Annotated in this window: 166 protein-coding genes and 4 tRNA genes; 58 read left to right on the forward strand and 112 right to left on the reverse strand. The window is 63.4% G+C overall.

Annotation, left to right across the window (positions count from 1 at the left end; all coding sequences use genetic code 11):
• The first annotated feature begins 73 nt into the window (after nt 1-73).
• The 10 genes from E1809_RS00820 to E1809_RS00865 all read left to right on the forward strand — a co-directional run bounded on the left by E1809_RS00820 (nt 74) and on the right by E1809_RS00865 (nt 8,152).
• On the forward strand, nt 74-727 hold the full coding sequence (locus tag E1809_RS00820) for a prepilin peptidase (RefSeq protein ID WP_133202335.1): 654 nt from the start codon (nt 74-76) through the stop codon (nt 725-727).
• Nucleotides 728-996: 269 nt separating this feature from the next.
• Nucleotides 997-1,191, forward strand: a complete 195-nt coding sequence (locus E1809_RS00825) for a Flp family type IVb pilin (protein ID WP_133202336.1) — start codon at nt 997-999, stop codon at nt 1,189-1,191.
• 89 nt (nt 1,192-1,280) lie between these two features.
• Entirely contained in the window at nt 1,281-1,442 is a 162-nt protein-coding gene (locus E1809_RS00830) for a Flp family type IVb pilin (RefSeq protein ID WP_133202337.1), read from the forward strand.
• Between the two features lie 11 nt (nt 1,443-1,453).
• A complete protein-coding gene (locus E1809_RS00835) occupies nt 1,454-1,867 on the forward strand; it encodes a TadE/TadG family type IV pilus assembly protein (RefSeq protein ID WP_133202338.1) in 414 nt (137 codons plus the stop codon).
• Nucleotides 1,855-2,871 carry a pilus assembly protein TadG-related protein gene (locus E1809_RS00840; protein ID WP_133202339.1) on the forward strand — a complete coding sequence of 339 codons (1,017 nt, stop codon included), beginning with the start codon at nt 1,855-1,857 and terminating at the stop codon, nt 2,869-2,871. Before E1809_RS00835 ends, E1809_RS00840 begins: the two co-directional genes overlap by 13 nt.
• A 49-nt stretch (nt 2,872-2,920) precedes the next feature.
• The gene (gene cpaB / locus E1809_RS00845) at nt 2,921-3,676 is read left to right on the forward strand and encodes a Flp pilus assembly protein CpaB (RefSeq protein WP_133202340.1); all 756 of its coding nucleotides are present in this window, start codon (nt 2,921-2,923) and stop codon (nt 3,674-3,676) included.
• Complete coding sequence (locus E1809_RS00850; protein ID WP_133202341.1) at nt 3,673-4,869, forward strand: AAA family ATPase; 1,197 nt, start codon at nt 3,673-3,675, stop codon at nt 4,867-4,869. The genes cpaB and E1809_RS00850 overlap by 4 nt, the downstream gene beginning before the upstream one ends.
• A complete protein-coding gene (locus E1809_RS00855) occupies nt 4,866-6,308 on the forward strand; it encodes a CpaF family protein (RefSeq protein WP_133202342.1) in 1,443 nt (480 codons plus the stop codon). Before E1809_RS00850 ends, E1809_RS00855 begins: the two co-directional genes overlap by 4 nt.
• 317 nt (nt 6,309-6,625) lie before the next feature.
• Nucleotides 6,626-7,252, forward strand: coding sequence for a type II secretion system F family protein (locus E1809_RS00860; protein WP_235835369.1), 627 nt, complete (start codon nt 6,626-6,628; stop codon nt 7,250-7,252).
• A 9-nt stretch (nt 7,253-7,261) separates the two neighbouring features.
• Complete coding sequence (locus E1809_RS00865) at nt 7,262-8,152, forward strand: type II secretion system F family protein (RefSeq protein WP_133202344.1); 891 nt, start codon at nt 7,262-7,264, stop codon at nt 8,150-8,152.
• Nucleotides 8,153-8,347: 195 nt separating this feature from the next.
• Here E1809_RS00865 and E1809_RS00870 read toward each other — a convergent pair whose 3' ends face one another.
• From E1809_RS00870 to E1809_RS00940, 15 genes are all read right to left on the reverse strand, one after another.
• Nucleotides 8,348-9,238 carry a tRNA pseudouridine synthase A gene (locus E1809_RS00870; protein ID WP_205754054.1) on the reverse strand — a complete coding sequence of 297 codons (891 nt, stop codon included), beginning with the start codon at nt 9,236-9,238 and terminating at the stop codon, nt 8,348-8,350.
• Nucleotides 9,239-9,270: 32 nt separating this feature from the next.
• Nucleotides 9,271-9,822, reverse strand: a complete 552-nt coding sequence (gene rplQ, locus E1809_RS00875) for a 50S ribosomal protein L17 (RefSeq protein ID WP_133202345.1) — start codon at nt 9,820-9,822, stop codon at nt 9,271-9,273.
• A gap of 66 nt (nt 9,823-9,888) precedes the next feature.
• On the reverse strand, nt 9,889-10,899 hold the full coding sequence (locus tag E1809_RS00880) for a DNA-directed RNA polymerase subunit alpha (RefSeq protein WP_011775567.1): 1,011 nt from the start codon (nt 10,897-10,899) through the stop codon (nt 9,889-9,891).
• A gap of 141 nt (nt 10,900-11,040) precedes the next feature.
• Nucleotides 11,041-11,442: a 30S ribosomal protein S11 gene (gene rpsK / locus E1809_RS00885; protein WP_133202346.1), complete on the reverse strand. Its 402-nt coding sequence runs from the start codon at nt 11,440-11,442 to the stop codon at nt 11,041-11,043.
• Nucleotides 11,443-11,487: 45 nt separating this feature from the next.
• Nucleotides 11,488-11,865 carry a 30S ribosomal protein S13 gene (gene rpsM, locus E1809_RS00890; RefSeq protein ID WP_011775569.1) on the reverse strand — a complete coding sequence of 126 codons (378 nt, stop codon included), beginning with the start codon at nt 11,863-11,865 and terminating at the stop codon, nt 11,488-11,490.
• A 188-nt stretch (nt 11,866-12,053) separates the two neighbouring features.
• Entirely contained in the window at nt 12,054-12,167 is a 114-nt protein-coding gene (gene rpmJ, locus E1809_RS00895; RefSeq protein ID WP_011775570.1) for a 50S ribosomal protein L36, read from the reverse strand.
• Between the two features lie 68 nt (nt 12,168-12,235).
• Entirely contained in the window at nt 12,236-12,457 is a 222-nt protein-coding gene (infA, locus tag E1809_RS00900; protein ID WP_009358723.1) for a translation initiation factor IF-1, read from the reverse strand.
• A 259-nt stretch (nt 12,458-12,716) separates the two neighbouring features.
• The gene (locus E1809_RS00905) at nt 12,717-13,673 is read right to left on the reverse strand and encodes a P1 family peptidase (RefSeq protein ID WP_133202347.1); all 957 of its coding nucleotides are present in this window, start codon (nt 13,671-13,673) and stop codon (nt 12,717-12,719) included.
• Between the two features lie 67 nt (nt 13,674-13,740).
• Nucleotides 13,741-14,781: a sugar phosphate isomerase/epimerase family protein gene (locus tag E1809_RS00910; protein WP_133202348.1), complete on the reverse strand. Its 1,041-nt coding sequence runs from the start codon at nt 14,779-14,781 to the stop codon at nt 13,741-13,743.
• 80 nt (nt 14,782-14,861) lie between these two features.
• The gene (locus E1809_RS00915) at nt 14,862-16,481 is read right to left on the reverse strand and encodes an ABC transporter substrate-binding protein (protein WP_165962166.1); all 1,620 of its coding nucleotides are present in this window, start codon (nt 16,479-16,481) and stop codon (nt 14,862-14,864) included.
• Between the two features lies 1 nt (nt 16,482).
• On the reverse strand, nt 16,483-17,328 hold the full coding sequence (locus E1809_RS00920) for an ATP-binding cassette domain-containing protein (RefSeq protein ID WP_133202350.1): 846 nt from the start codon (nt 17,326-17,328) through the stop codon (nt 16,483-16,485).
• Nucleotides 17,325-18,404 carry an ABC transporter ATP-binding protein gene (locus E1809_RS00925; protein WP_133202351.1) on the reverse strand — a complete coding sequence of 360 codons (1,080 nt, stop codon included), beginning with the start codon at nt 18,402-18,404 and terminating at the stop codon, nt 17,325-17,327. The genes E1809_RS00920 and E1809_RS00925 overlap by 4 nt, the downstream gene beginning before the upstream one ends.
• The gene (locus tag E1809_RS00930; RefSeq protein ID WP_133202352.1) at nt 18,404-19,420 is read right to left on the reverse strand and encodes an ABC transporter permease; all 1,017 of its coding nucleotides are present in this window, start codon (nt 19,418-19,420) and stop codon (nt 18,404-18,406) included. The genes E1809_RS00925 and E1809_RS00930 overlap by 1 nt, the downstream gene beginning before the upstream one ends.
• Nucleotides 19,421-19,430: 10 nt before the next feature.
• A complete protein-coding gene (locus tag E1809_RS00935; protein ID WP_133202353.1) occupies nt 19,431-20,318 on the reverse strand; it encodes an ABC transporter permease in 888 nt (295 codons plus the stop codon).
• Nucleotides 20,315-21,406 carry a sugar phosphate isomerase/epimerase family protein gene (locus E1809_RS00940; RefSeq protein ID WP_165962167.1) on the reverse strand — a complete coding sequence of 364 codons (1,092 nt, stop codon included), beginning with the start codon at nt 21,404-21,406 and terminating at the stop codon, nt 20,315-20,317. The genes E1809_RS00935 and E1809_RS00940 overlap by 4 nt, the downstream gene beginning before the upstream one ends.
• A gap of 194 nt (nt 21,407-21,600) precedes the next feature.
• Here E1809_RS00940 and E1809_RS00945 point away from each other — a divergent pair, with 194 nt between their 5' ends.
• From E1809_RS00945 to E1809_RS00965, 5 genes are all read left to right on the forward strand, one after another.
• Nucleotides 21,601-22,299: a FadR/GntR family transcriptional regulator gene (locus tag E1809_RS00945; RefSeq protein WP_165962168.1), complete on the forward strand. Its 699-nt coding sequence runs from the start codon at nt 21,601-21,603 to the stop codon at nt 22,297-22,299.
• A 12-nt stretch (nt 22,300-22,311) separates the two neighbouring features.
• Nucleotides 22,312-23,772: a chlorohydrolase family protein gene (locus E1809_RS00950; protein WP_133202356.1), complete on the forward strand. Its 1,461-nt coding sequence runs from the start codon at nt 22,312-22,314 to the stop codon at nt 23,770-23,772.
• A gap of 321 nt (nt 23,773-24,093) precedes the next feature.
• Nucleotides 24,094-25,044, forward strand: a complete 951-nt coding sequence (locus E1809_RS00955; RefSeq protein ID WP_133202357.1) for a carbohydrate ABC transporter permease — start codon at nt 24,094-24,096, stop codon at nt 25,042-25,044.
• Entirely contained in the window at nt 25,041-25,955 is a 915-nt protein-coding gene (locus E1809_RS00960; RefSeq protein WP_133202358.1) for a carbohydrate ABC transporter permease, read from the forward strand. The genes E1809_RS00955 and E1809_RS00960 overlap by 4 nt, the downstream gene beginning before the upstream one ends.
• A 45-nt stretch (nt 25,956-26,000) precedes the next feature.
• The gene (locus E1809_RS00965) at nt 26,001-27,359 is read left to right on the forward strand and encodes an ABC transporter substrate-binding protein (protein WP_133202359.1); all 1,359 of its coding nucleotides are present in this window, start codon (nt 26,001-26,003) and stop codon (nt 27,357-27,359) included.
• An 83-nt stretch (nt 27,360-27,442) separates the two neighbouring features.
• On the opposite strand, the gene map is transcribed toward E1809_RS00965, so the two are convergent.
• From map to rpsJ, 23 genes are all read right to left on the reverse strand, one after another.
• Nucleotides 27,443-28,270 carry a type I methionyl aminopeptidase gene (gene map, locus E1809_RS00970; RefSeq protein WP_133202360.1) on the reverse strand — a complete coding sequence of 276 codons (828 nt, stop codon included), beginning with the start codon at nt 28,268-28,270 and terminating at the stop codon, nt 27,443-27,445.
• Between the two features lie 196 nt (nt 28,271-28,466).
• On the reverse strand, nt 28,467-29,036 hold the full coding sequence (locus tag E1809_RS00975) for an adenylate kinase (protein WP_205754059.1): 570 nt from the start codon (nt 29,034-29,036) through the stop codon (nt 28,467-28,469).
• Nucleotides 29,037-29,041: 5 nt separating this feature from the next.
• Nucleotides 29,042-30,352 carry a preprotein translocase subunit SecY gene (gene secY, locus E1809_RS00980; protein WP_133202362.1) on the reverse strand — a complete coding sequence of 437 codons (1,311 nt, stop codon included), beginning with the start codon at nt 30,350-30,352 and terminating at the stop codon, nt 29,042-29,044.
• Between the two features lie 187 nt (nt 30,353-30,539).
• A complete protein-coding gene (gene rplO, locus E1809_RS00985; protein WP_133202363.1) occupies nt 30,540-31,022 on the reverse strand; it encodes a 50S ribosomal protein L15 in 483 nt (160 codons plus the stop codon).
• Entirely contained in the window at nt 31,022-31,228 is a 207-nt protein-coding gene (gene rpmD / locus E1809_RS00990) for a 50S ribosomal protein L30 (protein WP_133202364.1), read from the reverse strand. Before rpmD ends, rplO begins: the two co-directional genes overlap by 1 nt.
• A 2-nt stretch (nt 31,229-31,230) precedes the next feature.
• A complete protein-coding gene (gene rpsE / locus E1809_RS00995; RefSeq protein WP_205754055.1) occupies nt 31,231-31,902 on the reverse strand; it encodes a 30S ribosomal protein S5 in 672 nt (223 codons plus the stop codon).
• 29 nt (nt 31,903-31,931) lie between these two features.
• Nucleotides 31,932-32,315, reverse strand: coding sequence for a 50S ribosomal protein L18 (gene rplR / locus E1809_RS01000; RefSeq protein ID WP_133202366.1), 384 nt, complete (start codon nt 32,313-32,315; stop codon nt 31,932-31,934).
• 3 nt (nt 32,316-32,318) lie between these two features.
• A complete protein-coding gene (gene rplF, locus E1809_RS01005) occupies nt 32,319-32,855 on the reverse strand; it encodes a 50S ribosomal protein L6 (RefSeq protein WP_133202367.1) in 537 nt (178 codons plus the stop codon).
• An 18-nt stretch (nt 32,856-32,873) separates the two neighbouring features.
• On the reverse strand, nt 32,874-33,272 hold the full coding sequence (gene rpsH, locus E1809_RS01010; RefSeq protein WP_133202368.1) for a 30S ribosomal protein S8: 399 nt from the start codon (nt 33,270-33,272) through the stop codon (nt 32,874-32,876).
• Between the two features lie 77 nt (nt 33,273-33,349).
• A complete protein-coding gene (rplE, locus tag E1809_RS01015) occupies nt 33,350-33,928 on the reverse strand; it encodes a 50S ribosomal protein L5 (protein WP_133202369.1) in 579 nt (192 codons plus the stop codon).
• Nucleotides 33,928-34,287 carry a 50S ribosomal protein L24 gene (gene rplX / locus E1809_RS01020; RefSeq protein ID WP_133202370.1) on the reverse strand — a complete coding sequence of 120 codons (360 nt, stop codon included), beginning with the start codon at nt 34,285-34,287 and terminating at the stop codon, nt 33,928-33,930. Before rplX ends, rplE begins: the two co-directional genes overlap by 1 nt.
• A 3-nt stretch (nt 34,288-34,290) precedes the next feature.
• Nucleotides 34,291-34,659: a 50S ribosomal protein L14 gene (rplN, locus tag E1809_RS01025; RefSeq protein ID WP_003803789.1), complete on the reverse strand. Its 369-nt coding sequence runs from the start codon at nt 34,657-34,659 to the stop codon at nt 34,291-34,293.
• Between the two features lie 350 nt (nt 34,660-35,009).
• The gene (gene rpsQ, locus E1809_RS01030) at nt 35,010-35,309 is read right to left on the reverse strand and encodes a 30S ribosomal protein S17 (RefSeq protein ID WP_133202371.1); all 300 of its coding nucleotides are present in this window, start codon (nt 35,307-35,309) and stop codon (nt 35,010-35,012) included.
• Nucleotides 35,306-35,629 carry a 50S ribosomal protein L29 gene (rpmC, locus tag E1809_RS27845; RefSeq protein WP_133202372.1) on the reverse strand — a complete coding sequence of 108 codons (324 nt, stop codon included), beginning with the start codon at nt 35,627-35,629 and terminating at the stop codon, nt 35,306-35,308. The genes rpsQ and rpmC overlap by 4 nt, the downstream gene beginning before the upstream one ends.
• Nucleotides 35,630-35,631: 2 nt before the next feature.
• Nucleotides 35,632-36,048: a 50S ribosomal protein L16 gene (gene rplP, locus E1809_RS01040; protein ID WP_133202373.1), complete on the reverse strand. Its 417-nt coding sequence runs from the start codon at nt 36,046-36,048 to the stop codon at nt 35,632-35,634.
• On the reverse strand, nt 36,049-36,879 hold the full coding sequence (gene rpsC / locus E1809_RS01045) for a 30S ribosomal protein S3 (protein WP_133202374.1): 831 nt from the start codon (nt 36,877-36,879) through the stop codon (nt 36,049-36,051).
• Nucleotides 36,880-37,245, reverse strand: coding sequence for a 50S ribosomal protein L22 (gene rplV / locus E1809_RS01050; RefSeq protein WP_133202375.1), 366 nt, complete (start codon nt 37,243-37,245; stop codon nt 36,880-36,882).
• Between the two features lie 38 nt (nt 37,246-37,283).
• Nucleotides 37,284-37,565: a 30S ribosomal protein S19 gene (rpsS, locus tag E1809_RS01055; RefSeq protein WP_070350362.1), complete on the reverse strand. Its 282-nt coding sequence runs from the start codon at nt 37,563-37,565 to the stop codon at nt 37,284-37,286.
• A 12-nt stretch (nt 37,566-37,577) separates the two neighbouring features.
• Nucleotides 37,578-38,417, reverse strand: a complete 840-nt coding sequence (gene rplB / locus E1809_RS01060; protein ID WP_133202376.1) for a 50S ribosomal protein L2 — start codon at nt 38,415-38,417, stop codon at nt 37,578-37,580.
• Between the two features lie 29 nt (nt 38,418-38,446).
• A complete protein-coding gene (gene rplW, locus E1809_RS01065; protein ID WP_133202377.1) occupies nt 38,447-38,752 on the reverse strand; it encodes a 50S ribosomal protein L23 in 306 nt (101 codons plus the stop codon).
• Nucleotides 38,749-39,366 carry a 50S ribosomal protein L4 gene (gene rplD, locus E1809_RS01070; RefSeq protein WP_133202378.1) on the reverse strand — a complete coding sequence of 206 codons (618 nt, stop codon included), beginning with the start codon at nt 39,364-39,366 and terminating at the stop codon, nt 38,749-38,751. The genes rplW and rplD overlap by 4 nt, the downstream gene beginning before the upstream one ends.
• A gap of 4 nt (nt 39,367-39,370) precedes the next feature.
• Complete coding sequence (rplC, locus tag E1809_RS01075; RefSeq protein ID WP_133202379.1) at nt 39,371-40,021, reverse strand: 50S ribosomal protein L3; 651 nt, start codon at nt 40,019-40,021, stop codon at nt 39,371-39,373.
• Between the two features lie 19 nt (nt 40,022-40,040).
• Nucleotides 40,041-40,349 (reverse strand): 30S ribosomal protein S10, encoded by a 309-nt coding sequence (rpsJ, locus tag E1809_RS01080; protein ID WP_003803825.1) that lies wholly within the window; start codon nt 40,347-40,349, stop codon nt 40,041-40,043.
• 388 nt (nt 40,350-40,737) lie between these two features.
• On the opposite strand from rpsJ, the gene E1809_RS01085 reads away from it, so the two are divergent.
• Nucleotides 40,738-42,183: a GH1 family beta-glucosidase gene (locus E1809_RS01085; RefSeq protein ID WP_133202380.1), complete on the forward strand. Its 1,446-nt coding sequence runs from the start codon at nt 40,738-40,740 to the stop codon at nt 42,181-42,183.
• Nucleotides 42,184-42,246: 63 nt separating this feature from the next.
• Here the strand turns inward: E1809_RS01085 and E1809_RS27670 are convergent, their stop codons facing one another.
• From E1809_RS27670 to rpoB, 8 genes are all read right to left on the reverse strand, one after another.
• Nucleotides 42,247-42,372 carry a hypothetical protein gene (locus E1809_RS27670; RefSeq protein ID WP_268908652.1) on the reverse strand — a complete coding sequence of 42 codons (126 nt, stop codon included), beginning with the start codon at nt 42,370-42,372 and terminating at the stop codon, nt 42,247-42,249.
• Nucleotides 42,373-42,402: 30 nt separating this feature from the next.
• On the reverse strand, nt 42,403-46,158 hold the full coding sequence (locus E1809_RS01090) for a hypothetical protein (RefSeq protein ID WP_133202381.1): 3,756 nt from the start codon (nt 46,156-46,158) through the stop codon (nt 42,403-42,405).
• Nucleotides 46,159-46,739: 581 nt separating this feature from the next.
• On the reverse strand, nt 46,740-47,930 hold the full coding sequence (tuf, locus tag E1809_RS01095; RefSeq protein WP_133202382.1) for an elongation factor Tu: 1,191 nt from the start codon (nt 47,928-47,930) through the stop codon (nt 46,740-46,742).
• A gap of 236 nt (nt 47,931-48,166) precedes the next feature.
• Nucleotides 48,167-50,281, reverse strand: a complete 2,115-nt coding sequence (gene fusA / locus E1809_RS01100) for an elongation factor G (RefSeq protein ID WP_133202383.1) — start codon at nt 50,279-50,281, stop codon at nt 48,167-48,169.
• 69 nt (nt 50,282-50,350) lie between these two features.
• Nucleotides 50,351-50,821: a 30S ribosomal protein S7 gene (gene rpsG, locus E1809_RS01105; protein ID WP_059387355.1), complete on the reverse strand. Its 471-nt coding sequence runs from the start codon at nt 50,819-50,821 to the stop codon at nt 50,351-50,353.
• A 1-nt stretch (nt 50,822) separates the two neighbouring features.
• Nucleotides 50,823-51,197, reverse strand: coding sequence for a 30S ribosomal protein S12 (gene rpsL, locus E1809_RS01110; RefSeq protein ID WP_009358312.1), 375 nt, complete (start codon nt 51,195-51,197; stop codon nt 50,823-50,825).
• A gap of 397 nt (nt 51,198-51,594) precedes the next feature.
• A complete protein-coding gene (locus E1809_RS01115) occupies nt 51,595-55,494 on the reverse strand; it encodes a DNA-directed RNA polymerase subunit beta' (RefSeq protein ID WP_133202384.1) in 3,900 nt (1,299 codons plus the stop codon).
• A 102-nt stretch (nt 55,495-55,596) separates the two neighbouring features.
• Nucleotides 55,597-59,103, reverse strand: coding sequence for a DNA-directed RNA polymerase subunit beta (gene rpoB / locus E1809_RS01120; RefSeq protein WP_133202385.1), 3,507 nt, complete (start codon nt 59,101-59,103; stop codon nt 55,597-55,599).
• A 397-nt stretch (nt 59,104-59,500) separates the two neighbouring features.
• Between rpoB and E1809_RS01125 the strand changes: the two genes are divergently transcribed.
• Both E1809_RS01125 and E1809_RS01130 read left to right on the forward strand, forming a co-directional pair.
• Nucleotides 59,501-60,709 carry an acetyl-CoA C-acetyltransferase gene (locus tag E1809_RS01125; protein ID WP_133202386.1) on the forward strand — a complete coding sequence of 403 codons (1,209 nt, stop codon included), beginning with the start codon at nt 59,501-59,503 and terminating at the stop codon, nt 60,707-60,709.
• 99 nt (nt 60,710-60,808) lie between these two features.
• On the forward strand, nt 60,809-61,276 hold the full coding sequence (locus E1809_RS01130; protein WP_133202387.1) for an aminoacyl-tRNA deacylase: 468 nt from the start codon (nt 60,809-60,811) through the stop codon (nt 61,274-61,276).
• A 145-nt stretch (nt 61,277-61,421) separates the two neighbouring features.
• On the opposite strand, the gene rplL is transcribed toward E1809_RS01130, so the two are convergent.
• The 8 genes from rplL to E1809_RS01175 form a co-directional block, all read right to left on the reverse strand.
• A complete protein-coding gene (gene rplL / locus E1809_RS01135; RefSeq protein WP_133202388.1) occupies nt 61,422-61,799 on the reverse strand; it encodes a 50S ribosomal protein L7/L12 in 378 nt (125 codons plus the stop codon).
• Nucleotides 61,800-61,876: 77 nt separating this feature from the next.
• Nucleotides 61,877-62,482 carry a 50S ribosomal protein L10 gene (rplJ, locus tag E1809_RS01140; protein WP_133202389.1) on the reverse strand — a complete coding sequence of 202 codons (606 nt, stop codon included), beginning with the start codon at nt 62,480-62,482 and terminating at the stop codon, nt 61,877-61,879.
• Nucleotides 62,483-62,792: 310 nt separating this feature from the next.
• Complete coding sequence (locus tag E1809_RS01145) at nt 62,793-63,944, reverse strand: GNAT family N-acetyltransferase (RefSeq protein ID WP_374102630.1); 1,152 nt, start codon at nt 63,942-63,944, stop codon at nt 62,793-62,795.
• Between the two features lie 410 nt (nt 63,945-64,354).
• Nucleotides 64,355-65,062, reverse strand: a complete 708-nt coding sequence (gene rplA / locus E1809_RS01155) for a 50S ribosomal protein L1 (RefSeq protein ID WP_133202391.1) — start codon at nt 65,060-65,062, stop codon at nt 64,355-64,357.
• 224 nt (nt 65,063-65,286) lie between these two features.
• Nucleotides 65,287-65,715, reverse strand: coding sequence for a 50S ribosomal protein L11 (rplK, locus tag E1809_RS01160; RefSeq protein ID WP_043483056.1), 429 nt, complete (start codon nt 65,713-65,715; stop codon nt 65,287-65,289).
• 128 nt (nt 65,716-65,843) lie between these two features.
• Complete coding sequence (gene nusG, locus E1809_RS01165; RefSeq protein WP_133202392.1) at nt 65,844-66,707, reverse strand: transcription termination/antitermination protein NusG; 864 nt, start codon at nt 66,705-66,707, stop codon at nt 65,844-65,846.
• 117 nt (nt 66,708-66,824) lie between these two features.
• Nucleotides 66,825-67,106, reverse strand: coding sequence for a preprotein translocase subunit SecE (gene secE / locus E1809_RS01170; RefSeq protein ID WP_133202393.1), 282 nt, complete (start codon nt 67,104-67,106; stop codon nt 66,825-66,827).
• Between the two features lie 83 nt (nt 67,107-67,189).
• Nucleotides 67,190-67,262 (reverse strand) — tRNA-Trp (locus tag E1809_RS01175).
• Between the two features lie 304 nt (nt 67,263-67,566).
• On the opposite strand from E1809_RS01175, the gene E1809_RS01180 reads away from it, so the two are divergent.
• Nucleotides 67,567-68,796, forward strand: coding sequence for a pyridoxal phosphate-dependent aminotransferase (locus E1809_RS01180; protein ID WP_133202394.1), 1,230 nt, complete (start codon nt 67,567-67,569; stop codon nt 68,794-68,796).
• A gap of 93 nt (nt 68,797-68,889) precedes the next feature.
• Here E1809_RS01180 and E1809_RS01185 read toward each other — a convergent pair whose 3' ends face one another.
• Both E1809_RS01185 and E1809_RS01190 read right to left on the reverse strand, forming a co-directional pair.
• Nucleotides 68,890-69,555 carry a LuxR C-terminal-related transcriptional regulator gene (locus tag E1809_RS01185; protein WP_133202395.1) on the reverse strand — a complete coding sequence of 222 codons (666 nt, stop codon included), beginning with the start codon at nt 69,553-69,555 and terminating at the stop codon, nt 68,890-68,892.
• Nucleotides 69,552-70,976 carry an ATP-binding protein gene (locus E1809_RS01190; protein WP_133202396.1) on the reverse strand — a complete coding sequence of 475 codons (1,425 nt, stop codon included), beginning with the start codon at nt 70,974-70,976 and terminating at the stop codon, nt 69,552-69,554. The genes E1809_RS01185 and E1809_RS01190 overlap by 4 nt, the downstream gene beginning before the upstream one ends.
• 125 nt (nt 70,977-71,101) lie before the next feature.
• Here E1809_RS01190 and E1809_RS01195 point away from each other — a divergent pair, with 125 nt between their 5' ends.
• The 5 genes from E1809_RS01195 to E1809_RS01215 all read left to right on the forward strand — a co-directional run bounded on the left by E1809_RS01195 (nt 71,102) and on the right by E1809_RS01215 (nt 75,329).
• Nucleotides 71,102-72,604, forward strand: coding sequence for a PspC domain-containing protein (locus E1809_RS01195; protein WP_133202397.1), 1,503 nt, complete (start codon nt 71,102-71,104; stop codon nt 72,602-72,604).
• A gap of 1 nt (nt 72,605) precedes the next feature.
• Nucleotides 72,606-72,902 (forward strand): hypothetical protein, encoded by a 297-nt coding sequence (locus E1809_RS01200; protein WP_235835370.1) that lies wholly within the window; start codon nt 72,606-72,608, stop codon nt 72,900-72,902.
• A 48-nt stretch (nt 72,903-72,950) separates the two neighbouring features.
• Entirely contained in the window at nt 72,951-73,205 is a 255-nt protein-coding gene (locus E1809_RS01205; RefSeq protein ID WP_133202398.1) for a PspC domain-containing protein, read from the forward strand.
• Nucleotides 73,206-73,454: 249 nt separating this feature from the next.
• Nucleotides 73,455-74,480, forward strand: coding sequence for a 6-phosphofructokinase (locus tag E1809_RS01210; protein ID WP_133202399.1), 1,026 nt, complete (start codon nt 73,455-73,457; stop codon nt 74,478-74,480).
• 117 nt (nt 74,481-74,597) lie between these two features.
• Nucleotides 74,598-75,329: a GNAT family N-acetyltransferase gene (locus tag E1809_RS01215; protein WP_133202400.1), complete on the forward strand. Its 732-nt coding sequence runs from the start codon at nt 74,598-74,600 to the stop codon at nt 75,327-75,329.
• A gap of 69 nt (nt 75,330-75,398) precedes the next feature.
• Here E1809_RS01215 and E1809_RS01220 read toward each other — a convergent pair whose 3' ends face one another.
• From E1809_RS01220 to E1809_RS01250, 7 genes are all read right to left on the reverse strand, one after another.
• Nucleotides 75,399-76,955 carry a DHA2 family efflux MFS transporter permease subunit gene (locus E1809_RS01220; RefSeq protein WP_133202401.1) on the reverse strand — a complete coding sequence of 519 codons (1,557 nt, stop codon included), beginning with the start codon at nt 76,953-76,955 and terminating at the stop codon, nt 75,399-75,401.
• Between the two features lie 48 nt (nt 76,956-77,003).
• Nucleotides 77,004-77,564 (reverse strand): PadR family transcriptional regulator, encoded by a 561-nt coding sequence (locus E1809_RS01225; RefSeq protein ID WP_133202402.1) that lies wholly within the window; start codon nt 77,562-77,564, stop codon nt 77,004-77,006.
• Nucleotides 77,565-77,707: 143 nt separating this feature from the next.
• Nucleotides 77,708-78,121 (reverse strand): ankyrin repeat domain-containing protein, encoded by a 414-nt coding sequence (locus E1809_RS01230; RefSeq protein WP_165962169.1) that lies wholly within the window; start codon nt 78,119-78,121, stop codon nt 77,708-77,710.
• Entirely contained in the window at nt 78,118-79,203 is a 1,086-nt protein-coding gene (gene ygfZ, locus E1809_RS01235) for a CAF17-like 4Fe-4S cluster assembly/insertion protein YgfZ (protein ID WP_133202403.1), read from the reverse strand. The genes E1809_RS01230 and ygfZ overlap by 4 nt, the downstream gene beginning before the upstream one ends.
• A 22-nt stretch (nt 79,204-79,225) precedes the next feature.
• Nucleotides 79,226-79,948: a flavodoxin family protein gene (locus E1809_RS01240; protein WP_133202404.1), complete on the reverse strand. Its 723-nt coding sequence runs from the start codon at nt 79,946-79,948 to the stop codon at nt 79,226-79,228.
• A 63-nt stretch (nt 79,949-80,011) separates the two neighbouring features.
• Nucleotides 80,012-80,611 carry a nitrobindin family protein gene (locus E1809_RS01245; RefSeq protein WP_133202405.1) on the reverse strand — a complete coding sequence of 200 codons (600 nt, stop codon included), beginning with the start codon at nt 80,609-80,611 and terminating at the stop codon, nt 80,012-80,014.
• Nucleotides 80,612-80,795: 184 nt separating this feature from the next.
• Nucleotides 80,796-81,530, reverse strand: coding sequence for a permease (locus E1809_RS01250; RefSeq protein WP_133202508.1), 735 nt, complete (start codon nt 81,528-81,530; stop codon nt 80,796-80,798).
• A gap of 267 nt (nt 81,531-81,797) precedes the next feature.
• Here E1809_RS01250 and E1809_RS01255 point away from each other — a divergent pair, with 267 nt between their 5' ends.
• The 8 genes from E1809_RS01255 to asd all read left to right on the forward strand — a co-directional run bounded on the left by E1809_RS01255 (nt 81,798) and on the right by asd (nt 89,916).
• Nucleotides 81,798-82,496, forward strand: a complete 699-nt coding sequence (locus tag E1809_RS01255) for a winged helix-turn-helix transcriptional regulator (RefSeq protein WP_133202406.1) — start codon at nt 81,798-81,800, stop codon at nt 82,494-82,496.
• A gap of 245 nt (nt 82,497-82,741) precedes the next feature.
• Nucleotides 82,742-83,713 (forward strand): mycothiol synthase, encoded by a 972-nt coding sequence (mshD, locus tag E1809_RS01260; RefSeq protein WP_133202407.1) that lies wholly within the window; start codon nt 82,742-82,744, stop codon nt 83,711-83,713.
• Nucleotides 83,714-83,815: 102 nt separating this feature from the next.
• Nucleotides 83,816-86,065 (forward strand): RNA degradosome polyphosphate kinase, encoded by a 2,250-nt coding sequence (locus tag E1809_RS01265; RefSeq protein ID WP_133202408.1) that lies wholly within the window; start codon nt 83,816-83,818, stop codon nt 86,063-86,065.
• 12 nt (nt 86,066-86,077) lie between these two features.
• On the forward strand, nt 86,078-87,046 hold the full coding sequence (locus tag E1809_RS01270; protein WP_133202409.1) for an NUDIX hydrolase: 969 nt from the start codon (nt 86,078-86,080) through the stop codon (nt 87,044-87,046).
• A gap of 24 nt (nt 87,047-87,070) precedes the next feature.
• Nucleotides 87,071-87,874: a thymidylate synthase gene (locus E1809_RS01275; RefSeq protein ID WP_133202410.1), complete on the forward strand. Its 804-nt coding sequence runs from the start codon at nt 87,071-87,073 to the stop codon at nt 87,872-87,874.
• A complete protein-coding gene (locus E1809_RS01280) occupies nt 87,871-88,452 on the forward strand; it encodes a dihydrofolate reductase (RefSeq protein WP_133202411.1) in 582 nt (193 codons plus the stop codon). The genes E1809_RS01275 and E1809_RS01280 overlap by 4 nt, the downstream gene beginning before the upstream one ends.
• 2 nt (nt 88,453-88,454) lie before the next feature.
• Nucleotides 88,455-88,676 (forward strand): NF038396 family protein, encoded by a 222-nt coding sequence (locus E1809_RS01285; protein WP_133202412.1) that lies wholly within the window; start codon nt 88,455-88,457, stop codon nt 88,674-88,676.
• A gap of 85 nt (nt 88,677-88,761) precedes the next feature.
• Nucleotides 88,762-89,916 (forward strand): aspartate-semialdehyde dehydrogenase, encoded by a 1,155-nt coding sequence (asd, locus tag E1809_RS01290; RefSeq protein WP_133202413.1) that lies wholly within the window; start codon nt 88,762-88,764, stop codon nt 89,914-89,916.
• A gap of 116 nt (nt 89,917-90,032) precedes the next feature.
• Here the strand turns inward: asd and E1809_RS01295 are convergent, their stop codons facing one another.
• Nucleotides 90,033-91,151, reverse strand: a complete 1,119-nt coding sequence (locus E1809_RS01295) for a winged helix DNA-binding domain-containing protein (RefSeq protein WP_133202414.1) — start codon at nt 91,149-91,151, stop codon at nt 90,033-90,035.
• Nucleotides 91,152-91,261: 110 nt separating this feature from the next.
• Here E1809_RS01295 and E1809_RS01300 point away from each other — a divergent pair, with 110 nt between their 5' ends.
• The gene (locus E1809_RS01300) at nt 91,262-91,732 is read left to right on the forward strand and encodes a hypothetical protein (protein WP_133202415.1); all 471 of its coding nucleotides are present in this window, start codon (nt 91,262-91,264) and stop codon (nt 91,730-91,732) included.
• A 21-nt stretch (nt 91,733-91,753) separates the two neighbouring features.
• On the opposite strand, the gene E1809_RS01305 is transcribed toward E1809_RS01300, so the two are convergent.
• From E1809_RS01305 to E1809_RS01335, 7 genes are all read right to left on the reverse strand, one after another.
• On the reverse strand, nt 91,754-92,821 hold the full coding sequence (locus tag E1809_RS01305) for a UDP-N-acetylmuramate dehydrogenase (RefSeq protein ID WP_133202416.1): 1,068 nt from the start codon (nt 92,819-92,821) through the stop codon (nt 91,754-91,756).
• A gap of 101 nt (nt 92,822-92,922) precedes the next feature.
• Nucleotides 92,923-93,360 (reverse strand): MaoC family dehydratase, encoded by a 438-nt coding sequence (locus E1809_RS01310; RefSeq protein WP_133202417.1) that lies wholly within the window; start codon nt 93,358-93,360, stop codon nt 92,923-92,925.
• Nucleotides 93,361-93,362: 2 nt separating this feature from the next.
• Complete coding sequence (locus E1809_RS01315) at nt 93,363-93,812, reverse strand: MaoC family dehydratase N-terminal domain-containing protein (RefSeq protein WP_133202418.1); 450 nt, start codon at nt 93,810-93,812, stop codon at nt 93,363-93,365.
• A gap of 65 nt (nt 93,813-93,877) precedes the next feature.
• A complete protein-coding gene (locus E1809_RS01320) occupies nt 93,878-95,389 on the reverse strand; it encodes an FAD-dependent monooxygenase (RefSeq protein WP_133202509.1) in 1,512 nt (503 codons plus the stop codon).
• An 11-nt stretch (nt 95,390-95,400) separates the two neighbouring features.
• Nucleotides 95,401-95,625, reverse strand: a complete 225-nt coding sequence (locus E1809_RS01325; RefSeq protein WP_133202419.1) for a DUF3188 domain-containing protein — start codon at nt 95,623-95,625, stop codon at nt 95,401-95,403.
• A gap of 88 nt (nt 95,626-95,713) precedes the next feature.
• Nucleotides 95,714-96,577: an HpcH/HpaI aldolase/citrate lyase family protein gene (locus tag E1809_RS01330; RefSeq protein WP_133202420.1), complete on the reverse strand. Its 864-nt coding sequence runs from the start codon at nt 96,575-96,577 to the stop codon at nt 95,714-95,716.
• A gap of 115 nt (nt 96,578-96,692) precedes the next feature.
• Nucleotides 96,693-97,730: a LacI family DNA-binding transcriptional regulator gene (locus E1809_RS01335; RefSeq protein WP_133202421.1), complete on the reverse strand. Its 1,038-nt coding sequence runs from the start codon at nt 97,728-97,730 to the stop codon at nt 96,693-96,695.
• Between the two features lie 170 nt (nt 97,731-97,900).
• Here E1809_RS01335 and E1809_RS01340 point away from each other — a divergent pair, with 170 nt between their 5' ends.
• The 6 genes from E1809_RS01340 to E1809_RS01365 all read left to right on the forward strand — a co-directional run bounded on the left by E1809_RS01340 (nt 97,901) and on the right by E1809_RS01365 (nt 104,235).
• Nucleotides 97,901-99,082 (forward strand): Gfo/Idh/MocA family protein, encoded by a 1,182-nt coding sequence (locus E1809_RS01340; RefSeq protein ID WP_235835371.1) that lies wholly within the window; start codon nt 97,901-97,903, stop codon nt 99,080-99,082.
• Between the two features lie 2 nt (nt 99,083-99,084).
• Nucleotides 99,085-100,080, forward strand: coding sequence for a Gfo/Idh/MocA family oxidoreductase (locus E1809_RS01345; RefSeq protein WP_133202422.1), 996 nt, complete (start codon nt 99,085-99,087; stop codon nt 100,078-100,080).
• Nucleotides 100,081-100,367: 287 nt separating this feature from the next.
• Nucleotides 100,368-101,441, forward strand: a complete 1,074-nt coding sequence (locus E1809_RS01350) for an ABC transporter substrate-binding protein (RefSeq protein WP_133202423.1) — start codon at nt 100,368-100,370, stop codon at nt 101,439-101,441.
• Entirely contained in the window at nt 101,441-102,364 is a 924-nt protein-coding gene (locus tag E1809_RS01355; RefSeq protein ID WP_133202424.1) for an ABC transporter ATP-binding protein, read from the forward strand. The genes E1809_RS01350 and E1809_RS01355 overlap by 1 nt, the downstream gene beginning before the upstream one ends.
• The gene (locus tag E1809_RS01360) at nt 102,364-103,275 is read left to right on the forward strand and encodes an ABC transporter permease (protein ID WP_133202425.1); all 912 of its coding nucleotides are present in this window, start codon (nt 102,364-102,366) and stop codon (nt 103,273-103,275) included. Before E1809_RS01355 ends, E1809_RS01360 begins: the two co-directional genes overlap by 1 nt.
• 39 nt (nt 103,276-103,314) lie before the next feature.
• A complete protein-coding gene (locus E1809_RS01365; protein ID WP_133202426.1) occupies nt 103,315-104,235 on the forward strand; it encodes a TauD/TfdA dioxygenase family protein in 921 nt (306 codons plus the stop codon).
• 87 nt (nt 104,236-104,322) lie between these two features.
• On the opposite strand, the gene E1809_RS01370 is transcribed toward E1809_RS01365, so the two are convergent.
• Together E1809_RS01370 and E1809_RS01375 are read right to left on the reverse strand one after the other, a co-directional pair.
• Nucleotides 104,323-105,270, reverse strand: a complete 948-nt coding sequence (locus tag E1809_RS01370; RefSeq protein ID WP_235835372.1) for an aldo/keto reductase — start codon at nt 105,268-105,270, stop codon at nt 104,323-104,325.
• A gap of 101 nt (nt 105,271-105,371) precedes the next feature.
• Entirely contained in the window at nt 105,372-107,075 is a 1,704-nt protein-coding gene (locus E1809_RS01375) for a glycoside hydrolase family 13 protein (RefSeq protein ID WP_133202427.1), read from the reverse strand.
• A gap of 133 nt (nt 107,076-107,208) precedes the next feature.
• Here E1809_RS01375 and E1809_RS01380 point away from each other — a divergent pair, with 133 nt between their 5' ends.
• Entirely contained in the window at nt 107,209-108,414 is a 1,206-nt protein-coding gene (locus E1809_RS01380; protein WP_133202428.1) for an ROK family transcriptional regulator, read from the forward strand.
• 6 nt (nt 108,415-108,420) lie between these two features.
• On the opposite strand, the gene E1809_RS01385 is transcribed toward E1809_RS01380, so the two are convergent.
• Both E1809_RS01385 and E1809_RS01390 read right to left on the reverse strand, forming a co-directional pair.
• Nucleotides 108,421-109,992 carry a Na+/H+ antiporter gene (locus E1809_RS01385; protein WP_133202429.1) on the reverse strand — a complete coding sequence of 524 codons (1,572 nt, stop codon included), beginning with the start codon at nt 109,990-109,992 and terminating at the stop codon, nt 108,421-108,423.
• A 112-nt stretch (nt 109,993-110,104) separates the two neighbouring features.
• Nucleotides 110,105-110,761, reverse strand: coding sequence for an NAD(P)-binding oxidoreductase (locus tag E1809_RS01390; RefSeq protein ID WP_133202430.1), 657 nt, complete (start codon nt 110,759-110,761; stop codon nt 110,105-110,107).
• Nucleotides 110,762-111,294: 533 nt separating this feature from the next.
• On the opposite strand from E1809_RS01390, the gene E1809_RS01395 reads away from it, so the two are divergent.
• The gene (locus E1809_RS01395; protein WP_133202431.1) at nt 111,295-112,251 is read left to right on the forward strand and encodes a LysM peptidoglycan-binding domain-containing protein; all 957 of its coding nucleotides are present in this window, start codon (nt 111,295-111,297) and stop codon (nt 112,249-112,251) included.
• A 192-nt stretch (nt 112,252-112,443) separates the two neighbouring features.
• Here E1809_RS01395 and E1809_RS01400 read toward each other — a convergent pair.
• The 6 genes from E1809_RS01400 to E1809_RS01425 form a co-directional block, all read right to left on the reverse strand.
• Nucleotides 112,444-112,520 (reverse strand) — tRNA-Met (locus tag E1809_RS01400).
• A gap of 60 nt (nt 112,521-112,580) precedes the next feature.
• Nucleotides 112,581-112,652: transfer RNA gene (locus E1809_RS01405), tRNA-Thr, on the reverse strand.
• A 210-nt stretch (nt 112,653-112,862) separates the two neighbouring features.
• Nucleotides 112,863-114,986, reverse strand: a complete 2,124-nt coding sequence (locus E1809_RS01410) for a DEAD/DEAH box helicase (RefSeq protein WP_133202432.1) — start codon at nt 114,984-114,986, stop codon at nt 112,863-112,865.
• A 428-nt stretch (nt 114,987-115,414) separates the two neighbouring features.
• Nucleotides 115,415-116,077 carry an MOSC domain-containing protein gene (locus E1809_RS01415; RefSeq protein WP_133202433.1) on the reverse strand — a complete coding sequence of 221 codons (663 nt, stop codon included), beginning with the start codon at nt 116,075-116,077 and terminating at the stop codon, nt 115,415-115,417.
• Between the two features lie 21 nt (nt 116,078-116,098).
• Nucleotides 116,099-116,773 (reverse strand): response regulator, encoded by a 675-nt coding sequence (locus E1809_RS01420; RefSeq protein ID WP_133202434.1) that lies wholly within the window; start codon nt 116,771-116,773, stop codon nt 116,099-116,101.
• Nucleotides 116,770-118,251 (reverse strand): sensor histidine kinase, encoded by a 1,482-nt coding sequence (locus E1809_RS01425; protein ID WP_133202435.1) that lies wholly within the window; start codon nt 118,249-118,251, stop codon nt 116,770-116,772. Before E1809_RS01425 ends, E1809_RS01420 begins: the two co-directional genes overlap by 4 nt.
• A gap of 147 nt (nt 118,252-118,398) precedes the next feature.
• Here E1809_RS01425 and E1809_RS01430 point away from each other — a divergent pair, with 147 nt between their 5' ends.
• Entirely contained in the window at nt 118,399-119,586 is a 1,188-nt protein-coding gene (locus E1809_RS01430) for an acyl-CoA dehydrogenase family protein (protein WP_133202436.1), read from the forward strand.
• Between the two features lie 36 nt (nt 119,587-119,622).
• On the opposite strand, the gene E1809_RS01435 is transcribed toward E1809_RS01430, so the two are convergent.
• From E1809_RS01435 to E1809_RS01455, 5 genes are all read right to left on the reverse strand, one after another.
• A complete protein-coding gene (locus tag E1809_RS01435) occupies nt 119,623-120,978 on the reverse strand; it encodes an MFS transporter (RefSeq protein ID WP_133202437.1) in 1,356 nt (451 codons plus the stop codon).
• The gene (locus E1809_RS01440; RefSeq protein WP_133202438.1) at nt 120,975-121,505 is read right to left on the reverse strand and encodes a winged helix-turn-helix transcriptional regulator; all 531 of its coding nucleotides are present in this window, start codon (nt 121,503-121,505) and stop codon (nt 120,975-120,977) included. The genes E1809_RS01435 and E1809_RS01440 overlap by 4 nt, the downstream gene beginning before the upstream one ends.
• Nucleotides 121,506-121,578: 73 nt before the next feature.
• Nucleotides 121,579-122,742, reverse strand: a complete 1,164-nt coding sequence (locus tag E1809_RS01445; protein WP_133202439.1) for a cystathionine gamma-synthase — start codon at nt 122,740-122,742, stop codon at nt 121,579-121,581.
• Between the two features lie 48 nt (nt 122,743-122,790).
• A complete protein-coding gene (locus tag E1809_RS01450; protein ID WP_133202440.1) occupies nt 122,791-124,176 on the reverse strand; it encodes a cystathionine beta-synthase in 1,386 nt (461 codons plus the stop codon).
• Nucleotides 124,177-124,351: 175 nt separating this feature from the next.
• A complete protein-coding gene (locus E1809_RS01455; RefSeq protein ID WP_133202441.1) occupies nt 124,352-124,759 on the reverse strand; it encodes a VOC family protein in 408 nt (135 codons plus the stop codon).
• 139 nt (nt 124,760-124,898) lie between these two features.
• Here E1809_RS01455 and E1809_RS01460 point away from each other — a divergent pair, with 139 nt between their 5' ends.
• Nucleotides 124,899-125,879: a DNA-3-methyladenine glycosylase family protein gene (locus E1809_RS01460; RefSeq protein ID WP_133202442.1), complete on the forward strand. Its 981-nt coding sequence runs from the start codon at nt 124,899-124,901 to the stop codon at nt 125,877-125,879.
• 76 nt (nt 125,880-125,955) lie between these two features.
• Here E1809_RS01460 and E1809_RS01465 read toward each other — a convergent pair whose 3' ends face one another.
• Both E1809_RS01465 and E1809_RS01470 read right to left on the reverse strand, forming a co-directional pair.
• Nucleotides 125,956-126,876 carry a hypothetical protein gene (locus E1809_RS01465; protein WP_133202443.1) on the reverse strand — a complete coding sequence of 307 codons (921 nt, stop codon included), beginning with the start codon at nt 126,874-126,876 and terminating at the stop codon, nt 125,956-125,958.
• Between the two features lie 130 nt (nt 126,877-127,006).
• A complete protein-coding gene (locus tag E1809_RS01470) occupies nt 127,007-128,680 on the reverse strand; it encodes an AMP-binding protein (RefSeq protein WP_133202444.1) in 1,674 nt (557 codons plus the stop codon).
• Nucleotides 128,681-128,782: 102 nt separating this feature from the next.
• Here E1809_RS01470 and E1809_RS01475 point away from each other — a divergent pair, with 102 nt between their 5' ends.
• Entirely contained in the window at nt 128,783-129,061 is a 279-nt protein-coding gene (locus E1809_RS01475; RefSeq protein WP_133202445.1) for a putative quinol monooxygenase, read from the forward strand.
• A 72-nt stretch (nt 129,062-129,133) separates the two neighbouring features.
• Here E1809_RS01475 and E1809_RS01480 read toward each other — a convergent pair whose 3' ends face one another.
• Nucleotides 129,134-129,505: a thioredoxin family protein gene (locus tag E1809_RS01480; RefSeq protein ID WP_133202446.1), complete on the reverse strand. Its 372-nt coding sequence runs from the start codon at nt 129,503-129,505 to the stop codon at nt 129,134-129,136.
• Between the two features lie 99 nt (nt 129,506-129,604).
• The gene (locus tag E1809_RS01485; protein WP_133202512.1) at nt 129,605-130,150 is read right to left on the reverse strand and encodes an acyl-CoA thioesterase; all 546 of its coding nucleotides are present in this window, start codon (nt 130,148-130,150) and stop codon (nt 129,605-129,607) included.
• Nucleotides 130,151-130,290: 140 nt separating this feature from the next.
• Here E1809_RS01485 and E1809_RS01490 point away from each other — a divergent pair, with 140 nt between their 5' ends.
• On the forward strand, nt 130,291-130,503 hold the full coding sequence (locus E1809_RS01490) for a hypothetical protein (protein ID WP_133202447.1): 213 nt from the start codon (nt 130,291-130,293) through the stop codon (nt 130,501-130,503).
• A gap of 202 nt (nt 130,504-130,705) precedes the next feature.
• Here E1809_RS01490 and E1809_RS01495 read toward each other — a convergent pair.
• Both E1809_RS01495 and E1809_RS01500 read right to left on the reverse strand, forming a co-directional pair.
• Nucleotides 130,706-130,787 (reverse strand) — tRNA-Tyr (locus tag E1809_RS01495).
• Between the two features lie 129 nt (nt 130,788-130,916).
• The gene (locus E1809_RS01500) at nt 130,917-131,183 is read right to left on the reverse strand and encodes a hypothetical protein (RefSeq protein ID WP_133202448.1); all 267 of its coding nucleotides are present in this window, start codon (nt 131,181-131,183) and stop codon (nt 130,917-130,919) included.
• 182 nt (nt 131,184-131,365) lie between these two features.
• Here E1809_RS01500 and E1809_RS01505 point away from each other — a divergent pair, with 182 nt between their 5' ends.
• The 3 genes from E1809_RS01505 to E1809_RS01515 all read left to right on the forward strand — a co-directional run bounded on the left by E1809_RS01505 (nt 131,366) and on the right by E1809_RS01515 (nt 133,989).
• A complete protein-coding gene (locus tag E1809_RS01505) occupies nt 131,366-131,857 on the forward strand; it encodes a YajQ family cyclic di-GMP-binding protein (protein ID WP_133202449.1) in 492 nt (163 codons plus the stop codon).
• A gap of 336 nt (nt 131,858-132,193) precedes the next feature.
• Nucleotides 132,194-133,270, forward strand: coding sequence for a TM2 domain-containing protein (locus E1809_RS01510; protein ID WP_235835373.1), 1,077 nt, complete (start codon nt 132,194-132,196; stop codon nt 133,268-133,270).
• Nucleotides 133,271-133,440: 170 nt separating this feature from the next.
• Nucleotides 133,441-133,989 (forward strand): HNH endonuclease, encoded by a 549-nt coding sequence (locus E1809_RS01515; protein ID WP_165962170.1) that lies wholly within the window; start codon nt 133,441-133,443, stop codon nt 133,987-133,989.
• Nucleotides 133,990-134,047: 58 nt separating this feature from the next.
• Here the strand turns inward: E1809_RS01515 and E1809_RS01520 are convergent, their stop codons facing one another.
• Nucleotides 134,048-134,518, reverse strand: a complete 471-nt coding sequence (locus tag E1809_RS01520; protein ID WP_133202451.1) for a hypothetical protein — start codon at nt 134,516-134,518, stop codon at nt 134,048-134,050.
• Nucleotides 134,519-135,048: 530 nt separating this feature from the next.
• On the opposite strand from E1809_RS01520, the gene efeU reads away from it, so the two are divergent.
• The 3 genes from efeU to efeB are packed head-to-tail and all read left to right on the forward strand — an operon-like array spanning nt 135,049 to nt 138,577.
• On the forward strand, nt 135,049-135,930 hold the full coding sequence (efeU, locus tag E1809_RS01525) for an iron uptake transporter permease EfeU (protein ID WP_133202452.1): 882 nt from the start codon (nt 135,049-135,051) through the stop codon (nt 135,928-135,930).
• Between the two features lie 38 nt (nt 135,931-135,968).
• Nucleotides 135,969-137,177, forward strand: a complete 1,209-nt coding sequence (efeO, locus tag E1809_RS01530) for an iron uptake system protein EfeO (RefSeq protein WP_133202453.1) — start codon at nt 135,969-135,971, stop codon at nt 137,175-137,177.
• A complete protein-coding gene (gene efeB, locus E1809_RS01535; protein ID WP_133202454.1) occupies nt 137,174-138,577 on the forward strand; it encodes an iron uptake transporter deferrochelatase/peroxidase subunit in 1,404 nt (467 codons plus the stop codon). The genes efeO and efeB overlap by 4 nt, the downstream gene beginning before the upstream one ends.
• Before the next feature lie 79 nt (nt 138,578-138,656).
• Here efeB and htpX read toward each other — a convergent pair whose 3' ends face one another.
• A complete protein-coding gene (gene htpX / locus E1809_RS01540) occupies nt 138,657-139,526 on the reverse strand; it encodes a zinc metalloprotease HtpX (protein WP_133202455.1) in 870 nt (289 codons plus the stop codon).
• A 108-nt stretch (nt 139,527-139,634) separates the two neighbouring features.
• The gene (locus E1809_RS01545) at nt 139,635-140,906 is read right to left on the reverse strand and encodes an MFS transporter (protein ID WP_133202456.1); all 1,272 of its coding nucleotides are present in this window, start codon (nt 140,904-140,906) and stop codon (nt 139,635-139,637) included.
• 158 nt (nt 140,907-141,064) lie between these two features.
• On the opposite strand from E1809_RS01545, the gene E1809_RS01550 reads away from it, so the two are divergent.
• From E1809_RS01550 to E1809_RS01560, 3 genes are all read left to right on the forward strand, one after another.
• Nucleotides 141,065-141,556: a Fur family transcriptional regulator gene (locus E1809_RS01550; RefSeq protein WP_133202457.1), complete on the forward strand. Its 492-nt coding sequence runs from the start codon at nt 141,065-141,067 to the stop codon at nt 141,554-141,556.
• Nucleotides 141,553-143,004, forward strand: coding sequence for a catalase (locus E1809_RS01555; protein ID WP_133202458.1), 1,452 nt, complete (start codon nt 141,553-141,555; stop codon nt 143,002-143,004). The genes E1809_RS01550 and E1809_RS01555 overlap by 4 nt, the downstream gene beginning before the upstream one ends.
• Nucleotides 143,005-143,525: 521 nt before the next feature.
• Nucleotides 143,526-144,161: a DUF2461 domain-containing protein gene (locus E1809_RS01560; RefSeq protein WP_133202459.1), complete on the forward strand. Its 636-nt coding sequence runs from the start codon at nt 143,526-143,528 to the stop codon at nt 144,159-144,161.
• A 346-nt stretch (nt 144,162-144,507) separates the two neighbouring features.
• On the opposite strand, the gene E1809_RS01565 is transcribed toward E1809_RS01560, so the two are convergent.
• From E1809_RS01565 to E1809_RS01600, 8 genes are all read right to left on the reverse strand, one after another.
• On the reverse strand, nt 144,508-146,040 hold the full coding sequence (locus E1809_RS01565; protein WP_133202514.1) for an amino acid permease: 1,533 nt from the start codon (nt 146,038-146,040) through the stop codon (nt 144,508-144,510).
• A 117-nt stretch (nt 146,041-146,157) separates the two neighbouring features.
• Entirely contained in the window at nt 146,158-146,574 is a 417-nt protein-coding gene (locus E1809_RS01570) for a DUF779 domain-containing protein (protein WP_133202460.1), read from the reverse strand.
• Nucleotides 146,574-147,584 carry an alcohol dehydrogenase AdhP gene (gene adhP, locus E1809_RS01575; protein ID WP_133202515.1) on the reverse strand — a complete coding sequence of 337 codons (1,011 nt, stop codon included), beginning with the start codon at nt 147,582-147,584 and terminating at the stop codon, nt 146,574-146,576. Before adhP ends, E1809_RS01570 begins: the two co-directional genes overlap by 1 nt.
• Nucleotides 147,585-147,707: 123 nt before the next feature.
• Nucleotides 147,708-149,231, reverse strand: coding sequence for an acetaldehyde dehydrogenase ExaC (exaC, locus tag E1809_RS01580; protein ID WP_133202461.1), 1,524 nt, complete (start codon nt 149,229-149,231; stop codon nt 147,708-147,710).
• Between the two features lie 141 nt (nt 149,232-149,372).
• On the reverse strand, nt 149,373-149,996 hold the full coding sequence (locus tag E1809_RS01585; RefSeq protein ID WP_235835374.1) for a hypothetical protein: 624 nt from the start codon (nt 149,994-149,996) through the stop codon (nt 149,373-149,375).
• A gap of 85 nt (nt 149,997-150,081) precedes the next feature.
• Nucleotides 150,082-151,443: a GAF domain-containing protein gene (locus E1809_RS01590; RefSeq protein ID WP_133202462.1), complete on the reverse strand. Its 1,362-nt coding sequence runs from the start codon at nt 151,441-151,443 to the stop codon at nt 150,082-150,084.
• Between the two features lie 114 nt (nt 151,444-151,557).
• Nucleotides 151,558-153,003 carry an amidase gene (locus E1809_RS01595; protein WP_133202463.1) on the reverse strand — a complete coding sequence of 482 codons (1,446 nt, stop codon included), beginning with the start codon at nt 153,001-153,003 and terminating at the stop codon, nt 151,558-151,560.
• A gap of 91 nt (nt 153,004-153,094) precedes the next feature.
• Nucleotides 153,095-154,528, reverse strand: coding sequence for an FAD-dependent oxidoreductase (locus E1809_RS01600; protein ID WP_133202464.1), 1,434 nt, complete (start codon nt 154,526-154,528; stop codon nt 153,095-153,097).
• A gap of 196 nt (nt 154,529-154,724) precedes the next feature.
• Here E1809_RS01600 and rarD point away from each other — a divergent pair, with 196 nt between their 5' ends.
• Entirely contained in the window at nt 154,725-155,735 is a 1,011-nt protein-coding gene (rarD, locus tag E1809_RS01605; protein WP_235835375.1) for an EamA family transporter RarD, read from the forward strand.
• A 247-nt stretch (nt 155,736-155,982) separates the two neighbouring features.
• Here rarD and gabT read toward each other — a convergent pair whose 3' ends face one another.
• Both gabT and E1809_RS01615 read right to left on the reverse strand, forming a co-directional pair.
• Nucleotides 155,983-157,338, reverse strand: coding sequence for a 4-aminobutyrate--2-oxoglutarate transaminase (gene gabT, locus E1809_RS01610; RefSeq protein WP_133202465.1), 1,356 nt, complete (start codon nt 157,336-157,338; stop codon nt 155,983-155,985).
• Nucleotides 157,339-157,384: 46 nt separating this feature from the next.
• Complete coding sequence (locus E1809_RS01615; protein ID WP_133202466.1) at nt 157,385-158,815, reverse strand: aminobutyraldehyde dehydrogenase; 1,431 nt, start codon at nt 158,813-158,815, stop codon at nt 157,385-157,387.
• Between the two features lie 144 nt (nt 158,816-158,959).
• On the opposite strand from E1809_RS01615, the gene E1809_RS01620 reads away from it, so the two are divergent.
• From E1809_RS01620 to E1809_RS01630, 3 genes are all read left to right on the forward strand, one after another.
• Nucleotides 158,960-160,402, forward strand: a complete 1,443-nt coding sequence (locus tag E1809_RS01620) for a PucR family transcriptional regulator (protein ID WP_133202467.1) — start codon at nt 158,960-158,962, stop codon at nt 160,400-160,402.
• 65 nt (nt 160,403-160,467) lie between these two features.
• Entirely contained in the window at nt 160,468-161,760 is a 1,293-nt protein-coding gene (locus tag E1809_RS01625) for an MFS transporter (RefSeq protein WP_133202468.1), read from the forward strand.
• The gene (locus E1809_RS01630) at nt 161,757-162,437 is read left to right on the forward strand and encodes a FadR/GntR family transcriptional regulator (protein ID WP_133202469.1); all 681 of its coding nucleotides are present in this window, start codon (nt 161,757-161,759) and stop codon (nt 162,435-162,437) included. Before E1809_RS01625 ends, E1809_RS01630 begins: the two co-directional genes overlap by 4 nt.
• 19 nt (nt 162,438-162,456) lie before the next feature.
• On the opposite strand, the gene E1809_RS01635 is transcribed toward E1809_RS01630, so the two are convergent.
• From E1809_RS01635 to E1809_RS01665, 7 genes are all read right to left on the reverse strand, one after another.
• A complete protein-coding gene (locus E1809_RS01635) occupies nt 162,457-163,833 on the reverse strand; it encodes an MBL fold metallo-hydrolase (protein WP_133202471.1) in 1,377 nt (458 codons plus the stop codon).
• Nucleotides 163,834-163,930: 97 nt separating this feature from the next.
• A complete protein-coding gene (locus E1809_RS01640) occupies nt 163,931-165,397 on the reverse strand; it encodes an FAD-dependent oxidoreductase (RefSeq protein WP_133202473.1) in 1,467 nt (488 codons plus the stop codon).
• Nucleotides 165,398-165,420: 23 nt separating this feature from the next.
• Nucleotides 165,421-166,677 carry a uroporphyrinogen-III C-methyltransferase gene (cobA, locus tag E1809_RS01645; RefSeq protein ID WP_133202474.1) on the reverse strand — a complete coding sequence of 419 codons (1,257 nt, stop codon included), beginning with the start codon at nt 166,675-166,677 and terminating at the stop codon, nt 165,421-165,423.
• A 79-nt stretch (nt 166,678-166,756) separates the two neighbouring features.
• On the reverse strand, nt 166,757-167,803 hold the full coding sequence (locus E1809_RS01650; protein ID WP_133202475.1) for an LLM class flavin-dependent oxidoreductase: 1,047 nt from the start codon (nt 167,801-167,803) through the stop codon (nt 166,757-166,759).
• Between the two features lie 42 nt (nt 167,804-167,845).
• A complete protein-coding gene (locus E1809_RS01655) occupies nt 167,846-168,796 on the reverse strand; it encodes an ABC transporter permease (RefSeq protein ID WP_133202476.1) in 951 nt (316 codons plus the stop codon).
• Nucleotides 168,786-169,523: an ABC transporter ATP-binding protein gene (locus E1809_RS01660; RefSeq protein ID WP_133202478.1), complete on the reverse strand. Its 738-nt coding sequence runs from the start codon at nt 169,521-169,523 to the stop codon at nt 168,786-168,788. Before E1809_RS01660 ends, E1809_RS01655 begins: the two co-directional genes overlap by 11 nt.
• A 47-nt stretch (nt 169,524-169,570) precedes the next feature.
• A partial coding sequence (locus E1809_RS01665; RefSeq protein ID WP_165962171.1) for an ABC transporter substrate-binding protein occupies nt 169,571-170,194 on the reverse strand: 624 nt, incomplete at its 5' end.

The raw sequence follows: 170,194 nt of genomic DNA on the forward strand, positions 1-170,194 counted from the left end.
GAGCTGCAGGGTCAAAATAGGCTGACATTCAGCGTGTACAACCGAGACCCTTCCTGAGCCCCTAGGAGACGCCATGACAGCAACCGCCGCCCAGCCCTTGCTCGCGGCCGCCTTCGGGCTCCTGGGGCTGCTCGCGAGCCCCCTGACGGAGGTCCTGATAGCTCGGTCCCTGCCGCGGCTTGGCGGACTCCCCTCCCCTATCGTCCGGATCACGACGGCGGCGGTCACAGGCGCGCTCTTTGTCCTCCTGACCCTCCGGTTCGGTTTCTCGCCAACACTCCCCGCTTACTTGCTCTTGGCGGCGTTGGCAGTCCAGCTCTCGCGTTTGGATGTAATGCACCATTTGCTGCCAAATCCATTGGTACTGGCGCTCCTTGCTGCCGGCCTTGGCCTGTTAACTATGTCTGCCGCACTGGCTCCGGACTGGTCTGGACTGCTGCGCGCGGCTGCCGGCGCCGTCATTTTGTTCCTTGGGTACCTGATTCTTGGATTAATTTCTCCGGGCGGCATCGGAATGGGCGATGTGAAGCTCGCGGCACCACTCGGAATGTACTTGGGCTACTTGGGCTGGAGCCACGTGTTCTACGGGGGACTGCTGGGCTTCGTGGTGGGCGGGGTGATGACGGTGCTGGTGTTGCGTCTGAAGCGCGGAATCAAGCCCTCCGAGGTAGCACATGGACCGGCCATGTTTGCTGCGGCAATTGGAGTGGTACTGCTGCTCGCTTGAGGTTCCAGGGCCTCCCTGGTTCAACTCGCTTCTCAGGGGTCCCATACGTACATGCGTCTAGGTAGTACTTAGGCAGAAAATCCGAGTACCACGCGGGGGCCCTTCGAGTAGTCCATGCCACCTGCACTGGAAAAGACGAGTACCACTACGCATTGTTTGTTAACCCTCCCGGGGGCAATTCTTGTCTTATCGAAATCCGAACCGCCAAAAGGGATATGTAAGCGGTAGAGATTCGTAGACAAATTCACTTATCTGGGAAAGGTTTTACAATGTCATCTCTCATGGTCAACGTCATTGCTTTCGTCGCCGGCGTCAAGGATCGCATCATGTCCTCCGAGAAAGGCGCAACGGCTGTTGAATACGGCATGCTTGTCGCTTTGATCGCAGCCGTAATTGTTACGGTGGTCGCCGCGCTCGGCGGTCAGATCAACGCGGCCTTCACCAAGATCAACACGGCACTCTGAATACACCCGACGATCTCCGACCCGGGCCGGTCACGCCGAGGAATTCCTCAAGGCGAGGCCGGCCCGGACCTTTTATAGGGAGAAGCACGATGAAAAAGTTCATTCAAAGACTCCGGGCTTCTGAAGCTGGAGCAACTGCAGTCGAATACGGCATGCTCGTCGCGTTGATCGCGGCCGTCATCATCGCAACCGTGGCGCTCCTTGGACCGGAAGTTCAAGCCGGATTCCAAACTGTCGTCGATAATCTCTAACGGCGCCGGCTATGCACTCCGAAAAGAAATCAGGATCCGAGGCTGGTGCCGTCGCAGTCGAATTTGCCTTGATACTTCCAATTTTCCTAGTGCTGGTGCTTGGCATTTTCGAATTTGGGCGCGGCTTCAACATCCAGGTCTCCCTGACCGAAGCCGCCCGGGAAGCTGCCCGCTATGCGTCCATCCACCAAACAGACGCTGGTTATAACGTGACTGCCGCCCAAGACGCAGGAGTTGCCGCAGCCCCATCAGTCCCTTTGCAGGAGTCGAACATCAACGTCCAGTCTGTCGGCTCAAATCCGTGCAATGTCGTTGTCACAGTGGCCTACAGCACTCCGTGGATGACTGGGTTCCCCGGCTTGGTTCCCGGGATGCCTTCGCAACTTAGCCTTCAAGGAAAAGGGGTTATGCGATGTGGCGGTTAAGGCGGGACGACCCTGAGCGTGGGGTGGTAGCTCCACTCACCGCACTTCTGATGGTTGTGCTTCTGGGCATGGCAGCCTTCGCCATCGACGTTGCTTCCATGTATTCGGAACATGCCCAACTCCAAAACGGCGCAGACGCCGCCGCACTTGCCATTGCGCAAGCCTGCGCCAAAGACCCGAGTTCCTCAGACTGCACTGGACCGGCGGCTGCCGCCACCGCGCTGGCTGGAAACAACGCTTTGGACGGCGTCACCAACGTGCCTAACGCAACCGTCAATCTGGGAGCTTCGACGGTTGACATCACCACCCAATCGCGCGACACCTCGGGAAACAATCATTTCTCCCTAGTGTTCGCGCGGGTGCTCGGCATTCAAAGTACCAACATCGAAGCATCGGCCCAGGCCACTTGGGGTCCACCGAGCAATGGTGGCGCGTTCCCGCTTGCATTCTCCGACAAGTGTTGGGATTTGAGCGGGTCCGTCTCCACGGGTGACCTCCAAAAGATCTCCTGGAAACCAGGAATCACCTGCACCAACTCCTCGGGCCACACCATTCCTGGGGGTTGGGGATGGCTGACCCAAAGCTCGCCATGCTACGCCACCACGCAGGCCGGAAGCACCAGCATCGGCTCAGACCCAGGCAACAATTTTCCAAGCGCTTGCCAGTCAGTACTTCAGGGCTGGGTCGACACCCTCAACGGCGGCGGCACCGTAAAGGTGATATTTCCGGTCTTCGACACAGCAACCGGAAATGGCAATACGGGGTCGTTCCACATTATTGGATTCGCCACGTTCAACATTGTGGGCTGGAAATTCGGAAGTAACGGCAGCCCCTACCTCTATCACAACACCAATGCCGCGCTCGGTAACCCCAATTTGGCCTGCGCCGGCGGAAACGATCGCTGCATCATTGGCCAGTTCATCAAATACCAATCAATTGGCATCGCTGGTGGCGGAGGGACCGGGGCAGACCTGGGTACCTTAGACGTCCACCTCAGCAAATAGCAACCAATCTGGGAGCACAACTCCATAGTCAAACTAAGGGGAAAAAAAATTGAAAACTCGCCTACTGGGAGGCATAGTCGCAATCGTTCTGGCAATCGTCGGCACGTTGCTACTGGTTACATACGTACAAGGATCGGATGCACGGGCACAAAAAGACCTCCAGCCCGTAGACGTTCTCGTAGTTCAATCTCAGGTCCCCGCGGGGTCTGATCTGCAGAAGGTAAAAGACTCTGTCAAGCTGACCTCGCTTCCTGCCGCATCAGTTCCAAACGGTGCGCTCAAGAACTTGGACGGTCTTGACGGAAAGGTTACAAGTGTCGCTTTGCTTCCGGGTGAAGCTCTGCTGGGAGCGAGGCTGGTGGACCCAACTAGTCTGGCCGCCCCTGGCTCCGTGCCGGTCCCGGCAGGTCTCCAGGAGATTTCAGTCCATCTTGACGCTCAGCGCGTAGTGGGCGGAAGAATCGCTGCCGGCGACACAGTTGGTGTTGTGGTGTTACTCGGAGATCCCGGAGCGCAAGGCGCAGCCGCGGGAACTGCCCAAATGGTCTTCCACAAAGTACTCGTGACGAGTGTCCAGCGGGCGGCCTCGCAGTCGAAGACAAGCACCCAAGGTCAGACCGGCCAGGAGCAGGCGAACACCCAAGTGCCGGACGGCGACTTTATCGTGACTCTGGCGCGGGACTCCGTGGACTCCACGAAGATCGCGTTTGGGGCCAAGTATGGTGACATTTGGTTGACCAAGGAACCAGCGACTGCGACCGACAATCAGACAGTAATGATAACGAAGGCTCAGGTCATCCAATGAGTCGCTTCCTAGTCATCACCCCGAACGCGGACTTTGAGCGCCGCGTCCGGCAAGCCACCGACGGCATGCATGGTGAAGTTCAGTCCATCGCTGCCGACTATCTACCGCCAAGCCCTGACGACGTATTGCGGGTCCTGAGCGGCGAGTTGTTGGAAGTGTTGATTCTTGGTCCCGGGTTGGCGCTTGATGACGCTTTCCGCTTGGCAAGCCTCTTTGATCTGCAGTATCCGGAGATCAGTGTTGTCCTTGCCGCCGACGACCACGCGGAGGCGGCCTTGCCGGCCATGCGGGCGGGAATCCGGGACTTGCTCCCCCCTGACTCGGGAGTGGATACGATCCGTATTCTGCTTGAGCGTGCGAGCCTGGCAGCCGCCGGCCGCCGACGTGGATTGGGCGCGACAGTTGAAGGAGAACGGCCTGGCGGGCGGATTATCGCTGTGATGTCGCCCAAGGGTGGAGTCGGGAAGACGACGATTTCCACCAACCTTGCCGTGGGTCTTGGCCAGCTCGCCGGAATGGGTGTGGTGGTAGCCGATCTGGATCTGCAATTTGGCGACGTCGCGTCCGGCCTTCTCCTTGAGCCGCAAAAGACCATCGCTGACGCCGTGACTGGAGCGGCCGTTCAGGACAGCATGGTCTTGAAGTCATACCTCTCCGTCCACCCGGCCGGTATCTACGCACTCTGCGCACCTCACAATCCGACCCAGATCGAACAGATCTCGGCCGAGCAAGTTGGACATCTCCTGGAACAACTTGCCAACGAATTCCAATACGTCGTGGTGGACACGGCCCCGGGACTCGGTGAGCATGTGCTGGCAACCCTCGAGCGTGCTACCGACGTTGTCTGGGTGTGCGGAATGGACATCCCCAGCATCAAGGGTTTGAGGACCGGGTTGGAAGTCCTCGACGAGATCGGGCTGTTGCCACGGCATCGCCATGTGGTGTTGAACTTCGCTGACAGGCGGAGTGGGCTCTCGTTGGCTGATGTTGAAGCGACCATCGGCTGTCCAGTCGACGTCGCTCTCCCCCGTTCCAGGGCGCTGCCGTTTTCGACAAACAAAGGTATTCCGCTGCTGCAGGACGGTTCCAAAGATGCCGCGGCGAAAGGCCTCCGAAAGTTGGTTGACCGGTTCAAGCCGGACTGGGAGGCCCGAGCTCACAAACAATTGCACCGAAGGGCGGTAGTCCAATGAATCTCTCCAAGCGCCTCGACTCAGCACGGGGAATCGAACCCGTAGCCACCGCAGCAAATCCTTTGGACGATCCTTGGTCCGCTGCGAGAAGCACCGCCCCGGACCAGGTTCCCTACCAGACTGATTCCCTACCCGGTTCCGCGGAAACCAGCCAAGCACTCGCGGCAATCAAGGAACGCACCAGCGAGGCGCTTTACGAGCGCATGGGAGCGCGGATCTCGGACACGAACATGGACGAAGCCGAGCTTCACCAGTTCGTCAAGGACGAGCTCCGAGCGGTCATCGATGAGGACGAAATTCCCCTAAGTTCGGCAGAGCGTCAAAGGCTCGTGCAGGAGATCGCCGACGACGTCTTAGGACTGGGACCGCTTCAGCGCTTCCTTGACGATCAGGACGTCACTGAGATCATGGTCAACAGTGCCAACCGTATTTATGTGGAGAGTGCTGGAAAGCTCTACTTGACGGGTGCTCGTTTCACGTCTGAAGAGCATCTTCGCAAAATCATCGAACGGATCGTGTCGAAGGTTGGACGTCGAATCGACGAATCTTCGCCTTTGGTTGACGCACGCCTTGCCGACGGCTCACGCGTGAATGCAATCGTCCCGCCCCTCGCGGTGAATGGGTCCTCCCTGACCATCCGTAAGTTTGGTCGAGTGCCACTTACTGTCCAAAATCTCATTGGGCTCGGAACCCTGAGCCCTGAGATGGCGGAACTGTTGCATGCCTGTGTCCAAGCCCGCCTCAACATCATCGTCTCGGGCGGTACCGGTACGGGCAAGACAACACTGCTCAACGTGCTTTCGTCATTCCTCCCGGCCGACGAACGCATCGTCACTATTGAGGATGCTGTGGAACTCCAGCTACAGCAAGAGCATGTTGTCCGTTTGGAGAGCCGGCCACGAAACATCGAAGGCAAAGGTGAAATCTCCATTCGTGACCTCGTTCGAAACTCCCTTCGAATGAGACCCGACCGGATTGTTGTGGGGGAGGTGCGCGGTGGCGAATCCTTGGACATGCTCCAGGCCATGAATACGGGCCACGACGGTTCAATCTCCACTGTGCACGCAAACTCTCCTCGGGACGCCATAGCACGCTTGGAAACTCTCGTACTGATGGCCGGCATGGATCTGCCGCTAAGGGCGATTCGGGAGCAAATTTCGTCTGCAGTCAACCTGATCGTGCACATTTCCCGCCTTCGCGATGGCACACGGCGCGTCACCCACGTCACCGAGGTCCAAGGCATGGAAGGCGATATCGTGACTCTGCAGGACGCGTTCACTTTCGACTACTCAGCGGGAGTCGACGCGAATGGCCGCTTCCTCGGACGGCCGGTGCCCACCGGGGTGCGGCCACGTTTCGTTGACCATTTTGCGGATCTGGGAATACAGATTTCGCCCGCCGTTTTTGGCTCCATGCAAATGGGGGGTGGACTAAGGTGAGTCCCACGAGTCCCGTATTTCTCGCGCTCGGCGTTCTCTTCGCGTTCTTGGCGTTGGGCGTCGTGGTATTCGTGTTCCTTGGTTCGCGCAATTCGGACATAGCCCTGTCCAGGCGTCGCCCCGGTGGGGCAGTCCAAACTTCCGCGCTTACGAAGATGACGACATCTGCAGTCTCCTTCGTTGACAATGCCGTGGGGAAAACCCGCTCATCGGGAACCAGGGCGACATTGGAAAAGGCGGGTATCAGAATGAAGCCGGCAGACTATATCTTGCTGGTTAGTTGCTCGGCCTTCGTAGCCGGAATAGTCGGTTTCATCATGAGCGGCTTCTTTTTCGGCTTGCTTTTGCTGATCGCCGCACCTTTTGTTGCAAAGTTCATTGTGAGTGTGCTGACGGCCCGCCGCAGGGCGAAATTTGAGCTCCAACTCGGCGACACCCTTCAGATGCTTTCAGGCGGCATGCGAGCGGGACATAGCCTGCTCCGCTCAATAGATGCCGTGGCCCAGGAGGCCGAAACTCCTACCCGAGACGAATTCGCCCGGATGGTGGCGGAAACCCGGCTCGGCCGCGATTTGAAGGATTCGATGTGCGATGCTGCTGATCGCCTCGACAGCGAAGACTTTGTCTGGACCGCCCAGGCCATCGAGATCCACCGGGAGGTAGGTGGCGACTTGGCAGACGTCCTGGACCACGTCGGCGAAACCATTCGCGAGCGGGCACAGGTCAAAGGCCAGGTCCGCGCACTAAGCGCCGAAGGAAGGCTCTCCGCGTATATCCTCATTGCTTTGCCCGTCGGAATGTTCTTATACCTCAGCCTGACCAATCCGAAATACATCGGGCTGCTGTACTCCAACCTTCTCGGTTGGATCATGGTCGTCTCTGCCGTCATCTTGCTGGGGCTTGGGGCCTTCTGGCTTAGCCGTGTCGTCAAGATCAAGTTCTGAGGAGTTGTCATGAGTCCTATTGCATGGCTTTTCGTCGCACTGATTGTCGTTCCCATCGCAGGAATGGCCTGGTCTTTCATTTCGATCGACCGGGCCGGGCTGGCAACCGTCCGAGCCAATTTGAACCGAAGTTCGGGACGGCTTCAACAGTCGGGGCCCGAAGCCCAGAGGATCCCTTTCAAGGAACTTGGCGTTCGTTTCACGCCCAAGGGATACGTCGGTTGGCTGGACAAGCTCCTCGCCCGGGCCGGTCGTCCGGCTGGTATGCCATTGGAGCGGCTCCTCATTGCCAAACCGGCTCTTGCGCTCGTTGCCGGGCTTCTTGGCCTCTACTTCTTCCTCCGCGCACCGAGCGGCCCCGGTTTCCTGCTGTACTTATTCGTCGTTGCCTTGTGCTACATGGTGCCGGACGTCATGATCCACAGCCGTGGGGCCAAGCGCCAGGACGCCATTCAGTTGGAACTTCCAAACACCCTGGACCAGATGCTGATTTCAGTGGAGGCCGGCCTGGGATTCGAGGCAGCGATGTCAAGGGCCGGTCAGAATGGATCCGGACCCTTGGCCTCCGAATTCCTGCGAACTTTGCAAGACATGCAGGCTGGACGTAGCCGCAAAGAGGCATATCTGGCACTCGCCAACCGTGCGGACGTTCCGGAATTGCGAAGCTTTGTGCGGGCAGTCGTTCAGGCTGACACTTACGGAATCGCCATAGCCAGCGTCCTTCGGATACAGGCCTCGCAAATGCGCGTCAAGCGTCGTCAGCGTGCTGAAGAGAAGGCAATGAAGCTTCCGATCAAGGTGCTTTTCCCCCTTATGTTGTGCATCCTTCCGGTGCTCTTCATTGTGATCATGGGGCCAGCCGCGATTAACGTCATGAATAACTTCGTGGGTGCGTTCTGATGTAGCTCCCACGCTTGGCTCATCTGGGGGCGCTACTGACCGACCTGCCGCGACACCCAGAATCGCGGCTGGTCACCAAGGCCCCCTCCCCGTACCCAGAGCCGGGAGGGGGTCGTCCCGCGTCCGGGCCCGACGGCCCCGAGACGCGACGACGGAGGCCCGACGGCCCCGGCCCACAGGGACCAACCAAACAAACTACTCCCGCCGCGCCCGCGTTAGTTCAGCCCGCGCGTGTAGCTCGTCGTCGGACGGGTAGGCGACTTCCTCAAGGACCAAGGGATGCGGCGCCGCCAGCACGGACTTCGCGTCCCGCACACCGAGCAATAGGCGCTCATGCAGCCATTCGGGACGCTCCAGCCCTTCCCCCACACGCAACGCCGAACCCACCAAGGCTCGCACCATGTTGTGGCAGAAGGCGTCGGCCTGGACGGAAACGACAATCACGCCATCTCCGCCCCGGACGAATTCGAAGCGCTGCAACTCCCGGATTGTGGTAGCCCCTTCCCGAGGCTTGCAATATGCCCGGAAGTCCTGGAGCCCCAAAAGCGCAGCAGCCCCGGCGTTCATAGCCCCTTCATCCAGCGCCGCTTTGTGCCACAGCGTCAGCCTCCGCAGCACCGGATCCCAACGCTCTGCGCCGTCCGCGATCCGGTAACTGTAACGCCGCCACAACGCGGAGAACCGCGCGTCGAAACCATCCGGTGCGAGTCCGGCGTCGTGCACTTCAATGGCGCCCGTCTCGTCGTGAAGCACCCGGCTCAGCGCCCCGCGCAGCCTCCTGATGAGCGTCGCGGAAGGATCGAAGTCGCGGCCACGGGTGAGTGCGCTCCACTCGGTTTCGGACAAATCCACGTGCGCAACCTGGCCGCGGGCATGGACACCGGCGTCGGTACGTCCGGCGACAGTAACCCGGACGGGACGGCGCACAATCAGCTCCAGCGCCTCTTCCAAGCATCCTTGCACGGTTCGAAGCCCCGGCTGCAGTGCCCACCCGCTGAACGGTCCGCCGTCGTACGAAAGATCCAGCCTGACACGCAAAAACCCGCCGCCCCCCAATACGGGGGCAGCGGGTTCTTGTTCGTTCATAGACCCAAGTCTACTGTGAAGAATTCAGCGAATTACTTCGCTTCGTCAGCGGCAGGAGCCTCTTCAGCAGCGGCTTCTTCAGCGGGAGCCTCTTCGGTCTCGGCAGCTTCAACGGCTTCGGTCTCAACAACCTCTTCCTCAGCGGCCGGAGCAGCTTCTTCAGCAGCCGGAGCAGCCTTCTCAGCAGCCTTGGTGGCCTCGGCAACGACGGCCTGCTTCGGGGAAACCGGCTCGAGAACCAGTTCGATGACAGCCATGGGAGCGTTGTCGCCCTTGCGGTTGCCGATCTTGGTGATGCGGGTGTAGCCACCTTCGCGGTTGGCAACGGCGCCGGCGATGTCGGTGAACAGCTCGTGGACGATGCCCTTGTCGCTGATCAGGCCGAGCACGCGACGGCGGGAGGACAGGTCGCCGCGCTTGGCGAAGGTCACGAGGCGCTCAGCGTACGGCTTCAGGCGCTTGGCCTTGGTGACCGTGGTGGTGATGCGCTTGTGCTCGAACAGCGATGCTGCCAGGTTCGCGAGCATCAGGCGCTCGTGAGCCGGACCGCCTCCGAGGCGCGGACCCTTAGTGGGGGTAGGCATAGTAATTTCTCCTGTTATGAAGGCCGGCCGGGTCCGAACGTGGACTCGGCGGCCAAGATCTGCTTGTTAGAGCTCGTCGTCGCTGAACGCGGCGTCGTCCTCTTCGATGGCTGCGGCGCGGGCTGCGAGGTCGAAACCGGGAGGGGAGTCCTTGAGGGACAGGCCCAGTTCAACCAGCTTTGCCTTGACCTCGTCGATGGACTTCGCACCGAAGTTACGGATGTCCATCAGGTCAGCCTCGGAGCGGGCAACGAGTTCACCCACGGTGTGGATGCCCTCACGCTTGAGGCAGTTGTAGGAACGGACGGTGAGGTCCAGATCCTCGATCGGCAGTGCCATGTCCGCAGCCAAGGCAGCGTCCGTCGGCGACGGGCCGATCTCGATACCCTCAGCTGCGGTGTTCAGCTCACGTGCAAGACCGAACAGTTCCACCAGGGTGGTGCCTGCAGAAGCAACGGCGTCGCGCGGGGCGATTGCCTGCTTGGTCTCGACGTCGACAATCAGCTTGTCGAAGTCGGTGCGCTGCTCAACACGGGTGGCTTCCACGCGGAAGGTCACCTTCATGACCGGCGAGTAGATCGAGTCGACCGGGATACGGCCGATCTCGGAGTCGCCGGACTTGTTCTGAGCTGCCGAAACGTAGCCGCGGCCGCGTTCGATGGTCAGTTCGAGTTCGAACTTGCCCTTCGAGTTCAGCGTGGCAATGTGCAGATCCGGGTTGTGGAACTCGACGCCGGCCGGCGGAGCGATGTCCGCGGCGGTGACGACTCCGGGGCCCTGCTTGCGCAGGTAAGCAACAACCGGCTCATCGTGCTCGGAGGACACGGAGAGGTTCTTGATGTTCAGGATGATCTCAGTGACATCTTCCTTGACACCCGGAACCGTGGTGAACTCGTGCAGCACGCCATCGATCCGGATGCTGGTGACAGCGGCGCCGGGGATGGAGGAGAGCAGGGTACGGCGGAGGGAGTTTCCGAGGGTGTAGCCGAAGCCCGGTTCCAGCGGTTCAATGATGAAACGCGAGCGGTTCTCGGATACTACTTCTTCAGACAGAGTGGGGCGCTGTGCAATAAGCACTTAGGTTTCCTTTCGGCGAGCATCCGCTATATGACGCAACACAGGTGGTGGAAATCGGCTTGGTTCCGGCCAATGCCGGCCGGGTCCGCTTCACAGTTCGACTGCGTCGCTGACCCGGCCGGCATTGGCCGAGGAAACCAATTAGACGCGGCGGCGCTTCGGCGGGCGGCATCCGTTGTGGGCGCTGGGGGTGACGTCCTGGATGGAGCCAACCTCGAGGCCAGCGGCCTGCAGCGAACGGATTGCGGTCTCGCGTCCGGATCCCGGTCCCTTGACGAACACGTCGACCTTGCGCAGGCCGTGCTCCTGGGCGCGCTTTGCAGCAGCTTCGGCAGCCATCTGGGCGGCGAACGGGGTGGACTTACGGGAGCCCTTGAATCCGACCTCACCGGCAGAAGCCCAGGAGATCACAGCACCGGTCGGATCCGTGATGGACACGATGGTGTTGTTAAAAGTGCTCTTGATGTGCGCTTGACCAAGCGCGATATTCTTCTTGTCCTTCTTACGCGGCTTGCGTACGGCGCCACGAGTCTTCGGGGGCATTGTTTCTCCTACAGAAAGTTGTTTGGGGAAAGCTGGAGGCTATTTCTAGCGTCCGGCCTTCTTCTTGCCGGCGACGGTGCGCTTCGGGCCCTTGCGGGTACGAGCGTTGGTCTTCGTACGCTGACCGCGTACGGGCAGGCCCTTGCGGTGACGCAGGCCCTCGTAGCTGCCGATTTCGACCTTGCGGCGGATATCTGCTGCTACTTCGCGGCGAAGGTCACCCTCAACCTTGTAGTTGCCTTCAATGTAGTCACGCAGCTGGACCAGCTCGGCGTCAGTCAGGTCCTTGACGCGAACGTCAGCGCTGATGCCGGTGGCAGCCAGGGTTTCGTGTGCACGGGTCTTACCCACGCCGTAGATGTAAGTAAGCGCAATTTCCAACCGCTTTTCGCGGGGAATGTCTACGCCAGCGAGACGAGCCATAGTGGCGGTACTCCTTGATAAACCGGAGGTCGTAGGCAGTACACCCGCACTTTCAGTGCGGCCCCAGCCTCCGACCGGGGGTTAGCTGTCCGGGCCCATACGTCCCAGTTCAGCTTGTGCTGCCTTTATTTACTTGCGTGGGTTAGCAACCCAGGTTGCCCTCGCGGGCGCTACTTCCCGTGAGGGAATTAGCCCTGGCGCTGCTTGTGGCGCGGGTTCTCGCAGATCACCATGACCCGGCCATTACGGCGGATCACTTTGCACTTGTCGCAGATCTGCTTGACGCTCGGCTTGACCTTCATGGCGTTCCTTTGCGTGTTGCAGGTGGTCGGCTAAAGCGGCCCTTGTTTCCAAGATGCCGCCCAGCAATTTACTTGTAGCGGTAGACGATACGACCACGAGTGAGGTCGTAAGGGCTCAACTCCACCACTACACGGTCCTCCGGGAGAATCCTGATGTAGTGCTGGCGCATCTTCCCCGAGATGTGTGCAAGAACGATGTGCTTGTTGGTGAGCTCAACACGAAACATCGCGTTGGGCAGCGCCTCGGTCACAACGCCCTCGATCTCAATGACCCCGTCCTTCTTGGCCATATCCTCCGCTAACTGTTGTTTGCCGCAGTCCCAGTTGGGCACCGGAAATCCGCGGACGTTTTTTGGTTTTTTGGCAGTCCGAATCGAGCTACTCCATCGGGCAGGTCAAAGCGACTTGTTAAATGGGCGTGGCAATGCAGACAACCAACAGACAACACTACGCCAATGCGGCGCGAATGTTAAATCCGCTCATGCTAACGCAGACCACCGCCCGGTGTCATCCTCCGGGCACCGAGGACGGCACTGGGGACGCACCGGATCACGGCTGAACGGGACCGTAGGCAGGGAAGGTACCGGCCGGCGTCGTGATCGGACCGGCGGAGGCGACGCCGTTGAGGACGGCCAGCCGAACGGCTTCTGCCGCCGCGCTTTGGAGGGTGATGAGCGAGACTTGCCGGGCCTGTTCGGAACTGCGGTCAAGCCCGACGGCGCCCGTCGCCAGCGCGAACACGGTGTCGCCATCGGCGAGTGTATGGGAGGGGCTCAGCGCCCTGGCGAGGCCGGCGTGCGCCGCGCTTGCGGTCCGCTTGCACTCGGCCGGGTCGAGGACTGCGTTGGTGGCGACGACGGCGAGGGTAGTGTTCAGGGCGGTAGGCCCGGCCGGAAGATCGAGTGGCAGGACTTCCACGCTGTCGCCCGGTGCGACGGGTTTGCCGAGTGCGTTCACCACGGCGAGCGCCCCGACCACGACTCCTCCATCCAGCAGAATCGAAGCCGTGCCCACTCCCCCTTTGAAGGCACCCCGTGCAATCACGGCGCCGGTTCCGGCCCCCACGGTTCCGCGTCCGACGTCGGCCCCCTCGCCTGAGGCGGCAGCGGCGGCTGCCGCTTCGTAGCCCATTGCTTCGTCCGGCCGGGCGGCGAAGTCGCCTCCGCGCCCCAGGTCGAAGATGGCGGCGGCGGGGACGATCGGCACGACTCCCCCAGGAACGGCGAAGCCCCGCCCATGTTCTTCGCACCAACGCTGGACACCGCGGCTCGTGACCAAACCGAAGGCGCTCCCGCCGGTCAGAACCACTGCGTCAACAGTCGGCACGAGCGTGGTGGGGTCGAGGGCGTCCGTTTCGTGCGTACCGGGGCCGCCGCCCCGCACGTCCACAGAGCCCACGGTGCCTGGCGGCGGGAGGACCACCGTCACTCCGCTCAACCAGCCGTCGCCGATCCGCTGGACATGTCCCACGCGGATTCCCAGCACATCAGTGATCTTGGACGCCATGTGCCTATTGTGCCCCTCCCCGCCCGGATGTGGGTTGCCCGGCCGGGCGGGGAGGCGCACATCCGGGCTAGACCGTGGCGCCGATCCGGGACAGCGCGTCCCTTAGGGCCGTTGCCGATACGTCGATGAAATGGGCGCCGTCGTACGGTGTTGCCCGCACGACATCCAGGCTTTGGGCTTCGCCGCGTTCCACGCGTTCGGCATATTCCGCCGCCATCTCGCGGATCCTCGCCACCTCTTGGGGGTCCAGGTCCGGGTGCTTGGCAATCCATTCGGGATCGTCGAGGCCGATCGGCAGGTGCAGGGTGGGTCCGGCGTTCTCGATGGAGAGCGGCAGGTCGGGGTTTTCCGCGTGCAGGATGCCAAGGATGGCATCCCAATCGAGCGACCCTTGTCCGATTGGCGCAAAGACCCTTCCGAAAACGCCGTCCTGCTCGCCCAGCACGAAGTCCCGCAAGTGCGTGGCACGGGTGTACGGGGCCACCCGGCGCGCGGCCGCCACCGGGTCTTCACCTCGTACCACCACATTGGCGGTATCGAACGTCACGCCGAGGACGTCGTCGCCCACTGCTTCGATGAGGCGCACGATTTCGTAGCTCGTGATTTCTTCGTGGGTCTCGATGTTCAAATGGACCCCGTGGTCCCGGGCCACCGGTGCGAGGAGCCGCAGGAACTTCTCGATTGCCACGAGCTGGTCGGCCCAGGGCGCGTCGGTCCGGAAACGGTCGAAGACGTAGTAGCCCGGCAGCCCGCGCTGGTAGTTGGCGCACGCCACCCAGAGGTCGGTCACGCCGGCGGCTTCGTGTGCGGCCTCGATCATCTTGACCATCCCGCGCGTGTAGTCGCCGTCACCGAGCCGGCGGACGTGGGGAGCTTCCGACGCAGCGTAGGGATTGACCTTGGCGAGGCCCATCTGAAGGTAGAGGTCGAGGGATTCCGCGCATTCGCGGACCTCGGTAAGGAAGCCGCGGTCGAGGGTCGGGGAAACGTCCAGGACGCTGCGGAAGTACACGCCTTCCATCCCGATCCCGTGGGCTCGTTCAAGGATACGGATCGCAGAGTCGTCCGCTTCGTGGGGAATTTTGCTCCCGTCAACACCAATTCGCATTTTTCGTGTCCTTCGTTTGTTCTTCGTGATTGTGGTGGTCACCCGTGGGGTGCTTGTACTTGTTGCCAGGGGTCGGATATTCAGCGGCCCCAGTTGTAGAAAGTGGTGGACGAGGAGTAGTCGAAGTCCTTCACCGAGGGCGCGAGCACGGCGGTGAATTGCGCTCGGTAGAGGATGGTCGTGGGCGAATTGGCCCGCCAGGCGTCCACGAGGGCGTTGATATACGGCTGCTGTGCCTGCAGGTCCGATGCGGCGTCGAGCTTCTTCATGAGCTCGGGCGTCCCCGGGATGCAGATGTGTTGGTTGTTGAAGCTGCTGCCGCAGGTCATCTTCTTCCGGAGCTCGTACGCGGCAACCGCTCCCGCGCTCTCGAACAGCAGTGCCGATTGGTATTTGCCCGTGTTGAACTTCGTGGCAAAAGCGGTAGGCGTCTGGGAGTCGATGTTGACCGTCACCCCGATCTCCTGCCACGAGGCCTTCAGAATCGTGGCAAGCGTGGATACGCCGGGCGACGACGGGTTGATCATGAGGTCGATCTGCGGATTCACCAGGCCTGATTCCTTCACCAATGCCCGGGCGTGGTCGAGGTCGAGGGGACGGGCAGCCGAACGTTGCGGATCGAATCCGGGAGTTCCCGGGACGAACGGCCCGTAGTAGGTGTCCGCATAGCCGTAGGCCACGCTTGCCTTGATCTGGTCATAGGGAACCGCGTAGCTCAGCGCTTCCCGCAGCTTCGGGTTGGACGTGATCCCGGACGAGTTATCGAACGAAACGGTCACCGGGGCGAAGGCCGGCGCGGACGTCACCTTGCAGCAATTGTCCTGGCTCAGCTCATGGACCACATAGGGCGGCAGTCCCAGCGTCACATCGGATTCCCCGCGCCGTGCCTGCAGCATGAGGGTGGGAATGGAGGTGATGAAGTTGACGCGGACCACCGGTTCCTTGGCAGCCTTGCCGTAGTAGTTGGGGTTCCGCTTCAGCACCGCATAGTTGTTGGCCACATATTCATCCAGGACATAGGGGCCGCTGCTGCTGGCGGTATGTGCGGCGAGCCACTGGTTCGGCACGCCCTTCTTGTCTTCGCCGTGTTCCTTGATGACCTTGGGATCGTAGATCGATCCGCGGCTCTGGGCAAGAGTGACCAGGATGGCCGGGTAGGCGCGGGACAAATCGAGTCGCACCGTCTGGGCATCCACCACTGTGACGCCCTTGATCAAGGGCGGGTCCGTCAAGCCGATTTGCAGGCCCAAAGAACCGCATCCGCCGATGGTCAGGTTGCGCATGATCGAGTACTGGACGGCCTCCGCATCGAGCGGGTCACCGTTGGCGAACTTTGCTCCGGGATGCAGGGAGAAGGTGTAGGACTTTCCGTCGGGAGATACCGTCCATGACGTAGCCAAGTCCCCTTTGACCCGGCCCGGATCCGTGTTGGCCACGTACGTTCCGTCGGCTTGCCGGTCTTCGTCGAGCGCCACAAGGCGGGCGTAAAAGTTGCTCGCGAAGCTGTTCTCGTTCCCGGCACAAACGAAGGCGGGGTCGATATTGGTGAGCGTCGTCGCCCAGTTCACGGTGAACGGCCGGTTCGACGCCGCCGCCGAATTGCCCGGACCGGCGCAACCCGTCAAGGCGAGCAGGCCGATCGCGGCGAGTACCGCCGTCGTGCGCTTTATCAGGGCGCGCGGAGTGGGTAGCTTCCTCATCTCACTTTCCTTCCGTGGCGAGGGCGGGCGCGGCAGCCGCGAGGGACGCGGCCCGGCGGCGAGCGCCCGGGACCGCATCCAGCAGCGCGCGGGTATAGGGATGGCTGGTGTTGTCGAAAACGTCCGCCGATGTCCCGGCCTCGACAATCCGGCCCGCGTTCATGACGGCGATGTTGTGGCTCATGAGCCGCGCTACCGCGAGGTCGTGAACGATGAACAAGTAGGTCAAGCCGAGCTCGTCCTGGAGGTCGCTGAGGAGGTTGAGGACCTGCGCCTGGATGGATACGTCCAAGGCGCTGACCGGTTCGTCCAAGACCACGAGGTCCGGGTTCAGGACAAGTGCCCTCGCGATCGCGATCCGTTGGCGCTGGCCGCCGGAAAACGCGAACGGGAACCGTTGGGCTTGCTTGACCGTGATCCCGACGCGGTCCAGCACTTGGGCGACCCGGCGGGCACGTTCGGCCGCGTCCGTGACGCCGTGGATGATCAGCGGTTCCTCAACGAGGTCGGCCACCGTGAATCGGGGGTCGAGGGAGCCGTTGGGATCCTGGAACACCATTTGGATGCGTTTGCGCATGCGCCGCATTTCCGGTTTCGAGAGCGCGGTGAGGTTGACGCCGTCGAACTCGATCAACCCGCTGTCCACCCCGGTGAGGCCCATGACGCACGCCGCCGTGGTTGACTTACCGCTGCCGGACTCGCCGACGAGGCCGAGGGTCTGGCCCCTTCGCAGTTCGAAGGAGACGTCCCGCAGGATCTGGACCCGGTGGCGGGAACCGACCCCTTTGCCGTAGGACTTGTTCAGGTTTTCTACCCGCAAGAGCGGGGCCGTGGCTGGGTTGCTCATGCTTCATCTCCTGGAATGTCGCTGGCGAAGTGGCAGCGCACGACGGCGCCACTCGCCAGGGCGCGTGACTCCGGGCGCTCCGTTGCGCACCGCGGTTCGTCCCGGCCGATCGGGCAGCGCGCGGCAAAGGGGCAGCCGGGTTCGTCGATGGACAGGTCCGGTGGCGAGCCTGGAATGGCCGGCAACGCACCGCGCTTGGTGGTGGCGGGGTCGATGACGCAGTTCAGGAGCGCCTTGGAGTAGGGGTGGGCAGGTGACTCGAAGAGCGCCCGCGCGCTGGTGGACTCGACGAAGCGTCCCGCGTACATGACGTTGACGCTGTCGCAGAGTTCCTCGACGATCCCGAGGTTGTGCGTGATCATCACCAAGGCGTTGCCGCGTTCGTCGCAGATCTTCGCCAGGAGGTCGAGGACCTGGGCCTGGGTGGTGACGTCCAAGGCGGTGGTGGGTTCGTCGGCAATGACTACCGAGGGATCGTTGGCGATGGCCATGGCAATGAGGACGCGCTGCCTCATGCCGCCGGAATACTGGTGCGGGTAGTCAGCGATGCGCCGCTTGGCATCCGTGACGCCTACTTCGCCAAGGAGGTCACAGGCCATCTTCCGTGCAGCCTTGACGGAAACGTCCTGGTGTACCCGGATGGTTTCCACGAACTGGCTGCCGATGGTTTTCAGAGGATCCAGCGCGGCCATCGGGTCCTGGAAGACCAAGCCGATGTCCTTGCCGCGGATCCTGGAGATGCCGGCGTCGTCGAGGCCGACCATTTCGGTCCCGTTGAGTTTGACGCTCCCGCCGGTAACCCGGCCTGGCTGCGGGACGAGCCCCACAAGCGACATGGCCAGGGCGGACTTTCCGGATCCGGATTCGCCGACGATCGCCATGCGCTGGCGCTTGTGGAGGTCGAAGGAAACGTCCCGGACAGCGTGGACGGTTCCCGATGCCGTGTTGAAATCGGTGACCAGTCCCTTGACCTGCAGGACGACGCCGCGGTCTTGGCTACGGTCCTGGCTCACGCCCGGAGCTGTGCCCGTGGAGGGGCTAGGAGGAGGAAAGGAAAGTGCGTTGGTGTGCGACATCAGCGGGCTCCTACTCGGGTTCGGGGATCTGCCGCGGTCATGATGAGGTCTGCTGCAAGGCTGACCACCACGTAGAGGATGGCGGCCAGTAGGAGCACTGCCTGGACCACTGCGAAGTCCTTCTGGATGATGGCGTCGGCTGTCATTGAGCCGATTCCCGGCCATCCGAACACCTTCTCCACCAGCAAGCTCCCGGCCAGGAGGTCGGCGAACAGCAGGGAAGCCGCGGGAAGGAGTGACAGCAAACCGTGCGGGGCTACGTGGCGGGCGTACACGGGGAACCTGCGCAGGCCATGGCTTTGGGCCACAGTGACGAAGGTTTCCCGCAGCGTTCCGCGAAGCTGGTTGCGGTACAGCCTGCTGAGGAAAGCGAACGGACCGAGCGCGACGACGATCGCGGGGAGGATCAGGTGCCACGCGGCGTTGACGAAGGTTCCCCATTGTCCGGCGATCACGGCGTCCACGGTGAACATTCCGGTGACGTTCGGCGGACGGAGGACGCCGGGCGAAAGGCGGCCTTCGGGACCGGGGAAGATGCCGAGCTGGATCGAGAGGACCAGGAGGGCGAGCAGGGCGATCCAGAACGGCGGCGAGCCCATTGCCAGCGACGAGCTGATGCGGAGGAACCTGTCCGGCCACCGGCGTCGGGAGTAGACGGCGATGCTTGAGGCAATGACTGCTCCCGCGATCGCGAACACTACAGACAGCAAGCCGAGCTCGAGCGTGGCAGGCAAGCGCTGGGCCAGGAGGGTGCCCACGCTGTTGCCTGTGCTGTAGGAGAAACCGAAGTCGCCGCGGAACAGCGAGCCCACATAGTTCCCGTACTGGACGAAGATGTTGTCGTCGAGGCCCATTGACTTTCGCAATGCTGCGATGGCTTCGTCGGTGGCGCCGTCGCCGGCGATGGCGCGCGCCGGATCGCCGGGAACCTTGCGGAGGAGCACGAAGGCAAAGACCGATGCGCCGAAGACCGTGGCCAGTGCCACGCCAAGTCGCTTGAGGATGTTGCGGATCATTGACGTTCCCTCACTTCGCCTGGATGAATTCGCCGCGGGGGTCCAGGACTTCCCGGGCCCGGTCCGCGATCAGGGTGGTCAGGCTGACGGCGAGGAGCAGGCCCACGCCAGGGAAGCCCGCGATCCACCATTGGCCGGTAAGGAAGAACTGCTGGCCGTCCGTGATCATTTCTCCCCATTCGGCGGTGGGAGGTTGCGCTCCCAGGCCGAGGTAGCCCAAAGCCGCCAGGGACAGTACGGCGGCACCGAAGACGGCGGCCATCTGCAAAATCATGATCGGAATGAGGTGCGGGAAGACGTGGCGGAACAGGACGCGCGCGGGGTGCGCGCCCAATGCCGTGGTGGAGCGGATGAAGTCCTGGCCGTACAGCCGCATCACTTCTCCACGCAGCGTGCGCATGTACCAAGGGAAGGAGTGCAGCGAGAGCCCGATGACCACCGCCGTTACGCCCGGCTGCAACGCCATTGCCATGGCCATCGCGAGGAGGATGGCAGGGAAGCAGAGGATGGAGTTGGTCAGCCAGGTGAAGAGGGTGTCCACCCATCCGCGCATGGATCCCGCCAGGAGCGCGGCGACACATCCAACAACCGCACCGATCAGCGCGATGGTCAGGCCTGCGAGGATCGAGGTACGTCCGCCGGCAAGGACGCGGGCCAGCACGTCGCGGCCGGTATCGTCAGTGCCCATCGGGTGCCCCCAGCTGGGGGCTTGGAGAACGGCTCCGAGGTTGATGGCATCGGGCTGGATCTGCCAGACCAAGGGACCCAGCAGGGTCGCCACAATGAGTCCGGCCAGGAGCGCGAGGGTCAGGGTCAAGGTCCGGTCCCTGCGGAGGAAGCTGCTGAAGGTCTTGCGCTTCGCCGGGGCAACGATCTGTGGGGCAGCAACAGCTGTCATGGAAGTCTTTCCTCTCCTGGTTGAGTCGGAGCCGGTTCGTTCGCGCCGGCACCGATCGATGTGAGGAGCCTCCGCAGGGTGGAGGCACTGTGGAGCAATTGGCGACGGCGTTCGGCCGCGCCGGGTTCTTCGTCCCAGTCGGCGAGCGCCGGGAAACGGCCGCGCGCCACGCCGTCGTGCGTCGCCACGCCGAGCCGGGCCACCTGCGCCAGGCCCGCCGCGTCGAGATGCGGCTCGTGGTCGAACCACGAGCGGTCGAAGACCGGGGTATCGAATTTCCCCCTGTGTTGTTCGAGGGTGAAGTCGCGCACCCCGGCGTCGAGCAAGTTCCGGAGGATCCCGTCCCAATCAAAGACGCCTTCGCCGATTGCCGTCAGGCGGCGGCGGTAGCCTTCCTGGACCGGGAACAGGACAGCGTCCTCCAAGTGGGTCATCCTGACGTGCGTTCCCAGCGTCCGGGCCACATCGACGGGATCTTCACCGCGGACCACGAGGTTGGCCACGTCGAGCCCGATCCCGAAGACTGCGGGATCCAGCTCCCGGACCAGGGCCAGGACTTCTGAGGACGCAAGGTCTTCGTGGGTCTTCACGTTGATGCGTGCCTTCGCACTTAGCGCGGCTGACCCCAATGCCTCGAGGTTCGCCCGGATGAGCCGGAGTTGCGCAGGGTGGTCAAGGAACCGTCCTTGTTCTTCCGCGCCTTCGCGGACGGACCGGGTGTAGACGAAGAATTCCTTGATCCCGAGTTCCGTGCCGCAAAGCAGGGCTTCAAGGAGGCTTTCCCGCACGGTCGCGGGATCGCCGAACGGTCCGGCGCAGCCGAGGCCGAGCTGGAGTTCGACGCCGGCCTGCCGCGCCGCGTCCGCGACGTCCCGCAGGTCTGCGGTGTTCCCCGCCGAAAGTTCCGCAGCAATGCTGTTGAGGACCACGAGGGTGAAGCCGTCGTCGACGGCGGCCCGGAATGAGTCCAACAGGGGGCGGTCTTCGTAGCCGGGGTATCGGGTGAATTGGACCCCGAGGCGAGTCGCCGGCATTTGGCCGGTGCCCGGGAGCCGCATATCAGGGAGCAGCTGTGTGATCTGGGTCATGATGGTAAAGATACACTCGTAAGACGTCTTACGAAAGGGTGGATTTTCCCGATCGAATGTGAGACGCTTCATAAACGCCAGCGGAAGGGTCACCGGACACTGACGGGTCCAGAATGATGCGGTAAAGAGTTGGGGCGGACCCATCTCCCGGGCTCGCCCGGGACAGGTCCGGCATGTTCAGAAATGAGGACACCATGGCGGTGAACGGCCGACGCAGCGTGGTCGACGACGCGATTGACGACATCCGGCTGCGGATTCGACAAGGCGAGTGGGGCCTCGGAGACCGGATTCCTCCCGAGCCCGAACTCGGAAAAGCACTGGGCCTCAGCCGGGCGCCCCTCAGGGAAGCCCTCCGCGCCTTGGTGCACGCCGGACTCCTCGTGACCCGGCAAGGCGACGGCACCTTCGTTGCCGCCGTCGACGAACAGGAAATCGCCCTGCGCAAAGGCTTCCAAGGCGCCGACCCCTTCGAAGCCATCGAAGTCCGCCGCAGCCTCGACGTTCCGGCGGCCGCGCTGGCCGCCCAGCGCCGGGACCAAGCCGACCTCGACAAGCTTCAGGACGCACTCGACCGTCGCCGCGCCGCGGCAGAAGCGAACGACGACGACGGCTTCCGCGAGGCGGACATCGACTTCCACCGCGCCGTGGTGGAAGCCGCCCACAACCAACTCCTGGCCGGCATCTACGGCTCGCTCGCTGCCACGATCGACGGGTCCTGGACCTCCACCGCGGGCCTCCACCGGGCCGCGGAGTCAGAGCACGACAGCCACGACGACCTTTTCGAGGCGATCCGCGACAACGCTGCCCAGGAAGCGATGCTCGTCGCGGGCGCCATCCTCGACAACCAGGCGTCGGACCTGGAGGACAAACCCGCGCACTCCCCCGGCGCATAGCGAGGAGCCCCCGTGATCACGCGTATCAAAGCCGCCTTCGTCATTGGCTACGCCGAAGGCGACCACTGCATCCTGCCAAACGCGGAACTTGTCCACGACGACGGGACCATTGTCTTCGTCGGCAGGGACTACCCCGGCGTCGTCGATACCGAAATCAACGCCGGGGAAGCCATCCTGTCCCCTGGTTTCATCGACTTGAACGCCTTGGCGGACATCGACCACGCGCTCTTCGACTCGTGGCCCGACGCAACCCGACGCCTGGGCCTCGTCTGGTCCGAGGACTACCTCAAGGACCGGACCGCTGTTTTCACGCGGAAAGAGGCACGGTTCAGGCGGGAGTTCGCCCTGTCCCAACTAGTCCGCAACGGCATCACGACCCTCATGCCCATCGCGTCGGAGAGCTACCACGAATGGTGCGAGGACTATGAAGACCTCGCTGACACCGCCTCAGCAGTGGAGGCCATCGGCCTGCGGGCATACCTGGGGCCAAGCTATCGCACAGCCGTGCCCTACACGGACGGAAAGCGGGTCTTCCTCCACGAGGACGAACGACGCGGACTCGAAGGCCTCGAAGAAGCGATCCGTTTCGCCCAGGACTACGACGGCCGGGCGGACGGCCTCATCCGGACGGCTTTGTTGCCCGCGCGAATCGAGACGCAAACCGAGAAGACCCTTCGCCTGACCCGGCAAGCCGCCGATGAGCTCAAGCTGCCGGTACGCCTGCACGCAGCCCAGGGCCTCTTCGAAGTCGAAACCATCCTTGCGCGTACAGGACTCCGCCCCCTCCCCTACCTGGCGGACCTCGGTTTCCTCGCTGAACGAACGTACGTCCCCCACGCATGGACGGTCCCGGGGCACCCCCACATGCCCGAAGCGTTCGGATCGGGAGACGACGTCGCGCTGCTTGCCGATTCCGGGTCAACGGTCCTGCTCTGCCCCATCCCGATGGCCCACTACGGCGGGATGCTCGACAACTACGACTCCTATCGCGAAAAGGGCGTCCGGATTGTGCTCGGAACCGACTCGGCGCCGCCGAACATGATCCGCGCCATGGACCTTGCGATGGGCATGACCAAAACCCTCACCGCGGACCGGGCGAGCGCCCAAGCCGCGGATCTATTCCGCTCCACTACCTTGGACCCCGCTGACTCGCTGGGCCGCCCAGACCTCGGTCGACTGGCACCCGGGGCGCAGGCCGACTACTTCGTCCTGGATTTGACCGGAAGCCACATCGGTCCGCACGCGGACCCCATCCGCACCCTGATCATGAATGGAGACGGCCGGGACATCACCCGGGTTGTCGTCGCCGGCCGGACCATCGTGGACAACGGCGACATCGTCACAGTGGACACGAATGACTACCGGGAACGTGCTCAGGAGTTCCTGGACCGTTACATCTCCTCGCTCACCGCGTCCGACTACGCGCGGCGGCCCACCCACGAGCTCCTTCCGCCGAGCTTCCCGATCCGCTGAATTTCCAGTCCACTGAATTTCCCGTCCTCTGACGGAAGACGACGACGGCGACCCCGCACACGCGGCCGGGTCGCCGTCGTCGTCTCCTGCGTTTCTTAAAACCCCGCACAAGTGGTAGTCCTGCCTCGAATATGAACGAGGCCCCACCCGTCACAAAACGTCAAGTAAACGAGCGCAAAAGGCTTGTCCAACAATTCCAGCGACGGCCCTTTTCTTGACTTGACAGCACTTTCGGTGTGGTGAGGTGTTTCTAGCAGCCCCCTCGACCCAACATTTTCGAGCCCGGCGCGCACCCGTCATCTGCAAACCGTTAGAGACCCCATGACTCCACAACTCACGCAAAGTCGGCCTGCCCAGCAGGCCGCAGCGTCCCTGCCGCAGCGCCGTTCACGCTGGACCGGCCGGACGCGGAGGGACTTCTTCGTCTTCCTCGCGCTCGCGCTGCCGAACCTCATCTTGATCGCGGTGTTCACCTACTGGCCGCTGATCAACAACATCTACTACTCGACCCTTGACTGGACCCTCGGTTCCGCCACGGCAACCGTCGTGGGCTTGGGGAACTATGTCACGTTCTTCACCGATCCTGGGTCGGCCGACGTCCTACGCGTCACGCTGCTTTTCACCGTTGCGACCGTCGGCGGGTCCATGGTTCTCGGGCTGCTCATGGCCCTCGCCCTGAACCGGAAGATCCCCGGCACGACGTTCGCGCGCTCCGCAGTCTTCGCCCCCTACGTACTATCGGGCGTCGGCGTCGGGCTCGTTTGGCTGTTCATCTTCGATCCGGTGTATGGCGCGCTTTCCTGGGTGCTGCGTGGGATCGGCCTCGCGAGCCCACAGTGGATCAACGACCCGCAGCTCGCAATGGTCATGGTGATCGTCGTCTACGTGTGGAAGAACCTCGGGTACTGCGCGGTCGTGTACCTTGCTGGCCTTCAGTCGCTCCCGAAAGACGTGCTTGAGGCTTCGGCCCTCGACGGCGCCGGCGCGGCTCGCCGCCTGTGGAGCATCGGCCTCCCACTGCTGTCCCCCACTACATTCTTCCTGCTCATCACCACCCTTCTGAGCTCGCTCCAGGCCTTCGACATCCTCAAGATCATGACCCCCTCAGGCCGCGGCACGAACACCCTCATGTTCGAGTCCTACCTGCAGGCGTTCGGAGGCTACAACCGTGCAGGCTACTCGGCCGCAGTCTCCGTCGTGTTGTTCGTGATCCTCCTCGTTGTCACGGTCGTCCAGATGAGGTTCGTTGAGAAGAAAGTCCATTACTCATGAGCACCACAACATCCAACCCGGCCGCGACAGCCGACCGGGCTACCGCTGCCTCCGTCGAACGGGGCAACGGCCCCTTCGCCCGGAACAACCTCACGGCGACCCTCGCAGGCGGTTACATGCCGCTCATCCTCGCGACGCTCATCGTGTTCCTCCCACTCGCGTGGATGGCATTGTCATCATTCAAGCAACCCGGCGAGATTGTCACGACGGACCTGCACATCCTGCCGCAGGCGCCGAGCTTTGAGAACTACGCGGAGGCAGCCCGCCGCGCCCCGTTCGCCCGATTCTTCCTCAACAGCGTGATCGTCACGACCATCGGCGCCGCCGTGAAATGCTTCCTCGCGATCATCACTGCCTACGCCCTCGTGTTCGTCTCGTTCCCGTTCAAGCGGCTTCTGTTCGTACTGATCCTCGTGGCTCTCATGGTCCCGCCGCAGGTCGCTGTCCTTCCCAACTACATCCTGATCTCCTCGCTTGGCGGCCAGAACACGTATTGGGGCATCATCCTGCCAGGTCTCGGCACCGCGTTCGGCACGTTTCTGCTGCGCCAGCACTTTCTGACGCTCCCCGGCTCAATCCTTGAAGCCGCAGAGATCGACGGCGCAGGCCACTGGCGCCGCTTGTGGAGCATCGTGGCCCCGGTCTCGGCACCGTCGATCGCCACCGTCGCGCTCGTGACAGTCGTCAGCGAGTGGAACGACTACATTTGGCCGCTCATCATCACGAACAACACAAACATGATGACGCTGCCGGTCGGGCTGACGTTCCTCTCCAACTCCGACTCAAGCTCACAGGCGTGGGGCGTCCTCATGGCTGGCGCCGTCGTCGTGATCCTCCCGATCCTCCTCGTCTTCGCGATGCTTCAGCGATACATCGTCACGGGCCTCACCCAAGGCTCCGTCACCGGCTGAGCCCTTCTCCACCACAACCGCACCCCACATGTGAAAGGCACACCCATGCACATCAACCGCAAGCAGTTCCTCATCCTGAGCGGCCTGGGAGCCGGCGCCGCAGCCTTGGCTGCGTGTGGCGGCCCCTCAACTGCCGGCGGGTCGACGGCAACCTCCGCCGCGACCACCGACTGGAGCAGCATCAAGCCCGCCGCCGAGATCTCCTTCCTCAGCAGCCACCCCGGATCGTCACAGCCGATCGAGCAGAAGCTCATCGACGACTTCCAGAAGGCCAACCCCGGCATCAAGGTCAACCTCATCACGGGAGGCAAGAACTACGAAGAGGTCGCGCAGAAGTTCCAGACCGCGCAGACCGGCAACGACGTCCCGGACATCGTTCTCGCTTCCGACGTCTGGTGGTTCCGTTTCGCGATTGCGGACACAATCATCCCCATCGACGACCTCATGAAAGCAGTGGGCGACAACGTGGGCGACTTCAACAAGACGCTCTATGACGACTACTCGTACGCGAACTCGCACTGGGCCGTGCCGAACAACCGGTCCACTCCGCTGTTCTACTACAACAAGGACCACTTCCAGGCTGCGGGCCTCCCCGACCGCGCCCCGAAGACCTGGGACGAATTCGCCGAATGGGCGCCGAAGATCCAAGCGGCCAACAAAGCAGCCAGCGGCTATCAGCACGCATACCAGTACCCGGCCCTCGACGGCTACGCAGGGTGGACGCTGCAGAACATGCTGTGGGGATTCGGCAGTGGGTGGAGCGACAAGTGGTCCATCACGGCGGACTCGGACAAGTCCGTTCAAGCCATGCAATGGGTCCAAGACAGTATCGTCAAGTCCGGCTGGGCCGGCGTCTCCTCGAAGGATGCTGTCGGCGACCTGACCGCTGGGGCCGTGAGCTCCACTATCTCCTCGACCGGCGACCTGGTGACGACCCTCACGGCTGCGAAGGGCAAGGGCATGCGAATCGGCGTCGGCTTCCTTCCCGGCGGCCCAGCCTCCACCACGCCGGTGTGCCCGACCGGCGGTGCCGGCCTCGCCATCGCCAAGAAGACCTCCCCCGAGCGCCAACTCGCTGCCGCGAAGTTCCTGAGCTTCTACACGAGCGCGTCGAGCACGGCCCAGTTCTCCGCCGCGACGGGCTACATGCCCTCGCGCACTACTGCCGACATGTCGAGCGTGCTGGCGACGACCCCCGAGATCCAGATCGCCCTCGACCAGCTCAAGGTCACCCGCTCCCAGGACTACGCCCGTGTGTTCCTCCCGGGCGCCGACCAGGAGATGGCAAAGGCGGCCGCGAAGATCATGAACGAGAAGGCCGACGTCAAGGCGTCGCTGACCAACCTCGCGAAGACCCTCGACAGCATCTACACGAAGGACGTGAAGCCGAAGCTCAAGAACTAGCTTCAGCTGGATATTCGAAATCCTTGGCGACGCCGCTCACGGCGTCGCCAAGGATTTCGCGTTTCAGGAACGGCAGTGCCTGGTTACGGGATCGGGACGGGTACGACGCCGAGAGGCGCCAACTGCGCAGCCCCGCCATCGGGGGCGGACAGTACCCAGATGCCCTTTTCGTGGACGGCGACTGAGTGCTCCCACTGGCACGAACGCTTCCCGTCCGTGGTAACCACTGTCCAGTCGTCCTCGAGGGTGGCCGTTTCGATTCCGCCACGGACAAGCATGGGCTCGATCGCCAGGCACAGGCCCGGGCGGACCTTCGGTCCACGGTGCTTGGTGCGGTAGTTCAAGACGTCCGGAGCCATGTGCATCTCGGATCCGATGCCGTGGCCCACGTAGTCCTCAAGGATGCCCAGCGTCTTCCCGGGGACGGAAGAAACGTAGTCATCAATGGCATTTCCGATATCGCCGACAAACTTGCCCTTCGCCAACGCAGCGATCCCTCGCCACATCGCGGCCTCCGTGACATCCGAGAGCCGCTGGTCTTCAGGGTCCACGGTGCCAACGATCACAGTGCGGGCCGAATCGGAGTGCCAGCCATCCACAATGGCTCCGCCGTCAATCGAAATAATGTCCCCGTCCTGCAAGACACGGTCGCCCGGGATGCCGTGGACCACTTCCTCGTTCACGGACGTACAGATAGTGGCAGGGAACCCGTGGTAACCGAGGAAATTCGATTTCGCGCCGGCGTCGTTCAGGATCGAGGCGAAGACTGCGTCGATCTCCTTGGTGGTGACTCCGGGCTTGGCAGCCGCGACAGCTGCGTCGAGGGCTCGGCTGAGGACCACCCCGGCCTCCTGCATCTTGCGCATTTGCTCGTTGGTCTTGTATTCGATGCGGGGCTGGCCGAACGCCATGGTCTCCTCTTGCGGGTGTTTATGCCTGCTGCTGTCCATCTAGGGAAGCAGGCCGGTCTCGGGTCTCCATCTATTTTCGCCCATCCTCGGCGAAGCCCGAAACCGGGCGGCACGTGCGGGTGCATGCAAAAGGGGTGTCCCGCGCATTTTTCTGCGCGGGACACCCCTTCCGGTTGCCTTCAGTCCAAGACGGGACTTAGACGGCCTTGGCTGCTTCAATGGCCAGCAGTACCCGGTCCGTCACCTCGTCGATGGCGCCAATGCCATCGACGCGGGTCAGGATGCCGCGTTCTGCGTACTTGGCCACCACAGCTTCAGTCTGCTCGTGGTAGAGGTCCAGGCGGTGGCGGATGACGGTTTCGTTGTCGTCCGAGCGCCCGGTCTCCTTGGCACGTCCCAGCAAGCGCGCAACAAGTTCCTCGTCGTCGGCCGTCAACTGAAGCACGACGTCGAGCTTCTCTTCGGTCTTGGCGAGGATCTCGTCCAGGTATTCCACCTGGGCGGTCGTGCGCGGGTAGCCGTCGAGCAGGAAGCCGTTTTCGACGTCGTCCTCGCTCAAGCGGTCACGCACCATCTTGTTGGTGACGCTGTCCGGAACGAAGTCGCCGGCGTCCATGTACTTCTTGGCCTCGATGCCCAGGGGGGTTTCGCCCTTGACGTTTGCACGGAAGATATCGCCCGTGGAAATGGCGACTACGCCCAGGCGCTCGGAAATCCGCTCTGCCTGGGTTCCCTTGCCCGAACCCGGAGGTCCAATGATCAGCATTCTCGTCATCGCAAAAGCCCTTCGTAGTGACGTTGTTGTAGCTGCGCATCAATCTGCTTGACGGTTTCCAGGCCGACACCCACCATGATCAGGATTGACGTACCACCGAACGGGAAGTTCTGGTTGGCGTTGATCAGGACGAGTGCGACCAGCGGGATCAGTGCCACGATGCCCAAGTAGAGGGCGCCGGGGAGGGTGATCCTGGAAAGCACGTACTGCAGGTAATCCGCGGTCGGTTTACCCGCCCGGATGCCCGGAATGAACCCGCCGTACTTCTTCATGTTGTCCGAGACCTCTTCAGGGTTGAAGGTGATCGCAACATAGAAGTAGGTGAAGAACACGATCATGACGAAGTACAACGCCATGTAGATAGGGTGGTCGCCGCGCGTGAGGTTGTTGTTGATCCACTCAACCCAGGGGGCGATCGTCTCTCCGGCCTTCGGCTGATTGAACTGCGCAATCAGGCCGGGCAGGTAGAGCATGGAGGAGGCGAAGATGACGGGCACGACGCCGGCCATGTTGACCTTGATGGGGATGTAGGTGCTGGTGCCGCCCACGGTCCGCCGTCCGATCATGCGCTTGGCGTACTGGACCGGAATGCGCCGCTGAGACTGTTCAACGAACACGACGAGCGCAACGGTCACCAGACCGATGGCGACCACCGTGAAGAAAGTTCCCGGACCCTTGGAGTTCCAGATGGCGCCCAGCGAGGTGGGGAAGCCCGCGGCGATCGAGGTGAAAATGAGCAGGGACATGCCATTGCCCACGCCCTTCTCGGTAACGAGTTCACCCATCCACATGATGAGGCCGGTTCCGGCCGTAAGCGTGATCACCACGAGGATGGTGGCGATGATGCTGGTATCCGGGATGATCGGCAGCTGGCAGTTGGGCAGCAGCTGGCCGGACCGCGCCAAGGAAACCAACGTGGTGGCGTTCAGCAAGCCCAAGGCGATAGTGAGGTACCGCGTGTATTGGGTCAGTTTCCCCTGCCCCGACGCGCCCTCTTCGTACAGTTGCTGGAACCGCGGAATGACCACGCGGAGCAACTGCACAATGATGCTGGACGTGATGTACGGCATGATGCCCAGCGCGAAGACCGAGACCTGCAGCAGCGCCCCGCCGCTGAACAGGTTGACGAGCTGGTAGAGGCCGCCCGTGTCCTGGTTGGCTGACAAGCATTGCTGAACATTTTGGTAGCTCACACCCGGCGAAGGGATGAAAGCGCCCAAGCGGAAGATCGCGATGATTCCTAGCGTGAACAACAACTTGCGACGCAGATCAGGCGTCCGAAATGCCCGGGCGAATGCGCTTAGCAAGCGTCCTCCTGAGTTAATGGTCCAAGGGTGTTGGCGGGGTCGATGAAACCCAACACCCGAGTCTAACGGTTTCATGCGTCATGCGAACAATCGAGAGGCCTGCGCCACATGAAAAAACTCCCGGTGCGGGAGGCCGAAGCCCTCCGCACCGGGAGTCTGTCAACAGCTGGTGATCACACCCCGGCCCTTAGAGGGTGGTGGTGGATCCGCCTGCTGCCGCGATCTTTTCAGCTGCGCTGGAAGAGAAAGCGTGGGCGGTGACGTCAACCTTGACGGTGATGTCGCCGGTGCCCAGCACCTTGACGGGCTGGTTCTTGCGAACGGCGCCCTTCTCAACCAAGGACTCGACGGTCACAGCGCCGCCTTCCGGGAACAGCTCGTTGAGCCGGTCCAGGTTTACAACCTGGAACTCAACCCGGAACGGGTTCTTGAAGCCGCGGAGCTTCGGCAGGCGCATGTGCAGCGGCAACTGGCCGCCGGCAAAGCCGGCCTTGACCTGGTAGCGGGCCTTCGTACCCTTGGTACCGCGACCAGCGGTCTTACCCTTGGAGCCTTCACCACGACCAACACGGGTCTTGGCGGTCTTGGCACCCGGGGCGGGACGCAGGTGGTGGACCTTCAGAGCGCTCTGCTTCTCAGCAGCCTCTGCGGCGGTCTTGTTCTCGGCCATTACTTCGCCTCCTCTACATTCACGAGGTGCGGAACCGTGTTGATCATTCCAACGGTCACGGCGTCAGCGGTGCGGACAACGGTGTGTCCGATGCGCTTGAGGCCGAGGGACCGCAGGGTCTCACGCTGGTTCTGCTTGGCGCCGACGACGCCCTTGATCTGGGTGATCTCCAACTGAGCGTCGGAGGGAGTCAGGTTCTTAGCCATGACTAAACACCTGCCTTCTGGTTCTGGAGCGCGCGCACCAGAGCAATCGGAGCAACCTCGTCCAGCGGCAGGCCACGGCGGGCTGCCACGGAAGCGGGCTCTTCCAGTCGCTTAAGGGCGTCGACAGTCGCGTGAACGATGTTGATGGCATTCGAGGAACCGAGCGACTTGGAGAGGACGTCGTGGATACCGACGCATTCCAGTACCGCGCGGACCGGACCACCGGCGATAACACCGGTACCCGGGGAAGCCGGACGCAGCATGACAACTCCTGCTGCGGCCTCACCCTGCACACGGTGCGGGATGCTGTTGCCAACGCGGGGAACGCGGAAGAAGGACTTCTTGGCCTCTTCGACGCCCTTCGCGATAGCGGCGGGAACTTCCTTTGCCTTGCCGTAGCCAACGCCGACCAAGCCGTTGCCGTCACCGACGACGACGAGGGCGGTGAAGCTGAAGCGACGACCACCCTTGACGACCTTGGCGACGCGGTTGATGGTCACAACGCGCTCGACGAACTGGCTCTTCTCGGCCTCGCGACCGCCGTCGCGGCCACCACGGCCACCACGGTCGCCGCGGCCCTGGCCACGGTCACCACGCTCGCCACGACGACCGCCGCGGCGGTCCTCGGTGGCAGCAGTGGTCTCAGTTGCCTCAGCAGCTGCAGCTTCAGTCACCTGAATGTCCTTTTCGTTATTCTCAACGGTCACAGTGCCAGCCCACCTTCGCGAGCACCGTCTGCGACGGCGGCGATGCGGCCGTGGTACTTGTTACCACCGCGGTCGAAGACAACTGCTTCGATGCCTGCAGCCTTCGCACGCTCGGCGACGAGCTCGCCAACGCGCTTGGCCTTGGCGGTCTTGTCACCGTCGAATGCACGAAGGTCGGCTTCCAGGGTGGAAGCGTAAGCCACGGTTACACCCTTGGAGTCGTCGACAACCTGGACGAAGATGTGGCGGGCAGAACGGTTGACGACCAAACGAGGACGTGCAGCCGTGCCGGTGATGCGCTTGCGGATACGAAGCTGGCGACGGCTGCGCGCAGCAGCCTTGCTCTTGTTCGTGCGCTTCTTGTTAATTGCGATGGCCATGGTTTACTTACCAGCCTTTCCGACCTTGCGGCGGATGACTTCGCCGGCGTAACGGACACCCTTGCCCTTGTAGGGGTCCGGCTTGCGCAGCTTGCGAATGTTGGCAGCAACCTCGCCGACCTGCTGCTTGGAGATACCCGCGACGGAGAACTTGGTCGGGCCCTCCACCGTAAAGGTGATGCCTTCCGGAGCGGGGACGTTGACCGGGTGGCTGAAGCCAAGAGCGAACTCAAGGTCAGAACCCTTGGCCTGAACGCGGTAACCGGTACCGACGATTTCAAGCTTCTTCTCGTAGCCCTTGGTGACACCCTCGATCATGTTGGCGATCAGGGTGCGGGTCAGGCCGTGCAGGGAACGCGAGGCGCGCTCGTCGTTCGGGCGGGTGACGGTCAAAGTGGTGTCGTCCAAGTTGACCTCGATCGGGCTGGCCACAGTGTGGGTCAGCTCGCCCTTGGTGCCCTTGACGCTGATGACGGAGCCATCAACCTTGACTTCGACGCCGGCAGGAACGGTGATGGGGAGACGTCCAATACGTGACATTATTCTCTTCCTTTCCCGTTACCAGACGTACGCGAGGACTTCGCCGCCCACGCCCTTCTTGCCGGCCTGCTTATCAGTCAGGAGGCCGGAAGAGGTGGACAGGATTGCGATACCCAGGCCACCCAGCACGTGAGGCAGGTTGGTGGACTTCGCGTAAACGCGGAGGCCAGGCTTGGAAATACGGCGGACACCAGCGATCGAACGCTCGCGGTTCGGACCGAACTTGAGGTCGATGGTCAGCTTCTTGCCGACTTCGGCTTCCTCTTCCTTCCAGGCGGCGATGTAGCCTTCCGCCTTCAGGATGTCGGCAACGCGTGCCTTCAGCTTGCTGTACGGCATGCTCACAGAGTCGTGGTAAGCCGAGTTAGCGTTGCGCAGACGCGTCAGCATGTCTGCGACAGGATCTGTCATAGTCATTTGGGCTCTAGCCCTTCCTCGTAACGGTTTCCGCTTTGGCCGCAAAAGCAGCCTCGGCCGGACCTACTACGTAGTTATTAGTCTTCGGATTTGAACGGGAAGCCAAGTGCCTTGAGCAGCGCACGGCCTTCGTCATCGGTCTTGGCAGTGGTGACGACCGTGATGTCCATACCGCGGACGCGGTCGATGGAGTCCTGGTCGATCTCGTGGAACATAACCTGCTCGGTCAGACCGAAGGTGTAGTTGCCGTTGCCGTCGAACTGCTTGCCGTTGAGGCCGCGGAAGTCGCGGATACGGGGCAGGGCGAGGGTCACGAGGCGGTCCACGAATTCCCACATGCGGTCGCCACGCAGGGTTGCGTGTGCACCGATGGGCATGCCTTCGCGCAGCTTGAACTGGGCGATGGACTTGCGGGCCTTGGTTACCTGCGGCTTCTGGCCGGTGATCAGGGTGAGGTCGCGGACAGCGCCGTCGATCAGCTTGGAGTCCTTGGCGGCATCTCCAACACCCATGTTCACAACAACCTTCACCAGGCGGGGAACCTGGTTCACGTTCGGGTACTTGAATTCATCAACCAGTGCCTGCTTGATGGAATCTGCGTACTTCGTCTTCAGACGCGGCACAATCTTCACCGGAGTTGCGAGAGTTTCGCTCATTAGATGTCCTTCCCGGTTGCCTTGGACACGCGGATGCGGACGGTCTTGGAGACGCCGTCCTTCTCAACGGTCTCGAGACGGAAACCAACACGGGTCGGCTTCTTGGTCGAGGGGTCGACAAGAGCAACGTTGGAGACGTGGATCGGGGCTTCGACAACCTCGATGCCACCGGTCTTGGTGCCGCGCTGCGACTGACCGACCTTGGTGTGCTTGGTGACGCGGTTGATGCCTTCTACCAGGACGCGGTTGGCATCCGGGTAGACGCGCAGGACCTTGCCCTGCTTGCCGCGGTCGCCGCCACGTTCCTGCTTGGCGCCGGTGATGACCTGAACGAGGTCACCCTTCTTGATCTTAGCCATGGACTAGAGCACCTCCGGGGCCAGGGAAACGATCTTCATGAACTTCTTGTCACGGAGCTCACGGCCAACCGGGCCGAAGATACGGGTACCGCGGGGGTCGCCGTCGTTCTTCAGGATCACAGCTGCGTTCTCGTCAAACTTGATGTAGGAACCATCCGCACGGCGGCGTTCCTTCTTGGTGCGAACGATGACAGCCTTGACGACGTCACCCTTCTTTACGTTGCCGCCCGGGATAGCATCCTTGACGGTTGCGACGATGACGTCGCCAATGCCTGCGTAGCGACGGCCGGATCCACCGAGAACGCGGATGGTAAGGATTTCCTTAGCACCCGTGTTGTCGGCGACCTTGAGTCGCGACTCCTGCTGAATCAATTTTTACTCCTTGCGTCGCGCCGGTTCTCAGACCGAAATGGAGCATACGGAATGAGCCTTGCGGAACGGTTGATCGGGGTGTCTCTTGACCTGCCTGGATTTTGCCAGAGCAGGCCTAAACTCCCGTGCCGCCAGCATCAGCTTCCCTTGCGGAAATAACTGCGCGGGGCAGTATGCCGCGGCACGATTGTTTACGAGGTGGTTGCAGACGCGCAGATGGCGCCATACAAACTCAATATCCTAGCATGATTTGTGCTATGGACTGAAACGGGGGAAGGCCCGCATCCCTTTCGGAATGCGGGCCTTCCTGATAATCCATCATCGCTGCCGGGACGAAGCCCGACGCGGGATTACTTGGCCTTTTCGAGGATCTCGACCAGGCGCCACCGCTTGGTAGCGGACAGCGGACGGGTCTCAGAGATCAGGACGAGGTCGCCGATGCCGGCGCTGTTCTGCTCGTCGTGAGCCTTGACCTTCGAAGTGCGGCGAATAACCTTGCCGTACAGAGCGTGCTTCACGCGGTCTTCAACCTGGACAACGATGGTCTTTTCCATCTTGTCAGAGACTACGTAGCCGCGACGCGTCTTACGGTAACCGCGCTGTTTAGCGCTGGCTGCTGCTTCCGTCACAGTTTCCTTCTGTTCGCTCACTTGGCGTCCTCTCCAGCCTCAGCTTCGGCCTTTTCAGCCTTGGCTGCTGCCTTCTTGGACTTCTTTTCTTCCTTGGCTTCCACAACCGGTGCGGCAACCTCGGCACGAATGCCCAGCTCGCGCTCACGGAGAACGGTGTAGATGCGTGCGATGTCCTTCTTTACCGCGCGCAGACGACCGTGGTTCTCCAGCTGTCCGGTGGCGGACTGGAAACGCAGGTTGAACAGCTCTTCCTTGGACTTGCGGAGTTCTTCAACGAGACGCTCGTTGTCGAAACCGTCCAGCTGTGCGGGTGCGAGATCCTTCGACCCTACTGGCATTTCTATTCACCACCTTCGCGACGCACAATGCGTGCCTTCAACGGCAGCTTGTGGATTGCCAGGCGCAGTGCCTCGCGAGCTACCTCTTCATTGACACCGGCGAGTTCGAAAAGAACACGGCCCGGCTTGACGTTTGCGACCCACCATTCCGGGGAACCCTTACCGGAACCCATACGGGTTTCAGCAGGCTTCTTCGTCAGCGGACGGTCCGGGTAGATGTTGATCCAGACCTTACCGCCACGCTTGATGTGGCGGGTCATCGCGATACGGGCAGACTCGATCTGACGGTTCGTGACGTAAGCCGGGCTCAGGGCCTGGATGCCGAACTCACCGAAAGTGACCTTGGTGCCGCCCGTAGCAGCGCCGGAACGACCCGGGTGGTGCTGCTTACGGTGCTTGACTCGACGTGGGATAAGCATTTAAGCCTGTCCTCCTTCTGCTGCAGGAGCAGCAGCTTCTGCTGCCGGAGCTTCCGCAGCAGGAGCTGCGTCGGCTGCCGGACGGTCGTTACGACGACGGCGGTCACCACGGTCAGCGCCACCCGGACGGCCCGGACGGTCGCCGGAGCGGCCGCGGGACGGTGCGGAAGCGGCCTGTGCGGCCAGTTCCTTGGCGGTCACGTCGCCCTTGTAGATCCAGACCTTCACGCCGATGCGGCCGAAGGTGGTCTTGGCTTCGTAGAAGCCGTAGTCGATGTTCGCACGCAGGGTGTGCAGGGGCACACGGCCTTCGCGGTAGAACTCCGAGCGGGACATTTCAGCGCCACCCAGGCGGCCGGAGCAAGCGATACGGATACCCTTGGCACCGGCACGCTGTGCGGACTGCATGGCCTTCTTCATCGCACGGCGGAAAGCCACGCGGGAAGTCAGCTGCTCAGCAACGCCCTGGGCAACAAGCTGTGCTTCCATCTCGGGGTTCTTGACCTCGAGGATGTTCAGCTGGACCTGCTTGCCGGTCAGCTTTTCGAGCTCGCCGCGGATGCGGTCTGCTTCTGCGCCGCGGCGGCCGATGACGATGCCCGGACGAGCCGTGTGGATGTCCACGCGGACGCGGTCGCGGGTGCGCTCGATTTCGACCTTGGCGATGCCGGCACGCTCCATGCCTGTGGACATGAGCTGGCGGATGCGGATGTCTTCGCGAACGAAGTCCTTGTACCGCTGGCCCGACTTGGTGCTGTCAGCAAACCAGTGCGATACGTGATCGGTGGTGATGCCGAGTCGGAACCCGTGCGGGTTTACTTTCTGTCCCACTTAGCGAGCCTCCTCTTTCTCCGGGGTAGCGACTACCACGGTGATGTGGCTCGTGCGCTTCTTGATCTGAAATGCACGACCCTGGGCACGCGGCTGGAACCGCTTCATGGTCGGGCCTTCATCAACAAACGCTTCGCTGATGTAGAGGTCTCCTTCGTCAAAGGCAACGCCGTCGCGGTCCGCGAGGACGCGAGCGTTTGCCACTGCCGACTGAACTACCTTGAATACCGGCTCCGAAGCTGCCTGTTGGGCGAACTTCAGAATTGCCAGAGCCTCATTCGCTTGCTTGCCACGAACAAGGTTGACGACGCGCCGGGCCTTCATAGGCGTTACGCGGATGTGCCGCGCAATAGCCTTGGCTTCCATTGCTTTCCTTCTCTCGTCTATGCCGTAAGAACGAGCGCCTAGCGGCGCTTGCCCTTGCGGTCGTCCTTGACATGGCCGCGGAATGTCCGCGTGGGAGCGAATTCGCCGAGCTTGTGCCCGACCATCGACTCAGTGACAAACACCGGGATGTGCTTGCGTCCGTCGTGAACGGCGATCGTGTGGCCCAGCATGTCCGGGATGATCATCGAACGACGGGACCAGGTCTTAATGACGTTCTTGGTGCCCTTTTCGTTTTCCTTGGCGACCTTCACAAAGAGGTGCTGGTCAACGAAAGGACCTTTTTTCAGGCTGCGTGGCATGTGTCCAGGCTCCTATCGCTTGTTCTTGCCAGTACGACGGCGACGAACAATAAGCTTGTCGCTCTCTTTGTTGGGGCGGCGGGTACGGCCCTCGGGCTTGCCGTTCGGGTTGACCGGGTGGCGACCACCGGAAGTCTTACCTTCACCACCACCGTGCGGGTGGTCAACCGGGTTCATCGCGACACCACGGACGGTCGGGCGGACGCCCTTCCAGCGCATACGGCCGGCCTTGCCCCAGTTGATGTTCGACTGCTCGGCGTTGCCGACCTCGCCGACGGTTGCGCGGCAGCGCACGTCAACGTTGCGGATTTCACCGGAGGGCAGGCGCAGCTGCGCGAAACGGCCTTCCTTGGCGACGAGCTGAACGGAAGCACCAGCGGAACGGGCCATCTTGGCGCCGCCACCCGGACGCAGTTCAACTGCGTGGATAACGGTACCGACGGGGATGTTGCGCAGGGGCAGGTTGTTGCCCGGCTTGATGTCGGCGTCGGGGCCGGCCTCGACGAAGTCGCCCTGGGCGAGCTTGTTCGGGGCGATGATGTAACGCTTGGTGCCATCAACGTAGTGCAGGAGGGCGATGCGAGCCGTACGGTTCGGATCGTACTCGATTTCGGCAACGCGGGCGTTGATGCCGTCCTTGTCGTGGCGACGGAAGTCGATCAGACGGTACTGGCGCTTGTGCCCGCCACCCTTGTGACGGGTGGTGATCTTACCGGAGTTGTTACGGCCGCCGGTCTTGTGCAGCGGACGCAGCAGCGACTTTTCCGGAGTCGATCGCGTGATTTCAGCGAAGTCGGCTACGCTCGAGCCGCGGCGGCCCGGCGTAGTCGGCTTGTATTTACGGATTCCCATAATTCATTTCCTCGTTAAAGTGGTCTCCGCTACGCGAGCGGACCGCCGAAGATGTCGATTGTGCCTTCTTTGAGGGTGACAATTGCACGCTTGGTGCTCTTGCGCTGTCCCCAGCCGAATTTGGTGCGCTTGCGCTTACCGGCACGGTTGATGGTGTTGATCGTTTCGACCTTGACGGAGAAGATCTTCTCCACGGCCAGTTTGATCTCGGTCTTGTTCGAGCGGGGGTCCACCAGGAAGGTGTACTTGCCCTCGTCGATCAGGCCGTAGCTCTTTTCCGAAACGACAGGTGCGATGATGACGTCGCGGGGGTCTTTGATGGTGGCTGCACTCACTTGGCATCCTCCTCGTTCTTTGCCTTGTCAGCGATGAAAGCCTCGAAAGCTGCCTTGGTGAAGACCACGTCGTCGGAAACCAGCACGTCGTAGGTGTTCAGCTGGTCTGCGTAGAGAACGTGAACTTCCGCGAGGTTGCGCACGGACAGTGCGGCAACATCGTTGGCGCGCTCGATGACGACGAGCAGGTTCTTGCGCTCGGAAACCGAACGCAGCGACGCCAGGGCCTCCTTGGAGGACGGCTTGGTGCCGGCAACCAGTTCGGAGATGACGTGGATGCGGCCGTTGCGGGCGCGGTCAGACAGGGCGCCACGCAGGGCAGCAGCCTTCATCTTCTTGGGGGTGCGCTGGCTGTAGTCACGCGGGGTCGGGCCGTGGACGATGCCACCACCGGTCATGTGCGGAGCACGGATGGAACCCTGGCGGGCGCGACCGGTGCCCTTCTGCTTGAACGGCTTGCGGCCTGCACCGGAAACCTCGGCGCGGGTCTTGGTCTTGTGGGTACCCTGGCGAGCAGCAGCGAGCTGTGCGACGACGACCTGGTGCAGCAGCGGCACGTTGGTCTGGACGTCGAAGATCTCTGCAGGCAGGTCTACCTTGACAGTGCTAGTCATTGAACTAGGCTCCCTTCACGGCGGTGCGTACGAGGACGACCTGGCCGCGGGCACCGGGAACGGCACCCTTGATAAGGAGCAGCGACTTCTCGACGTCAACTGCGTGAACGGTGAGGTTCAGCGTGGTGTGACGTACTGCGCCCATGCGGCCGGCCATTTTCAGACCCTTGAAGACGCGGCTCGGGGTGGATGCGCCACCGATGGAACCGGGCTTGCGGTGGTTCTTGTGCGCACCGTGGGAGGCTCCTACACCGGAGAAGCCGTGGCGCTTCATGACACCGGCGAAGCCCTTACCCTTGCTGGTACCGACGACGTCGATCTTCTGGCCGGCTTCGAAGAGCTCAACAGAAAGCTCCTGGCCCAGCTCGTAGGACGCGGCGTCGGCGGTGCGCAGTTCGACGACGTGGCGGCGGGGGGTTACGCCAGCCTTTTCAAAGTGACCAGCCAGCGGCTTGGTGACCTTGCGGGGATCGATCTGGCCGTAGCCGATCTGGACGGCGACGTATCCGTCGGATTCTGCGTTGCGCAGCTGGGTGACGACGTTGGAGTCAGCCTGGACGACAGTGACGGGGATGAGCTTGTTGTTCTCGTCCCAGACCTGGGTCATGCCGAGCTTCGTGCCCAGCAGGCCCTTGACATTACGGGTTGCGGTCATAGTTATCTCAGCACCTCCCTTAGAGCTTGATTTCGATGTTCACGTCGGCCGGCAGGTCGAGACGCATGAGCGAGTCAACAGCCTTGGGCGTGGGGTCGATGATGTCGATCAGACGCTTGTGAGTACGCATTTCGAAGTGCTCACGGCTGTCCTTGTACTTGTGGGGAGAGCGGATAACGCAGTACACGTTCTTCTCCGTCGGAAGCGGGACGGGGCCCACTACCGTTGCGCCTGCGCGCGTGACCGTCTCAACGATCTTCCGCGCTGAAACATCAATGACCTCGTGGTCATATGACTTCAGCCGGATGCGGATTTTTTGTCCCGCCATGTCGCCTGACTCTCTTTCAGTCTTTGCTGCCCCCGGTTGAGGGCTGCCCTGTTCACTTACATGTTGCATGTGGCTGCCGAAGCATTTGAAGTAGTACTACCACCCGCCGCACAAGCTGAATCCGGATAATCCGGGTTCCTCAACCTGTCGGCGCCACCGACCCCCGCGGTCGGGCGTGTCGCGCATTTCACGCAAAATCGTCCGCATTCCTTTGGGGATCTGGGTTATGTTTGGGCTTCAGCTTGGACCCTGACACCCGGCATTATCCGGATCGGGACGCGAAGAAGCGCTTGAACAACTCACCTAGTATGCCGGAAAACGGCGGCAGACGCCAATCGGGCCCTTTCGGGGCATTGCCATGTGCCGCAACCGTCTGGATGATAGGTGAATGACCGTCCAAGATGCTGCCGAAGTGGAGGATCTTGCGGGCCGCATCCGTCCCGGCTTCACGTTGGGCGTCGCCGCGGCGGCCTTTCAAATCGAAGGCGCACTCACCGCGGACGGACGGGGTCCGTCCAGTTGGGATGCTTTCGCCGAAAAGCCCGGCGCGATCCTCGATGGCCATTCGCCCGCAATCGCTTGTGACCACTATAACCGCAGCGATGAGGACATCGCGCTCATGCGGGAGCTCGGTGTCGATTCGTACCGCTTCTCGCTTTCCTGGCCGCGGATCCAGCCAGGTGGGAAGGGGCCCATCAACCAGCAGGGCCTAGACTTCTATGATCGCCTGGTGGACAAGCTCCTGAAGGCCGGGATTTCACCGATGGTGACCCTGTACCACTGGGACACTCCCCTGCCGTTGGAGCACGACGGCGGCTGGCTGATTCGGGCGACCGCCGAACGGTTCGCGGAATACGCCGCTGCCGCAGCCGCACGGCTCGGGGATCGCGTCGCCCAATGGGTCACCTTGAACGAACCCGTCTCGGTTGCGCTGCAAGGATACGCCCTCGGCGTCCATGCTCCCGGCAGGCGCCTGCTCTTCGATGCCCTTCCCGCGGCCCACCATCAGCTTCTGGGGCACGGGCTGGCCGTCCAGGCCCTTCGCGCCGCCAAGGTGGTGGGAAGCATAGGCGTGGCGAACATGCACTCTCCTGTGCGTCCGGCGAGCAAGCGGCTCAAGGATGGGCTGATGGCGAGAGCCTTCGACCTCATCCTCAACCGCGTGTACGCCGATCCCATTCTTCTTGGCCGGTACCCCAAGCCTCCACTGCCTGTGAAACCATGGTTCAAGGCCCTGGGCAAGGTCCCGGAAAAGGACCTCAAGACCATCCACCAGCCCTTGGACTTCTACGGAGTGAACTACTACTACCCGGCGAAGGTCGCCTCCGGCCAGGGTGACGGCACCACCTTGACTATCCACTCCGACGTCATGGCCAAGCTGCCGTTCCACCTTGCGAATTTCCCTGAGTACGAAACCACGGGATTTGGCTGGCCTGTCGCGCCCGAGCATCTCGGCATCCTGCTGAGGGAACTCAAGGACAGGTACGGGGCATCCTTGCCGCCCTTGTTCATCACTGAAAGCGGAGCGAGCTTTCCGGAACCGGAACATGCCGCGGGCCCGGTTCACGACCCCGACCGGATCAGCTACCTGGCGTCACACCTCGGCCAAGCATTGCGGGCGACAGCCCCCGGCGGGATCGCACATGACGTGGAACTCCTGGGCTACTACGTGTGGACGCTGCTGGATAACTTCGAATGGGCCGCGGGGTACTCACAGCGGTTCGGCTTGGTCCACGTGGACTTCGATACCCTCGAAAGAACGCCCAAGGATTCGTTCTACTGGTACCAATCCCTCAGCAGGGCACGCCGAATTAGGCGCGACCGGGAACTGTGAACTTCGGGAACCCGGCGTCTTCGAAAGTCGGGCACCGTCGGTTTGTAGACCGGCCGTGCTAAATCAGTTGTTCTTGTTTGCCCGATTGATTCTCTTGGCGCGTTCGATCTCGCGGCGGAAGTATTTCTTGCCCCACAGGACTGCCGCCACCACCACAACCGCGACAATGAGTAAAACCAGCCACCCCATGACGTCACCCTCCTTTAAGAAGCAACGCTATCAGGGCGCGGTCCGGTTGAGCCGCCAGACGGCCAACACAATCAGCGTAAGCGCGACGAGCGCGAGCATCGCGAATGCGTATGAGCGCAGTGCCCACATGACGCTGAGGGCGACTCCCGAGGCTCCCCACCAGACAAACAGGCGCTCCGACGCCAAGAGTCCAGCCAGCAGAATGGAGGCGAACCCGAGCAGGACCCACAGTTGCGGCAACGCCGAGCCGGTGTATTCGGCGCCGACAAGCAAGCCGTCCGAAGAAATCGAGCCCTGAAATATTGAATTCGGAACAATCAAGTACACGCTGCTGATGGACAACAAACCGGCTGCTATGCCCCACCTGATTTTCCCGTCGCCGGAGTTCCCCGCGAAATAGCGCACCCCTGCCAAAACGGCTGCGAGAACAACGAACCATTGCATCACCCAGAACAACTCCGGCGTGGCTCCGTGCCCGAAAAGGAGTGCCCATTGGGCAGCTGCGAGCACCATGGTCGAACCGATCTCGAAGCATGCCAGCCTCAGTCCGGGCGGAACCTCCACTACCGAGACAACCACCGCCGCGGCCAGCAGGCCAGCGCCGGCAAGGGCGGTCTCGTCGTGCCAGAGTGCCATGGCCGCGGCCAATGCCACTCCCCCGCCAGCCGTGATTGCGAGAGGCATCCTCCGCCACGGCTCCGTGCGGATGCCCCGGATCCGGGACCAACGCAGGCCATAAAGGACTACGGCTGAGCCAACGCAACCAAGCAGCCACGGGAGGAATGCGCGCCATGGATCCAAAGCCTCCGGGACGATCGAACGGGCGACGATCGTCGCGCCGATAGCTGCCGCGGGCGAAGCGATGGCGTAGAAGCCCGGCATGCCCTCAAGATGGGAGGCGGCAAAGCACACGACAGCCAGGACAAGCCAAGCGATGCCTAGGATCCGATGCGATGCATCTACAGCGAGCAGGCCCCCGGCCAAGGTCGACGAGAAGGCGGCTACCAGCCAGAACCATCGTTCGGGATTGGCTTGTCCCGGCTGCACAAGCAGCCTGCAGGACGTCGCCAAAAGAGCCAAAGCCAGCAGCACCAACGGAACTTGGCTTTCGGTCAGAAGAGGCTCTGCCAGCCAGGTATGTGCGGGAAAGACAAAAGCCGGGCCTGCCAATGTAACCATCGCAATCGCCGCGGGAACCATGAAGTAAACGGCACCGCGAGCCGCGAACACCCGCTGCGCCACGACTGCGGCTACCAGGAGCAAGGCCAACTCGAGCTGCAGGACCCAGCGCCCGCCGTCGTCGGAACCCTGCTGCGCAAGATAAGTGACGGGCAAAACAGCTTGCGCAGTAAGCGTCACCCACAGTGCTGCCTGTTGGAACGGAAGCTCGTGGAGTCGCCTCCGGACAAGCCAACGGACGATGTGCTGTGCCACCAACACGCCGGCGAAGGTCAATGACGCCACGGTAGCGGAAGCGCCGGAATCGCGTACGGCCACCGCCACCAGGACTGTCGAGAGTGCTCGGGCCGCAATGAAGTACGCGCCCTTCGCCATCCGTCCGGAAGCTGCGGCCACCATAACGGCACTGAAAACCACGAAAACTGCGAGCACCAACTCGAGGTCGTGGACGTGGCCGCCGCGCATTACCGCCAGGATCGCCAACGCTGCCGGTGCGAGGACCGCCGAAAGGCCTTCCGTCCGCAGTATGAAAGCGGAACCCGCAGTTGAAATCGCCAGGACGATGGACAGCGCAGCGCCCTGCCAGCTGCCTGCGGGGATGGCTCCGAAGAAGTCCTGCGCGATGCTCAGGACAGCGAGCGAACCTGCCATGAACGACAGCACCACTGCGGCTTCCACGGTGGCAAGTGCGCGGTCCGCCCCGCGGAGCGCTCCGATCAGCGGCACCACAAGTTGGAGGCCGAGGGCGGCGAAAACGACGACGGCGAGTTGGACCTTCTCGCCCGCGAGCACCACCCCTCCACCGTCCTGCAGCAATTGCAGGTAGCCGGTTCCGGCAAGCACGGTAAGCAGGAATCGCGCAGCCCACCAATAGGCACGGCGCTTCACGTCCCGTGGTAGCCGCGGCGCCTGAATGACGAAGTACAGCACCGCGACAAGCAAGACTATGTTGCCCAGGGCCAGCCGCTCCGCGCTGAAGGAAAGCAGTAATGCCCATCCGAAGGCAAGCGGTGCAAGCAACTCGATCATTGCCGCGAAGCGCGATGAAGTCGCAGATCCTAGCGGGAAAAGCACCCAGCAAGCCGTCGCGGCCCCGAGAACCTGGACCAGAGTCCCCGCAGCTGTCATTGGTCGGCCCGGAACGGCTTCGATCAGGAAGAGGACAGGAAGTACTGCCATGCCCGCGGCCGCAAAAGCCGTGATGCAAACGCCCGGCGCAATGGTCCTGATCCCTGCACGGATCAGCCCCGCTTCCAACAGTAGCTGCGACGTCGCGGCTCCGATGAGGGCAAGAATCACCGCGGCGCTGCGATCCGGGCTTTCCGTCAGGGCGCCCGCTGCTACGGCCGGAACCGCGAGGGAAAGGGCAATGCGGCCGGCCAAAACGAAGCTCCTCGCTGTCACTCCTTCGGACCGCCACGCCCTGAGGAACGACGACCCGCCCGCGAAGGCAAGCAATGCCGCCGTCGTCCACCCTCCTACTTCGTCAAGAAACGGAACGGCCACCGCGAGAGCAATCACCGGTAACCATTCCGCGAAGCCGCCGATCCTCCATCCAAGCAGCACGCCACACACCAAAGCCACAAAGAGGGGCGCGCCAGGTGGCATATCCGAGTGGCGGGCCACGATAGCCCACACTGCAGCAAAGGAAACCACCAATTGCACCGCGAAGCAGACGAGCGCATCAACCCTCCAACGCGAAAGCCCGTCCCGCCCCTCGGGTTCCGGGAACCAAACACCGAGGCGCTTGCCCTCGAAGGCAACCCAGAGCGATTGGAGGGCCAATATGACGACGGCGACCACCAGAACGTGCGGCACGTCCAGACCGGAGTCAACAGCTGCAGCCAGCATTGCCAGCGTGAAAGAACCGCGTGCGGCATAGAACTGTTCACGCCGGAAGGAAGCACTCGGAAGGGCTGCCATCACCGCAAAGTAGATGCCGCAGATCGCCATAAGGGCTGCGTACTCCCCCTTCCCGAGGTGTTGGGGAACGAACGTTGCAGCCAAGGCGACAAACGGAACAGCGTATGGATGCAGGATCATCAACGGCCGGACGTAGACGGGCGGCAGCCAACCGGGCCTGCGCAGGGCAACGAGCGTCAGCAGCACGGCAAGCCCGATCAGCGAAGCGAAGTACCACACTAGCGCGCCACCAAGCAGGGAGACACCGGACCATGCCGTGGACACCACAAAGCTCAGGGAAAGGAACGCCAGCACCCGGCTGTCCAGGCGAACAGCGGCAACGGCGTACGCGAACGTACCAACCACCGAGGTCACCAGCCATGCAGCCGGACCGTTGTGCAAAGCGAAGTTATACATGGCCAGGCCGGTCACCGGGATCAATGCCAAGCCAGTGCCGGCAAAAGCAATCGCGGCAGCTCGCAGCCGTGGAGCCTTTGCATGGAGAATGAAGCCTGAGCTATAGAAAGCTGCCGTGACAACCCAGACCGCTGCGAAGCGAAGGACCGCGGGGAGGCTCGTGCCGATGAACAACGCCGAGGCCGCTACAAGGAGAAGGCTCGCGACATAGAGGGTGACATTGATGTTCTGCCGATCCCTCCGTTGCTTCCGGACCGCGCGTTCTGCCTGGATCTGTTCCAGTGACATAGCGGGCTGATTCGCGGGGAGGCGCCCGCCCAGTGGCGTCGGGGACGCCAGCATGAACGGTGCAGGCTGAGTAAGAAGCGACCGAGTAGTGAGCGGCGGAGTCGGGAGCGGCGGAGTCGGGAGCGGCGGAGTCGGAAGAGGAGGTCGCCGTTGTTGAGCTGGCGACGGTGCTGGACCCCCGCCGTCGTAAGACTGTCCGCCGGCGGGGCGGCGTTCGGCGTCGCGCCACCCTGCCAGGTGACCGGCCAGAAAGCCTGAGCGGTACACGGCCGCACGATCAACCGCCAATGGCCCGCGCTGCATCTCCGCAAGAAGCCAGCCTTTCGCCTTCCCTTTGGAGTAGCAGATGAGACCGGTCACCGCCGTCACGGCCAACGCGAGCATGATGCCAAGGAAGCCAACCATCGCAACCCTCCCGATCCACAAGCGGCCGTCCGAAGCGAAGTGCCCCGACCTTCCGATTAATCCATTCGATAGATAAATCGTAGCAAAAGAGAACCCCACCACAGAAGTGGCGGGGTTCTCTTTGGCTCTTGATCGGCTGCCAGGCAACCGATACTTTGCCGATCTACAAGCAGAAACTACTTGATGATCTTGGTAACACGTCCCGAACCAACGGTGCGGCCACCTTCACGGATAGCGAAGCCGAGGCCTTCTTCCATAGCGATCGGCTGGATGAGCTCAACGGACATCTCAGTGTTGTCGCCAGGCATAACCATTTCCGTGCCTTCCGGCAGGGTGATAACGCCGGTCACGTCCGTGGTACGGAAGTAGAACTGCGGGCGGTAGTTCGAGTAGAACGGGTTGTGGCGTCCGCCTTCGTCCTTGGACAGGATGTAGACGTTGGCTTCGAAGTCGGTGTGCGGGGTGATGGAACCCGGCTTGACGACAACCTGGCCACGCTCGACATCGTCGCGCTTCAGACCACGGAGCAGGAGGCCACAGTTCTCGCCGGCCCATGCTTCGTCGAGCTGCTTGTGGAACATCTCGATACCGGTAACGGTGGTCTTCTGGATCGGGCGGATACCAACGATCTCAACTTCGGAGTTGATCGCGAGGGTACCACGCTCGGCGCGGCCCGTAACAACAGTGCCACGGCCGGTGATGGTGAAGACGTCTTCGATCGGCATCAGGAACGGCTTGTCACGGTCACGTACGGGGTCCGGAACGGACTCGTCGACAGCTTCCATGAGGTCTTCAACGGACTTGACCCAGACGGGGTCGCCTTCGAGGGCCTTCAGGCCGGAAACGCGGACAACCGGAGCGTCGTCGCCATCGAAGCCCTGCGAGCTCAGGAGCTCACGAACTTCCATTTCAACGAGGTCGAGGAGCTCTTCGTCGTCAACCATGTCCGACTTGTTGAGGGCGACCAGCAGGTAGGGAACACCAACCTGGCGGGCGAGCAGAACGTGCTCGCGGGTCTGGGCCATCGGGCCGTCGGTGGCGGCAACAACGAGGATCGCGCCGTCCATCTGGGCAGCACCGGTGATCATGTTCTTGATGTAGTCAGCGTGACCCGGGGCGTCTACGTGTGCGTAGTGGCGCTTCTCGGTCTGGTATTCAACGTGGGAGATGTTGATGGTAATACCACGCTGGCGCTCTTCCGGAGCAGAGTCGATCGACGCGAAGTCGCGCTGCTCGTTGAGAGTGGGGTACTTGTCGTACAGCACCTTGGAAATGGCGGCAGTCAGCGTCGTCTTACCGTGGTCAACGTGACCAATGGTGCCGATGTTGACGTGCGGCTTAGTCCGCTCGAACTTTGCCTTTGCCACAGGTTCCTCCTAGAACGATTTCAAGTGAGTTGCTCCTCGGCCGCGCTTTTCGCGGCAGAAACTCCAGCAAGTCTACTTGGGGGCTTTGGTTTTGGTGAAATTGCAGAATCAGGAACCAATGCTAGTACCTGGAGTCTGTTCGCGCAGTGCCGGCCCGAGGCATGGACCTCGGACCAGCGCCTGCACTGGATGCTCCCCCGGGCCCCGGGCAAACATCCTGGTTGTTCCGTCGGTGATTACTCGCCGCGGGTCTTCTGGATGATCTCGTCGGCAACAGCCTTCGGGACCTCGGCGTAGCTGTTGAACGTCATGGAGTAAACAGCACGGCCCTGGGTCTTCGAACGCAGGTCACCGATGTAGCCGAACATGCCGGACAGGGGGACGTGCGCGCGGATCACCTTGACGCCGGCAGCATCTTCCATGGACTGCATCTGGCCACGGCGGGCGTTCAGGTCACCAATAACGTCACCCATGTATTCCTCAGGGGTGCGGACCTCAACTTCCATCATCGGCTCAAGCAGGACCGGGTTCGCCTTGCGTGCGGCTTCCTTGAACGCCATGCGACCGGCGATCTTGAAGGCCATTTCCGAGGAGTCAACATCGTGGTACGCGCCGTCAATCAGCGTGGCCTTGATGCCGACAACCGGGTAACCGGCCAGAACGCCGTCGGTGAGTGCATCCTGGATACCCGCGTCAACGGACGGGATGTACTCGCGCGGCACGCGGCCACCGGTGACCTTGTTCTCGAATGCGTAGAGCTCGCCATCCGTGGTGTCCATCGGCTCGATCGCGATCTGGACCTTTGCGAACTGGCCCGAACCACCGGTCTGCTTCTTGTGCGTGTAGTCGTGACGCTCTACAGCACGCTTGATGGTTTCGCGGTAGGCAACCTGCGGCTTGCCGACGTTTGCCTCGACCTTGAATTCGCGGCGCATGCGGTCCACCAGGATGTCCAGGTGGAGCTCGCCCATGCCGGCGATGATGGTCTGGCCGGTGTCTTCGTTGAGGGAGACCTGGAAGGTCGGGTCCTCAGCGGAGAGCTTCTGGATAGCCGTGGAGAGCTTCTCCTGGTCACCCTTGGTGTTCGGCTCGATGGCAACGGAGATCACGGGCTCCGGGAAGCTCATGGATTCCAGGACGATCTGAGCGGACGAGTCGCACAGGGTGTCTCCCGTGGTGGTGTCCTTGAGGCCGATGGCTGCGTAGATGTGGCCGGCGGTAGCGCCCTCGACGGGCATTTCCTTGTTGGCGTGCATCTGGAACAGCTTGCCGATGCGCTCCTTCTTGCCCTTGGTGGAGTTGACCACCTGGGCGCCTGCTTCCACGTGACCGGAGTACACGCGGATGAAGGTGAGCTGGCCGAAGAACGGGTGAGCCGCGATCTTGAACGCGAGGGCCGAGAACGGCTCCTCCGCGGAAGGCTTGCGGCTGAGTTCCTTGGCTTCGTCGCGGGGGTCGTGGCCGATCATCGGCGGGACGTCCAGCGGGTTCGGCAGGAAGTCGACAACAGCATCCAGCATCGGCTGTACGCCACGGTTCTTGAACGCAGAACCGCAGAGGACCGGGTAGAGCTCGGAGTTGATGGTCATCTTGCGGATGCCGGCCTTGAGTTCCTCAAGGGTGAGTTCTTCACCTTCGAGGTACTTCTCCATGAGCTCTTCGGAAGACTCGGCGACAGTCTCAACGAGCTGTGCACGGTATTCCTCAGCCTTGGCCTGGAGATCCGCGGGGATCTCCTGGACCTCGTACTTGGCACCCATGGTGACGTCACCCTTGGCATCGCCCGGCCACACCAGTGCGCGCATCTGGAGCAAGTCCACGACGCCGATGAAGTCATTCTCGGAACCGATGGGCAGCTGGAGGACCAGCGGCTTGGCGCCGAGGCGGTTGATGATGGTGTCTACGGTGAAGTAGAAATCGGCACCGAGCTTGTCCATCTTGTTGACGAAGCAGATACGCGGCACGTTGTACTTGTCGGCCTGGCGCCAGACAGTCTCGGACTGCGGCTCAACGCCTTCCTTGCCATCGAAGACAGCAACGGCGCCGTCGAGGACGCGCAGGGAGCGCTCAACCTCGACCGTGAAGTCCACGTGGCCCGGGGTGTCGATGATGTTGATCTGGTTCTTGTCCCAGAAGCAAGTCACGGCGGCAGACGTGATGGTGATGCCGCGTTCCTTTTCCTGTTCCATCCAGTCGGTCGTCGAAGCGCCGTCGTGCGTTTCGCCGATCTTGTGGTTCACACCTGTGTAGAACAGAATGCGCTCGGTGGTAGTGGTCTTGCCGGCATCGATGTGGGCCATGATGCCGATGTTGCGGACCTTGCTAAGGTCGGTAAGCACGTCCTGTGCCACGGGGTCTCCCTTTCGGATGGACTACGCGTTCGCCGCCGGCTCGGTCGAGTCGGCGGCGAACGGGAAGTTTTACCAGCGGTAGTGTGCGAAGGCCTTGTTCGACTCGGCCATCTTGTGGGTGTCTTCGCGACGCTTCACAGCGGCACCGAGACCGTTGGACGCATCCAGGATTTCGTTCTGGAGGCGCTCGGTCATCGTCTTCTCGCGGCGGGCCTTGGAGTAGCCGACCAGCCAACGCAGGGCGAGGGCAGTGGAGCGGCCGGGCTTGACCTCAACCGGAACCTGGTAGGTTGCGCCACCGACACGGCGGGAGCGGACCTCGAGGGAAGGCTTGACGTTGTCCATGGCCTTCTTGAGGGCGGCGACGGGGTCGCCACCGGACTTGGCGCGGGCACCTTCGAGGGCACCGTAAACGATGCGCTCAGCGGTGGACTTCTTGCCGTCGATGAGAACCTTGTTGATCAGCTGGGTGACCAACGGGGAACCGTAAACGGGATCGGAAACGAGCGGCCGCTTCGGGGCCGGACCCTTGCGAGGCATATTACTTCTTCTCCATCTTTGCGCCGTAGCGGCTGCGGGCCTGCTTGCGGTTCTTGACACCCTGGGTATCGAGGGCACCACGGACGATCTTGTAACGGACACCCGGGAGGTCCTTCACACGACCACCACGGACGAGCACGATGGAGTGCTCCTGGAGGTTGTGGCCAACACCGGGGATGTAGGCGGTAACTTCAACGCCACCGTTGAGGCGCACACGGGCAACCTTACGCAGAGCCGAGTTCGGCTTCTTCGGGGTGGTCGTGTAAACGCGGGTGCAAACACCGCGGCGCATCGGGCTGCCCTTAAGCGCGGGAGCCTTGGTCTTGGAGACCTTAGGCGTGCGGCCCTTGCGGACCAGCTGGTTAATCGTAGGCACTTTCGTGTTCTCCGTTGGTTTGATCTCTGCCCTCGCACCCAGGCGCCAGCCTGGGTTTACGCGAAAGCTTTGGCGTTGTTCCTGCGGCCGGGGATCCAAAGGGTCCGTGGGCGTGCAAAAGTGCGGCATTCGTTGCGCACGTTGCCCGCAACCCGGAAACAGGCTCCACCCGACATCATGAGAACAAAACCAAAATGATGCCGCGGCGGCCTTCATCCACTGCCACACAGAACAATTACGAAAATTCTAGCATGGCTTGATCTCCCGCCTTAATCGGGTGTAAGCGTACGACGCCGGTGCTGCCGCCCACTTGAGTGCCGCCCGACCGCCGTCGGGCACTCCCGAAACGGGAAGGACCCCGCACTCAGTGAGTGCGGGGTCCTTCCGTGATCGGTTCTCAGCGGAAGTCGTTGCCGAGATCGTAGTCGTCCAGCGGGATGGCGTGGAACTCGGGAGCTCCGTCGCCACCCAGGGCGTCGTACGAGAAATCGGTGAAAGCGCTGGGGCCCGTGAACAGGCTTGCCTTCGCCTCTTCCGTCGGCTCCACCGTCACTTCGGTGTAGCGCGGCAGACCCGTACCAGCCGGGATCAGCTTACCGATGATGACGTTCTCCTTGAGGCCGAGCAGGGGGTCGCTCTTGCCTTCCATGGCCGCCTGCGTCAGGACGCGGGTGGTCTCCTGGAAGGAAGCCGCCGACAGCCAGGACTCGGTTGCCAAGGACGCCTTGGTGATACCCATGAGTTCCGGACGGCCCGAAGCCGGGGTACGGCCCTCGGACACCACGCGACGGTTCTCGTCCTCGAAGCGGCTGCGCTCGGCGAGCTCGCCCGGAAGCAGCTCGGAGTCGCCGGATTCGATGACGGTCACGCGACGCAGCATCTGACGGACGATGACTTCCACGTGCTTGTCGTGGATGCCGATGCCCTGGCTGCGATAAACGCCCTGGACCTCGTCCACCAAGAACTTCTGGGCGGCACGCGGACCCATGATGCGCAGAACCTGCTTCGGGTCCACCGGACCGTTGATCAGCTTCTGGCCGACACTGACGTGCTGGCCATCCTCGATCAGGAGGCGGGAACGGCGAAGCACCGGGTAGGCGATCTCCTCGGAGCCATCGTCCGGGGTGATGATGAGGCGCATCTGGCGCTCGGACTCTTCGATGGTGATGCGTCCGGCTGCTTCCGCAATCGGTGCGACACCCTTCGGAGTACGGGCTTCGAAGAGCTCCTGGATACGGGGCAGACCCTGGGTGATGTCGTCGCCACCGCTGGCGGAAACAGCACCACCGGTGTGGAACGTACGCATGGTCAGCTGGGTACCGGGTTCACCGATCGACTGTGCGGCGATGATACCGACGGCCTCTCCGATGTCCACGGTCTTGCCGGTGGCCAGCGAACGGCCGTAGCAAAGCGCACAGGTACCGACCTTGGACTCACAGGTGAGCACGGAACGGACCTTGACCTCGGTGATGCCAGCCGCGAGCAGCTCGGCAATGACGACGTCGCCGCAGTCGGTGCCGGCAGCGGCGAGGACCGCACCGTTGGCGTCGAGGACGTCGACGGCGAGGGTACGTGCGTAGGCACTGTTCTCGACGTTTTCGTCCAGGACCAGCTCACCGTTGGAGTCCGGCACCGCGATCGCGGTCATGAGGCCGCGCTCGGTGCCACAGTCCTCTTCGCGAACGATGACGTCCTGCGAAACGTCCACCAGACGACGGGTCAAGTAACCAGAGTTGGCGGTACGCAGAGCGGTATCGGCCAGACCCTTACGGGCACCGTGCGTCGCGATGAAGTACTCCAGGACCGACAGGCCTTCGCGGTACGAAGACTTGATCGGACGCGGGATGATCTCACCCTTCGGGTTGGCCACGAGGCCACGGATACCCGCGATCTGGCGGACCTGCATCCAGTTACCACGTGCACCGGAGGACACCATGCGGTTGATGGTGTTCATCGGGGACAGGCTGTCACGCATCGCCTGGGCGATCTCGTTGGTGGCCTTGTTCCAGATCTCGATCAGTTCCTGGCGACGCTCGTCGTCGTCGATCAGGCCCTTGTCGTACTGGCCCTGGATCTTGGAAGCCATTGTCTCGTACCCGGCAAGGATGCCCGGCTTGGACGTGGGGACCTCGATGTCCGAGATTGCCACGGTCACGCCCGAGCGGGTTGCCCAGTAGAAACCGGCGTCCTTCAGGTTGTCCAGCGTCGCAGCCGTGACGACCTTCGGGTAGCGCTCCGCGAGGTCGTTGACGATCCGCGAAAGCTCACCCTTGTCCGCAACGGCCTCAACCCACGGGTAGTCCTCGGGCAGGGTCTCGTTGAAGATGACCTGACCCAGGGAGGTCTGGACGAGCGCGGGCTGACCCGGCTCCCAGCCTTCCGGAGCTTCCCAGCCCGCGTAAGGAACAAAGCCCTCGAGGCGGATCTTTACCTGGGAGTTCAGGTGCAGCTCACGGGCGTCGTACGCCATGATGGCTTCCGAAACCGAGGAGAAGATCCGGCCTTCGCCTGCCGAACCAACACGCTTGGTGGTCAGGTGGTACAGGCCGATGATCATATCCTGCGAAGGCAGGGTCACCGGACGGCCATCCGACGGCTTCAGGATGTTGTTCGAGGACAGCATCAGGATGCGGGCCTCAGCCTGCGCTTCGGGGCTCAGCGGCAGGTGGACTGCCATCTGGTCGCCGTCGAAGTCGGCGTTGAAGGCGCCACAAACCAGCGGGTGGAGCTGGATTGCCTTGCCTTCAACAAGCTGCGGCTCGAATGCCTGGATACCGAGGCGGTGCAGGGTAGGTGCACGGTTGAGCAGCACCGGGTGTTCGGTGATGATCTCTTCGAGCACGTCCCAGACCTGCGGGCGGTAACGCTCGACCATGCGCTTTGCCGACTTGATGTTCTGCGCGTGGTTGAGGTCAACCAGGCGCTTCATCACGAACGGCTTGAAGAGCTCCAGGGCCATCTGCTTGGGCAGGCCGCACTGGTGCAGCTTCAGCTGCGGGCCGACGACGATGACCGAACGGCCGGAGTAGTCGACGCGCTTGCCGAGCAGGTTCTGGCGGAAACGGCCCTGCTTGCCCTTGAGCATGTCGCTCAGGGACTTCAGCGGACGGTTGCCCGGACCCGTGACGGGGCGGCCGCGACGGCCGTTGTCGAAGAGGCTGTCAACAGCTTCCTGAAGCATGCGCTTCTCGTTGTTGACGATGATCTCCGGAGCACCGAGGTCAAGCAGTCGCTTGAGTCGGTTGTTGCGGTTGATCACGCGGCGGTAGAGGTCGTTGAGGTCGGAGGTCGCGAAGCGGCCACCATCCAGCTGGACCATCGGGCGCAGTTCCGGCGGGATCACCGGGACGGCGTCCAGCACCATGCCGAGCGGGCTGTTGTTGGTGGTCAGGAACGCGTTGACCACCTTCAGGCGCTTGAGGGCGCGGGTCTTGCGCTGGCCCTTGCCGTTCTGGATGGTGTCGCGCAGGGCCTCGGCCTCTGCCACCATGTCGAAGTTCTCAAGGCGCTTCTTGATGGCTTCGGCACCCATGGAGCCTTCGAAGTACATGCCGTAGCGGTCACGCAGTTCGCGGTACAGGCCCTCGTCACCTTCGAGGTCGGCGACCTTGAGGTTCTTGAAGCGGTCCCAGACCTGCTCGAGGCGCTCGATCTCGGCGTCCGCGCGCTTGCGGACGTTGGCCATCTGGCGGTCCGCGGAATCGCGGGCCTTCTTCTTGTCGGCAGCCTTCGCGCCTTCGCCTTCGAGGCGGGCAAGCTCGTCCTCGAGGTCGCGGGCGATCGTGGCGATATCGCTGTCGCGGGTGTCGATGAGCTGCTTCTTCTCGAGGTCGTGCTCGACCTGGAGGTTCGGCAGTTCCGCGTGGCGGTTCTCGGTGTCGACGCTGGTGATCATGTAGGCAGCGAAGTAGATGACCTTCTCGAGGTCCTTCGGTGCCAGGTCAAGGAGGTAGCCCAAACGGGAGGGAACACCCTTGAAGTACCAGATGTGGGTGACGGGAGCGGCGAGCTCGATGTGGCCCATGCGCTCGCGACGCACTTTGGCCCGGGTGACTTCGACGCCACAACGCTCACAAATGATGCCCTTGAAGCGCACGCGCTTGTACTTGCCGCAGTAGCATTCCCAGTCGCGGGACGGGCCGAAGATCTTCTCGCAGAAGAGGCCGTCCTTCTCGGGCTTGAGCGTGCGGTAGTTGATGGTTTCCGGCTTCTTGACCTCACCGTACGACCAGCCGCGGATGTCTTCCGCGGTGGCGAGGCCGATCTGCATGAGGCCGAAGGAGGATTCGCTGGACATATGGTCCCTGTTCTCTCTTGTTCTCTAAATTCTGAAGTCTTGGTTTACGGCAAAGAGGCAGCGCCTAGGCTGACGGTCCGAGGACCGCCAGCCCGGCGGCTGTTAGACCTCTTCTACGGAGCTGGGCTCTGCGCGAGACAGATCAATGCCCAGTTCTTCCGCAGCCGTAAAGACTGCGTCATCAGAGTCACGCATTTCGATCGTCGTGCCGTCGGTGGAGAGAACCTCCACGTTCAGGCACAGCGACTGCATTTCCTTGATCAAAACCTTGAAGGATTCCGGAACGCCAGGTTCGGGGATGTTCTCGCCCTTGACGATGGCTTCGTAAACCTTCACGCGGCCGTGGATGTCATCCGACTTGATCGTGAGCAGTTCCTGGAGGGTGTAGGCGGCGCCGTATGCCTCGAGCGCCCACACTTCCATTTCACCGAAACGCTGACCACCGAACTGTGCCTTACCACCCAGCGGCTGCTGCGTGATCATGGAGTACGGGCCGGTGGAGCGGGCGTGGATCTTGTCGTCCACCAGGTGGTGGAGCTTCAGGATGTACATGTAGCCCACGGAGATCGGGTCCGGGAACGGCTCGCCGGAGCGGCCGTCGAACAACCGGGTTTTGCCGGAGGAGTCGATCAGGCGGTCGCCGTCGCGGGTCACGTTCGTGGAATCCAGCAGGCCGGTGATTTCCTCTTCGCGCGCACCGTCGAACACCGGGGTGGCAACAGTCGTCTGGCCGGTTTCACGAGGCAGGTTCGGCAGGTTCTTGACCCACTCCGGCTCGCCTTCGATCTTCCAACCGGTCTTGGCAACCCAGCCGAGGTGGGTTTCCAGCACCTGGCCGACGTTCATACGACCCGGAACACCAAGCGGGTTCAGGACGATGTCCACCGGCGTACCGTCCGCGAGGAACGGCATGTCTTCGACAGGCAGGATCTTGGAAATGACACCCTTGTTGCCGTGGCGGCCGGCGAGCTTGTCGCCGTCGGTGATCTTTCGCTTGGCAGCCACGTAGACGCGGACCAGCTGGTTGACGCCCGGGGGCAGTTCGTCGTCGTTGTCGCGGTCGAAGACGCGGACGCCGATAACCGTGCCGGATTCGCCGTGCGGAACCTTCAGGGAGGTGTCGCGCACTTCGCGGGACTTCTCGCCGAAGATCGCGCGGAGCAGGCGCTCTTCCGGAGTCAGCTCGGTTTCACCCTTCGGGGTGACCTTGCCCACCAGGATGTCGCCGGCTTCAACCTCGGCACCGATGTGGATGATGCCGCGCTCGTCCAGTCCTGCAAGGACTTCCTCGGACACGTTCGGGATGTCACGGGTGATTTCCTCGGCACCAAGCTTGGTGTCGCGGGCATCGATCTCGTGCTCCTCGATGTGGATGGAAGAAAGGACGTCCTCGGCAACGATGCGCTGCGACAGGATGATGGCGTCCTCGAAGTTGTGGCCTTCCCAGGACATGAATGCCACGAGAAGGTTCTTTCCGAGGGCGAGCTCACCCTGGTCCGTCGCGGGGCCGTCAGCAATGATGCCGCCGACCTCGAGGCGCTGGCCTTCGTTGACCAGGACACGGTGGTTGTAGCAGTTGCCCTGGTTGGAGCGGGCGAACTTGTTGATCCGGTAGCTGGTTTCCGTGCCGTCGTCGTTGAGCATGGTGACGAGGTCGGCCGAAACTTCGTTGACCACACCGGCCTTCTTCGCGATGACAACGTCACCGGCGTCGACGGCAGCGGCGCGTTCCATGCCGGTACCCACGAAGGGGGCCTCGGAACGGACCAACGGCACAGCCTGGCGCTGCATGTTGGCACCCATGAGTGCACGGTTTGCATCGTCATGCTCGAGGAACGGGATCAGCGCCGTAGCAACGGACACCATCTGGCGCGGGGAAACGTCCATGAACTGGACATCCTCGGCCGGAACGAGGACGGGCTCGCCTCCACCACCACGGGCACGGACAAGAACGGTCTCTTCGGCAAAACGCTTGTTCTCGTCGAGCGGAGCGTTGGCCTGGGCGATCAGGACCTCGGCTTCGTCGTCCGCCGTGAGGTACTGGACGTCGTCGGACACGACGCCGTCCTTCACCAGGCGGTACGGGGTCTCGATGAAACCGAACGGGTTGATCCGGCCGTAGGACGCCAGCGAACCGATGAGGCCGATGTTCGGGCCTTCAGGGGTTTCGATGGGGCACATACGTCCGTAGTGCGACGGGTGGACGTCTCGGACTTCCATGCCGGCGCGGTCACGGGACAGACCGCCCGGGCCAAGGGCCGAGAGACGGCGCTTGTGGGTCAGGCCCGACAGCGGGTTGTTCTGGTCCATGAACTGGGACAGCTGGGAAGTTCCGAAGAATTCCTTGATCGCGGCCACCACGGGGCGGATGTTGATCAGGGTCTGCGGCGTGATCGCTTCGACGTCCTGCGTGGTCATGCGTTCGCGGACGACGCGCTCCATGCGGGACAGGCCGGTGCGGACCTGGTTCTCGATGAGCTCGCCGACGGCGCGGATGCGGCGGTTGCCGAAGTGGTCGATGTCGTCGATTTCCACGCGGAGTTCGTGTTCTTCGCCATCGCGCTTGCCCATGAGGGTCTTCTCGCCGGCGTGCAGCGCGACGAGGAACTTGATCATGGCCACGATGTCTTCGACGTGCAGGACCGAAGCTTCCTTGTCACCAAGGGAGCGGTCGATGCCGAGCTTGCGGTTGATCTTGTAACGGCCAACCTTGGCGAGATCGTAGCGCTTCGGGTTGAAGTACAGGTTGTCCAGCAGGGACTGGGCAGCCTCGACGGTGGGCGGCTCGCCCGGACGCAGCTTGCGGTAGATGTCCAAGAGCGCGTCTTCGCGGGTTTCGGTGGCGTCCTTCTCCAGGGTTGCCCGCATGGAGTCGTACTGGCCGAACTCTTCGAGGATCTGGCCTTCGGTCCAGCCGAGGGCCTTCAGGAGAACGGTGACCGACTGCTTGCGCTTGCGGTCGAGGCGAACGCCGACTTGGTCGCGCTTGTCGATTTCCAGTTCAAACCATGCACCGCGGGAAGGGATGATCTTCGCGGTGAAGATGTCCTTGTCACTGGTCTTGTCAGCGGCGCGCTCGAAGTAGGCGCCCGGCGAACGGACCAGCTGGGAGACGACGACACGCTCGGTGCCGTTGACGACGAACGTTCCCTTTTCAGTCATGAGGGGGAAGTCGCCCATGAACACGGTCTGCTGCTTGATTTCGCCCGTGTTGTTGTTCATGAACTCGGCCTTGACATACAGGGGTGCCGAGTAAGTGGCGTCACGGTCTTTGCATTCGGCCATGGTGTACTTCGGATCAGCGAACTCCGGCTCGGAGAAGCTCAGGGACATGGTGCCCTGGAAGTCCTCGATGGGGGAGATCTCTTCGAAGATGTCGGCGAGTCCCGACGTGGTGGCGACGCTGAGGTCGCCTTCCTCGACAGCCTTCGCTACCCGCGCCTGCCAGCGTTCGTTTCCGACCAGCCAGTCAAAGCTGTCCGTCTGCAGGGCGAGTAGATTCGGAACGTCCAGTGGTTCGTGAATCTTTGCGAATGAGAGCCGGCGAGTCGCACCGTCGGTGCTTGCCGTGTTAGCGGTTTCGTTATTAGAGGTGCTCGAGGCGACCAAGAGGGATCCTTCCACAGACCTTCAGGCGTTTTCAGATCTCCCCCGCTTGCACGTTGCGGACTGAGTCCGCAGCGTACCTTTCCGGTTCCGCTATATGACCCGGGACCCCGGCCGACCAAGGCCGCGCGCGTACTAGACGGCACATCAATGGCACAGCTGAGGGGTATAGCCCACCGCTATATGAAGGCTGAAGGTTAACAGGGAAGACGCAAATATCCACAATACGGCAAATCAACCCACCTGTCTACCCCACATTGCGTTCGAATGCAAGCACTGTTGCCGCAGGCACCTATACCGGCGTGCCGAACGGAATGTTGTTTCGGGTCCCATTGTTGAATGGAGTGGTATGGGTGCCGCGATAGCCTAGGCTCACCAACCTTGACCGGAAGAAGCAGAAATGAGCACTCCTTCAGACAAAAGTGACAACAACGACGTTGTCATCCTGGCCGCGACCCGAACCCCGCAGGGCCGGTTGAACGGCCAACTCTCCGGGCTCACCGCCGTCGAACTCGGTGCGCACGCCATCACCGGCGCGCTGGCGGCGAGCGGGTTGACCGCCGACAAGGTGGACGCGGTGATCATGGGGCAGGTCCTGCAGGCCGGCGCCGGACAGAATCCGGCGCGGCAGAGCGCCATCGCCGCCGGTATCGGCTGGAACGTTCCGGCCGTGACCATCAACAAGGTCTGCCTCTCCGGCCTGACCGCCGTGATCGATGCGGCGCGGATGATCCGCGCCGGAGACGCCACGGTGGTGGTTGCCGGCGGGCAGGAATCCATGAGCCGGGCTCCCCACCTGCTCCCCGGTTCGCGCCAAGGGTGGAGCTACGGTGCGGTCCAGGCCCTCGACGTCGCCGCCCACGATGGCCTCACCGACGCCTTCGACGGCCAGTCGATGGGCTTGTCCACCGAGATAGGGAACCTTGCGCTTGGCATCGACCGCCGCTCCCAGGACCAAGTGGCCGTGGCCTCCCACCAGCGTGCCGCTGCCGCCGCGGAACAGGGAGTGTTCGACGGCGAAATCTCCCCCATCAGCGTCAAGCAGCGCAAAGGCGAACCCGTGGTACTGGCCAGCGACGAAGGCGTGCGTCCCCAGACGACACTCGAGACCCTCGCCCCGTTGAAGAGCGCCTTCGCCACGGACGGAACCATCACGGCGGGCAACTCCTCTCCCCTGTCCGACGGCGCCTCCGCACTCGTGCTGACAAGCCGCCGCTTTGCCGAAGAAAACGGCCTCAATTACCTCGCTGTTGTGGGGCGCCCCGGACAAGTGGCGGGACCCGACAACGGCCTGCACTCCCAGCCCGCCAACGCCATCCGCCGCGCGCTGGACCGCGCAGGATGGGCGACGTCGGACCTGGACTTCATCGAAATCAACGAAGCCTTCGGGTCGGTGGCTGTCCAGTCGCTCAAGGACTTGGAATACCCCTTGGAAAAGTGCAACATCCACGGCGGAGCAATTGCCCTCGGGCATCCGATCGGAGCGTCCGGGGCGAGGCTTGCCGGCCATGCGGCCCACGAGCTCAAGCGGCGCGGAACAGGCAAGGCGGCCGTGGCCCTCTGCGGCGGCGGTGGCCAGGGCGAGGCGCTGCTCCTCTACCGCGACTAAACCACGACGGCGGTCGTGCAGTTGGTCTGGGCTGGGAGGCGGCCGGAAATGGTACGCATTGGTTGGAAATGGCGGGAAACGCCGGAAAACGAGGAATGAATGCGAGGCACCGAACGGTTCCTGGCCGACGCAGCCACCCGCGGGCTCGAAGTGCAACTGGTGGAGCGGGCCGCTGCCAAGAGCCTGGAGGAGGCGGCCCGCATACTGGGGATCACGCCGTCGGACATTGTGAAGTCCCTCGTGGTCAAGCACCGGGACGGCTCATTCCTGTTCGCCCTGATCCCGGGTGACCGGCAGATTTCCTGGCCGAAGCTGCGCGCCCTCCTCGGCGTCAACAAGCTCTCCATGCCGTCAGCCGACGTCGCGTTCGAAGCCACCGGCTATGAGCGCGGCACCATCACTCCGCTGGGCAGCTCAAAACCCTGGCCGGTCTACGCGGATGCCTCCATCACCGGCCGGCGGATCTCGATGGGCGCCGGCGAACACGGCTACAGCGCCTTCGTGAACGCCGACGCCCTCACCGCAGCCTTGGGTGCGATGGTGGCCGACATCAGCGACCTCCTCTAAGCAACGCGGGGTCACTTACGGCCCATCCGGAAGCACCTCATGGGCCGTAAGTGACCCCGCGTTAACCTTTAAAACGCAGGGAAGCCCCGCCCGGACGAATCCGGACGGGGCTTCCTTGGTAAAGCGAATGACCTGAAAAGGCGAGTTACTTGATGGTAACGGTGGCGCCGGCTTCTTCGAGCTGAGCCTTGGCCTTCTCGGCAGCTTCCTTGTTCGCACCTTCGAGGACAGCCTTCGGAGCACCGTCAACCAGGTCCTTGGCTTCCTTGAGGCCGAGGGAGGTGATAGCGCGGACTTCCTTGATCACTGCGATCTTCTTGTCGCCAGCAGCTTCGAGGATGACGTCGAATTCGGTCTTCTCTTCAGCTTCTTCAGCAGCGCCGCCGGCAGCAGGGCCAGCAACTGCAACAGCAGCAGCAGTAACTTCGAAGGTCTCTTCGAAGAGCTTGACGAACTCGGAGAGCTCGATGATGGTCAGTTCCTTGAAAGCTTCAATGAGCTCTTCGTTGCTGAGCTTCGCCATGTTGGCGTCCTTCCTTTAGGTGGTGCTGCCGCGGAGCATGTCCGCTACCGCACCGGAGTTTTGATTTTGGGGAGAACCTAGTTCTCTTCGGTTGCTGCTTCAGCGGCTTCAGCCGGAGCGGCAGCCTCTTCTGCAGCAGCCTCGGCGGGAGCCTCTTCTGCAGCCGGTGCTTCTTCAGCGGCCGGAGCAGGAGCGCCGCCCTCTTCTTCAAGCTTGAGGCGCAGGGCGTCGATGATGCGTGCAGCAGCAGCGGCAGGAGCCTTAAGGACGCCTGCAACCTTGGCGAGCTGCAGCTCACGGGACTCGAGGGCCGCCAGGGCGGCAACCTCTGCTGCGTTCAGTGCCTTGCCTTCGAAGTAGCCGGTCTTGATGATCAGCTGCTTGTTGGTCTTGGCAAAGTCCGTCAGGCTCTTGGCGGCAGCAACCGCGTCACCCTTGATGAATGCAATCGCAGTGGGGCCGGCGAGCTGACCGTCGAACGCGTCGACACCAGCTTCCTTGGCTGCAATGGCGGTCAGGGTGTTCTTGACGACCGAGAACTTGGTGTCCAGGCCGAGAGAAACACGCAGCTGCTTGAGCTGTGCGACAGAGAGCCCGCGGTATTCGGTCAGGACAGCGGCGTTCGATTCCTTGAAATCGTTCGTGATCTCAGCTACTGCTGCGATCTTGTTGGGCGTTGCCATAACCCTCCTTCCGGGGAATAAAGCCGGTTTTCCGGGTCCCCGCTCAAAAGAGAGCTACAACTAAAAACGCCCCGCGCAGATGCACGGGGCTTGGCTCGACACAATCCAACGATCATGGAGACTTGCTTCGTTCACCTGCGCCGGCCGCCCTTGTCAGGGTCCTTCGTCAGGGAAAGCACTTTGTTCTTCCGCGCGCGGCTACAGTGTTGAGCAGTGCCCGGAGGAGTGGATTCCCATCAACCGACGGTCTTTGGTGGTTCAAGCTTACGGGACGGTCCAACGCATCGCCAAATCGCGGCGACTACGGCGACTATTCCGAGGACGTGACGTTCGGTCCCGTGCCCGGCAGCTCCTTCTGCCACAATCCCGTAACGCCGGCGGTAGTGAATCCCAACTGGCGGTTCACCGTCAGAAGGTAGCGGTTTTCGGGCGCATTCCAGGTGTAGATCACCCGGGCATCCGGGAACTGCTCGCTCAGCCGCTGCATGTTGGCAACCTTGATCAGCAGCCCCAGCTTGTTTCCACGGTGCTCCTGCAACACGATCGTGTCGTCCTGGAAAACGACGTCCTGGCGTTGCGCCAGGACACCAATGGTGGTCAGTCCCACAATGCGCCCGCTCGCAACGTGCTCGACGGCGGTGACCACCGTGCGGCGGCCCTGCGCGACGGCGGCGTCCTCCGCCTGACGCAACACACCGGCGTCGAATACCAGCTCCTCTTGCGCTCCCGCGGGAGTCTCGCCGCCCTCGGTGGCCAGCTCCCCTGCCGCGTTCTCCAGTGCAGCCACGGCTTCAAGCCACTGCTCCGGGCAGCGGTCGGTCCAGTGATGGAGGCTGTACCGGCCCGCGTTCGTATCTTCGGCTTCGAGTTCGAGCTCGGCCACGAGCTTGGAATCCAGGGGCAGGATGCACGAACTGAACTGTTCGATGTGCTGGAGCGTGTAGCCCATGCGCATGGCGAAATCGACCTCGCGGCTGGCCAAGGGGACGGAGCCCAGTCCGCTGCCGGGAACCAGCTGCTCATCCGCGTTGCCCCGCAACGATGAAGCCGGGTGGTTGGTGTCCACGAGGACGATGGTGCGGCCCTCACTCTTGGCGAAGTGCTCGGCCGCCTCCAGCAACTGCCTGCCAATCCCGCGGCGTTGGAAGTCCGGGAGGATATCGAGCGTGAATTCGGCCAGGTCCATGTTGTCCGCGAGCGGGAGCGCGATATCCACCGTGCCGACGATCCGCCCATCAACCCGCGCCACCAGGATGACCTGGCGCTCATAAGGATCCGACAGCTCGAGGAGCTTCTCCAACGGCGTGTACGCGAGGTCGTCGCTGCCCCACACCTGCATCCGGACTTTGCGGCTGACCTCAACGGCGTCCAGGAAATCCTTCGCGTCCCTGCCGTCCAGGGAATCGGGAATCCAGAGCTGGCCGATCTCCACAGTGCTCGTCATTTGGTCCTCTTTTGCCATTCGCCGTCGTGTCCCGCCGGTCGGAAGCCGAGCTGCGTCTTGATTGCCAGCATATGTTCGTTTTCCCCGGCATTAAAAGTCATGACGCGCCGCGCAAGGGGGCAAATCCAGACGTTGGTCAATCATGCCCCTAGCTTAATGAGCGCCCGCCGGAGGCGGTAGATGCGGCGTGGCGGGAAGCCAGTTGGCGGGGCGGCGTACGACGGCGGAGCGGTGACGTGCACGACGGCGGAGCGGGGCCACTTGGTGGGTTAGCGCCGATAGGCGGGCACCGCCGTCGGGAGCCTGGCACCCGGGCGAGGGGCGCCGTCGGGAAGCCCGGCACCCGGGCGGGGGCCGCCGCCGGGAGCGCAAAAAGGACCGCCCGGCACCAGGCCGGACGGTCCTTCTCGATTCGATGCTCGCCGGGCTTACGCCTCGGTGAGAACCTTGGTGACGTTCGGGTCGACCGTGATGCCCGGGCCGAACGTGGTGGCAACGGTGGCCTTCTGGATGTAGCGGCCCTTCGAAGCGGATGGCTTCAAACGGAGGACCTCTTCCAGGGCGGCTGCGTAGTTCTCAGCCAGCTTGACGGCGTCGAAGGAAACCTTGCCGATGATGAAGTGCAGGTTCGAGTGCTTGTCGACACGGAAGTCGATCTTGCCGCCCTTGATGTCGTTGACAGCCTTGGTGACATCCGGGGTCACGGTACCGGTCTTCGGGTTCGGCATGAGGTTACGCGGGCCAAGGACCTTACCGAGGCGGCCAACCTTACCCATGAGGTCAGGGGTGGCAACGGCTGCGTCGAAGTCGGTCCAACCGCCGGCGATCTTTTCGATCAGGTCATCGGAACCAACGAAGTCCGCGCCGGCAGCGATTGCTGCTTCGGCCTTGTCACCGGTCGCGAAGACGAGGACGCGGGCGGTCTTACCGGTGCCGTGGGGCAGGTTGACCGTGCCGCGGACCATCTGGTCGGCCTTACGGGGGTCAACGCCGAGGCGGAAAGCTACCTCAACCGTTGCGTCGAACTTGGACGGGTTGATTTCCTTCGCCAGGCTGATGGCCTCGAACGGGGCGTAAACCTTGTCCGCCTCGATCTTGGCGGCGGCTGCCTCATATGCTTTGCTGCGCTTTGCCATGCTGCTTATTTCTCCTTGTGCAGTTGTGGTCTGCGGACCGCGCCGGGCCCTGCCACAGTTGGAAATCCGGCGTGGATCTCCAACATTTTCAATAATTCATTGGTGTCGGTTTCCCGACGGTTGAGGGTCTTAGCCCTCTACGGCATCCATTTGTCGAAAGTCTCCGGGACTCACTTCCGGCGAGTGCCTCGTTCCTCAGCCCTCACCGTCCGTTCATTCCTCGACTATTCGACGGTGATGCCCATCGAACGAGCGGTGCCCGCGATGATCTTTGCTGCGCCTTCGAGGCTCGTGGCATTGAGGTCTTCCATCTTGGTGCTGGCGATCTCGTTGACCTGGGCCTGGGTCAGCTTGGCAACCTTGACGGTGTGCGGGGTAGCCGAACCCTTGGCGACGCCTGCAGCCTTCTTGATGAGCTCTGCAGCCGGCGGGGTCTTGGTGATGAAGGTGAAGGAACGGTCTTCGTAGACCGTGATTTCAACCGGGATGACGTTTCCGCGCTGGGCTTCCGTCGCAGCGTTGTACGCCTTGCAGAATTCCATGATGTTGACACCGTGCTGGCCAAGCGCAGGACCGATCGGCGGGGCCGGGTTGGCGGCACCTGCCTGGATCTGCAGCTTGATGAGGCCGGTGACCTTCTTCTTGGGAGCCAATGTGGGTCCTTCTCTCAATAACTTCCTGGGACACAGGAGCGTGCCTCAGGTTGTGGCCGCCATGGCAAGGCGGCCGGCCGCTCCGTGGCTGCTAAGCAGGCATCCGCGGAGCGAAACTTTGGGGGCAACTAGATCTTGGTGACCTGGTTGAATGCGAGCGTAACCGGAGTCTCGCGCTCGAAGATCGACACGAGGACCACGAGGGTCTGCGATTCGACCTTGATCTCGGAGATCGTCGCCGGAAGGGTTTCGAACGGGCCTTCCTTGACGATGACGGATTCCCCGACTTCGAAGTCCACGTTGACCGGCGCCTGGTTCTGCTTGTTGACCGGCTTGCCCTTTTCCTGCTGCTCTTCCTCGAAGACCGGAGCCAGCATGGAGAAGACCTCATCGAGGCGCAGCGGAACCGGGTTGTGGGCGTTGCCCACGAAGCCGGTGACACCCGGGGTGTGGCGAACCGCACCCCAGGAAGCGTCGGTCAGGTCCATGCGGACCAAGACGTAGCCCGGGATGCGCACGCGGTTGATGATCTTGCGCTGGGCGTTCTTGATCTCGACGACTTCCTCCATGGGAACCTGGATCTCGAAGATGTAATCTTCCATGTCCAGGGTCTGGATTCGGGTTTCGAGGTTGGCCTTGACGCGGTTTTCGTAGCCTGCGTAGGAGTGGATGACGTACCAGTCACCTTCCTGGCGGCGGAGTTTGGCCTTGAACTCTTCGGCGGGATCAGCGGGTGCCTTCGCGGCAGCAGAGGCGAGGGCGTCGTCGTCGTTCGACTCTTCGGCGTCATCCGCCTCGTCGTCGGACTCTTCGTAGTCGGTCTCTTCGTCGTCGGCCGCGTCAGCGTCCTCGGGATCGACGTCGGTCTCGTCGTCGACGTCGGCAGTTTCGGGCGCAGCGGATTCGACCTCGGACTCCTCCACGGCTTCAGCCGCGTTGTCTGCCGGGCCATCCAGCTCAGTCTCAGTTACCTCGAGCTCCTGCTCAGACACTTGGTCTCCTGCTTCCTCATTGCCTAACATGCCTATTTAAATGGCTCAATTCCGCAAACCCTGCAAAATCCCTTGAATTTGAAGGGAATTCAACACGGTTTGCGGAGTGATCCGCGCCTAGCTGTTCGTGACGCCTGTACCGCCGAAGATCCACTTGATTCCAGTGCCGAAGACCAAATCCAGCAGAGTGACGACAAGCATCATGATTGCCACGAATACCAGCACCACGAGCGTGTAGTTGATCAGTTCCTTGCGGGTGGGGGCCACGACCTTCTTGAGTTCGCCGATAATTTGGCGGACAAAGAGTGCGATTCGAGCGAAGAAGCCGGAATCGGCCTTTTTGGCAGGACGGCCCTTCGAGCTGCTTGCAGCTGTTTCGGTCACCTGTTCCTCACTCATCTATGCAAACGTCGTTGACCCGGCCCTGATCAGAGCCATGGTTGCTGCGCTTGTTCCGGGGATGAACCCCGGAACAGCTTGCGCAGGGCAGACAGGACTCGAACCTGCAACCTGCGGTTTTGGAGACCGCTGCGCTACCAATTGCGCCACTACCCTATGGAACGAGCCCATATTCATTCACGTTCCGGGCAGACCAAAGAACCCTCGACTCGAGAATCCCGGCCCAACCTGAGGCGCGAACCATTGTGATGTTTTTCAACACCGGTGAACCAGTCTACGCAACAACTTCGCGATAGTCGAACCGGGCCATTTTCGGAGTGTCCCGGCTGTCCGGTCCATGTGATCAGCCTCAACTGTCACTTTCCCGGTGTTAGCCCGATCGCTCCGCAGAACAGCATAAAGTAGATTCCGTCGAATCCCATCATCCAGCTCCTCAGCTGCCAGCGAAGAACGGTGCTAAATGTCTGCCGGAACACCTGCCGCCCGCATTTCACAGCGAATTTCCGCCATCGCCGAATCCGCCACCCTTGCCGTTGACGCCAAGGCGAAGGCTCTGAAAGCAGCGGGTCGCCCCGTGATCGGCTTCGGTGCAGGGGAACCCGACTTCCCGACCCCCGACTACATCGTCAAGGCCGCCGTCGAAGCCGCCCCCCAGCCCAAGTACCACCGGTACTCCCCCGCCGCCGGCCTTCCTGAACTCAAGCAGGCCATTGCGGACAAGACCTTCCGCGACTCCGGCTACAAGGTCGAAGCCTCCCAGGTATTGGTCACCAACGGCGGCAAGCAGGCTGTCTACAACACCTTCGCCACGCTTGTTGATCCGGGCGACGAAGTGATCATTCCCACCCCGTTCTGGACCACCTACCCGGAGGCGATCCGTTTGGCCGGCGGTGTTCCGGTCGAGGTCTTCGCAGGTCCCGAGCAGGGCTACCTCGTGACCGTCGAGCAGCTCGAAGCCGCTGTGACGGACAAGACGAAGATCCTCCTGTTCGTTTCCCCGTCCAACCCCACCGGAGCCGTCTACAGCGCCGAGCAGGTGGCTGAAATCGGAAAATGGGCAGCGTCCAAGGGACTCTGGGTTGTCACGGACGAGATCTACGAGCACCTGACCTATGACGGCGTCCCCTTCACCTCCATCGCCACTGCGGCTCCGGAACTCGGCGACAAAGTTGTCATCCTGAACGGCGTGGCAAAGACCTACGCCATGACCGGCTGGCGCGTCGGCTGGATGATCGGCCCGGCAGATGTCATCAAGGCAGCCACGAACCTGCAGTCCCACGCGACGTCCAACGTCTCCAACATCATGCAGATCGGCGCCCTTGCGGCCGTCTCCGGTCAGCTGACCGCCGTCGATGAGATGAAGGTCGCCTTCGACCGCCGCCGCAAGGCGATCGTCGCAGGACTGAACGCCATCGAAGGCGTGGAATGCCCGACGCCGACCGGCGCCTTTTACGTGTACGCCGACGTCCGCGGGCTGCTGGGCAAGGAATTCCCGACCGCGAACGGTCCGGTCCGTCCGTCTACCTCAGCTGAGCTTGCCTCGCTGATCCTGGACGAGGTTGAAGTGGCTATCGTTCCCGGCGAAGCATTCGGTCCTTCGGGCTACGTGCGGCTGTCCTACGCTTTGGGCGACGAAGACCTCGCCGAAGGCGTCCGTCGCCTCCAGGAGTTCCTGGGCCAGGCCAAGTAGGCTCCCGGATCCAAAACGCTCGCGCACTGTCGTTTGACGGTGCGCGAGCGTTTTGCTTTAAGCAACCCGGCGTGAGCCGGCATCCGAGGAAGGCTAGAGGAGGCGGCGTTCGGCGGCCCATTTCGTCAACTCGTGCCGACTGGAGAGCTGAAGTTTACGGAGCACGGCAGAGACGTGGGTTTCCACGGTCTTGATGGAAATGAACAGTTCCTTGGCCACTTCTTTGTAGCTATAGCCGCGGGCGATGAGGCGCATGACTTCGAGTTCCCTGGCGGAAAGGCGGTCCAGCTCGTCGTCGGCAATTTCCGCCGGTGCTGTTCCGAAGGCATCGAGCACAAACCCCGCCAAGCGTGGTGAGAAAACGGCGTCTCCGTCGGCGACCCGGACCACGGCGTCGGAAATCTCGGGGCCGGAAATCGTCTTGGTGACGTACCCTCGCGCCCCCGCTCTAATGACGGCCACGACGTCTTCGGCGGCGTCGGAAACGCTCAACGCAAGGAAGCGCGTGCTTGCCAACAATGGAGCGGAGGCATTGATGACTTCGCGTCCGCCACCGCCCAGGCCACCCGGCAAGTGCACGTCGAGGAGAACTACTTCGGGCCGGACCTCGGAAATCACGGCGATCGCTTGTTCCACCGTTCCGGCCTCGCCTGCGACGTCGATCCGGGAATCGAGGTCTGCCTTGAGCCCGGAACGGAAAATGGCGTGGTCGTCGACGATCACAACGCGGACCGTTCGGGGTTCTTGCCCTGTGCTCATGCCTTGCCTTCTTCGTTTCGGTTTTCGGCTTTGTCGCCGTTCTCTGCGGGCAGCCGCAGCCGGACTTCCGTGCCATCGGGACTGCTGCTGATGGTTGCCGAGCCGCCGTGCCGCTTCATCCTGCCGATGATTGATTCCTTCACTCCGAGCCGGTCGTCCGGAACCGCTGCCATGTCGAAGCCGGGCCCGCGGTCCCGCACGAAGACCTCGCTACCGGCATCGGAATTCTCAAGGTAGACGGACACGGCTCCCCCGCCGTGCCTCGAGGCGTTGTGCATGGCTTCACGTGCCGCCTGGACGAGGGCTTCGTGCCGGTCCGTCATCACCGCGTCGCCGACGCTCACGACGTCGACCGCGTGTCCATGGGCGTCCTCCACTTCGGCCGCCGCCGCCGCAATGCGCTCCGCCAGCAGCCCGGAATCCTTGGCGTCATCGCGGTACAGCCAGGTGCGAAGTTCCCGCTCTTGGGCCCGGGCAAGCCGCACCACATCCTGCTCGGAGCCGGCCCGTCGCTGTATGAGGGCAAGGGTCTGCAAGACGGAATCGTGCAAGTGGGCGGCGATTTCGGCACGTTCGGTCTCCCGAACCCGTGCCGAGCGCTCTGTTTCGAGGTCCTTCCAGAACTTGAGGCCCCACGGCAGCAACACCAACGCAACACCGCCAAGCACGGCGACCGACGCCAGAAGGGCTAGCCACATCTGTTCCCATGAACCGGATCCGGAGACCATCACCAGCACTCCGGCGACCACGAGCGCGAGGCCGGCAGCCAGGCGGACCCACCCGCCGGCCTGGTCAGCCTTGGTCTTGTCCACGAGTCCGGCCCGGCGTGTCTCGTCCAGCTGCATCCACGCGATCGCCGCTCCGCCGAGGATTGCCGCCGCCGGAATCAGCGTACCCAGCGGAACATTGACGCCGAACTGCCGGGCGATGAGGATGGCTGCCACAACGAGCAGGGCCGCGCCAAGCAGGATCTCCTTGCCGTACGGGATGCGCCGCAAGCTGAACCACGAGGCGAAGACGGGGACCTGTCCTGACGGCGCCTTGGGCGGCGCACCGGCGTCGGAAGCTGCCGTGTCGGGAGCCATCGCGTTGGGGAAGGCGGCGGCGTACGGCGGGGCGGCGTGTGTTGTTCCGGCGGGTGTCGTCGCGCTCGGAACCGATGCGCCCAGGCTCACAGCGGGAGCAATGGGCGACGCCGGCCGGCGGGCGTTGCGGCGGGCGCTTTCGTCCGCGGTGGGCACCATGACCCACAACCATGCATAGAACGCCAACCCTGCGCCGCCCGCGAACGACGCGAGAACCATGCCGAGCCGGACATACTTCACGGGCAGGCCCAGGTGATCGGCCAGTCCGCTGCAAACGCCCGCGATCATGCGGTCGCTGCTGCGGACCAGCGGCGGGCGTTGCGGAACTGTTGTCATGAATCAATCCAAACACGGATCAGGGACAGCGGTGTCGGCAAGCGCGGCATCTCAGGGGGCCACTCAGGGAACGTTCAGGGTATCCCCCAATAGAGCCGATCCTCCGCGGACGGCAAGATCGAAGTATGAACTCGCACAGCATGAATCCAGAGGACCCCGAACGGCCTGCGGACCTTCCGCAGCAACCACATCCTGAAGATTCCAGCAACCAGGCCGAAGCCGGCTCGCCGGAAGAACCCGCGCAGCCCGGCTCCGGCGCAGGCGCACCAAGCTACGCACCTGCCACCACGTCGCAGAACTTCTTCGACTGGATCAGGAGCCAAGGCATCAGGCGCGGGCCGGACCGCTGGGTCGGCGGCGTTGCCAGCGGCATCGCACACCGGTTCGGCATCGATCCCCTTATCGTCCGCGGCATCTTCATTGTCCTGGCGCTCTTTGCCGGCATCGGGATCCTGCTCTACGGCCTTGCCTGGGCGTTCCTGCCCGAACCGGACGGCCGGATCCACGCCCAGGAAGCCTGGGCCGGCCGCTGGTCCGCCGGCATGACCGGAGCGCTGATCACCACCATAATCGGACTGCCAGGCCTTGGCCACGGCTTCTGGGGATGGGGTTGGAACGGCCTTCCCGGCCTCTTCTGGACGCTGTTCTGGGTGGGTGGCGCCGCTTACCTGATCTACTTCCTCGTCCAGCGCAATAAGACCGGCCACCGAAGCCGCAACGGAAGGCAAACCATGGGAACACCACACTATGCAACGGCCGCAGGTGCCGCCGGCACGGCAACGGGCACTACCACTCCAAGCAGCCCGTACGACGGCGCGACGCAAAGTTTCGGTGCGGTACCGCCGTCGGGCACTGGCTACCCAAGCGCCTACAGCGCGAACCCGTATGGGTCAGGAGCCTACGGAACTGACGGCCCCTCGACACCTTCGGGTCCCTTCAACCCGTCCGGCTTCCACCCTGCAGGTGGCCAGCCTGCCCAGCCCCCGCGGCCGAGGCGGCAGGGCCCCGGGGCGGCGATCGTTGCCGTCTCGCTAGGTGCGGCCTTGCTGGCCGGCGGCACAGTCAAGCTGCTCGACGCCGGCAACACCATCCACCTCGGAGGCGCCACTGACGCTGTGGCCTGGGCTGTCGGCGCCGGGGTCCTCGGCCTTGGCATCCTGGTTGCCGGGCTTCGCGGCCGGACCTCGGGACTTCTCGGTTTCCTGGCCGTCGTGGCCCTGGTGATCGGGGCAGTGTTCAACGTCGCTTCCAACGCAGGGCAGCACTTCCAGTTACGGAACGCCCAATGGAACCCTGTCAGCATCGACGACGCCAGCAAGGGATACAACATCACGGCGGGTGACGGGACTGTTGACCTGACGAAGCTGAACCTGTCCGCTCCGCTGGCCTCCGACGTCGTAGTTCCGATGGACGTGACCGCCAGCAACATCAAGCTCGTCATCCCAGCGAACGTGCCCGTGGAGCTGCAGGCCGACATGACCTTCGCGAACCTCAAGCAGGACGGTGGCGCCATCACCCAAAGCAGCGGCGGCACGCTCAACAGCTTCAACACGGACAAACCCGGAGCGAAGCTGGTCATCAAGCTCGACGGCACCTTCAGCAACGTCACCGTCCAGGAAGGAAACTGAGATGAGCACGCACGAATCCACGTCGTCGTTCGACGCAGGACATGTGTCGTCGTTCGAGACAGGGCATGTACCGACGGCATCGCGGGTGCGGGTAGGGACTGTGGTCTGGGGGCTGATCATCGTGGCCCTCGCGATCCTGAACATCATTTCCAACCTGGGACTGGTGATCCTCGACGGAAACTACGTGCTGATCGGACTCATGATCGGGGCCGGCGCCGCACTTGTCATCGGAGGCTTGATCTCGGCCCGCTCCCGGAAGTCCAGGGCGATCTCTTCGTCCGGTGATTCCGCCCACTGACATCGCACCGCACGTGACAAAGCAGCCACAACAGGGAAGGCTCTAGCCATGAACAAGTTCTTCAGCATCGTACGGAGCATGGGCCTGACGCGCGGTCCGCAGCGTTGGCTTGGAGGCGTCTGCGGGGGTATCGCCGCCAAATTCAACATTGACGTGGCGTACGTCCGCATTGGCTACCTCATCTTCTGCCTCTTGCCGGGACCAGCCATTGGAATTTACGTGGTCGCCTGGCTGCTGCTCCCCAACCAGAACGGCACCATCGCCTTGGAATCGTTCCTGAACCAGCGTTCGCGTGGCAAATAGCGCTCGACCAAGCGGCAGTATTCAGCACGCCGTGAAGGCCCACCGGCGCCCCACTTCCTTGGTGGGGCGCCGGTTTTTTAACGCGCGCTGGGCAGGGCCAGGGACCCGGTGATATTTCAATTGCGTTTCCGGACTCTCATCGCCAGCGGCAGTCATGGTTTGTGTCCTACCCCACATTGCCGCCTACAATCGTTGTGAGCTCAGCGTGGCGCTCTGCACGTATACCTCCTAGCCAGGATTTGAGCCCTCATGAAAATTGGAATCCTTACCAGCGGTGGCGACTGCCCCGGACTGAACGCCGTCATCCGCGGTGCCGTACTCAAAGGCATCGCGATCCACGGCCAGGAATTCGTCGGTTTCCGCGACGGTTGGCGTGGAGTCGTGCAGGGCGACGTCATTCCCATCCCCCGTACCATGGTCCGCGGCATCGCCAAGCAGGGCGGCACCATCTTGGGTACGTCCCGCACTAACCCGTTCGAAAACGGCGGTGGCCCGGACGTCATCAAGGCCCACATGGAACGGCTCGGCATCGACGCCATCATCGCCATCGGTGGCGAAGGGACCCTTGCCGCGGCGAAGCGGCTCACCGACGCTGGCCTGAAGATCGTCGGCGTGCCCAAGACCGTGGACAACGACCTCGACGCCACCGACTACACCTTCGGGTTCGACACCGCCGTGCAGATCGCCACAGAGGCCATCGACCGGCTGCGCACCACCGGCGAATCACACCACCGTTGCATGATCGCGGAAGTCATGGGCCGCCACGTCGGCTGGATCGCACTGCATGCCGGGATGGCTTCAGGCGCCCACGCAATCCTGATCCCGGAACAAAAGGTCAGCATCGAGCAGATCTCCAAGTGGGTCCAGGAAGCCCACGACCGCGGCCGCGCACCCCTCGTGGTCGTGGCCGAAGGCTTCGTGCCGGACCACATGGAAGCACCGCACTCCGAACGCGGCCTGGACACCTTCGGCCGTCCCCGCCTCGGCGGCATCGCCGACCAACTCGCCCCCGAGATCGAGGCGCGTACCGGAATCGAAACCCGCGCCACGATCCTGGGCCACATCCAACGCGGCGGCGTCCCCTCGGCCTTCGACCGGGTCCTGGCCACGCGCCTTGGCATGGCGGCCATCGACTCCGTGGTCGAAGGACGCTGGGGAACCATGGTGGCCCTCAAAGGCACCGACATCGAGCACGTCGAATTCGACGCCGCCCTCGGCAAGCTCAAGACCGTCCCGCAGCACCGCTACGACGAAGCCGCCGTCCTGTTCGGCTAAGCCGGCGCCGCTCGCTTGGGCCGGCTTCACCGCCGTCCCAAGCGCCCTTTAAGGAGCAGGCAAGCACGCGATGTGCCTGCTTGCTCCTTCTTTTGCCGCACTGAATAGACTCGATGCATGGAACTTGAACCGGGATCAGCCGAAATTGTGCTGTTGGCCTGGGCCCGTCATCTTGGATTCGACGACGAAGCCTTCAGTTTCGTCAGCGGATCGCTCGCCGCACGCACTGGAGAGCGGCTTGTGCGGGAGGACGACGCCGCCGAGTCCATCACGTTCGTCCGGCTCTTCGGCCGCTCCGCATTGGTGGCACCAGCGTGGGCGGTGACGGCCGCCGTCGACCTCTCAGACGATGAGCTGAGTGAACACTCAGCGCTCTTGAGGCTCAGCCGGGACCACGGAGGCCACGGACTCGGGACGTCCGCGCTGCTCTTTGCCGACGACCTGCCGCTCTTCCAGCCCGGAGGAGAAGTCACGGTGTCCCACGGCCATCCCGAAGCGCTCGAACTCGAAAGCAAGTGCCCTCCGGACGATGTCAACGAAGTCCACCTCACGCGGATGGACCACCATTTCACCGTGATGGACGGCAACGATTCGGAAAGCCAGCCGGTGGCATGCGCGGCCTACGCCGAATGGCAAGGGATCCTCGCGGACATGGGCGTCCTGGTGCCGCCAGACCTCCGCCGGCAAGGGCTGGGAACCCTGGCAGCCTCGATTGCCGCCCACGAAGCGCTGGCCTCCGGGCTCACCCTTCAATGGCGGACAGCGCTGGACAACCGGGGATCGCTCGCGCTCGCCCGCCACCTCGGATTCGTCGACGGCGGCATCCAGACTTCCGTGCTGCTCAGCTAAAGCGGCCAGGACGCAAAAGTACCGGCAGCCACCCCCTTTAGGGGGCAGCTGCCGGCACTTTCGCGGAAATCAGCGGTTCCGCTGGCCGCCGTCGCGCGATACGGCCTCGGGCTCGCCTTCACCCGAACGCGCCTCTTCCTTGGAAGGCGCTGCACCCCAACCCTGAACGACCTTGGGCTTGGCGTAGAACAGCGCCACGGCCGCACCCACCAGGATCGCGAAGGCTGGCAGCAATACGGACTGGCTCATCGCCGTCGAGAAGCCCTCGTGCAGGAACGGAGGCAAGGCACCGGTGAAGCCGCTCTCGCCGGCCGGCGATGCACCGGGAGGCGCCGCGGGCAGCTCCACCGCGAGCCGGGCCTGGATCAGCGCGGCAATCGCGGCCGATCCCAGCACGGCACCGATCTGGCGCGTCGTATTGAAGACGCCGGAACCGGCTCCAGCTTGGCGCGGCGGGAGGTTACGCGTGGTGGCGTTGGAGACCGGGCCCCAAATGAAGCCGTTCGCCACGCCTTGGAGGGCACTCGGCAAGAGGAACATCCAGATGGCAGTGTCCGGCTTCAGGAGGGCACCGGTCCAGAACAGTGCGCCGGACAAGCAGACAAGCCCGAAGGCGGCAAACCAGCGCGGATTGATCCGGTCGATCAAGCGTCCGACGACCGGTGCCAGGCCGCCGGAAATCACGGCCATCGGAATCATGAGCAACGCAGACTGAGTGGGCGTCAGGCCCCGGACTACTTGGTAGTAGAAGATGGTGGGCAACGGGAAGGCGGTGATCGTGAAGCCGACCGACATGATGGTGGCGTTGCCCAGCGAGAAGTTGCGGTCCTTGAACAAACCCAAGGGCAACAAGGGCTCGCCGCCCCGGCGCTCCAACACCCACTGCCACACGACAAACAGGGCGAGGACAACGAGGCCCGCGATGATCAAGCCCCACACAGAGATGGGCCCGGCCACGGTCCCCCACTTGTAGCTTTGGCCCTCTTGGATGCCGAACACCAGCAGGAACATCCCGGCGGCTGACAAGAGCACGCCCAAGACGTCGAACTTGTGGCTGTGCGTAGTCAGCTTCGGCACGAGCCGGGTGACCAGGATGAATCCGACGATGCCGATGGGTACGTTGATGAAGAAGATCCACTGCCAGCCGAAGCCGTCAACCAGGACTCCGCCAAGGATCGGTCCCACCAGGATCGCCATGCCCGCGGTGGCTCCCCAAAGGCCCATGGCAGCGCCACGACGGTCCGGCGGGAAGATACGGGTGATGACGGCCATTGTCTGCGGCGTCATCATGGCTGCACCGATGCCCTGGATCACACGGGCGGTGATCAACGTGGCGATGTCGCCCGAAAGCCCGCACCACAATGACGCGAGGGTGAAGACGACCAAGCCGATCAGGTAAAGGTTTTTCGGTCCGAATCGGTCGCCAAGCCGCCCGGTGATCAGGAGGGGCACAGCATAGGCGAGGAGGTAGGCGCTCGTCACCCAAATGACGGCGTTGATGTCAGTGTGCAGGCCCTCCATGATCCGCGGGTTGGCCACGGAGACGATGGTGGTGTCGATCAGGATCATGAAGAACCCGACCACGAGGGACCATAGTGCGGGCCACGGTTTAGTGACGTTTTCCATGGGATTCCTTTGACTGTTTTCTTGCGGGATGGGGAGCCGGATGGCTGGTTACCATGGGAGCTGCCCTCTGCGGAGCTCGTCCTGGAAGCCGCGGATCCAAGCAATTTCGGTCCGCAGCATGGATTGCTGGTACTTGACGTCGAGCCAAAACCTGCGTTCAATGCCCCGCTCGACGACCGACTCCTCACCGCGGTGCAGGAAGTCAAGTTGCTGCTCGAGGCTCGCCACGCGCTGGTCGAGGAGTTCAACCACGACGCCGGATGGCAGGTTGTGTGCCTCGGCAATCGCGTGCGGGAAGCTGGGGTATTCGTTCACGGGTTCCGCGAGCATGCCCTGGAGTCGCTCGGTCAAGGCCTCGCGGCCAGTGCCCGTGATCCGGTAGGTAGTGCGCTCGGGCCGGTTGCCTGCCCGGTCGATTCCCGCGGCTTCCACCAAGCCTGCCTCTTCCAGCCTTCCCACTGCGTGGTATAGCGTTCCCGGCCGGACTTTGACCAATCGGTCTTCCTGCCGTGCCATCAGGAGCTGGTACATCTCGTAGGGATGCATAGGAGCTTCGACGAGGAGGGCGAGCGCGGCGACCCCGAGTGGGGTCAACGAAACTTTCGCCATCACTCCTCCATCCGAATTATTCCACCTCAACTATTCCACATGGAATAATCGGCGACAAGTCGGCTCGATTCGACGATTCCCTGCACACTCGACGCTTACGAACACCTAGCGCGCGGGGAACCGTCGAAACGGAGCCCGGAAGCCTATCCGAGCAGTTCGAGAATGTCCGTACGGGCAAACATCCTGGCTGCCTCGCGCGCTGTGGGGCTGCCGGCGTCGGGATCCGCGCCGGCGTCGATCAGGACCCGGGCCACCTCGCTGTAGCCCTTGAAGACGGCTCCGGCCAACGGCGTCTGGCCCCGGTCGTTGGCCGCGTTCGCATCGGCACCGTGGTGGAGCAGTAGCTGAACGGTTTCCGCGTGGCCGTGATACGCGGCCAGCATCAGGAGCGAATCCCCGGCGGCGTTGGTCATTCGGGCAGGCGCGCCGGCATTCAGGTAGCTGCGAAGGAGTTCGGAATTACCTTCCCGGGCGGCGTCGAACAGGGTGTGCGCCAGGGCAACGGCTTCGTCGTCCTCGCTCATGGTCTCGGCATCGGCGCCGTTGTTCTCGCTCATCGGTGGGGTCCCTTCAGGAATCCGGTCTGGCGCCCCACGACCTGTCCGGCGTCGGGCGCAACGATTACTTCCTGGGCAGCGGGATAGGGTTCGTCGCCGTCCAGGACGGTCAGCACTTCACCGGGGTCGACAGACCGCTTGATGAGCGCCAGTCCCACCGGCCCCATTTCGAAGTGCTGGGCCACAGATGTCAGGGTACCCACCTTGCGTTCCCCGGCAAATACGGCACTTCCGGCCGCAGGAAGCGTGTGCTGCGATCCATCCAGTTGGAGGAAGACGAGCCGGCGGGGCGGGTGTCCCAGGTTGTGGACGCGGGCGATGGTTTCCTGTCCTTTGTAGCAGCCTTTGGCGAGATGCACCGAGGTCCGCAGGAGATCGAGCTCGTGCGGGATGGTCTTCTCGTCCGTTTCCGCTCCAAAGCGCGGCCGCCATGCGGCAATGCGGAGCGCGTCTGCTGCCATCGATCCGGCGAGGGCCATCCCGTCAACGGCGGACTCAAGCTCGGCGGCCGGAATAAGGTACTCGAACCACGGCCGTTCGAGGCCCGGGTGCGAGTCTTCTTCGACCACGCTGTACGAGTATCCCCCGGCGCCGATATGCGGCCATGGGTCCTCCCACACGAGGCGGCCGGACCAAGCGTCAACCGCCTTGGTGGATCCGACGACGGCCCAATCCGCCGAAACATCCGCCACATCGACCCGCAGCATGAACTTCATCTTGGTGAGCCACTCGGCCAGAGGCGCCGCCTCAGCCGCCTCCACGAGCAACCACGTCGTCTCGCCGTCGTCCACAACACGGGCGTCGAATTCGATGCGCCCTTGGATGGTGAGGAGCAACAGTTCGCTCGAGGTGCCCGGTTGGAGGTTGGTGACTTGCTGGGAGGACAGAGTGTTGAGCCAACTGAGGCGGTCCGGTCCGGTAACCGTCACCACACCCCGGTAGGAAAGGTCGACGACGGCGGTACCGGCAGCGAGTGCGCGCTGCTCACGGAGGGGCTCCCCGTAGTGGGCCGCGACGCCGGAATCCTCGCCGCCGCCTTCGACGGCTCCAGGGCGCGACAATAGTGGGCTCGTGTAAGTCATATGTAGTAGAAGTCCTTGGGGCTCAGCGGTATTCCGGGTTTTCGAAATCGAAGCGGGTACCGGCTTTCCATTCATCCGGAAGGTTGCCGTAAGCGGGAATGCCTCCGGCGTCCTTGAGCATCCGGGCGAAGTGCAGCAGGTTCCAGGTCATGAAGGTGGCATTCCGGTTGGTGAAGTCGCTCTCCGGGCCGCCGGAACCTTCATCGAGGTAGCTCGGGCCGGGGCCGACCGGTCCGATCCAGCCCGCATCGGCCTGGGGCGGGATGGTGAAGCCCACATGCTGCAAGCTGTACAGAACGTTCATGGCGCAATGCTTGATTCCGTCTTCGTTACCGGTGATCAGGCAGCCACCCACCTTCGGGTAGAAAGCCCACTGGCCCTTGCTGTTGAGTTGCCCGGAATGGGCGTAGAGCCGCTCGATGAGTTTCTTGGTCTGGGAAGAATTGTCACCCAGCCAGATGGGCCCGGCCACTACCACGATATCGGCTTCCTGGACCGCCGGATACAGTTCCGGCCACTCGTCCGAGGCCCAACCATGTTCGCGCATGTCCGGATACACCCCGGCCGCAATATCGTGGTCCACGGTCCGGATGAGGCGCGTGCTGACGCCTTGTTTTTCCATGATCCGCCGGCTGATGGCGATGACGCCGTCCGTATTGCTCACTTGCGGGGACGGCTTGAGCGTGCCGTTGAAGAACACGGCTTTGAGGTCGTCGTAGCTGGCAGGTTTTGTTGCTTCGTTCACTTGCTGCTCCCTCGGTTCGAGCTGCGAAACCGGGCGATCAGCGAGGCTTGGCGTTGCGTACCCCTACGAGACCCTGTTCAGAAAAGCCGAAGCATGGGCCTCGAGCGACTTACCCGGTGTGGACACATCCCAGCGCCACAATAGATTGCCGTCTACGAGGCCGAAGATGCGTGTGGCGGCAGTGTATTCCTTGGAGTGGCCACCGCGCATCACCATGTCGGTGCTCATCTGGATTTGCGGGCCCTTGATCTGCCCGTAATAGAGCTCGCTGATGCCACCGGGATGCGCGATGGACACCGAGATATCGAATCCGCCTTCCGCATTGCGGAGGGCTTCGACGTCGTCGGCGGTCTTCATCACTGGGACGATCTCTGCCGGCGTGAGGCCGGGACCGCCGTCGGCGTCGAGCATTTTGCGTTCCAAGGCCCAAAAGCCGGTTTCCACCGTCAAGGGCCGCAACTTGGTGCCGTGCTCGTCGCTGAGCCAGCTTTCCGCGCGGTACTCCAGGTAGGGCAGGCCATGGTGGGTAAAGGAGACGTGCTGGATGAAATGGTCCGAGTCTTCCTCGCCGGTCCCAAGCCGTCCCCGGCCTTCCCACTCACCAATGAGCCAGGAAAGCGGTACCAGTTCGGGGGTCAGGTCGGTGGGAATTTCGATGGGCACGGCATTTACCTCAGTGGACCAAGGGGCGGGACGGGAACGAAGGGTGCCTCGGCGCTACTTCTGGCCCCGGAAAAGACGGTATACAACAAAGCCGGCGAACCACGCCATCGAGAGGCCGGCGATGGTCAGGAGGACAAGGAAGAAGATTTCATATGCAAGAACGGACATGATGCCATCCTAACCGCTAGTAGATGAGTAGTTTGTCGATGAAGTAGGACAAAGCGCCCACCGCCCACACGGGAGCGACGCCCATGCCCAGGACCGCGGCGAAATTGAGCCGGCCGAGCCGCAACGTGACCATCCGCCGGAAACTGACCAGGACGGAACCGACCACCACGCCGACGACGATGGCCGGCACGATGGAAATGTCGGAAAAGACAAGACCCGCGAGTGGCGCCACCAATCCTGCCGCGACGATGCCCAAGGGCGCCACCACCCGGTCCGGCCAGCGGAGAAGTCCCGCGAGCAAGGCAACAGCGGCGCTGAGGCCCGCCACCAGCACCATTTCCTTGATGCCGTTGAACCGCGCCCCGGCAATCCAGCCCGCACCAAGGCAGCTCAAGAGCACGCCGGCGCAGCTTCCAAGGGTCGACTCGAGCCTTTGGGCCTGGCCCGTACCCCGGATCAACTGGACCACGAATACAGCCACGACCCCGGCGCCGATGAAGGCCGGAGTCGCGTCAAGGAATCCGGGCGGCGGGACGAAGGCGGCAGCGACGGCGGAGGCCGCCCCGCTCAAGCCGATGACCGCCGCGAGCGTCTTCTTCGCCGGGACGGCCAGGAAGTGGGGCCACCCCACGCCGACGGCGGCAGCGGCGAGGACACCGATGACCACCATTACTGCAGGCGGACCGTACGTACCGGCCACGATGACCGCGAGCGCCACGAGGCCGACGACCCCGATGCTCCAAGACTTCACAGTGTCCCTGACTTTTCGTTCCAACATCAACATGCCTTTGGGCTCTTGCCAATCCTGCCCTATGTGGCTCAAATATGTCGCAAAAGGGAACTGAAGGTGTCACTAATCCCTGACGTGGAAAGGGCTGTTAGGTATACTCGGTTGTCAACAGCGCTTCTAAAAGCACGGTTTCCGTTACAACGGGGCCACGCCGGATACGAGCAGCTACCGGCCGGTGGAAACCCGGTTCAGACGCCCGATGATGCGCCGACCGCCCTTGGAGGAACTATGTCGCACATCCTGCTCCTGACGAACAGCACCGGCTCGTCGGTAGATATCCTGCCTGCGCTTGAACTCTTGAACCATCGCGTTCACATCCTTCCGGCGGAGCCCACGGCTTTACTGGAGACGGATCCCACCGACGTCGTCTTCCTCGATGCGCGCAAGGACCTGGTGGGCGCGCGTTCGCTAACCCAACTCCTGAAAGCCACGGGTCTGAGCGCCCCGATCATCCTGATCCTGACCGAAGGCGGCATGGCCGCCGTTTCCTCGGCGTGGTCGGTGGATGACATCGTCCTCGATTCCGCCGGACCGGCGGAAGTGGAAGCCCGCATCCGGCTGGCCATGGCGCGCGCCGTCCCCGGCGAAGAGGAGCCAACGAGCGAAATCCGGGCGGCCGGCGTCGTGATCGACGAGACAAGCTATACGGCGAGGGTCAACGGGCAGGCACTGAACCTGACCTTCAAGGAGTTCGAGCTCCTGAAGTACCTCGCCCAGCATCCGGGGAGGGTCTTCACCCGCCAACAGCTCCTGACCGAGGTGTGGGGGTACGACTACTACGGCGGCACCCGCACGGTGGACGTGCACGTCCGGCGCCTGCGCGCGAAGCTTGGCCCGGACCACGAAAACCTCATCAGCACGGTCCGCAACGTGGGTTACCGGCTGACCCTCGTCCGGCTGCCGGAGGATGAACTCTCCGAGGCGTAGCCCCTCAAACAGAGAAGCAGGCCCGGACTCGCTGAGTCCGGGCCTGCTTTCATGTTCAATAGACGGCAGCTTCCTGCCGAGCTGAGTGGAGGACATACGGGTCGAACGTATCGAGGCCACCCCTCTGGTGGATCCCCCTCGCATCCCGCTTTCGCAAGCCGGACGAGTTATAGACCTTACACGGCCCATGCGACGCCCGCAAAATCCATCCCGCCAAACCGGCGCCGGACGTATAGCCTTGCAGCATGAGCCCTGCACACCCGGAGAACTGGCCCGTCCTCATCGTCAAAGGCGCCCCGGACGGCGAGCTGCTGAGGGACATCAAAACCCTCGCGGCCGCTGCGGAAGAGTCGGACGGCAACCCGCCGCTGTCCGAACAGACCCTGGTCATGTTGCGCGGAGCCGATGCCGGCGACCACTCGCTGACGTCGCTGGCCCTTTATGCGCCGGACGAGCAGTCCGATCCGGTGAGCGGACAGGACCTGGCGGGGATCGCCGTCGTCGTTGAGGCCGAAGACGGAACCGGGGTGGTGGAAATGGCGGTCCACCCGACCTACCGGAACCAGGGCGTCTCCGGGAGGCTGCTGGACTCGCTCCGGGACGAGCGCGGCTTCGAGGGGCTCACCGCGTGGTCGCACGGCAACCATGAGGCCGCAGCCGACCTCGCTGACCGTTACGGCTACGGTCCGGTGCGCGAGCTTTGGAAGATGCGGCTCATGTCCTCAACCGCGGAACTGCCCGACGTCGGGCTGCCGGACGGAGTCTCCCTGCGCGCCTTCGTGCCGGGACAGGACGAGGCCGCCTGGCTCGCGGCGAACAAGGCCGCCTTCTCGCACCACCCGGAACAGGGTTCGCTCACGCGCGCGGACCTGGACGCGCGGATGGAGGAGGACTGGTTCGATCCCGCGGGATTCCTGTTGGCAGTGGACCGCGAGGGTGAGTTGCTCGGCTTCCACTGGACAAAGGTGCACCCGAAGCAAGGGCCCCATCCGGCCATCGGCGAGGTCTACGTGGTCGGCGTGACTCCCGCCGCCCAGGGCATGGGCCTTGGCAAGGCACTCACTGTAGCGGGAATCAGGTACTTGCAGGGCCACGACCTGCATTCGGTGATGCTGTACGTGGACGCCGACAACACGGCTGCGGTTGCCCTCTACCAGAAGCTCGGATTCGTACGCTGGGACGTGGACGTCATGTACGGGCCATTAACCCAAAAGTAACCGCAGACAAGGGCGAACCTGAAAGCTTGCGACATCTGGGATTCCGGCACGTGGAATCCTTGTAGGGTTGAAGAACACCTGCTCTGAACGAAGGAGAGCCCGATGAATCCGGACCCGGTCGGAACCGCAAAAACCGAGGTCAAGGGCGCAACCTTGCCTCCCCGCTTCGGGTCATCCGAAGTCCCGGCTGCGCGGGCTACGCAGGACCGCATCGACATTCCGGAATTTGCGCCGTCCTTGGTCCCGGAAGGCGATATCAGTCCGGACCGTTTCCTGGACCGTGAACTGAGCTGGCTCGCCTTCAACGCTCGCGTCCTTGAGCTCGCCGAGGATCCGGACCTTTTCCTGCTGGAACGGGTCAACTTCCTGTCGATTTTCGCCTCCAACCTGGATGAGTTCTTCATGGTGCGCGTCGCGGGCTTGAAGCGCCGCATCGCCACCGGACTCGCGGTGCCCTCCCCCGCCGGCCTGAGCCCGGTCGAAGTCCTGGAACAGATTGGTGAGGCCGCCCACAAGCTGCAGGAGCGCCACGCCCGCGTGTTCGCCGAGCAGATCCGCCCGGCCCTGGCTTACGAGCACATCCACTTGATGCGTTGGGACGAGCTCGACGACGAAGCGCAGCACCGCTTGAGCGTCATGTTCGGCGAGAAGGTCTTCCCGATCCTCACCCCGCTCGCGGTTGATCCGGCCCACCCGTTCCCCTACATTTCCGGCCTGTCCTTGAACTTGGCCGTCATCGTCCGGAACCCGGTGAGCGACAAGGAACTGTTCGCCCGCGTCAAGGTTCCGGACCAGCTGCCCCGGCTCATCTCCATCGACGGAGCGCGCGCCGGTGCCGTCCCGGGCCGTGTGGCCCGCTTCATCGCCCTCGAAGAAGTCATTGCGGTCCACTTGGACAAGCTGTTCCCCGGCATGGAAGTCATGGAGCACCACTCGTTCCGGGTTACCCGCAACGAAGACGTCGAGGTTGAAGAGGACGACGCCGAGAACCTCCTGCAGGCGCTCGAGAAGGAACTGCTGCGCCGGCGTTTCGGCCCGCCCGTCCGCCTCGAGGTCACCACGGACATCAACCCGAACATCCGGGCCCTCCTGGTGCGGGAACTCGGCGTCGAGGAATCCGAGGTCTACTCGGTTCCGGCACCGCTGGACCTCCGTGGCTTGTCGGTCATCGGCGGGATCGACCGCGCGGACCTGCACTACCCGAAGCACGTTCCGCACACGTCCCGGTACTTGAACGAGTCCGAGACCTCCAAGGCGGCCAACGTCTTCGCGGCCATGCGGCGGCGCGACATCCTGCTGCACCACCCGTACGACTCCTTCTCGACCTCGGTCCAGGCGTTCCTTGAGCAGGCGGCCTCCGATCCCAAGGTCCAGGCGATCAAGCAGACCCTGTACCGCACCTCCGGCGACTCCCCCATTGTGGATGCCTTGATCGACGCCGCCGAGGCCGGCAAGCAGGTCCTGGCCCTCGTGGAAATCAAGGCCCGCTTCGATGAGCAGGCCAACATTTCCTGGGCCCGCAAGCTCGAGCAGGCCGGCGTCCACGTGGTTTACGGCATCGTGGGACTCAAGACCCACTGCAAGCTTTCCTTGGTGGTCCGCCAGGAAGTCGACGGGCTCCGCCGCTACTGCCACATCGGTACGGGCAACTACCACCCGCGCACTGCTCGATACTACGAGGACCTCGGCTTGCTGACCTCGAACGAGCAAGTAGGCGAGGACCTGTCCAAGCTCTTCAACCAGCTGTCCGGCTACGCCCCCAAGTCCACCTTCAAGCGGCTCCTCGTTGCCCCGCGTTCAGTACGCTCCGGACTGATCGAGAGGATCGAAACCGAGATCCGCAATGCCCGCGCCGGTATCCCGGCCAGGGTACAGATCAAGGTCAATTCCATGGTGGACGAGGCCATCATCGATGCCCTCTACCGTGCCTCCCAGGCCGGCGTGAAGGTCGATGTGATCGTCCGTGGCATCTGTTCCCTCCGTCCGGGAGTGCCGGGATTGAGCGAGAACATCACCGTCCGCTCCATCCTGGGCCGCTTCCTCGAGCACTCGCGCGTCTTCGCGTTTGCCAACGGCAACGAACCCGTTGTCTATATCGGTTCGGCGGACATGATGCACCGCAACCTCGACCGCAGGGTCGAGGCCTTGGTCCAGCTCGCCAGCCGCGAAGACACCGCGGAAGTCCTGGAGCTGTTGGACCGCTACCTGGACCCCGGTACGGCGAGCTGGCACTTGGACAACGAGGGCAATTGGACCCGCTACCACCTCGCTGAGGACGGCGAACCCCTGCTGGACATCCAGTCCTGGCTGCTTGCATCCAGGTCCCGCCAACGCGCAGTCGCCCGGCGGTAGGCAGCGACAAAGTTGAACAGCGATACGCCCGTTGCCGACCAGACGGACCATCCGGGGGAACCAATCGCCGTCACGGCGGCAGGCGCCCTTCCTTGGCGCGTCACGAGGGGTTCCCTTGAGGTCCTGCTGATCCATCGGCCCAAGTACGACGATTGGTCCTGGCCCAAGGGAAAGCTTGACCCCGGAGAGACCATTCCGGAGTGTGCCTCCCGCGAGATCCGGGAAGAGATCGGGCTCGAGGCGCCCTTGGGGATTCCCTTGCCCCCAACGCATTACCATGTGGCGGCAGGTTTGAAGGTAGTCCATTACTGGGCCATGCAGGTCAACGGTTCCACCATCAAGCCCGACGGCGATGAAGTGGACGCCTACTTGTGGGCCGCGCCGGACAAAGCGGCGCGATTCCTGAGCAACCCCACCGACCTCGCTCCCCTCGAAGCACTGGAAAAGGCGCATCTGAACGGGGAGCTGGAAACCTGGCCCTTGATCCTTGTACGGCACGCCAAGGCCAAGCCCCGGTCCTCGTGGACGAAGGCGGAAGGCAGCCGTCCGTTGGCAGTGACCGGACTGCGCCAGGCCGTCTCCGTGGAACGGCTCCTGGGAGTGTGGCGTCCGGACCGTGTCATCAGCAGCCCGTGGACCCGCTGCGTATCGACCATCGCCCCCTATGCGAGGTCCTTCGGCGCCAAGGTCAAGCTCGTGGAGGCCCTCACCGAGCACAGCCACCAGCGCAGCCCCAAGAAGGCCGCCGCCGTCGTCGAGGGTTTGTTCGATAAGCAGCGCTCAGCGGTCGTGTGCACCCACCGGCCCGTCCTTCCCACGATGTTGAAGGCACTCGCCGAGCACATGGGACCGGAACTCGCCGGGGCATTGCCTACGCAGGATCCGTACTTGGCCACGGGCGAGATGATCGTGTGCCATGTGGCCGAGGCCAACAGCCAGCGCGTGGTGGCCGTGGAGCAAATCAAAGCTTTCGATGACTAAGGCGTGCTCAAGTAAGCTTGTTGCGTGAGTATCCCAACCCCCTATGAAGACCTCCTGCGCGACGTCATGGCCGGCGGAACGCACAAGTCGGACCGCACAGGCACGGGCACGCGAAGCGTCTTCGGCCGCCAGATCCGCTTCGATCTCGGCCAGGGATTTCCGCTGATCACCACCAAGCGGGTTCATTTCAAGTCGATCGCGCTGGAGCTCCTGTGGTTCCTTCGCGGCGAGTCGAACGTGAAGTGGCTCCAGGAGCAGGGCGTCACCATTTGGGACGAGTGGGCAGACTCCGACGGCGAACTCGGCCCGGTCTACGGCGTCCAGTGGCGTAGCTGGCCGACCCCCGACGGCGGCCACATCGACCAGATCTCCGAGCTCATGAAGGGACTGGCGACCAACCCGGATTCCCGCCGCCACATCGTCTCGGCGTGGAACGTGTCCGAGATCAAGGACATGGCCCTCCCACCCTGCCATGCGTTCTTCCAGTTCTACGTGGCGGACGGCAAGCTGTCCTGCCAGTTGTACCAGCGCTCGGCGGACATGTTCCTCGGCGTCCCCTTCAATATCGCTTCCTATGCGCTGCTGACGTGCATGGTGGCCCAGCAGCTCGGGCTCGAACCCGGCGACTTTGTCTGGACCGGCGGCGACGTCCACGTGTACGACAACCACGTCGAGCAGGTCACGGAGCAGCTCTCCCGCGAACCGTATGAGTATCCGCAGCTTCACTTCACCCGCAAGCCGGACTCGATCTTCGACTACACCTTCGAGGACTTCGAAGTGGTCGGCTACCGGCACCACCCCTCGATCAAGGCGCCGGTGGCAGTATGAGCACCCAGGAAAACCCAGCGCAGGAAACCGCCGCGGAGCCGGTTGAGCTGGCGGCCGGCATCGGCTTGGTGTGGGCGCAAACGGCCCGCGGAGTGATCGGCAAGGACGGCACCATGCCGTGGCACGTCCCCGAAGACTTGAAGCACTTCAGCTCCCTGACAAAGGGCCACCCCGTCATCATGGGACGCAAGACGTGGGAATCGTTCCCGGAAAAGTTCCGCCCATTGCCCGGCCGGACCAACATCGTGGTGACCCGGCAGGAGAACTGGGCGGACACGCCCGAGGCAAGTGGCGCCGTCGTGGTCTCTTCCCTTGATGCCGCCCTTTTGGAGTCCCAGTTCGCCCCCGGCAACCGGAACGTCTGGATCATCGGCGGCGGCGAGATCTACCGGCAGTCGATGGACATCGCGAACGTCGCCGTGGTTACGGTGATCGATACCGATTCCGACGGCGACACTTTCGCCCCGGACTTCGGCGCGGCCTGGAGCCTGGAGGCTACTCAACCCGCTGAGGGCTGGCTGACGTCCAGCAACGGCACCAACTACCGGATCGCCACGTGGCGCCGGACGGAAGACTGAGGATGCTGAAGAAACCCGAGACGCTGTTCGTGCTGGGCTACATGCTGCTGCCGCTTTTCGCCTTGTTGTCCGCGATCATCGGCCTGACCATGATCCTCGGCGGCAACAAGATCGTGGGGATCATCGTGCTGGTGGTGGTCACCCAGGTCTTCACGTTCGGAGCGTTCTACGCCTTGCGCGCCCGCAAAGCGGCGATGCTGGAAGAGCCCGACGCCGGAAAATAGTACCGCTGCTCCGCTAACCGGGTGCCGCCCGGGTTGGTGACGTAACCGACAGCGGTCCGGCGTCCCGAAAGTTTAGACTGTTCAAATGACTACAGCAGCTAATCCGTCCGTTGGACTGGTCGGTTGGCGTGGCATGGTCGGTTCCGTCCTGATGCACCGCATGCAGGAAGAGGGAGACTTCGCCACCATCAACCCGGTATTTTTCTCCACCTCGAACGCGGGAGGTGCCGCGCCCACCCTCGCTGGTACAGCAGAGGGCAGCACAGGCAAGCTCGAGAATGCGTTCGATATTGAGACGCTTGCCAAGCTGCCGATTATTGTCACCGCCCAGGGCGGCGACTACACCAAGCAGGTCCACGGCGAACTCCGCAGTCGGGGCTGGGACGGCCTCTGGATCGATGCCGCGTCCACCCTGCGCATGAACGACGATTCCATCATCGTCCTGGACCCCATCAACCGCGACGTCATCGACGAAGGCCTGTCCTCCGGAGTGAAGGACTACATCGGCGGCAACTGTACGGTCTCGTGCATGCTGATGGGACTCGGCGGCCTCTTCAAGAACAACCTGGTGGAGTGGGGCACTTCCATGACCTACCAGGCCGCGTCCGGCGGTGGCGCCCGCCACATGCGGGAGCTGCTCAACCAGTTCGGGACCCTCAACAACGAGGTCAGCAGCGAACTTGAGGATCCCGCTTCGGCCATCTTGGAAATCGACCGGAAAGTCCTGGCCGCCCAGCGCACCGGCGTTGACGCCACCCAGTTCGGCGTGCCCCTCGCAGGGTCCTTGATCCCCTGGATCGACGCCGACCTCGGCAACGGCCAGTCCAAGGAAGAGTGGAAGGCCGGGGTGGAAACCAACAAGATCCTCGGCACCGGCAAGGGCACCGAAGGCAAGGACCACATCGCCATGGACGGCCTCTGCGTCCGCATCGGCGCCATGCGTTCCCACTCCCAGGCCCTGACGCTCAAGTTGCGCGAAGACTTGTCCGTGGCCGATATCGAGAAGCTCCTGGACACGGACAACGAATGGGCCAAGGTGGTTCCCAACACCAAGGAAGCGTCCATGGCGGACCTCACCCCGGTCGCCGCATCCGGAACCCTGGACATCCCGGTCGGCCGCATCCGCAAGCTTGAGATGGGACCTGAGTACATCAGCGCCTTCACCGTGGGCGACCAGCTCCTCTGGGGTGCGGCCGAACCGCTGCGCCGCATGCTGAAGATCGCCACCGGCACGCTGTAGTCGGAACCGCACCTACATCGGCCCGCTGCCTTCAACGAGGCGGCGGGCCGTTGGCGTTAACGAGGGCGTTAACGGGCTGATGGCTTTAAATGGCGGGGGCCTGCTCAGGGTTCCATTCACCGTTCCATGAACCGCAGGTATTTCGCTGCCTGGATTTCGAAGGAACGCCGCGCTGCCGGGCTTAACCCGTCCGCCACGAAAGGCTCAGCTTCAACGCCGGCGCTGCGGCCGTTTCCGGTCCGCGCCCACGTACCGACTATTTCCCCGCCGGACACGATCATCCGTTTGAAAACGCCGTTGCCACCCGGGACCACCTTCTCGAAATGCCCGGGCGGCAGGACGAGGCTCCGGTCCGTGTACCCGAGCAGGAATTCATCGAATCCCGGCAAGGCGAGGACGGTGCGCGCGCCGGGAACGCCGTCGTCGAGCAATGCGGCGGTTTCGGGCGTGAGCCAATAGGACACGTCGCTGACGACGAGCTCGACAAGTTCGGCCCGGATCGCCTCGTGGGCGGCCTTGACCTCGGTCTTGGGGATCCCGGTCCACCAGGCGAAGTCGGAAAGCGTAGCCGGACCGTGGCTGCGCAGGTACGTGAGCAGGAACTCGGCGATCCCCTCCTCGCGGTCCAGCGCCCGGGATTCCGGAATCCACTCATCGAAGGCCACGAACAGCTGCTGCCCAAGCGCCTTGCCGCCCGCACCCGCAGGCGGTCCCTGCACCAGCCAGGCGTTCTGGCAAAGAATCCACAGCAAGTGGATGCCTCGCTGGGCGGCGGTTGCCTGGCCCGCGGATTCGAAAATCTTGAAAAGCTCCTCGCGAGTGGCGCCGGGACTGCCGGAGACTCGTTCCAAGGCGAGGTCACTGCACGCCCCGATGTCGGCTTCCGTGATGCCGAGGTCCCGGTGGCGCGTCGCAGCCGAGCGCATGATGCGATCGGTGGTGATGGCGAGGATCCAGCGGAGGTTCCGGGGGAGAACAAGGTGCAGCGTGCCGCGCATCGGCCATGAACGCACCACTGTGCCGTTCTCCAGTGATTCCAGGACATCTGAGAGCCCCGAACCGGGAACCCGCTGCCCCACTGCCCAAAATGCCGAGGCGAGGTCCTGGGCCTGCATGGCGCCCATCCTGGACACGCAGTCTTCCACGCTGGAGAATCCGCCGAGCAGCCCTTGGCTGGCGAGACGGAGCCTTCCAACGACCTTCGGGGTGACACGGACCTTCGCCAAAGCTGCCATGCGCTCATCATAGGCTGGCTGGCGGACAGCTTCAGTCCTCGATTCAGGTACCTGAGCAACTCCCATGGCACTCCCAGCGGCCTTCCAGCGGGCCCTTTTAGGCTGAGGCCATGCTGTTCGGTGAGTTGGGTCCGTTACTCCGGCCGCTCAGCCGTCGGTTAGCGGCCGCCGGTTGGTGCGCTGCCGCCGTCGGGCTTGTCTGCGGCTTGGCCATAGCCGTTGGTGCGGGAGTGCGGTTGTCGCCCTCCATGGAAACCGTGCAGCAAATCGGTCTCATCGCAACTGGTGCCGCGGCTGTCTTCCTCGGTCTGGCAGCCGCGTGCCAGCCTTCGGGCGATCGGGAATTCGACGACTCGGAATCGGGTTTCCAAGCCAGCGCGGCCGACCAGGTGCGCAGCTTCCTGCTCGCCGCCGTCGTGATGCTCCTCGGCGTGGTCGGCTTCGCGACCGCCGGTTGGATGTCCCCCGGCGGCCCCTCCCCGCAGAGCGTCGCGTTCAGCCAGATCTTCCTCCTGGGAGCGGCCAGTTGCGGGCTGACTTACTTGCTCCTCAACAAAGTCCTGCACATCGGAAAACACTGAGCGCTTCCTGACTGGAAGCCCTTACAGCGCGACGCCGATCAGCAGCGGTTCGGGGTGCAGTTCAATTCCAAAGCGCTCGACGACGCCCCGGCGCACCTCGCGCGCGATGGCCACCAAGTCCGAAGCCGACGCCCCACCCCTGTTGGTGATGGCCAAGGTGTGCTTGGTGGACAGTGACGCCCGGCCGCCCGAAACGCTCGCAGGATCCAGGCCGAAGCCCTTCCCGAACCCGGCTTGATCGATCAACCAGGCCGCCGAAAGCTTCACCAGGCCATCGCTGCCGGCCGGATAACGCGGAGCGGAGTCGGGAAGCGATTCTGAAGCCGAAGCCGGAATGATCGGATTGGTGAAGAAGGAACCGGTGGAATATGTATCCCGGTCGGCCGGATCCAGCACCATTCCCTTGGAGGCGCGGAGGCGGAGCACCTCGCGGCGCACGTCGTTGGAATAGGCACGCTTGCCGGCTTCGACTCCCAGGACCTTCGCAAGCTCCGCGTAGCGGATGGGGGCGCTCATCCGCCCGAGGGGCAGTTGGAATTCAACCGTCAACACGACGTACCGCGGTGAACCGTCCACCGTGGTCTGCTTGAGGATCGAGTCCCGGTAGCTGAACTTGAGCTCGGAGTTCGTGAACGTCTGGACCGCGTTCCGTTCCCGGTCCCACGTGCGCACAGCCGCGATGGTCTGTGAAACATCCGCGCCATACGCCCCTACATTCTGTACCGGGGTGGCACCTGTCGCGCCCGGGATGCCGGAAAGGGCCTCCAGCCCGGACCAAGCGTGCAACACGGAATGCTCCACGAGCGAGTCCCAGTTGTGCCCGGCCTGGACCACCACGGAGACGCCGCCGCAGCTGTCCTCGGAATTCACTTCGAACCCCTCGGAAGCGATTTTGAGCACCGTGCCCGGGTACCCGTCGTCGGAAACCAGGAGGTTGGATCCCCCGCCGACGATGAGCAGGCGCTCCCCTGCCGCGTCTGCCGAACGGACGGCGTCGATGATTTCCGCTTCGCTGCGCGCCTCCACGAAAGCGCCGGCAGGGCCGCCAACTGCGGAGGTGGTCAGGTCGGAAAGCATTGTCTGGATCACCCAACCAGCCTAGCCGGGATCCACCGCCCCCACCGACTGCATCAGGCGCCACCGCGACAAGTCTGTCGCGGTGGCGCCTGATACCGATTCTTTCAGCTCGCTCAAGCGAGCTTCACAACGGCCTGGGACTTCATCAGGACTTTCTGGCCGCCGAAGGTGACGGTCAGGTCGATGCGCGCGGTGCGGGCATCGACGTCGAGCGCGCCAACCACTCCGGCGACTTCGATCACGGCGCCCGGCTCGCTCGTTCCGGTGGTGTCCGTGACCAGCACCGGTTTGGTGAACCGCGTTTGGTAGTCGACGACGGCGGCAGGGTCGCCTGCCCAGTCGCTCACCAGCTGCACGGCGGAACCCATCGTGAACATGCCGTGGGCGATGACTCCCGGGAGCTCCACCGACGTCGCGAAGGATTCGTTCCAGTGGATGGGGTTGAAGTCGCCGGACGCGCCTGCGTACTTGACGAGGTCCTGGCGGGTGACGTCGATGCTCCTGCTGCCGATCTCCTGGCCGACCGCGAGTTCTTCAAATTTCAAAGCCATGGTTACTGCCCCTCTCCGCGGACCAGGATGGACGAGATGGTGGTGACGACCGGACCGCCGTCGGCATCGGTGATTTCCGAACGCGTGGTGATCATCGCCCCGCCACCCATGGCGCGGACGCCGTCGACGTGCAGTTCGGCCCGCAGCTGGTCGCCGGCGACGATCGCCCGGTGGTGGGTGAAGCGCTGGTCGGCGTGGACTACGCGGCTGAAATCGATTCCGGAGTCGGGGTCTTCGATCAGCCGGGCATCGGCACGCTGGGCGACGATGATGGCGAAGGTCGGCGGAGCGACGAGGTCCCTGTGGCCGAGGGCTTGGGCGGCCTCGACGTCGAAATGGGCCGGGTGCGTGGCCTTCACGGCCCGGGCGAATTCCCGGATCTTCTCGCGGCCGACGTCATACACCTCTGCGGCAGGGTAGCTGCGGCCCTGCAAATCCGGGTTAATAGTCATGTTCCAACCCTATCGGGCCGGTTGGCCCGTTACTGCGCGGGCGGGCTTACGGCACGGGCAGGCCGTTACCGCGCAGGCGGGCCGAACCAGGTGGTGAGTGCCTCGGCGAGGCCCTCGGTGGTGCCGTTCCCGACCCACGCGACGTATCCGTCGGGCCTGACCAGGACGGCGGTCGGGGCATCGACCTCTCCGAGCACGGGGAGATCCCATGCACCCACATATTCAACGTCGATCAGTTCAACCTGGTCCGCCCAGGCGGTGATGTCGACGGCGTCGAACATGAACCAGCCGGGCTCACCAAAGTTGAGCAGTACCGGCCGTGCGCGGTGCAGGAGGGTGAAAACCCGGACGGGCCCTTCGGCAGTGGTGACCTCAAGATCCGGCATGCGACGGCCGAGCAAGGGATGCCCCTCCTCCGGGCCGTAGTGGACGTCGAGTCCGGACATCATGGCAGCGAACTTCTTGCGCGGCTCTTCCATACCGAGGAGTTCGGCGATCACGTCGCCCACGGCTTTGATGCGGTCGTCGGGGCGGCGGAGCGCTACTTGCGCCATGGTGTTTCGCAGGAGGCGGGCAGCAATGGGATGGCGCTCGGCATGGTAGCTGTCCAGAAGGCTCTCGGGTGAGGATTCATTGACGACCCGGCCAAGTTTCCATCCCAGGTTCATGGCGTCCTGTACACCGATGTTGAGTCCCTGCCCGCCGTCGGGAGCATGGACATGCGCCGCATCACCGGCGAGAAGGACGCGGCCGTTCCTGTACGTGTCCGCTTGCCGGGTGGTGTCCGTGAACCTCGAGATATAGCTGGGATTGTGGGCGCCGTAGTCCGTGCCGCAGGCCGCGATAAGTGCGTTGCTGAGGTCGCTCAGGGTGGGTTCGTTCTTGTGTTGGGCATGTTCCTCGGTGACCATGACGCCCACGGGTCCGCCATCGGCGTACTCCACTTCGCCGTCGCGGATCCGGTACTCGCGCTTACCGAAGGAATAGATGCCAAAGGGCCCGCGGTGGACGCCGAACTCCGGTTCCTCCGTCATCTCGACTTCGGCGATCAGGCTGCTGGTGGTCGGATCCCAGCCGGGAAAATCGATTCCGGCCGTTTTGCGCACGAGGCTCCGACCGCCGTCGCACCCCACAAGGTATTGCGCACGCACCGACTGCCCGGTGGAAAGTTCGACGTCGACTCCGGACTTGTCCTGGCTGAAGCCGAGCACTTCCACGCCGTAATGGACCTTGACTCCCAACTCACGGGTCCACTCGGCCAGGATGCGCTCAATGTGTTTCTGCCACAACCCGAGCCCGTAGTTGTGCCGGGTGGGAAATTCGCTGATGTCCAGCTTGACCCCGGCGAAGCCAGCCACTTGGGCGGTTTGTCCCTCGGCAAGGAAGCGATCGGCGATTCCGCGCTGTTCGAAGGCTTCGATGGTGCGCGAGTGCAGGCCACCGGCTCGTGAACCGGCAAGATCCTGGTTGGGACGCCGCTCGACAACGAAGGCGTCAACACCCGCCAAGGCCAGTTCGCCCGCGAGCGTGAGGCCCACAGGACCGGCCCCGGCAATCACCACCGCATGTCCGGCCACTGCCACCTCCGCTACTTTTTCAGGCCTTTGCGGATTTGTTGCCCACGAACCACCATGCCCACCACGTGCAAGATCAGCCCAAGCCCGATGACCGCGAGCGATGCGTCAGCGAGCCCCTGGTTGTGCGAGGTGTTACCGACAATCGTCAGGATAATCCCGACGGCGATAAGCCCCATCGCGCTGAAAACCAGCGTCTTGTAGGTAGTGGAAGCGGTGGCCCAGAATTCGTTCAGCACCAGCCAAGTTTAGGCCACAAGCCCGGTATGGGCGGACGCTCGTGCACATCAGGCATGAGCGTCCGCCCGAAACCGGCAGCGAAAGGAACTACAGGGAGGGCTGGACGCCGAAGGCGACGGCGAGCTTCATGATCTTCTCCGCGCGGCCAAGGCGCGGGAGGTCCGAACCGTCGCGGATGACGCGGCCGTTCGCTTCGAAGTCGCTCATGAAGTCGGTTGCCCAGGCGACGTCCGACGGCGTGGGGCTGATGACTTCGTTGATGACCGTGGTCTGGTCGATGGCCAGGCAGAGCTTGCCGGTCATGCCCATGGTCACGGTGATGCCGGTTTGCTCCCGCAAGATCGGGTGGTTGGTGCCGACGGTCGGGCCGTCGATGGGGCCCGGCAGGTTGCCTACGCGGCTCGCGACGACGAGCTTGGCCCGCGGGTAGGCCATGGCTTCGGGGGTTGCGGCCATGCCGGTGTCGCGGCGGAAGTCACCGGAACCGAAAGCGAGGCGGAAGGCGCCTTGGGCACGGGCGATGTGGTTGGCTTCCTCGATGCCGAGGGCGGATTCCACGAGGGCGATCACGGGGGTCTTGCCGTCCATGCGGTGGAAGGACTCCGTCACCTGGTCCGCGGACTCGGTCTTGGCCAGCATGACGCCGAGCAGGCCGGGGGTGCCGCGGAGGCCGGCAAGGTCATCGGCCCAGAACGGGCTCGTGGCGTCGTTGATGCGGACCCATGCCTGGCCGCCGCCGGACAACCAGTTGATGACGTTCTCCCGGGCGGTGTCCTTCTGGGAGGGGTCGACGGCGTCCTCGATGTCGAGGATGATTGCGTCCGCGCGCGAGATGGCTGACTGGTCGAAAAGCTCCGTTTTCATGGCGTTTACGAGGAGCCAGGAACGGGCGATATCGGCAGGAATGTTACGGGTGGACCGAATGGACTCGGCGGCGGTGCTAGACGTCATGTATATACCGTATCCGCCCTGCCGCCGGGAACGCGAAGAATCGGGCGCAGGTGTGAGTTTCACTACGAACAAATCAAATGTGACAGGGACCCGGGCGCCCGGTGCCTGCGAGTGGTCATTTACCGGCCGGCGGGGCCGCGGTGGATCCGCGCACTTCGAGGGTGGCCGGGACGAGGTGGATCCGCTGGAGCTGGACCGGCGCCTCAAGCCGCTCGGCGAGGAACCGTCCGGCCTGGACGCCGATAGCGAAGTTGCCATTGTCCACGGAGGTCAGCGAGAGGTGGCGGATCCGGGAGAGGTATGTGTTGTCGTAACCCACCACGGAGAGATCCGAAGGCACATGGAGGCCTTGATCTGCGGCTGCTGAAAGTGCCCCGATCGCGGCGATGTCGTTGAACGCGAAGATTGCGGTGGGCCTCTTCTTCCGGGTCAGGAGGCGGCGTGAGGCAGCATAGCCGCTCTCTTCGCTCATGCCGCCGGTCTCGGTGAATTCCTCCGGATCGAGTCCGGCGTCGATCATGGCCTCGCGGAAACCGGCGAGGCGCAATTGGCCGATTTCTCCGGGTCCGCTCAAGTGGGCAATGTAGGTGTGCCCAAGGTCAATGAGGTGTTGCGTCGCTTCGCGGGCACCCGCAGCATCGTCATTCACCACGATGTCCACGTTGGGAAGTTTCGGATCCCGTGTCCCCGCGAGGACCACCGGGATCACTTCGGCCGCCGCTTGGATGGCATCGAATTCGGGCGTCGTTCCGACGACGACCAGCCCGTCGATGCCTTGTTGGAGCATGGCCTCCACTGAACGCCGCCCGACGCGCTGGTCGGTGTAACTGTCTGCGAGGACCGGTGACAAGCCCGAGGCGTGCAGGGTCGCAGTGAGGGCTTCCAGGACGTCCACGAACCAAGGGTTGCGGAGGTCATTGAGCAGGACGCCGATGGTGTCGCTCTTGGTCCTCGAGAGCCCGCGTGCGTGGGCGTTTGGCTTGTACCCGAGTTCGGCGATGGCTTCGAGCACCACCATCCGGCGGGCGTCGCTTACGTGTGGAGCGTCGCGGAGTACGAGGGACACCAGCGATTTGGACACTCCGGCGCGCTCGGCGACGTCGCGGATGGTCGGCTGCCGCGGCGATCGCGCGCCGGCGTCAGGCTCGGGCATTTCGTCTCCTTAGGTCGAATCCAAGTGTAGGGCTTGCGCTCCCCGAATTACTGACGCAATATGGAACGGTCTAAATTTGTCCAAATCAGCCTCATGCGCCACGCATTGCCGCATGCAACAGCAGCAAGGCACGGCTGCGGAGCACAGCCGCACACAACAAAGGAGTCACCGTGATCGAGCTAGAAGGACCGCGCCTTCGCGCCGGAATGGTAGGAGGCGGGCAGGGCGCGGACATCGGGAAGACCCACCGCTTCGGCCTGCGCCTGGATGACCGGTATTCCCTGGAAGCGGGGGTGTTCGGCCGCGACGCCGGACAGTCGGCACGGATAGCAGGGAGCCTCGGGATTGCGCCCGGGCGGAGCTACGCCGGCTATGAGGAAATGGCAGAAGCCGAGGCTGAACGCCCGGACGGCATCGACGTCGTGGTGGTTGCCACGCCGAACGATAGCCACTTCCCTATCGCAAAGGCCTTCCTGGAAAAGGGCATCGCCGTGGTGTGCGAGAAGCCGCTCACGGGTGACTCCGCAAGCGCCGCGGAACTCGTGCGGATCGCCGCGGAGAACAATACGATCCTCGCCGTCCCGCATTGCTACTCCGCCTACCCGATGGTTCGCGAGGCTGCCCGCATGATCCGCGACGGCGCGCTGGGGCGCATCACATTCGTCGACGTCGAGCACGCCTCGGGCTGGGCCGCCACGCCTTTGGAACTGACCGGGCACAAGCAAGCCTCCTGGCGCACGAATCCGGACATCGCCGGTTTCCCCAGCGTGGTGGCCGACCTCGGCACGCACGCCTACCACCTCGCCCGCTACATCACGGGCCTGGAGGCCGAGGAACTCGCCGGCCAGCTCCATACGTTCGTTCCCGGCCGCCAGGTGTTCGACAACGCGACAATATCTTTGCGGTTCGACGGCGGCGTCCCCGGCCGGATTTGGGCGAGCATGGCGGCCACCGGGCACAACCACGGCCTGCGCATCCGGATCTTCGGCGATGCCGGGAGCCTCGAATGGCAACACGAGGACCCGCACCACTTGTCCGTACAGGACCTGGATGGCTCCACCACCATCCTCACGCATGGCCTCAGCACGCTCTCCGACGACGCCGCCCGCCTCACCCGGGTGGGACTGGGCCACCCCGAAGGCTTCCTGGAAGCTTTCGCGAATTTCTACCTCGACCTCGCGGACGAACTCGCCGCGCGCCGCGACGGCCGCGAGAGCACTGTCCGCGAATTGTCCTTCCCCACCGGCATCGATGGGCTCCTCGGCGTGCAGTTCGTCGAAGCCGTCGCCGCATCACACGCCAACAACGGAGCCTGGACCGTCCCGTCCGGCGCCATCAGCCAGGAGGTCTGACCATGCAACGCTTCGCCCTGATCGGCGCCGGATTCATCGGTTCCGTGCACGCCGCCAACCTCGCCGCGAATCCGGACGTGGACTTCGCGCTCGTGTACGAGGTCGACCCGCAGCGGGCGGCGACGGTCGCCGGATCGTTCGGTGCCGCCGTCGCTCATAGCTTGGATGAGGTGTTCGACGCCGGGACGGTGGACGCGGTGTTCGTGGCCTCCTCGACGGACACCCACGCGGAACATGTGCGGCGGGCGGCGGATGCGGGGATCGCGGTGTTGTGCGAGAAGCCGATCGACCTCGATCTTGCCCACGCGAAGGAAACCGCCGAATACGCCGCGCAGCGCTCGACGCGGGCCATGGTGGATTTCAACCGCCGCTTCGACCGCGACTACGCCGAACTGAAACGGATCGTTGATTCGGGCGAAATCGGCAGCGTGGAACTCATCCAGCTTTCGAGCCGTGGACCTGCGATGCCTCCGCTCGAGTACATTGCCGTTTCGGGCGGGCAGATGCGCGACCAGGCGGTCCATTTCTTTGACCTCGCGCGTTGGATTGCCGGCGTGGATCCCGTGGAGGTCTTTGCGACTGGATCTACGATGGCCGAGCCGCGGCTGGCCGACTACGGTGACGTCGACACGTCCGTGGTCAGCCTTCGCCTGCCGGGCGGCGCCCTGGTCCAGATCGACTGCACCCGCCGCACGGGCTACGGCTACGACGAGCGCATCGAGGTGCTCGGTTCCAAGGGCATGGCGGAAGCGCGGCGGCACCGCAACGGCAATGTGTCGCGTTACGGTGCCGGCACCGTGACGGACGACGGCCTCCACCCTGGCTGGTTCGAGCGGGTCAAGCCCACGTACGCAGCAGCACTCGCCGCTTTCGTGGACGCGCTCGAGAAGGGCACCCCGATCACGCCGTCGCTTGAAGACGGACTCAAGGCGCAGGCCATCGCCGAAGCGGCCACGCGGTCCTTGGCCAGCGGCCGGTCGGAGCCGATCAAGTATTAACCCAGCCGTGCGGCCAAACCGCAAGGCACACGTGCAAAAAGGACCATCAAAGCGGCGTTAAAGGGCTGCGAGGTTCACGAATCTCAATAGAACGACACCGGGGGACATTGTGTCCCCCGGTGTCTTTGAATTTCCCGGAATTGCGCCCGATTTCCCCCGGTTTCCCGCCGTTTCCGAGCGTTACCGCCGGGCTTTCCATCGCTTCTGGAGATGCGATTACATCGTTCCCACCGGCTTTCCGGCCGGGTTCGGACCAACGAAATCCATTCCCCAGAAAGTAGCTCCCCATGAAACTGCAACTGCCCCTGCTAAGCGTCGCGGCCGCCGTCGTACTTGCGCTGACGGTGACCGGTTGCGGCGGCTCGGCCCAGGCAGGAGACCAGCCCGGCGGCACGGCGAACGGCCAGCCGGAAGTCAAGGTACTCCGCTACCAGGGCTCGGCCAACAACGTGGGCCTCGCCGAGCTCGCCCAAGACCTCGGCTACCTGGGCGACATCAAGCTTGACTGGGTGGGCAACACCACCAGCGGCCCCCAGGACATCCAGTCTGCGGCCACCAACCAGACCGACTTCGGCGGAGCATTCGCCGGAGCCGTGGTGAAACTGGAGGAAGCCGGCGCTCCCGTCACCGCCGTCGTGAACTACTACGGCGAAGACCAGAAGACCTTCAACGGCTTCTACGTCAAGGCCGACAGCCCCATCAAGGCACCGCGTGACCTCATCGGCAAGAAGATCGCGGTCAATACCCTTGGCGCCCACTCCGAAGCGGTCATCAACACCTACCTGACGAAGAACGGGCTCAGCCAGGATGAGATCAAGCAGGTCCAATTGGTAGTTGTTCCGCCCAACGACACCGAAGAAGCGCTGCGCCGCGGCCAAGTGGACGTCGCGTCCCTCGGCGGGGTCCTGCAGGATCATGCGATCGCCGCGGGCGGCCTCCGTTCGCTCTTCAATGACTATGAACTGTTCGGCACCTTCGCCGGCGGGCAGATCGTGCTCCGCAACGACTTCATCGCCAAGAATCCGAACACCGCCAGGATCTTCACCACAGCTGTTGCGAAGGCGATCAAATGGGAAACCGATACGCCCCGTGATGAAGTGATCGCCCGGTTCAAGAAGATCATCGACGCCCGCGGACGCAACGAAAGCACCGCCAACCTGCAGTACTGGAAGAGCCCGGGCGTGCCGGACAACGGCGTGATCAAGGACGAGGACTTCAGCCGCTGGGCGACCTGGCTCAAGACCGCCGGAATCGTCAAGGGCGATCTGACGCCGTCGAAGTACTACACGAACAAGTTCAACGAGCTCGCGACCGGCGCTTTCAGCACTTCCACCCCCAGCACCGCGAGCAAGGGATCGTGATGACCGCCAAAATCAGCCTCCAGAACGTCAGCAAGCAATTCACGGTCCGCGCCGGAAAGGGACCGAAAGGCCTCAAAGGCGGCGCGAAAGAAGCAACCATCCTGACCGCCCTCGACGCACTCAGCCTGGACGTGCGCGACGGCGAATTCCTCACCCTGGTGGGGCCAAGCGGTTCCGGCAAGACCACCTTGCTGGACCTCCTGGCCGGTCTGACCACGCCCACCTCCGGCGAGGTATTGGTGGACGGCCGGCCGGTGACGGGACCCGGGAAGGACCGAGCCGTGGTTTTCCAGCAGTATGCGCTGTTCCCGTGGCGGACTGCCTCCGCCAACGTCTCCATCGGCCTCGAAGGCAAAGGCCCGGATGGCCGCAAGCTCACTCGCCGCGAGCGCGCCGCCAAGGCTAGCGAATACCTCGCGTTGGTGGGTCTGGCCGGCTTCGAGGACCGCTTCCCGCACGAGCTCTCGGGCGGCATGAAGCAGCGCGTGGCCATCGCCCGTAGCCTCGCTTATGAGCCCGACGTGCTGCTCATGGATGAGCCTTTCGCCGCCTTGGACGCCCAGACCCGCGAACAGCTCCAGGACGAACTCCTGCGCATTTGGCGGGCGACCGGCAAGACGATCGTGTTCATCACCCACGGGATCGACGAGGCCGTGTACCTGGGGCAGCGCGTCGCCGTCCTGAGTGCACGCCCAGGCCGGCTCAAGGAAATCGTGGACGTGGATATTCCGGACCGCGTCGGCGACGAGGACATCCGCTCGCATCCCGCCTTCGTCGAGCAACGCCACAAGGTCTGGACTTTGCTCCACGATGAGGTCCGCGTGGCCCAGGATGCCGGCCACCGAAAGATCCTGCCCGACGGAACCGCTCCCGACGAAACACCGACCACCAACCCCTCAAACCATGAAAGGAGCGCAGCCTGATGAGCACCACACTCACCCGCCAGGCCGCCGCGGCCACCGCGCCAAGCCAGCCTCCCGCCGTCGGGAGCCACAGTCCGTCCAAGACGACAAGCAAGCGTGCGACGGCGGCCGCCACCTTCCTGCGGGCCGTCGCCGCCCGCCTCGGTTCAGGCGTGTGGAAGGTGGCCGGGATCCTCGCGTTCCTTGCCCTGTGGGAGCTCGGTCCGACGTACCTCGCGGACTCCTCCACGAGGGTCTTCCTGCCGCCGCTGCACGACGTCCTCGCCGCGTGGGGCAAGCTCTATGAATCCGGAACCATCCAAGGACACTTGGCAGCGAGCCTCACGCGCTCCGTAACCGGATTCGGTGCAGCCCTCGTGGCAGGCATTTCCCTCGGCTTGCTGATCGCCTGGTACCCGCGGCTCAATGCCATCCTCAATCCGCTGCTGGAACTGTTCCGCAACACCGCCGCGCTCGCCCTGCTCCCGGTTTTCACGCTGCTTCTGGGGATCGGAGAGGAATCCAAGATCAGCATTGTGGCCTACGCCGCGTTCTTCCCCGTGCTGCTCAACACGATCGCCGGGGTGAAGACGGTGGATCCCCTGCTCATCCGGGCTGCGAAGTCGCTTGGCTTGAACAGCTTCCGGCTCTTCCAGAAGGTCATCCTGCCCTCGGCTGTTCCCACGATCTTCACGGGCATCCGCATGGCGGGCACCGCCTCCATCCTGGTGCTCATTGCCGCAGAAATGGTCGGCGCCAAGGCCGGGCTCGGCTATTTGATCGTGAACGCCCAGAGCAGCTTCCTCATCCCGGACATGTACGCGGGAATCCTCACGGTGTCCTTGCTGGGCCTTGCCGTGAACTTCCTGCTCGTCGCCTTGGAACGGCACTTCTCCCGGTGGCGGACCGCCGTCGGGGCCGCTTCCTCCTGATACCCGCACCACCAGAACCCACAAAGTAAGGAAGAAACCATGTCAATCGCTACCGAAACCAAACTCGAATTCGCCAAACTCGGTTCCCGCATCGGCGCCGAAATCCGGGGCCTCGACCTCAGCGGCGACCTCTCCGCCGAAACCGTCGCGCAGATCAGGGCGGCCCTCAACGAGCACAAAGCCCTGGTGTTCCGTGAGGCCAACATCCTGAGCGACGAGGCGCAATTGAAGTTCGCCAGCCACTTTGGACCGCTCACCACCGCGCATCCCACTGTGGCATCCGTGGAAGGCGAAGCGAACGTCCTTCCGGTGGACAGCGAAAACGGCTCGGCCAACAATTGGCACACCGATGTCACGTTCGTGGTGAACCCTCCCCAGGCGTCCACCCTGCGCAGCATCGACCTTCCCGCGTATGGCGGCGAAACCTTGATCGCGAGCTCGGCCGGGGCGTACCAGGACCTGCCGGACGAACTGCGCAACTTCGCCGACACGCTGTGGGCCATCCACACCAACGATTACGACTACTCCGTACCGAAGAACCTTGAGCACGAAAACGCGGAGGAGCGGCGCAAGGAGTTCACCCGCCTCAAGTTCGAAACCGCGCACCCCGTGGTGCGGGTCCACCCCCTGACCGGCGAGCGCGGATTGTTTATTGGGGGATTCGCGCAGCGCCTCCGGATCGTGGGTCTGTCCAACACTGAGTCAAAGGACATCATCCGCTTGCTTCAGGCCTACGTAACCCGGCCCGAGAACGTTGTGCGGGTGAACTGGGAGCCGAACCAACTGGTCCTCTTCGACAACCGGATCACCCAGCACTACGCTCCGGACAACTACGACGGCCAGCCGCGCAAGCTCAACCGCGTGACCATCGCCGGGGACATTCCCGTGGGCGTGGACGGCAAGCCGAGCCAGTCCATCCAAGGTGACTCGTCCGCGTATTCGGTTGTCGCACCGCTATAACAGACTGTGTGTTGTTGCAGCCATAAGAGCCGGAAAAGCCCGGGCTGACCCGCGTTGTGCGGGCAGCCCGGGCTTTTGGCGTTACGTTTATGGGAGCCTGTTCCCCCGCGCCGCCACCCACAGGGCGTACCACTCGGTGCGGGTCATCGCCTTGGCTGCGGCAGCCGCGTCCCCGCACGCCGCGATCCTGGCCGGATTGGAACTGCCCACCACCGGGGAAATCCGTGCCGGATGCTTCATGAGCCAGCCCAGCAAGACCGCTTCGGGCGTGGTTCCCTTGGTATCCGCGAGCTCTGTCAGTAGCCCGGCGGTCGCCGCGTCGGCCGCTGTGGCGCCATCCGCCGTCGAGCCCGTATAGCGGCCCTGGGCGAGCGAACCATAGGCTTGCAGCTCAATCCCGTTGCTCACGCAATGTTCCACGGTGCCGTGCGGGAAGCTGTAGCCAAGCGCGTCGTCGTGGTTGACCAGGACAGTGCTCTCGAGCCAGGCGCGCCTGTGCAGGCTCATTTCCAGTTGGTTGGCGACAATCGGCACCTCCAGGTGTTCCTGCAGGAAAGCGATCTGGGCGCCGGACATGTTGGACACGCCCAATTGCCGCACCTTGCCTTCCGTGATGAGCTGCCCGACGGCGGCCGCCACCTCGGCGGGCTCCATGAGCGGATCCGGCCGGTGAAGCAGGAGGACGTCCACGTAGTCTGTACGAAGCCGTTTGAGGCTTCCGTTGACCCGGTCCAGAATGGCGTCCTTGCTGAGGTCGTAGTAGCCGTCCCTTCCGGCTTCGGCGAGGCGGATTCCACACTTGGTCTGCAGCTCAATTTTTTCGCGCAGGCCAGATGTCCGGGACAAAACCTCACCGAACACGGCTTCCGATTTCCCGCCGCGGTAGATGTCGGCGTGGTCGAACAGGGTAATCCCGATGCCCATGGCCGCTTCGATCGCTGCCGCCGCCTGGTCTATCTCTTCGTTGCCATAGTCGGGGCTGTCCCACGGGCCTCCCAAGCCCATGCAGCCGTAAATCAACCTCTTTGCAGTCATTTTCAAACTCTTTCACAACACAAAGCAACGCGGGGTCACTTACGGCCCGTCCCGAGGGACATCATGGGCTGTAAGTGACCCCGAGTTGCATGGAGGAGGGGCTAGACGAGCCAGGCCGTGGTGTTCCCCGGGAGCTTGCCGCCGTCGAGCGGTCCGCTGCTCACGACGACGGTGCCGGCCGGAAGTGCCACGGGCTCGCTGCCGAAGTTGGTCACCGACTGCCAGCCGTTGGGCCGAGCGAAATGCAGGACCGAGGCGTTGCTGGACGGGATCCATTCAAGTTCCTCGGACGCCTGCAATTCACTGCGCAGCCCCAAGGCCTTGCGGTACAGCTCCAGCGTGGACCCCGGAACGTTCTCCTCCGCCTCGACGGAGTACCCGGCGAACCATTCCGGCTGCGGCAAATGAGCATGTCCCTCGCCGAAGCCGAAGGAGGAACCTTCGCTCGTCCACGGAAGCGGCACGCGGCAGCCGTCACGTCCGATGTCCACACCCGGGTTACGGAAGAACGCCGGATCCTGGCGCTCGCTGTCCACGATGTCGCCCACTTCCTGCAGCCCAAGCTCTTCGCCCTGGTACAGGTAGGCGGAGCCCGGGAGGGCGAACATCAGAAGCGAAGCGGCGCGGGCGCGGCGCAAGCCGAGTTCGGCGTCGACGTCGGAGGCCAGGCCGCCGTCGAGCAGCCACGCCTTGCCGTCCTGGCCGTGACCCTCCACGCCGACGCCCTGCGGCAGCCCGTAGCGGGTGGCGTGGCGGACGACGTCGTGATTGGAGAAGACCCACGTGGACGAGGCACCGGAAGCCGCAGCCTCCGCCAGGTTCTTCGTGATGATGGTGCGGAACTGCGCGGCGTCGAAATCGGCCTTGAGGAGGTCGAAGTTGAACGCCTGGCCAAGGCCTTCCGGGCTCGCGTAGCGGGCGCGCCGGTCCGCGTGCACCCACGCTTCGGCGACGGCGGTGCGCGGCGGGTTGTACTCGTTGAAGACCTTGCGCCACTCGGCATAGACCTCGTGAACCTCATCGCGGTCCCAGAACGGGTGGGCGCCAAGGGAGTTCTCGCCTTCCTTGGGCAGTTCGGCCTTCGAAGGCAGGACCTCCGGCAAGTGCTTCGTCAGCGCGTGGGCGACGTCGATGCGGAAGCCGTCAACGCCGCGGTCGGACCAGAAGCGGAGGGTCTTCAGGAAGTCCTCGCGGACCTCGGGGTTGTCCCAGTTGAAGTCCGGCTGCTCCTTGGTGAAGATGTGCATGTACCACTGCCCGGGCGTGCCGTCCGGTTCCGTGATGCGCTCCCAGGCCGGTCCCCCGAACACGGAGTCCCAGTCAGCGGGCGGCAGTTCACCGTTCTTGCCCAGGCCGTCGCGGAAGATGTAGCGCTCACGGGCGGCCGAGCCCTTCGGGGACGCCAAGGCTTCCTTGAACCATTCGTGCTGGTCCGAGGAGTGGTTGGGGACGATGTCCGCGATCAGCTTGATGCCGGCGGCATGGAGGGCGGTAGCCATCTCGTCGAAGTCGGCCAGGGTGCCGAGCTTCGGGTCCACGTTGCGGTAGTCGTCGACGTCGTAGCCACCGTCGGCCAGAGCCGAGGGGTAGAACGGGCTCAGCCACACTGCGTCAATGCCGAGGGACTTGAGGTACGGAACCTTCGCCGTGATGCCTTTGATGTCGCCCAGTCCATCGCCGTTCGCGTCGGAAAAACTGCGCGGGTAGATCTGGTAGACAGCCGCTTGGCGCCACCAGTTCGGGTCGGCCATGCGCTCGGATCGCTGGGAGTCGAGGGAAGTTGCCTGAGTGGCGGTGGTGGACAAAGGAATTCCTTTTCTGTGTCGTCTGTGACTGCTGTGTGGGCGCATCAGTGGTTCAGTGGTGTTCAAGTTTTATTTAGACTCTAAATTTACTGCTTGAAGTATTATGGGACGGAACCGGACAGGAGGTCAAGGGATGCCGGAAACCATCACCGCCACGCCCCAAATGCTGCGGAGAGTCAACGCCGCCACCGTGCTCGAAACGATCCGCTCGTCCAACGCGGTGACCGTCACGGAACTCATGGACGCCACCGGACTGACCAGGGCAACCACCATCGCCGTATGCGAAGACCTCATGGCCCGGGGCTGGATCCGCGAACTGGAAAACCAACGCGACTTCGGCACCTACCAAAAGGGCCGGCCCGCGAGGCGATTCGAACTCGACGAGAGCGTCGGCTGCGTCCTGGGCATCGACGTCGGCGTCCTCAAGACCACCGTCGTGGTCGCCGACCTCCGGGGAAAGACGACCGGGCGCGCGAGCAAACCCTTCCGGGCCAGGGCCATTCAGGCGCCGGAAAGAATCCGGGTCATCAGTGAAACCGCCCTCCTCGCCCTCGAGGCCGCCGGAGTGGCGCCGGACAAAGTCCTCGCTGTTAGCGTCGGCCTGGCGGCCCCCGTGGACCGTGCGGGAAACATCCTGGACAGCCAGCCCTTCTGGCGCCTGTTCGACGTCGGACTGAAGACGGCACTGCACGACCTGCACGGTTGGGCTGTCCTGCTCGAGAACGACGCCAACCTCGCGGCACTGGGCGAATGCTGGAAAGGGGCCGGCAACGGCGTCCAGGACCTGGCTGTGCTCCTCGCCGGCGAGCGCTTCGGTGCGGGCTTGGTCGAGGCCGGCAGGCTCCTCCACGGCAGCCGCGGAGCCGCCGGAGAAATGGCCTACCTGGACATGGTGGAAGGCGTCGGCTCCCCCGAAGGCCTCGCCGCATTAGCCAGGCTCTGGGCGGAGGAAGCACTCGCCGAGGGCGCGAAGACTGCGCTGCGCACCGCCGTTCCGGTTCGCAGCGAAGTCACCGCGCAACACGTCTTCAAGGCGGCCGCTGACGGGGATGCCGTGGCCTTGGACATACTCGACCGGCTTTCGGACCGGCTGGCCCGCGTGGTGTCGACGCTCGCGATCATGCTCAATCCGGAACTCGTGGTGATCGGCGGCGCCGTGGCGGAGTCGGCGTCGGTCCTCCTGGAACCGGCCGCCCGCAAGCTGGCCGCCTACACAGCCACTCCCCCAAGGCTGGCGGCATCGCCCCTTGGCGACGCGATCGTCGGCATCGGGGCAGTCCGGCACGCTCTCGATTACGTGGAGAAGCACTCGCTGGACCTCCAATTGCGGCGGGGGTAGGCGGGGTTAGTCCGGCATGGCCATCGTCCGGAGATCGAGTTGGCGGAGCACCCGATCAGCCACCTCGGGATCCATACCGGGTTCGCCACGGGCGGTGACCACCTCCTGGCGTGCGGCATCAAGCGCAATGGTCTGCACCGCGATGGCCAATTCCCTGCCGCGCTTGCGATTTTCCGCCTCCGAGCCGCCTTTCAACGTTCCATCCATCAGTTCGGCATGGAGGTGGCTCATCTTTTCCTTGACCATGGCCACTTTGTCGGCGGGAAGCTCCTTGATCAGCTCATGCTCCTTGAGGGCTGAAATGGCCGCGTTCTGGGCCCGCTTCGCGAGCAGCCGCGCCGCGTGCTTTTCGTGGGAGCCGTCTTCTGACGCCTTGAGGACGCGCATCAGCCACGGAAGTGTCAGTCCGGGCAAGACCAAGGTGGCCAGGAGCACAGCGCACGCGATCACCAGAATCTCGTGCCGGGCGGGGAACTCACTTCCGTCGGCAATCGTGAGCGGAAGAGCGAGCGCCAGGGCCAAGGTAGCGAGTCCGCGCATGCCGCACCACGTGAGGATCAGGACCTCCTTGGCGGACGTAGGCTGCAACACGTTCTTCCGTTTCCGCGCACCGATCGCCAGCAACCCCAACCAGGCGAAGCGGACGGCGAATACCAGCACGCACACCACCAGCGCCACGCCGACCATCCCGAAGATGGCCTCGCCTTCTGTTTCGATCACATGGTGGATTTCCAAACCCACCAGGCCAAATGCCAGGCCTGTCGCGAGCAGTTCCACAACGTCCCAGAAGGCGGTGCGGGTGACCCGCTCGGCAGCGTCCTGGGGCCGCGCGTGCCGCTGCGTTTCAAGGGCAGTGACGACGACGGCGATCACCCCCGAGGCGTGGAGCTCCTCGGCGAGGATATAGGCGGCAAAGGGAACCACCAACGTCACGGCGCTGCGCGCCACCATCGACGTGACCAGCATGGTGATGAGCCGCGTGAGCCAGCCCATCGCGATGCCCACGATGACCGCCAAGGCGGCACCTTCCACGAAAAGGGCCACGACGTCGGCACCCACTTTCGTGCTCGAAACGCTCGCCCCAACGGCAGCTTGGAAGATCACGATAGCGGCGGCGTCATTGAACAAGCCCTCGCTCTGCAGCACTGTGATCAGCCTGCGCGGCATGTGGACCCTGCCCGCCACTGATTCCACGGCGACGGGGTCGGGCGGTGAAACCATGGCGCCGAGGGCTATGGCCGCTGGAATGCCGATGCTGGGAATCATGAGCCACGCAGCCCCGGCGACCACCGCCGTCGAGACCACCACGAGCGCCACTGCCATCAGCAGCAGCGTCCGCCAGCGGACCCGGAAAACCGCCCAGGAGCTCTTCTGTGCGGTCGCGAATAGCAAGGGCGGAAGGAAAATGGGCAGGATCAATTCCGGCGCCAGCTCAAAGTCGGGGAAGCCCGGAATGAACGTCATCGCGACGCCCAGGAGGAGCATCAACACCGGATACGGAAGCCGAAGGCGATCCCCCAGGCCAACGGCCAGCACCGTCGCGAGCAGCAGTCCAACAATCAGCGCCAATTGGTCCATATTTGTGGTTTCCCCAAACGTTGTAGCGGCAGCACCCCTCAAAAAACCCAAGGGGCGACCGTACCAACCTATCCCGGCAACGCGCCCTTTTCCTTGGCCAGGACTTCCTTGGCTATGACGCGGTCACGGCCTCGATAACTGGTACAGTGCCGTCGCGGAATTCGATGGTGCGGCGAACCGTTTCCGGGAGTTCCAGCACTGCGGCCGCTACCAAGGCCACGTTTGCGCGGGATGTTTGCCGCCCGTTTGAAGGATCGGCCGGGTCCACCTCGATGAGCCCTGAACCGGGATCGCTGGTCAGCGCGCCCGGCCCAAGGATCGTCCAGTCGAGCTGCGTTGACCGAAGATATTCGTCTGCCGCGGCCTTCGCCTCGGCGTAGGCGAAGAAGCTGTCCTCCTTCGGCACGCCATGGCCGGGGCCGGCCCCCAGGTACGACACCATCACGTATCGGGAAATGCCCTGTTGCGCTGCGGCATCCATCGAGCGGATGGCGGCGTCCCGGTCGACGGCATACGTGCGCTCCGGATTGCCCCCGCCGGCTCCGGCAGACCACACCACTGCGTCGTGGCCCTCAAGCGCTTCGGCGAGGTCCGCCGTCGTGGTCTTCTCGACGTCGAGAACAACTGCCGCCGCCCCGGCCTCGGAAACGTCTGCAGCGTGATCGGGATTGCGGATGAAAGACGTGACGGCGTGGCCTTCGTTGCTGAGGATGCGGGAGAGCAGGAGCGCTACTTTGCCATGGCCACCAATGATTGCGATTCGACTCATGGACCCATTCTGTCGCAGCGGTCAAGCCTTGCCCCGGGGACCTTGGTTAATTGGTTCCAAAAACCGGGCGCCCGCAATCTTTAAAAAGGAAGGCTTGGGGAAATATTAATTTCCCCAAAATTATAAGCTTGCTTCCTAATTACGTTGTCGCCGCCTGCTCAAAAGCGCCCGTCATCGCGCGGGAATTGAGGCCTTGCTCTCACTGGAAGACTAGCCAGCAGAACTGAGCAAGTAGCCAGCACTTAGTTAGCGCGAAAAGCAAGTGGCACCCACTCGTGTGAACGCAATTGCCCCATTTCTACACTCGAATTACCTGCAGCAGGAAAAGAAATAGCTCTTTCATAAATTCCGCCACCGGAGTGTCCAAAGTCCTTTCGTTGGATTTATTCGTCGCGACGGGATCAGAGGGCTTTTTCTGTGCTGCGCAATTAAGCAAAAGGGTCTCAACAAGCGCCATCCCCTGCGCCTGCGCAACACCTCCGGACCAGCTACCCGGCCGGACCGTAGACACCAGGAAATTACGGGGATACGAGATGTACCACCAGGAGTTCATACACCGGAGGATCGGGGGACACAGCGCCCTGGCCCTGATATCCAGCGGAATAAACACGCTGGCAAGATACAAAGCGGCCATAGTCACGTGGACCATCGTCGCTATTGTTGCCATCGCGGCGGTCTTGACGCAGAACTATGCGCAGACATTGGCGCCGGCAGGCACAAACAACACCCTCGCGTCCGGCCTTGATTCTCGGGCCACCAGCCAAAGCGCTGCCGGCGCCGCGGCTCCAACGGCAGCAACACCGTCGTCGGTCGCGAGCTCGGCACCCGTTCCTCGTTCGGCGCCCGCTCCGAGCTCCGCGCCTGTGGCGGCTCCGGCAGCTCCAGTGATCCCGGCCCCGGCCCCGCCGGCTGCTCCGGCGGCTGATTCCAACACTTACACGGTGGTCAGCGGGGACACCGTCGGCTCGATCGCGGCCAGGTTCGGCGTGGACGTCAACGCGATGCTCGCGGCGAACGGCCTCAGCGCGTACTCGGTGATCGTACCGGGTCAGGTCCTGAAGCTGACCGGGCCCCCAGTACCCGTAGCTACCCCGGCCCCGGCACCGCCGCCCGCTCCTGCGCCTGTACCGGCCGCGGCACCCGCAGCCGCACCGGCGCCCGCAGTGCGAACCATTTATGTGGCGGGTTCAGGCGGGCAAGCGGCAGTGGACAGTTGCATCGGCCCCATCCACTTCACGCCTACCGACGCCTACTCGCTGTTCATCACGGAGCATGACTTCTGCGGCGGCTGGGCACGCTTCTCGGGCATCGGCGTCGGGGAAACCGTGAACATCGTCGGCTACGGAACATACACCGTCACAGCACGCGGCCAAGTACCCCAGGGCGGAACCACCAACAACGTAGCGGCCGTGTTCGGAGGATTCCCCCGGGCCATCCTGCAGACCTGCATCCCCGGCACCAACCAGATGCTGGTCATCGGTCTGAACTGACTATTGGCGTCTCGAAGGCCGCCCCTGCGGCTGTTCCTGACCCTGTTTGAGGCCTCCGGCCACCCATGGATGGCGTGTCGACGGCATGTCGGGACGGCTTCGCCCTGAAAGAGGGTCAGGGACGAGCACCGCGGTCAGGAGCTTCCGAAAAACAAAGCAGGCCGGAAGCTGAATGCTTCCGGCCTGCTGATTTGGTAGCGGTGGGGAGGCTCGATCTCCCGACCTCACGATTATGAGTCGTGCGCTCTAACCAACTGAGCTACACCGCCACGAATGAGAAAAACCTGTGTCAAGCCGGTCAAACCGCCTTGACACAGGCCCTCATTCCGAGCCCCCCACCGGAATCGATCCGGTGACCTCGTTCTTACCAAGAACGCGCTCTACCACTGAGCTAGGGGGGCAACGAGTAAATACTCTACCCGACGTTTTGGCAGGCCACAAATCGGCGCAAAGCCAAGGAAAATCAAGGCCGACACAATTTGCATCCAGCGCAAGAACATGATCCAAAAGGGTGAGAAAACGGCCTGAAGAAGCCCTGACCACACCGCTTAAACCACCAAGGGCCGGCTCGAAAGCCGGCCCTTGGCCACAAGTTCAGGAACTAGTCCTGTTTACCACTTGCCCTTGCGATTAAAATCACGGTCTCCGCCGCCACGGGGCTTGCGGGCGCCGTCGCCGTGTCCGCCGAAGCGCGAACCGCTGGACTGGCCGCGATCGCGGTCGCCATAGCTGCCTGCCGTGCGCTCGGAACGATCGCTGTATGAACGGCCGCCGCGGTCTGCGGAGGAACGTTCACCATCAGACTTGCGGAACTCCTTCTTGAAACCGCCGTTGCCCTTGAAGTTCCCGCCGCGGCCGCCACCGGAGTAGCCGCCACGCTCGCCACCGGAGTAGCCGCCACGCTCGCTGTTGGGGCGGCGCCCCTTGTCCAGCTCGAGGTGGATCAGCTCGCCGCCGATGCGGGTGCGGGACAGCGCACGCAACTGCTCCGGGCTCAAGTCGGCCGGAAGCTCCACCAGGGAGTGGTCCGAGCGGATGTCGATGCCACCGATCTGCGACGACGAGATGCCGCCTTCGTTGGCGATGGCACCCACGATGGAGCCCGGCATGACGCGCTGACGGCGTCCGACGGCGATCCGGTAGGTGGCGTTGCCCTCGGTCAGCGGACGGTTCGGCCCGCGGGAACCAAAGCCGTCCTTGGAGCGCTCGCGCTTCTGGAATTCCGGTGCTGCCGGCAGGTCCTTGACGAGCAGGGGCTGGCCGCCCTGAGCCATGACCGCCAGTGCTGCTGCGATCTCGGCCGCGGGAACCCCGTTCTCTTCCTCGTACGAGGCGATCAGGTCCCGGAACAGCGAGACGTCCTCGGATTCCAGCGTCTCGGTGATGCGCTCGGCGAACTTGCCGAGGCGCAACGAGTTGACGGTCTCGGCGGTCGGCAGGTGCATTTGCTCCACGGACTGGCGGGTTGCCTTCTCGATGGCGCGCAGCAGGTACTTCTCGCGCGGCGTCATGAAGAGGATGGCATCGCCTGCGCGACCAGCGCGACCCGTGCGGCCGATGCGGTGCACGTAGGACTCGGTGTCGTGCGGGATGTCGTAGTTGACCACGTGGCTGATGCGCTCAACGTCGAGGCCTCGGGCTGCGACGTCGGTGGCCACCAGGATGTCGATGCGGCCTTCCTTCAAGGCGTCGACGGTCCGCTCACGCTGCTGCTGAGGAATGTCGCCGTTGATGGCAGCGGCCTGGAAGCCGCGGGCCTTCAGTTTGTCGGCGAGGTCCTCGGTAGCCATCTTGGTGCGCACGAAAGCGATGACGCCGTCGAACTCTTCAACCTCAAGGATGCGGGTCATCGCGTCGAGCTTGTGCGGTCCCATGACCTGCACGTAGCGCTGGCGGATGTTGGTACCCGTCGAGGTCTTGGACTTCACGGAGATTTCGGCGGGGTCGTTCAGGTACTGCTTGGACATGCGGCGGATCTGGCCGGGCATGGTGGCAGAGAACAGGGCAACCTGGCGGGTTTCCGGGGTCTCCTGGAAAATCTGCTCGACGTCGTCGGCAAAGCCCATACGCAGCATTTCGTCGGCTTCGTCCAGCACGAGGTACTGGAGTTCGGAGAGGTCCAGGGATCCCTTGGAGATGTGGTCGATCACACGACCGGGGGTACCGACGACAACCTGGGCACCGCGGCGGAGGCCGGCAAGCTGCGGGCCGTAGGCGGATCCACCATAGACGGGGAGGACGGTGAAGTCTTCCATGTGCTTGGCGTACGAGGTGAAGGCCTCGGCGACCTGCAGAGCCAGTTCGCGCGTCGGAGCCAGGACAAGGGCCTGGGTCTTGCGGGACGGGCCGTTGATGTCGTGCAGTTCAGCCAGGCGGGACAGGGCCGGAACAGCGAACGCTGCGGTCTTGCCGGTACCCGTCTGGGCGAGTCCGACGACGTCGCGGCCTTCGAGGAGCAGCGGAATGGTGGCTGCCTGGATGGGTGAGGGCTTCTCGTAGCCGACGTCCTGCAGGGCCGCCAGGACGCGGGGGTCCAGGCCGAGGTCGGTAAACCGGACGCCTTCTTCTTCCGTCGCGTCGGCGGAGTCAGCGTCGCCCGAGCCAGCAGCGGCGGAGTCAGCGGCGCCGGAATCGGCGGCCGGTGCGGTTTCGACGCTCTCGGAGGTCTCTTCGGCGGTGGGCACGGAAGTGTCGGCGGATTCGGCGTCGAAAGGATCGTTCAGGGTTTCGGGCATAGGGAAGGTTTCCTCATCCATAGGGGGCCAGTCGGCGCGACCCGGTTGGGCTTGGCCGCAGTACACGTTGCGGGCAAAAGAACCGGGCGGCCCTTGTGCTCGCAAAGAAGTCCGGCGCTGTCGCAATCCCATGGCAGGACTTCCCGCTGCATCTCTTGGCTGCTATCTCAGCAGTCTGTACAGCGTTTTCTTCGCCCGGCTCTCCCTATGAAAATGCCCGCACGCAATTGCGGGCCCCAACACTGACCAGTCCTGCCTCAAGAATTGGGCAGGAAAAAGGGATTTCCGGAGTGGGGGATATTTCAATTGTAGGGCACAGATTAGTCGCCAAGTGACGGAACTGTCGACGACGGCGGTGAGCTTGCGCACACAGGCACCGCGGCTGCCGCTTGGGGTGCTCGCCGGCAGGCTGGTTCCAGTCAGTCGCCTCAGGCCTCGACGCCGTTGCGCCGCAAGAGTTTTTCGAAGCTGTCGTGGTAGTCGGACTGCAACAGGATTTCACCGTCCGCTTCGGCGTCGAGGAGCAACTGCATGTCTTCGAGGTTCGGATTGCTGAACCACTGCCCCACCGTGATGCCGTGCTTCGGGACGAACAACGTGTGGATGTAATCCCCCGCCGAAATGGTCCCCGTCCTGACGACCCGCAAGTAGGCGCCGACCCTTCCGGCCTCGGTGAATCGCTTCACCCATTGAGGCTCATTCATTCTCCGCTGAAACGTTGCGCAGGGCACGCGCGGGGACGTGACTTCGACTTCCACATCCATGCCGATCTTCCAGCGTTCACCAATGACGGCGCCGGTTGTCTCGATCCCGGTCACGCGAAGGTTCTCGCCGAAAATACCAGGGGGCATGTCCCTTTGGAGTTCGTTCGCCCAGTAGTCGGCGTCGGCCTGGGAGTACGCATACAGCGCCTGGTCTTCGCCGCCGTGATGAATGCGGCTGGCTTGGATGTCTCCGTGGAGACCCAGCTTATGGACTTTCACGGGTCCCTCAACCGGGCGCTTGTCGATCGCCGTCACTCCCACCGACCCTTCGGGATCGGGCAGGAGCTCGTGCACCCGGCAAACAGCAAGCAACGATGCGGTATCCATGCGTACAGTCTACGTACGCCGTTACGGATCGAAGCGATACCCCATGCCGGCCTCGGTGTGCAGGTGGCGGGGCCTGGCCGGGTCGCGTTCGAGCTTGCGCCGGAGCTGCGCGATGTAAACCCGCAGGTACTGGGTTTCCTTGGCGTAGGCTTGCCCCCACACCTGCGTGAGGATCTGTTGCTGCGAAACCAACCGGCCGGCATTTCGCACCAGCAATTCGAGGATGTTCCATTCGGTGGGCGTCAGCCGCACTTCGGATCCATCCTTCGTGATTTTCTTGCCCGCCAGGTCCACGAGGAAGTCGGCCGTCTGGACCGTGGGCACTTCATGCCGGGGCGTAGCCCTCCTCGAGGCGGCCCGGAGCCTGGCCAGGAGTTCGTCCAGGCCAAAAGGTTTGGTCACGTAGTCGTCGGCACCGGCGTCGAGGGCTTCCACTTTGTCTTCCGAGCCGTGCCGGGCCGACAACACGATGATCGGCATGGTGCTCCAGCCCCGGATGCCCCTGATGACGTCCACGCCATCCATGTCCGGCAGTCCCAGATCCAACACCACGATGTCCACTGGCTGTTGTGCCGCGGCCTTCAGCGCATCCGTGCCGTTGCCCACGCTGATGGCCCGGTAGCCGTGCGCGTGGAGGTTGATCTGCATGGCACGGGCGATCTGGGCCTCGTCTTCCACGATCAGTACAAGGTTCATGGCCGTTCTCCTGTCCACAGCGGGAGCGTGACCACCATGGTCAGCCCGCCTCCCGGCGTCACCTCGGCCATGAGCGTGCCGCCCATGGCTTCCGTGAATCCCTTGGCTACCGCGAGCCCCAATCCGATTCCGCTGCGTCCGTCAGGGCTCGACGCGGCGTCGTCCAGCCGTTGGAACGGACGGAACAGGTCCAGCACTTCGGCGGGCGCGACGCCGCGGCCGTGGTCCGTCACCCGCAGTTCGCTTGCCGGCCGGCCGCCGACGGCGATTCCCGCACCGGTGCGGGCCGTGAGCACAATGTCGGATTCGGGCGCGTATTTCGCCGCGTTCTCCACGAGGTTCGCAACCACGCGTTCCAGCATCCCGGCGTCGGCCTCTACGAACGGAAGGTTGGCCTCAAGCTCAGTCCGCACGCGCCCTGCCGGCACCCCGCGCAACGCTTCCGTGAGGATCTGGTGCCAGCCCAGGCCGCGGAGCAAGGGGTTCACGGCGTCGGCGGTCAGGCGGGACATGTCCAGAAGGTTGTCCACCAAATGGTCCAGGCGGTCGGCATAGTCTTCGATCGTGGCGAGCAGTTCGCGTTCGTCGTCGGGATCGAAGGTGACGTCTTCCTGCCGCAGGCTGCTCACTGCAAGCTTGATGCCGGCCAAGGGAGTGCGGAGGTCATGGGACACGGCACGCAGGATGGATGTCCGCATCTTGTTGCCTTCGGCCAGGCGCAGGTTGTCTTGCCTGCTTTTGACCAGTTGCTGGCGCTCTCGCACCGCTACGACGTACGCGCCGAACGCGGCAAGCATGCGGTGGTGCTGTTCGGAGAGCGGTCCGCCGCGGAGGAGGAGCGTGTAATTGGGATCGACGACGGCGGCGTGGTCGGCGGCGGCATGGGTCACCGGCGGTTGCTGGCCGGAGCTCGCGAGGACGGTCCAGCCCGCGCTACTCTCCTGCGGACCGCCGGTTAACACCAGTGTCACGGCTTCCATGCCGAGGTTGATCCGCACCTTGTCCAGGAAGGATTCGAGGCTGCCGTCCGAACGCAGGATGCGTAGGGCAAGTTCGCTCAACGCTTCCGCCTCGGCGCCCGAGTGTGCGGCTTCCTGGGCGCGTCGCGTGGCCAAGCCCACCGCCAGTCCCACACTGCACGCCACGGCCAGGAAGATCACCAGGGTGAAGAACGTGGCGGGATCGTCAATGGTCAGGGAGCCCACGGGGTCGGCCCAGAAATAGTTCAAGAGAAAACTGCCCAAGACCGCGGCCACCACTGCCGGCCACAATCCCCCGACAGCGGCAACGGCTGTGGCAACCGCCAGTTGGAAGAGCATGATCATGGCGAAGTTGCGGTAGTTCAGCGCGGACACCAGGACCTCGATAGCCACCGGAAGCAACAACGCCAGGACCATTCCAAGCAGGACCCGGCGTCGCCGGATTCCCCTGGCTGCCCGGCGCGGCAGCCCGGTTCCGTTCACCTCTGCCGCGGCCATGGCTCAATTCTGGCACGCGCCGCACATGCGTTGCACCGGCTGAGCAGGTACGGCACGTGTGCAGCAGCGGCGGGCCCGGCACCGGCGCGCCCGGGCTCCTGCGAACGCGCGCCCACCAAGGAGCATGTCCAGTCGTAGGATGCTGCCATGAGCCATTCAACGACGAATACCTCTGACGTCCTCGACCTCGATTCCCTCCTGAACACCGACGAACTCGAGCTTCGCCAACGGGTCCGGGATTTTGCGGACCAACGCATCCGGCCGAACATCGCCCGTTGGTACGAGGATGCCGTGTTCCCGCGGGAACTCCCGGCCGAACTTGGCGAACTCGGCGTGCTTGGAATGCACCTCGAGGGGTACGGCTGCCCGGGCCGGACCGCCGTCGAATATGGCCTCGCCGCCATGGAACTCGAGGCCGGCGATTCCGGTATCAGGACCTTCGTGTCCGTCCAGGGTTCGCTGGCAATGACCGCGATCCACCGTTGGGGCAGCGAGGACCAGAAACTCGAATGGCTCCCTCGTATGGCTGCGGGCGAAGTGGTCGGCAGCTTCGCGTTGACGGAGCCGACGGCAGGTTCGGACCCGTCGTCGATGGCCAGTTTCGCGCGGCGCGACGGCGAAGGCAGCGACGCTGGCTGGGTCCTGGACGGTTCCAAGCGCTGGATCGGCCTGGCATCGATCGCGGACGTCATGGTGGTCTGGGCGAACACCGAAGACGGCATCCGCGGATTCCTTATCCCCGCAGGAACGCCCGGCGTCACGGTGACCCCCATTGGATCGAAGCTCTCCATGCGAGCTTCGATCCAATGCGATGTGGAGTTCGACGGCGTGCGGCTGGGTCCCGAAGCACTCCTCCCGGGTGCAGACGGGCTCCGCGGGCCATTCACGTGCCTGAACGAGGCCCGCTACGGGATCGCTTGGGGTGCCATGGGAGCAGCCAGGGACTGCTACGAATCCGCGCTCGAATATGCCCGAAGCCGCATGCAATTCGGAAAGCCGTTGGCCAGCTACCAGTTGACCCAGGAAAAACTCGTGAACATGCACTTGGAGATCCAGAAGGGGACCATGTTGGCGTTGCATTTGGGCCGCCTGAAGGATGCCGGGAGGCTACGTCCCGAACAGATCTCCGCGGGCAAGCTGAACAACGTGCGCGAGGCCATCGCCATTGCCCGCGAAGCCCGCACCATCCTGGGAGGCAACGGCATCACCTTGGACTATCCGCCCTTGCGCCACGCCAACAACTTGGAATCAGTGCGAACCTACGAAGGCACCGACGAAGTCCACCTCCTGGTCCTGGGCAACCATCTCACGGGAATCCCGGCGTTCCGGGGCTGAGCACACGAGTTGCGCGCGGATCCAGCGCCCCCGGTTTCAGGCGCTTACCGCGAGCGGTTCCTTCTTTCCCGCGTCCTTGCGGATCGTGGCGCTGATGATCGCTGCTACCGTGCACATCGCCGCGGCGCCGATCCACGCATAGGTGTAGTGGCCTGTCGCGTCGCGAATGTAGCCCGCCAGGATCGCGGCCGCGGCTGCCCCGAGTTGGTGGGCGGCAAAGACCCAGCCAAAGACTACCGAGCCGTCGGCGCCGAACACTTTGCGGCAGATGGCAGCAGTCGGCGGCACGGTGGCTACCCAGTCGAGACCGTAGATCACCACGAAGATCACCATGCTCGGTTCCACAGTGGAGCTCAGCAACACAGGCAGGACCAGCAGGCCGATGCCGCGGAATTGGTAGTACACGGCCAGGAGCACCTTGGGATTGAAGCGGTCGGTCAGCCAGCCTGACGCGATGGTGCCCACAATGTCGAAAATCCCGACGACGGCGAGCAGTCCGGCCGCCGTGGTTTCCGGCATTCCATGGTCGTGCGCGGAAGGAATGAAATGGGTGCCGATCAGCCCGTTGGTCGTGGCACCGCAAATGGCGAAACCCGCTGCGAGCGCCCAGAAGGTACGGACCTTGCTGGCCCGCTTGAGTGCCTGCAATGCCCGAACGGCAGCGTTGGGCGTCTTGAGCGCCTCGGTCTCCCCCGCATTGGCGACCTCCGCGGCGGAAGGTGCCTCCGCCGTCGTTGTCTCCTCTTCGGCACCATAGGGCAGGACCCCGACGTCGGAGGGCGAGTTCTTGAGCCAGCGCAGGACCAGCGGGACTACCGCGAGCGCGCCGGCGGCGATCAGTAGCGAGGCGCCGCGCCAGCCGGGGTTCTGGGCAAGGACGGCGATGAAGGGCAGGAAAACCAATTGCCCGGCGGCACTTCCCGCGGTCAGGATGCCGATCACGAGGCCGCGGCTTTTCGCGAACCAGGTGTTGGCAATGGTGGCGGCGAAGACCAAAGCCATGGATCCTGTGCCGAGGCCGATCAGCAAGCCCCAGGTCAGCAGGATCTGCCACGACTGGTTCACGAACACGGTCAGCGCCGACCCCAAGCCGATCAGGCACAGTGCCGTGGCGGTAACCGCGCGAATGCCGAAGCGTTCCATGAGGGCGGCCGCGAACGGGGCGGTGAGGCCGAACAGCACGAGGTTGATGCTGACAGCGAGGGACAGGACTGTGGTGGACCAGCCGAACTCCTGCTGCAGGGGAACCATGAGCACGCCGGGTGCGGCCCGGAAGCCGGCCGCCCCGACCAATGCGAGGAATGCGACGGCGGCCACTGCCCAAGCTGGGTGCAGGCGCCGGTTCCGCCGGGGTTTGCCGGTGTCGACTTGGGTGAGGTCCGGTGCTGTCATGACTGGGACTCCGATTCGTTCCGGTGGCTGGCGTCAGGGATCGGGGCTGTGGCCAGCGCTACGGGGTGTTCCGAGCGCGTGAAGCTGTGCCAGCTCGTGTTGGCTGCGGTCAGCCGGGAGCCGCAGTGGGAGCAGGTATCGGCCGAGGCGGTCGGCAGACCGCAGGCATTGTGGATCACGCGCATGTGGGCATCGCCGGCCGGAGCATCGAGGTGCTTCTCCGACCACAGGATGATGGCGTTCAAGACGGGCAGTGCGTCTTCGCCTTTGGGCGTCAGGACGTATTCCTGGCGGGTCCTCGAGCCGTCGAGGTAAGGGCGCTGGGCAAGGATCCCGGCTTCCACCAGCCAGGCGAGGCGCTTGCTGAGGACGTTGTCCGCCACGCCCAAGCGGGCCTTGATGGCGTCGAAGCGGCCGTTGCCGAAGAAGACCTCCCGCAACACGAGGTTTCCCCAGGGGTCGCCGAGGATATCAAGGCCGCGGGCGAGGCTGCAGGTGCGCTCGGACCAGTCGGATCGTAAGGGCATGCACTGAGACTAGCTGGCTTTTCTAAAGAAAGCTAGGTGTGGCCGGACTCCTTGCCGGCAGGGCACGGGACCATCAGCCTGAAATGTTCGAAATGGCCTGCGCAAGGTCGGCAATGAGGTCTTCGACGTCCTCGATGCCGCACGAAAGGCGGATCAAGTTGACCGGTACAGCCAGCTCCGTTCCTTTGACGGAAGCATGGGTCATCTCCGAGGGGTAGTTCATGAGCGACTCGATGCCGCCCAGGGACTCGGCCAAGGTGAATACCGTGGTGGACTCGGCTACCTTGCGGGCCGCTGCTTCGCCTCCTTTGAACTGAACAGAAATCATGCCGCCGAACTTCTTCATCTGCTTCGCTGCGAGCTCGTGGCCGGGGTGGGACGGCAACCCCGGGTACAGCACAGCTTCCACCTCCGGGCGCCCTTGCAGCCATTCCGCCACGGCTTGGGCGTTCTCGCTGTGCCGGTCCATGCGCACGCCGAGCGTCTTGAGGCCACGGGTCGTCAGGAAGGCATCCATAGGACCGGACACGGCGCCGACGGCGAACTGCACGAAGCCGATCTTCTCCGCGAGTTCGGCATCCTTGACCACGATCGCGCCACCCACAACGTCCGAATGGCCGCCGATGTACTTGGTGGTCGAGTGGACCACGACGTCGGCACCCAGGGCGAGCGGGGTCTGCAAGTAGGGAGACGCGAAGGTGTTGTCGACGACGAGGAGGGCACCGGCGTCGTGCGCTATTTTGGCGAGCGCCTCGATGTCAGTGATCTTCATCATCGGGTTCGACGGCGTTTCCACCCAGACGATGCGGGTCTTGTTCTCGTCGACGGCGGCGGAAACCGCCTCAAGGTTGGACATGTCCACTGGGGTGTTGCCGATGCCCCACTCACCCAGCACGCGGTTGATAAGCCGGTAGGTGCCGCCATACGCGTCGTTACCGAGGACGATGTGGTCCCCGGAGCGCGCGACCGCACGGATCAGCGAGTCCTCCGCGGCGAGGCCCGAGCTGAAGCTGAAGGCGTGGGTGCCGCCCTCGAGCGCCGCCAACTGCTCCTGCAGCGCATCGCGGGTCGGGTTGCCGCCGCGGCCGTATTCGTAGCCGTCGCGCAATCCGCCTATGCCGTCCTGGGCATATGTCGAACTGAAGTGGAGCGGCGGAACCACGGCTCCGGTGCGCGGTTCGAAGGCCTGGCCGGCGTGGACAGCACGAGTGTTGAATCCTGCATTATTGGTAGACATGTGAACTCCTAGGTGCTCAGTGGTTCAGGTGCTCAGTGGTTCAAGTGCTCAGTTGCTCAGGTAGGCGAGAAGGTCGTGGCGGGTCAGGATTCCCACGGGAGCCCCGACGAATGTCACCATCACGGTGTCGACGTCGGACAGCAGCTCACGCGCTGCTGAGATGGTTTCCAGGGAGCCGATCACCGGCATCCGTTCCCCCATGTGCTCGGAAATCTTGTCGGTCAGTTTCGCATCGCCGCGGAACAGCTTGCTGGTCAGGGTGCGCTCATCGACGGCGCCCAGGACTTCGCCCATGACCACCGGCGGTTCCTGCGAGAGGACCGGGATGTGCGAGACGCCGAACTCGTTCATGATGTTGATGACGTCGCGGACGGTCTCGTTGGGGTGGATGTGGACGAGGTCCGGCATCTCGCCTGTCTTGGACTTCAGCACCTCCCCTACCGAGGCTTCTTCGCCACCCGACAGGAATCCGTAGGAGCGCATCCACTTGTCGTTGAAGATCTTCGCCAGGTAGCCGCGGCCGGAGTCCGGCAAAATTACGACGACGACGGCCTCCTCGCCCAGGTCCTTGGCGACCTCGAGCGCAGCCACCACGGCCATGCCGGAGGAGCCGCCCACCAGGAGGCCTTCCTCGCGGGCCAGGCGACGGGTCATCTCGAAGGAGTCGGCGTCGCTCACGGCGATGACGTTGTCCGGCACGGTCTTGTCGTAGTTGGCCGGCCACATGTCCTCGCCGACGCCTTCCACGAAGTACGGACGCCCGGTGCCGCCCGAGTACACCGAACCGGCGGGGTCAGCACCGATCACCTTGACCCGGCCGCCGTCGGACTCCGGACGGTTCGCCGAGACCTCCTTGAGGTAGCGTCCCGTGCCGGTAATCGTTCCGCCGGTGCCTGCGCCGATCACCACATGGGTGACTTTGCCGTCAGTGTCATTCCAGATCTCGGGGCCCGTGGTTTCGTAATGGCTGCCCGGAGCTGCAGGATTGGAGAACTGGTCCGGCTTGTACGCACCGGGAATCTCGGACACGAGCCGGTCCGAAACGCTGTAGTAGCTTTGCGGGCTGTCCGGGGCGACCGACGTGGGAGTCACCACCACCTCGGCGCCGTAGGCCTGCAGCACGGCCCGCTTGTCCTCACCCACTTTATCCGGGACAACGAAGATGCATTTGTAACCCTTTTGCTGGGCGACCAACGCCAACCCAACGCCTGTATTGCCCGACGTCGGTTCAACGATGGTCCCGCCCGGCTTGAGCTTTCCGTCCCGCTCCGCCTGTTCGATCATCTTGACGGCGATGCGGTCCTTGATCGAACCGCCGGGGTTGACGTATTCGAGCTTCACCAAGACGGTGGCCTTGATATCGCCGGTTACGTGGTTGAGCTTGATGAGCGGGGTGTGGCCAATGAGGTCCAGGACGGACTGGGCGTACTTCATAGGTACCAAGTTACCGCTTGGTCGGGAATGCTCCAGTGTGGCGGGCCCTGGAGCTGAGCAGGCTCGTCCCGGGGCTCGTTTGCGAGACCGCCGGGGCTTGTTCGCGAGACCGCCGCTACAAGCGCCGGAATCTGAAACAAGCCCCGGGATCTCACCAAAACCCGAGTCCCGCGACTTACTCAGTCGCCGCGGGGTTCCCGGCCGAGGAGTCGGTCTGCCAGAGGCCCAGGATGTTGCCTTCCGTGTCCTTGAAATAGGCGTAGTAGCCCATGCCCGGAACGGCGTCCTTGCCCTTGACCACTGAACCGCCTGCAGTCTCGATCTCGCCCAGCGACTTATCGATGTCCTCGACGTCCACCGTAATGATGGGTGTCTTCAGGTCTTCGGATCGCGGGAACAAGGCACCGTTAATGGCACCCGGCGCGCTCGGCATGCCAGTCTGCGGGTCTGACGGCGTGGTGATGGCAATCGTGTAGTCCATCCCCTGCATTGGATTGAGCATCCAGCCGAAGGCACCCTGGTAGAAAGTGTTGGCCCGGTCCTTGTTGTCCGCGGGGATTTCAAAATGCACTACGCCAGCCATTATTTTCTCCTGCGATTGTCTTGGAAGGCGCGGACGCCCCGCGCCACACGTGGAGTCTAGTCCCGGGGATTTGGCGGCGTAAGGGGTGTCGACGGCATCGGTTTCGGAAGATGTCGGAGGTGCGTGCGACGATGAATGAATGACCATCGCCGATGCCCCGCCCGCTGCAGCCGCGGCAGCAGACGCATCCCTGCGTTGGTACCCCGGAGGCTCCTTCGACCTTCACCAGACCCTTGGAATCCTCATGCGCGGCAATGGAGATCCCTCCTTCGCCGCATGGCAGGACGGCCTGTGGATGGCGTTCAATACCCCGGACGGTCCGGCAACCCTGCGGCTCACAGCCGCCGGGATCGGCAGAGAAACCTTCGTCGATGCCCAAACCTGGGGGCCGGGCGCCGGCTCGGCGATTGCATCCGTTCCGGCGTTGTTGGGCGGCCGCGACGATTGGTCCGGCTTTGATGAACCGGCCTTCCATGCCACGCTTCCGCGCATGGTCCGGGAAGCCCGACGCCGGAACCTCGCTGTGCGCCTGCCTTCCACCGGGCGCGTGGTTGATTCGCTGGTGCCGACGATCCTTGAGCAAAAAGTCACCACCATCGAGGCCCGCCGTGGTTACCGCTACCTGGTGTACCGCTACGGCACCGCAGCTCCCAGCGCCGGCCGCCTCTCGCCGTCGGGCCTTCTCGTTGCTCCGTCTCCGGACCGGTGGCTCGCGGTTCCTTCGTGGGAGTGGCACAAGGCCGGCGTAGGACCCCAGCGTTCGGCCACAGTCATGCGGGCGCTGCGATCCGCCGTCGCGCTCGAACGGCTCGCCACGCTGGATGCTGCGGAGGCCGGCACCAAGATGCAAACCATTCCGGGCATCGGAGTGTGGACCGCCGCCGAAGTGGTCCAGCGAACGCACGGGTGCCCTGATTCGATCGCTGTGGGCGACTACCACCTGGCCTCCTACGTGGGCTATGCGCTCACGGGCAGCAAGACCGACGACGCCGGAATGATCAAGCTCCTTGAACCCTGGCGCGGCCACAGGCAACGGGTGGTCCGCATGCTCGGCCTCAGCGGATTCCGCAAGCCCATGTTCGGCCCGCGCATAACCATCCAAGACCACCGGGGCCACTGATCGCCGCCCCCCAACGCGGGGTCACTTAGGGCCCATGTTGCTACCCGAGATGGGCCGTAAGTGACCGCGCGTTGGCTTAGACGGAGCGGAGTTTCGCCCGCTTGATCCGGAGGATGAGGCCAGCAAAACCTTCGGCTAGATCATGGGCATTGGCTTTGAAGTAGGACCAACCGGTGCTCGTGAAAGCCTCGTCCCTCCGGTTGTCCCGGGTCTGCTGTTCCCGCGTGAGATGCGGAGCGCCGTCGTACTGTACGGCGATCCGGAACCGTCGGTATCCCAGGTCTGCGGATGGCGACCACAGATCGTCCGGATCGAGGCGGAGCTGCAATTCCGGCTCAGGAAGCCCTGCATCCAATAAGGCGAGCCGCAGGAATGTCTCCGGAAATGAGTCGGCGCCAACCCGCATATCTTCGAGGGCAAGCCGGGCTTTCTCGACGCCTTTCATGTTCGGATGCTGCCGGATGAGAAGGCGCAGCCCTTCCTTGTCCGCGTAGGGCTCCGTCCTTCCCTCCAAGGCCGGCCGAGGCATGCGGATCAACTGGTCGCCCATGGCAATGACGTACCGCAGGGGCAGTTGCTGTGCCAGGTCAAGCCAGGTTCTCGGCGGAGAGGACATCCGTATTCCGTCTATTTCCGTGACTTCGCCTGCGAGGACACGCACTCGGTGTCCCGTCACTCCCCTCCGACGGACTCGGGGAAGCTCGTAGGGCTTACTGAGATGGACGGCCTCATCATCACCCATCCACGGAGGCAAGCCGAGCCGGGTCAGCACCGCAGCGCTCTCGTGGGATACCCACGCTCCCGGAGTTGCCGCCAAAAGGACGCGTGCCCGTTCGGCAAGCACAAACTCACGACCAGCGGGCAAATGAATCAGCCGGCCGCCGTCGGACACGTCCCTGGCCCGGAGCCGCTTCGGAGCGACGCCAAGCACACGGGATTCATAGACCGTGAAAGGACGGCTGACGAGCTCCTTTGGCAGGGGACGTATGCGGACCATGCGATCCAGTTTGTCTGCAAACGGAACCGAGCGAGGAGTTATCCACAGGCACCCTTGCAATCAGCCAACGCGGGGTCACTTACGGCCCATGTTGCTGCCCCGAATGGGCCGTAAGTGACCCCGCGTTGGGCTAGAGGCCGAGACGTGCCACGGCCTCTTCCCGCATGTCGATCTTCCGCACTTTGCCGGACACAGTCATGGGGAAGGAATCCCGGATATCGACGTAGCGCGGAATTTTGTAGTGGGCCAGCTTGCCCCGGCAGAACTCCTGCAATCCGGCAAGGTCCAACTCCGCCCCCGGTTTGAGGATGATGCACGCCATCAATTCCTCGCCGTACTTGGGATCCGGAACACCGATGACCTGCACGTCCTGGACCGCGGGATGCCGGTACAGGAATTCCTCGATTTCACGCGGATAGATGTTCTCGCCACCACGGATGACCATGTCCTTCATACGGCCTTCAATCACGATGAAGCCCTCGGAGTCCATTCGCGCGAGGTCGCCAGTGTGCATCCAGCCCTCGTCATCGATGGCTTCCGCCGTCTTTTCGGGCTGGTTCCAATAGCCGGCCATCACCGCATAGCCACGCGTACACAGCTCCCCGATCACGCCTCGCTCCACAGTTTCGTCAGTGACCGGGTCCACCACCTTGGACTCGAGCCGCGGCATAGTCCGCCCGACCGTGGTGGTCCGCTGTTCAAGGGTGTCTGAGGCGAGGGTCATCGTGGAGACGGGCGAGGTCTCCGTCATGCCGTAGCAAATGGCGACGTCGCGCATGTTCATCTCAGCGATGACCCGCTCCATGACCTCGATGGGGCACAGCGAACCAGCCATCACACCGGTTCGCAATGTCGAGAGGTCATAGGATGCGAAGTCTGCGAGGGCCAGTTCGGCGATGAACATCGTGGGCACGCCATACAGGGACGTCCCGCCGAAATCCTGGACGGCTTCGAGGGCCGAGGCCGGCGTGAATCCGCGGCCTGGGATGATCGTGGCCGCGCCGAAGCTCAGGGCGTTCAGGTTCCCGATCACCATGCCGAAGCAGTGGTAGAAGGGCACCGGGAGGACCACGCGGTCGCGTTCCGTATAGCCCAGCAGCTTTCCGATCTGGTTGCCGTTGTTGAGGATGTTGTGGTGCGTGAGCGTCGCGCCCTTGGGAAAGCCCGTGGTGCCGGAGGTGTACTGCAGGTTGATGGGGTCGTACGGGTCCAGTTCCGCCATGCGCGCCTTCAGCGCCAAGGGCCCGACGTCGTCCGCTCGCTTGAGCAGCTCCGCGAATGTCAGCTCTGCGTCGCTTTGCGGCTCACCGGCGTCGAGGATGTCCAGTCTTCCATCCGGGAGGAAGACCAATTCCCTCAACGCGTGACAATCGGCCAAGGCTTCCCTGGCCATCGACACGTAATCGCTGTTCTTGTCCGACGGCGCGGCCACAAGCATGCGCATGCCGTTCTGCCGGACCACGAATTCGAGCTCATGGCTCCGGTAAGCCGGGTTGACGTTGACCAGGATCGCGCCGACCTTTGCCGTGGCGTACTGCATGATGGTCCATTCGGCGCAGTTAGGGCTCCAGATTCCCACCCTGTCGCCTTTGGCGACGCCCAGGGCGAGTAAGGCACGGGCGAGGCGGTCGACGTCGTCGTTCAGTTTTTCGTAGCTCCAGCGGCGGGCTTCCCCACCCGGCACCGGGGCCGCTTCGATCAGCGCGTCCCTCAGCGGGAACCGCGCGGCGACGCGTTCGAAGTTGGCGCCAATGGTCTCTTCAAGCAGCGGAACGTCGGCGTCCCCGGCTGTGTAGGAAAGCATGAACGCACGTTACCGCCTGAGCATGTCCAAGAGAAGGCCCTTGCTAGGAAGTCCTACAAAATATTTTCAGGGGCCCCAAACCAAACCGGTAAGGTGAAATCCATGAGTGCACCCATCGACCTGCAGGCCACGTTCATCCCCAACGACGGCGAGTTCTTCCGCGTCAAGCTCGCCCTTGAAATCGCGATCGACGAAGTGGTGAACGAACCCGGCTGCATCCGCTACGAGCTCACGGAAGCGAATGAGGACAAGCTGGTCCTCACCGAGCAGTGGGAGTCCGAAGAGCTCCTCGACAAGCACTCAAAGGGCATCGCGGTCCAGGACCTCAACGAGTCCCTCAGCGCACTCCTGGCCGAGCCGGTCAAGGTGGAGCGTATCTAGGCAGCCTTAAACAGAATCGCCTGCCCCGCCAAACGGGGACAGGCGATTCTTTCGTTTAAGGGAACGTCCGCGCTAGGAGTTTTCCGCGCGCTGCTTCGCGACGTGCGCGTGGACTTCAGCCATGTCCAGGCCCTTGACTGCTTCGATGACCTGCTCCAACTGCGGGCCGTTCAGGGCGCCGGGCTGCGAGAAGACCAGGACCTTTTCGCGGAAGGCCATCAGCGTCGGGATGGAGGAAATCCCGGCCTCAGCCGCAAGCTGCTGCTCGGCTTCGGTGTCCACCTTGGCGAAAAAGACATCCTCATGTTTCTCGGATGCAGCCTGGTACGTCGGCGCAAATTGCCTGCACGGGCCGCACCACGCCGCCCAGAAATCCACCAGGACAATGTCATTGCCTTCGATGGTCGATGCGAACTGTTCGCCAGTGATGTCAACTGTAGCCATGTTTCCACCGTACGCGAGGATGCCCGCTAAGTCGCCCTTGTTCGCTACCCGGCTAATCGGGAATAAAGCACGACGACGGCGGTGCGGCCGGCGCGGCTGTCAGCGCCAGAGATGCGGGGCCGGCTTGCGCGAGCCCGGAAGCGCGTTGTTTTCACGCCATTCGTGGATCCACTCAGGGAGTTCAAGGCCGGCCGGAGGTGCGCCGAATTCCGCCAGGATGGTTTCCTGGCTTACCGGACGGCCGTTGGCCACAAGCCTCGTCGCAATATGTGCGCGGGCGTAGATTTCGCCGTCCACCACCATGCGTTGTTCAAAATAAATGGCCTTGGAATCAAGCCCGATAATCCGCGACTCAATCGTGTAGCGCTGCCAGAGTCGCAATGACTTCCGGAAAGCGATGGTCTCCCCCGCGGCTACTGGCGTCCAGCCCCGTCGACGCATCTTTTGCCAGATCCCAGCCCGAACCATGAGGTCGAAGCGGCCCAGATCCATGAGCGAAAAATACATTCCATTATTGACGTGCATGGCAATGTCAATGTCCGTTGGCAGGGCCCGCATTGGGAGGGACGACGTGTCCCAAACGCTGAGCCGGCTTCGCTTGGAGGAAGTGAACAGGAGCAACAGGGTACGCAGCAGCAGGTGCATTCCAGTCATGTTACCCGTGGGTAATAAATGGGGAAAGCTTTTGTTTTGTGTGTCACTTCATGGCATGTCGTTTACCGTCGGTTCACATGCCGCAGGCAGAATGTCTGGAAATAAAAAGCAAGAAGCACCAAGGAGATCCCGTGAGCACCACCCAGACCGCAACCCCGCATGCAGAAGTATGGCCGGAACTTCCACTGCATCAGGAATTGGTCCTCGAGGATACCCGCGGCAACAGGATCGTGGGGACCCTGGACGGCATGACCAACGACCGCAGCACTTTGTGGATCCAATTGAAAGGCGGACTGGGCCGGCAATTGGTGCACCATCTGGATGGCTACTGGCTGGCCAACTAATCCGACCAACTTTTCGACGCGGAAATTCGCCGGCGACGCCGAAAATGCCCCGCGCCCCTGGAATTCCAGGTGCGCCAGTCCATTTCCGTGTCGCGAGACCGAACCGGCATCGCCAGACCCAATCCGCGTCGCGGGACGGAATCTGCGTCGCAGGCAAACAAAAAAATCCCCGGAACCATATGGTTCCGGGGATCTCATTTTGTGGCAGATGAGGGATTCGAACCCCCGTAGGCAGTGCCAGCTGATTTACAGTCAGCCCCCTTTGGCCGCTCGGGTAATCTGCCGAACTTCAAAAGAAGATCACTCACACCAACCGTTTCGTTTCCGATCCCGTAAGCGCGAGCAAGACAACCTTACAGAACTTCTGCCGAAGAATCGAATCGAGGCCCGAAAGCCCGGAAACACGCGGTTTCTCAGGCATCACCGAAGATCCGGCCGGCGAGTTTGGCTTCGAAACTGGCCGCCTGCTCAGCGGTGATCTGGTTGAGTTGCACGGCCCGCTGAAGGTCGGCATGAACACCATCCATCCGAGACGCAGCATCCGGCACGGGGCTCAGGACCACGGAAGCGGCGACGGCGGCTGCTGCGACAGCACTTGCTGCGGTAGCGGCGGCGGCTCCAATCGACCCGGCGGCGGCAGCTGCTGACTTGGTGACGTAACGGACGGCATGGTGGCTCATAGTGCTCCCTTTCAGGATGGGCTCTTCCAACACGTACAACTCTTACGTTGCAGTCTCAGTTCCGACCTAGCACATCCTGTGAGCTGACTGTGAACCCAAAGCCCATCCCGGGCGCTTCCGTACTAGGCTGGATGGCAGACAAATGCGCCCTCCGGGCCGCAAATCACCATCAAAGGAGAGTCATGGCAGGCGAATCCACATTCGACGTCGTCAGCAAGGTCGACAAGCAGGAAGTTGCCAACGCGCTCAACCAGTCCCAGAAGGAGATCGCCCAGCGGTACGACTTCAAGGGCGTCGGCGCGGAAATCGACTTCAGCGGCGAGAAGATCCTCATGAAGGCCAACTCCGAGGACCGCGTCCTCGCAGTCCTGGACGTATTCCAGTCCAAGCTCATCAAGCGCGGCATCTCCCTGAAGTCCCTCGACCAGGGTGAGCCGTACCCCTCCGGCAAGGAATTCCGCCTGGAGTGCTCCATCAAGGAGGGCATCGCCCAGGACATCGCGAAGAAGATCAACAAGATCATCCGCGACGAAGCTCCGAAGTCCGTCAAGTCCCAGATCCAGGGCGACGAGCTCCGCGTCACGTCGAAGTCCCGCGACGACCTCCAGGAAACCATGAACATCCTGAAGAAGTTCGAAGAGGCGGACCTCCAGTTCGTCAACTTCCGCAGCTAAGACCGGTTCTGCCTTGTGATTACTGGGAAGTTGCTTCAGTAGTCCGCAGAATCCCCGAGGACCGCAGCGATCAGCCTTGATCCTGCGGTCCTCGTTTTGTCTTCGCTCCAAGGGTCATCGAGTCTCGACGGATCCCCGTCAACGCCTGATCAAGGCCAGCGACACCCCACGCACGAACCCCGGCAAGGGCGCTCAGACCGAAGATATAGACAGTGTCAGGCCCCGGTACTACGATCCAGTCCAAGGGCGCCTGTATAGGCGCCAACGCCACAGTGCGACTCTTTGGGGGGAGTGAGCCATGAGCCTTGTTGCAGGAGCCCTTTCGGCTTTCCCGTCGTGGTCGAAGACCTCGCCCTCATGGCCAACCATCACTCCACTATCGGCGTGTTATTTGCCGGCCTCGAAAGGATCGAGATGAGTCAAGCGAGCCCGTATGGGCCTCCCACTCCAGGCGCAGCACCCACGTATCCCGCACCACCGCTGCCTACTGGTCAGAAGTCTTTCCTTGCGACCTGGCTGTTATCACTTCTCGTCGGAGGTCTTGGCATAGACCGCTTCTATCTTGGAAAGGTCGGAACGGGCATCCTGAAGTTGGTCACCTTCGGTGGCTTCGGGATCTGGTCGCTTGTTGACCTCATCATCACCTTGGCGGGTAAACAAACCGACAAAAAGGGGCAGCCGCTCCAGGGTTATGGTCAGCACAAGCTCGTGGCCCTCATCGTCACCGCAGTTCTTCTGGTTGGCGGGATCATAGTAAGCGCCAGCAGTGTCGCAGCCAGCGTATCGGCCGTCAAGAATGCGACACCGATTTCAACCGCTCCGGCGTCACAGGCTAAGGGCGCGGACACTGGACCGGCGACGACACCACCCGCACAGGCCACTCAGGCAGCGCCAACGGCGCCCAAGGTAGCCACCCAGACATTCACCGGCACCGGTGACGACATCAAAACAGCAAACCTCGCGGGCGCCCCGGCCATCGTGACCTTCACCTGCCCGGCCTGTGACGGCAACACCGTCTTGAAGACCAACGGAGGCGACAGCCTTCTGGTCAACACCATCGGCGCTTACACCGGAAGCCACATCGTGGACACCTCGAACGGCTCGGTAACCTCTGAATTCACCGTCCAAGCCACCGGAAACTGGACATTGACAATCGCTGACATCACCACGATTAAGCCAACTAGCGGCGTGGCAAGCGGTCATGGGGACCAAGTGGTCTTTCTGTCAGGCACGTCAACGAAGGCCGCGATCACCAACCAAGGCGAGAGCAACTTCGTTGTCAACGGGTATGGAGGATCGTTTCCCGAGCTCGCGGTCAACACCATCGGATCCTACAAGGGGACTGTTCAGTTGACTGCCCCGGGATTTGTTCAGGTCACGTCAAGCGGCGACTGGACAATCACCCCCCAGTAGATGGCCTAGGAAGCCATAACGTCCCCGTCTGCACGGGTGCCGCGCCCCCCATCGGAGCGCGGCACCCTCTGGTGGGAGATAAGCCCGTGAGCGCTCTGGCTGCGACGGCGCGAAAGGACCGATCATTGGAAATTAGATTCGAGATGGTATCGCGAGCAAAGATACCGCTGATGAAAACGCGCCGTACTGCGGTAACGGATTTGTACTACCGCGACAAGGGAATTTGCTGGCTATGCCAGGGACTAGTTGACCTGGAGGTACGCGGCCTGGATCCTCGCAGTCCCGAGATCGACCATGTGATTCCCATATCCGCAGGAGGTCTGGATGTCTGGGGGAACGTCAACCTGTCCCACAGGGCGTGCAACATTCTGAAATCAGACGGTGCTGCGGACCAGTTCGCGCCCTCGGAATATCGAGCCAATCTAGAGCGCATGGTCTTCAGGAACACCCACCCAGACTTGTGGCTTCACATGCTTATTTGCCGACGAGAAACCGAGCTGAAGGACGTCAACAGGGAGCTGCGCGGGATCCGGCGGGAGCAAAAGGGGCTGAAGGACACTGCTGGACGTCGCGCCGACAAGCCAAGACTCCGTTCATTCCAAGATCAGATTGACGGCCTGAATTTGAGAGCCAGCCACGCGAGAGCCTACATACGAATGCACCGCCAAGACCTCGAGACCCTGAAGCCAATGCGCCAGTTGTGCCAACTTGGCAAGTAGGCAGTCGCACCGGGCCTGTTGCCGGGATCATTGGGACAGTAGCAGCGTCGTTATTGGCCTATTCCACGTCCCGGCCTGTCACCTTCCGGCGGGAAGCTTTCGACCGCGACGTGGACGGGAACGGCGACTCAACAGCGCGCGGGGCCCTGGCCTTCTCCGTCTTGGCCTTCTCCTTGCGTGCGAGGTACGCAAGCATCCCGTCGACTTGCGCGTCAGTGAGCGCGAACTTCTTACGCGCGAGCGGCGTGTATTCGATGTGCCCTTCGCGGATGAGGGTGCGGATGGTGGACGGACTGATCCCTCCGAGGTCTTTGGCGACCTGCTCGGGGGTTCGCAGACCATCGGGACGCCGTTCAGGGGGCTCGCCTACCCCTTTCAAAAGGTCAAGGAACCGCGCCACAGCCTCGTCGTCAGCTTTGAAAGCTGCCCTGAGGTCCAGAGCACTCAGGTTCATATCCTCGGTCGCGCGGGCCGTTGCACGCGCCTCGTTGAAGGCGTCGCGCAACGCCTCGATCAGTCCCTTGTTCATGATGGGCTCTTCTTTCGATTAGTGGTCTCCAGTGATGGTGCGGACGCTGGGTAGTCCGCAGAAAGTCCGCAAGAGGTCCGCAAACCACCATTTTCGTGCTATCGCGGTCAACCCTAGAATCCCCGGAATCTAGCGCATTTCAACCCTCGTCAACACCCCCCAACCGGTAGCTGGCAGTTCGTCAACTTCCGCAGCTAGCTTTCAGTTTCGGCTTAGGCCGCTTCCAAGAAGTACGACGACGGCGCGCTGCCCCCTAAGCGGGCGACGCGCCGTCGTCGTTCTGCTTTGGCGGTCTGCAGGCCAGCCGCGCCGTGTCACGCGACGCAACCTTTTGGGACGGTAGCCGGAAAGAGACCCTGGAATCCCGAGGGCGCGGCGACCCGGGGGCAGCAAAAGCCTGCCTGGCGTGACAACCACCACTGCGTAACCTCCAAATAATTACGACACGTTTCTTTTGCGGAATCCCCTCCAGCGGGTACTGTTTTTTCTTAGGCGAGCCTAAGTGTGGCTCCCCTAACGAAAGATGCCACATGACCGCCAACTTCCTGATCGGCCTCCGCGAGGGCCTCGAAGCGACCCTCGTCGTCGTCCTCCTCATGGCTTACCTGGTCAAGACCGGGCGCCGCTCGCTGCTCCCACGCCTGTGGGCCGGAGTCGGACTCGCCGTCGCCGTGTCCGTCGCATTCGGCGCCCTCCTCACCTTTGGCCCGAAAGGGCTGACGTTCGAGGCACAGGAAGCGATCGGCGGCGGGCTGTCCATTCTGGCCGTCGCCCTGGTCACGTGGATGGTCTTCTGGATGGCACGGACGGCACGCAGCCTCGGCGGCGAACTCAAGGCCAAAGTGGACAAGATGGCCGACGGAACCGTGTGGGGCCTCGTCCTGGTCGCCGCCCTCGCGGTGGGCCGGGAAGGGCTTGAGACGGCGCTCTTCCTCTGGGCGGCCGCGCAGGCCAGCGGGGAGTCGACCCAACCGCTCCTAGGCGCGCTGCTTGGCCTGGCTGTCGCCGCAGGACTCGGGTACCTCCTCCACCGCGGAGTGCTCAAGGTCAACCTCTCGCGCTTCTTCACCTGGACCGGGGTGGGACTCATCGTCATCGCAGCCGGTGTCCTCGCCTACGGCCTCCACGACCTCCAGGAAGCCAGGATCCTCCCGGGCCTCGACAGCCTCGCATTCAACGTTTCCGCCGCCATCCCGCCGTCGTCCTGGTACGGAACGCTGCTGAAGGGAACCATCAACCTGTCGCCGGAAACCACGTGGCTGCAGGCCGGTGCCTGGCTCTTGTACGTCATTCCGGTCCTGGTCTTCTATATCCGGGCCAACAGGTCCGGACCGTCCAAGCCCCACGGCAACACCGCGGCCGTCCAAGGCAAGGACGCAACGCCTGACTCCCGCGCCGCCACGGCCGCTTAGTCGATTTTCCCGCACCCCCAAAAACGAAGGACACCCCCATGCCTGGCCCCACCCTGCCCAAAATCAGCTTTCCGAAGAAGTCCGCCGCCCGGAAGTCCCTCGCCGTGATCGCGGCAGCCGCAGCCGTTCCCCTGGTCCTCAGCGGCTGCACCGACAACGCCAAACCCTCCGGTTCCAGTGCGTCGGCAGGACCCATCCAGGTCACCAGCACCACCACCGAGTGCAAGATTTCCGCCACGAGCGCAGCGAGCGGCAACCTGAGCTTCGCCGTCAAGAACGACGGCACGGAGGTCACGGAGTTCTACCTGCTTGCTGAAGATGGGCTGCGGATCGTGGGCGAAGTAGAGAACATCGGGCCCGGACTGACCCGAAACCTCGTGGTCACCGCATCGCCGGGCAAGTACACCACGGCTTGCAAGCCGGGCATGCAGGGCGACGGCATCCGCTCCGCCTTCCAAGTCACCGATTCCGGCACCAAGTCCACAGTGGACGCCGACTTCCAGAAACTCGTGGACACCGGAGTCCAGCAATACACGGCCTACGTCAAGGACCAGACGGAGCAGCTCGTCACGGGAACCAAGGCATTTGCTGATGCCTACGCAACCGGAGACAGTGCAAAGGCGCGCGATCTCTACGCTTCGACCCGCATGCACTGGGAACGGATCGAACCGGTCGCCGAGTCGTTTGGCGACCTCGACCCCAAGCTCGACGCGCGCGAGGCCGACCTCGAACCCGGCCAGACGTGGACCGGTTGGCACCGCGCTGAAGAGGACCTGTTCCCGCCCACGGGCTACACGGCCCTCAGCGCGGCGGAGCGCCAGGCCCTCGCAGCACAGCTCGTCGCGGACACCGAGGAACTCGGCAAGCGCACACGGACCGTGGAGCTTTCGGCGGACAAACTCGGCAACGGCGCCAAGGAACTGCTCGACGAGGTGGCCCGGGGCAAGGTGACCGGCGAAGAGGAAACCTGGTCGCACACCGATCTCTGGGACTTCCAGGCCAACGTCGACGGCGCCCGGATCGCCTTCGAAAACCTCAAGCCCGCCCTCACGCAGAAGGACGCCGCGCTGGCCACGAGCCTCGACGAGAAGTTCGCCGCATTGCAGGCTGAGCTCAAGAAGCATTCCAAAGGCTACGGATTCGTCTACTACAACGAGCTCAAGCCTGCCGATGTCCAGCAGCTCGCGGCCCTCGTCGACGCCCTCGGGGAACCGCTCTCGAAGCTCACCTCGGCTGTGGTCCTGTGACCGGCTGCCCGTTCAACCACGAGCCTGAGGCGCCCGACGGCGGGAGCGGACCTTCCGCCGTCGGGCTGGCTGGCGCGGCGGCCGGGTCGGCTGGCTCTGCGGCTGGGCCGGCGTCGGAACCGGCGAAGCGCGGGTTCTCACGTCGCGGACTGTTGTCCCTTGCCGGCATCGGCGGTGCCGGCGCCGTCGCGGGGCTCGCCGCGGGCTACTTGGGCCATGACGCCGTCGCGGCGTCAGCTGCACCGGCAACCGCCCCGAGTTCCGTGGTTCCCTTCTACGGCGAGCGCCAGGCAGGCATTGTCACTCCGGCGCAGGACCGCCTCCATATGGCCGCCTTCGACGTCACAGTGGAAGATCGCGCCGCCGTGATCAAGCTGCTCAAGGACTGGACCGCGGCGGCCGAAGCCATGACTGCCGGCCGGACTACGGGCGCGACCGGCGCCGTCGACGGCCCATACGACGCCCCGCCGGAAGACACAGGTGAGGCGCTCGACCTCGGCGCCGGGAACCTCACGCTGACGTTCGGCTTCGGCCCGAGCTTCTTCGAGAAGGACGGGAAGGCCCGTTTTGGCCTGGAAGGCCGGCGCCCCGACGCCCTGATCGACTTGCCGCATTTCCCCGGCGACGCCCTCCAACCGGAACGGACCGGCGGGGACCTCGTGGTCCAGGCGTGCGCCGACGACCCCCAAGTGGCCGTCCACGCGATCCGCAACCTCGCCCGGATCGGCTTCGGAAACGTCCGCGTCCGCTGGTCCCAACTCGGCTTCGGCCGGACCTCCTCCACTTCCAGGGCACAGGCAACTCCGCGGAACCTCTTCGGCTTCAAGGACGGCACTGCCAACCTCAAGTCGGAGGACACTTCGCTCCTGGACGACCACGTGTGGGCCACTGCCGGAACCCGTCCGGGTGAAGCCTGGATGTCCGGAGGCAGCTACCTCGTCTCGCGCCGGATCCGGATGCTCATCGAGATCTGGGACCGGACGTCGCTGCGGGAACAGGAGGGCTTGATCGGCCGGACAAAGGGTGCCGGGGCGCCGCTGTCCGGAGGTGAGGAATTCTCCGTGCCGGACTTCGGAATCAAGGGCCGCGACGGTGAGCCGCTGATTGCCCTCGACTCCCATGTCCGCCTTGCCCACGCGGATCAGAACAACGGCGTGAAGATGCTGCGTCGTGGCTACAACTACACAGACGGCTCGGACGGAGTCGGGCACTTGGACGCCGGCCTGTTCTTCATCGCATTCGTGAAGGATCCGAGGACGCACTACGTGCCCATGCAGATGGCCATGGCGAAGAGCGACAGGCTGGCGCTCGAATACTTGAAGCACACGGGTTCGGGCCTGTTCGCAGTGCCCCCGGGTTTCAAGCCTGGCGGATTCATCGGCGACGGACTCTTCACCTGAGGACCGCCGTCGTCGAAAGCGCGTGACGGCGGCGCGAGGGCCGCCGTCGAAAGTGCGCGGCGGCCGGGTGTGCGTACCCTTAGGAAAGAGGCCGTCCAGCCATCCGCTCGAGACGCTCGATGCGGTCCCGCATCGGCGGGTGGGTAGCGAACAGCTTGGTCACCGCACCGCCGCGGAACGGGTTGGCGATCATGAGGTGCGAAGTGTTGACGAGGCGCTGATCCTGCGGCAACGGCACCTGCTTGACGCCCGCCTCGATCCTCCGCAGGGCTGAGGCGAGTGCCAACGGGTCGCCAGTGAGTTCGGCACCGTCGTGGTCGGCGTCGTACTCCCTGGTCCGGGAGATGGCGAGCTGGATCAGCGAAGCGGCAAACGGGGCGAGAAGGGCCATGGCGAGCATCGCGATCGGGTTGGCGTTCCTCCGGTCCCCGCCGCCGAAGAACAGGAACATCTGGCCCACCGAGGTAATGACGCCCGCTACGGCGGCAGCGATGGATGAGGTCAGGATGTCGCGGTTGTAGACGTGCATGAGTTCATGCCCAAGTACGCCCCGGAGCTCGCGGGCGTCGAGCAACTGGAGGATGCCCTCGGTGCAGCACACGGCGGCATTCTTCGGATTCCGGCCGGTGGCGAAAGCATTAGGCGTCATGGTGGGCGAAACGTAAATGCGCGGCATGGGCTGGTTCGCCCGCATCGAAAGCTCTCGCACGATGTAATACAGCTGCGGAGCTTGCTCTTCCGAGACCGGGAAGGCCGACATTGAGCGCAGGGCGATTTTGTCGCTGTTCCAATATCCATAGGCCGTGGTGGCAACACCGATCAGCGCCATGATCCACAGGGGCGACGCACTGCGGGTACCCGCACCGATCACGGCACCAAGTCCAAGCAGCACCGCCCAAAGCACACCGAACAGCGCTGCGGTTTTCAGGCCATTGTGATGATTATGCACTTCACTACTTTCTTGGAGTTATCTCGCGGTGATGCATCAATTAACGCCGATGGGTGCTCTTACGTTCCAGCATAAGTTTGCTTGGTGTACGGGGCACGGCACGCGCCGCTAGGGCACGGGGTGCTGGGCGTCGTACTGCAGAAATCCGCCCTGACAGCGGGACACGAGGTACGCCAGGACCGCGCACGACACACCGCCCAGCAACAATACCCACCCCTCGCTGAGCGCTTTCGTCACGCCACCAGCGAGCATGTCCCCGACCCTCGGGCCACCGGCGACCACCACGATGAACACTCCTTGCAGGCGTCCGCGCATATGGTCGGGCGTGGCCGACTGCAGGATGGTTGTCCGGAAGACGGCACTCACGGAATCCGAGATACCGGCGACCCCGCAACACAACGCCGCCAGGATGATCCAAGGGGTCGCGCCGCCGCGTCCCGAGTCGCCGGCCAGCACAACCACGAGGCCGAAAGCCGCGATGGAAAAGCCCCAGCCGGCGACAGACCAAACCACCGCATTCCCCTGCCGACGCACTCTTCCGAGAGGACCCGAAAAGAGCCCGGCAAGGAAGGCTCCGACGGCGACCGAAGCGAGCAGGATACCCACCGTTGTGTCGCCGCCACCGAGCATGGTGGCCGCGATCGCGGGCATGAGCGCCCGCGGCTGGGCGCAAATCATGGCGATGAGGTCGATGACGAACGTCATGCGGAGGTTGGGCCGGGTGCCCAGGAAGCGGAAGCCTTCGACGACGGAGCGCAGCCCGGGTGCCGACGCACCGTCGGCGGGTGGCATGGCCGGAAGCCTGAACAGGCTCCAGAGCGCGAATGCGAAGCTGACGGCGTCGATCGTGTAGGTCCAGCCAAAGCCGCTCGAAGCAACGAGGACGCCGGCCAGGAGGGGGCCCGACGTCATCGAGATGCCCATGTTGAGCATGCTCAGTGCGTTCGCGGCGGGCAGCAGTTCCTTCCGGACCAACAGCGGGATGATGGCACTCCGCGCGGGACCGTTGATGCCTTGGGCGCCGCTCTGGACAGCGACGAGGGCGAACAACACCCACACGTTGTTCACTTGGAGCCAGGCCTGGAGGGCAAGGGCCCCTGAGCAGGCCCACAAGAGCAGGGACGACGCAATGGCGACCTTCCGGCGGTCGTATGCATCGGACACTGCTCCGCCGAACAATCCCGCGACCACCAGGGGAACCAAGGCAAAAATACTGAGCAGGCCCACATAGAGGCTTTGCTGCGTGATGCTGTAAACCTCGAGGCTGACGGCAACGAGCGTCAACTGCGATCCGACCATCGACACGGAAGACCCTAGCCATAAGCCCCTGAATGCCGGGCTCTCGCGCAAGGGTGTGATGTCAGCCAGGAGTTTCGCCACCGTCCAACCCTACCGAGCAACCAAGCGGCGCGATGACCGCGCAACTGTAGCGTCCGACGTCGGGATCCCCGGCAGTGCGGCGGGGCGCGTCCGCGACCCGCGCCCAACTTAGCCTCGCCTTATTGTGAAGAACTCATAATAAGTGCTTCAATGGGGGTATGGCAGATCACACGGTGGACCAGGAAGCGTGGGCTTCCGCCCTGCATTCCCACGGACGCCGCGTTACCAAACAGCGTCTCGCCGTTCTTGCTGCCGTTCAGAACCACCCGCATTCCCCTGCCGAGGCCATTCTGGCCGCCGCGCGCAAGGACCTCCCCGAGCTGACAGCGCAGTCTGTTTACGTGGTACTGAGCGACCTCACGGACTTACAGATGCTGCGGCGCTTCGAGCCACCCCATTCGCCGGCGTTGTACGAAACGCGGGTAGGAGACAACCACCACCACGCCGTGTGCATCAGTTGCGGCAGGGTGGAGGACGTCGATTGCGCCGTCGGCCATGCACCATGCCTCACTCCGCATTGGGATGAACATTCCAAGCCAATGACCATCCAGATCGCAGATGTGCTGTACCAAGGCATCTGCCAGGACTGCCAGGCAAAACAACAGCTTCCTACTCAAACGTATGCAACCCACGAAATAGGAGAACGATGACCGCGAAGATTTCGACTACCCAGTCGGGCGCACCCGTCATTTCGGACGCGCATTCGAAGTCCGTTGGCGCTGATGGTGCCATCATCCTGACCGACCACTACCTGGTGGAAAAGCTCGCGCAGTTCAACCGCGAGCGGGTCCCGGAGCGTGTGGTCCACGCCAAGGGCGGCGGCGCCTTCGGTACGTTCAAGACCACCTCGGACGTCTCCAAGTACACCAAGGCCGCCTTCCTGCAGCAGGGTGTCGAGACGGACATGCTCATCCGTTTCTCCTCCGTCGCCGGCGAGAACGGTTCCCCGGACACCTGGCGCGACCCCCGCGGTTTCGCCGTGAAGTTCTACACCTCCGAGGGCAACTACGACCTCGTGGGCAACAACACCCCGGTGTTCTTCATCCGCGACGGCATCAAATTCCCGGACTTCATCCACTCCCAGAAGCGCCTCCCGGGCACCCACCTGCGCAACGCCGACATGCAGTGGGACTTCTGGACCCTCTCCCCCGAGTCCGCCCACCAGGTCACCTGGCTCATGGGCGACCGCGGCCTGCCCGCGTCCTGGCGTGAAATGCAGGGCTACGGCTCGCACACCTACCAGTGGATCAACGCCGAAGGCGAACGCTTCTGGGTCAAGTACCACTTCAAGTCCAACCAGGGCGTGAAGTCCATCTCCGGCGACCGCGCCGAAGAACTGGCCGGTTCCGACGCCGACTTCTACATCCGCGACCTCTACGAAAACATCGACGCCGGCAACTTCCCGTCCTGGGAACTGCACGTGCAGGTCATGCCCTACGAGGACGCCAAGACCTACCGCTTCAACCCGTTCGACCTGACCAAGGTGTGGCCGCACTCGGACTACCCGCTGATCCACGTCGGCACCATGGAGCTGAACAAGAACCCGCAGAACTACTTCGCGCAGATCGAGCAGGCCACCTTCGCGCCCTCGAACTTCGTCCCGGGTATCGCCGCTTCCCCGGACAAGATGCTGCAGGCCCGCATCTTCTCCTACGCCGACGCACACCGCTACCGCGTGGGCACCAACCACGCCCAGATCCCGGTGAACCAGCCCAAGAACGAGGTCAACAACTACAGCCAGGACGGCGCGGGACGTTTCCTGTTCAACGCCCCCTCGGTTCCGGTCTACGCGCCGAACTCCGTCGGCGGCCCGGCTGCCGTTGAGCAGAACCCGGCCGCTGGCTGGGAGAACGACGGCGAACTCACCCACGCCGCCCACTCCCTGCACGCCGAGGACGGCGACTTCGTCCAGGCAGGCAACCTGTACCGCGATGTCTACAACGACGGCGAAAAGGCCCGCTTCCTCGAAACCATCACCGGTGCAGTCGGCGGCGTCAAGAGCGCCGACATCAAAGAACGCGCCATCCAGTACTGGACCAACGTCGACGCCGAACTCGGCGCCAAACTGCGCGCCAACCTCGGCGCCGGCGAAGGCTAATCGGACGCTGAAGCGGCCAACAAGCTTTAGCAACGCAGGGCTTCGGCTCCGGCTTCGCTGAACGCGTTGCACGCAAAGCAGCCCCGCTGTGGATTTCTCCACAGCGGGGCTGCTTTGGTTTTGGGGATGGGTTGGGTTGGGCTTGGTTTGACCGGCGGGACGGGAAGGACCGGGGCTTGTTTGCGGGACGACTCCGAATGCGAAACAAGCCCAGAACTGGACGAACAAGTCCGCACTGCCCACGCCCGGCCCGCAGCTCGTTTTCGGAACCAGCGCTCGTAGGCGCCGGATAGGAAACAAGCTCAGAGCTGGACCAACACGTTCGCGACGAAGGTTCGCCCGGGCAGGCATCGGCACACCGGCGGGGCGATGACTTTCCCGCGCACAAATTCAACCTTGGCATGAATGCGGTGAGGGTCAGCCGGATCCTCTTCCGGGGATCGCGTCCCATCCCCCGAGGTTTTCCACATAGTCAATTTGGGCTCTGGTCATGGTTGCGCGACCGTCCATAGGATCCTTCCATGAGCACATTTACCGGAATCCCCGCTGCCGCCATCGCGTTCTACGCCGAACTTGAAGACAACAACAACCGCGAGTGGTGGTTGGAACATAAGGATGTCTACGACTCATCGGTCAAGGAGCCTTTGTCCCTGCTTCTTGCGGAGCTTGAGGACCAATTCGGTCCGGCCAAGATCTTCCGCCCAAATCGGGACATCCGGTTCTCGGCCGACAAATCGCCCTACAAGACTGCCCAAGGAGCATTCGCGGCCACCAAGGAAGGCACGGGCTTCTACGTCCAACTGAGCGCAGAAGGCCTGCTTATCGGTGGCGGTTGCCACTCGCATTCGCCCGCTCAAATCAACCGATTCCGTGCCGCTGTCGATGCCCCGGTCAGCGGAGAAGCGCTACAACATATTGTCGAAGCAGTCGCAGCCGCTGGCTTCGCCATAGAAGGGGAGAAACTGAAGACCGTGCCACGTGGATTCGACAAAGACCATCCCCGGGCAGAATTGCTCAAGCACAAGTCCCTGTCCGCGGGAATCGAACTGGGCGAACCCGATTGGTTGTCCACGTCGGAAGCGAAGAAGGAAATTGCCGCCCGATGGGAGCAGTTGCGGCCACTGGTCGAATGGATGAGCGAGCACGCGGCACCCTGACCCGTTGACGACGCCCCGTCTGACACGACCCGAACTTCGCCCGGCGCCTAGCGATGCGTCGCGTGTGTGTGCGACCAGGCAGGTAACATCCAACGCTTCGCGCGAACCGCTCGGCATCCTATCCGGGACGCCCGAAGCCAGGCACCGTAACGAACCCGCGCCCCGCCAACTCCGCCCCGCACCATAACGAGCCCGCGCCCCGCAATCCCGCGCCGGCACCAAACTCATCACCACGCAGCAACGTGTGCGCGGGGAGTGGGTGCGACGAAGCAGGAGAACCCCTCAGACCGTGCGGCCCAAGGGGTTCTCTACTAGAGGAACCGGACACCGTTGGTTCCCTGCGGTGCTAGACCTTCGTGAGGTCCTCGCTGTCTGCGTCAGGTGCAGCAACGGCTGACTTCGCTTCGGCGAACTTCTCGTTCAGGCGGGAGTGCCTCTGTCCATACGCGAAGTAGATGGCGAGTCCGATTGCCAGCCAGATCGCGAAGAAGATCCAGGTCTCCACGGCCAAGTTAGTCATCAGGTAGAGGCACAAGATGGCAGACACCACGGGGAGAACTTTGCCGAACGGTACCCGGAATGCTGGTTTCAGGTCGGGGCGCCGCTTTCGCAGGACCAGAATGCCAAGGCTCACCATGACGAATGCTGAAAGGGTCCCGATGTTGATCATTTCCTCGAGGAGGTCCACGTTGGTCAGGCCGGCCACGATTGCCACAGCCGCGCCGCAAATGATCTGGAGCCGCACCGGCGTCGAACGCTTGTCGCTTGTCTTGGACAGGGCGCGAGGCAGGAGTCCGTCACGACTCATGGCGAGGACCACACGGGCCAAGCCCATGAGCAGCACCATGATGACCGTGGTCAAACCGATCAGCGAGCCGAAGGCGATGACCTTGGCCGCGTCCGTGTTGCCTACGGCTTCGAAGGCCGTGGTCAGTGTGGGGTTCTCGGCCTGAGCCAACTGCCTGTAGGACACCATGCCGGTCAGAGCGAGGGAGACCAGGATGTACAGGGCCGTTACAAGGGCCAAGCCACCGAAGATACCCCGCGGCAGGGTCTTCTGCGGAGTCTTGACCTCTTCCGCGGAAGTGGCAACGACGTCGAAGCCGATGAAGGCGAAGAACACCAGGGCCGCGCCAGCGAAAATGCCGAGCGTCCCGTACTGCGCCGGAACCGCGCCGGTCAGGAAGCCGAAGAGCGACTGCTTCATGACGTCAGCGCCACCGTTACCCCCAGTGGGCTGCGACGACGGGATAAACGGCGTGTAGTTGGAGAACTTCACGTACGTGAAGCCGACGATGATCACGAACAGCACCACGGCGATCTTGATCATCGTGAAGATGTTGCCCACCCGGGCTGAAAGCTTTGTACCGAGCACGAGGAGCACTGTGAAGATTGCGACAATCAGGAACGCACCCCAATAGAGATCGACGCCACCGATGTTCACCGCGGGAGGCATGTCGACCCCCATGAGAGCGAACACCTTGCTGAGGTAGATTCCCCAGTACTTCGCGATGACGGCTGCAGCCGTAAAGAGTTCAAGGATGAGGTTCCAACCGATGGTCCAGGCGAGCACCTCACCCATCGTGGCGTAGGTGAAAACATAGGCAGACCCGGCTACGGGGATTGCAGTGGCGAATTCGGCGTAGCACATGATGGCCAATGCGCAGGTTACCGCAGCGACCGCGAAGGAGATCGTCACCGCGGGTCCGGCAAAGTTTGCGGCGGCCTTCGCACCAACGGAGAAAATGCCGGCGCCGACAGCAACGGCGACTCCCATGATCATCAGGTCCCATGTGCTGAGGGAACGCTTGAGCTTGCGTCCGGGTTCATCGGCGTCCGCAATGGACTGCTCGATCGACTTGGTCCGGAAGAGGTTCATAAAAGAGTCCACAATCTTGATGGGGGTAGAAACAGACTCATCAAGAGTAGTGTCCATCCATTGGACGATCACATTTGTCCCACATCGCGAGACGGCCAGAAGGGCTGACAGGCCAATCTACGGCTTGGGGACGTTCCATTCCATCAGAGTGGAACGTATGAGGAAACGCTTGCCCTCCGGCGATTCAACGGAAAAGCCGCTCCCCCTGCCCGGCACCACGTCGACGGTCAAATGGGTATGGGACCAATATTCGAACTGTTCCCTCGACATCCAGAATTCCAAAGGCTGAGGACAATCTTCAGCACCAATATCGAATCGACCGAGGAGGACGTCGGAATCACCCGTCAGGAACTCGCCTGCCGGGTAGCACATCGGCGAGGAACCGTCGCAACAACCACCCGATTGATGGAACATCAGCGGCCCGTGTTGCTCCCATAGTTTATTCAAAAGTTCAATGGCGGCGGCGGTGAGCGCCACCCGGGAAAAGTCTTCCCCGGGCAGCGTCACAGCGGCTTCCAGCCTGGGTGCTTCCATCAGAACCTGAGAACCACGCGACCGTCGATTTTGGCGTGCTTCATTTCCTCGAAGACCGCGTTGACCTCGGACAACTCCCTGGTGGAAACCGTCGGATGAATCTTGCCCTGAGCATAGAAGTCGAGTGCTTCTTCCAGGTCTTGGCGCGTTCCCACGATCGAGCCCCTGACAGTCAGACCCTTGAGCACGATGTCGAAAATCGGAGCCGGAAAATCCCCCGGAGGCAGTCCGTTGAAGACGATCGTCCCGCCGCGCCGTGCCATGCCGATGGCTTGCCCGAATGCCGAGGGGTGAACGGCCGTCACCAAGACGCCATGCGAGCCGCCTGTCTCCCGCTGGATCGCCTCGGCCGGATCTTCATGCAACGCATTCACCGTTACCTCGGCGCCATGCTGCCGGGCAAGCGCCAACTTGTCATCGGCTATATCGACGGCGGCGACGCGGAATGCCATGGCAACGGCGTACTGCACTGCGATGTGCCCCAATCCGCCGATGCCGGAAATCGTCACCCATTGGCCCGGCTTGGCTTCAGTCATTTTCAAGCCCTTGTACACGGTGACCCCTGCGCACAACACCGGTGCGACTTCCACCGGATCCGAACCTGCCGGGATGCGGGCGGCAAAGCGGGTGTCCACCAGCATGTACTCGCCGAAGGAACCGTCCACGCTGTAGCCACCGTTTTTCTGGGCTTCGCATAACGTCTCCCATCCCGTTCGGCAATATTGGCAATCCCCGCAGGCAGACCAAAGCCATGCATTCCCTACCATGTCTCCAACAGCCAGATCCGTGACTCCCTCGCCGAGTTCCACCACCTCGCCGACGCCTTCATGGCCTGGAATGAATGGAGGTGTCGGTTTGACCGGCCAGTCCCCCTCGGCCGCGTGCAAGTCGGTGTGGCAGACCCCTGAGGTGATCAGTCGGACGAGCGCCTCGCCGGGACCCGGCGTCGGGCGTTCCACTTCCAAGACCTGAAGGTCGGTTCCGAATTGCGTCACAACTGCTGCGTTCATCGTCGTCATTGGCGATTCTCCTAAGTAGTTTTGTTGTCTTCCGGCTTCGAGTTTGTGTACAGATAACGCCGCCAAAAAGGCCGTCAAAAGGCCGTCAAAAAGGCGTTATCTGTACACAAACTCCTAGAAGAAGCCGAGTTTGTTCTCGTTGTAGCTGACCAACAGGTTCTTGGTCTGCTGGTAGTGGTCCAGCATCATCGCGTGGTTCTCACGTCCGATGCCCGAGGACTTGTAGCCGCCGAACGCGGCACCGGCCGGGTAGGCGTGGTAGTTGTTCACCCAGACCCGGCCCGCCTGGATTTCCCGTCCAGCCCGGTAAGCCACATTGCCGTTTCGTGACCACACGCCGGCGCCGAGTCCGTAAAGGGTGTCGTTGGCAATGCCGATGGCGTCGTTATAGTCGCTGAACTTCGTAACCGAAACCACCGGACCGAAGATCTCCTCCTGGAAGATACGCATCCGGTTGTGCCCCTCGAAAATGGTCGACTGGACGTAATAACCGCCAGCCAACTCACCCGGGAGTTCCGCACGGGCGCCCCCGGCAAGGATCTTGGCACCCTCCTGCTTTCCGATGTCGATGTACGAGAGGATCTTCTCCAGCTGGTCGTTCGAAGCCTGGGCGCCGATCTGCGTGTCGGTGTCCAGCGGATTGCCCTGGATGATTGTGCCCACTCGTGCGACAGCGTCCGCCATGAAGGAGTCGTACATCCCTTCCTGGACCAGGGCCCGCGAAGGGCAGGTGCATACTTCGCCTTGGTTGAAGGCGAACAGGGTGAATCCTTCCTGCGCCTTGTCATAGAACGCGTCGTTCTGCGCAGCGACGTCGTCGAAGAAGATGTTGGGGCTCTTGCCGCCGAGTTCCAGCGTGACCGGGATGAGGTTTTGGCTCGCGTACTGGCTGATCAACCGGCCTGTGGTGGTTTCGCCAGTGAAGGCGATCTTGCGGATCCGCGGGCTGGACGCCAGCGGCTTTCCGGCCTCGACACCAAAGCCGTTGACAACGTTGACCACACCCGCCGGGAGAAGGTCGGAGATCAATTCCATCAGGACCAGGATGGAGGCCGGAGTCTGTTCCGCCGGTTTGAGCACGACGGCGTTGCCCGCGGCGAGCGCCGGCGCGAGCTTCCAGACGGCCATGAGTATGGGGAAGTTCCACGGAATGATCTGACCGACGACCCCCAGGGGCTCGTGGAAATGGTAGGCCGTGGTGTCATCGTCCAGTTGGGACAAATGACCTTCCTGCGCCCGGATGGCCGAAGCGAAGTAACGGAAGTGGTCCGCGGCCAACGGGATGTCCGCGTTCAGTGTCTCCCGAACGGGCTTGCCGTTGTCCCACGTTTCGGCAACTGCCAGCAGCTCGACGTTCTCGTCAATGCGGTCGGCGATCTTGTTCAGGACGGCGGCGCGCTCGGTTGCGGAAGTCCTGCCCCAGGATGGAGCTACCTTGTGCGCGGCGTCTAGCGCCAACTCGATGTCCTCGGCCGTGCCGCGCGCAACCTCACAGAAGGCTTTTCCGGTGACGGGAGTGATGTTCTCGAAGTACTGCCCCTTGACCGGGGCAACCCACTCCCCGCCGATCCAGTTCTCGTAACGGTCCTTGAAGCTGACCTTTGAACCTTCTGCCCCTGGCTGTGCGTAAACAGTCATTGCTAGCTCCTTTGCTGCGCATCATGGTGGCTATCGCCATTGCGTCGAGCGTAGGAGCGTTGAGGTTGCAAGCAGGTTGCAACGGTGTGGGGCAGCTCACAAACGGAGCGCCTAAAGGCGAGCGAGCTAAAGGCCCATGAGCTAAAGGCCCGCCGGGAAGGCGTACGAACTCGGAATGGTGGAGGGTGCGGTGCCATAGGAGAGCACGACCTCTTCGTGCGCTTTGAGGACAATGTCGCCCACCGCGCCGTCCTGCTTGGCGCCGTTGACGTAAGCGGTCCATCCGGCGGTTCCGCCATGCGGCGCACCGGTGGCATCCTTGCCGTCCAGGACACCCCATTCCTTGAGGACCTGCCCCACGGTGTATTTCAGCCCGGCGGTGGGGGCTTCGATGTGGATGACACCGGAAGTGTCGTGCGTGTGCAGTGCGGAGATGCCGTTCGGTTGCCCGTCAGTCCCGAAGGTGAAGCCGATCCCACCCGGAACCGAAACAGGCTTGCCGTTGACAAGGACGTCAAGGTGGGCGTGATAGTGCTCCGCAGTGCCTTCGGCTGTGAGGATTTCGAGGCCCGCCGCCTTGATTCTCTGGTCCGCCCCTGCCGGGTTGATGTCCCAGCCCGCACCGCTTGCGGATGCAGCCGCCGTCGGTTCTGCCGTCGAAGCCGTGGATGCCGTGGAAGCCGCTTGGGTCGGCGCCCCGCAAGCACTGGCTCCCACAAGGATTCCGGACAGGGTCAGGGCAACGGCGAGGCGTTTGTTCAGCACGGAGGAAGCTTCTTTCGTTGGGTTCGGGTCCTACGATACGGCCCGTACCCACGTATTACCTGATAGCCCGCCAGCCTCCGTAACGTCAGGCGGACAGTTCGTTCTCCAAACGTTCAAGCTCGGCGACGACGGCGGCCCGCCTGGGTGAGCGCGGCGGCAGGAGCCTGAGGGCGGCAAGCCGCACGTCGACGTCGTCCCTCGCTTCAGGAAGCGCGGCGTACTTGAGGAGCGCGTCGGCGCTGCCGTCCGTGAGGACTGCTTCACGCAGGAGGGCCGAGACTTTCTGCCGCAGCTCCACGATTCCGGGCGCTTCCGAATGCGGGAGGACGGCACCTTTGTAGACGCCGAGGGCAATCCGGTGCGCTCCCCGCTGGAGGCAGGAAAGGACCTGGGCGGCGTCCAGGCCGAGGTCGATCGGCAGCCGGTACGGCCGGGACTCCGGGACGGCCGCGGGATCCAGTTCGTGGAGTACTTTGCGCAGTCGCACCATTTCGGCGCGGAGCGTGACGGTGGAACCGTCGCCCGGGTACAGCGCCATCGCGAGTTCCTCGGCGTTGAGTCCGTCCGGGTGGGTCCCGAGAAGAGCCAGGATCTCGCTGTGCCTGGCCGAAAGCGGAATACTGCGCCCGCCGATGCTCAAGAGGGCTTGGTCCCTGCCGAGCAATTGGAGGCTGTTCCGGTACAGCCCGGTCCCCTCCCGGGAGCCGACGACGGCGGGCGAGTTCCGCCGTCGGGCAGGCTGGGCACGCCGGTTGGCCGCGAGCTGGAGCCGCTCGACGCGCAACTGGGCCTGGGCCGCGGCGACAGTCGCCTCGACGAGGGACAGCGTGTGGGGCGCGACGGCGGCTTCCGTGCCTGTGATGTCGACGACGCCGAGGAGAGCGCCCGAGTCGGGATCGTGGAAGGGCACTGCGGTGCAGCTCCACGGATGGACCGAGCGTTTGTAGTGCTCGGCGCCCGATATCTGGATGCCGCGCCCCAGGGCGAGAGCGGTTCCCGGCGCACTCGTTCCGACTGCCGCTTCGGACCAATCGGCGCCCGCCACGAACATCATGCCTTCGGCGCGGTGCCGGAATACCGGATTTCCGTCCACCCACAGCAACCGGCCGAGTTCATCGCCGACCGCCACCAGGAGTCCGCTCTCATGGCTGGGCTGGATGAGGAGTTTTTGGATCACGGGCATGATGGTGGCGAGCGGATGCTGCCGGCGGTAATCCTCGAGCTCGTCGACTTCCATTGCCAGCGGCGCCTCCGGCTGGTCCGGGTTCGCCATGAACTGTGCCGACCGTTGCCACGATTCTTTGATGAGGTTGCGGAGGCCGGAGAGCTCTGTGGCGTCCGAGGTACCGTTGCGCCAGGAATCGAGCTGTTCGTGGCCTGCGTAGGCGTGGCGTTGCAGCAGCTTGGCGTCATCGACCGAAGCTGGCGGATGGATTGGATTCGTCATCGAACTCCCATGACCGGTCGCGGCACAGTATGGGCCAGTCTAGTTCCGTTCCTGGAGTTTGTGTACAGATCACGTCCCTAAAAGGCGGTTTTAAGGGCGTGAAGTGTACGCAAACTAGGACGACGACGGCGACAGCGCCCGGGCGAGCGCCGCGGGCTTGCGATTCGCCCACGGTGCGGCCCTCTCCAGTTGGCCCGCCAGCCGGAAGAGCGTGGCTTCGTCGCCGAACCGGCCAAGGAAGGACATGCCCACTGGTAGTCCGTCCGAGTCGACTCCGAGAGGCACGGACATGGCCGGATTGCCCGAAAAATTGGCGTACTCGCCGTCGAACATGAGGAACCGCCCGGCTTCCTTCTCGCCGCGCAACGGTTCCGCTTCCGTCCCGCCGAGCGTTCCCAGGGGCAACGGTGGCCAACCGACCGTGGGAGTCAGCCACACATCGAAGTCCTCGAAGAAGCCCGCGAGGCGCCGCGAGAAACGTTGTAGCTCCTCCATGCCGAGCAGATACTCGCTGGCAGTGACAGGTCTGCACCGCTCGAAGTTGGCCGCGGTGAACGGTTCTATCTCGCCCGGTTCCGGCCGTCGTCCCATTCGCTGGGTCCAGTACGCTTCGATCCAGGAGACGGCACCACCGTAGACATTCCTGACGGCCTGGTGCCCGGGCCGACCCAGCGGCTCGGGGTGAGCCTCGTGGACGCTGTGGCCAAGTCCACTGAGCATGTCCACTGTTTCTTCGAACACTCGGACATAATCCGGATGGACATGCTGACCGGAGTTCGGCGTCGCAGTGGCGGCAATCCGGAGTTTCCCGGGCGGTTGGGCCACTTCTTGCAGGAAAGGCCGCTCGATGGGTGGGGCCCAATAGGGATCTCCTTGCGAAGGTCCCGCAGTGGCGTCGAGCAAGGCCGCCGAGTCGCGGACACTCCTGGTAAGTGCGTGTTCCACCGCGAGTCCGCTGGCGACGTCGCCGTACTCGGGCCCCATAGGCACGCGACCGCGGGTGGGTTTGAATCCGAAAACCCCGCACCAGGCGGCCGGGTAGCGGAGGGAACCGCCGAGGTCGTTTCCGTGCGCCATCGGGACCATCCCCGATGCCACGGCCGCCGCGGATCCGCCGCTCGAACCGCTCGTGGACAGGGCCAGGTTCCAAGGGTTGCGGGTGGGGCCGTGCAACGCCGGTTCGCAATGGGGACTCAGCCCGAATTCCGCGGTGTTGGTCTTTCCGAGGATCACGAGCCCGGCTTGGCGGTAGCGCCTGGCAAGCTCCTGGTCATGGGCGGAAACGTTGTCCTTCAGCCAGCGCGACCCCTCGGTGAAAGGCACTCCCGCAATTTCCAGGGCGAGGTCCTTCACGAGGAACGGGACCCCGGGAAATTGGGCGGCTGCCTGCTCGCCCGGATCTGTTGCCGGATCCATGTGCGCCACGATGCAATGCAGAAGCGGATCGATGGCCTGGATACGGTCACGACCTGCGTCGAGCAATTCCCCGGCCGAAACCGCGCCGCTCCTCACCAACTCGGCTTGCCCGACCGCGTCCGTCCAGCGGAGCACCTCGTCCATGGCTCATTTTAGGCCCGCCCCTCCGGAGTTTGTGTACAGGTCTACCCCCTCAAACGGTTTAAGGGGTGCGATCTGTACACAAACTCGGGGGTTAGGCGCGGGAGATGCCGATCATGTCCTCGCGCGGGACTACTTTGACGCGTTCGCGTACGACGGCGGCATCCGGGTTCTCGGCGTTCCACGCCGCCCCGAGGGCTACTTCGTGCGCATCGAGCTTGTTCCATCCCGCCCAGGTGGTGTACTCAACACCACGTTCCTCGAGAAGGTCAATGATGGCCTGGGGGTCCGGGTTGTCAGCCGGAGGAAGGGTGAGCCTGTCCTCCAACAAGCACCCGATGGTTTCGAGGGCGTCGCCCTTGGTGTGGCCAATGAGTCCGACTGGACCACGCTTGATCCAGCCCGTTGCATAAATGCCCGGCACGGGCTTGCCGTCGGCACCCAACACGCGTCCGCCGTCGTTCGGGATAACGCCACGGCGGGCGTCGTACTCAAGCTCATCCAGCGGCGAACCGTGGTAGCCGATGGCGCGGTACACGGCCTGGACGGGGTAGTCCACGAACTCGCCCGTGCCTTTGGCGTTGCCCGTGCCGTCCAGCTGCATGCGTTCGAACTTGATGCCCGAAACTTTTCCGTTGCCGTCTTCCGAGGTGATTTCCACCGGGCTGTGCAGGAAGTGCAGGTGCAGGCGGCGCGAGGACGGCTGTTCGGCCTCGGCATGTTCTTCCACGAGCCAGTTGGTCAGCGTGTTGACCATGGTCTTGACCTGGTTGTTGGTGCGGATGGCGTCGTCGGAAGCTTCGTCGAACTCGAAATCCTCCGGGTACAGCACAATGTCCACATCGTTGGAGTGGGAAAGCTCGCGCAACTCCAACGGGGTGAACTTGATCTGGGCCGGTCCACGGCGGCCGAAGACATGCACATCGGTCACGGGCGAGTTCTTCAAGCCCTTATAGACGTTGTCCGGGATTTCAGTGACCAGGAGGTCGTCGGCGTGCTTGGACAGCATGCGCGCGACGTCGAGGGCCACGTTTCCGTTGCCGATGACCGCGATTTCCTTGGCATCCAAGGGCCACTCGCGGGGTACGTCGGGGTGTCCGTCGTACCAGGAAACAAAGTCTGCCCCGCCAAATGACCCTTCGAAGTCGATGCCGGGAATGTTGAGGTCGGCGTCCTTGATGGCGCCCGTGGAAAAAATCACGGCGTCGTAGAAGGAACGGAAATCATGCAGGGTGAGGTCGCGGCCGTACGTGACGTTTCCGAGGAATCGGATGTCGCCGCGGTCAAGGACCTTGTGCAGGGCGTTGACGATGCCCTTGATGCGCGGATGGTCCGGAGCCACGCCGTAGCGGATCAAGCCGTAAGGCGCGGGGTACGCCTCGAAGAGGTCGATGCTGACCTCGACGTCGCCGTCCTTTACCTCGTTGGATTTTGTCAGGATGTCCGCGGCGTAGACGCCGGCCGGTCCGGCGCCGACAATAGCGACGCGCAATGGACGTTTGGTGGTGGTTTCGGCCGAGTTGGACACCGTGAACCCTTCTGAGACGGGAAAACACCCCGCGTACTGGGGCGCGCAGTTTCCAATTCTAGTTCTCCGCCGCGCAAGGAGTGTTGGTCCGTAACAGTGCGTGGCGGAACAGGCTTGGAGACAGCGAGCAATCTCACACAAACTTTCCGGCCGTCCGGTCAGGAATACACCCGCGAAATGTGATGTTCTTGACATTGTGTCTACGCCTGAGCAAACCGCGTCCGCCCAGTCCGCAACCGTTCCAAACGCACGAACCGCAGTCGCTACGGCCGGGGTCAAGGCTGCGAAGAATGAAACGACGGCGGGCATCGTCTTCGGCATCGGAGCTTACGGGCTGTGGGGGCTCCTTCCCCTGTACTTCGTTGTGCTGCAGCCCGCCGGGGCTGTGGAAATCGTGGCCAACCGCGTGGTCTGGTCGCTCATATTCTGCACCCTGCTCATCACGATCACCCGGAGCTGGCGCCTCCTGGGAGCCGCCGTCAAGGACCGTGCCGTGCTTGGCCCGCTCGCTGCGGCTGCCGGGCTCATCGCCATCAACTGGCTGACTTACACTTTCGGCGTCACCACAGGACAGGCAGTCGAAGCCTCACTCGGCTATTTCATCAACCCGCTCGTGTCGGTTCTCCTTGGCGTGTTCGTCCTGAAGGAAACGCTGCGCCCCCTCCAGTGGGCCGCCGTCGTGATCGGTTTCATCGCCGTCGGAGTCCTGACGTTTTCCTACGGAAAGCTCCCCTGGATCGCCTTGGTCCTTGCGTTCAGTTTCGGCCTTTACGGGTTTGTGAAGAAGCGAGTTGGCCCCAAGGTCAATGCCATCACGAGCCTCACGGTGGAAACGGTGGTCCTCGCGCCGGTCGCGGGCGCAACGATGGTCTTCCTCGCGGTCACGGGCGCTGCGACGCTGGGGAACAATGGCCCCGGGCACTTCTGGCTCCTGGCGGCGTCGGGCATCATTACCGCGGTGCCGCTCCTCTTCTTCGGCGCATCGGCACGCCGCCTGCCCATGACAACGATCGGCCTGCTTCAGTACTTCGCGCCGATCCTGCAATTCATCGTGGCCCTCACCGTCTTGCACGAGACCATGACCACGGATCGCTGGGTAGGTTTCGGCGTCGTGTGGGTGGCCCTGGTGCTCCTCACGCTGGACATGCTCCGTGCAGCCCGCAAGAACTCGGTGATGAAGAATAAGGCCCGCCTCGGCATAGCCTGACGCAGCATCGGGCCCGGCATCGGCACGGTCCGCTCCACGGGACATGCTCATCCTTCAAACCCACCACTGAGCATGTCCCCTCGTTGCCACCATCGCCCCGATGGACATGCTCATCCTTCAAGCCCACCACTGAGCATGTCCCCTCGTTGCGACGGGACGTGTCCCGCGTTAAAAGCCAAGGATGGACATAGCGGCACTATGTCCATCCTTGGAGCCCGGAAATGGGCATGTCCACGGGGGTGGGGGGTTAGGCGTTGGCCTTGATCGCCGCAGCCAGCACCTCGAGTCCGTCGAGCAGGAGTTCGTCGCTGATCACGAGCGGCGGCAGCAAGCGGATGACGTTGCCGTAGGTACCGCAGGTCAGGATGATGACGCCTTCCTTGAGGCAAGCAGCCGCCACGGCCTTGGTCAGCTCGGGGTTCGGTTCCTTGGAACCGGCCTGGACGAGCTCGATCGCCAGCATGGCGCCGCGACCGCGGACGTCGCCGATCACCGAAACTTCAGCCGCGAGCTCACGCAAGCGGGCCATGGCGATGTCTTCGATGTGGCGGGCGCGACCGTTGAGGTCGTGCTCCTCCATGGTTCCAATGGCGGCGAGGGCGGCCGCGCAAGCAACCGGGTTGCCACCGTAAGTGCCGCCGAGACCGCCCGGGTGGACGGCGTCGAGCAGGTCAGCGCGGCCGGTGATGGCCGACAGCGGAAGACCGCCGGCAATGCCCTTGGCCATGGTGATGATGTCCGGGACAACGCCTTCGTGGTTCACAGCGAACCATTCACCGGTGCGGCAGAATCCGGACTGGACTTCGTCGGCGATGAAGACGATGCCCTTTTCCTTTGCCCATGCGGAGAGCGCGGGCAGGAAGCCGTCGGCCGGGACAATGAAGCCGCCTTCGCCCTGGATCGGTTCGATGATGATCGCGGCCACCTGGTCGCCGCCGATCTGCTTCTCGATCATCGTGATGGCGCGCTTCGCGGCTTCGGCACCCGTGATGTCCGGGTTCTCTTCGCGGAACGGGTAGCTCATTGGCATGCGGTAGACCTCGGGCGCGAACGGGCCGAAGTTGGTCTTGTACGGCATGGCCTTGGCGGTCAGTGCCATGGTCAGGTTGGTGCGGCCGTGGTAAGCGTGGTCGAAAGCGACGACGGCGTCACGCCCGGTTGCCAGGCGTGCCACCTTGACGGCGTTTTCGACGGCTTCTGCGCCCGAGTTGAAGAGGACGGTGCGCTTCTCGTGGTCGCCCGGGGTGAGGCGGTTGAGCTGCTCGGCGACGGCCACGTAGCCCTCGTACGGGGTGACCATGAAACAGGTGTGGGTGAAGTGGGCGGCAGCTTCCTGGACAGCGCCGACGACGGCGGGGTCCGAGGCGCCGACGCTCGTGACCGCGATGCCGGAACCGAGGTCGATGAAGGAGTTGCCGTCGACGTCGCGGATGATTCCGCCGTCGGCGTCTTCGACGTAGACGGGGACGCCGGAGGAAACGCCGGCGGCTACGACGGCGGCGCGGCGCTCGTTGAGCGCCTGGGACTTGGGGCCGGGGAAAGCGCCGTTGATGTTGCGCTTCTGCTCCAGCCGGTAGGAGATTTCAGGTGCTGTTGCGGTCATGGTGTTTCTTTCTTTGTTGCTTTACGTGTAGAGGCGCCGCTGGGGCTTAGGCGTCGAGTGCGGACATCACGTGCTTGATGCGCGTGTAGTCTTCGACGCCGTACATGGAGAGGTCCTTGCCGTATCCGGACTGCTTGAATCCGCCGTGCGGCATCTCGGCGGTAAGCAGGATGTGCGTGTTGATCCAGACCGCACCGAAATCGAGGTCGCGGCTCATGCGCATCGCGGTTCCGTGGTCGGTGGTCCACACGCTCGATGCCAGGGCGTATTCGACGTCGTTGGCCAGCTCGAGCGCTTCGGCCTCCGTGGTGAACTTCTGGACCGTGATGACCGGTCCGAAGGTTTCCTTCTGCACGACGTCGTCGGTCTGCTTCGCTCCCGTGATGATGGTGGGTTCGAAGAAGAAGCCCTTCTCGCCCGCACGGTGGCCGCCGGTTTCGATCTTGCAGTTTGCCGGCAGGTGCTCCACAACCGACGTCACGGCGTTGAAGTGGTTGACGTTGTTGAGCGGGCCGAAGTAGTTCTCTTCGTCGTTCTGCGAACCAGTGTGCAGGGTCTTGGTGTGCTCCACCAGCGCGGAAACCATGTCGTCGTGGATCTCGTCCTCGATCAGGACGCGCGTGATGGCGGTGCAGTCCTGGCCGGCGTTGAAGAAGGCGAATTCGGCGATGGCCGCGGCGCTCTTCTTGATGTCGGCGTCCTTGAAGACAATGGCCGGAGCCTTGCCGCCAAGTTCCAGATGGGCGCGCTTGAGGCCTTTGGCCGCACCGCCGGCGACAGCGATGCCCGCACGGACGGATCCGGTGATGGACACCAGGCCAGGGACCTTGTGCTCGATCATCAAGGCGCCGGTGGCACCGGTGCCGAGGACCACGTTGAGCACACCAGCGGGGAAGATCTCCCCTGCAAGCCGTGCCAAGACGAGCGTGGACTCGGGAGTGGTGTCCGAAGGCTTAAGGACGACGGTGTTGCCGGCGGCGAGGGCAGGTCCGATCTTCCAGATGGCCATGAGGAACGGGTAGTTCCAGGGAGCAACCTGGGCTACCACCCCGATCGGTTCACGGCGGACATAGGAAGTGTGGCCTTCGAAGTATTCGCCTGCCGACTTGCCTTCCATGATGCGCGCGGCACCGGCGAAGAAGCGGAGCTGGTCCGCGCCGGCGGCAACTTCCTCCGAGGCTATGAGCGCCCGGACCTGGCCCGTGTTGCGGTGCTGGGCATCAACGAGTTCGTCGCTGTTTGCCTCGATCGCGTCGGCGAGCTTGAGGAGCATGAGCTGGCGCTGGCCGGGGGTGACGTGCTTCCACGTGGTGAAGGCTTCCTTGGCAGCCTGCATGGCGGCGTCGACGTCGGCCTCCGTGGAGACAGGCGACTTTGCGACGATCTCGCCGTTGGTCGGGTTCACGATGTCGAGGAGTTCAGTGCCTGCCGGCGTCACGAATTCGCCGTTGATGAAGTTCTGCAAGGTTTGGACCACGGTGTACAACCTCTTTCATTGTCTAGGCATTGGTTGCAGCTGATCCGAGCCTATGTCAGTGCCCCACGTCACGGAATAGCCAAATGCACACCCTCAAAGCACTGGCTTAGTGCGAGTGACCAGCGCCGGGATATCCTTGATCCCATGGCAATGTCTCTCGCCGCGCTCGTCGCCGTCCCCGCCCTTCGGCTCCGGAAAGCCGGCCTCGCGGAAACCACGTGGCAGGACGACATCCGGTGGGTAGCCGTGACCGAGCAGGAGGATCCGCAGCGCTTCCTCAACGGTGGCGAACTGATCCTCACTACCGGGCTCAGGCTCAACGGTGCCGCGGAACAGCGCCGGTTTGTCCGGCAGGTCCAGCGTGCAGGGGCCGTCGGCATCGGCTTCGGCACCGGCCTCACGCACGACGCCGTCCCGTCGGCCCTCATCGCGGAAGCGAACCGCTGGGGCCTGCCCCTCGTCGAGGTCCCCTACGAGACTCCCTTCATCGCCATCGGAAAACTCGTGGCAGATTCCCAATCGGCGGATCACTACTCCAAGCTCGAACGGCTCATCGCGGGCCACCAGGTCCTCGCGCGGGCACTCCTGACGGGCGGCGGCCTGGGCGAATTGCTCAAGCAGCTGGGGAGCATGCTTCGCACGGACATCGCCCTCACGCAGTTCAGCGCCCAGCTATACAACAGCGTGCCGGGCAGCCCGGCCCCGACAGCCGGGGACTGGTCATCCTTCCCCATTCCCACCGGCCGCCGCGACGCCTGCACCCTGTGGATCAAGCAACCGTTCGGCGATACCGGCATTGTGGGCTACGCCCAGAACCTCATCAGCGTCGAACTCAACAACATGGTCAAACAGCGCCAGAGCCAGCGCGCCCTGGCAGGCCAGGTCCTCGACGACGTCATCCACGGAACGCTCGACACCGTCGAGGCCGCCCGCCGCCTCGCCGGCGTCGGAATCAACAGCACTCGCAAGAACGTCGTCCTCCTGGTGGTATCGGCTGCCCACCACAAGCAACTGGGCAGCACCTCCCTGCCGCAATCGCTCGACGCCGGGGTGACCGCCGTCGTCGGGAAGGACCTGGTAACGGTAGTGCCCGACGACGGCAGTTCCGCGAGCGCGCTCGCCAAGGACCTCAGTGATCACCTTCTGGAAGCCGGGATCCATGCGGTGATTGGAATCGGCGGCGCGTACACGAAGCCCAACGGCGTGCGCTGGAGCTACTTTGAAGCGCGCGACGCCGTGGCGCACGGCTTGCCGGTCAACGAGCCCGAGCGCCTCAGCCTGACTTCCCTTCTGCTCGCGAGCGAGGACGTGCCGCTCGCGGACATGGCCAGCGAAGCCCTCACGCCATTGCGCAAGTTCGATGCCGCCCACGGTTCGGAACTCGTCGCAACCTTGGAGAGCTACCTCAACCACAACGGTTCCGTAGCCGCCGTCGCGGAGGCCCTCACCTTGCATCGGAACACCGTGCGCTATCGCTTGGCCCAGATCACGGACCTCACTGGCTACGACCCCGCCCAGACAGCCGACCGCGTGCAGTTGTGGCTTGCACTGGCGGTGCAGCGGCTCGGTTCGCGCAACCCGCGTTAAGACGCCGACGGAGAGATTCGCCACAGAACTTCCGCTCGTAAACATCAAACGTCTAACCTTTACACATGGCTTCAACTCATCCGACACCCCATGCAATGGACGCGAACCGCAACTCGACCGCCAAGGCGCGTGCAACTGAAGCGCCCGCCGCCGCGTCCGCAGCGCCGAAGTCCCGCGTGGTCGCCGTCGTCGGAATTGTCGCCGTCGTCCTCATCGGACTGAACCTCCGCGCCGGGATCACCAGTGCGGCCGCCCTGTTCCACGAACTGCAGGCCGCCCTCGGCTACGGTGCGCTCGTCGCCTCGATCCTTCCCTCGATTCCACTCCTCTGCTTCGCCGTCGCGGGACTCGCGACCTCGTGGCTGACACGGCGGATCGGCGTCGAGAAGTCGATCTTCGTGGCACTCGCCCTGCTCGCGGCCGGGCTCCTCGTCCGTAGCGTTCCGGCAACCGGCGCCCTGCTCGGCGGAACTGTCCTCGCAATGTCCGGCCTCGCCGTGTGCAACGTCGCCATGCCGTCCTACATCCGCGAGCACTACGCCGCCAAGACCTCCATGATGACCGGCCTGTACACTTTCACGATGTCCGGCGGCGCCACCTTCGCGGCCGCGGTCAGTGTTCCTCTCGCTCAACAGCTTGGCTCGCCGTCCATGGGCCTGGCCGCATGGGGCATCCTCGGAGTCGCCGCATTGCTCGGCTTCCTGCCAATAGTCCTCCACAGCCACCGCACCGCCCGCAAGGCCAGCCAGGAACACGTCTCCATGTGGCCGCTCCTGCGCACGCGGCTGGGATTCCTGATCACGGCCATCTTCACGCTCCAGGCCGTTCTGGCTTACGCCGTCATGAGCTGGTTCGCGTACATCCTTACGAACCAGGGACTCAGCGCTTCCGAGAGCGGGCTTCAATTCGGGCTCATGCAGTTCATGTCCGTGGCCGCAGGCATGATCCTGCTCGCGATCGGATCGCGGCCCGGCATGATGCGCCCCGCGCTCTACCTGGGAAGCGGAACAACCCTCCTCGGGGTTCCCGCCATGCTGTTCCTCCCGACGTCGTTGGCAGCGGTTCCCGCCGTACTGTTCGGTTTCGGCCTGGGCATCTTCCCCTTGGTCCTGGTGATCATCAGCCGCAGCGGGCGTACGACGGCGGAAACCACCGCCATGTCCACCGTTTCCCAATCAGTGGGCTACTTGATCGCTGCTTTGGGGCCGTTCGGGATGGGCCTCATCCACAGCGCCACCGGCGGCTGGACCATTCCCCTGGCGCTTCTCGCCGTCGTCGCCCTCGCCCTGATGGCCACGAGCCACCAGCTGACCAGCAAGCGCACCCAGCTCAAAGCCGGACCGAGGCCTGTGGCATGAGCCTCGTTCCTTCGCACCGTCCGGCATTGGCCGAGGAAGTCACCAACCAGCTTCGCGGCATGATCCAGTCCGGCGAATGGCCGCTGCAGGAAAAGATTCCGGCCGAGCCGTTGCTCATGGCGTCCCTCGGAGTCTCGAGAGGCACCCTCCGCGAAGCCATCAAGGCCCTGGCACACAGCGGCATGCTCGAAGTCCGCCGCGGCGACGGCACATACGTCCGGGCAACCAGCGAAATTTCCGGCGCTGCCCAGCGGATGTGCATGGAACACACCCAGGAACACGTTGTGGAGGTCCGTGTGGGCCTCGACACCCAAGCAGCCCGGCTGGCCACCAAGAACGCCACCGACGACGACATCGCCGTCCTGCGCGAGCTCCTCAAGGTCAGGCGCGAAGCCTGGTTCGCCGGCGACTACCCCGCGTGGGCCAGGGCCGACTGGGACTTCCACGAAAGAGTGGCGCTGGCTTCGGGCAACCCCTTGCTGCATCAGTTGTACGTTTCGTTCGGCGGCGTCTTCCACGACGACCTCCTGCGTCAGCAACGCAAAGCCGGCTTCAACGGCATCCCGCACGAAGGCCACGACGAGCTCGCCGACGCCATCGAGGCACGCGACGAAGCCGCCGCCGTCGCGAGCGTCTACCGCAACCTGGACTTCGCCGCGGAGTGGCTCACCCACTGATCCCCGCTCGGCTGCCGGGTCACTCGGCGTTCGCGCGGGTCAGATCCACTCCGGAGGCGGCTGCCGCACGGAACGGCGCGTCGATGAGGACAACATCGCGGCCGGCGCGGTGCAGCAGGCTCGCGGCAACGCTGGCCCGGTAGCCGGAGCCGCAATGCACCCACGTCCGGGCCTCGGGCAATTCGTCCACCCGAAGCAGCACCTCGTGAAGCGGAATGTTCACGGCGCCACGGACGTGTGAAGCCTCGAATTCTTCGGTTCGGCGCACGTCGAGCACGGTTTCGTCCGGGGTTCGGTCCCGGGCCAGGCCTAACCAGTCGCTCACCGGATAACGCACCAGGGGAACACCGTGCGCAAGCGACCCGGGATCAGTGCCCACCGCGGCGTCGAGGGATTCGATTCCGATCCTTGCGAGGTCGCGGATCGCACGCTCCACCTCGTCGAGCGGCCCCACGAGGGTCAGCGGCTGCTGCCACGGAAGTACCCAGCCCAGGTAGCTCGTGAAGCTGGATCCGGTGCCGTATTCGAAGCTGACACTGCCCAACAGATGGTCGTCGGCGAATGCCACGCGGTTGCGGAGGTCCACCACCCATTCCCCTGCTTCGAGCCTGTGCGTCAGCTCCGCGGGATCTAGGCTCTCCGGAACCTCGAACGATGCCGGGCCAGGGCCGGCCGAATTCAGGGGATTCATGTGCGCGTAATAGGCGGGGTACGCGGTGACGTTGGCCAACAGGCCCGTCACGAAATGGTCTTCGTCGGGATCAGTCAGCGCGTGGTTCGAGGCCAGTTGATCCCCGATGGTCGAGGTCTGGGCTTTCGACGCCGGACCGACGGAGCAGAAGGAACCGAACCCATGCGTCGGGTAAAGCATGGCGTCGGGCCCGGCTTCGTCCACCAGCCTGCGAACTGATTTGTATTGGTCGTGGGCCAGCCCCCGGGTGTCCCGGGCTGCGATCAGGTCCGTCCGGCCGACGGAACCATACAACAAGCTGCCGCCGGAAAACACGGCCGCCGGGCCGCCGTCGTACGCTTCATCCCGCACCACGTACGCAAGGTGGGTGTGCGTGTGGCCGGGAGTGGCCACGACTTTCACGGTGAGCCGCCCTACGCGGATGACCTCACCGGCAGAGACTGGCTCGCGATCGAAGCCCACATTGTCCGCGCCGTTCAGCAAATAGGCGGCGTGGTGGTTGCGGGCAAGGACCAACCCGCCTGTCACGTAGTCATTGTGGATGTGGGTTTCGGCGACGTGCGTGATTGTCACGCCGGCGTCGCGCGCGGCGGCTTCGATGCGGTCGGTGTCGCGTTGGGGGTCTACCACTAGCCCCACCGTGCCGTCATGGACGAGGTAACTGCGGTCCCCCAGTTGGGTCGTTTCGACGACAACAACTTCCATGACGCGAGTCTAACCCCGCAGAAGCAAAGCAACGCGGGGTCACTTACGGCCCATTCCGGTGCCCCGGATGGACCGTAAGTGACCCCGCGTTTGTTTCTTAGACCTGGGCAGCCACGCCGTCGCGGGAAATGTCCACCATGTCCTCGCGCGGCACAACCTTGATGCGTTCGCGCTGGACCTCGACGCCGTGCGAAGTACCGGCTTCAGAAGCTGCAGCACCCAAGGCAAGCTCGTGGGCGTCCAAGGCCAGCCAGCCTTCCCAACTGGTGAACTTCACGCCGCGCGCGTCGAGGAGTTCGACGACGGCATCCGCCTCGGGCACGGAAGCGAACGGGAGGTTCCCACGGTCTTCCAGGAGGTACGTGACGGTCTCCAGGGCATCGCCCTTGGTGTGCCCGATGAGGCCGATGGGGCCACGCTTGATCCAACCGGTAGCGTACAGCCCGGGAACGTGCTCACCGGAAGCGTCGAGCACGCGGCCGCCGTCGTTGGTGATGACGCCCTTCTTGTGGTCGAACTCGACGTCCGGGAGGGCGGAACCGAAGTAGCCGATGGCGCGGTACACGGCCTGGACCGGGTAGTCGACGAATTCGCCGGTACCGCGCGCGTTGCCGGTGCCGTCCAGCTCGGTGCGCTCGAACTTGATGCCAGCCACCTGACCCGGGGTTTCAGCGGAATCGACGATCTCCACAGGGCTGTGCAGGAAGTGCAGGTGCAGGCGGCGGGATGCCGTGAGCTCGGAGAGGTCCTCGGGCTGCTCCGCGATCCAGTTGGTGAGGGTGCCCACCATGGTCTTGGTCTGGTTGTTCGTCTGGATCTGGCGGTCGGACTCTTCGTCGAACTCGAAGTCCTCGGCGTAGAGGATGATGTCCACGTCCTTGGAGTGCGAGAGTTCGCGGAGTTCCAGCGGGGTGAACTTCACCTGGGCAGGACCACGACGGCCGAAAACGTGCACGTCAGTGACCGGCGAAGCCTTCAGGCCTGCGTAGACGTTGTCCGGAATTTCGGTGACCAGGAGGTCGTCAGCGTGCTTGGACAGGACGCGGGCCACGTCGAGCGCCACGTTGCCGTTTCCAAGAACCGCAACGGAGGTCGCTTCGAGCGGCCATTCGCGGGAAACGTCAGGGTGTCCGTCGTACCAGGAAACGAAGTCCGCGCCGCCGTAGGAACCCTCGAGCTCGATGCCCGGGATGTTCAGGTCCGCGTCTTTGATGGCGCCGGTGGCGAAGATGACGGCGTCGTAGTGCGTGCGCAGGTCCTCGATGGACAGGTCCGTGCCGTAGTCCACATTGCCGAAGAAACGGATGTCACCGCGGTCCAAGACCTTGTGCAGGGCGTTGACGATGCCCTTGATACGGGGGTGGTCCGGGGCGACGCCGTAACGGATCAGGCCGTAGGGGGCCGGGTAGCGATCGAACAGGTCGATGCTGACGGTCAATTCGCCGCTCTTGACGGCCTCGCTCTTGGTGAGGATGTCTGCCGCGTAGACGCCGGCCGGGCCGGAGCCGATGACGGCGACGCGCAGCGGGCGTGCAGCGGTTCCTACGGTGGTGCTAGATGACACGGCTGTGTTCCTTTTCTTCTGCATCAGGGGGTCGTGATTCGGGGCTTGTTCGGGGTGATGGTGCTGTAGTTGGCGGTCTTGAAATGCTCCGGGGCGAACGGGCTCACGCGCACAACGTCACCGACCACAATCACCGCGGGATTTGCGACGCCGGCAGCTTCGGCCTGGTCTGCGATGGTCGCCAACGTGCCGATCGTGACGCGCTGTTCAGGCATGTAGCCGTTTTCCACGATACCCACCGGGGTGTCCAACGGCATTCCGGAACCCGCGAGCGCAGCGGCTGATTCGCGGAGCTTGGCAACACCCATGAGGAGGACCACGGTGTGGTCGGGGCGGGCGGGTACCTCGGAGAGTTCTTCGTGGCCGGTCACCACGCTGAAGCCCTTCGCCAGGCCGCGGTGCGTCACCGGGATGCCTGCGGCGGCCGGCACGGAGATCGCCGACGTGACGCCGGGAACCACTTCGACCTCGACGCCGTTCTGGCGGCAGAATTCCGCTTCCTCGCCGCCCCGGCCCAAGACATAGGGGTCGCCGCCTTTGAGGCGGACCACTCGGTTGCCCGCGAGGGCTTCGTCGACGAGGATCCGGTTGATTTCCAACTGCGGAACGGGGTGGTGGCCCGGAGTCTTGCCGACCTCGATCACGCGGACGTCAGGCGCCAGTTCCTGCAGCAGGTCGCGCGGTCCAAGCCGGTCCGCCACGACGACGTCGGCCTGGCCCAGGAGGCGACGTCCGCGCACCGTGATGAGTCCGGTATCGCCAGGACCGCCACCCACGAGCGCGACAGTTCCGGCCGAAGCCCGACGACGGCGGAGCGGCAGGTCTCCGGCGTCGAGCGCAGTAGCGACGGCGTCGCGCAAAGCCATGGCGCGGCGCGGGTCTCCCCCGGCGTTGATGGCGATCTTGACGTCGTCGACGACGGCGACCGCAGGAGTCCACGCGGCTGAAGTTTCGTGGTCCGAGGCGTTGACGCACCAGATGCGCTGCGCCTCGGCGTCGGCAGCAACCTGGGTATCAACAGCGGAAACGCCGGTGGCTGTCTGGACGAACCACACGCCGTCGACGTCGGAAGTACGGTACGTGCGCGGCTCCCACGTGAGGAGGCCCGAATCGGCAAGTTCACGAAGCGCGTCCGACGCAACAGGAGCCACCACCGTTACCCGTGCACCGGCGTCGAGCAGTCCCTTGGCGCGTCGCGCCGCCACGGGTCCGCCGCCCACCACCAGTACCGGACGGCCTAGAAGCCGCAGCGCTGTGGGGTAGATGTCCTGAATTGCCATGAAAAAACTGTAGGGCCGGTTCGTAACATGCTTCAAAGGTCCGGAAACACCAGTTCACGCTAGGTAACCCTGCGTCACATTACGCTCGCGTCGGTGCCTTGGGCGCCTCCCAGCCGATCGCGGGGGCCACGTACTTGGCGATGTTGCCCAGGAGCTTGATGTTGTAGTCCACGCCGAGTTGGTTGGGCACGGTGATGAGCACGGTGTCGGCAGATTGGACTGCGGCGTCCTGCGCGAGTTCCTCCGCGAGGGAATCCGGTTCGCCGACGTAGCTCTTTCCGAAGCGTGACAACGCGCCGTCGAGCATGCCCACTTGGTCCCGGTTATCCACTTGGGCACGCAGGCCGAAATAGTGTTCGTCTTCCGCGTCCACCACGGGAATGATGCTGCGGCTGACCGAAACGCGCGGCTCGAAACCGTGCCCGGCAGCCGACCACGCCTCACGGAACATGGAGATCTGTTCGGCCTGGAGTTGGTCGAAGGGAACGCCGGTGTCTTCGGTCAGGAGCGTGGAGCTCATGAGGTTCATCCCCTGCTCCGCGGCCCAGACCGCGGTCTTGCGTGTGCCGGCGCCCCACCAGATCCGCTGCGGCAACCCGAGCGACGTCGGCTGGATCGGCAGGAGGCCGCGTCCGCCACCCACGTAGGAAGGGTCGGCTTCGGCCACGCCACGGCCGGCGATCGCGTGCCGGAAGACCGCGGTATGGCGACGGGCCATCGCTGCGTCATCTTCGCCGTCGGCCGGTTCGTAGCCGAAGTATCGCGCGCCTCGCAAAGCCGGCTCGGGTGAACCGCGGCTCACACCGAGCTGGAGCCTTCCTTGGCTGATGAGGTCGGTGGCTGCGGCTTCCTCGGCCATGTACAAGGGGTTTTCGTAGCGCATGTCGATCACGCCAGTGCCCATTTCGATCCTGGTGGTCCGCGCGGCGATGGCAGCCAGGAGCGGGAACGGCGAGGACTGTTGGCGCGCGAAGTGGTGCACGCGGAAGAAGGCCCCGTTGACGCCGAGTTCCTCCGCCGCGACGGCCAGGTCGATCCCTTGGAGCAGCGCGTCTCCGGCCGAAGGAGTCAGGGAGCCTTGGACCGGCCCCCAATGGCCGAAGGAGAGAAAACCGATTCGTTTCATGCCCGCGTCAACCACGGGTCGGCCCGGGGAATTCCCCCAGGGTTAGCGGGTGCTGCCTGCCAGAAGGCCTCGGCGATGGAGCAAGCGGCGCTCGATCGGGGCGAACACCAGCAGTTCGATGAGGATGCCCACGAACAGGATGGCCAGGATCGCGGACATCACAGTGGACATGTCCGAAAGCGTGCGGCCCTGGTCCAGGAGCGAACCCAGTCCGAAGCCGATGGTGCCGCCCACGGCGATGATCTCGGCCGCCATGAGGGAGCGCCACGAGAATGCCCAGCCTTGCTTGAGTCCGCCAAGGTAGCCGGGAAGGGCCGCCGGCAGGATGATCTGCAGGGCCATCTGGATCCGGGACGCGCCAAGGACCTTGCCGACGCTGCGGTACTGCGGCGGGATCTGGTCGACGCCGGAAATGAGCCCGTTGATGATGGAAGGGATGGCGCCCATCAGGACTACGAAGTATACCGTGCCGTCCGAGAGGCCGAACCAAATGATCGCGGCCGGAACCCACGCCACCGAGGGCAACACTTGGAGGCCCGAAATGAGCGGACCGAAGGCCCGGCGCAGCGGCTGGACCTGCGCGAGGATCAGTCCCAGCGGAGTAGCAACGGCGACGCTGATGAGGAATCCGATCACGCCACGCTGTAGCGAGGTGAGGATGGCTTCCTGGGCCTTCCCTTCAGCCCACAAGGATCCGAACTGGCTCAAGACATCGAGCGGACCGGGAACCTGGTCCTGCCGTTTGAAGCCCAGAGCGACGTAGATCTGCCATGCGAGGACCAGCACCAGTAGGGCGGCGACCGGAAGGATGACCCGGGTCCAGTCGATGCCCGCTTTGCGGTTGGCATCCGACTGCAGCTTGTCCAGGCCGGCCTCGAGGTCCCGGAGCTCGTCCGGATTCCCCTTCAGCGCCGGCGACGTGATGTGCCGGGACTCCGGGGCGTTTTCGGGGCTCGCTTCTTCGAGGGGCCGGGTGTCTTGTTCAATTGGCATGGCGGCGGATCTCCTCGCGCAGGCGGCGGGTAATGGTTCCAGTCAGTTCCCCGGCGCGGCCGGCATCGGTTCGGTGTTCCTCGGTGACGGCCCACTCGGCAACCACCCTCCCCGGACGGGAAGACAAGAGCAGGACACGCTGGCCCAAACGCACGGCTTCACGGACGTTGTGGGTGACGAAAACGATGGTGCGCCCGGTTTCCTTCCAGATCCGCTCAAGCTCGTCGTGCAGGAGGTCGCGGGTGATGGCATCGAGCGCGGCGAACGGTTCGTCCATGAGGAGGACTTGCCGGTCCTGGGCCAACGCTCGTGCCAGGGCAATACGCTGGCGCATGCCGCCCGAAAGCTCGTGCGGACGCTTGTCCCCCGCGCCGCCCAGGTGGACCAGTTCCAACAGTTCGCCGGCACGTGCCGCGCGGGAGGCCTTGGTGGTACCGCCGGTCTTGTCGGCGAGCTTCAACGCGAGCTCAATGTTGCCCCGCGCAGTCAACCACGGGAAGAGCGCGGAGTCCTGGAACATGAAGGCGGCACCGTCGCTGGGCACTTCAAGGGCGCCCGACGTCGGATGGTCGAGTCCCGCGATGATGTTCAGCAGAGTGGACTTGCCGCAGCCGGACGCACCGAGCAGCGCGACGAACTCGCCTTGCTCGATGGTGGCGTTGACGTCGTCAAGCACCGGGGCGCCGTCGCCGAAGCGTTTACCCAGGTGATCCAGTACGACTGGCATGGTCCCGTCCTTCGTTTGTTGCTTCGTGGTGGAAATGGAACTTGGTTTTACTCTTGGCCGAGGCCGGCCGCCGAAATCTTTTGGCTTGCCACGGTGTTCAGGGCGCGGAGGTCGAAGATTCCGTTGATGTCGGCCTGTTTGGTGACCCCGGCATCCACACCGTCCTGCAGGAGTTTCTTGTACGTCCCGGCCAGCGGATCCACCGTGAAGGTGATGTTCGCCAGGGACCGGTCGATCACATCAGCCGGCAGGGTGGATCCCGCGGTGGCCTTCAACGCGGCATTGATCGTGCTGGCCTTCTCCGCCGCCGGGGCACTGTTCAACCAGTCCACCGCCGCCTTGTTCCCCCGCAGCAACGCCGCCACCGTCTGCGGATGCTCCGCGGCGAACTTCTTGCTCACAATCAGGATCGTCGTCGGGAACCGGCCGTTCTCCCAAAGGCTCTTTTCGTCCACGAGCACCTTCGCCCCGGCCTGCAACACCAACCGCGAGGCCCACGGCTCAGGCAACCACGCGCCGTCGAGCTTTCCATCCTGGAACAACTTCAACGTCTGGGCGTTCTCGGTCGGATTGATCGCCACATCCCCGCCACCGGCCGCACTCGTCTTCAACCCCTGCTTGCCCAGCCAGGCACGCAACGCCACATCCTGGGTCCCGCCCAACTGCGGCGA

Source organism: Arthrobacter terricola, from assembly GCF_004354015.1.
Classification (GTDB): Bacteria; Actinomycetota; Actinomycetes; order Actinomycetales; family Micrococcaceae; genus Arthrobacter; species Arthrobacter terricola.

Excerpts from the sequence above, each read along its gene's own strand:
- E1809_RS00820 (WP_133202335.1), top strand. The coding sequence starts at position 74 with ATGACAGCAACCGCCGCCCAGCCCTTGCTCGCGGCCGCCTTCGGGCTC.
- E1809_RS00825 (WP_133202336.1), top strand. The coding sequence starts at position 997 with ATGTCATCTCTCATGGTCAACGTCATTGCTTTCGTCGCCGGCGTCAAG.
- E1809_RS00830 (WP_133202337.1), top strand. The coding sequence starts at position 1,281 with ATGAAAAAGTTCATTCAAAGACTCCGGGCTTCTGAAGCTGGAGCAACT.
- E1809_RS00835 (WP_133202338.1), top strand. The coding sequence starts at position 1,454 with ATGCACTCCGAAAAGAAATCAGGATCCGAGGCTGGTGCCGTCGCAGTC.
- E1809_RS00840 (WP_133202339.1), top strand. The coding sequence starts at position 1,855 with ATGTGGCGGTTAAGGCGGGACGACCCTGAGCGTGGGGTGGTAGCTCCA.
- E1809_RS00850 (WP_133202341.1), top strand. The coding sequence starts at position 3,673 with ATGAGTCGCTTCCTAGTCATCACCCCGAACGCGGACTTTGAGCGCCGC.
- E1809_RS00855 (WP_133202342.1), top strand. The coding sequence starts at position 4,866 with ATGAATCTCTCCAAGCGCCTCGACTCAGCACGGGGAATCGAACCCGTA.
- E1809_RS00860 (WP_235835369.1), top strand. The coding sequence starts at position 6,626 with ATGAGCGGCTTCTTTTTCGGCTTGCTTTTGCTGATCGCCGCACCTTTT.
- E1809_RS00865 (WP_133202344.1), top strand. The coding sequence starts at position 7,262 with ATGAGTCCTATTGCATGGCTTTTCGTCGCACTGATTGTCGTTCCCATC.
- E1809_RS00870 (WP_205754054.1), bottom strand. The coding sequence starts at position 9,238 with ATGAACGAACAAGAACCCGCTGCCCCCGTATTGGGGGGCGGCGGGTTT.
- rplQ (WP_133202345.1), bottom strand. The coding sequence starts at position 9,822 with ATGCCTACCCCCACTAAGGGTCCGCGCCTCGGAGGCGGTCCGGCTCAC.
- rpsK (WP_133202346.1), bottom strand. The coding sequence starts at position 11,442 with ATGCCCCCGAAGACTCGTGGCGCCGTACGCAAGCCGCGTAAGAAGGAC.
- rpsM (WP_011775569.1), bottom strand. The coding sequence starts at position 11,865 with ATGGCTCGTCTCGCTGGCGTAGACATTCCCCGCGAAAAGCGGTTGGAA.
- rpmJ (WP_011775570.1), bottom strand. The coding sequence starts at position 12,167 with ATGAAGGTCAAGCCGAGCGTCAAGCAGATCTGCGACAAGTGCAAAGTG.
- infA (WP_009358723.1), bottom strand. The coding sequence starts at position 12,457 with ATGGCCAAGAAGGACGGGGTCATTGAGATCGAGGGCGTTGTGACCGAG.
- E1809_RS00905 (WP_133202347.1), bottom strand. The coding sequence starts at position 13,673 with ATGGCGTCCAAGATCACTGATGTGCTGGGAATCCGCGTGGGACATGTC.
- E1809_RS00910 (WP_133202348.1), bottom strand. The coding sequence starts at position 14,781 with ATGCGAATTGGTGTTGACGGGAGCAAAATTCCCCACGAAGCGGACGAC.
- E1809_RS00915 (WP_165962166.1), bottom strand. The coding sequence starts at position 16,481 with ATGAGGAAGCTACCCACTCCGCGCGCCCTGATAAAGCGCACGACGGCG.
- E1809_RS00920 (WP_133202350.1), bottom strand. The coding sequence starts at position 17,328 with ATGAGCAACCCAGCCACGGCCCCGCTCTTGCGGGTAGAAAACCTGAAC.
- E1809_RS00925 (WP_133202351.1), bottom strand. The coding sequence starts at position 18,404 with ATGTCGCACACCAACGCACTTTCCTTTCCTCCTCCTAGCCCCTCCACG.
- E1809_RS00930 (WP_133202352.1), bottom strand. The coding sequence starts at position 19,420 with ATGATCCGCAACATCCTCAAGCGACTTGGCGTGGCACTGGCCACGGTC.
- E1809_RS00935 (WP_133202353.1), bottom strand. The coding sequence starts at position 20,318 with ATGACAGCTGTTGCTGCCCCACAGATCGTTGCCCCGGCGAAGCGCAAG.
- E1809_RS00940 (WP_165962167.1), bottom strand. The coding sequence starts at position 21,406 with ATGACCCAGATCACACAGCTGCTCCCTGATATGCGGCTCCCGGGCACC.
- E1809_RS00945 (WP_165962168.1), top strand. The coding sequence starts at position 21,601 with ATGGCGGTGAACGGCCGACGCAGCGTGGTCGACGACGCGATTGACGAC.
- E1809_RS00955 (WP_133202357.1), top strand. The coding sequence starts at position 24,094 with ATGACTCCACAACTCACGCAAAGTCGGCCTGCCCAGCAGGCCGCAGCG.
- E1809_RS00960 (WP_133202358.1), top strand. The coding sequence starts at position 25,041 with ATGAGCACCACAACATCCAACCCGGCCGCGACAGCCGACCGGGCTACC.
- E1809_RS00965 (WP_133202359.1), top strand. The coding sequence starts at position 26,001 with ATGCACATCAACCGCAAGCAGTTCCTCATCCTGAGCGGCCTGGGAGCC.
- map (WP_133202360.1), bottom strand. The coding sequence starts at position 28,270 with ATGGCGTTCGGCCAGCCCCGCATCGAATACAAGACCAACGAGCAAATG.
- E1809_RS00975 (WP_205754059.1), bottom strand. The coding sequence starts at position 29,036 with ATGCTGATCATTGGACCTCCGGGTTCGGGCAAGGGAACCCAGGCAGAG.
- rplO (WP_133202363.1), bottom strand. The coding sequence starts at position 31,022 with ATGGCCGAGAACAAGACCGCCGCAGAGGCTGCTGAGAAGCAGAGCGCT.
- rpmD (WP_133202364.1), bottom strand. The coding sequence starts at position 31,228 with ATGGCTAAGAACCTGACTCCCTCCGACGCTCAGTTGGAGATCACCCAG.
- rplR (WP_133202366.1), bottom strand. The coding sequence starts at position 32,315 with ATGGCCATCGCAATTAACAAGAAGCGCACGAACAAGAGCAAGGCTGCT.
- rplF (WP_133202367.1), bottom strand. The coding sequence starts at position 32,855 with ATGTCACGTATTGGACGTCTCCCCATCACCGTTCCTGCCGGCGTCGAA.
- rpsH (WP_133202368.1), bottom strand. The coding sequence starts at position 33,272 with ATGACTATGACAGATCCTGTCGCAGACATGCTGACGCGTCTGCGCAAC.
- rplE (WP_133202369.1), bottom strand. The coding sequence starts at position 33,928 with ATGAGCGAAACTCTCGCAACTCCGGTGAAGATTGTGCCGCGTCTGAAG.
- rplX (WP_133202370.1), bottom strand. The coding sequence starts at position 34,287 with ATGGCTAAGATCAAGAAGGGTGACCTCGTTCAGGTCATCACCGGCGCC.
- rpmC (WP_133202372.1), bottom strand. The coding sequence starts at position 35,629 with ATGCCAGTAGGGTCGAAGGATCTCGCACCCGCACAGCTGGACGGTTTC.
- rplP (WP_133202373.1), bottom strand. The coding sequence starts at position 36,048 with ATGCTTATCCCACGTCGAGTCAAGCACCGTAAGCAGCACCACCCGGGT.
- rplV (WP_133202375.1), bottom strand. The coding sequence starts at position 37,245 with ATGGAAGCCAAGGCTATTGCGCGGCACATCCGCGTAACGCCTATGAAG.
- rpsS (WP_070350362.1), bottom strand. The coding sequence starts at position 37,565 with ATGCCACGCAGCCTGAAAAAAGGTCCTTTCGTTGACCAGCACCTCTTT.
- rplB (WP_133202376.1), bottom strand. The coding sequence starts at position 38,417 with ATGGGAATCCGTAAATACAAGCCGACTACGCCGGGCCGCCGCGGCTCG.
- rplD (WP_133202378.1), bottom strand. The coding sequence starts at position 39,366 with ATGACTAGCACTGTCAAGGTAGACCTGCCTGCAGAGATCTTCGACGTC.
- rplC (WP_133202379.1), bottom strand. The coding sequence starts at position 40,021 with ATGACCGCAACCCGTAATGTCAAGGGCCTGCTGGGCACGAAGCTCGGC.
- rpsJ (WP_003803825.1), bottom strand. The coding sequence starts at position 40,349 with ATGGCGGGACAAAAAATCCGCATCCGGCTGAAGTCATATGACCACGAG.
- E1809_RS01085 (WP_133202380.1), top strand. The coding sequence starts at position 40,738 with ATGACCGTCCAAGATGCTGCCGAAGTGGAGGATCTTGCGGGCCGCATC.
- E1809_RS27670 (WP_268908652.1), bottom strand. The coding sequence starts at position 42,372 with ATGGGGTGGCTGGTTTTACTCATTGTCGCGGTTGTGGTGGTGGCGGCA.
- E1809_RS01090 (WP_133202381.1), bottom strand. The coding sequence starts at position 46,158 with ATGTCACTGGAACAGATCCAGGCAGAACGCGCGGTCCGGAAGCAACGG.
- rpsG (WP_059387355.1), bottom strand. The coding sequence starts at position 50,821 with ATGCCTCGCAAGGGTCCGGCCCCGAAGCGGCCGCTCGTTTCCGATCCC.
- E1809_RS01115 (WP_133202384.1), bottom strand. The coding sequence starts at position 55,494 with ATGTCCAGCGAATCCTCCTTCGGCCTCATGCAGATCGGCCTCGCCACC.
- E1809_RS01125 (WP_133202386.1), top strand. The coding sequence starts at position 59,501 with ATGAGCACTCCTTCAGACAAAAGTGACAACAACGACGTTGTCATCCTG.
- E1809_RS01130 (WP_133202387.1), top strand. The coding sequence starts at position 60,809 with ATGCGAGGCACCGAACGGTTCCTGGCCGACGCAGCCACCCGCGGGCTC.
- rplL (WP_133202388.1), bottom strand. The coding sequence starts at position 61,799 with ATGGCGAAGCTCAGCAACGAAGAGCTCATTGAAGCTTTCAAGGAACTG.
- rplJ (WP_133202389.1), bottom strand. The coding sequence starts at position 62,482 with ATGGCAACGCCCAACAAGATCGCAGCAGTAGCTGAGATCACGAACGAT.
- E1809_RS01145 (WP_374102630.1), bottom strand. The coding sequence starts at position 63,944 with ATGGCAAAAGAGGACCAAATGACGAGCACTGTGGAGATCGGCCAGCTC.
- rplA (WP_133202391.1), bottom strand. The coding sequence starts at position 65,062 with ATGGCAAAGCGCAGCAAAGCATATGAGGCAGCCGCCGCCAAGATCGAG.
- secE (WP_133202393.1), bottom strand. The coding sequence starts at position 67,106 with ATGAGTGAGGAACAGGTGACCGAAACAGCTGCAAGCAGCTCGAAGGGC.
- E1809_RS01180 (WP_133202394.1), top strand. The coding sequence starts at position 67,567 with ATGTCTGCCGGAACACCTGCCGCCCGCATTTCACAGCGAATTTCCGCC.
- E1809_RS01185 (WP_133202395.1), bottom strand. The coding sequence starts at position 69,555 with ATGAGCACAGGGCAAGAACCCCGAACGGTCCGCGTTGTGATCGTCGAC.
- E1809_RS01190 (WP_133202396.1), bottom strand. The coding sequence starts at position 70,976 with ATGACAACAGTTCCGCAACGCCCGCCGCTGGTCCGCAGCAGCGACCGC.
- E1809_RS01195 (WP_133202397.1), top strand. The coding sequence starts at position 71,102 with ATGAACTCGCACAGCATGAATCCAGAGGACCCCGAACGGCCTGCGGAC.
- E1809_RS01200 (WP_235835370.1), top strand. The coding sequence starts at position 72,606 with ATGAGCACGCACGAATCCACGTCGTCGTTCGACGCAGGACATGTGTCG.
- E1809_RS01205 (WP_133202398.1), top strand. The coding sequence starts at position 72,951 with ATGAACAAGTTCTTCAGCATCGTACGGAGCATGGGCCTGACGCGCGGT.
- E1809_RS01210 (WP_133202399.1), top strand. The coding sequence starts at position 73,455 with ATGAAAATTGGAATCCTTACCAGCGGTGGCGACTGCCCCGGACTGAAC.
- E1809_RS01215 (WP_133202400.1), top strand. The coding sequence starts at position 74,598 with ATGGAACTTGAACCGGGATCAGCCGAAATTGTGCTGTTGGCCTGGGCC.
- E1809_RS01220 (WP_133202401.1), bottom strand. The coding sequence starts at position 76,955 with ATGGAAAACGTCACTAAACCGTGGCCCGCACTATGGTCCCTCGTGGTC.
- E1809_RS01225 (WP_133202402.1), bottom strand. The coding sequence starts at position 77,564 with ATGGCGAAAGTTTCGTTGACCCCACTCGGGGTCGCCGCGCTCGCCCTC.
- E1809_RS01230 (WP_165962169.1), bottom strand. The coding sequence starts at position 78,121 with ATGAGCGAGAACAACGGCGCCGATGCCGAGACCATGAGCGAGGACGAC.
- ygfZ (WP_133202403.1), bottom strand. The coding sequence starts at position 79,203 with ATGACTTACACGAGCCCACTATTGTCGCGCCCTGGAGCCGTCGAAGGC.
- E1809_RS01255 (WP_133202406.1), top strand. The coding sequence starts at position 81,798 with ATGTCGCACATCCTGCTCCTGACGAACAGCACCGGCTCGTCGGTAGAT.
- mshD (WP_133202407.1), top strand. The coding sequence starts at position 82,742 with ATGAGCCCTGCACACCCGGAGAACTGGCCCGTCCTCATCGTCAAAGGC.
- E1809_RS01265 (WP_133202408.1), top strand. The coding sequence starts at position 83,816 with ATGAATCCGGACCCGGTCGGAACCGCAAAAACCGAGGTCAAGGGCGCA.
- E1809_RS01280 (WP_133202411.1), top strand. The coding sequence starts at position 87,871 with ATGAGCACCCAGGAAAACCCAGCGCAGGAAACCGCCGCGGAGCCGGTT.
- E1809_RS01285 (WP_133202412.1), top strand. The coding sequence starts at position 88,455 with ATGCTGAAGAAACCCGAGACGCTGTTCGTGCTGGGCTACATGCTGCTG.
- asd (WP_133202413.1), top strand. The coding sequence starts at position 88,762 with ATGACTACAGCAGCTAATCCGTCCGTTGGACTGGTCGGTTGGCGTGGC.
- E1809_RS01295 (WP_133202414.1), bottom strand. The coding sequence starts at position 91,151 with ATGGCAGCTTTGGCGAAGGTCCGTGTCACCCCGAAGGTCGTTGGAAGG.
- E1809_RS01300 (WP_133202415.1), top strand. The coding sequence starts at position 91,262 with ATGCTGTTCGGTGAGTTGGGTCCGTTACTCCGGCCGCTCAGCCGTCGG.
- E1809_RS01310 (WP_133202417.1), bottom strand. The coding sequence starts at position 93,360 with ATGGCTTTGAAATTTGAAGAACTCGCGGTCGGCCAGGAGATCGGCAGC.
- E1809_RS01315 (WP_133202418.1), bottom strand. The coding sequence starts at position 93,812 with ATGACTATTAACCCGGATTTGCAGGGCCGCAGCTACCCTGCCGCAGAG.
- E1809_RS01330 (WP_133202420.1), bottom strand. The coding sequence starts at position 96,577 with ATGACGTCTAGCACCGCCGCCGAGTCCATTCGGTCCACCCGTAACATT.
- E1809_RS01335 (WP_133202421.1), bottom strand. The coding sequence starts at position 97,730 with ATGCCCGAGCCTGACGCCGGCGCGCGATCGCCGCGGCAGCCGACCATC.
- E1809_RS01345 (WP_133202422.1), top strand. The coding sequence starts at position 99,085 with ATGCAACGCTTCGCCCTGATCGGCGCCGGATTCATCGGTTCCGTGCAC.
- E1809_RS01350 (WP_133202423.1), top strand. The coding sequence starts at position 100,368 with ATGAAACTGCAACTGCCCCTGCTAAGCGTCGCGGCCGCCGTCGTACTT.
- E1809_RS01355 (WP_133202424.1), top strand. The coding sequence starts at position 101,441 with ATGACCGCCAAAATCAGCCTCCAGAACGTCAGCAAGCAATTCACGGTC.
- E1809_RS01360 (WP_133202425.1), top strand. The coding sequence starts at position 102,364 with ATGAGCACCACACTCACCCGCCAGGCCGCCGCGGCCACCGCGCCAAGC.
- E1809_RS01365 (WP_133202426.1), top strand. The coding sequence starts at position 103,315 with ATGTCAATCGCTACCGAAACCAAACTCGAATTCGCCAAACTCGGTTCC.
- E1809_RS01370 (WP_235835372.1), bottom strand. The coding sequence starts at position 105,270 with ATGACTGCAAAGAGGTTGATTTACGGCTGCATGGGCTTGGGAGGCCCG.
- E1809_RS01380 (WP_133202428.1), top strand. The coding sequence starts at position 107,209 with ATGCCGGAAACCATCACCGCCACGCCCCAAATGCTGCGGAGAGTCAAC.
- E1809_RS01385 (WP_133202429.1), bottom strand. The coding sequence starts at position 109,992 with ATGGACCAATTGGCGCTGATTGTTGGACTGCTGCTCGCGACGGTGCTG.
- E1809_RS01390 (WP_133202430.1), bottom strand. The coding sequence starts at position 110,761 with ATGAGTCGAATCGCAATCATTGGTGGCCATGGCAAAGTAGCGCTCCTG.
- E1809_RS01395 (WP_133202431.1), top strand. The coding sequence starts at position 111,295 with ATGTACCACCAGGAGTTCATACACCGGAGGATCGGGGGACACAGCGCC.
- E1809_RS01410 (WP_133202432.1), bottom strand. The coding sequence starts at position 114,986 with ATGCCCGAAACCCTGAACGATCCTTTCGACGCCGAATCCGCCGACACT.
- E1809_RS01415 (WP_133202433.1), bottom strand. The coding sequence starts at position 116,077 with ATGGATACCGCATCGTTGCTTGCTGTTTGCCGGGTGCACGAGCTCCTG.
- E1809_RS01420 (WP_133202434.1), bottom strand. The coding sequence starts at position 116,773 with ATGAACCTTGTACTGATCGTGGAAGACGAGGCCCAGATCGCCCGTGCC.
- E1809_RS01425 (WP_133202435.1), bottom strand. The coding sequence starts at position 118,251 with ATGGCCGCGGCAGAGGTGAACGGAACCGGGCTGCCGCGCCGGGCAGCC.
- E1809_RS01430 (WP_133202436.1), top strand. The coding sequence starts at position 118,399 with ATGAGCCATTCAACGACGAATACCTCTGACGTCCTCGACCTCGATTCC.
- E1809_RS01435 (WP_133202437.1), bottom strand. The coding sequence starts at position 120,978 with ATGACAGCACCGGACCTCACCCAAGTCGACACCGGCAAACCCCGGCGG.
- E1809_RS01440 (WP_133202438.1), bottom strand. The coding sequence starts at position 121,505 with ATGCCCTTACGATCCGACTGGTCCGAGCGCACCTGCAGCCTCGCCCGC.
- E1809_RS01445 (WP_133202439.1), bottom strand. The coding sequence starts at position 122,742 with ATGTCTACCAATAATGCAGGATTCAACACTCGTGCTGTCCACGCCGGC.
- E1809_RS01450 (WP_133202440.1), bottom strand. The coding sequence starts at position 124,176 with ATGAAGTACGCCCAGTCCGTCCTGGACCTCATTGGCCACACCCCGCTC.
- E1809_RS01455 (WP_133202441.1), bottom strand. The coding sequence starts at position 124,759 with ATGGCTGGCGTAGTGCATTTTGAAATCCCCGCGGACAACAAGGACCGG.
- E1809_RS01460 (WP_133202442.1), top strand. The coding sequence starts at position 124,899 with ATGACCATCGCCGATGCCCCGCCCGCTGCAGCCGCGGCAGCAGACGCA.
- E1809_RS01465 (WP_133202443.1), bottom strand. The coding sequence starts at position 126,876 with ATGGTCCGCATACGTCCCCTGCCAAAGGAGCTCGTCAGCCGTCCTTTC.
- E1809_RS01470 (WP_133202444.1), bottom strand. The coding sequence starts at position 128,680 with ATGCTTTCCTACACAGCCGGGGACGCCGACGTTCCGCTGCTTGAAGAG.
- E1809_RS01475 (WP_133202445.1), top strand. The coding sequence starts at position 128,783 with ATGAGTGCACCCATCGACCTGCAGGCCACGTTCATCCCCAACGACGGC.
- E1809_RS01480 (WP_133202446.1), bottom strand. The coding sequence starts at position 129,505 with ATGGCTACAGTTGACATCACTGGCGAACAGTTCGCATCGACCATCGAA.
- E1809_RS01485 (WP_133202512.1), bottom strand. The coding sequence starts at position 130,150 with ATGCACCTGCTGCTGCGTACCCTGTTGCTCCTGTTCACTTCCTCCAAG.
- E1809_RS01500 (WP_133202448.1), bottom strand. The coding sequence starts at position 131,183 with ATGAGCCACCATGCCGTCCGTTACGTCACCAAGTCAGCAGCTGCCGCC.
- E1809_RS01505 (WP_133202449.1), top strand. The coding sequence starts at position 131,366 with ATGGCAGGCGAATCCACATTCGACGTCGTCAGCAAGGTCGACAAGCAG.
- E1809_RS01515 (WP_165962170.1), top strand. The coding sequence starts at position 133,441 with ATGAAAACGCGCCGTACTGCGGTAACGGATTTGTACTACCGCGACAAG.
- E1809_RS01520 (WP_133202451.1), bottom strand. The coding sequence starts at position 134,518 with ATGAACAAGGGACTGATCGAGGCGTTGCGCGACGCCTTCAACGAGGCG.
- efeU (WP_133202452.1), top strand. The coding sequence starts at position 135,049 with ATGACCGCCAACTTCCTGATCGGCCTCCGCGAGGGCCTCGAAGCGACC.
- efeO (WP_133202453.1), top strand. The coding sequence starts at position 135,969 with ATGCCTGGCCCCACCCTGCCCAAAATCAGCTTTCCGAAGAAGTCCGCC.
- E1809_RS01550 (WP_133202457.1), top strand. The coding sequence starts at position 141,065 with ATGGCAGATCACACGGTGGACCAGGAAGCGTGGGCTTCCGCCCTGCAT.
- E1809_RS01555 (WP_133202458.1), top strand. The coding sequence starts at position 141,553 with ATGACCGCGAAGATTTCGACTACCCAGTCGGGCGCACCCGTCATTTCG.
- E1809_RS01560 (WP_133202459.1), top strand. The coding sequence starts at position 143,526 with ATGAGCACATTTACCGGAATCCCCGCTGCCGCCATCGCGTTCTACGCC.
- E1809_RS01565 (WP_133202514.1), bottom strand. The coding sequence starts at position 146,040 with ATGAACCTCTTCCGGACCAAGTCGATCGAGCAGTCCATTGCGGACGCC.
- E1809_RS01570 (WP_133202460.1), bottom strand. The coding sequence starts at position 146,574 with ATGGAAGCACCCAGGCTGGAAGCCGCTGTGACGCTGCCCGGGGAAGAC.
- adhP (WP_133202515.1), bottom strand. The coding sequence starts at position 147,584 with ATGAACGCAGCAGTTGTGACGCAATTCGGAACCGACCTTCAGGTCTTG.
- exaC (WP_133202461.1), bottom strand. The coding sequence starts at position 149,231 with ATGACTGTTTACGCACAGCCAGGGGCAGAAGGTTCAAAGGTCAGCTTC.
- E1809_RS01590 (WP_133202462.1), bottom strand. The coding sequence starts at position 151,443 with ATGACGAATCCAATCCATCCGCCAGCTTCGGTCGATGACGCCAAGCTG.
- E1809_RS01595 (WP_133202463.1), bottom strand. The coding sequence starts at position 153,003 with ATGGACGAGGTGCTCCGCTGGACGGACGCGGTCGGGCAAGCCGAGTTG.
- gabT (WP_133202465.1), bottom strand. The coding sequence starts at position 157,338 with ATGACCGCAACAGCACCTGAAATCTCCTACCGGCTGGAGCAGAAGCGC.
- E1809_RS01620 (WP_133202467.1), top strand. The coding sequence starts at position 158,960 with ATGGCAATGTCTCTCGCCGCGCTCGTCGCCGTCCCCGCCCTTCGGCTC.
- E1809_RS01625 (WP_133202468.1), top strand. The coding sequence starts at position 160,468 with ATGGCTTCAACTCATCCGACACCCCATGCAATGGACGCGAACCGCAAC.
- E1809_RS01630 (WP_133202469.1), top strand. The coding sequence starts at position 161,757 with ATGAGCCTCGTTCCTTCGCACCGTCCGGCATTGGCCGAGGAAGTCACC.
- E1809_RS01635 (WP_133202471.1), bottom strand. The coding sequence starts at position 163,833 with ATGGAAGTTGTTGTCGTCGAAACGACCCAACTGGGGGACCGCAGTTAC.
- cobA (WP_133202474.1), bottom strand. The coding sequence starts at position 166,677 with ATGGCAATTCAGGACATCTACCCCACAGCGCTGCGGCTTCTAGGCCGT.
- E1809_RS01650 (WP_133202475.1), bottom strand. The coding sequence starts at position 167,803 with ATGAAACGAATCGGTTTTCTCTCCTTCGGCCATTGGGGGCCGGTCCAA.
- E1809_RS01655 (WP_133202476.1), bottom strand. The coding sequence starts at position 168,796 with ATGCCAATTGAACAAGACACCCGGCCCCTCGAAGAAGCGAGCCCCGAA.
- E1809_RS01660 (WP_133202478.1), bottom strand. The coding sequence starts at position 169,523 with ATGCCAGTCGTACTGGATCACCTGGGTAAACGCTTCGGCGACGGCGCC.